Source organism: Streptomyces carminius, from assembly GCF_002794255.1.
Taxonomy (GTDB): Bacteria; Actinomycetota; Actinomycetes; order Streptomycetales; family Streptomycetaceae; genus Streptomyces; species Streptomyces carminius.
In genome coordinates, this window is the sequence record NZ_PGGW01000069.1 from 115,344 (window position 1) to 345,242 (window position 229,899).

The window sequence follows — 229,899 nt, forward strand, 5'->3', positions numbered from 1 at the left end:
CTGCGCGCGGTGCTCAGCCCGGCCTCGCCGGTCTACGTCCCGCCCAGCGCCAGCCCCCGGCTGCTGAGGTTCCTGGCCGGTTTCGCCCTGCACAGCACCGCCGCCCGGTGGCGGCGGGCGATGGCCGCGCTCGTCCCCGTCAACCGCATGGCCCTGGAGAGCTTCGACCTGCTGGCCGCGGGCGGGGTGGCGGCGCCGACGGTCGAGGCCAAGTCCTTCGTCGCGGCGTACCGCACCGCGCGCGAGCGCACCGGCCTGCTGGAGGAGCTCGCGCAGCTGCGCGCCGCGGGCCAGGACGTCGACCACGACGTCCTCGACGGCGAGGCGGCCCGCGAGGCGGAGCCGGCCCTGTCGCCGGAGATCGGCGCGGCGGTCCGGCTGCACGGGCAGCGCTACATCGACCCGGGCGCGTTCGCGCACGCACTGGCCGACTCCGTCCGGGCCCGCGGCGGCGAGATCCGCGCGGGCGCGGCGGTGACCGGGGTGCACCACCGGTCCGGCGGCGTGGCGGTCGAGCTGTCCGACGGGACCTCCGCGCGCTTCGACGCGGTCGTCCTGGCCGGCGGGGTGTGGCTGGGCGAGCTGGGCGCGCGGTTCGGCATCCGCCGCGTCGTGCAGGCCGGGCGCGGCTACAGCTTCAGCGTCCCGGTGGAGCGGGAACCGGCCGGGCCGGTCTACTTCCCCGCCCAGCGGGTGGCCTGCACACCGCTGGGCGACCGGCTGCGGGTCGCGGGGATGATGGAGTTCCGCCGTCCCGGCGCACCGCTGGACGGCCGCCGGATCAAGGCCGTCACGGACGCCGCGCGGCCCCTGCTGCGGGGTGCCGACCTGGACGCGCGCCGGGACGAGTGGGTCGGCTCCCGGCCGTGCACCGCCGACGGCCTGCCGCTGATCGGCGTCACCCGTTCGCCGCGGGTCTTCGCCGCGGGCGGGCACGGCATGTGGGGCGTCACCCTGGGGCCGGTGACGGGCCGGCTGCTCGCGGAGCGGGTGGCCACCGGCCGGGAGCCCGCCGAGCTGGCGCCCTTCGACCCGCTGCGCTGACGGCTCCCGCGGGAGCGCCCGGCCGCGTGTCGCGGACGCCGGGGACCGGCCTGCCCGGCCCCCGGGGCGGTAGACCGGGCGGCATGTCCGATCTGATGGAGATGTTCGTTCTCGACGCGCCGCTCGCGGAGACCGTCGTCCGGGGCGCGGTGGTCTACCTGGCGCTGCTGTTCATGCCGCGTGCCGCGGGACAGCGCGAGTCCGGCGGCCTGGGACTCACCGACGTGCTGATCGTCGTCCTGGTCGCGCAGGCCGTCTCGGGCGGTCTCGGCGGCGGCTCCCGGTCGGTGACCGACGGCCTCGTGCTGGTCGCCACGATCCTCGTGTGCAGTCTGGCCGTGGACGCCGCGGCGTACCGGTTCCCCCGGTTCGCCGCGGTGGTGAAGGCCAGGCCGCGCCCGCTGATCCGGGACGGCCGGCTGAACCGCCCGCTGATGCGGCGGGAGTTCATGTCCACCGAGGAGGTGCTCAGCCGGCTGCGGCTGCACGGTGTCCATGATCCGGCGCAGGTCCATCTGGCCTACCTGGAACCCAACGGGATGATCAGCGTGCTCCGCCGCGGCGGGGAGGAGACCGACACCCCGGTCCGCCCACCGGCCGAGTGACCGCCTGCCGCCGGGCGGGGCCCGGGAACGGGCGGAAGCGGCGCGGGGGACGGGCCGGGCCCGGCGGCCGGTGACGAGCGGTCCCCGGGGCCCGTCTCAGTGCCCCGCCTGCTCCGCGGCCGCCCGTACCCCGGCCCGTGACCCGCCGTGCGGCGGGGCCGCGCCGAGCAGCGCCGGGTCCACCGCGTCGGCCATCGCGCGGAAACCGGCGTCGTTGGGGTGGACGTGGTCGCCCGAGTCGTAGGCGGGGCGCAGCCGCTCCGGACGGCCGGGGTCGCGCAGGGCGGCGTCGAGGTCGACGACCGCGTCGAAGCCGGCGTCGCCGCGGCGGACGCGGTCGTTGACCTCCCGCCGTACGGCCTCCAGCCGCGCGGAGTGCTTCGGGTGACCGCCGAACGGCAGCAGAGTCGTCCCGACCACCCGCAGTCCGTGCCGCTGGGCGCGCCGGGCCAGCTCCGCCAGGCCGTCGGCGATCCGGGCCGGATCGGTCCGGTGCGGCGTCTTGAGGATGTCGTTGACGCCGAGCTGGACGATCAGGACCTCGGCGCCGCTGTGGGAGAGCACGTCCCGCTCCAGCCGGGTCAGGGCGGCGGGCCCGTTGGCGGGGGAGCCGCGCGGGGCGCCGCGCAGGATCCGGTTGCCGCTGATGCCCTGGTTGAGGACGGCGTAGCGGGGGGCGCCGGGCTCGGTGCGCAGCCGGTCGGCGAGGAAGTCGGTCCAGCGGTGGTCGGCGCCGAAGGTCGCGGTGATGCCGTCGGTGATGGAGTCGCCGAGCACCACCACGGCGCCCTCGGCCCGGTCCGTCCACACGTCCACGGCGGTGACGTAGCGCCAGTGGGCGGTCCGTTCGGTGTAGGCGGCGCCGGAGACGTCGGCGGCCCGGTCGCCGCGGGCCAGATAGCCGGTCTGCCGGGCGAAGCGGTGATGGGTGACGGGTCCGGAGGCGGCGGGTGTGTGGAGGGTGACGAGCAGGTCGGTGTCGGCGGGTACGTCCAGCCGTACCGCGTCGCTGGTGAGCTCCGCCCCGGCCGGGACGGTCACCTCCGGGTGGGTGCCGAAGGTCAGACGGCGCACGGTGCCGGGTACGGCGGCCGGTCCGCCGGGCGCCGCGGCCAGGGCGACGGTGGCGTGGGCGAGGACCAGCGGACGGGTGCCGAACAGGTTGGAGACGCGCACCCGGGCGGCGCTTCCGCCGGCCGAGAGGTGCACCACGTTCCGCAGGGAGGCGTCCGGGTGGCCCTCGGGGGCGCCCGGCTCGGCGGACACCGGGGCGGCGGACCAGGCGCCGACCCAGGTGCCGGAGGCCACCGGCGCCACCGTGGTGCCGGCGCGCGGGGTACCGGTGCCGGAGGCGGCCGGCCCGCCGCCGGCACCGACGAAGATCGCCGCGGAGACCAGGACCGCGACGGCCGCCAGTCCCGCCAGCAGCGGGTATCCCGTACGCCGGGCCATGGCGCGCCCGGCCCCCGGCGGTGTCCCCGGGCGCCCTCGGTCGTACACGGTGCGGTCCCCCCTCCGGGCCCCTGCCGGGCCCGTGAAGCCATGAGCCGGTGGACGGCGCCCGCCCGTACGCCGTGTGCCCGTCGCGCCGTGGAACCCCGCCCGCCTCGACAGACGCCCGGGGCGCCCCGAACGTTGCCTTTGCGTTCCGGGAGCGGTTCCCTGCGACAATTGCGCCGGGGACGGGGAACGGGTGGAGCATGGAACGGACGAGGACGGACGGCGGCCCCGCGCGCACCGCGCCGGAGGCACGGACGGCGGACGGCACGACGGCCGGGACGGCGGGCGGCGCACCGGGAAGGCCCCCGGGCGGCCGGCCGGTGTTCGACCCGGCGGCCTTCACGGCGGCCGACGAGGAGAAGCAGCGCGGGGTGCGCCGGATGAAGGCCATCGCCACCGGCGCGCTGCTGGTGGCGGCACTGGTGTTCGCGCTGGCCACCTGGGCGGAGAACCGCGGGGCGGGCGCCTGGGCGGGCTATGTGGCGGCCGCCGCCGAGGCGGGCATGGTGGGCGCGCTGGCGGACTGGTTCGCGGTGACCGCGCTGTTCAAGCGTCCCCTGGGGCTGCCGATCCCGCACACCGCGATCATCCCGACGAAGAAGGACCAGCTCGGCCGCAGCCTCGGGGACTTCGTCGGCGACAACTTCCTGGCCGAGGAGATCGTACGGCGGCGGCTGCGCGCGGTGGGCATCGGCAGCAGGCTGGGCACCTGGCTCGACCGGCCCGACCACGCCGACCGGATCACGGCCGAACTGGCGACCGCGCTGCGCGGGGCGCTGACCGTACTGCGGGACAACGACGTGCAGGCCGTGGTGGGCGAGGCGATCACCCGGCGCGCCCACGCCCGGGAGATCGCGCCCGGCCTGGGCCGGATGCTGGAGCGGATCGTCGCCGACGGCGGACACCGCCGGATCGTGGACCTGGTGTGCGCACGGGCCTACGACTGGCTGGTCCGGCACCAGGACTCGGTGATGGAGGCGGTCGCCGGCGGCGCCCCGGGCTGGACGCCGCGCTTCGTGGACCGCAAGGTCGGTGAGCGCGTCTACCGGGAGCTGCTGCGCTTCACCGGCGAGATGCGGGACATGCCCGACCACCCGGCGCGCGGCGCGCTGGACCGCTTCCTGCGGGACTTCGCCGGCGACCTGCAGAACGACCCCGAGACCCGGGCCCGGGTGGAGCGGCTCAAGTCGGAGCTGATCTCCCGGGACGAGGTGCAGGAACTGATCGGTTCCGCCTGGGCCTCGGTACGGGCCATGGTCGTCGCGGCGGCCGAGGACGAGCGCAGCGCGCTGCGGCTGCGGGTGCGCGCCTCGGTGCTGTCGCTGGGCAAGCGGCTGTCGGCGGACGGCGGGCTGCGGGGCAAGGTCGACGGCTGGATCGAGGGGGCGGCGGCGCACGTCGTCACCACCTACCGCCACGAGATCACCTCGCTGATCACCGAGACGGTGGAGAGCTGGGACGCCGAGCACACCTCCCGCAAGATCGAGGCGAACATCGGCCGGGACCTGCAGTTCATCCGGATCAACGGCACGGTGGTGGGCGCCCTGGCGGGCCTGGCGATCCACACCGCGACCCACGTGCTGGGCGGCTGACGCGTCCGCACCGCGGAAGGGGGCCGCCCTGCCGGTGCCCGGGAGGGCAGCCCCCGTGGTACGGGCGGGCAGCGCCGCGGCGCGCGGTGAACCCGCCGGCGGACGCCCTCGTCATCCCGGTTGCACGCCGCCGGCCGCCCACACGGCCCGCGGCGCGCACGCCGGCCGGAGCACGGTGGCCAGGGCATGGACAGTGCTGCGCTCCGGCCGGCCCCGCACCGGGGCCGGCCGCCGGGCACCCGCCCGGCGGAGGAACCGGCGGGAGGACGGGCACCCGTACAGCGGCTTCCCGCCGCTGCCGGGCGGCGCCCCGTACGTACCGGCGGTGCTCCCCGGCTGATCCGGCGGCCCGCCCCCGGAAAGAGAGCACTGGATGCGCGGACACCTGCCGATCGCCGTGACGGCCTGCCTTCTCCTCGCGGGCGCCGCCGGGTGCGGCGGCGCCGGCCAGGAGGAGGGCGGCGGCGCGCCCCGGACGGCGGAGGCGGCCGGGGCGGCCGGGGCGAACGGTGTGGCGGAGCTCGGCCCGCGCCGTATCGCCGAGCGGGCCGGAAAGGTGCTGGCGGACACCCCCTCGCTGCGGGCGGTCGTACGGACCCCGGACGTCGGGACGGCCGACCTCACCGCCGACGACCGGGGCAACTGCGCCGGGACGATGTTCGGCGGCGGGGACGGCGGGGACGGCGGGGACGGCGGGGACGGCGCGGCACGGCTGGTGCGGCGCGGCGGCACGGTCTGGGTGCGGCCGAACGACGCCTACTGGGAGTTCATCGGCGAGGCCGGGGACAGCGCCAGGGCCAAGCGGGAACTGCTCGGCGGCCGCTACATCAGGGGACCGGCGGACCCGGACGAGGCGGTGTACGGCCAGGTCGCGCTGCTGTGCGACCTGACCCTGCTGACCGGGGAGCTCATCGCCGCCGTCCTGGAGTCCGACACGCTCACCAAGGGATCGCCCACCGAGGTCGGCGGCGTGCGGGCCGTGCCGGTGACGGGCACCTCCGAGGGCGGCGCGACCACGCTGTTCGTCGCGCTCGACGGCGAGCCCCGCCCGGTGCGGCTGACGCGGAAGGGCGACGGCGGTACCGAGACGTACGAGCTGCGCGACTACGGCCGGCCGGTGCCGGAGGGGGTCCCCTCCCGGGGCGAGAGCCTCGACGAGGCCGAACTGCTCGGCGCGGACGGAACGGGCCTGACCTGACCGGATCCGAACGGACCTGACCTGACCTGCCGGAGCCCGGCCGGAGAAACCCCCGGCGGCCGGTGAACCCGCCGGCCGCCGCCCCCGTCCTCCAGGGTGTACGCCGGGGTCGCCCACACGGCCGGCGGCGTACGGCCGGGACGCGGCCGCGGTCATGGACCCACCGCCGCGCACCGGTCCGCTCCCGGGGACGTCCCACCCGGTGGCGACCGGAACCGGCCCCCGGCCGTTCTCGCGGCGGCCGGGGGCCGGTTCCCGCGCGACGGTTCCGGCCGGGGTTCCGGTCGGTACTCAGGACCGGCCGGGGGCCGGGTCCCGGTCCGGGGCCGCGAGCCGGACGGTCCGGCCCTCGGCGGCCGACACGCGGGCCGCCTCCAGCACGCGCAGGGCGCCGGCCGCCTCCCGGGCGGTGACCGGGGGCGCGGTGCCGCCCCGGAGAGCCGCGGCGACGGCCGCGTAGTACGCGGGGTAGTCGCCGTCGAGGGACGGCACCGGGCGCGTCTCCTCGCCCGCGCCCAGCACGCCCCACGCCGTCTCCGGCTCCACGCCCCACCGGGCCCCGGCCACCGGCCGGGCGCCCGCGCGCAGCGCGTCCTCCTGCGGGTCGAGGCCGTGCTTGACGTAGGCGGCCCGGCTGCCCAGCACCCGCATGCGGGGGCCGAGCCGGGCGGCGGTGGCGCTCATCCACAGATGGGAGCGGACCCCGCCGGTGTGGCGCAGGGCGAGGAAGGTGTCGTCGTCGGTCTCGGAGCCGGGGCGGCGGGCGTCGGACTCGGCGTACACGGACTCCACCGGGCCGAACAGGACGAGCGCCTGGTCCACCAGGTGGCTGCCCAGGTCGTACAGCAGACCGCCGGCCTCGGCCGGGTCTCCGGACTCGCGCCAGCCGCCCTTCAGGGCGGGACGCCACCGCTCGAAGCGGGACTCGAAGCGCCACACCTCGCCCAGTTCGCCCTGCTCCAGCAGCCGGCGCAGGGTGCGGAAGTCGGCGTCCCAGCGGCGGTTCTGGAAGACCGACAGCAGCAGTCCGCGCTCCTCGGCCAGCCCGGCCAGCGCCTCGGCCTCGGCGGCGGTGGCCGCCAGCGGCTTGTCGACGACGACCGCCAGGCCGGCCTCCAGCGCCCGGGTGGCCAGTTCGACGTGGGTGCGGTTGGGGGAGGCGACGACGACGAGGTCCAGTTCGCCGGCCCGGTCGAACAGCTCGCGGGAGTCCGCGGCGGTGCGCAGGTTCTCGCCGTGCTCGGCGCGGGCCCGGCGCTGCCGCTCGGGGTCGGAGGTGACGACGGTGTCCAGGACGAGCCCGTCGGTGGCGGCGATCAGCGGTGCGTGGAAGACGGCGCCGGCCAGGCCGTAGCCGATCAGACCGACGCGCAGTGGGCGGGAAGGCGGGCGGGAAGCAGTGTCCATGGGTTTCACCCTCGCATCCGGTGCGGACGGCGGCACACCGTCCCCCCGGCGGACCGTTGTCCGGCAAGGGTGGGCGGCCGGTCCGGGGCGGGTACGCGGTGGCTACGCTGGGGCGGTCGGCGCAGCACGAAGCGGTGTGCGGCAGCCGCGTCCACCGAGGCGTACGACAGGCAGGAGTGACTGATGGCGGAGCGCAAACCGATCGAGTCGTGGCTCACCGACATGGACGGCGTCCTCGTCCACGAGGGGGTGCCGATCCCCGGGGCCGATGCCTTCGTCAAGCGGCTGCGGGAGACCGGCCGGCCGTTCCTGGTGCTGACCAACAACTCGATCTACACGCCCCGTGACCTGCACGCCCGGCTCAAGCGCGGCGGTCTGGAGGTGCCGGTGGAGAACATCTGGACCTCCGCCCTGGCCACCGCCAAGTTCCTGGACGACCAGCGGCCGGGCGGCACGGCGTACGTCATCGGTGAGGCCGGGCTGACCACCGCCCTGCACGACATCGGGTACATCCTCACCGACACCGAGCCCGACTACGTCGTCCTCGGCGAGACCCGCACCTACAGTTTCGAGGCGCTCACCAAGGCGATCCGGCTGATCAACGACGGGGCGCGGTTCATCGCCACCAACCCCGACGAGACCGGGCCGTCCGCCGAGGGCGCGCTGCCGGCCACCGGATCGGTCGCCGCGCTGATCACCAAGGCGACCGGGCGCGAGCCGTACTTCGTCGGCAAGCCCAACCCGCTGATGATGCGGGCCGGGCTGAACGTGATAGGCGCGCACTCCGAGTCCAGCGCGATGATCGGCGACCGGATGGACACCGACGTGCTGGCCGGGCTGGAGGCCGGAATGGAGACCTTCCTCGTCCTCACCGGGCTGACCGGGACGGCCGACATCGACCGCTACCCCTTCCGGCCCTCCACGGTCGTGGACTCGATCGCGGACCTCGTCGAGAGGGTCTGACCGGGGCTGAGCGGTGCCGGGCGGGCCCGCCCGGCACCACCCGGCGAGCCGACTCCGGCCCTACCCGAACGGAGCAGCGTCCGCCGGTGCCGGGATGCGGCCGGGGGCCGCACGACGGATCTTCGGAGTACCGATCCGGAGGTTCGACATGGGCACCTGCACGGTCACCGTCCGTACCGCACGGTCCGGCACCGTACGCTCCGCGCCGCGCGCCCTGGCCGCGGCGCTCACCGTCTGCGCCGTGGCGCTGGGCGCCCCCGCCGCGGCGGCCGAGAGTCCGGGCACCGGGGACCCGCGGGTCTCCGCGGGCCCGGCCGACGGGGCGGGGGTACGGGTCGAGCCCCGGCGGGCCCGCCCCGGCAGCGAGGTGGAACTGCTGGCCGCCGCCTGCGAGGGAACGGTGGGAACCGCCCGCTCCGCGGCGTTCGTCACCGACGCGCTGCTGGCACCCGCGCCCGGCGGCGGACTGCGCGGGGAGGCGGCCGTCCGCTCGGACGTCGAGCCGGGGAAGCACCGGATCACCGTCGAGTGCGAGGGCGCGGGGAAGGGCGCCGGGGCCGGGCTGACCGGTCTGGTGACCGTGAGCCCCACCGGCGGCCGCGACGGCGACGGGGCCACGGGTGAGCCCTCCGCCCACCCGTCGGCGGCGCCCTCCACCGAACCTTCCGCCGATCCTCCCGCCGGCCCCTCCACGGGACTGCCGGAAGGTCCCGCCGAGAGCCCCGCCGAGAGCCCCGCCGAGAGCCCGGTCGCCCCCGTGCCGGCCGGTGGCGGCGGCACCGCCGGGGACACCGGGCCCGGCTCCCTCCACACCGCCCTGGGCGCCGCCCTGGCGGGCGCGGCCGGTCTGGTGGTGGCCTGGCGGGCGGTCCTGTCGCGGCGCCGGTCCCGTACCCGCGGCACCGACGGCTGACCGGGCCGGCCGTGTACGGCGGGTACGGCGGGTACGGCCGGACCACGGACGGGGAGCCGCGCGCCTCCGCCGCCGGCCGGCTGGCGGCCGCGGCGGTGTGGGCCGTGCTGCTGACCGCCGTGTGGCTGTGGGGGCGGGAACTGTCCGACCCCGCCGCGGTGGCGCCGCCGGATCCGCGCCCGGGCAGCGGCGCCCGGCACGATCCGGCCGGCGATCCGGTCGGCGGTGCGGACGGCGCCTTGGGCCGTACGCTGCCCGCCGCCCGCGCCCCGCTGCCGGTGGCCGAGCCGCGGCGCGTCGACATCGAGGCCGCCGGTGTCCACGCCCGGATCGTCGAACGGGGCCTGGACAGCGACGGCGCGGTCCGGCCGCCGCCGATGGACACCCCCGGGGTGGTCGGCTGGTACCGGGACGGCCCGGAGCCGGGGACCGAGGGCGCGGCGCTGCTCGTGGGCCATGTGGACACCGACCGCGGCCCGGCGGTCTTCCACCGGCTGGCGTCGGTGCGGCCGGGTGACCGGGTGTACGTGACCCGCGCGGACGGCACGGTCGCCGAGTTCACGGCCGAGGACGTCTCGGTCGCCGAACGCGACGGCTTCGACCCGGCGCGGGTCTACGGCGTCCGGTCGCCCGGCCGTGCCGAGCTGCGGCTGATCACCTGTACCGGGGAATTCGACCGGGACAGCCGCTCCTACTCCGCCAACCTGGTGGTCTCCGCCTACCTCACCGGTGTCCGGCCCGCGCGGGAGCCGGACACCGGTGCGCTGGAGTGGCGGGGCTGACAGGACTGACGGGACTGCCGGGGACGGCTCAGGTGCCCTTCCCCGCCGCGCCACCGGCCCCCGCCGCCCGTGCCGCCCGCAGGCCGAGCAGGCCGAAGGCGATGCCCAGGGCCGCCCACAGCACGGCGTGGGAGGCCAGCGAGAGCATCCGGAAGTCCCACAGCAGCCGGGCGTCCACCGGCACCGGGTCGGGGTTGCCCGGCAGCAGGAACAGCGCCGCACCCGTGGCCACCACCACGCCGGCCACGGCGAGCTGACGCACCGGCGCCTCCCGGTCGGCCAGTCGCCGGTGGAGCTGCCGGGCGAGCAGCATGCCCAGCACTCCGACCGCCAGCGCGGCCAGCCACAGCACCTGGCGCTCCTGGACGGTGCCGCCGTCGCCGACACCCGGCGGGTTGGCCGGGTAGCGCAGTCCGGGCAGCAGGGACAGGGCCGTGAAGCCCGCTCCCGCCAGCAGCAGGGACCTGTTCCAGGGCCGCTCGGTCAGGGCGCCGGAGCGGTGGAGCAGGGCGTAGGCGACGGCGAAGAACACGCCCAGCGCCAGCCCGACGACCACCGCGGTCACCACCAGCCCGAAGTGCTGGGTGCCGCGCGAGAACAGTTCCTCGTGATGGGCCGTCACGCCCGTGGCGTCGTGGGCGTGGGCGTGCCGTTCCGCCTCCTGCGCGATGGCCCGGTCCATCAGCGGTTCGGCCAGCAGCAGGGAGAACAGCCCGGCGGCCAGCCCGGCCGGACCGCCCGCGGCCAGCCCCCGCCTGAGCAGGGGCAGTACGGGACGGTCGGCGGTGCGGGCCGCGGGGTTCCGGACAGGATCCTGAGAGGTCACCGCGGTCATGATGCGGTTCCGCTCAGTGGCAGGGGGCACCGAACAGGTGCCGCCCGTCGTGTGCGAACTCGTGCAGGTACGAGCCGGTGGCGGAGACGAGCTGGCCGTTGTCCATGAAGACGGCGTAGAGCGCGATGAGCGCGACGACGGCCGCGGCTGCGGCGATCGCCCAGTCCCGGGCCCGGCCCGTGGCGTCGGCGACGGCGGCGCCGTCGGCCGGGATGCCTGCCGTGGTGCCGGCGGTGTGCGGGGACATCCGCGTTTCCTCCTCCTGGGGTTTCCACGCCCCATTGACGGGAGAAGCGACGGGTCAGTTCCTGACTCCCCGGGCCCGTGGGGCCGCGGGTCACAGTGGCGGGACCGTCCCGGACTCGCACCGGGTTCCTGCGCACCGTCGCCTCGATATGAAGATGTGCTCGATCGGAGGTTCCCAGCCCATCCGGGAGCTGTCAATGTGCCAGGATGGCCCGACCGGTTTGTGCCGATCCGAGGGGGAGTGGATGGACGGCTTGTCGGCCGGCCGACGGCCCGGTGCCGCGCGGTTCCGGCGAGCGGCCCGGGGGGCCGCGGTGGGGATCCTGGTGCTGGTCACGGGCTGTTCCGGCCTTTTAGGGGGGAGTCCGCCCGAACGGCCGGACGGGTCCGGGGAGAAGGCGGCCCCGGTGGGGCAGCGGCCCGCCGGGCAGGTCCCGTACTGGGTGGACCCCGGGGGGACGGCCGCCCGGCGGCTGGCCGAACTGCGCCGCGCCGGGCGGGAGGAGGAGGCCGGGCTGCTCGAGCGGATCGCCGCCCAGCCCGTCGCCGAGTGGATCGGCGCCGACGATCCCGAGGGGCGGACCAGAGAGCTCACCGAGGCCGCGGAGCGGGCGGACCGCACCGCCCTGCTGGTCCTCTACAACATCCCGCACCGCGACTGCGGCCAGTACTCGCAGGGGGGTGCGGCGGACGGCGACGCCTACCGGGCCTGGCTCGGCGCTGTGGCCGAGGGCATCGGGGACCGGTCCGCCACGGTGATCGTCGAGCCCGACGCGCTGCCGCACGTCCTGGACGGCTGCACTCCCGGGGAGTTCCACGAGGAGCGGTACGCGCTGCTGAACGAGACCGTGCGGCGGCTCAAGGACCTCCCGGGGACGACGGTCTACCTGGACGCGGGCAACCCGAGCTGGATCCGGGACCCCGGCGCGATGGCCGGGGCACTGCGGCGGGCGGGTGCCGACCGTGCGGACGGCTTCGCGCTCAACGTCTCCAACTACCGGACCACCGGGGAGAACGTCGCCTACGGCAGGCGGTTGTCGGCGCTGCTCGGCGGCAAGCACTTCGTGATCGACACCAGCCGCAACGGCAACGGACCGGCCGACGGGGCCGGGGACGGCGGGGACGCCGAAAGCTGGTGCAATCCGCCGGGCCGGGCACTGGGCGAGGCGCCGACGACGGACACCGGCGAGGAACTGGTGGACGCCTATCTGTGGATCAAGCGCCCCGGGGAGTCGGACGGCACCTGCAAGGGCGGCCCCGAGGCGGGCGCGTGGTGGGAGAAGTACGCGCTCGAACTGGCCCGCAACGCGGGGGAGTAGAACACCGTGCCGGCCGTGTGCCGGAGGCGCGCCCGGCGCGCGTCCGGCACACGGCCCGGTGGCTCAGTCGGCGGCGACGGTGACCGGCTCCGCGTCCGGCGAGACCGGGACCTTCACCCACACCGACTCGGACGGGACGCCCTCGCCGTCCAGCACGTTCAGCATGTAGTAGCCCGGGGGCACCAGGGACGGGTCGTCCGGGAGGGTGAACGTCAGCCCGTCCGCCGTCCGCTCGAACTCCAGGGCGACGGAGCGCTGCTCGACGTTGGTGACATGGGTGAAGGAGCCGGGCCGGACCAGCCGGGCGGTCCGCACCCTCGCCGCGTCCTCCGAGGCGAACGTCACCTTCCCGCCGAGCTCCACCGTCCGCGGCTCGCCGGTGCCGCGCAGCTCGGGCCGTTTCCCCCGGAAGAGGTACGGCGGCGAGTAGAGGTCGATCTGCTGCTGGAACTCGCCCGGCCGGGTGTCGGCCTTGTCGGCGAACAGCGAGTCCGAGCCGAAGGTCATCACCCGGCCGTCGGGCAGCAGCAGCGCGCCGGAGTGGTAGTTGCGGCCCACCAGCGGATCGGCGACCGTGCGGGCGGTGTCCGTCCTCGCGTCGTACAGCCCGGCCCGCAGCACGTCGGAGCCGCCGCGGCCGCGGTAGCCGCCGGAGCCGTTGGTGGTCAGCACGGTGTCGTCGGGCAGGATCACGCTGCTGGGGTAGCGGACCGGCGCGTACAGGTCCGGGCCGGGGGTGAACCGCGGCTCGGGCTCGGTGAGGTCCACGATGCCGGTCCGGGCCGTGGCCCTGCGGCTCTCGCCGACCCCGCCGCCGCCGAGCACCATGTAGCGCTGTTCCTGCGCGGGGGGCAGCAGCACCGACATGGAGGTCTCCAGGACGTCCGGGTCCCCGAGGCCGGGCACCTCCCGGAACTCGTTGCTCTCCAGGTCCCACAGGCCGGGGGTGCGGCCCTCGTCGGCGGGGCCGTACCCGGCGTTGGAGCCGGTGTAGAGGATCCTGCCGCCGGCGGCGAGGAAGAGGGCGGGATAGGTGGGGAAGAAGCGCTCCTCGGGCAGGTAGGACCACTTCTGCGTCTCCGGGTCGTAGATCTCGTTCCTGCCGGGGACGACCTGGCCGATCTCGTCCAGCCCGGAGACCGACAGGACGCTGCCGTCCGCCAGGGTGGTCAGGGTCGGGTACCAGCGGGCCTCGTTCATCGGGTCGACCCCGACGTACCGCTCGGCCACCGGGTCGAACTCGTAGGAGTCCCTGATGCCCTGGAAGTCCTTCTTGTCGAAGGAGAGCTTCTGGGCGATGCCGTAGACGTTCCGCCGGTCGTCGCCCTTCAGACCGTGGACGCGGTACTGGTCCTGGGTGCCGGTCTGGTGCCTCCTCCCCTTCTTCAGGGCCTCCACGTAGACCCGGGCGGTGCTGACGGTGACCGTCACCTTCCCCGTCCCGGGTGCGGTGGTCTTCCCGGCGCGCGGCACCACGACCGGGGCCTGGGAGGCGAAGGTCTTCCCGTTGGCGCGGCCGGTGAAGCGGGTGCCGGCCGGGAGGGTCACCGGCTTGTCCGGGTCCTCGTTGTGGACGGTCATCAGGCCGCCGGCCTTCTCCACGTCGCCCTCGAGGGTCTCGTAGCGCTGGGTACCGCCGGCCACCAGCAGCCTCCCGTCGGGCAGCTGGGTGTGCCCGGCGCAGAACAGGTCCTTGGGCGTGGGGATGTTCGCGAAGGTGTTCTTCTCCGGGTCCCACAGCACCGTGCGGAAGGTCTTGGCCCGGAACTGCTCGGCGTCGTTGCCGGACCCCGCGATCAGCAGCACCTTGCCGGTGTGCAGCAGCGCCGCGTGGATGGTGTTGACGCGGTACCTCTCCGGGACGTCCACGGTCCTCCAGTGGCCGTTGGCCGCCTTGTACCCGGGCTGGTTGATCCGGTGGTCGTGCCAGGCCTCGCCGCCGAAGCGGTAGAGGGCCGGACCGTTGGCTCCGGCGAGTGCGGCGACGACCGCCGAGGCGATGGCGATCCGGCGGAAGCGGCGGCTCGGGCGGTACGTCATCGGTGCTCTCCCCCGGGAACGGTCTGCAGGGCCTCGCGGGCCGGGGCGGGCGCGGCGGCCGTACCCGCCGGGGCGTCCGGGGCGTCCGGGGCGGGCAGTCTTCTCCGGCTTCTCCGGCTTCTCCGGCTGTCGCGTTCCCGCCACAGGGTCCAGCGCCAGACGGCGACCGGCGCCGCGGTGATCAGCAGGGCGAGCGCGGCCCAGGTGGTCATCGCGGGGTGGTCGTGGCCCAGATGGAAGGAGCCGGCCAGCGAACCGCCGAACACGGCGGCGAAGAACAGATGTATCCGGAAGGTGCCGAACAGGGTGTCCGGACTGGCGGAGTCGCCCTTGGGGGTCACCACGAAACCGCTCCTGCGGCGCAGCACCGCGTCCAGCAGCGAGCGTGCGTACACCGGCGCGGAGAGCGCCGACATCACCATGCCCGCGACACCGCCGGAGCCCTCCGGCTCGTGGGGGGAGACGTTGTGCCGCCGGTTCCAGACGTACAGGCCGATCTGGAGGGCGGAGGCGTTGCCGTAGAGCATCATCCAGATCACCGGGTCGATCCGGACCCCGGAGGCGCCCAGCCCCAGGAAGAGCGCGCAGCTCAGCGCGGCCAGGATCCAGTTGAGCGCGGACATCGGGTAGAAGACGACCAGCAGCGTGTAGTTGAGCAGCTTGCCGGGCGGCAGGGTGAAGGGCGCCTTCCAGAACTGCCCGAGGACGGTCTCGTAGGTGCCGCGGCTCCAGCGGAGCTGCTGGGTGAAGAAGTCCGTCCAGGAGGTCGGGCCCTCTCCGACGGCGAGTACGTCCGGGGTGTAGACCGAGCGCCAGGTGCGGCCGGTGCGCGGGTTGCGCGCCCGGTGCATCTCGAAGCCGGTGGCCATGTCCTCGGTGATGGAGTCGTACAGGCCGCCGATCTGCTGCAGCGCGCTGATCCGCACCGCGTTGCTGGTCCCCACGAACATCGGCGCGCCGTAGCGGTTGCCGGCCCGCTGGATCAGGGCGTGGAAGAGGAACTGCTGGCTCTCCGCGGCCTTGGTGACGAAGGTGTCGTAGTTGCCGTACACCTGCGGGCCGACGACGAAGCCGACGTCCGGGTCGCGGAAGTAGCCGAGCATCCGCTCCAGGTAGTTGGGCAGCGGCACGTGGTCGGTGTCCACCGAGGCGAAGAAGTCGTAGCCGTCGCCGTGTGCCGCCAGCCAGGCGTTGTAGTTGCCGTGCTTCGTCTTCGCGCGGTGCGGGCCCCTGGCCCGGTTCCACTCGGCGACGCCCCTGCGGGAGAAGTGGCGCACGCCCAGACGCGCGCAGACCTCCTTCACCTCCGGATCGTCGCCCTCGTCGAGCAGCCAGACGTGCACCGTCCCCCGGTGGCGGACCCGCACGGCCGCCTCCAGGGTCCTGGTGACCATCTCCAGCGGTTCCTTGCCGGGCACGAAGGAGGTCAGGAAGGCGACCCGGGTGCCGGACTCGGGCACCACCGGTACCGGGTCGCGGGCCACCAGGGTGGCGTGCGCGTTGGAGAGGACGTTGAGGGTGCGGAACAGTTCGATCAGCCCGATCGAGACCAGCATCACGACGTCGAGCCTGAGGACCAGGTCGGAGACCGCGCCGTCGTCGCGCCTGGTCCAGTGGCCGGGCTGCAGCAGCCAGACCAGCAGTCCGAGGGAGACCAGCGGCGCGGCGCCCAGCAGCAGGGCGGCGCCGATCCGGTGCGGTTCCCGGGCGAGCAGGCCGCGGTAGCGCACCCGGTACGGCCGGTTTGGATCCGGCCGGGTGAGCGGACCGGCGAGCCGGCTGTGGTGCTCGTAGTCGTAGCGCGGTGGCGCCTCGTGCCACCGCGCCCCTCCGCCGCGGTCGCCGGTCTCCCGGCCGTGGTGGAGCCGGCGGGGTACTCGCAGGGTGACCGTCCGGGACGGATCCGGGGCAGGCCGTTGCGGCTGCCCGGCGCCAGCAGGCGTCGGCGTCATGACTTCGAACCCCCCGCGCGCGGCGGACCGCGCGCCCTCGACTGATGCCCCGCGCTCCGGCTCCCCTGCCATGGCGCGGTGCACTTCGGTACGTGTTCCCGTGACTGCGGGGCTTCCGCGCCGCGGCCCGGGGCCTCCCGCCCCCGGTCTCCCCGCCGGAGGCGATGTCTTTCGGCCTTCGGCCTTCGGCCTTCGGCCTTCGGCCTTCGGCCTTCGGCCGGAAGGCGGTGACCGGCCGGCCACCCCCGCCCCGGACGGCGGGACCCATGATGGCAGCAGGTCACCTGCTCACAACAGAGCGTGATCGAAAGTGTCGGACCGGGAGCGGAACCTTCCGCCACCCGAGCGAGTCGGACCGGACCGGGGTTGAAGAGCCGGGTACGAGGTACCCGGAGCCGGAATCCCCGGACCACGGAGGCTGTCGTTCCGCCATGTATGACACAGTGCAACCGGAAGCCGACGGACTGCCCGCACCGGTGCGGGCGCTCGACGAGCCGGCCCTTCCGCCGCCGCCCCTGCGGCTGGCCGGGGACGGCGACGAGGACGAGGGCGAGCAGCACATCTGCCGGGGCATCGACTGATCCGGGCGGCCGCACCGCCTCCGTGCCGGAGCCGCCGGTCCCGCGGCACGGGCGGTCCCGCTGCACGGGAAACGCTCCGGCCCCACCGCGGAGGCGGTGGGGCCGGAGCGAACGGGTGCGCCGCCAGGGACTCGAACCCCGGACCCGCTGATTAAGAGTCAGCTGCTCTAACCAACTGAGCTAGCGGCGCCCGCAGGGAGCCGGACCCGCGCCGTGTGGCGCCGACCCGTGCCGACCTGCGGGAACCAGCATACCCGACCTCGCGGTGTGCCCGGCCCCGGCCCCGGCCCGGCCCCGGTCCGCCCGGCGGCGTGTGTGCATACTCCTCGTGGTGATGTCCCGAGTGATGCGTACCGAAGAGCTGGCGGCGATGGCCCGGGGGGTGGCGGCCCGCGGGAGCGGAGGGCGGGCCGTGCTCGGGCTCGCCGGACCGCCCGGCGCGGGCAAGTCCACGCTCGCCGTGGCGCTGGTGGCGCGGCTGCGGGAGCGGTACGGGCCGCGGGCGGCGGCGTACGTGCCCCTGGACGGCTTCCACCTGTCCAACGCCCAGCTGGACCGGCTGGGGCTGGCCGCCCGCAAGGGCTCGCCGCCGACCTTCGACGTGCACGGCTACGCGGCCCTGCTGCGGCGGCTGGCGGACGAACCGGAGCACGACGTCTACGTGCCCGACTTCGACCGGACGCTGGACGAGCCGGTCGCGGCCCGGCACGTGGTCCGCCCCGGGACCCGGCTGGTGGTGACCGAGGGCAACTACCTGGCCTGTGAGCTGCCCGGCTGGTCCGGGGCGCGCGAGTGCCTGGACGAGCTGTGGTACGTCGACGCCGACCCGGCGGAGCGCCGCCGGCGGCTGGTCGAGCGCCAGCTCGCGGGCGGCCGTACGGAACGGGCGGCCCGGGACTGGGTGCGGACCAACGACATGCCCAACGCGGGGATCGTCGAGGCGTCGCGGGACGCTCCGTGGGTGACCCTCTCCTTCGTTTGGTCTGGACATGACCAGTAGGAAGGATTACGGTCGGTTCTGCTTGGTCTAGACCTGACCTCCTTCCGGCCTGCCCCCAGTGAGCCGGAAGGCCCCCCACGTTCAGGAGCGCGACAATGCGTAAGAGGATCACCACGGCACTGATCGGTTTCGGTGTGGCCGCGACGACGGTGCTCGCCACCGGCGGCACCGCCCAGGCGCACGGCTACGTCGACTCGCCGCTGAGCCGGCAGGCGCACTGCGCCAGCGGCACGGCGGGTGACTGCGGCGGCATCCAGTGGGAGCCCCAGAGCGTCGAGGGTCCCAAGGGCTTCCCGGCCGCCGGTCCCGCCGACGGCCGGATCTGCGCGGGCGGCAACTCCCGCTTCGCCCAGCTCGACGACCCGCGCGGCGGCAACTGGCCCGCCACGAAGCTCACCCCCGGCCAGGGCTTCACCTTCACCTGGAAGATGACCGCGCGGCACAGCACGACCGACTTCAAGTACTACATCACCAAGGACGGCTGGGACCCGAACAAGCCGCTCACCCGGGCCGACCTGGAGCCGCAGCCGTTCATGACGGTGCACATGGGCGGCCGCCAGCCCGCCGCCACCGAGAGCCACCAGGGCAGCCTCCCGACCCAGAAGTCCGGCCGGCACCTCATCCTGGCCGTCTGGACCGTCCATGACACGGCCAACGCGTTCTACTCCTGCTCCGACGTCGAGTTCTGACCGCGCCGGGAGCCGGTCGCAGGAGGGGGCGGGCCCCGGGCCCGCCCCCTCCGCGGCGTTCCGGGACAGCCGTGCCCGCCGTGTCCGGGGGAAACATCCGGTCAACAGTGGTCGAATATCGGACTGTTGACTGACTGTGCACATGACAGTGCCGGAGTGCGGGTGATACCCCTTCCGAAGGCTCCCCGCCTCGCCAAACCCCGCCGAGGCGTCCCACCGCTCCCGCTCCCGGAGGTCGTCCCCGATGCGCCGCAGATCCGCCGTGTCCCTGACCGTGTCCCTGTCCACCGTCGCCACGGCGGCCCTGCTCGGTCTGGCCGGACCCGCCGCTGCGGCACCCGCGGACAAGCCCCGGGTGCTCAGCGGCTGGACCCAGACGAGTGCGAGCAGCTACAGCTCCTGGCTGTCCGCCCGGAACGACCGGGGAGCCTGGAGCGCCTACGGTTTCGACTGGTCCACCGACTACTGCAGCAGCTCCCCCGACAACCCCTTCGGCTTCCCCTTCCAGACCGCCTGCGCCCGCCATGACTTCGGCTACCGCAACTACAAGGCGGCCGGCTCCTTCGACGCGAACAAGGCCCGGCTGGACAACGCCTTCCACGCCGACCTCAAGCGGGTGTGCGCCCGCTACAGCGGAGCGACGAAGACCTCCTGCGACAGCACCGCCTGGATCTACTACCAGGCCGTCGACAAGTTCGGGAACACCCCCGCGGTGGACGGCTCGCGCGACACCCGGTCCTGACCGGGGCGCCGCCCCCGGAGCCGCGCGGGGAAACGCCGGGGGCCCCGCACACGGTGCGGGGCCCCCGGGCCTCCGGTGCGCCGCCAGGGACTCGAACCCCGGACCCGCTGATTAAGAGTCAGCTGCTCTAACCAACTGAGCTAGCGGCGCCCGCGGCGCGCACGAGCGCGCCGTCGGCACCGATGATACCCGCCCGCGGGGATGCCCGCTCACAGGGCGAGCGGCAGCAGCATCCGGGCGGCGTGCGCGCTGAGCTCCTCGGCGGCCCGCCGCAGCCGGTGTGCGTCCTCGACGGGCAGTGCCAGGCCCAGGGAGCCGACCATCGCCCCGGCCGTGACCGGCACGGCCGCGCAGACCGTGCCGAGCGAGCACTCCCGCAGGTCGAGGACCGGCACGGCCGGTGGCTGCCGGTCCAGGACGCCCAGCAGCGCCCGCTCGTCGGCGACGGTGTACGGGGTCAGCCGGACCGGCCGGTACCGGGCGAGGTGGTCCCGGCGGGCCTCGTGGTCCAGCTGGCCGAGCAGGCACTTGCCCACCGCGGTGGCGTGCCCGGTGGTCCGCACGTCCGGCCAGCCCTCGGGCGCCGGGGCGCCCGGGCTCTCGGCGGACAGGACGATCTCCAGCTCGCCGTCCCGGTAGCGGCCCAGGCAGACCGCCGCGCCGAGGGTGTCCCGCAGCCGGGCGAGCGTCCGCCACAGCCGTCCGTGCAGCGTCCGTTCCCGGTCCCCGCCGCCGCGGAGCAGGGCCGCGGCCTCGCCGACGGCGTACGTGCCGTCGGCGAGGTGCTCCAGATACCGCTCGCGGTGCAGGATCCGCAGCAGACCGGCGAGGTGCGCGGGCGCCAGCCCGGTCTCCCGGGCCAGCAGCTCCCCGGTCATGCCCTCCCCGTGCGCGGCGACCGCCTCCAGGACGCGCAGCGCGTGCCGTACCGATCCCAGGGGCACCGGCCCCGCGTCGTGCTCCGGCACCCGGTCCGGCGCGTGCTGCGGCGCGTGCTGCGGCGCGGGGCCCGGCATCCGGTCCGGGGAGTGCTCCGGGGGGAGGTCCCCGGGGGAGTCCAGCAGTGTCACGGTGTCCCTCTCAGGGGCGGGACCGCCCCGGCGGGGAGCCGGCGCCGGTCGGGTCCGCGGATCGTCCGCCGCCCGCGGGGCGGCGGCGGGCGGCCGCCACCGCCCCGTGCCCAGAAGCATTGGCCGGCGGCCCGCTTCCGAAACGCGGACCACCGTACTCCGGTCGGACGCCGGGATCAGAGGATCGCGCTGAGGAACTCCCGGGTGCGCTCGTGGTCCGGGTCGTTGAAGATCTTCTCCGGCGGCCCGGACTCGATGACCTTCCCCTCGTTGAACATCAGCACCTCGTCCGAGATGTCGCGGGCGAAGTTCATCTCGTGGGTGACGACGAGCATGGTGATGTCGGTGCTGTGCGCGATGTCGCGCAGCACGTCCAGCACACCGGCGACCAGCTCGGGGTCGAGCGCCGAGGTCACCTCGTCCAGCAGCAGCACCTGCGGCCGCATGGCCAGCGCGCGGGCGATGGCCACCCGCTGCTGCTGTCCGCCGGAGAGCTGCGAGGGGTACTTGTCGAGGTGCTCGGTCAGCCCGACCATCTCCAGCAGTTCGCGGGCCCGCTGCTCGGCCTCGTCCTTGCCCAGCCCCAGGACGTGGACGGGCGCCTCGGTGATGTTCCGCAGCACCTTCATGTTGGGGAAGAGGTTGAACTGCTGGAAGACCATGCCGATCTTCTTGCGCACCTCACGGATGTGCTTCTCGCCCGCAGGGACGAGCTTGCCGCCCTTCTCCTCGTGGACGAGGTGCTCGCCGTCGACGGTGATGGTGCCCTCGTCGGGCTTGAGCAGGGTCATCAGCAGCCGCAGGATCGTGGTCTTGCCCGATCCGGAGGGGCCGATGAGGGTGACGTGCTTCCCCGCGGAGACGCTGAACTCCAGTTGGTCCAGGACGACATGGTCGCCGAAGCGCTTGGTCACCTTGTCGAAGAGGATCAGCTCGCGGCCGTCCGCGGCGGGATTGGTGTGGGTGATCTCAGCGGGCAAGGCGACGCTCCAGAACTCGGATGAGAAGGGAAGCCGGGTAGGCGATGACGATGAAGGCGATGCCGACGAGGGTGATCGGCTCCAGGAAGCGGAAGGTCTCGGAGCCGTAGGCGCGGGCCTCACCGAGCATCTCCAGCGCGCCGATGATCGCGATGAGCGGCGAGTCCTTCAGCATGGCGATGACGTAGTTGCCCAGCGCGGGCACCACCCGGCGGATCGCCTGCGGCAGGATCACGGCCGTCCAGGTCCGCACCGGCGGCAGGCTGAGCGCCGTGGCCGCCTCCCACTGCCCGGCGGGCACCCCGTCGATGCCGGCCCGGTAGACCTCGGCGGTGTACGTCGAGTAGTGCAGGCCGAGCCCGATCACACCCGTCACCAGCGGCGACATGGCCGGACCCCACTCGGGCACCACGTAGAAGAGGAAGAAGAGCTGCACCAGCAGCGGGGTGTTGCGGATGAACTCGGTGACGGCGGTCACCGGCACCCGGATCCACGCCTGTCTCGAGCGCTGCGCGATCGCCCACACCAGACCGAGGGTGAAGGCCAGCAGCGAGCCGAGCACCAGGGCCTGGACGCTGACGAGCACCCCGTCCCAGAAGCGCGGCATGAAGTCGTCGACGACGTCCCAGTTCCAGTTCACTGCCTGCCCCCCGTGGTACCCGCGGCGGCCGTCCCGGTGACCGGGTCGGCGCTTCCCGACCGGCGGCGCATGCCGCCCAGCAGGCCCTCCCGCGGTGGCGGTGCCTGCCCGATCCCGGCCTTCGCCTTCCGTTCGACCAGCCGCATCAGCCGGGTGATGAGGAAGGCGAGCACGAAGTACATCAGCAGCAGGACCGTGTAGATCGGGGCGCTCTCATTGGTGGTGAACCGGATGAGGTTGGCCGCGAAGGTCATGTCGGCGACGCTGATCACCGAGACCAGGGCGGTGCCCTTCAGCAGTTCGATGGCCAGGTTGTTGAACGGCGGGACCATCTCCGGCCAGGCCTGCGGCAGTTCGATGCGCCGCAGCCGCTGCAGACGGGTGAAGCTCAGCGCGATGCCCGCCTCGCGCTGGGCGGGGGCGACCGCGGCCAGCGCGCCGCGCACGACCTCCGAGCCGTACGCCCCGTAGGTCAGGCCCAGCGCCAGCACACCCGCCCACATGGGAACGAGCTGCCAGCCGAAGGCGATCGGCAGGGCGAAGAACAGCCAGAACATGAAAACCAGCGCCGAGGCGCCGCGGAAGATCTCGAAGTAGGCGCCGGCCAGGAAGCGCACGATCCACAACTGGGAGGTGCGCGCCATGCCGATCGCGAAGGAGACCACCGCGGCCAGCGCCGCGCTGTACACCGTCACCTGGATGGTGATCCAGATGCCGGGCAGCATGTAGGACTCCCACAAGGCCCAGGTCATGGGGTGCACAGCTCCTTCGCGGTCAGGTCGGTCATCTCGTCCTCGGTGAAACCGAAGGGCTTCATGATCTCCAGCAGCTCACCGCTCTCCTTGAGCTTGTGCAGCTCCTTGTTGAACTCGTCGCGCAGCACGGTGGCGGTGGGCCGGAACGCGAAGCCGCCGGCGCCGATGGCGGGTTCGCCGTCCACCATGGGCTGGAAGGGCTCGGTGGCCTCGGCCCGGTCGCTGCCCTCGGCCACCTGCCGGACGGTCAGCGAGGTCCCGGCGAACACGTCCGCCCGGCCCTGCTCCACGGCCGCCAGTCCGGCGACCTGGTCGGGCAGGATGAGGATGTCGCCGCGGTCGACGCCGGCTGCCACCGCGTAGTCGATCTCGGCGTACGCGGTGCCGGTCGCCATCTTGGCGCCCTTCTCCACGATGTCCTCGTAGCTGTGCAGGCCCTTCGGGTTGCCCTTGCGGACGATGAAGGCGTCGAGCATGACGTACTCGGGATCCGAGAAGATGACCTGCTCGCACCGCTCGGGGTTGATGTACATGCCCGCGGAGACCACATCGAACTGCTGCGAGCGCAGTCCCGGAATGAGCGACCCGAACTCGGTCGGCACCGGAACGACGTTCTCCACTCCCAGCCGCTTGAAGACGACCTTCGCGATCTCCGGCGCCTCGCCGGTCAGCTCCCCCTGCTTGTTGATGTACCCGTAGGGCACCTCGCCCGCGATGCCCAGCCGTACGGTGCCCTGCGCGCGCAGGCGTTCCAGCAGGTTCCCCTCGCCGGCCTTCCCGGCCTCGGGCACCCGGCTGCAGCCGGCCGCCGTGCCCATCGCGCCCGCCGCTCCCAGCGCGGTCAGTCCCGCGAGCAGGGAGCGGCGGCTTATCCGCAGGCCGGTTCCCGTCCGGCCGTCACGTGCTCTGTCGTTGTCCGTTTTTCCTGTCTCGTTCCCCTGTGGTGGAGCCATGGGCGCGCCACTACCCCGATCGGGTGGAAGATATGCCTGCTGTTTCCAGCCCTTGATACGGGCGTTGCGGGCTTGACTGTCCGGGTGGGGCGCTGCGTCAGTATTGGGAGTGAAATCGACGGACAGGAAGTGAAATGGCAGACCGTTTCATTGAAGTTTCGCTCGAAAAGCGGGGCGTGACCTGCACCGCGAAACTGCTCGACGACCGTGCGCCCCTCACCTGCGAGGCGGTGTGGAACGCCCTTCCGCTGGGCGGGGACGTCTACCACGCCAAGTACGCGCGTAACGAGATCTACACGCTCCTGCCGGTGTTCGCCCCGGCCGAGCCGCCGCTGGAGAACCCCACCGTCACCCCCATTCCCGGGGACCTGTGCTACTTCACCTTCACCGACGTCCAGCTCGGCACCGCCTCGTACGGCTACGAGAGCGCCGCCGCGCACCGGGGGCGGCCGACGGTGGTGGACCTGGCGCTGTTCTACGAGCGAAACAACCTGCTCATCAACGGTGACGCCGGCTGGGTGCCGGGGATCGTCTGGGGGAGCGTGGTGGACGGCCTGGACCGGATGGCGGACGCCTGCCAGGACCTGTGGCGGTCCGGCGCGCTGGGCGAGACCCTCAGCTTCCGGCGGGCCTGACGGCACCGGGCCCGGCACCGGCACCGGCACCCGCCGCCGGTGCCGGCGGCGGCGGGATGTCGGCGACCCCCGCCTCGTACAGCGCGTGCGCCGCGCGCAGCACCAGGGCGTCCGCGTGCCGGGCACCCACCAGCTGCACCCCGACCGGCAGCCCGGCGCCGTCCGTGCCGCAGGGCACGGAGGCGGCGGGCTGCTGGGTCATGTTGAAGGGGTGGGTGTACGGCGTCCAGCCCGTCCAGCGGCGGTACGGGGCGCCCGGCGGGACCTCGTGCCCCAGTTCGAAGGCCGTGAGGGGCAGGGTCGGGGTGACCAGCAGGTCGTACCGGGTGTGGAAGACGCCCATCAGCCTGCCCATCGCCATCCGCACGTCCACCGCGGCCAGGTAGTCCAGCGCGCTGCGGGACGCGCCCTGCTCGCACGCCTCGCGCAGCCCCGGGTCCAGCAGCGCGCGCCCCTCGGCGTCCAGGTGCTGCGTCACCCGGGCGGCGCCGCTGAACCACAGGGTGTGGAAGGACTCCACCGCGTCGGGCAGGCCCGGATCGGCCTCCTCCACCTCGGCACCCAGCTCCGCCAGCACCTCCACCGCCCGCCGCACCGCCTTGGCGACCTCCGGCGCCGGCTCCGGCGCGTCCTCCGGCCGGCCGCCGAGGTCGGGGGAGTACGCCACGCGCAGCCCGGCCACCCCGCCGCGGAGCCCGTCCCGGAAGCTGCCCGGCACCGGCCCGAGCTGCGACCAGTCCCGGGGGTCGGGCCCGGTGATCACGTCCATCAGCAGCGCCGCGTCCCGTGCGTCCCGGGTCATCGGGCCGACGTGCGCCAACGTCCCGTAGGCGCTGGCCGGGTACAGCGGCACCCGCCCGTAGGTCGGCTTCAGGGCGAAGATCCCGCAGAAGGAGGCCGGGATGCGCACCGAGCCGCCGCCGTCGGTGCCCAGGCTCAGCGGCCCGGCGCCCAGTGCCACCGCCGCCGCGCTGCCGCCGCTGGAGCCGCCCGCGGTGCGCGCCGGGTCGTACGGGTTGCCCGTCGCGCCGTGCCGGGGGCTGTCGGTGACGCCCTTCCAGCCGAACTCGGGGGTCGTCGTCCTGGCGGTGAACACCGCGCCGTGCTCGCGCAGCCGGGCGACCGAGGGGGCGTCCTCGTCCCAGGGACCGTCGGCGGAGACCGTCCACGAGCCGCGCAGCGTCGGGCCGCCGCGCAGCAGCAGGATGTCCTTCACCGTCACCGGCACCCCGTCCAGCAGCCCGGCCGGCTCGCCGCGCCGCCACCGCTCGGCGGACTCCCCGGCCTGCCGCAGCGCGGCCTCGGCCTCGATCCGCACGAACGCGTTCACCGCCGGCTGGATCTCCTCCGACCGCTCCAGCACGGCGCGGACCACCTCCACCGGGGTGAACTCCCGCGCGGCATAGCCCTCGACCAGCCGGGCGGCGGTCAGCCGGGTGAGATCACCGGGGGCGCCGGGGGTGCCGGGTGCGTCGGCGGTGGGACTGCTCATGGGGCGCTCCTGTCCGGTACGTAGCCCAGCTGTTTGTCCACGACGTTGAAGAGCGGCTCACCGGCCGCCCAGCGGTCGAAGTTGTCGCAGAACTGCTCGGCCAGGGCGTCGCGCCAGCCGAGGGTGTCACCGCTCATGTGCGGGGAGACCAGCAGGCCCGGGGTGTCCCACAGCGGGCTGTCGGGCGGCAGCGGCTCCTCGGCGAAGACGTCCAGCGCCGCGCCCGCGAGCCGGCCCGAGGCCAGCGCCGCCACCAGATCGTCCTGCACCACATGGGCACCGCGCCCGACGTTGACGAAGCGGGCCCCCGGCTTCATGCGGGAGAAGGCGGCGGCGTCGAACATGCCGGTGGTCTCCGGGGTGAGCGGGGCCGCGCACACCACCCAGTCGGCGGACGGGAGCAGTCCGCCGAGCGCGGCGGAGGGGTGAATCCGTCCGAAATCCGGATCGCCGGCCCGGCCCCGGCGACCGACCAGCTCCACCTCGACACCCAGTGCCAGAAGAGTCCGGCCGATTTCCCGGCCGATGGGACCGGAACCTACGACGATCGCGTGAGTTCCCGCCAGCCGAATTGTCTCCCGGTGCCGCCAGCGCCGTTCATTCTGCAATTTCCAGCTTCCGGGGAAATCCTTGGCCATGGCCAGGACCAGACCGGCCGTGTATTCGGCGATGGGCCGGTCGAAGACGCCCCGCGCATTGGTGATCACGGCCTTGGAGGCGACCAGTTCCGGACAGCCCAGCAGCCGGTCCACCCCGGCGCTCGCGGTGTGCACCCAGCCCGGCCGCCGGCCCGGCCCGGGCCAGGAGCGGCGTACGGCGTCGGAGGTGAAGTCCCAGACCAGCAGCGCGTCCGCGGCGGGCAGCAGCTCCGCCAGCGACTTCTCGTCGGCGTGCAGCACCCGGGCGCGCCCGGCCAGCCGGTCGAGTTTCGGCGGCGGCTCGTCACCGGGGGAGCCGAGAACGAGAACGGTGATGACGGACATGAGAGGGAAACCGTTTCGCAACGAAGGCGGGTGAGGATACGAGTTGGTCCGTTGGAAGTGGGGGCGCGTCATGGGGAAACAGACGCGAGGATTGACCACGGTAGGGACAAGTAACTACCTTCGTCAACGAAGGCATCTGCCCCGGCGTCCCGGCTCCTTCCGGCCGGCTTTTCCCCGTCATCGGCCCCTGGCCACCCCACACCCTCTTAGGGGTTGCTCATGGATGTCTCTTTTCTCGGCGGTCCGCGCCCGCAGCGCGGCGTCGGCGTCGTCGCGCCCTTCGACTTCGCACTCGACCGGGAGCTGTGGCGCTGGGTCCCGGACGAGGTCTCGCTGCACCTGACCCGCACGCCCTTCGTCCCCGTCGAGGTCAGCCTCGACCTGGCCCGGCTCGTCAGCGAGCACGAGACGCTCCGGGAGGCCGTACGGGCGCTGAGCGCCGTGGCGCCGGAGGTGGTGGCGTACGCCTGCACCTCCGGCTCCTTCGTGGCGGGCACCACCGGGGAGCGCGCCATGTGCGCCGCCATGGCGCAGACGGGGGGAATCCCCGCGCTGACCACCTCGGGAGCCCTGCTGGAGGCGCTGACGGAGCTCGGCGCGCGGCGTGTCGCCGTCGTCACCCCGTACACCGGGTCGGTGACCGACTCCCTGGAGGCGTTCCTGGGCGAGGCCGGGATCGAGGTCACCGGCCGCAGCTACCTGGGGCTGACCCGGGAGATCTGGCGGGTGCCGTACCGCGACGTGGTGCGCATGGCGCACGAGGCCGCGGTGGGCGCCCCCGACGCCCTCTTCATCAGCTGCACCAACCTGCCGACGTACGACACCATCCCCCAGCTGGAGGCCGAACTGCGGATGCCGGTGCTGTCGGCCAACCAGGTCACCCTCTGGTCGGCGCTGCGCCGGATCGGCGAGCAGGCGGTCGGCCCCTATCAGGCGCTGCTGGACCCGGTGGCGCGGCGCGGCCCGGCCTCGATGTCGGGGATGTCGGGGATGCCGGGGGTGTCGGAGGTATCGGGGGTGCCGGGCCTGCCCGGGACGGCGGCCCTGCCCGGGCAGCCCGGGCTGCCGGTGGTGCCGGAATCCGCGGTCACCGGTCCCCCGGAGCCGGAGGCGGCCCTGGCCGGGCCGGTGGCCGGCCCGGCACCGGACGCGGCGGACGCGGCGGACGGCCCGGAGCCGCCCCCCTTTCCGGACGATCCGGGGCTCCTGCCGCCCGGCTGAGCCGGGCCCGGCGGACCGCGGCGGCGCTCCGGAGCACCGGCCGTCGTCCGGTCCGCACGTGAAGGACAAGACCGGCATGCACCACGGATACGGAGCAGGAGGACTGGATGGCAGACACGGTCGGTTTCCTCTACCCCGGCCACTCGGCCGAGGACGACTACCCGCGGCTGGAGGCGATCCTCGGCGAGGCCGGTGCGGAGGTGCGGCTGCCGCTGGTGCACACCGACATCGGTGAGGACGCGCACCGGGTGGACGCGCTGCTGGAGATGGGATCGGCGGCCCGGCTGGCGGCCGGGGTCTCGGCGCTGCGCGAGCGCGGAGCGCGGGCGGTGGTGTGGGCCTGTACCAGTGCCAGCTTCGTCTTCGGCTGGGAGGGGGCGCACCGGCAGGCGCGCGAGCTGTCCGAGGTCGCCGGTCTGCCTGCCTCCAGCACCTCCTTCGCCTTCGCCCACGCGGTACGGGCGCTGGGTGCCGACCGGGTCGCGATCGCCGCGACCTATCCGGAGGACGTGGCCGAGCACTTCCGGGTCTTCCTGAAGGCGGCGGGCGCCGAGGTCGTCGCGGTGCGCGGCGCCGGGATCGTCACCGCCGCCGAGGTCGGCACCTGGGGCCGGGCGGAGGTGCTCGCCCTGGCCCGGGCGGGCGACCACCCGGACGCGGCGGCCGTCCTGCTGCCCGACACCGCGCTGCACACCGCCGCCTGGCTGCCCGAGCTGGAGGCCGAGCTCGGCAAACCGGTGCTCACCGCCAACCAGGTCACCGTCTGGGAGGGGCTGCGGCTGCTGGGGCGCACGGTGCGCTGCCCGGCCCTGGGCGCGCTCTTCACCGGGCGGGCCCCCGGCGGCCGGCCGGACCACTCGGGCCGTTCGGACCGGCCGGACCTGCGGGAATAACCACCTGGCCGGGGGAGCTGTCTCCTTACCGCCCGCGGTACGCGACCGCGGCGCGCACCCACCACGAGGAGGCAGCCCGAGATGGACCCCGCGACCGACGGCGACACCGGCGGCGGCGAGACGAGGGACCGGACCGCGGACGGCGGCGCCCGGGGCGGCACGGGCGGTGACGCCGTCCGCGGCCCGGCCCGCGGTACCGCGCCCGTCCCGCTGTCCGTTCTCGACCTGGCCGCCGTCGGGGCCGGACAGACCACCTCCGACGCCCTGCGCACCTCCGTGGAGATCGCGAGGCTGGCCGAGCGCCGCGGCTACCACCGGCTGTGGGTGGCCGAGCACCACTCCATGCCCGGGGTGGCCAGCTCCTCGCCCGCCGTCATCCTGGCCCATCTGGCCGCCCACACCACCACCCTCCGCCTCGGTTCGGGCGGGGTGATGCTGCCCAACCACGCACCGCTGGTGATCGCCGAGCAGTTCGGCACCCTGGAGGCCCTCGCCCCCGGCCGGATCGACCTCGGCCTGGGCCGCGCCCCCGGCACCGACGGGGCGACGGCCGCCGCGCTGCGCCGCACCGACGACCCGCACCGGCTCGCCGACGAGTTCCCGCGGCTCCTCGCCGAGCTGGTCCGTTTCCTCGACGACGACTTCCCCGACGGCCACCCCTACGCCCGCATCCACGCCGTACCCGGCCCGGTCCAGGGGAGCGTGCCCGGCGGTGTGCGGCCGGTGAACCGGCCGCCGGTGTGGCTGCTGGGCTCCTCCGGTTTCAGCGCACGGCTCGCCGGGAGCCTCGGACTGCCGTTCGCCTTCGCCCACCACTTCTCGGCGGCGGGCACCCTGCCCGCACTGGAGCTGTACCGCACGTCGTTCCGGCCGTCGGCGGTGCTGGCCGAGCCGTACGCGCTGATCAGCGTCGGCGCGCTGGCGGCGGACACGGAGGAGGAGGCGCACCGCCAGGTGATGACCGGTGCGCTGGCGATGCTGCGGCTGCGCACGGGCCGCCCGGGGCTGGTGCCCGACCCCGAGGAGGCCGCGGAGTACGAGCGGAGCATGGGCGGGGCGGAGCGCGACTTCGTCGCCGGCTGGCTGTCCAACCTGGTGTACGGCACGGCGGAGCGGGTCCGTGCGGGTCTGGACGAGCTGGTCAGGCGCACCGGCGCGGACGAGCTGATGATCGCCTCGCATGTGCACGGCCCCGCCGCCCGGGTGCGCGGCCACGAGCTGATCGCCGACGCCTACGGCCTCTGACGGACTCCGGCCCGGCCCGGTCCCGTCCGCGGGCCGGGCTGGCCGGGCTACGGCCGTCCGCCGGCCACCAGCAGCCGGCTGATGCGGTCGGGCGGCACGGGCTTGGAGTAGTGCCAGCCCTGGCCGGTGTCGCAGCCGATCCGCCGCAGCCGGTCGGCCTGGGCGGAACCCTCGACGCACTCGGCGGTGACCGTCAGGCCGAGGTTGTGGGCGAGCTGGACCAGTGAGGTGACGATCGTCTCGTCGGCGGGATTGACGGTCTGGGCGGTGCGGAACCCGCGCACGAACGTTCCGTCCAGCTTCAGACCGCGCACCGGGAGCCTGCTGAGATAGGCGAGGTTGGAGTAGCCGGTGCCGAAGTCGTCGATCGCGATGCGGATCCCCATGTCCGAGAGGGCCTGGAGGGCCTTCAGCGGCCGGCCGGCCGAGCCCATCACGGCCGACTCGGTCAGCTCCAGCTGCAGCAGTCCCGCGGGCAGCCCCGTCTCCTCCAGGATCGCGGCGACATCGGCCACCAGGTCGGAGTCCCACACCTGCCGTACGGCCACGTTCACGCTGACGTACAGCGGCAGGTCGGGGCGCTCCAGTTGCCAGCGGCGGGCCTGGCGGCACGATTCGGCGAGGATCCAGCGGCCCAGCGGCACGATGGCGCCGTTCTCCTCGGCCAGCCCGATGAACTGGTTCGGGCCGAGCGTGCCGAGCCGCGGGTGGCGCCAGCGCACCAGTGCCTCCACCCCGGCGACCGTCTCGTCGTGCAGGCAGACGATCGGCTGGTACTCCAGCGCGAACTCGCCGCTCTCCAGCGCCGGGCGCAGAGTGCTGGACAGGGTCTGGCGGGCCATCCGGTGGGCGTTGCGCTCGGGGTCGAAGAGGGTCCAGCGGGCCTTGCCGTCCGCCTTGGCCCAGTAGAGCGTGGTGTCCGCGGCCTGCATCAGCTCCGTGGCGGTGGTGCCGGCGACGGGCCGCTCCACCACCCCGATGCTGGCGGAGACGGCCAGCCGGTGCCCGGCCAGGTCGAACGGCTGCTGGAGTGCGGCCAGCATCCGCTGGGCCAGCTCGGTCAGCGGCTGGGTGCCGGTCGACGCCTCGGCGAGCAGGGCGAACTCGTCGCCGCCGAGCCGGGCCACCAGCTGCCCGCCCGGTTCGGCGCACTGGCGCAGCCGCCGGGCGACCGCGGCCAGGAGCCGGTCGCCGATCCGGTGGCCGAGGGTGTCGTTGACGGCCTTGAAACCGTCCAGGTCCAGGTAGCACAGCCCGATCCGGCCGGTGGCGGACCCGGTGAGGGCGGCGGACAGCCGCTCGAGGAACAGGATCCGGTTGGGCAGCCGGGTGACGGGGTCGTGCGTCTGCAGCCGGCGCAGCCGCCGCCGCAGGTCGTGCCGCTCGCTGACGTCGGCGACGGACAGCAGCGCGGTGCCGCGGCGCGGTACGGACCGGTCCCCGGCCCCGGGCCGCGGGGCGGGCCGGTCGGCCGGCACCACGGTGACCTCGGTCCACAGGGAGCGGCCGTCCTCGTGCTTGAGGTGGTGGGTGAGGCTCATCCCGGCGCTGCGCCCCTCCAGGACGGCCTGGCAGTCCGCGCGGGCCCGGTCGTCGAGGCCGATGCCGGCCAGGGCGGTGACGGGGGCGCCGGTGAGTTCCGCCGCGGGGGCGCCCAGCAGGCGGCCGAGCGCCTGGTTGGCCACCACCACCCGGCCGGCGCCGTCGATCAGGGCCATGGCGAGCCGGGCGGCCTCGAAGGCGGTGCGGAAGGCCGCCGGATCGGGGGGTGCGCCGGGAGGCGTGTCGGAGGGTGCCCCGGGGGAAGCGGAGGGCCGTGACTCCCCGGAGTGGCTACTCGGAGTGATGTCCGACGCTGTCGTGCCGGGGCTGCTGACCGGTTTCCTACCCGGTCCGTCGAAGGATCCATTCACCGATCGCTCCCGGGGGACTCGTCTCATGGGGGTGGCTTCGGGCGGTGGGCCGGCGGCCGTATTGGGGGGAATCCGCCCTGGAAATGTGGCGATCATAGAGGCTTGTCGGGTGGGCGAGCCAGTGTCGCGCACGGTGTTCCACACCCGTGTGACGGACTCTGTGGACGCGCTTTCGACAGGCTGATCGTTCCTGCACGGCAACTTCGCGCCACCGACCGATGATGACCGATTGTTACTGACGGTGATCCTGTGGGGTCTCACTCGTACGGCCTAGCGGAACGGGGCACCCGGGGAACGGAGGGGCCACAGTGGGTGCCGTGCCCCGAGACACCGCGGGAGGACGATGTGCGCAGGACGCGCCGAGCCGATCGGACCGACGGGACGCGTGGCATACCCGCGCTCCCGCCGGACGGCGGCGGCTTCGGCGGGCCCGTTTTCGGCCCGCGGTCCCGGCGGACCGGTGCGGTGCTCACCGCGCTCTCCGCCCTGATCGGTACGAGTCTGGTGACCGGACCGGTCGCCGTCGCGACCGGTGCCGACTCCTGCGCCCTGGAACGCACCGCCGTCCACCACTCCGAGGGACTGGACACCTGGCACCCCGACTACCCCCGGCCCGAGGGGACGCTCGACGCGCTGATGGTCTTCCTGTCCTTCCCCGAGGCCCCGCCCACCGCCGGCCCCGGCCGGCTCGTCGCCGACTACTTCCCCGACACCTCCGCCTTCTTCGAGCGCGCCTCCTACGGGGCCTTCGCGCTGCGCCCGCACCCGGTGGACCGCTGGTTCGAGATGGCGGCGGACTCACGGGCGTACGGGATACAGCGCGACTGGGCGCCGGACCTGCGCACCGCCTACCTGGACGACGCCGTCGCCGCGGTGGACCCGCACGTGGACTTCGGCGAGTACGACATCGTCTACCTCGTCGCCGACCCCGAGGCGCCCGGGGTGAACTCCGACGCCACCAAGGTCGTCAACCTCGACCGGCCGATCACGGTGGACGGCACCGAGCTGCACCGGGTGGTGACGGTCTTCGAGGAGAGCCCGCCGGACCGCAACGTCCTGGCCCACGAGACCCTGCATCTGTTCGACCTGCCCGACCTCTACCACCAGCCCGAGGAGGACGACGGGGACTGGGACACCCACGTCGGCGACTGGGACCTGATGGGCAGTCAGTTCGGCCTGGCCCCCGACCCCTTCGGCTGGCACAAGTGGAAGCTGGGCTGGCTGGACGGCGGCGACGTCGCCTGCCGTGCCGAGCCCGGCACCACCCGGCACACCCTGCGCGCGGTCGGCGAGCCCCGCCGGGACGGGACGCCGCCGGGGACCCCCGGCACCCGGCTGGTCGTGGTCCGCACCGGGCACGGCGAGGTGCTGGCGATCGAGGTCCGGGAGCGCGCCGGCAACGACACCACCGTCTGCACCGAAGGAGTGCTGCTGTACCGGGTGCGCGGCGACATCGCCTCGGCCGAGGGCCCCGTCCGGGTGGTGGACGCGCATCCGGACAGCGCCGCCTGCCCGCGGATCTCGGTCTACCCGCCGCTGGCCGACGCGCCGCTGGGATCGGGGGAGAGCATCGAGGTGCCGACGGAGGCGGGCACGGTACGGGTGTCGGTCGTGGCGCGCACGGCGGCCGGCTGGCAGGTGGAGGTCGTGGTGCGGGGTACGGAGCGCGCGCCGGGCGCGCCGGGCACGCCGGTGAGCGCACTGTGAGGGGGCGGCGGACGGCGGACCGGGCGCCGAGGGCCGGGCCGGACAGCCGGAAGGCCCCCGCTCCCGCGAGGGCCCTCGACCGTCTGTACGCCGCCAGGGACTCGAACCCCGGACCCGCTGATTAAGAGTCAGCTGCTCTAACCAACTGAGCTAGCGGCGCCTGTTGACGTGGTAGACCTTAGCACCTCGTTCCGAGGGAGCGGAAATCGGTTGATCGTGCCCCGTACCGCCGCCCGTACGGCCGGTGCGCACCGCCCGTACGCAGGCCCACAGCAGGGCCTCAGCCCCCGGCAGCCAGGGGTGCCGGACATCCGGGGCGACCAGCCAGCGGGTGGTGGGCGGACAGTCCCCACCGGGCACCGGAGGGGGCACGGTCACGGCGTCGCCGAGGCCGTAGCACAGCAGCGGAGGGATCGTTTCCCCACCCCGGCCGGCGTCCGCGGCGGGAACGGGACCGGTGGTGTGCCCCCACTCCCGCCAGCTCAGCAGGGCGGGGAGTCGCTGGGCCGTGCCGGGAACGGCGAACAGGAGCATCCGGCCCCCGTGGAGGGCCACCGGGCCGGTGCCCGGACCGGCGGTCCACAGCCGGTCCAGCATCCGGCGCCCGAACATCGGGCCCGCGCTGACCACGTCGAAGGCCGTACCGCAGGGCAGGACGCCGGGCAGCCCGGGACGCAGCGCCCACAGCGCGTGGACACTGCGCGGGAAGACACTGGAGGACGCGAGCCAGTCGGCTCCGGCAGGGGTGACATACGCGGCTGCATCGCTCATACCGCCTACATCTACCCGCAGCCTGTGTACCGGCCCTGGAACTTCACCGAACCCGGGACAGCGCGCGGCGGCGTCCGGTATCTTTCGCCGCCCGCATATGCCGGGGGCCGTGGCGCCTCCACCCGGCAGGGTCCGGTACTGCCTGCTGCCGTCCGGTGCCGTCCGGTACAGCCGCCGGTACGGCCGTCACTCCGGGGTGCGGTCCGCCATCAGCTCACGGCCGAACTCGATCATCTTGCGGGCGTAGTCGGCCGTCCACTCCGCCCGCTCCGCGATCACCTCGTCCGGCAGGCGGTCGAAGCGGCTGGGGTCGGCGAGCTGGGCCGCCGCGACGGCCTGGAACTCCATGGCCCGGTCCGCCGCCGCCCGGAAGGCCAGCGCCAGCTCGGTGGCACGGCCCAGCAGCTCGCGCGGATCCTCTATGGACTCCAGGTCGAAGAAGTGCTCGGGGTCGGACACGGCCTCCGGCGGCTCGAAGAGCAGCGGAGCGGGCCGCCGACGGCGCGGCGCGCCGCCGCGCGGATCCGGAGCCGGTTTCGGCTCTGGCATGGAGGTACCTCCGTCGGTCGTGGGCAGCGTTCATTGTCCCTCGTACGTCCCCCGCACGTCCTCGTACGGTTCTCGTACGTTCCTCGTGCGCCGCCCCGCGGCTGCCTGCCTCCTCCGGGTACCCGCCCGGTGCCCGGCCGAGCAGGCCCCGGAGTGTCCGGGAGGCCGTCCCCATGGTCACCGGGGAACCGGGTGCCGCGCCAGGGGCACGGTGCCGTTCCGCGCCGGGGACGCGGCGCGGAACGGCACCGTGCGCCGCACGCGGTCACCAGGGGACCGTGTGCTCCGCCAGCCGTGCCAGCACCGCGTGGTTGGCCTCCCAGCCGTCCGGGAACTTCACCCCGACCCCGAGCTGGACCGGCTCCGCCGAGGGGTACTCGTCCAGCAGCTCGGCGACGCCCGCCCGGCAGACCACCACACAGGCGTGCCGGTGGCGCGAGGCCAGTACGCACAGCCGGCCCGTCTCCAGATGGAAGGCCGTGGCGTCCGGACGGCCCGACAGCGGGTGGAGCACCACCGTCACGTCGAACTCCCGGCCCTGGAGCCGGTTGGCGGTGTCCACCGTCACCCCGGTCACACCCCGGCCGGCCAGCGCCGTGCGGACGGCCGCCGCCTGGTCGCGGTGCGCGGTGCCCACCGCGACCCGGTCGGCGGTCACCGGGACCGGCTCGGGCGAGCGCTCGCTGACGGCCGTCCCGCCGCGTTCCAGGAGCCGCCGCACCACCTCCGCCACCGCCGCGACCGCCTCCGGGTCGGTGCGCGGGGTGTGGCGGGCGGGCAGTTCCAGCAGGCCCCAGCCGGCGGCGGCCGCCTCGTCCAGCACCCGGTCCACGGCCGAGCCGTCCGGGGCCGCCGTGAACTCCAGCCGCCGCTCGCCCGGCCCGGTGCCGCTGCGGAACGGGGTGTACGGGTAGAACGCCCGCGACACCAGCGGCGCGGCGGAGGCGGGCAGCCGCCAGGACACCGGCAGCCGGTGCACGGGCAGCCCGGGATTGTGCGCCAGCAGCGTCGTCACCGCGCTCGCCGACGGGTCGTACGTCAGCCCCGCCCACTGCTCGGCGGCCACCTGGCTGAACGGGTCGAGCTGGCCCGGGTCCCCGACGAACAGCGCCCGCTCGAACAGCCCGGCGACGGCCAGCAGCGCGTCGGACCGCATCTGGTACGCCTCGTCCACGATGGCCTGCTCCCACGGCCCGGCGCCCTTCACATGCGCCCACTTCGCGGCCGTGGAGACCACCACGTCCAGTCCGGCCAGCTCCGCGGCCTTCGCCGACTTCACCACCGAGGGATGCCGGTCCAGGACGGGGTCGTACGGCTGCGCCTCGCTGCTGTGCAGCCGCCCCACCGGAAGCTCGGGGTCGGCGCCGGCCAGCCGGTCCACCAGATCGTCCACCTGGGCGTTGGTCTGGGCGACGATCATCAGCGGCCGCCCCGTCGCGGCCAGCCGCCGGGCCGCGTTCACCACCAGCGTGGTCTTCCCGGCACCGGGCGGGGAGTCCACCACCACGCCCCGGTGGGCACCGGAGAGGGTGTCGCGCAGGATGGCCTCGGTGGCCGCCTTCGCCGCCGCGGCGGGGCCGGGCGCGGGTCCGGCGCCGGTGCGGTCCGGGTTGCCGGACGAGGCGTCGGACGAGGCGTCGGTCATGGTGTCGGTCACGGTGGTGCCGGTCACAGCAGGTCCTCCGCGGTCACGGGATCGGGGGCGTCCAGGGCGTCCGGATCGGGCGGGCCGCCGTGCGTCCACGGCGTCTCCTCCGGATCCGGCAGCTCCGGCCCGCCGCGCGGGGCGTGCTCGAACAGCGTCCAGCACACCGTCTCGCCCTCTCCGGGCACCGATCCGGCCTCCGGGACCTTCCCCCGGCCCATGCCGCCCGTCAGCCGCACGGTCAGCAGCCCCGGGGCGGGGGAGGCGACGTACTCGCCGGACTGCGACTTCCCGCTCGGCAGCGCCCGGTACACCCGGCCGCCCTCCTCCAGCTGCGGCAGATCGCCGGTGCGGACCGTGACCAGCGGACGCGGCATCGGACGTCTGCCCTCCGAGTACGCCGTCTCCACCCCGGTCACCTCGCCGGTGAACGCTTCCCCGGCCAGCCGCCGCTCCGCCATCACCAGCGGGTCGTCCAGCGCCTCCTGGGCGGCCAGTTCGGCCAGCGCCGTCTCCCGCGCGGCGAGCTTGCGCGCCGCCGTCACCGCGTCGTCCCGCCTGGGCTGGGGCGGCTCGCCGGCCCGCAACCGGTCGCGGTGCGCGGTGTAGGACCAGCGGTCCCGCTTCCAGCGGTCCGCGACCCGGGCGCCCGGCGGCAGGGCGCGCAGCAGGTCCAGGCCCCGCCACACCGCGTCCCAGGTCGGCCGCAGCTGGGCGGCGACCAGCTCGCGGATCTCCTCCTCGGCACCGTCCAGCCCGGCGTCGTGGCGGGCGATGGCCGGGGCCAGCCGCCGGTTGTCGAAGGCCGGGTCGGTGGCCGGACCCGCGGGCGGGGTGAGCAGCAGCCCGTCGCCGTCGCGCGCCAGCTCGGCGCGGAGCGCGGCCTCGGCGCCCGACTCGCCGTCCCCGGCGGTGATCCAGGCCAGCAGCGCGCCCAGGTGCTGGTCCTCCAGCCGGCTCTGACCGGTGGCCCAGTGGCGGCCCAGCAGCTCGGTCATGGCGAGCAGCAGCGCGGAGCCGGGCACCCGGGCCCGCTCCCCGTAGTGCGTCAGCCACCGCCCCAGCAGCGGCAGCCGGGCGGGGGCGGGATGGGCGGCCCGCGGATCCTCCTCGGCGGTACGGCGGAAGCGCATGGAGCGGCCCAGCAGCCGTACGTAGGCGACCCCCGCGGTGTTCGGCACGATCAGCTGCGGGGCGTCCGCGCACAGCTCGGCCTCGACCTTCACCCGCTTGCCCGTCTCCGGATCGGTCTCGGTGCGCTCGGTGAGCTCCACCTCGTCCTGCGCGGACTCCAGATGAGGCAGTACGGCGTCGGCCAGCTCGGTGAGGAAGGCGAACCGCAGGGTGCGGTCGCGCGGCTGCGGTACGACCAGCAGCCGCGGGGCGTCCCGGTCGGTGCCCACCAGCGCGCCCAGCGGGGCGCCGGCCTCACCGGCGGTGGTCAGCGGAACCAGCACCATCGGCCGTTCGGTCAGCCGCCGGTGGCACACCGTCGTCAGGGGGCGGGCGCGCCCGGTGGCGGCGGCCTCCACCCGGGCCAGTGTGGCGAGCAGCGACATCACGGCCTCCCCGCCGGCCGGACCGGCCGGTCGGCTGTTCCGTCCGGTGTCCGCTCCGGTGTCCGCTCCGGTGTCCCGTCCGCGGCCTGGACGGCCGCCAGCACCTCGGCCCGCAGCCGGGCCGCGCGGTGCAGGGCGGCGGCGGCCGGATCGGCGCCGGCGTCCGCTCCCGTGCCGTCGTCCGCACCGTCGTCCGCACCGCCGTCCGCACCGTCGTCCGTGCCGCCTCCGCCGCGGGCCGCGGCCAGGACCGCCGCCACCGTCGTCAGCCCGCCCAGCTCCCCGCGCACCTCGCGGCCCAGGACCTCCACGGCGCCCGCCGCCCGGGCCCGCTCCCGGCAGTGGAAGGCCAGCTCGCAGGTGGACAGGCACTGCGGCGCGTAGGCGGCCGGCAGGGTGTGGACCGCCTCGGCCAGTTCGGCGGGCGGCCGGGCGGGATCCAGGCAGGCCCCGTCCGGCAGCATGGCGGCGATCTCCTCCAGCCGGGTCAGCCGGGCGAGCTGCCGGCGGGTGGTGGCCAGCTGTCTGCGCAGGTCGACGGCCTCCGCGGTGGGGAGGTTGGAGAAGTCCTTCGGGCAGACCAGCAGCGCCTGTTCCGCCACCCGGTCGGTCCGGTCGGGGAGGAGCGCCGCCAGGGCCAGCACGTAGACCGCCGCCTGCCGGGCCGCCGCGCCGACCTTGGCCGGGTCGGCGGAGCCGTCCAGGATCGGGAAGGACTTGATCTCCACGACCGTCAGCCGCCCGTCCGGATGGACCGCCACCGCGTCGGGCTCCAGATAGACGGAGGATCCGGCCACCGGCAGCTCCACCATCGGGTGGTCCAGCAGCGTCCAGCCGCCGTCGGCCGCGGCCCGCTCCAGGGCGAGCCGGGTGCGCTCGGCGCGCCCGGCCGGGCCGGGCGCCGAGAGCTCGGGGACGGCCACCCCGCCCGGTTCGGGCGGGGGTGTGCCCGGCGCGCCGGTGTGCGCGTGGACCAGTCGCATCAGCTCGGCCCCGCCGTCGCCCTTCACCCGCGCCTCGAAGGCGTGGCCGCGGGTGAACGCGAACTGCGACTGGCCGAAGGGGGCGGGGGCGCCCAGCGCCTTCGCCAGCGCGCCCTTGTCCACTCCCGCGCCGTCCAGCAGCGCACGGCGGCGGCAGCCGGGGTTGGCGGCCAGCGCGGCGAGCGCCCGCGCGTCGAGCGGCCGGGGCGCCACATCGGCACCGCGCAGCTCAGCGAGCCGCCGGCGCAGGGCTGTCGTCGGTTGGCTGTCGGGGATGTCGCTCACCCGGGGAAGTGTGGCATCCGGTGGTGACAACCGGGGAGTTGAGGCCGCCGAAAGCGGGAGCCGCACCGGCGGTGCGGCGGGACGGCCCGCCGGACGGCCGGGGCATGGACCGGGGCACGGACCGGGACCCCGACCGCGACACGGCGGCGCCCACGGGCACCGGTGCGTTCGCCGGGCCCTCCGGCACGGCCACCGCGCCGCCCGCCGGACCCGTCGGCACGTACCGGCGCAGCCGCCCGGCCAACCGCTCCGCGAACCGCGTCGCCGGACGGGTCAGCAGCAGGCCGAGACCCATCACCGCCGCGCCCGCCACCGCGTCCAGCAGGTAGTGGTTGGCGGTGCCCATCACCACCACCGTGGTCAGCAGCGGATACCCGACGGCCACCGCGCGCACCCACCCGCGCCGTCCGGCCAGCTGCCACAGCACCACCCCGCACCACAGCGACCAGCCCACGTGCAGACTCGGCATCGCGGCGTACTGGTTGGTCAGCCCGCCCAGGCCGCGCGGGGCGCTGGCCTCGCCGCCCCACCAGCCGTAGTGCCCGTACTGCGCCATGGTGTCGACGAAGCCGTGGCCGGCGGCCAGCAGCCGGGGCGGGCAGGTGGGCAGGAGCGTGAAGCCGACCAGGCCGATGAGGGTGGAGACCAGCAGCCAGGTGCGCATCCTCCGGTAGTGCGCGGAGCGGCGGCGGTAGACCCACACCAGCAGGGCCGGGGTCACCAGGTAGTGCAGGGCGGCGTAGAAGAAGTCGGCGGGTATGCCGAGCCAGGCGTTGTCGGTGAACAGCCGGTTGAGGGGCCGCTCGACGTCCAGCCACAGCCACTCCTCGAAGCGCAGGATGGCCAACCCGTTCCCGACGGCCGTCGACACGTCGCCGCGCGCGAGCAGCCGGCCGGCGGAGTAGGCGGCGTACACGGCGGCGAGCAGTGGCAGTTCGGTCCACCACAGAAGCCGGTTCCGGGACATCCGAACGTTCTCCAAACTCTCGCGGTCGGCCACTCCACCGTCGGACAACCGTACGGTGCGGGTGCGAGCAGAGAGACGCGGGGGAACGGAGGCGGGTTGCGCGACGGGGCCGGGGGCGGTGGGCGACGATGACCGGGACACGGGGATCCGGTTCGTCGGGAGAGGTGTGAGGGATACACATGGCAGCGCGCGTACTGCTGGTCCGGCACGGGCAGACCGAGTGGTCGCGGGCGGGGCGGCACACCGGCCGCACCGACGTCCCGCTGCTCGAGGAGGGACGCCGGACGGCGCGGCTCCTCGGCGAGCGGCTGCGCCGCGCGCCCTGGCACGGGCTGCCGGACGCCGAGGTGTTCACCAGCCCGCTCGGCCGGGCCCGGCAGACCTGCGAACTGGCGGGCTTCGGCGACCGGGCCGGCACCTGGGACGCGCTGCTGGAGTGGGACTACGGCGCCTACGAGGGACTGACCGCCGCCGAGATCGCGGAACGGGCGGGGGCGGAGTGGACCGTCTGGCGGGACGGCCCGGCGGGCGGCGAGCCCCTGGCACAGCTCACCGCCCGCGCCGACGAGGTGGTCGCCCGGGCGCGGTCGGCGGACCGGGACGTGCTGCTGTTCGCGCACGGCCATCTGCTCAGGGCGGTGGGCGCGCGCTGGCTGGGGCTGGAGCCGTCCTTCGCGGCGCGGCTGCGGTTGTCGGCGGGCGCCCTGGCGGTGCTGGGGTGGGCGTACGGGGAGCCCGTGCTCGAGCGCTGGAACGACCAGGGCCACCTGGACTGACGCCGGCCCCGTCGCCGGGCGGGCGGTCAGACGGGGCGGGCCGGGGCGGCGTGACGGTCCAGGAAGTCCGCCACGGCCGGTGTGCGGCGGTGTGGCCACAGCCGCCGGGCGGCGCCGTCCAGCATCGTGCGGATACGGGTGGAGCTCACCTGTCCGAGCAGTTCCAGCGCCCGGCCCGCGGTCTCGGCGGCCTCCTCGGCCTCGCCCTGGGCGGCGAGGTCGTCCGCGAGTTCGGCCGTGAACAGCGCGATGTTCCGTACGAAGTGGGCGTCGAGCAGCTCCACCGCGCGCCGGGCGTGCCGTGCCGCCCGGTGCCGGTCGCCCAGCGCCGCCCGGCACTGCGCCTCCAGGCCCTCCAGTTCGGCTTCGCCGTAGAAGGTCATCCACTCGGGGTCGGCGTCGCAGGGGCCGCGCTCGAACAGCGTCCGCGCCCGGCCCAGGGACTCCTCGCAGGCCGCGCGGTCCGCGAGATGGGCCCAGCCGCCCGCCTCGCGCATCGCCAGCAGCGACAGCAGCCGCGCCGAGCCCAGGTGCCCGGCGGCCTGCCGGCCGGCCTGCGCGGCCCGTACCGCCTCCCGGGGCCGTCCGGCGTCCCGGGCCAGGAAGGAGGTGTTGCAGAAGGCGTGCGCCTCCAGCGCGGGACTCCCGGCGATCCGGGCGGTGGCCAGGGCCTCGGCGTAGTACGGGCGGGCTTCGGCGTAGCGGCCCGAGTCGTGGGCCAGCCAGCCCACCGAGATGGCCAGTTCCCCGGCTCCGGCGTGCAGCCGGTCGGCGACGGGCTGCCGGTGCGCGCCGGTGTCCAGCAGGTCGTAGGCGGACCGCAGCGCCTCCCCGGCCCACCGGTAGAGGCTGTCGGCGCCGTGCCGGTCGTCGAGCAGCCGGATGCGGCGCACGGCCGCCTCGACGGCTGCGGCCTCGGCGGCCCCGGCCCGCCGGGTGGCGGGCCGGTCCGCCGGGGCGGTGCCGGACTGGAGCAGGGAGGCCGGGATGAGGGACACCGCCGCCACGGCGACGGGCCCGCCGGTCATGAACGCGCGACGCAGCACGTCGCTCTCCTCGTCGATAGGGCTGTCGGCAGGGCTGTCGGCAGGGCTGTCGGTGGGGCTGTCGGTGGGGCTGCTGACGGGGCCGTCGGCGGACCCGTCACCCGGGGCACGCGGTTCCGCGCGGGGGAGGAGGGGGCGGGTACGCGCTCCGAGGGAGGTGCCCTCGCCGCCGTACGCCCCCTGTCCGCGCGCGGTACGCCCGCGGACCACCCGCCGGGGCTCGAAGCCCAGATCCGTCAGCGAGTACCCCGGGAACATGTGCAGGAACACCCGCTCGTAGGCGTAGTTGGGGCACCGGATCTCACCGGCCTCCACCCGCCCGATGTACCGGGCGTCACAGGAGACGTTCTCGCCGATCTCCCGGGCCGCCCGGCGGACGGCCGCCGCGAACTCACCCGGCGAGAGCCGGCCGCGCAGTCCCCGGAAGGCGAGGTTGGGCCGGCGCCCCGGACCTCCCGGCGCTGAGGGTGACGGTGACGACGCCATGGCCGGACGCTATCGGCTCGCCGCTGCCCGATACATCGCTTTTTCCTGACAAACGGGATATCCCACCCGCGATCTGCCATGAACTGCCACCCTTTGCGGCGGCATTGCACCGTAGCGGTTGACACGGCCATTCGTTGAGTCTTGTGCAACGACCGCGGAGGAGGGGTCCCCTTGTTGGACACCGGTTACGAGACCGGAAACCGTCCGTCGGCCGCGCGGCGCCGTCCCGTCCCGGACGGTGCCGCCGGTCCGGCGGCAGCGCACTGCGACCTGGTGACCGTGCCCGCGCGGCAGGGTCTGGAGACCGTCGACATCCTACGGCTGCGCCGCAGCGTCGGCCCGGTGCTGCACGACCGCGCCGACGACACCCTCGGCTTCCTGGTGCCGCCCGGCACCGCGGACGGCTGGGACCTGCCGGGCAGCGGCTGCGTCCGGACCCGTCACCGGGAGGACCGGCCCGCCGGCCCGCCGGTCGCGGGTGCCGACTGGCTGGTGCCGCCGGAGAGCGCGTACGCCGGGACCACCGAGCCGGCGCGGCTGCGTGCCGCGCTGTGCGAGGCGGCCCGTACGATCGCCGCCGCCGAGGGCGGTGACCGGCCGGGTTCCTGACTCCCGCTCCCGGACCCGCTCCCGTTACCCGCCGCCGGGGGCCCGCCCTGCGGCCCGCCCGCCCGGCCGCCGATACTGGTGACGTGGCGAGGAACGGACGGCGGCGCGGAAGCGGCGGCAGGCGGGCCGCGGAACCGGTGAGCGAGGCGGTCGGCGGCGGGCTGGCGCGGCTGCTGCCGGACCCGGACCGGCCGCGCGCCTGGACCCTGCTGCTCGACGGCGCCCCGCAGTCCCATGTGGACCTCGACGACCCCGCCCACCTGGACTTCGGATACCAGCGCAGGCTCGGCCACCTCATCGACCTGGCCGCCCCGCCCGGCCGGCCGCTGCGGGTGGTGCACCTGGGCGGCGGCGCGCTCACCCTCGCCCGCTACACGGCCGTCACCCGGCCGCGCTCCACCCAGCAGGTCGTCGAGGTCGACGCCGCGCTGACGGCCCTCGTGCGCCGGGAGCTGCCGCTGGAGAGCAACTGGCGGATACGGGTGCGCACCGCGGACGCCCGCGCCGGGCTGGCCCGGATCCCCGAGGGCTGGGCGGATCTGGTGATCGCGGACGTCTTCGGCGGCTCCCGCACCCCCGCCCACCTGACCAGCACCGAGTTCCTCGCCGAGGCCCGCCGGGCGCTGCGCCCCGGCGGGTGCTACGCCGCCAACATCGCCGACGGTCCGCCGCTCGCCCACCTCCGCGCCCAGGTGGCCACCGCCGCCGCCGTCTTCCCCGAACTGTGCCTGGTGGCCGACCCCGCCGTGCTGCGCGGGCGGCGGTTCGGCAACGCGGTCCTGGCCGCGGGCGACCGGGAGCTGCCGGTCGCCGAACTCACCCGGCGCGCCGCCGGCGACCCGCATCCCGGCCGGGTCGAGCACGGCCGGGCGCTCACCGACCTCACCGGCGGTGCCGCCCCCGTCACGGACGCCACCGCCCTTCCCTCGCCCGCCCCGCCCGCCTCGGTCTTCCGGCGGCGCTGAGCCCCGGCCGTGCGGCCGGTCCGGAGCCGCTCCGCACCGGCGTCTCTCCGCCGACTACCGGGCCGACCACGCCGACGGCACGGCGGAACCGGTTCCCGCGGCCGTTTCCGCTTCCGGGGTGGCACCGCGGGTTCCGTCACCCCGGCTCGGAGACCGTCCACGCTCGCGCCCGGGCTCCGGACCGGCTGCGCACTGCTGGACCGAAGGGACCTGACGGGCACCCGGTCCGCGCACGCGCGCCCCGCCCGGTGGCTTCTCCGCGGGAACCCGGTGGAGGAGCCGCGGCGGCCGGGCCGCCGTCTCAGCCCCCGTGCTCGTCGACCGTGACCCGGGGCGGGGTGCCGTTCCAGACGCAGAAGACGGATGACGCCTCGTCACCCCGGGTGAAGGTCACCCGTATCCACCGCTCCCCCTCCCATACCCCTATCTCCCAGCCCGCGTTGGGTGTTGCGGACACCAGCGTCGCCGAGTCCGGACCCAGGTCGAAGGCGACCCGGCCGCCGCGGACGCGGTGGCTCTCGACCTCGGCGGACGGCGCGGGGGGCCGCTCGGCGCGCTCCCCGTCCTTCCCGTCCCTCCCGGCTTCCTCGCCGGAGGAGGGGGAGGACGGAGCGGACGAGGGCTTGGCGGAGTCGGAGGCGGCATCGGCCCGCCGGGAGGGCTTCGAGGGCTTCGCGGATCCGGCGGACGCGGACGGCCTGGGCCGCCGGGTGGAGTCGGTGCTCGGTTCGGCCTCCGGCGCCCCGGCCACCCGCAGCGGGTGCGGCCGGTCGTACGAGGTGCCCGACACCACGGTGTGCACCCCGTACCAGGACAGCGTCACGGCCGCCCCGGTGGCGAGCGCCCACGCCCCCGCGTGAACCAGTCCTCGTCGCATCCCGCGCACCTTAGCCGCTTTCCTTCGCCCGCTCGCTTTTTCATTGCTCACGGCAGTGCTTTCCCGGCTGTCCCGCAGGCCGGCCGCATGCCGTAACGTGCCGCTCATGGCACGTGTGCTCGTTGTCGAGGACGACCAGTTCGTACGCTCCGCCCTGATCCGGCACCTCACGGACGCCTCCCATACCGTACGCAGTGTCGGGACCGCCCTGGAGGCGCTGCGGGAGGTGGCGCAGGTCGGGTTCGACGTGGTGATCCTCGATCTGGGTCTGCCCGATCTGGACGGGGCCGAGGCGCTGAAGATGCTGCGCGGGATAACCCAGGTGCCGGTGATAGTCGCCACGGCGCGGGACGACGAGACGGAGATCGTCCGGCTGCTCAACGACGGAGCCGACGACTACCTGGTGAAACCGTTCTCCGTGGAGCACCTGTCCGCCCGTATGGCCGCCGTGCTGCGCCGCGCCCGCGGTGGCGCGCGCGCCGGCGCGGCCGGGCCCGGGGACGGGGAGATCCGGGTCGGCGGGCTGGCCATCGACCCGCTGCGCCGTCAGGCCCGGCTCGACGGGCGGACCCTGGACCTGACCCGCCGTGAGTTCGACCTGCTGGCCTTCCTCGCCGGGCGTCCGGGCGTCGTCGTACCGCGCCGTGAACTGCTGTCCGAGGTCTGGCAGCAGAGCTACGGCGACGACCAGACCATCGACGTCCATCTGTCCTGGCTGCGGCGGAAGCTGGGGGAGACGGCGGCCCGCCCCCGCTATCTGCACACGCTGCGGGGCGTGGGCGTCAAACTGGAGCCCCCGCGGGACGCGGCGGCCGAGCCGTCGCGGCGGTGGACCCCGGGGCCGTGAGTGCCGCGCCGTGCGCGCCGCGCCGGGGGAGTGAGGCCGTGAGGGGGCTGGGCGGATGAGGTGGGCGCTGGTCAAGGTGTGCATCGCCGTGACCGCGATGGTGGTGGTGGCCTTCGCCGTGCCGCTCGCGCTGGTGGTCAAGGAGATGGCCCGGGACCGGGCCTTCTCCAACGCCGAGCGGCTGGCCGCCACCGTCATGCCGGCGCTGGCCATCACCGGCGACCGCGACCAGCTCGAGCGCGCGCTGGCCACCACCCCGACCGGGCTCGACGGGCGGATCGCGGTGTACGCGGCCCCCGGCCGGGACGGCGGCGCGGGGGACGCGGGGGAGCAGCCCGGCGGCGGGTCCGACGGCGGCTCCGGTGGCGGGTCCGGGGACCGGACGGACGACGCGGCCGGGAACGTGGCCGAGGTCGGCACCCGGCGGGTGTCCGAGGAGGAACTGCGGGCCGCCGCACCCCTGGAGGGGGCCACCGTCCTGGCGGCCGAGGGCGGCCACGTGCTGCTCCAGCCGGTCGTCACCACCGCCGGCACCGCCGTCGTCGAGGTGTTCGTGCCCGAGCAGGAGGTCACCAACGGCGTCGCCACCGCCTGGCTGGTCCTCGCCGGGACCGGGGCGGCGCTCATCGTCGCCTCCGTGGTCATCGCCGACCGGCTCGGCACCCGCATGGTGGGCGCCGCCGAGCGGCTGGCCCGGGCCGCCCGGGAACTGGGCGCGGGCCGCCTGGCGGTGCGGGTGCCGGTGGAGGGCCCCGCCGAACTGCGGCTGGCCGCGGCCGCGTTCAACTCCATGGCCGACCAGGTCGCCCAACTGCTGGCCAACGAGCGCGAACTGGCCGCCGACCTCTCCCACCGGCTGCGCACCCCGCTGACCGTGCTGCGGCTCAACACCGCCTCGCTCGGCGACGGCGACGCCGCCGAGCAGACCCGGGAGGCCGTCGACAAGCTGGAGCGCGAGGTGGACCACATCATCCGCACCGCCCGGGAGCACCGCACCCAGCCGCCGGGCGGGCCGGGCGGCGGCGGCGTCTGCGACGCCTCGGAGGTGATCCGGGAGCGGATGGGCTTCTGGTCCGCGCTGGCCGAGGACGAGGGCCGCGAGGTGCGGCTGGCCGGGATCGACCGGCCCGTCCACATCCCCGTCGCCCGCGCCGATCTCGTCGCGGCCCTCGACGCGCTGCTCGGCAACGTCTTCCGGCACACCCCCGAGGGCACCGCCTTCGCGGTGGACGTGCACCACGGAGAGGCCGCCGGCGACTCGGTGATCGTGCTGGTCTCCGACGCCGGGCCGGGCATCGACGATCCCGACGCGGCGCTGCGCCGCGGCCACGGCGACGGCGGGCCCGGCTCCACCGGTCTGGGCCTGGACATCGTGCGGCGGGTGGCGGAGGCCACCGGCGGCGACGTACGGATCGGCCGCTCGGTGCTCGGCGGTACGGAGGTCCGCCTCTGGCTGGCCCTGGACGGCGGGGCGTCCGGCGGGTCCGCCGGCCGTACGGCCGGCCGCCGCGGCCACCGGGTGCGACGGCGCGCACGCCGATAGTGGCGGTTCCTCAGCCGTTCCGTAGCCCAGCCTTAAGGGAGGCATAAGTTCCCGGTGGGCTGCCCGTTATGGGTCTTTCGCCGGGACCGGGCTCGCTAGCGTGCTCCCTGTCCACGTTCCCCACGGATCGAGGCAGGAGCAGATGAGGCACATCGCCGAACAGTGGTGCGGGCCGGGCGCACGGCGGCGGGCCGCCGCCGACGCGGTCGCGGCGGCACTCATCGCGGTCGGCGGTCTCGTCCTGGCCGGCGCGGCGACGGCGGATCCGGACCCCACACCGGACACCGCGGTCGGCGCGACCCCCCACCCGGGACACCTCCACGACGGTGCGCCGGACGGTCCCGGAGGACCGGCCGCCCGGGCCGTCGGCTAGCTCCCCGGCAGGCTTCCCGGGACCCTCCCCCCAGAGGTCCCGGGGAAGCCGGCCACCCCCCACGACGGCGGGGCGCAGCGGTCCCCACCCCCACACCCGCTGCGCCCCGCCCAGGGCTGGTCAGGCCCTTGCCGGTCCCGGGGTCCCTCCCCCCGGCCCGGTTCCCCCCGGTTCGCGCCGGTGACCTCAGTCGGCCACCGTCTCCCGTACCGCGTCGGGATCCTGGAGCACACCCGTCCTGGCGACCTGGGCGTACCACAGGGCGCTGGACTTGGGGGTGCGCGCCAGGGACTCGAAGTCCACGTACACCGCGCCGAAGCGCTTGCTGTAGCCGTAGGCCCACTCGAAGTTGTCCAGCAGCGACCACAGGAAGTAGCCGCGGACGTCGGCCCCGTCGGCGACGGCCCGCTGCACGGTGCCCAGGTGGCTGTGCAGGTAGGCGACGCGGTCGGGGTCGTGGACGGTGCCGTCGGGGGACGGCTTGTCGTCGCAGGCCATGCCGTTCTCGGTGATGTAGAGCGGCAGGCCGCCGGTCTCCCGGTGGTAGCGCATCAGCAGGTCGTGCAGACCGGTCGGGTCGATCGTCCAGCCCATGTCGGTCGTCTCGCCCGGGGTCTGGTGGAAGGCGATGTCGTCCGAGGCGGGCCAGGGGGACTGCTCGCCGCCGCCGTGGCCGTCCCGGCGCGGCAGCTTCTGGTCGGCGGAGGCCGAGACCAGGGCGGGCGTGTAGTAGTTGATGCCCAGCGCGTCCAGCGGCTGGTGGATGTCGGCCAGGTCGCCGTCCTTGACGAAGCTCCAGTCGGTCAGCCGCGCGGTGTCCCGGAGCAGGTCCTCGTCGTACTCGCCGCGCAGCATGGGGCTGTCGAAGATCCGGTTGGCGAGCGCGTCGATGCGGCGGGCCGCGTCGAGGTCCTCGGGGCTGTCGGTGAGGGAGCGCACGGCGGCCGGGTTGAGGCTGATGCCGATCTGGGCGCGGCCCGGCAGTGCGGCGCGCAGTGCCTGGGTGCCCAGGCCGTGGGCCAGGTTGAGGTGGTGCGCGGCGCGCAGTACGGCGGTGTGGTCGGTGCGGCCGGGGGCGTGGACACCCGATCCGTAGCCGAGGTAGGCGGCGCACCAGGGCTCGTTGAGGGTGGTCCAGCGCTCCACCCGGTCGCCGAGGGCTTCGGCGACGAGCGAGGCGTACTCCGCGAACCGCTCGGTGGTGGCGCGCTCCGGCCAGCCGCCCGCGTCCTCCAGTTCCTGGGGGAGGTCCCAGTGGTAGAGGGTGATCCAGGGGGTGATGCCCTTCTCCAGCAGCTCGTCGACGAGCGAGCGGTAGAAGTCCAGACCGCGCTGGACGGCGGGACCGCGGCCGGTCGGCTGTACCCGGGACCAGGAGATGGAGAAGCGGTAGGCGTTCAGGTTGAGGTCGGCCATGAGCCGGACGTCGTCACGCCAGCGGTGGTAGTGGTCCACGGCCACGTCGCCGGTGTCGCCGCCGAGCACCTTCCCCGGGGTCCGGCAGAAGGTGTCCCAGATCGACGGTGTGCGGCCGTCCTCGTCGGCGGCGCCCTCGATCTGGTACGCGGAGGTGGCCGAACCGAAGAGGAAATTGGCGGGGAATGAGGATTGACTCATATGGGAGCGCTCCCATCGAAGGTCGTACGGAAGGGACTGACAGGGGGTTGCGCGGAGCGGGAGGGGACGGGAAGGCGGGGGGCCGCCCGGCAGGGCCTCAGCCCTTGACGGCCCCCTGCATGATGCCGCCGACGATCTGCTTACCGAAGACGGTGAGGATCAGCAGCAGCGGAAGGGTGCCGAGCAGGGCACCCGCCATGATGACCGACTGGTCGGGGATGTAGCCACGGCCCAGACCGGTCAGGGCGACCTGGACGGTCGGATTCTGCTGGGTCAGGGCGATGATCGGCCAGAAGAAGTCGTTCCAGGCCATCACGAAGGTCAGCATGCCGAGCACGGCCATGGCGGGCCGGGCGGCGGGGAAGACCACGTGCCACAGGACGCGCATGCTGCTCGCGCCGTCCACCCGCGCGGCCTCGATCAGCTCCGTGGGCAGGGCCTGCAGCAGGTACTGCCGCATGAAGAACACACCGAAGGCGCTGACGAAGGTCGGCAGGATGACGGCCTGGAGCTGGTTGGTCCACTCCAGCTCGGCGATCGCCATGAACAGCGGCACCACGCTGAGCTGCGGCGGCACCATCATGGTGCCGACCGTCAGCAGCAGCAGGATGTTGCTGAACCTGAACCGCAGCTTGGCGAAGGCGAACCCGGCGATCGTCCCGAACAGCACGGTGCCCGCCGCGATGGAGCCCGCGACGAGGGTGGTGTTGAACAGGGCCAGCCCCATGTTGGCGTCTGTCCAGGCGATCTCGAGGTTCTTGAACAGGTTGCCGCCGAACCAGAAGGGCGGCGGCGACTCGGCCAGCCGGGTGTTGTTGCGGGAGGCGGCGACGGCCGTCCAGAACAGCGGGAAGAGCGCGATCACCGTGACGAGGATCAGCACCCCGTACGTCAGCTTCCCGCCGTGGAGCTGGCCGCCGGCGCTGGCCGCGCGGCCGCGCAGCAGTCCCGGCCTGCCGCCCTTGCCGCCCTTGCCGCCGCTCCGGCGGTCCGGACCGGAGGGGACGGACGTCGCCAGGTCGGACAGGCCCCGGTCGAGGGGCGCGCGGTCGGACTTCAACGCGCTCATGAGCGCCTCCTCGCGGACTTGCGGCCCAGCTCGTTCTTCTGCATCCAGCGCGAGACCGCCCAGTTGAGCAGGCCGACCACCACCAGGATCAGGAACATCATCCAGGCGATGGCCGAAGCGCGCCCGAGGTGCAGGTTGGTCCAGCCCTGTTCGTACAGGTACAGGCCCAGGGTCTGGTACTGGTGCTGCGCGCCGCCGTTCGCGCCGCCGCCGGGATTGAACAGCAGGGGCTCACCGAACAGCTGCATCGCGCCGATGGTCGAGACGACGATCGTGAACAGGATCGTCGGACGCAGCGAGGGGATGGTGACGTGCAGGAACTGCTGCCAGCGGGTGGCACCGTCCAGCGCGGCCGACTCGTACAGGTCCTTGGGCACCGCCTGCATGGCGGCCAGGTAGATGAGGGTGTTGTAGCCGGTCCAGCGCCAGATCACGATCGAGGAGATCGCGAGCTGCGAGTACCACTTGTCGTTCTGCCAGTCGACCGGGTCGATGCCGACGGTGCCCAGCGCCCAGTTGATCATGCCGTAGTCACGGCCGAAGATCATGACGAAGACCAGGGTCGCCGCGGCGACCGAGGTGGCGTACGGGGCGAGCATCGCGACGCGGTAGAACGTCGCGCCGCGCAGCTTGTAGTTCAGCAGATGGGCCAGACCGAGCGCCATCAGAAGCTGCGGGACGGTGGAGATGATGCCGATGGTGAAGGTGTTCTGGAGGGCGTTCCAGAAGAAGTCGTCGTCGAGCAGCCTGCTGAAGTTGCGCAGGCCGATCCACTCCATCTCGGTGGGGGCGGTAAGCGACACCTTGTGAAGGGAGGCCCAGCCCGTGTAGAGGAGCGGGAACAGACTGAACGCCCCGAAGAAGAGGAAGAACGGGGCGACGAAGGCGTAGGGGCTCCACTTCACGTCCCGCTGGTACCAGCGGCTGCGGCGTTCCCGCCGCCGTTCCTCGCGGGAGGATGGAGCGCTCTTGTGGCGCGGGCCCGCGCCCCCCTTGTCGGTGGGGGGCGCGGACACCGGCGAACCGGTGGTGGTCACTTGTCGATCACTCGTCCAGTGCGTTGTCGACTGTCTTGACGGCCGACTCCCATGCCTTGTCCGCCGAGACACCCTTCTGGTCGACCTGGAGCAGACCGGTGTTGACGATGTTCTCCTGGATCACCTGGTCCTTCGGGCCGATGATCTGGGTGGGCACACCCTGGGCGGCGGTGGAGAAGATCTGGCCGATCGGTGCGTTGGAGAAGAACTCGTGCTTGGCGTCGGCGACCTCGGGGGTCTCGTACGCCGCCGGGGTGCTCGGGAAGCTGCCGCGCTCGGCGAAGAGCTTGGCCTGCTGGGTGGGAGCGGTCAGCCAGGCGGCGAACTTGATCGCCTCTTCCTTGTTCTTGCTGGCTTCGGGGACGCCGAGGAAGGCGCCGCCCCAGTTGCCGGGCTTGGGGGCCTGGGCGACGTCCCACTTGTCCTTGGCCTTGTCACCGCCCTTGTCCTGGATGTAGCCGAGCATCCACGGGGGGCAGGAGATGGTGGCGAAGGTGCCGTTGTTCATCGCCTTGTCCCACGGCTGGGTGAACTGCTGCTTCTTGTCGGTCAGCCCTTCGGAGGCGGCCTCGGCGGCGAGGTCCCAGGCCTCCTTGACGGCGGGGTTGTCCTTGTAGATCAGCTCGCCCTGCTCGTCGTAGTACCGCTTGGCGCTGGAGGAGATGACCGCGTTGTAGACACCGCCGGCGGAGTCGACCCAGGCCACGCCCTCGGGCCCGTCGGCCTTGAACTTCTTGCCGGCCTCGATGTACTTGCCCCAGTCGCCCTCCCACAGCTTGGCGACCTCTTCGCGCTCGGTGGGCAGACCGGCGGCCTCGAAGTGGTCCTTGCGGTAGCACAGGGCCATCGGGCCGACGTCGGTGCCCAGACCGATGGTCTTGCCGTCCTGGGTGGTGGCCTGCTGCCACTTCCAGTCGAAGTAGTCGTCCTTGGAGACGCCCTCCGCCTTGCCCAGGTCCACGAACTTCTCGGACTGGGTCTGGACCACCTCGGCGATGTTCGCCACCTCGACGGCCTGGATGTCGGCCAGACCGCTGTTGCTGCCGAGCCGCGTCAGGAGCTGCGGGTAGTAGTTCTCGTTGCGCTCGATGACGGTCTGCTGAATCTTGACCTTCGGGTTGAGCTTCTCGTACTCCTTGTAGAGACCGGCCTCCTGGAAGCCGAAGGTGCCGAAGAGACCGACCGTGATGACGGTCTTGCCGTCGGTGTCACCGCTGCCCGACCCGTTGCCCGAGTCGTCATCGCTCGCGCACCCGGCGAGCAGGCTGGTGCCGAGCACCGCAGCGGCCACGGCGGCCACGGCTCGGCGGGTTGTGCGGGGGTTGCGCACTGCGTCCTCCTAGCGCCCTGACGTCTCACTCCCGGCCGGGAAAGTGGGGGGACCGCGGTGTTCGTCACTGCGGCTCGGGGGGTGCGAACGTGTGGCTTCTGTATGGGTCAAGTCCCTTGGGAGCGCTCCCAGATGTGATGAGTTGAAGGGTTGCGGCTCTCTGGCGGGGGTGTCAAGGGAATGGACAGACTGACCCGATGCAGTTATCCGGCTGTTAGCTTCAATGGCTGATCGATACTTATGCGCGGGACGGACGGGTCCTGTGCACTTGAGCTGGTACGACCCGGGGAGGCGGTCATGACAGTGAGCGGACGGCGGGGGCAGCGGCCCACTTTGGAGCAGGTCGCCGCCTACGCGGGGGTCGGCCGCGGCACCGTCTCCCGGGTCATCAACGGCGCCGCCAACGTCAGCGACCAGACTCGCACCGCCGTCCAGCGGGCGATCGCCGAACTGGGATATGTGCCCAATCGGGCAGCCCGGGCCCTCGCGGCGGGCAGCACCGACGCGATCGCGCTGGTGATTCCCGAGGCGGAGACCAGGCTTTTCGCCGAACCGTACTTCTCGGGTATCATCCGCGGGGTCAGCACGGAGCTCGCCGACACCGACATGCAGCTCCTGCTCACCCTCCTCCGCACACCCAAGGAGCGCGACCGCTTCGCCCACTACGTGGGCGCCCACCGGGTGGACGGCGTACTGCTGCTGTCCGTGCACGCCGACGATTCCCTGCCCGACCTGCTGCAGCAGATCGAGATGCCCGCGGTGCTCAGCGGCCGCCGCAGCGGCGAGGAGCCGGTGCCCTATGTGGACTGCGACAACACCGGTGGTGCGCAGGCCGCCGTGGAGCACCTGATCGGCCGCGGCCGCCGGGCGGTGGCCACCATCACCGGTCCGCCGGACATGTACGTGGCCCAGTGCCGTCTGCAGGGTTACCGGGACGCGCTGCGGGCCGCCGGTCTGGAGGAGGACGAGCGACTGGTCGGCGGCGGCGACTTCACCGAGGAGGGCGGCCGCCGCGCCGCCCGGGAACTGCTGGCCAGGCGTCCCGACCTGGACGCCGTCTTCTGTGCCTCCGACGTGATGGCCGCCGGTGCCCGGGCCGTGCTGCGCGAGTCGGGCCGCCGGGTGCCCGAGGACGTGGCGCTGGTCGGTTTCGACGACTCGGCGGTGGCCCGCCACATGGATCCGCCGCTGACGAGTGTGCGGCAGCCGATCGAGGAGATGGGCCGGGCGATGGTCCGGGTGCTGCTGGAGCAGCTCGCGGGGCGTAAGGAGGGACAGGGCGGGAGCCGGAGCCGGGTGCTGCCGACCGAGCTGGTCCGCCGGACCTCCTCGTAGCCGCAGGGCCGGGGCGGTCTCCGCCGGCTCCGCCGGTGCGGGCCTTCTCGGCGCGGAACCTCCCGGTACGGAACCTCCCGGTGCCGCCGTGCGGCCGGGACCTTCGCCGGAGCGGTCGGCCCACCCCGTCCGCGGGGCGTGCGGTATTCGATGCGTTCGCTTCACGGCAGACCCCCTCCGGGGGATGCGGGGACGAGACGCGCGATACGCCGAGCTTACGGCGAAGGGGCCGGTCGGCGTACCGACCGGCCCCCGATGTGCTCTACCGTTCTTCCTGTCTCACCTCAGCGGGTGATCAGTCGACCGGCGGGTAGGCGTTCTCCAGCAGCTCCTCGAACTGGGCCTGGAACCAGTGGCCCGAGACGGGGGCGTTCGGCAGAGCGCCGGACGGGTTGTTCTGGTTGCGCGGGTTGCCCTCGTAGTCCGGGTCGCACATTCCGTCAGGGCTCTTGCCCTCGTCGTTCGGGATGTCCTCACCGGTACCGTCCGACTCCCCCGGGGGCTTGATCCACGCGTAGGCGTCGATCCCCGTGGCGGGCGAGGCGGTCGGCCGCTCACCGAGGCCGGCACCGGCCTGGTTGCACCAGTTGCCCAGGTGGATGCGGCGGTCGATACGGCTGCCGTCGACGTACTCGTCGGCGGTTCCGTCCTTCGAGGCCGGGCCGGTGGGCCGGTCCGGGCCGCCCCAGCCGTTGCGGGAGGTGTCGATGATCACGCCGACGTCCGAGTTGAAGCCGACGCTGACGGCCTCCTCGCGGAAGGCCTGGGCGAAGGACTGCTCGTCCACGTAGCGGTTCCAGTCCACCCACGAGGATCCCTCGCGGATCGACTTGCCGCCCACGGTGTCGTCGATGGAGAAGTACGGCTCGACGGTGGCACCGTAGTTGGCGGTGTTGGCGGCGAAGCCGGCGACGTCGTCCACCGTGGCGCCCGCGGTGTTGGAGGCCTCGTACAGCAGCTCGGCGGTGGCGGAGAAGTTGTCGTCCCAGCCGATCCAGCCGTGGTGGCCGATGTCGATGTAGTTGTAGACGTTCTCGATGTCACCGAAGGTGGCGAGCGCGTAGCCGACGCCCTCGACGTAGTTGCCGTTGGCCAGCATCTCGTCGCAGTTCTCGGTGGCGGTCTCGCGGCTGCCCACGTTGGTGATCAGGTTGGGCAGCGAGTCGATCTCGACGACGTTGATGATCCGCAGGTCCGCGTACTTCGAGTCGGACAGGATCTCGGCGATCGGGTCGATGAACTCGTTCTTGTACTTGTCGATCTCGTCCGGACCGAGCTCACCCTGGGAGGCCAGCGCGGCGCAGTCGCGGCCGGGCAGGTTGTAGGTCACCATCTGGAGCGCGTCGGCACCCTGCTCGAGGGCGGCGTCCAGGTGGTCCCGCAGGCCCATGGTGTTCTCGCCGGCGGAACCGGACTCGATCGCGGCGATGCGGTCCAGCCACACCGCGGTCGGCTCGTCGGCGATCGCCTCGCCGCCGCTCTCGGCGGCCTGACGCGACCAGTCCTCGTTCACGTAGAGCTGGGCACCCTCGTAGGGGTTGTCCACGCGAGCCGCTGCGTTGTCGTCGTTGTCGCTGTTGTCGTCATCGTTGTCGTCGTCCGAGCCGGAGTCGACGTTGCAGGTGACGCCGTTCAGCGTGAACGAACTGGGGATGGAGTTCGTCCCGGAGGACGAGGCGTTGAAGCCGAACTCGGCGGACGCGCCCGTGGCCAGGGTGGAGTTCCAGGACGGGGCGGTGGCGGTGACCTTCTTGCCGCTCTGGGTCACCGAGGCGCTCCAGCCCTGGCTCACCTGCTGGGAGCCGGCGAACTCCCACTCCACCTTCCAGTTGCTGAGGGTGGCGGCGGCGCTGTTCGTCACCTTGACCGAGGCGCTGAAGCCGGAGCTCCACTCGTTGGCGATCTTGTAGTCGACCGTACATGCGGGTGCCGCCGAGGCGGTCCCCTGCATCAGGGCGCCTGCCCCGAGCGTGCCGCCGAGCAGCGCGCCCGCGGCCAGTAACGCCGTCCGACGCTTGCGCGCCGGCGTTCTGGTGCCTGTCATGCGATCTTCTCTTCCTTCCGGTCTTCCTCCGGATGACGGCGGAGCCCAGCTCCGTGTGTCGGGGGGTGCGGTCGTGTCACGGGTGCGTACCCGGGAAGGGCGGCCTCCGCTGTGGTGGGGAACGACCGCCGTCGTTGCACGGAGCGACACCGCGCTCCGGTCCCGCCTCCCGGCGAACCCGCCGGGAGCTTTCCCCGGTATGGACAACCGGGGCGTGCGGAACGTGCTGAGGTGTACTGAACCGGCCATGGGGGCCGTGAAGAGAGGCGGTGACGAGCGCCGCGTTTGCAGTGGTGTTCAACGCCCGAGGGCGCGGTGGGGGGTACATGAAGCGGCTCCTGTCGGTCGAACGCGCCATTCCTGGCGCACGACTGTGGAAGCGCTCCCACTGGGTCGAGAAGAGAACGTAGCGGCAACTTCCGCTTGTGGCCAGAGTGTCTTCAGGAATTGGCCGGACGAATTTCTTCGACAGGGTCATTTCGTTCAGACTCTTGACAGGTGTCATGTCCACCTTGACCCTTGGGAGCGCTCCCACTGGTTCAGTTCCCCGTACGTGTGTCACGTACCTCCCCCCACCCCCGAGCCGCGAGGAGGGAACCTCCGCATGCGAGCGTTACCGTTACCGGAAGCGCCACCCAGGCGCCATCGAGGAAGATCCAGAAGGCTGCTGATCGCGGCCACCGCGGCGATCTCCCTCCCGCTGGGAATGACCACGGCGCTCAGTGGCACCGCCCAGGCCGCCGCCCTCCAGTGCAGCGTCGACTACAAGAAGAACGACTGGGGCTCCGGCTTCAGCACCAACATCACCCTCACCAACCGGGGCTCCGGGGCCATCGACGACTGGACCCTGACCTACGAGTACAGCGGCAACCAGAAGCTCCAGCAGGGCTGGAACGGCCAGTGGTCGCAGTCGGGCAGGACGGTCACCGTCAAGAGCCCGCAGTACAGCACCAAGATCGCCGCCGGTGACGCGATCACCGCGGGTGCGAACTTCAGCTACAGCGGCACCAACGCCGACCCGACCGCGTTCTCGGTCAACGGCACCCGCTGCAACGGCGCGCTCGCCGCCCCCGCCGCCACCCTGGTCAGCCCCGGTGCCGGCCAGGTCTACACCGCGGGCAGCACCGTCGAGCTGACGGCCGAGGCGCGCCCCGTGCAGGACGGCGCCACCATCGAGAAGGTCGACTTCTACAGCGACACCGAGCTGCTGGGCTCCGACACCACGGCGCCCTACAGCTTCGACTGGGAGGACGTCCCGGCGGGCAACTACTCGATCTACGCCGTCGCGCACGACTCCAACGGCATGTCGAGTGAGTCCGTCCCCGCCGGCATCCAGGTCACCGCCGGTCCCGCGGTGGTCGTGACCCCGTCCCAGCTCGGAGTGCGCCAGGGCGAGACCGCCTCCTTCGCGGTGAAGCTCTCCAAGAAGCCCACCGAGACCGTGACGGCCTCGGTGCGCCGCACCGACGGCAACTCCGGGGTGTCCGTGCTCAACGGCGAGGCGCTGACCTTCACGCCGGAGAACTGGGCCGCCCCCCAGACCGTGACGGTCTCCGCGGCCGACACCGGCTCGGGCGCCGCCACCTTCACCATCAGCGCCCCCGGCCACGAGGCCGCCGAGGTCAAGGTGACCCAGCTCGGCGGGGACGCCGTCGCGGGCGAGTACGAGGACCGGTTCCTCGACCTCTACAACAAGATCTTCGACCCGGCCAACGGGTACTTCTCGCCGGAGGGCATTCCCTACCACTCCGTCGAGACGCTGATCGTCGAGGCGCCCGACCACGGTCACGAGACGACCTCCGAGGCCTACAGCTACCTGATCTGGCTGCAGGCGATGTACGGCAAGGTCACCGAGGACTGGGGTCCGCTGAACGAGTCGTGGCAGGTCATGGAGGACTACATGATCCCCACGGCCGAGGACCAGCCGACCAACAGCTTCTACGACCCGTCCAGCCCGGCCACCTACGCGGCCGAGCACCCGGAGCCGTCGGACTACCCCTCGGCGATCAACCCGGACATCCCGGTGGGTGAGGACCCGATCGCGGACGAGCTGCGGCAGGCCTACGGCACCGAAGAGATCTACGGCATGCACTGGCTGCAGGACGTGGACAACACCTACGGCTTCGGCAACTCCCCCGGCGCCACCTGCCAGGGCGGCCCGGACGAGGAGGGTCCCTCCTACATCAACACCTTCCAGCGCGGCTCGCAGGAGTCGGTCTGGGAGACCGTGCCGCAGCCCACCTGCGACGACTACACCTTCGGCGGTGAGAACGGGTACCTCGACCTGTTCATCGACGACGAGGGCTACGCCGAGCAGTGGAAGTTCACCAACGCCCCCGACGCCGACGCCCGCGCGATCCAGGCCCTGTACTGGGCCGAGATGTGGGCCGACGAGCAGGGCAAGAAGTCGGAGATCTCCGGGCTGCTGGAGAAGGGCGCGAAGATGGGCGACTACCTTCGCTACTCCTTCTTCGACAAGTACTTCAAGGAGATCGGCGACTGCGTCGGCGCCTCCTCCTGCCCGGCCGGCAGCGGCAAGAACAGCGCCCACTACCTGATGTCCTGGTACTACGCCTGGGGCGGTGCCACCGACACCGACGCGGGCTGGGCCTGGCGCATCGGCAGCAGCCACAACCACTTCGGTTACCAGAACCCGATGGCGGCCTACGCGCTGACCACCGTCCCGGAGCTGGAGCCCAAGAGCGCCACCGGCGCGGACGACTGGGAGAAGAGCCTGCAGCGGCAGCTGGAGCTCTACCGCTGGCTGCAGTCCGACGAGGGTGCGATCGCCGGTGGCGCCACCAACAGCTGGGGCGGCAACTACGGCACCCCGCCGTCCGGCACCGCCACCTTCTACGGGATGTTCTACGACGAGAAGCCGGTCTACCACGACCCGCCGTCGAACCAGTGGTTCGGCATGCAGGCCTGGTCGATGCAGCGGGTCGCCGAGCTCTACCACGAGTCGGGCAACGCGGACGCCAAGGAGGTCCTGGACAAGTGGGTCGACTGGGTCCTCGGTGAGATCACCGTCAACCCCGACGGCAACTACCAGATCCCGTCCACCCTGGAGTGGTCCGGTCAGCCCGACGACTGGAACGCCTCCAACCCCGGTGACAACTCGGGTCTGCACGTCAACGTCCGCGACTACACCACCGACGTCGGCGTGACCGCGGCGCTGGCCAGGACGCTGATGTACTACGCGGCCGAGTCCGGTGACACCGAGGCCAGGGAGACCGGCAAGGCGCTGATCGACGCCATGTGGCAGCACCAGGACGACCTGGGCATCGGCATCGAGGAGACCCGTACCGACTACGAGCGCTTCGAGGACGAGGTCTACATCCCCTCGGGCTGGAGCGGCACCATGCCCAACGGTGACGAGATCGAGCCCGGCTCCACCTTCCTGTCGATCCGGTCCTTCTACCAGGACGACCCGCAGTTCAACAAGGTGGAGAGCTACCTGAACGGCGGCGAGGCGCCGACGTTCACCTACCACCGCTTCTGGGCGCAGGCGGACGCCGCTCTCGCCTACGCGACCTACGCGGACCTCTTCGGCGACGAGTGACGGCTGAGGAGTAACCGAAGGGGAGCACGAGCCGGCCCCCCGGTCCGGTCTGGTCGACGGCGGCCGCACCGGGGGGCCTTCCAACCGAACCACCACTGATCCACCACTGATCCACCTCCGAGATCCACTACCGACCCGCGCAGTCCGGCCGGTCCGGCGGCACGAGCCGGATCACCCGCACCACCGCACCACACGTTCCGCCAGCCCCACCAGCCGGTGATGAGCCGGGCAGCGGTTTTCCTCCCCCGCCTCTCCGCTGCCCGGCCGCACCAGACGGCCGCGGTCGTCCCGCGCCGACGCCAGGATCACTCCCGGTGCCGGTGTGCCGGACGGCCGCGGTCGCGTGCGTCACGGCCCGGCCGGGCCGTACCCGCGGGCCCGGACGTACGGAGCCCGTTCACGCCCCCGCGGCGCGGCCGCGCCCGGCCAGTCGGCCTCCCGAGACCTTCCCCGCCTCTTCCCTGCCTCTTCCCCGCCGGGTCCCGGCGCGGAGCCGCGGTCTCCACCCCTTCCGCGCACCGCCCGCCGCCGCACCGCGCGGAAGACGCGCGGCCCCCGGCCCGCGCGACGATCGCCGTCCCGGGGAGGGACGGGCACATCCGGCCGTGGCGGCGTACGAGGCGCCCGGCGGCGGGCGCGGGTGGACGGACCTACGGCCTCACCGGAACGGCGGTGCCGGAGGCGGCCGCCGTCCCGCCGGGCGCCCCGCGGTCCGTGGGGCGGCTCAGCCGCTCCCCGGCGCCGGGGAGCGGCCCGGAAGAAGTCACAGTGGCCCTCCCCGCCCGGACGGGTCCGGGACCCCGGGGAGTGCCACGGCGCCGCCGGACGCCCCGGGCGGCGGCGTACCACCCACGGCGAGCCGGGCGGTGCGGTCCGGCACGGCGAAGGCGGCCCCGCGGGAGTGCGGCAGGGGACGGCCGCCGGGAGGTACCGCCGACCGGTACCGCCCGGCGGTGCTCCGGCAGCGGCCCGTACCCGTCGTCGGAAGCCTTCCCCGCCACATTCCTCCGCGCCGCGGTTCCGGAACCCGCCGCCGGGCCCGCGGCGGCAACCCTCCGGTGGGGCTCGCCCGTTCGGCACACCCCGGACCACGGGGCCTCCCATGGCCTCCCGGGCCGTGCGGACACCGCCGACGGCGGGACCGCCCGCCGGGGTGGTTCAGTCCATTCACCGGTAAGGGGATTGTCGTGTGCCGCCGGGCCGGGGGCCGCAACCACGCCCCGGGAAACGGCGCTTGACCTCCGCGGCCGGGCCGGGACGCTACGCCGTTCGGCGGTCCGGCGGGCGGCCGTGGAGATGCGGGAGCGCCCGCGCTGACGTGTCATCACACCGACACGTCGATGGCACCGCCGAACGGGAGGTCAGAAACGATGGCAGCACGGGACGGACGGCTGGACGGACACCGGAACGGACACCGGAACGCACCCGGGGACGGAGGCCGGGACGGGCTGCGGTGGACGCCGAGCCGGCGTGGGCTGGTGCTGCGCGCGGCGGCACTGGCGGCGCTGGGAGCGGCCGTACCGGTCGCCGCGGGAGAGCGCCGGGCGGCGGCCACCGGCCGCTGGGCCCGCCCGGTGGCGGGGGACCACCGGGTGACGGCGCCCTACGGCATTCCCGGGAGATGGCAGGCGGGCCGCCACACCGGCATCGACTTCGCCATGCCGGTCGGTACGCCGGTGTACTCGGTCGGCACCGGCACCGTGGTGCTCGCCGGCTGGGCCGGTTCCTACGGGAAAGCGGTGAAGATCCGGATGGACGACGGCCACTACGTGCTCTTCGCCCATCTGTCGGAGGTCTCCACCTCGGCCGGGGCGCGGGTGCGGGCCGGCAGCCGGCTGGGCTCCTCCGGTGACACCGGCCGGACCACCGGCCCGCATCTCCACTTCGAGGTGCGCGACCGCCGCGGCTACGGCTCGGACGTCGACCCCGTGGCCTACCTCGCCCGGCGCGGTGTACGGCTGCTGTGACCCGCGGCCGGGGGCCGGTGCGGGCGGGGACGGGAACGTGCCCCCGCCGTCCTCCCGGGACGGGACGGGCCGGCCGCCTGCACACCCGCAGTGCACGACGGCGAAGGCCCCGGCCCGTCTCCCCGGGCCGGGGCCTCTCCACAAGGGTGAGTAACGGGACTCGAACCCGCGACATCCTGGACCACAACCAGGTGCTCTACCAGCTGAGCTATACCCACCACGACCAGTGCTCTTCCGCACCGGCCAAGAAGAGTGTACAGGGTTGCCGCCGGTCCCCGCGCACCCTTATCCGTCGGCGGGCAGCACGTGCCGGGCGGCGATCTTCCGGGCCGTGTCGGAGTCCGGGCCGGGCAGCGGCACGAAGACCGCCTCGCGGTAGTAGCGCAGCTCCGCGATGGACTCCCGGATGTCCGCCAGCGCCCGGTGGTTGCCGCTCTTCTCCGGGCTGTTGTAGTACGCCTTGGGGTACCAGCGCCGGGCCAGCTCCTTGACCGAGGAGACGTCGACGATCCGGTAGTGGAGGTACCCCTCCAGGGTGGGCATGTCGCGCATCAGGAAGCCGCGGTCGGTCCCGACCGAGTTTCCGCACAGCGGTGCCCGGCCGGGTTCCGGCACGTACTTCCTGACGTACTCCAGGACCCGTTGCTCGGCTTCCTGGAGCGTGGTGCCTCCGGCCAGCTCGTCGAGCAGGCCGGAGGCGGTGTGCATGGCGCGCACGACCTCGGGCATGGTGTCCAGCGCCTCGGCGGGCGGACGGATCACGATGTCCACCCCGTCACCGAGCACGTTCAGCTCCGAGTCGGTGACCAGGGCCGCCACCTCGATGAGAGCGTCGTCGGACAGCGAGAGCCCGGTCATCTCGCAGTCGATCCACACCATGTGATCGTTCATGTGTCCCAGCCTACGGGGCCCTCCCGGGAGTACGGTCCCGCTGGGAGGGCAGACGCGAGCTGTAGGAGTCGGAATCCGGCTTGTGCTGCTCGCTCCGTTCTCCCCTTTCTCCCCGCTTCTCTCCCCGCTCGCCGCGGTCCACCCGGTCGCCGCGGCCCCGGCGCTCGCCCCGCTCGTGTCGCGCCGTGCGCCCGGGACCGTGCCCGGCACCGGCCGGTTCGGCCGTGGTGCCGGAGTCCGTACGGACCTCGGCGCCGCGCTCCTCACCGCCCGGACCGCCCCCGCTCTCCGGCCGGGTGCGCACCCGGTAGGCCGCCCGGTAGGCGGCCGGGGAGGCGCCCAGCTGCCGCCGGAAGTGGCCGCGCAGCGCGACCGGCGAGCGGAAGCCGCAGCGTCCGGCGACCTCGTCGACCGAGTAGTCGGAGGTCTCCAGCAGCCGCTGCGCCTGGAGCACCCGCTGGGTGATCAGCCACTGCAGCGGCGCGCTGCCGGTCAGCGAGCGGAACCGCCGGTCGAAGGTCCGGCGGCTCATGTACGCGCGCGCGGCGAGCGCCTCCACGTCGAACTGCTCGTGGAGGTGCTCCAGGGCCCAGGCGACGACCTCGGCGAGCGGGTCGGTGCCGATCTCCTCGGGTAAAGACCGGTCCAGGTAGCGCTCCTGTCCGCCGTTGCCGCGCCGGGGCGGTACGACAAGGCGGCGGGCCAGGGCTCCCGCCGCCTCGGCGCCGTGGTCGGTGCGCACCACGTGCAGGCACAGGTCGATGCCGGCCGCCGTACCGGCCGAGGTGAGGATGTCGCCGTCGTCCACGAACAGCTCCCGCGGATCCACGTGGACCGCCGGATAGCGTTTGGCGAGCGTGGGCGCGTACATCCAGTGCGTGGTCGCCGGCCGCCCGTCCAGCAGCCCGGCCGCGGCGAGCACGAAGGCTCCCGTGCACAGGCCGATGAGGCGGGCGCCCTCCTCGTGGGCCCGGTGCAGGGCCTCCAGCGCGGCCGAGGGCGGCGGCTGGGTGATGGAACGCCAGGCGGGTACGACGATCGTGCCCGCCCGGGAGAGCGCCTCCAGGCCGTACGGCGCGGTCAGCTCCAGACCGCCGGTGGTGCGCAGGGGTCCGTCCTCGCCCGCGCACACCAGGAGGCGGTAGCGGGGAACGCCGGCGTCCTGCCGGTCGATGCCGAAGACGGACAGCGGGATGGAGCTCTCGAAGATCGGGCCGCCGCCGAAGAGCAGTACGGCGACGATCTCGCGGCGGCGGCGCGCGGCCAGTTTGCGCGTCGTCCCAGGGCCGTGCGTTGGCTCCTGGCTCATGGAACTAAGCCCCCCTCAGTCGTCGCGTCCTTCCGGTCCTGCACGATTCCCCCGCCGTGGTCAGTCAAGATCGAATCTACTGTGTCTCGCGTGGCTGACGGGACAAGTTCACCACTCACCGCTATGTCGACATGACAACTTGGCGCGAAGCGTTCGATCACGAAGGGTTTCATTCGGTGGCCTCTCTGTGAAGAACGCCTTGCTTCGTCGCCATCTGTCCGTCGGGTGCACCCGTTCCCCCTGCTCGTTCCCGCCCAGGTGGGCGAGTTCACCGATTCGCTCTGGCAAGTTGTGTACCACGGCTGGAACTTGGCCGAAAAGTACAGGAGCCCAGAACGCGGGATCCGGCTTTCCGGAGGCGTGCGTTCCGCGTCGGGAGACTCCTACCGCTGCGGGTTTCCGGGCCGGAGCGCGCCGGGCGCCGGTGCGACTGCGACGCCCCGCCGCCCCTCGCCCGGCGGGGCGCCGGGGGGTGCTCGCCGGGGTTCGGCGGGCGGGTCCGCGTCCCCGGCCGTCCGGCGGCGGATGCGGGCGCGGGCGCGGGTTGCCGGAAGACCGGGAGGGGGGAGGCGGAGGGCGGATTCTCCGGGGCGGGGAGAATGTCGCAGGGGAAGACGTCCGGTGACCTCCCGGCGGCCCCCGAGGGGCCTCCCCAGGGCCCTCCCGGCGGGGCGCGGCGGGGCCCGGGCATTGCGCAATGCCTTCCGCTCCGGCATGCTGCACCGGCAGTGACCGCAGCCGTTGGGCAGAAGGGGAGTGCCGACGTACCCTAGGGGGTATGGGCTGAGGAAGATGACTTCTGGTCGCATCCCTAGGCACACGTGAAGTTACCGATGTCTGGACACAAGATGCCCGACCCCGCGGACCGCAGGCGGGTCGCCGATCCGACGGCGACGCCCCAGGCGGCTGATGAGGCTCGCCACTCCTGCGATCCGGCTTTCCAGCACGGGGTCGTGGTGGGATTCGACGGTTCCATGTCGAGTGAGCGGGCGCTGGCCTACGCCACCGGCATGGCGCGGCGTGCCGACTCCGGCCTGATCATCGTCCATGTGGCCAACCGGCTCCCGACGACCGTGTGGGCGGGCTGCGAGCCGCCGGTCTTCGTGGACGTGCCCGACCACCGCACCGAGGTCCTGGGGCTGGAGCTGGCCTGCGCGGACCACCTGTCCGAGGTGCCCTGGATACTCGTCGAGCGCGGCGGGGACATCTGCCACGAGCTGGAGGAGGTCGGCCGGGAGTACGAGGCCGACGCCATCGTCGTCGGCTCCACCCACGGACTCGTCGGCCGGATCTTCGGCTCGGTCGCCGGCCGGCTCGCCCGCCGGGCGCGGCGCCCGGTCGTCGTCATTCCGTGACGGCGCTGCTCCGGCCCCGGCCCCGGCCCCGTGCCGGGTCCGTGCTCCCGGCTTCCGCCTCGACCGGCCGCCCGCACCGCCCCGCACCGGCGCGAACCGGCGCGAACCGGCGAATCTACTCATCGGTAGGGGTGGATTGCGCGCTTGTGACGGGCATATAGGGAACAGCGCGCCGCCGCGTGGGAAGTGACGGTCCCACGCAGCGGCCCACCGCCGGTGTAATGGGCGACACCGGCGGCCTGGAGGCGGTCCCCTCGTCCGTCTGGTGGCACGGAGGAGGGGACCGCCCACCTCTGTGGCGTCCGCCGTCTCCCCGTGTTCACGAGCTTCGCCGGAGCAGGTGGCCTGTCGGCGTCCCGGCCCGGCTCGTCGCGCGGCACGACGACCGCGCGCTCGGCCCCCGCCCGCTCACCGTGTGCGACGGCCGGGACGCGTCCGCGCGGTCCTCGGCCCCTCTCCGCCGTTGGTCTCCGGGGTTCTCCGATGCGGCGGGGTCCCTCTCGACAGCCCGCTCCCCGGCGGGAACGCCCGGTCCCGGCCCGGCCGGGCCCGCCGGAGGGCTCAGAAGCGGCGCAGCACCGCCTGCTTGGCCGCGGTGAACTCCTCGTCGGTGAGGACCCCTTCCCGGTGCAGCTCGCCCAGCTCCCGCAGCCGCCGCAGCAGGGCGTCCAGGACCTCCGGGTCGTCCCGGCCGTCCGCCCCGGCGCCGGAGGAGCCGCCCTTGGTGAGCGCGGCCGGGGCGTCACCGCCCGCCGGCGCGGCGGTGGAGGAGTCGGCCGAGGGGTGCGGCAGCCGGGCGGTCACGGCGGCGGCGACCAGCACCGAGCTGACGTCCTTGGCCTGCCGTACGCCCCACAGCACCAGGCAGTTGGGGTCGTGCTCCGGTTTGAGCACGGCGTGCGCGCCCTTGGGCCGGAACCGCAGGCTGCCGTTCTCCCAGCCGATCGCCGGAGTCCACTGCACGCCCTCCAGTTCGTGCAGGGCGAACGCCCGGGGACCGGCCGAGGACTTGCCGCCCTCGGCCACCCAGTTCCAGTCGAGCCGGACGCGCTCCCCGTCGAAGGAGGCCGTGCCGTCGGTGCCCTGCACCGACAGCGGCACCGGCGGACCGGGCAGCAGATAGCGGTCGCAGGGCTCCTCCACGGGTACCTGCTCCAGCAGCAGCGCGTTGCGGAGTTCGGCCACGAAGTACTCGGCGACCCCGGAGCGGTCCGGCTCGACCTCCAGCCGGTACGGATCGGCCGCGTCGGGCAGCCGTCCGGCGGCGGCCTGCAACAGTGGATCGGCCCCGTGCCGCAGCCTCAGGCGCAGCCAGCCGCTCCGGCGCCCCGGTTCGTACGCGATCCCCGCCACCGCCGCCAGCGGCACCGCCACCTCGCCGAGCAGCTTCCGCAGTTTGTGCACGCTCTTGTGGTGTCCCGGCACGATGCGCACGGTGTCGCCGTCGAACGTCCAGGTCCCCGCCCGCTGGAGAATCTCGGCCATGACGCCATTGTGGCAGCCCCTGCCGGACGCGGGCCGTGCCGGACGGAACGGGAGCGGACTCCCTTCCCCCGGCCGGTCCCGGAGCGCCGGGCGGCGCCGGTCGGCGCCGGTCGGCGGTCAGTGCCGGTCGGCGCTCTCGTAGGCGCCCGAGTCCAGGAGCGCGCGGGCCCCGGTGGCGCCGTTCCAGCCCGCGCTGTGTCGCAGGCGTTCGCGGATGCGGGTGCGCATGCCGTTCATGGAGAAGCCGCGTGGGTCGATCTTGCCGGGCTGCCACTCCAGGTGTCCGATGACGCTGCGTTCGTTCCAGCCGTGTTGGCGGCAGATGGCGGCGGAGACGCGTTCGATGGCCTCGAGTTGGACGGCGGGCCAGGGGTCGCGGCCGTTGCCGAGGTTCTCGCACTCGATGCCGTAGAAGTGGCGGTTGCCGTCGGTGTTGGCCTCGTTGTCCGGAGGCAGGGGGCGTTCGGCGATGACCGCGCGCAGGACGTCGTCGTCGCCGAGTCCGGCGTGGTTGGCCCGGCCGTGGCCGACCATCGTGACGACCCCGTCCTTGGTGATGACGATGTGGCACAGCGGGCCCGGCAGACCGCTGTAGCCGTCGTGGCATATCTGGATCGTGCGTTTGGCGCCGGAGGTGACGGTGTGGTGCACCATCACGCCGTACACCGGTCCCCAGGCGCCCGCGCGATTGCGGTTGTGGTGGCGCCAGCCACTGACGCCGGTGACCCGGGTGCCCTCCTTCCGGAGGGCGGCGACGATTTTGTTCGCACTCAGAGGAGTAGCCATGCGTGTTCTCCCGACTACAGGAGGTGGGGGGTACTGGTTTACTTCCTACCCGCTCGCGCCGGGAAACGACTTCTTTCGTCGCATTCTTAGGAATTCCGCACTCGTGTGAACAGTGGCCCCGTACGGGGCGTTCCGCCGGAACCGGCGAGGCGCCGGCCGTCTCCCGCGCCCCGGGGCGGCCCGGTGGAACCGTCCCGTGCGGAAGCCCGGTTCTTCCAGTCCGGGCTCCCGGCCGACTGCCGCTCCTAGGGCCAGTACAGGCCGCGCAGCCAGGAGGTGGTGACGGTCACCGGCTCGGTGTCGCCCGGCACGGCCGGGTGGTAGACGGCCTCGAACCGCAGCCGCTCGTCCGCCCGGATGCTGCCGCAGTTGTGGAAGTCCGCGAAGGTGCTGCCCGCCGTGCCGACGCGCTCGCAGATCGGGCTCGTCCAGCGGGTGCCGTCGGTGCGCAGGTGGTAGAAGCGGCCCTGGAGGGTGGAGCCCACCGGGATCCGCGCGGCGAGATGGGCGATCGCCTGGTAGCGCGTGGCCCCCCGGAGGATGTCCACCCCCTTGATGTCGAGGGTCGTCCACTTCCCTGGGGTCAGCCGGATGTCGGTGGCCTCGTACTCGCCGATCACCTTGGGCATCTCGTCCTCCTCCTGTTCGTCCCGGCCCGCGCTGTGTCGCAGGCGTTCGCGGATGCGGGTGCGCATGCCGTTCATGGAGAAGCCGCGTGGGTCGATCTTGCCGGGCTGCCACTCCAGGTGTCCGATGACGCTGCGTTCGTTCCAGCCGTGTTGGCGGCAGATGGCGGCGGAGACGCGTTCGATGGCCTCGAGTTGGACGGCGGGCCAGGGGTCGCGGCCGTTGCCGAGGTTCTCGCACTCGATGCCGTAGAAGTGGCGGTTGCCGTCGGTGTTGGCCTCGTTGTCCGGAGGCAGGGGGCGTTCGGCGATGACCGCGCGCAGGACGTCGTCGTCGCCGAGTCCGGCGTGGTTGGCCCGGCCGTGGCCGACAAGATGGGCGCGGCCGTCCTTGGTGATGACGATGTGGCACAGCGGGCCCGGCAGACCGCTGTAGCCGTTGCGGCAGATCTCCACCGTGCGGGCGGAGCCGGAGGTGACGGTGTGGTGCACCATCACCCCGTGGACGGGCCCCCACGGTCCTCTGTGGTTGCGGTTGTGGCGGCGCCAGGCGCCGACCTCGACGACCGTGACGCCCTCTTTCCGCAGCGCGGCGACGAGGGCGCCCGCGCTGATGGGATTAGCCATATGCGTCCTCCTGGATACGCTCGGTATCCGATACCGGTTGCTTACCCGGCCTCGGAGCGGAGCCGACGGAGGCATTGCCGCTTTCCAGGTCTCATGCGTGGAGATGCGCGCCGGACCGCGCGGCGGACACGACGGGGCGCCCGCGCGGTCGAACACGCGGGCGCCCCGTCGTGCGGCGGCCCCGGGAGGCTTCAGGAGGCCACGCCCAGCTCCCTGGCGATCAGCATGCGCTGGACCTCGCTGGTGCCCTCGCCGATCTCCAGGATCTTGGCGTCCCGCCACATACGGGCCACCGGGTACTCGTTCATGAAGCCGTAGCCGCCGTGGATCTGGGTGGCCTCACGGGCGTTGTCCACCGCGATCTGCGAGGAGTGCAGCTTGGCGATGGCCGCCTCCTTCTTGAACGGCTCACCCGCCGCCAGCCGGGCCGCCGCGTCGCGCCAGGCGAGCCGGGCGGTGTGGGCGCGCATCTCCATGTCGGCGAGCTTGAACTGGATCGCCTGGTTGGCGCCGATCGGCCGGCCGAAGGCGCGGCGGGTGTTGGCGTAGGCCACGGACTCGTCCACACAGCCCTGCGCCAGCCCGGTGGCCAGCGCCGAGATGGCGATGCGGCCCTCGTCCAGGATGCGCAGGAACTGGGCGTAGCCGCGGCCCTCCTCGCCCAGCAGGTTGGCGAGCGGGACCCGGACGTCGGAGAAGGACAGCTCGCGGGTGTCCGAGGCGTTCCAGCCGACCTTGGAGTACGGCGGGGCGGCGGTGAAGCCCGGGGTGCCGGCGGGGACGATGATCGTGGAGATCTCCGGGCGGCCGTCGGGCTTCCGCCCCGTGACGGCGGTGACCGTGACCAGGCCGGTGAGCTCGGTGCCGGAGTTGGTGATGAAGGACTTGGTGCCGTTGATCACCCACTCGTCGCCGTCGCGGACGGCGGTGGTGCGGGTGCCGCCCGCGTCCGATCCGCACTCCGGCTCGGTCAGGCCGAACGCGCCGAGCGACTCGCCCGAGCACAGCCTCGGCAGCCACTCGCGCTTCTGCTCCTCGGTGCCGAAGCGGTGGATCGGCATGGCGCCCAGGGAGACGGCGGCCTCCAGGGTGATGGCCACGGAGGAGTCCACCCGGGCCAGTTCCTCCAGGGCCAGGCACAGGGCGAGGTAGTCACCGCCCATCCCTCCGTACTCCTCGGGGAAGGGCAGGCCGAACAGGCCCATCCGGCCCATCTCCCGGACGATCTCGTAGGGGAACTCGTGGTTCTCGTAGAACTCCCCGATCTTCGGTGCGACGACCTCGTGCGCGAACTCCTCCACGGTGCGGCGCAGTTCCTCGTGCTCGGGGGAGAGGCGGTGGTCAAGGGACATGGCTTCACTGCTCCTTGTGGGAGTCGCGGGAGTCGCGGGAGACGTCCTGGAAGGTGCTCCGGCCGGCCAGGGCGCGGACCGTGCGGGACGGGCTCGGCCGTCCCAGGTGGTCGGCCATCCACACGCTGGTGGCGGTGAGACGGCCGAGATCGATCCCGGTGTCGATGCCGAGGCCGTGCAGCATCCACACCAGGTCCTCGGTGGCGAGGTTGCCGGTGGCGCTCCTCGCGTACGGGCAGCCCCCGAGACCACCCGCGGAGGAGTCGACGGTGGTGACGCCGTGCCGGAGCGCGGCGAGGGTGTTGGCCAGGGCCTGGCCGTAGGTGTCGTGGAAGTGGACGGCGAGCCGGCCGGTGGGCACACCCGCCTCGTTCAGGGCGGTCAGCAGGGCGGTGACATGCCCGGGGGTGGCCACCCCGATGGTGTCGCCCAGACTCAGCTCGTCGCAGCCGAGGTCGAGCAGCCGGCGGCAGACGCCGACCACCCGGTCGAGGGGCACCGGGCCTTCCCACGGGTCCCCGAAGCACATCGACAGGTAGCCGCGCGCCCCGGCACCCGCCTCCCTGGCCCGGGCGACCACCGGTGCGAACATCTCCAGCGACTCGTCGACCGTGCGGTTGAGGTTGGCCCTGGCGAAGGACTCGGTGGCACTGGCGAAGACGGCGACGTCCCGGGCACCGAGGGCCAGCGCCCGGTCCAGGCCGCGCTTGTTCGGCACGAGCACCGGCAGCCGTACGGCGTCCGCCCCCGGGCGGTCGGCGAGGCCGGCCACGGCGGGGAGGAGCCGCTCGGCGTCGGCGAGCTGGGGCACCCATTTCGGGTGGACGAAGCTGGTCACCTCGACGGTGCGCAGCCCGGCGTCGGCGAGCCGGTGGACGAACTCCGCCTTCACCTCGACGGGCACGAGCGTCGCCTCGTTCTGCAGGCCGTCGCGCGGCCCGACCTCGTGGACGCGGACCCGGGCGGGCAGCCCCTCGGTGGGGAAGGCCATGGGCAGTCCGGTGGTCATCGGGAAGCCTCCCCGGCTGTGTTCGGGGCGGTCCCGGCGTCCCCGGTGCCGCGGGGCTCGACGACGGCGAGCACCTGGTCCATGGCGACCGTGCTGCCGGGCGTGACGTCCAGCTCGGTGACCGTCCCGTCGTACGGCGCGGCGATGACGTGCTCCATCTTCATCGCCTCCACCACCAGCAGGCTCTGGCCCGCGGTGACCTCCTCACCGGCGGACACCTTGACGACGGTGACCGTGCCGGGCATCGGCGCCGTCAGCGCGTCCGCGCCGTGCGCCCCGCCGCCCCGCAGAGCCGCCTCGACCGGGTCGTGGCCGGTCAGGTGCCAGCTCTGCCCGTCCCGGCCGAGCCACTGGTCGCCGTCGGCGCGGGCATGGGCGAAGGAGTGGACCGTCCCGTCCCACTCCAGCAACACCCGGCCGGGCTCTCCCGACTCGCCGGGGCCGCCGCCGGTGTCCGGGCCGGCGCCGGTGCGCAGCGCGGCCTGCACCGCGGGGGCGTCCCCGACCCGCACCTCGGCCCCGGCGGCCCGGCCGCGCACCCGTACCGCCACCGGATCGCGGCCCGGTGCCCGCAGCCGGTGGACCGTCCAGGCGGGCTCGCCGCCCAGCCGCCAGCCGCTCGGTACGGAGAACGGGTCCGTCCAGCCGGCGGGGGAGGGGGCCGGTTCCAGCGCGGCGTGGCGCAGCAGCGCCGCCGCCCCGTACACCTCGGCGGGGACGGCCGCGGGCAGCAGCGCGGCGGCCTCGCGGTCCACCAGGCCGGTGTCCAGCTCGCCGGAGACCACCGCGGGGTGGGCCAGCAGGGCGCGCAGGAACGCGGTGTTGGTCTCCACGCCCAGTACCGCCGTCCCGGCCAGGGCGGAGCGCAGCCGCCGCAGGGCGGTGGCCCGGTCGGGGCCGTGGGCGATCACCTTGGCGAGCATCGGGTCGTAGCCGGTGCCGACCTCGGTGCCCGGCGCGAGCCCGGAATCCACCCGGACGCCCTCGCCCGACGGCTCGGACAGCAGGTGGACGGTGCCGGCCGACGGCAGGAAGTCCACCCGCCCGCTTCCCGCGCCGCCGCCCCCCGCGCCCCCCGCAAGCCGTGCCGTCTCCGCGCAGATCCGGGCCTCGACGGCGTGACCGGTGAGGGAGACGTCCTCCTGCCCGAAGGGCAGCGGCTCGCCCGCCGCGACCCGGAGCTGCCACTCCACCAGATCCAGGCCGGTGACCAGTTCCGTCACCGGGTGCTCGACCTGGAGGCGGGTGTTCATCTCCATGAAGCAGTACGCCCTGGGATCGCCGCCGGGGACGATGAACTCCACCGTGCCCGCACCGGTGTAGCCGCAGGAGCGGGCGGCACGGACGGCGGCCTCGCCCATCGCGGCGCGCGTCGTGTCGTCCAGCAGCGGGCTGGGGGCCTCCTCGACGATCTTCTGGTGGCGGCGCTGGAGGGAGCACTCGCGCTCGCCCAGGTGCACGACGCCTCCGTGGCCGTCGGCCAGGACCTGGATCTCGATGTGCCGGGGCCGGTCGATCCACCGCTCCACCAGCAGGGTGTCGTCACCGAAGGCGCCGCGGGCCTCGCGCCGCGCGGCGGCGATCTCCTCGGCGAGCCGCGTCTCCTCGCGCACCAGCCGCATGCCCTTGCCGCCGCCGCCCGCCGAGGGCTTGAGCAGCACCGGCATGCCGACGTCCAGGGCGGCGGCGGCCAGCTCGGCGTCGGTGAGACCGCCGCCGCTGCTGCCCGGCACCACCGGCACCCCGGCCGCCCGCACCGTCTCCTTGGCGCGGATCTTGTCGCCCATCAGCTCGACGGCCCCGGCGGGCGGGCCGACGAAGACCAGTCCGGCCGCCGCCACCGCGCGGGCGAAGGCGGCGTTCTCGGCGAGGAAGCCGTAACCGGGGTGTACGGCCTGCGCGCCGGTCCGCCCGGCGGCCTCCAGCAGCCGCTCGATCGACAGATAGCTCTCGGCCGCCGGGGCCGGGCCGATCCGCACCGCGGTGTCGGCCTCCCGTACGTGCCGGGCCCCGGCGTCCGCGTCGCTGTACACGGCGACCGAGCGCACCCCCAGCCGCCGCAGCGTGCGGATGACGCGGACGGCGATCTCGCCGCGGTTGGCGACGAGCACCGTGTCGAACATCGTGCCGGGCACCGCGCCGGCCGTGGAACGTACCGGGCCGCTCGTGGAACGTGCCGTGTCGGTCATGGAACGCATCCCCTCACATCCGGAAGACGCCGTAGCCGGGCGCCGCCGGGTCCTTCGCGGGCAGCGGGGCGTTGGCGCACGCCGTCAGCGCCAGACCGAGCACCGTGCGGGTCTGGAGCGGGTCGATCACCCCGTCGTCCCACAGCCGGGCGGTGGCGTAGTAGGCGTTGCCCTGGGTCTCGTACTGCTCGCGGACCGGGGCCTTGAACGCCTCCTCGTCCTCGGTGCTCCACTCCTCGCCGCGCGCCGCGAGCTGGTCGCGCTTGACGGTGGCCAGCACCGAGGCGGCCTGCTCGCCGCCCATCACCGAGATCTTGGCGTTCGGCCACATCCACAGGAAGCGCGGCGAGTAGGCCCGGCCGCACATCGAGTAGTTGCCCGCGCCGTAGGAGCCGCCGACCACCACCGTCAACTTGGGCACCCGGGCGCAGGCCACGGCCGTCACCATCTTCGCGCCGTGCTTGGCGATGCCGCCCGCCTCGTAGTCGCGGCCCACCATGAAGCCCGAGATGTTCTGCAGGAACAGCAGCGGGATGCCGCGCTGGTCGCACAGTTCGACGAAGTGGGCGCCCTTGAGGGCGGACTCGGAGAACAGGATGCCGTTGTTGGCGACGATCCCCACCGGATGGCCGTGGACGTGCGCGAAGCCCGTCACCAGCGTCGTGCCGTACTCGGCCTTGAACTCCGCGAACCGTGAGCCGTCCACCACGCGGGCGATGACCTCCCGCACGTCGTAGGGGGTGCGCGAGTCCACCGGGACCGCCGCGTACAGCCCCGCCGGATCGACCGCGGGCTCCTCCACCGGCCGCACCGGCCAGGGCAGGGGACCGCGCTCCGGCAGGGTGGCCGTGATCTGCCGGACGATCCGCAGGGCGTGCGCGTCGTCCTCGGCGAGGTGGTCGGTCACCCCGGAGACCCGGGAGTGGACCTCGCCGCCGCCCAGTTCCTCGGCCGTGACGACCTCGCCGGTGGCCGCCTTCACCAGCGGCGGGCCGCCCAGGAAGATCGTGCCCTGGCCCCGCACGATCACCGCCTCGTCGCTCATCGCGGGCACGTAGGCCCCGCCCGCCGTGCACGAGCCGAGCACCGCCGCTATCTGCGGGATGCCGGCGCCGGACATCCGCGCCTGGTTGTAGAAGATCCGCCCGAAGTGCTCCCGGTCGGGGAAGACCTCGTCCTGCATGGGCAGGAAGGCGCCACCGGAGTCCACCAGGCACACGCACGGCAGCCGGTTCTCCAGGGCCACCTCCTGGGCACGCAGATGCTTCTTGACCGTCATCGGGTAGTAGGTGCCGCCCTTGACCGTGGCGTCGTTGGCCACGACGACCACCTCACGGCCCGAGACCCGGCCGATCCCGGCGATCACCCCCGCGGCGGGCGCCTGCCCGCCGTACATCCCGTCCGCCGCGAGCGGCGCCAGCTCCAGGAAGGGCGAGCCCGGATCCAGCAGGGCGTCCACCCGGTCGCGCGGCAGCAGCTTGCCGCGCGCGGTGTGCCGCTCCCGGGCCCGCTCGCCGCCGCCCAGCCGGGCCGCGGCGAGCTTCTCGCGCAGCCGGGCGGCCAGCTCGCGGTGGGCGGCCTCGTTGGCCCGGGCCGCCCCGGAGGCCGGGTCCACCGTGGTGGACAGCGGCGGTGCCTGCTGCGACGCCTGCTGCGGTGCCTGCATGTCCTGCGAGCCTCCTCGCTCGGTCGGTGAGCCGCCGGTGAGCCGTCGGTGCTGCTTCCGGACTGCTTCCGGAGAGCGGTTAGTGACCGTTAACCTCCTCGCCAGGTTAACGCTCGCTAACGCGGCTGTCTACAATTTCCCCCATGGACACCAGGACCGACGCCCTCACCCGCCGCGAGCAGATCCTCGGTGCGGCCGCCCGCCTGTTCGCCGAGCGCGGCTTCCACGGCGTCGGCGTGGACGAGATAGGCGCGGCGGTCGGCATCAGCGGTCCCGGGCTCTACCGCCACTTCGCGGGCAAGGACGCGATGCTCGCCGAGCTGCTGGTCGGTATCAGCGAGCGGCTGTACCGGGGCGGGCGCCGCTGTCTGGCGGAGTCCGCCGAGGCGGGGCTCGCCCCGGAGGCCACCCTGGACGCGCTCGTCGGCCGCCACATCGACTTCGCCCTCGACGACCGGGCGCTGATCACCCTCCACGACCGCGAGCTGGACCGGCTGCGCGACAGCGACCGCAAGCTGGTGCGGCAGCTCCAGCGCCAGTACGTGGAGCTGTGGGTGGGGGTCGTCCGCGAGGTCCATCCGGTCCTGCCGGAGAAGGAGGCCCGCGCCTCGGTCCACGCCGTCTTCGGTCTGCTCAACTCCACGCCCCACCTCAGCCGCCCCTCGGCCCTCCCGGACCGGGAGACGACGGCCGCCCTCCTCCACCGGCTGGCCCGCGGTGCCCTCACGGCGGCCGCGGAAGGGGCCGCGCGGGAGGCCGGGCGGCCCGCCGCGGCCATGTGACCTCGCCCACGGCCGCCCGCGGAACGCCGCCGCGGCACCGGAACCCTCTGGACAGTCCGAGTGACCCTTGGGTAGCTTGCGACTGAGCAAGCGCTTGGTTTCCAGCCCTCAGGAGGCGATGACATGCGGCGCACGGTGTTCAACGAGGACCACGAGGCGTTCCGCGAGACCATCCGCGACTTCATCGCCGCCGAGGTCGTCCCCCACTACGACGAGTGGGAGAAGCAGGGCTACGTCCCCCGCGAGTTCTATCTGTCCCTCGGCGAGCTGGGCGTGTTCGGGATCGAGGTGCCCGAGGAGTACGGCGGCGCCGGCGAGACCAGCTTCAAGTACCAGGCAGTCATCACCGAGGAGACCGCCCGCGCCGGCGTCAGCTTCGGCGGTTCCGGCGTCCACACCGCGCTGTGCCTGCCCTATCTGCTGAAGTACGCCACCGAGGAGCAGAAGCGCCGCTGGCTGCCGCCCTTCGTCACCGGCGAGATGATGACCGCCATCGCCATGACCGAGCCCGGCACCGGCTCCGACCTGGCCGGGATGAAGACCACCGCGAAGCTGTCGGAGGACGGCACGCACTACGTCCTCAACGGCGCCAAGACCTTCATCACCGGCGGCGTGCAGGCCGACCGCGTCCTGGTCTGCTGCCGCACCGCCCCGCCCTCCCCGCAGGACCGGCGCACCGGCATATCCATCCTGGTCGTGGACGCCGGGAGCGAGGGCTACGCCGTCGGCCGCAACCTCGACAAGCTGGGCCTGAAGTCCTCCGACACCGCCGAGCTGTCCTTCACCGACGTCCGGGTGCCCGTCGAGGACCTGCTCGGCGAGGAGGGCGAGGCGTTCTCCTACCTCACCCACAACCTCCCGCAGGAGCGGCTGGGCATCGCGCTGGGCGCCTACGCGCAGGCCGCGGCCGCCGTGCGCTTCGCGCAGGAGTACGTGACGGACCGCACCGTCTTCGGCAAGCCGGTGGCCGCCTTCCAGAACACCAAGTTCACGCTCGCCGACTGCAAGGCGGACGTGGACGCCATGCAGGCGGTCGTGGACCGGGCGCTGGACGCCATGGACGCCGGGGAGCTGACCCCCGCCGACGCCGCCTCCGCCAAGCTGTTCACCACCGAGCTGGCGGCGAAGGTCATCGACAGGTGCCTGCAACTGCACGGCGGCTACGGCTACATGCGGGAGTACCCGATCTCCCGGCTCTACGCCGACACCCGCGTCACCCGCATCTACGGCGGAACCAGCGAGGTCATGCGCTCCATCGTCGCCAAGTCCATGGGGCTGTGAACCGGCCGCCGGAAGCCGCGCCGGAAGCCGCACAGAGAGTCGCGCACGAGACGATGACCGACGACACCGGCCCGGCCGGGGCGCCCCCCGGCGGCCCCGGCGTGGGCGGGGCCGCCGACCCGGACGCCGCCCTGGCCGCCCTGCTCGCCCTGCTGGACCTGGAGCGGGTGGACCGCGACATCTTCCGCGGCCGGAGCCGCTCCGCCGTCGTCCCCCGGGTCTTCGGCGGGCAGGTCGCCGCGCAGGCGCTCGCCGCCGCCTCCCGCACGGTCCCCGGCGACCGGCTCGCGCACTCGCTGCACGCGTACTTCCTGCGGCCCGGCGACCCGGGCGCGCCCATCGTCTACACGGTGGACCGGGTCCGCGACGGCCGCTCCTTCACCACCCGCCGGACCGTCGCCGTCCAGCACGGGCAGCCGATCTTCCACCTGACCGCGTCCTTCCAGACCGCCGAGGAGGGGCTGGAGCACCAGGAACCGATGCCCGTCGGCGTCCCCGACCCGGCGACGCTGCCGCCCGCCGCCGAACAACTGTCCCGCCACGCCCACCTGTTCGGCGATCCGAAGGTGGCCGCGCGGCTGGCCGAGGCCCGCGCGGCGATCGACCTGCGGCATGTCACCGACCCGCCGTACCTGACCGCCGGACGGCCTCGTGAACCGCGCTCCCGGGTGTGGTTCCGTCTCGCCGGCAAGCTGGCCGGCGAGACCGACCGGCCCGCCCTCCACCTCTGCCTGGCCACCTACGTCTCCGACATGAGCCTGCTGGAGCCCGTCCTGCTCGCCCACGGCCGCGGCGGCTGGACGACCGGGGACGTGGTGGGCGCCAGTCTGGACCACGCGATGTGGTTCCACCGCCCCTTCCGGGTGGACGAGTGGCTGCTGTACGACCAGTCCAGCCCCACCTCCCAGGCCGGCCGCGGCCTGGGCCACGGCCGGATCTTCACCGCCGACGGACGGCTGGCGGCCACGGTGATGCAGGAGGGCGTGGTGCGGGTACCGCGCTGACCGGGAGCCGGAGGGCCCGGGGCCGGTGACCGGCGGCCGGAGAACGCGCTCCCGGTTTCCCCGGAGTGCTCCGGGGGGCTTTCCGGGACAGCCGCACGGGACGTGGCGGGAAGGCGGCCGGAGGGCACCGGGGCAGTCCCTGCGGGACCGGGCTGCCCTTCCGGGCCGCACGCGCCTGCCCGGGTCCGTGCCCGGCTGTTTCCCCGGCCGGTGACCGGAGAGCGCCGCGGCCGGTCGCCATGCGTGTCATGTCCCTGTTGTCTGTGGTGGCGCGCCTCCGGCGGAGGCTGCACGAAGGGGCACCCGCCCGTGCCCGGCTCTTCCGGACGTCCGGAAGAGCCGTCCGGTTCGGTCCGGTCACCGGCACTTTCCGGGCTCCCGGCCGGCCGGCCCGCCGTATGTACCGTTGGCCGCTGCATCTTTCGGAGAAGGCGAAGGGAAGCCCCACCGTGTCCGACGTGCCGCAGAGTGATTCGTCCGGAGCCCTCCGGGCGGGAGTGACCGAACCGGTCGACGTCCACTTCGAGGACATCGACGTCACCGGCGTACTGCACAACTCCCGTTATCCGCTGCTGCTCGACCACGCCTTCGCCGCGTACTGGCGCCGCCAGGGCTGGCACCACGACCCGGCGCGCTCCGCCGTACCCGACTTCCTCCAGGTCGTACGCGCACTGGAGATCACCTACCACCGGCCCGTCACCGAGCCGGGCAGGGTGGTCGTGCGCTTCTGGATCGAACGGCTGGGCCGCACCAGCTACACCTACGGCTTCCAGCTGCTCTCGGCCGACGAGTCCGTGCTCCACGCCGACGGCACCCGGGTGCAGGTCAACCTGGATCCGGCCACCTTCGCTCCCGCGCCGATCAGCGAGCGGACACTGGCCGCGGCCAAGCCCCTGATGCGCACCGCGCCCGCCGCCGGGGCGGGCGCGTGACGGCCCCGCGGCCGGTTCCGCCGCCGACGCCGGAGCGCACCGTCCTGGCCGGGCTGTGCGAGCTGCTCGACACGGTCCCCGGCCGGCGGGCGCTGGTGTGGGTGGACGACGAGGGACGGGACGAACGCTCCCTCACGGTCGCCGAGCTGGCCGCCGACACCGAACGCGTCAGGACGCTGCTGGCCGGGCTGGGTCTGCGGCCGGGCGACCGCGCGATCCTGCTGTACCTGCCGTCACTCGACTTCGTCGGCGCCTTCCTCGGCTGTCTGGCGGCGGGGGTGATCCCGGTTCCGCTGGCCCCGCCCAACCCGTTCCGGCCGGGGCACGACATCACCACGCTCTCCGCCGTCGCCGCCGGCTCCGGGGCCCGCGCACTGCTGACCCACCACGACTACCGGCAGCTGGTCACACCGGGCGGCGACTGGCCGGACCTGCCGTGGGAGACGACGCACGGCCCGGGCACACCGGTACCCGGCACCGTCGGCGCCGCCGGCGTCCCGTCCCCCCTCCGGTGGCACACCCCCGGCGACTTCGACGACCCGGCGTTCCTCCAGTACACCTCCGGCTCGACCGGCTCCCCCAAGGGCGTGGTCGTCAGCCACCGCAACATCCACCACGAACTGGCGTCCATCGCGAGCGACCTGCGGCTGGGGGACGACACGGTCGCCGTCACCTGGGTTCCGCACTTCCACGACCTCGGTCTGATCAGCTTCATCCTCAACACGGTCGTCGGCCACTCGGCCCGGACGTACATGCTGTCCCCCCTGGCCTTCCTGCAGAGGCCGACGGTCTGGTTCGACGTGGTGTCCCGGGTGCGCGCGACCCACACGGCGGCGCCCGACTTCGCGTTCGGCCTCGTCACCCGCAAGTCCACGCCGGAGCAGCGCGCCGCGTGGGACCTCTCCTCCCTGCGGGTCGTCGGGTCCTCGGCCGAGCCGATCCGGCCCGCCACGGTGGAGCGGTTCCTCGCGGCCTTCGAGCCCGCCGGCTTCGACCCGGCGGCGTTCTACCCGACCTACGGACTCGCGGAGCACACGCTCAGCCTGACCATGGGCGGCACCGGTCCGCTGCGCGTCGACCGGCGGGAGTTCGAGAAAGGGCGGGCGGTGCCCGCCCCCGGGGACGCGTCCGCGCCGACGGTCTCCTACTACGGGTGCGGCACCATCAACAAACCCGGGGCGAGCCTGCGCATCGTCGACCCGCACACCCGGCTGCCGTGCGGCCCGAGCGAGATCGGCGAGATCTGGGTGGACTCGGTGACGAAGGCCCGCGGCTACTGGGGGATGCCCGCCGAGACCGCCGAGACCTTCGAGGCGGCCGTCGCCGACGGTGACCCCCGCCGCTATCTCAGGACCGGAGACCTCGGCTTCCTGCACGACGGGGAGCTGTTCGTCACCGGGCGGCTCAAGGACATGATCATCATCCGCGGCCACAACCACTACCCCCAGGACATCGAGGACAGCGTCCGCGGCTGCCATCCCGCGGTCCGGCCCGGCGGTGTGGCCGCGTTCGCCGTCGACACCGACGCGGAGAGCAACGACGCGGGGAGCGCCGGCACCGGGGGCGCCGCCGACCCGGCGGAGCGTCTGGTGGTGTTCGTGGAGACCGCGGCCGAGCCCTCGGCGGAGACCACCCGGGACATCCTGCGGGCCGTCCGCGCCGCGGTCCGGCGGGACCACGGCGCGGCCTGCGACACCGTGGTGACCGGCCCGCGCGGCCTGGTGCTCAAGACCACCAGCGGCAAGGTCAGGCGTACCGCCTGCCGGGAGGCGTTCCTCGCCGGGACGGCCGTCGCCTGGCCCGGTGCCGGGGGGGTGGGACCGTGAGCGCGCTGCCCGAGGTTCCCGGCCTGGTCCTCGCGACCGGGCCGGACGACCCGCGCCTGCACGACACCGACGCCGACTTCCGGCGGCTGCTGGACGACTTCGCCGAGGTCGCCCGGGCGTCCCGGGCGACCCGGCGGCGCTTCTTCCACGCCCATGCCGCGGTCCTCGGCGGGGAACTGGAGTGCGTGGCGGCCGACGGCCCGCCGGTGCACCCCTTTCTCGCCGCCGGGCGGCGTCACCCGGTGATCGTCCGCTACAGCAACGGCGAGACCCCCGACGACGCGGCCCCCGCGACCCGCGGACTGTCGCTGCTGGTTCCCGGTTCGGGCGGGGAGGGCGGCCCCGCGCCGTTCAATCTGACGCTCAACACCGGGGAGTGCCTCTTCGCGCCCGACGCCTGGGTCTTCACCCGGTTCCTGCTGGGGACGGACGCCCAGCGGGCGGCCCTGGTCCGCGAGGCGCCCGAGCGGGGTGAGACGCTGTGGCGGCAGGTCCGCGACCCGCTCCCGTACGACCGCTACGTCTACCACTCCCAGGCACCCCGGCTGCACATCGGCGCCGACGGGCGGCCGGGCCTGGTGCGCTACCGCGCCGTGCCGGCCGGGCCCGCGGCGGACACCTCTCCGGACGCCCCTCCGGACGCCGTCGCGGAGAGCGGTCTGTTCACCCCGCCCGCGGGCAGCCTCCACCCCCCGCTGCCGCCGCGGTACCTGCCGCGGCCGGCGGGGGAGGACAGGCCGGCGACCTTCCTGCGCGACGACATCCGCGCCCGGGCGGCGGGACCGGGCATCCATGTGCTGCTCCAGATGCAGCTCCACCCGCTCGGCGCCGACCCCGCCGCCAACCGCGCGGCCCTGGACCCGTCCCGTCCCTGGTCGGTGGAGCGCCACCCCTACCGGACGGTGGCCAGGCTGCGGCTCGACACGGTGGAGGAGGAGGCGGCGGCCGAGGGGCTGCTGTTCGACCCGGCCGCGGCGCCCGAGGGGCTGGGCATCGCCCTGGCCCGGTCCCCGTTCGAGCCCGCCTCCGTCAACCACCTGCGCACGCTGGTCTACCGCTCGGTACGGGCGGCCAGGACCGGACGTCCCGCCCCTGCCCCCGCTTCCGTTCCCGCCCCTGTCCCCGGAACCGTCTCCGGCGGACCGCGCCGCAGCGTGTGCGTCATCGGCGCCGGGGCGAGCGGGCTGACGGCCGCTCACGAACTGGAGCGCCGCGGACACCGGGTCGTGGTGCTCGACAGCGCCCCCGAGGTCGCGGGGAAGGCGGCCTCGTTGGAGATCGACGGCCGCCCCTATGACCTCGGTGCGCACATCTGCACCCCCCGCTACACCGAACTGGCGGCGCTGGCCGAGGAGTTCGGGGTGGGCACCGAGGACGTCACCCCTGTCCTGGAGCAGGGTCCCGGCGGTCCGGTGCGCAGTCCGGCCGGCACCGCCTTCTTCGCCCCCGGGACGTACCGGCGCTACCTGCGCCTGCGCGCCGAGGCATTCCCGCACATCGGCGCCCCCGGCCTCGCCCACAGCGCCGCCGCCCTGGCCCGGCCGGCGGCCGAGTGGCTGCGCGAGAACGGCCTGACCGCCATGGCCGAGTCCTTCGCACCCGGATACACCGCCTCGGGCTACGGCTTCCTCCACGGCGACCTGCCCGCGCTGTACTTCGTCAAGTACGCCGAACTCACCGGGCTGCTGGACCTCGGCTCCGGCTCCGGAGCCGACGGCCGCACCGGGAGCTTCACCGTCGCGGGAGGATTCGGCCGGCTGTGGAGACGCGTCGCGGCGGGGCTCGCCGACGTGCGCACCGGAGTGCGGGTCGAGGCGATCGAGCGGAGCCGGGACGGTGTCACCGTGCGTACCGGCACGGGCGAGGTGCGCACGGACGCGCTGCTGCTCACCGTCCCCCTTGGCCGGCTCGCCGGCGTACTGGACCTCACCGGAGCGGAGCGGGACATCGCCGCGCGCGTCCGTACCGTCGACTACCGGACCGTGGTGTGCCGGGTGTCCGGGCTGCCCGGAAACGGCTTCCACCTGCTGCCCGGCCCGTACGACACCGCGCCGCCGGGCCGCGGCGGCCTGGTCGCCCACCACCACCGCCACCCGGGCTCGGACGTCCTCACCTGCTACTGCTACGGCACCTCCGGCATGGGCGAGACGGAGCTGTACGAGGCGCTGCGCGAGGACGTGGCACGGCTCGGCGGCCGGCTGACGGAGATCCTGCACACCGTCGCCTGGCCCTTCATGCCGCACTTCGGCAGCGCAGACCTCGCGGACGGGGTCCTGGAGCGGATAGAGGCCATGCAGGGCGAGAACCGCACGTACCACGCGGGGAGCCTGCCGGCCTTCGAGCTGATCGAGACCAACGTCGCCTACGCCCGCGACCTCGTCCGGCGCCGTATCGCCCCGCTCCACGGCCCACCGCACGACGTCCCCGCCCCGCCGGGAACCGCGGCCCTCCGGGAAGCGCCGGACGGCCGCCGGGCCGGGCTCGACCCGGCGGAGATACGGGCCTGGTTGGTCGCGAGCACCGCGGCGGTGCTCGGCGTCGCGGCGGACGAGGTCGACCCCGACCGCGACCTGGACGAGTACGGTCTGGACTCCCTGGCGGCGGCGGAGATACAGGCCGACCTCTCGGACCGGCTCGGCTACCGGGTGGCGCCGACCCTCTTCCACGAGTTCCCGACCCTGGGAGCGGTCGCCGACCAGCTGGCCCGCGGCCGGTGACTCCGGGCCGGTGCGGACCGCCGCGGTCCGCACCGGCCGGGGAGGCCGATGCCCGTGCAGTTCCCGGAGCAGCGCCGGCCACCGCCCCGGCGGCACCGGCCCGGGCCGACCCCGCCGTCCGGCACGCGGCCCGGACCGCCCCGGGCTGCCCTCCCCGCCGTCCGCGGGGGAAGGCGCCGCAGGATGATCGGGCGGGGGAGGAGGAGTCGCCGGGGCAGCTTTCCGGCCCTCCGGATTTCTTCCGGGCCCGTGTACGGGAAGAGGACGCCGGGCCCGGTGCCGGCGGGGAACCGTGCTCCCGACCGGCGTACCGGGTCCGGGCGGCGCGGACCCGGTGCCGGGGCCCGCCGGACGGCAGTTGGGCGTGCGGCTGCGCGGAACGGTGCGGCCGGCGGGACCGCCCGGACGTCCGCATGGTCCGTTCCGGGGGAGATGCGTATCGTTCCCCCGCCGAATCGTTGAAGGGAAAAGGAACCCCCCACCATGTCCGAGTCCCCAGCCGAGTCCCCAGCCGAGTCCCCAGCCGAGTCCTCCGCCGAGTCCCCTGCCGACGTCCCCGAGGCGCTCCGGTTCGAAGCCACCGAGCTGGTGGACATCCACTTCGAGGACCTCGACGCCAACGGTGTGCTGCACAACTCCCGCTACCTCACGCTGTTCGAGCACGCCCTCGGGGCGTACTGGTACCCCCGGGGCTGGCACCACGACCCCAAGCGCTCTGACATGCCCGACACCCTCCAGGTCGTGCGCGCCGTGGCGATCACCTACCACTGGCCCGTCATGGAGGTGGGCAAGGTGGCCGTGCGCTTCTGGCTCGACCGGATGGGCCGCACCAGTTACACCTACGGCTTCGAGGTGCGCTCCGCCGACGGCTCCGTGCTCCACGCCGACGGCACCCGCACACAGGTCAACCTGGACCCGGCCACCTTCGCCCCCAAACCGTTCAACGAGCGGTCGCTGGCCGCGTTCTCCCGCCTGGTGCGCGACGCCTGACGCGCCCTCCTGCCACGGGCCCGGTGCCCGCCCGGGGGCGGTGCCGCTACCCGTGCGGTTCCCGGAACAGCACGGGCCACCGCCCCGGCGGCACCGGCCCGACGGGCACGGCCCGCTCCGACCCCGCCGTCCGGCACGCGGCCCGTACCGCCCGCCCGCCGTACCGCAGCGTCAGGGTGGCCGCCGGCGAGCCACCGGTCCCGGTGAAGCCGTACACGACGAACTCCCGTCGGCCGGACAAGCGGATTACGCGGGCGTCAGCCCCGCCGCCTCCACCAGGTAGGCCGTCATGGGCTCGTAGTAGCGCGGGTTGACCACATGGTCGTCCAGCGGGACGGCCACCGTGAGGGTGCCCTCCGCCTCCCCGAGGAAGAGCGCCGGGTCGTTGCAGTCCGCGAAGCCGACGGTGGTGATGCCGCGCTGGGCCGCGCACCCCGCCCAGCCGTGGTCGGCGAAGACCAGGTCGGGCAGCGGCTCGCCCTCCCGCTCCAGCGCGTCCAGGATCGCCGTCATCGGCTCGGGGGAGTGGGTGTGCCACAGCGACGCCCCGCGCTCGTGCATCGCGATGTCCGCGAGCTGCACCACCACGCCCTGGTCGGCGATCAGCCCCAGCGGCACCCGCACGATCTCGCACCCGGCCAGCCGCAGCGCGTTCGCCACCCGGCTGTGCAGGTCGATCAGCGCGCCCGGGTGGCCGGTGGCGAACAGCACCCGGTGCCCGGCCTCCGCCGACTTGCGGAGCTGGGCCGCGGCCCGGTCCAGGGCGGCGAGCGTCAGCTCCGGGTCGATGGTGTCCTGGCCCTCGCGGTGCCGGGGGTCGTCGATGACGCCGCAGCGCTCGGCCATCACCGCCAGTACGTCCTGCTCGTCGCTCCACCGCTCGCCCAGCTCCAGGCCCAGCCAGAAGTGCCGGTCGCCGTTGGCGAGCCTGCGGTAGTGGTCCAGGTTGTTCTCGCGCGGGGTGGCGACGTCGCCCGCGATACGGGTACGGACGAGATGGTCGATCAGCTCGGCGCGGGTGGGGACGGGGGAGGTTATCGGCATGGGGGCATTCTCCCCCGGGCCGCCCGTGGGGGCGATCGGCTTCGGTCGCGGCGCCCCGCCGGCTTTCTGTACGAATCGTCCAAAGCGGCGCCGGGGACTGTGGCATCCGGACAGGTGCCCGCCGGTCGGCCGCTTCCTAGGCTCGGCCGCATGAGCAACCCCCCCAACACCGGCACGAACACCGATACCGGCACCGGTACCGGCGCCGATGAGCGGCAGCCCCGCGGCCCCGTCGACTCCTCCCGCGTACCGCGCTTCGCGGGCCCGGCCACCTTCGCCCGGCTGCCCCGGCTGGACGAGGTGGGCGGCCGCGCCGACGTCGCCGTCGTCGGCGTGCCCTTCGACTCCGGCGTCTCCTACCGGCCCGGCGCCCGCTTCGGCGGCAACGCGATCCGGGAGGCCTCCCGCCTGCTGCGCCCGTACAACCCGGCCCAGGACGCCTCGCCCTTCGCCCTCGCCCAGGTGGCCGACGCGGGCGACATCGCGGCGAACCCGTTCGACATCCACGAGGCCGTGGAGAGCGTCGAGGCGGCGGCCGGGGAACTGCTGGACGGCGGCGCGCGGCTGATGACGCTGGGCGGCGACCACACCATCGCCCTGCCCCTGCTGCGCGCGGTCGCCCGGAGGCACGGTCCGGTGGCGCTGGTCCACTTCGACGCGCACCTGGACACCTGGGACACCTACTTCGGCGCCGAGTACACCCACGGCACACCCTTCCGGCGCGCGGTGGAGGAGGGGATCCTCGACACCGAGGCGCTGTGCCACGTGGGCACGCGCGGTCCGCTGTACGGCAGGCGGGACCTGGCCGAGGACGCGCGGCTGGGCTTCGGCATCGTCACCGCCGCCGACGTGCTGCGGCGCGGTGTGGACGAGGTGGCCGACCAGTTGCGGCAGCGCGTCGGCGACCGCCCGGTGTACGTCTCGGTGGACATCGACGTCCTGGACCCGGCCCACGCCCCCGGCACCGGCACCCCGGAGGCGGGCGGCCTCACCTCGCGTGAGCTGCTGGAGATCCTGCGCGGGCTGGCCGGCTGCCGGCTGGTCTCCGCCGACCTGGTGGAGGTGGCCCCGGCGTACGACCACGCCGAGATCACCTCGGTGGCCGCCTCCCACACCGCCTACGAGCTGACGACGCTCCTGGCCCGGCGGATCGCGGCGGAACGGGAGAACGGACCGGAGCAGGGCTGACGGCCCGCGGCCGCGGCGGGCGGCGGGACGCCGCGCACCCCCGGCCCGACCTGCCCCGCCCCGCGCCCGGCGCCGGAAAACCGGAACGTGGCGGCCGGGCGCGCGCACTACACTGACGGCCAGACCGACACCCACGACTCAGGGAGACACGGGACCGTGACGGCCATCGTCGACGAGCTCAGGTGGCGCGGGCTGCTCGCCCAGTCCACCGACGAGGACGCCCTGCGCAAGGCTCTCGAGAACGGCCCCGTCACGTTCTACTGCGGCTTCGACCCGACCGCGGCCAGCCTGCACGTCGGCCACCTGGTGCAGGTGCTCACCGTCCGGCGGCTCCAGCAGGCCGGGCACCGGCCGCTGGCCCTCGTGGGCGGCGCGACCGGCCACATCGGCGACCCCCGGCCGACCGCCGAGCGCACCCTGAACGACTCGGAGACCATCGCCGGGTGGGTGGCCCGGCTGCGCGCGCAGATCGAGCCGTTCCTCTCCTTCGAGGGCGACAACGCGGCGGTCATGGTCAACAACATGGACTGGACCGAGGGCCTGTCCGTGATCGGCTTCCTGCGGGACGTCGGCAAGCACTTCCGGGTGAACAAGATGCTCACCAAGGAGTCGGTCGCCCAGCGGCTCGCCTCCGAACAGGGCATCAGCTACACGGAGTTCAGCTACCAGCTCCTCCAGGCCATGGACTTCCTGGAGCTGTACCGGCGGTACGGCTGCACCCTCCAGACGGGCGGCAGCGACCAGTGGGGCAACCTCACGGCCGGTCTGGACCTGATCCACCGCCTGGAGCCGCACGCCGAGGTGCACGCGCTCGCGACACCGCTGATGACGAAGGCGGACGGCACCAAGTTCGGCAAGACGGAGACGGGCACGCTCTGGCTCGACCCGGAGATGACCACGCCGTACGCGTTCTACCAGTTCTGGCTGAACACCGACGACCGGGACGTCTCGCGGTACCTGCGCATCCTCTCCTTCCGCTCCCGCGAGGAGCTGGAGGAGCTGGAGAGGGTGACCGAGGAGCGGCCGCAGGCCCGTGCCGCGCAGCGCGCGCTCGCCGAGGAGCTGACCACGCTGGTGCACGGCGCCGACCAGTGCGCCGCCGTGATCGCCGCCTCGAAGGCGCTGTTCGGGCAGGGCGACCTCGCCGCGCTCGACGAGGCCACGCTGGCCGCCGCGGTCGCCGAGCTCCCGAACGCGAAGGTGGGCGGGCTCGGCCCGGTCACCGACCTGTTCGCGGAGGTCGGCCTGGTGGCGAGCAAGTCGGCCGCCCGCCGCACCGTGAAGGAGGGCGGCGCCTACGTGAACAACGCGAAGGTGACCGCCGAGGACGCGGTGGCCACCCCCGACCAGCTCCTGCACGGCCGCTGGCTGGTGCTGCGCCGGGGCAAGAAGAACCTGGCGGCGGTCGAGGTCACCGGCGCCTGAGCCGGGCCGGCGGACGCGCGGGCCCGGCGGCCGTGCGCGGGAGGAACACCTCCGGCCCACGGCCGCCGGGCTGCGGGCGGTTCGGGCGGGGGCCGCGGAGACGCGTCCTGAGCTGTTCGAATCTGCCTGCGTCGGCTGCCGCGTCCCGGGCACGGACACCGACGGGGTACGGATAGCCTGACCGCGTGAGGTGGACGGCATGCTGCTGAGGTTCCGGGCCGCGAACGTGCGGTCCCTGCGCGACGAGCAGGAGCTGTCGCTCGTCGTACCGCCGGGCGGGGACCCGGCCGGTGCCCGTGAGGTGGAGCTGGCCGACGGCACCCTCTGGATCTACCCGATCGCCGGGATCTTCGGCGCCAACGCCTCGGGCAAGTCCAACGTCCTGACCGCCATGGCCGACATGCGCGACGCGGTCATGAACTCCTACGCCCGATGGGCCTCCTACCCGAGCATCCCCCGCGAGGCGTTCGCGCTCGACCCCGGGAGCGGTGGTAAGCCCTCGTTCTTCGAGGTGGACGTCGTCATCGACGGTGTGCGCTGGACATACGGCTTCGAACTGGGCCGGGAGCGGGTGGAGTCCGAGTGGGTGCACAGCTACCCGCGCGGCCGCCGCCAGGAGTGGATGGATCGGGACACCTCCCGCCCCGAGGTCTACCGCTGGCCCGGCAACCGGGTGAGGGACCGCGCCCACCTCGCCCAGCGGACCCGTTCCAACGCCCTGCTGCTCTCCACGGCAGGCACGGACAACCATCCGCAGCTCTCCCCGCTCTTCCACTGGTTCCGCGAGAACCTGTTGCTGATCGACCCGGAGGGCGAGAGGGGGGCACGGCAGGACTTCACCGCCCGCCGGCTCCTGGAAGGCCAGGGGAAGCGCATCCGTGAACTGTTGAGGGTGGCCGATCTGGGCATCACCGGAACCGAGGTCGAATGGGGGAGGACGAGCGAGGCCCCGACCGTGCGGTTGCTGCACAGATCGGCTTCGGGGAAGGACGTGGCGTTCGACTGGGAGCGTGAGTCTCTCGGCACCCGCTCCTGGTTCGCGCTGCTCGGCCCCATGCTGCTCGCTCTGGACCAGGGGGCCGTCCTCCTCGTCGATGAACTGGACGACAGCCTCCACTCCCGGTTCGCCGCCGAGGTCATCCGCATCTTCCACGACGAGGACGCCAACCCGCAGGGCGCCCAGCTCGTCTTCACCTCCCACGACGCCACGGTGCTCAACAGCCCCAGCGGTGAGCGGCTGCTGGAACCCGGCCAGGCATGGCTGACGGAGAAGGACGAGGCGGGCGCCACCGACCTCTATCCCCTCAGCGCTGTCTCCCCGGGCGAGGAGGAGAACCTGACCCAGTCCTACCTGGCCGGGGTGTTCGGCGGTGTCCCCGCCCTGCTGGAGGGGCAGATCGCCCGGCGCCTGATGACCACGGAGGACAGCGGCACGGGGGAGAGGGAGGGGGCCTGATGGCGAGGATCAGGGGGAGGACGGCTTTCGGACCCGTCACCAGACCGGGCAGGGGGCGCCGCCGCGCGGTGTACGTCTTCACCGAGGGCAAGGTCACCGAACCGAAGTACATCGAGATCGTCCGCAAGCACGGCACCCCGGCCGACCCCGCACTGACCGTCGCGGTGCACATCGCCAACGCCGGGGACGACGGCTCGCGCCGGATGCCGATGGATCTGGTGGAACGCGCCGTCGCACTGCGGGACGAGAAGCGGCGGGAGGACAGGAAGGCCAAACTGCCGCCGCCGCTGCGCACCCAGGTGTGGTGCCTCTTCGACCACGACAACCACCCGAACGTGGACGCCGCTCTGAGCAGGGCGAGGAGGAACGACCTCCCGGTCGCCTTCTCGCACCCGTGCTTCGAGGTCTGGCGCGTCCTGCACCACAAACCTGCGAGTGGCACCTTCGGGGGTGTCTGCGACGCGGTCACCGCGCGGCTGCCCGCCGAGTGCCGGAAAGCGCCCGGCGGCATCAAGGCGGTTCTGCCCGAGCAGGTCGTCGGCCGGTACGGGGAGGCCAGGAAGCGCGCCCTGGCGATGAACGCTCAGCACGGTGACCATCTCCCGCTGCACAAACGCGACCCTTACACGAATGTGTACGAGTTCGTCGAGAAGGGCCTGGGAATCAGCATGTACTGATCCCCGGCCCTGTTCGCCCGGAACTGCCGGAACCTCGCGACACGGGAAGCCGGGCGGCGCGGTGTCCGTCACGCCGGGGTGTCCCGCAGTTCGAACCACACGCTCTTGCCGGTCGGGCAGGGCCCGCCGTGCCGCACCGTGCCCCAGGCGGAGGCGAGCTCCCGGACGAGGAGAAGGCCGCGGCCGTGCTCGTCGTCGTCGGACGCGGCACCGGCCCGGGGCGACGGGGGCGCGAAGCCCGGCTCGCCGTCCCGGACGGACACCGTCAGGCGGCCGTCCCGGACCGCCGCCTCCAGGGTGAGCAGTGGAACCCCGGTGTGGAGGTGGACGTTCGAGACGAGTTCGGAGACCAGCAGCCGGGCCATCTCCGTCAGCGCCGGATGGCCGGTGGCGTCGAGCAGTCCGGCCACCATGTCCCGCGCGACCTTGGCGGTCTCGGGGAGGTTCGGGGCCCGCATCGCGTAGGTACGGGCCCGCTGGAACGGGTCGCCGGGGTCGTTGAGCACGGCGGGCGTCAGATCGGTCATGTCGTCCCCTGATCGAGTGAATGTGGTCGCCGCTTCCGCCCGCCACCGTGGCTCTGCCGTTCTCTGGAGGCGCCCGTAGGCACAGGTGGACGACCGCACTGCGGATTTACTGGCTGCGTGTAGCGGATTGCCCACCGAAAGTAAGATGCACATGTGTACCGGTACAAGGTTGCGCAAGGTATTTCCCCCTTGTGGGCGGCGTCATGGCGCAGGTGTGCGAAGGGTCCGAGAACGGTTGCGAGAAGGGATTGCTGACGTCTATGCCTCCGAGGGACGCACCCACCGCCAGACAGGCGAGGCTGGGGGCGGAGTTGAGGAAGCTCCGCGAGCGGGCGGGTCGGACCGCCAGGGAGGCCGCCGGCCTGCTCGGTGTCGACCACGCGAGAGTCAGCAACATCGAGTCGGGCCGTATGGGGGTCAGTGAGGAACGCATCCGGCGGCTTGCGGTGTTCTACTCCTGCGACGACACGGAGTTGATCGACGCGCTGTGCGCGATGGCGCGGGAGCGACGCGGCCAGTTCTGGTGGGACGAGTACCGGGGCGTCCTGCCTCCGGAGTTCCTGGACATCGCGGAGCTGGAGCATCACGCGACCGGCATGCGCACCATGCAGACGCTCTCCATTCCCGGTCTTCTCCAGACGGAGGAATACGCACGCGCCTTGTTCGGCAAGGCGGTCCCCCGGCTCCCGTCCGCCGAGGTCGAGGTGCGGGTCGAGCACCGGCTGAAGAGACAGTCCGTTCTCGGAGGAGAGGACCCTCCGGTATGTGAGGCGATCATTCATGAGGCGGCGCTGCGGATGCGATTCGGCGGCCGGGACGTGGCCCGGGCGCAGCTCGAACATCTGCTGGAGGCGTCGGCCAATCCAATCGTGACGGTGCGGGTGATCCCGTTCACCTGCGAGGACTTCATCGAGGTCACTCAGCCGCTTCTCTATGCGGCCGGTGTGGTCCCGCAACTGGACACCGTTCAGGTGGACGGCCCTCTTGGCGGCATGCACCTGGACGCGGAGGCTGAGTTGCAGAGGTACCGGACTCTGCTGGACATCGCGGAGGGAGTCTCGCTCGGCAGGGAAGAGTCGCGGCAGTTCATCCACGACATCGCACGGAAGCTGTGAGGAGTAGAAGCATGGACGCACCTGTTCAGTGGCAGAAGTCGTCTTTCTCGGGGGCCAACGGCCCGAACTGTGTGGAGGTCGCGCGGCACGGTGACGCGCTCCTGATACGGGAGGGCGACGAGCCGGGACTCGTCCTGTCGGTGAGCCGGGCGGAGCTTGCCGCGTTCCTCGCGGGTGCTGGGGCCGGGGAGTTCGACCACTTGGCGGACTGAGCGCGGCGCCGTGACCGGGCAGCCGCTCCGGGTTGTTGCTTCTGCAACCCCCAGTCCTCGGAGACGGCTGCCGAGCAGGCCTGAAACCCGTCATACGGCGGCTCCGGCGTATGGGTTTCGGCCGTCTTCGGTGCGGGACGTATCGGACCGGTTGCGAGGCGTTTCGGGTACTCCCGATGTGACGGGTCATAACGTCGCTGGTGGTCAGCGTGTGTGTCCTGATGTCCCGGAAGCCTGGGGCATCACGCGGCGCTTCTGGTTTAACACACAACGTTACTTAAAATGATCGCTCAAGATGCATTCGGCGCCGGTTCTCGACAGACTCACGTTCGCTATCCGTTACACCCGACGGAGAACGGAAGGACGTGTCATGCGGTACTCGGTGAGGTGTGCCCTCGTGGGCGGCGCGCTGACGGTAGGGGCGCTGGCCCCGCTGTACGGCGCGGTGCTCGCGGTACGGCCACTGCCCGGGCCGCCGGCACCGGAGTTCACCGCCGTGGCGGAGCGCCCGGCGGGCGCGGGACACGCGGAACGCGCGGCCGGACCGGGAGAGATCGTCTGTGCCGGTCCGGACACCGGGCGTGCCGTGGACACCGTGGGGACCGCCCGCCGGACGCTTCACGTCACGATGGCCAGTACTGCCGGGCGCGGCGCCGGACACCCGGCCGCCGCCCCCGGCCGAGCTCCCGACGGGTTCTGTGGGGAGAACCCGGAGGGCTTCGGGAGCGAGGAGGTCCTCGCCTTCTGAGATCTCCCGGGTCCCGGGGCCGGCCTCTCCCGGGACCTCTCCCGAACGGCCGGTACGCCGTGCACCCCGGACGGGTGGTGCGAGCGTCCCGGCGGTCCCGCGGCAACCCTCCTCGCCGCGGGACGGGGCCGAACGAGCGAGCGGGTCAGGAAAGCCGGTCCTGTGGGGGGTACTGGCCACCGTCACCCGTGACGCCGCGGCCCGATGCGGCGCGGTCCGGAGAGAATGCCTGGCTCTCCGGACCGCGCCTCTTTCCGTCCGCTCCGTGGGATCACTTTGAAGTGGAGGAATCAGATACTCTGATTCCATCAGTCTTCTAGCGAGGGAACCACTGGCTTCAGCCGGTGGGGGAATCGCTTCCCTGGTATGTGGTAGTTTTTCGTTCGTCCCGAAAGGGATCGGTTCGGGCTGGACCGCAACCTTCGGGTTGGGAGCCCCCCTCCTTCAGGTGGGGGAGCGGAGTCACGAAGACGATGACGGCAACTGAGGTGTCGAGGAACTTCGCCTCTGTTCTGGACCAGATCGAGCAGGGCGAGACCGTCATCATCACTCGCGGTGGGCGACGGCTGGTCATCATGAAACGGGGAACGGCGGGGCGCTCGGGGAATTCCTCGCCGACCACCGTCCCGACGAGGCGTTCGCGGACGACGTCGCCTCCACTCGTGACCTGCTGGTGGACGGGGTGAACGCGGCACGGCCCGACGCCTGATCCTGGACACCGGGGTACTCGTCCGCTCGGAGCGCGGTACAGGCGGCCTGTCCGCCTTTCTGGACGACGGGGATGACGTGGCCATCGCCGCCGTGACGGTGGCCGAGCTGCAGCTGGGTGTGGAACTGGCCGACTCGGCTCGTCACGAGAGACGGCAGGAGTTCGTCGAAGGAGTTCTCGCGCTGCTTCCGGTGGAGGAGTACACGGCCGACACCGCCCGCGTGCACGCCCGTCTGCCGGCCCATGTCCGCCGCGCAGGGAAGCCGCGTGGCGCCCATGATCTGCTCGTCGCTGCGACTGGCGCCGCGACTGCCCGCGCCGTCGTGACGACGGACGGCGCGGCGGCCTTCGGGGACCTTCCCGGCGTACGTGTCCTTCTGCTCTGAGCCCGCGGTGAGGAACGGTTCTGTGTCCCGGCCCGCCGGGCCTGGCCATGGCGACTCCCTGACGCAGTTCGGCCAGGGTGACGGCGGTGAGTTCCGGAATGATCGGGAGCCGTTCGGCCGGGGGCAGACCGAGATCGATGCAGGCGCAGGTGTCGAGCGCTCCGGACCGGTGGCGGTCAGCCACGGTGACGCTCCCAGGGGTCCCCGTCGCCGAGGCGGTCGTCACCGAAGAAGCCGTCGGCCTCCTGCCGCATGGCGGAGTGGTCGGCCGACGGCAGTTCCCTGTGCTCGGCGACCAGTTCCTCCGCCGTCGGCCGGCGCGTGCGGGGAAGAGGGCGAGAAGGTCGCAGCACGGCGAACGCCATCCCGTTCCGGGCGATGTGGTACGTCTCGCCTGCCTCCACCGCATCCAGGACCGCGGTGAAGTCGTCGCGGAACTCGTGCTGGTCGATGATCTTCATGGGGCGATTCTGACGTGCGGTGACGTGGGACATGCCGCGTTCCGGCCGTCGCGGGGCGGCTCCGCGAGCCGTCAGAACCGGGTGTCGCCCCTCCCGCTTGTGCCCGACCGCCCTGACCGGGATGAAATCCCCCTCCGGGCACGTTGGAGCATTCTGGATCACCGCGGCGCTGTGGCCGCGGGACCACAGGCGGGCACAGAAGGTGACGGCATGCGTGCGGGAGGGAGCCACGTGGCGGCGGGTACGGAGACGGGGGAGGGTCCGGGGACCGGTGAGGCCGGCGAGGCCGGGGAGGAACGGCAGGCGGGGTGGGTGCGGCGGCTGACCGCGTACTGCTGGCGCTACCGCCGCAACGTCCTGCTGTCCCTGGGCGCCTCGCTCGCCGGGATGGGTGTGATGGCGCTCGTCCCGCTGGTCGTCAAGCAGGTCATCGACGACGTCGTCGTCGGCGGGGGCGGCGGCCTCGGGCTGTGGATCGGTCTGCTGATCGCCGCCGCGGTGGTGGTCTACGTGCTGACGTTCGTGCGCCGCTACTACGGCGGCAGACTCGCGCTCGACGTCCAGCACGACCTGCGCACCGAGATGTACGGCTCCCTGGTCCGCCTCGACGGGCGCAGGCAGGACGAGCTGTCCACCGGGCAGGTCGTCGGGCGGGCCACCAGCGACCTCCAGCTCATCCAGGGCCTGCTGTTCATGACGCCGATGATGATCGGCAACATCCTGCTCTTCGCCGTCTCGCTGGTGGTGATGGTCACCCTCTCCCCGCTGCTGACGCTGGTGGCGCTGGCCATCGCGCCCGCCCTGTGGTTCATCGCGCAGCGCAGCCGGATCCGGCTGTTCCCCGCCACCTGGTACGCGCAGAGCCAGGCCGGAGTGGTGGCCGGGGTGGTGGACGGCGCCGTGACCGGCGTGCGGGTGGTCAAGGGCTTCGGACAGGAGGAGCAGGAGAGCGGCAAGCTGCGCGGCGCGAGCCGCGAGCTGTTCGCCGCGCGGCTGCGGACGGTGAAGCTCAACGCCCGCTACACCCCCGCCCTGCAGGCCGTCCCCGCGCTCGGTCAGGTCGCGATGCTCGCCGTCGGCGGCTGGATGGCCACCCGCGGCCAGATCACCCTGGGCACCTTCGTCGCCTTCTCCACCTACCTCGCCCAGCTCGTCGGGCCGGTGCGGATGCTGACCATGATCCTCACGGTCGGCCAGCAGGCGCGGGCGGGCGTCGAGCGCGTCCTGGAGCTGATCGACACCGAGCCGGCCATCCGGGAGCGGGCGGACGCGCACGAGCTGCCCGCCGACGCGCCCGCCACCGTCGAGTTCGACCGGGCGGGCTTCGCCTACGACACCCGGCCCGGCGCCCGGCCGGTGCTGCGGGACTTCTCGCTGCGGATCTCGCCGGGCGAGACCGTCGCCGTCGTCGGCACCTCCGGCAGCGGCAAGTCCACCGTCTCGCTGCTGCTGCCGCGCTTCTACGACGTCACCGAGGGCGCGGTACGGGTCGGCGGCCACGACGTGCGCGACCTGACCTTCGAGTCGCTGCGCGCGGCCATCGGCCTGGTCCCGGAGAACAGCCTCCTGTTCTCCGACACCGTCCGCGCCAACATCGCCTACGGCCGCCCCGACGCCACCGACGAGCAGGTGCGGGCCGCGGCGCGCGCCGCCCAGGCCGACGGCTTCATCGGTGACCTGCCCGACGGCTACGACACCGAGATCGGCGAACAGGGCCTGACCCTCTCCGGCGGCCAGCGGCAGCGCATCGCCCTGGCCCGGGCCATCCTCACCGACCCCCGGCTGCTGGTGCTGGACGACGCCACCTCCGCCGTGGACGCCCGGGTGGAGCACGAGATCCACGAGGCGCTGCGCGGGGTGATGGCGGGCCGCACCACCCTGCTGATCGCCCACCGCCGCTCCACCCTCTCGCTGGCCGACCGCATCGCCGTCCTGGACGGCGGGCGGCTGGTGGACGCCGGCACCCACGAGGAGCTCCAGGAGCGCTGCGAGCTGTACCGGCGGCTGCTGAGCGACCCGGACGAACTGGGCGGCGTCGAGCACGACCCGGCCGGGCTGGTCGCTCCGGCGGCGTCGGCCGCCCCGGACGGGGACGCCGCCTGGGACCGTACCGCCGTCCCGGACGGGGGGGTCACCCCCGAGCTGTGGCGGCGCGAGGACGCCGAGACCGCCGAGACCGCCGAGACCTCCGGGACCTCCGGGACCACCGGGGCGGCCTCCGCCGGAGCGCGCCCCGGCGCGTCCGCGCCCGCCTCCGGCGGCGGACCGCCCGGCATGGCGGGCGCGCTGGCCGGCAGCCCGGCCACCCCCGAGCTGCTGGAGAAGGTCGCGGCCCTGCCGCCCGCCACCGACACCCCCGACATCGACGAGGAGCGCGCCGCCCGCCCCGAGTCCGCCTACGGGCTGCGGCACCTGCTGCGCGGCTTCCGCGCCCCGCTGCTGGTGGCCCTGCTGCTGGTGGTGACCGACGCCACCGCCGGGCTGGCGCTGCCCGTCCTGGTCCGGCACGGCATCGACGAGGGCGTCCAGCAGGCGGCGCTGGGGGCGGTGTGGGTCGCCTCCGTGCTGGCGCTGCTGGTGGTGGTCGTGCAGTGGGCCGCACAGACCGGGGAGACCCGGGCCATCGGCCGTACCGGCGAGCGGATCCTCTACACCCTGCGGGTCAAGAGCTTCGCCCAGCTCCAGCGGCTCGGACTCGACTACTACGAGCGCGAGCTGACCGGGCGGATCATGACCCGGATGACCACCGACGTCGACGCGCTGACGACCTTCCTGCAGACCGGTCTGGTGCAGGCGGTCGTGGCGCTGCTGACCTTCTTCGGCATCATGGTCGTCCTCGTCGCCATCGATGCCGGGCTGGCGCTGGTGGTCCTGGCGACCCTGCCGCCGCTGGTGATCGGCACGATCGTGTTCCGGCGCCGGAGTCTGGCGGCGTACGAGCTGGCGCGCGACCGCGTCAGCGGCGTCAACGCCGCGCTCCAGGAGGGCGTCGCGGGGCTGCGGATCGTGCAGGCGTTCCGCCGTGAGGAGCGGGACGCCCGCGCCTTCGCCGAGGCCAGCGACGGCTACCGGCGGGCCCGGGTGCGCGGCCAGTGGCTGATCTCGGTCTACTTCCCCTTCATCCAGCTGCTGGCCTCGCTGGCGACCGCCGCCGTGCTGGTCGTGGGCGCGGCCCGGGTGGGCGACGGCACGCTGACGGCGGGCGCGCTGGTGGCGTACCTGCTCTACATCGAGCTGTTCTTCGCCCCCGTGCAGCAGCTCTCCCAGGTCTTCGACGGCTACCAGCAGGCGGTCGTCTCGCTGCGCCGCGTCCAGGAGCTGCTGCGCGAGCCGACGAGGACACCGCCGCCCGCGGAGCCGCGCGAGGTGGACGGGCTGCGCGGCGAGGTCGTCTTCGAGGGCGTCCACTTCCGCTACGACACCCAGGGCGCCGGGGACGGCGCGGCCGGCGGCGGTGCCGGGGACGGTGCCGGCGGGGGCGGGAACGCGCTGTCCGGGATCGACCTGGTGATCCCGGCCGGGCAGACGGTCGCCTTCGTCGGCGAGACCGGCGCGGGCAAGTCCACGCTGGTCAAGCTGGTCGCCCGGTTCTACGACCCGACCTCGGGCACCGTCCGGGTGGACGGGCGGGACCTGCGCGAGCTGGACCTGGCCGGCTACCGGCACCGGCTCGGGGTGGTGCCGCAGGAGCCGTACCTGTTCCCCGGCACGGTGCGCGACGCCATCGCCTACGGCCGCCCCGACGCCTCGGACGCCGAGGTGGAGGCGGCGGCCCGGGCGGTGGGCGCGCACGACATGATCGCCACCCTCTCCGGCGGCTATCTGCACCCGGTGGCCGAACGCGGCCGCAACCTCTCGGCCGGGCAGCGGCAGCTCATCGCCCTGGCCCGCGCCGAGCTGGTGCGGCCCGACATCCTGCTGCTGGACGAGGCCACCGCCGCGCTCGACCTGGCCACCGAGGCGGTGGTCAACGAGGCCACCGAGAAGCTGGCGGGCCGCCGTACCACCCTGGTCGTCGCCCACCGCCTGACCACGGCCGCCCGCGCCGACCGGGTGGTGGTGCTGGACCGCGGCCGGGTGGTGGAGGACGGCACGCACGAGGAGCTGCTGGCGCGCGACGGCCGGTACGCGCGGCTGTGGCGGACGTACACGGGGGTGCCCGAGGCTGTGAGCCCGGTGTGAGCCCGGGAAGGCCGGGGGCGGGCCCGTACCGGTGTGCGGGTCCGCTCAGCGGCGGTTGCGCGGGTGGCCGCGGGCGGTGCGCTCGTTGCCGCGCCGGTGGTTCCCGGGCCGGTGGGCCGTCACCTGCTGCGGATCGCCGGCGGCCACCTCCGCGAGGAAGCGCCGGGCGCGCTCGCCGCGCAGGGCGCCGGCCGGGCGCCGTGCCGTCCTGGCGCCGCCGGTACGCGAAGCCCTGGGGGCCTGGCATGCCGGTGACGGTACGGCTCACAGCCGGCAGAGCGCGGCCAGGTACTCGTCCACCGTCTGCACCCGGCCGCCCTCCAGCGGCTCGTCGCCGTCCCGCCAGTGGACGGCGGCGATCTCCTCGTTGGGGACGAACGGTTCCGCGCGGCTGACCTCGGCGGTGTACAGGGCGCCGTACAGCACCCGGCGCCGCGGGCCGTCCCCGGCGGGGAGCGCGGTCCTGGCGAAGCCGACGAACCGCAGCCCCTCCTCGGACACCGGCTGACCGCTCTCCTCCCACAGTTCCCGCACGGCCGCCTGCCGGGAGGTCTCCCCGGGCTCGATGCCGCCGCCGGGCAGCTCCCAGCAGTCCCGGCCGCGCACCCGCACCATCAGCAGCCGGCCCTCGTGCCACAGGGCCACCAGCACGTAGGCCACGGCCGCGTCGGTGAAGCGGGTGTTCTCCGGCTCCCGGTGGAAGCCCAGCAGCTCCATTCCCAGCGGCCCGTGGGCGAGCGGTACCGGCACGCCGGCGTCGGCGGTGTCGGCGGCGGCGGACGAGGGCCGGAGGGACGAGACGTCTTTCATGGCGGGAGAGAGTACGCCCGCACATGCGCCGGTGGTACGCGAAGACCGGCCACTGGTGGCCGAGGATGACCGGATCACGCTCTTTACATTCCCTTTCCGGCTGCCCCGCCGACCCCGGCGGAACATCCGAGGTGTCCGGCCGGGCACGCTCGGTGACGGACGGGGTCGTCCGTACGGGACGTGGCCGTGCCGTCACCAGGAGGCCCCGTCCGGCGGGGCCCGGGCGGGCACGCGCCGTTCCCGCGCACCGGCCTTGAACCGGCCACTGTGAAACGGACATCGCGGGCCGAACGGAGCCTGGTGGTTGACGGATTGGCCGGATAAGTTCGCGACGACCACGGTCACACCCCCCACACAGGAGAGAGTCCTCCATGAAGAAGGCACTCAGGGCGTTACTGGCGCTGCTGGTGCTCGCCGGCGCGGCCGTCGCCGGCGGTGCGCCGGCGGCGGCCGACGGCAGGCCCGGCGGCGAGCAGCTCCCCGACATCGCGGACCGCCTGCGCGCGATACCGGGCATGAGCCTGGTCGAGGAGCAGCCGGCCGACGGCCACCGCTTCCTCGTGCTGGAGTACCGCCAGCCGATCGACCACCGCAGGCCCTGGAAGGGCACCTTCCGGCAGCGGCTGACGGTGCTGCACAAGGGCGAGAACCGGCCCACCGTCTTCCACACCTCCGGCTACGGGCTGAACACCGGCCCGGCGCGCAGTGAGCCGGCCCGGCTGCTGGACGGCAACCAGGTCTCCATGGAGTACCGTTTCTTCGCCCCGTCCCGGCCCCGGCCCGCCGACTGGTCGAAGCTCGACATCTGGCAGGGCGCCACCGACCAGCACCGGATCTTCCGGGCCCTGCGCAGGGTCTACGCCGGGGCGTGGATCTCCACCGGCACCAGCAAGGGCGGCATGGCGGCCGTCTACTACCGGCGCTTCCACCCGCGCGACATGGACGGCACCGTCGCCTATGTCGCGCCCAACGACGTGATCGACGCCGAGGACTCCGCCTACGACGACTTCTTCGCGAACGTCGGCACCGAGGAATGCCGGGACCGGCTGAACGCCGTGCAGCGCGAGGTGTTCCTGCGCCGCGAGGAGCTGGTGGCGCGCTACGAGGAGCGGACGCGGGCGGCGGGCGGCACCTTCGAGGTGGTCGGCGGCGCCGACCGGGCGTTCGAGAGCGCCGGGCTGGACCTGGTGTGGGCCTGGTGGCAGTACAACGGGGAGTGGCAGTGCCCCTGGGTCCCCGAGCCCTCGGCGGACACCGGGGAGCTGTACGACTTCCTCGACGAGACGGCGGACCTGTCCTTCTACACCGACCAGGGCCTGGAGTACTACACGCCGTACCACTACCAGGCGGGCACCGAGCTCGGCTCGCCCAGCTTCGGCACCCCGCACCTGGCCGGACTGCTGCGCCACCCGGACGTCCACCGGCCGCGCTCCTACGTGCCGCGCGAGATCCCGATGCGGTTCCACAAGTGGGCGATGGACGACGTCGACTGGTGGGTGCGCACCCGCGCCGAGCGGATGCTGTTCGTCTACGGCGAGAACGACCCGTGGTCGGCGGAGCGCTTCCGTACGGACCGGGGCTGTGCGGACTGTCATGTCCTCGTCGCGCCCGACGCCCACCACGGCGCGAACATCACCATGCTGGCGGAGGAGGACCGGGCCACCGCCACCGCTGCCCTGCTGGAGTGGGCGGGCCTGGGGGCGGGGGACACGGGAGCGCCGGGGACGCCGGGGACACGGCGGGCGGAACCGTACGCGCCGCTCGCGCCGTACGACGCGCGGCTGGACCGCCCGGACCCGGCCGAGCGGCGGATGATGCGACCGTAGGCCGTAGGCCGTAGGGCCGGGCCGGGAGCCCCGGGGCAGGGACGGGGGCCGGGGTGCCGCCCGGCGCGCTCAGCGCGCCGGGCGGCGCGGGAGGACGGCGAACTCCGCGCCCCGGCCGTAGGCGCCCGGGGTGAAGACCCCGGCCCCGGGCAGCAGCAGGAACGGGATCGTGGTGTCCCCGGGCAGCTCCTCGGGCGTTCCGGTGTCCAGTGGCACGGCGACGGGCCCGGGCTCCTCCCCGCCGTCCCCGCCGCCGTCCTTGCCCCCGCCGTCCCCGCCGGTGAAGCCGTAGGCGGTGCCGTCGTCGCCGACGGACAGCAGCCGGGCGGCGGGCCGGCCGTCCCGCCCGTCCAGGCAGTGCGCCTTCCCGCGCTCGAAGTCGAAGGCGAGGGGACCCACGACGGCGTACCGGCCGTCCCCCGACAGGCTCCCGGGGGAGGAGAGGCCCTCCGTGCCCTCCAGCGCGTCGCAGGGCACGGACATCTCCAGCTTCCCGGACGCCAGGTCGTGCACGGCCCACACCTCCTCGTCGAGGGGCCGTCCGCTCTCGGCGTCGATCCACGCCCACCAGGAGACGACGTGGTCCCCGGTGACCGTCTGGACCACGCCGTCCCGCTGCCACCGGTCGTGGTCCGGGTGGAAACCCGGCGGGGCGTGGTCCTTGGAATGCCAGCCGCCGGGGATGCCGAAGCCGCCCCCGGACAGGGCGACCACCGGGCCGTGCGGGGAGAGTCCGGCCACCTCGCCGTCGCCGGGGCAGCCGGCCCGGTCGCAGGAGGCCGGCAGCCACTGCCGGTCGTCGTACGTCCGGACCTGTCCGGTGGCGATGTCCACCGTCGCGGTCCTGGGCCGCAGGTCCAGGCCCGTCCAGCGGAGCAGCAGTCCCGTCCCGCCGTTCCGGAGGGCCACCCGGCCGGCGTCGGACGGGACCGGGACGGTGACGGTGCGGCTGGGGACGATGTCCTTGCCGGCGGAGTCCGCCAGGTAGAGGTCGAGAAGCGCCTTCCGGTCGGGCCCGGTGCCCTCCACCTGGAGGGTGACGACGTACTCGTACCCGTCCCGGTCGGTGGTCACCAGGATGTCGGCCGGCGGCGTCGGGCCCATGTCCACGGGCGCCGGGGTGTGCCACCGCCGGCTGATCCAGCGCAGGTCCCCGGTGGCCGCGTCGCGGGCCTCGGCGATGTGGCTGCCGCCGTCCATCTGGAGGAGGAGGACCAGGCCCGCCTTGGGCGCGACGTCCATCGGGATGTCCGCGCTGTGCTCCGACAGCCAGGCGAGGGGCTGCCGCCAGCCCCGGGAGCCGTCGAAGCCGTCCGGTGCGCTGAAACGCTTCTCCAGGGGCCGTGCCGACTCCTCGCCGACCACCTGGCCGCCGCCTCCGCAGGCCGTCAGCAGCCAGGCGGTCGACAGGGCCAGTAAGACGGCCACCGTGCCGCGTGCGGTTCTCACCCGTGGACCTCCCGTGCGCCGTCCGGACGGGCCCTGCCGGGCCGTCGGGCCGCTCGTGGGGGGACCCTAACGCGTCGGGCCGCCGGAGGGTACCGGGGCCCGGCCGGTACGCGGAGGAGCGGTGGAGGCGCGGACCATCAGCTCGGTGCGCACGGTGGCCATTCCGCCGGGCGGGACCGCCTCGCGGCCCAGCGCCAGCCGCCCGGCGCGGGCGCCCGCCTCGTGGAGCGGGATGCGGACGGTGGTCAGGGCGGGGGCGGCGTCCGCGCTGAACGGGAGGTCGTCGAAGCCCGCGACGGACACGTCCCCGGGGATGCGCAGCCCCGTCTCGCGCAGGGCGGCGCAGACGCCGAGGGCGGCGGTGTCGTTGGCGGCCAGCACGGCCGTCAGGTCCGGTGTGCGGCGCAGCAGTTCCAGGGCGCCGTCGTAACCGGAGGAGCGGTCGTACGCGCCGTGCACGGTGAGGCGGTCGGCGTCGGCGAGCAGGGCGGGGTCGTGGGCGGCCAGCGCCGCCCGGTGGCCCTCCAGCCGGTGCCGGGTGGTGGTGCGCTCGACCGGGCCCGCGACACAGCCGATGCGGCGGTGACCGAGGGCGAGGAGGTGCTCGGTGAGCCGGCGGGCGCCGCCCCGGTTGTCGAAGGCCACGGTGACCGGTCCGGCGGCGGTGCCGTCCGCGTCCCCGGATCCGTCCGTGCTCCCGGGCCCGTCCGCGCCGTCCGGCCCGCCGGGTTCCGGCAGCGGCGGCCTGCCGCACAGGACGACCCGGGTGCCGGCTCCGGCCATCCGGCGCAGCCGGGCGGCCAGGGCCGCGGTGTGCTCCGGGTCCTCCACCGCGCTGCCGGTGAGGACGACGGCGGCGGCGCGCTGGCGCTGGAGGAGGGTGAGGTAGGTCAGCTCGCGCTCGGGGGAGCCGCCGGTGTTGCAGACGACCGCCAGTTTCCGTCCCGCCTTCCCCGGTTCCAGCTCGGACTGGACGGCGCTTGCCATGATCCCGAAGAACGGGTCGGCGATGTCGTTGACGAGGACGCCGACGAGGTCGGAGGTCGCGGCGGCCAGTGCGCTGGCGGGCCCGTTGACCACGTACTCCAGCTCCTCGACCGCGCGCAGCACCCGGCTGCGGGTCGCTCCCGCCACCGGGTAGTTCCCGCTGAGCACCCGCGAGACGGTCGCGGCCGAGACCCCGGCCCGGGCCGCCACGTCCGCCAGCGTCACTGCCATTCCGTCCTCCGTGCGGGTCTTGTCGGCGGGTCTCGTCGGGGGTGTTGCCGGGGTTGTTGTGAGCAGGCTAGCTTGCCGTGACGTAGAAAGCGCTTTCTAAGCCAAGAGGCGAGAGGGAACCGCTCATGAGACGCAGGGTCGTACGGATCGCCATGAACGGTGTCACCGGCCGGATGGGCTACCGCCAGCATCTGGTCCGCTCCATCCTGGCCATCCGTGAGCAGGGCGGTCTGGAGCTGGGCGGCGGCGAGGTGCTGTGGCCCGAGCCGGTCCTCGTCGGACGCCGCGAGCACGCGCTGCGGGCCCTCGCCGAGCGGCACGGCCTCGACCCGGCCGCCGTGAGCTGCGACCTCGACGCCGTCCTGGCCGACGCGGGCGTGGACGTCTACTTCGACGCCCAGCTCACCTCCGCCCGTGAGGCCGCCCTGCGCAAGGCCGTCGCGGCGGGCAAGCACGTCTACACCGAGAAGCCCACCGCCACCGGCCTGGAAGGCGCCCTGGAACTGGCCCGGCTCGCCCGAGTCGCGGGGGTCCGGCACGGCGTGGTGCAGGACAAGCTCTTCCTGCCCGGCCTGCGCAAACTGCGGCGGCTGGTCGAGGGCGGCTTCTTCGGGCGGATCCTGTCGGTGCGCGGCGAGTTCGGCTACTGGGTCTTCGAGGGCGACTGGCAGCCCGCACAGCGCCCCTCGTGGAACTACCGCGCCGAGGACGGCGGCGGCATCGTCATGGACATGTTCCCGCACTGGGAGTACCTGCTCCGCGAGCTGTTCGGCCCGGTGCGCACCGTCCAGGCGGTCACCGCCACCCACCTGCCGCGGCGCCGGGACGAGGAGGGCAAGCCCTACGAGGCGACCGCCGAGGACGCCGTCTACGGCATCTTCCGGCTGGCGGGCGGGATCGTCGCCCAGATCAACTCCTCCTGGGCCGTGCGGGTCAACCGCGACGAGCTGGTGGAGTTCCAGGTCGACGGCACCGAGGGCTCGGCCGTCGCCGGGCTGCGCTCCTGCCGCGTCCAGCACCGCTCGGCCACCCCCAGACCGGTGTGGAATCCGGACCTGCCGGTCACCGAGTCCTTCCGCGGCCAGTGGCAGGAGGTACCGGACAACCTCGGGGAGGGCGAGGTGTTCGACAACGGCTTCAAGGCCCAGTGGGAGCTGTTCCTGCGCCATGTCGCCCTGGACGAGCCGTACACCTGGGACCTGCTGGCCGGCGCCCGCGGCGTCCAGCTCGCCGAGCTGGGCCTGGCCTCGGCCGCCGAGGGCCGCCGCCTGGACGTGCCGGAGCTGGTGCTGTGATCCGCCTGCCCGGCGCCTGTGGCACCCTGCGCGCGTACACCCCCCGCACGGAGCCCCGGGTGCCCGCCGCCCCCGCGCCCGGGGGGCCGCCTCTCGTCTCCCGCACGGTGTTCGCCGCCGCCCACGTGGTCGCCGACCCCCTCGCGGACGTCTCCCCGGACGGCCCGGCCGCCGTGGACTGGGAGGCCACCCTCGCCTTCCGCCGCCATCTGTGGTCCCACGGGCTGGCCGTCGCCGAGGCCATGGACACCGCCCAGCGCGGCACGGGCCTGGACTGGCCGGCCGCCACCGAACTGATCCGCCGCTCGGCCGCCGAGGCCGCCGCCTGCGGCGGCCGTATCGCCTGCGGGGCGGGCACCGACCAGCTCACCGGGCCCGCCGGCCTGGACGAGGTCCGCGCCGCGTACGAGGAGCAGCTCGCGGTGGTGGAGGAGGCCGACGCGCAGGCGGTGGTGATGGCCTCCCGCGCCCTGGCCGCCGCCGCCCGCGGCCCCGAGGACTACGCCGAGCTCTACGGGCACCTGCTGCGCCAGGCGTCCGGGCCGGTGATCCTGCACTGGCTCGGCCCGGTGTTCGACCCGGCGCTGACCGGCTACTGGGGCAGCACCGACCCGGACGCCGCCACCGAGACCCTCCTCGCCGTCGTCGCCGGGCACCCCGGCAAGGTGGACGGCGTCAAGATCTCGCTGCTGGACGCGGACCGCGAGAGGGAGCTGCGCCGCCGCCTGCCGGACGGAGTCCGCTGCTACACCGGCGACGACTTCCACTACCCCGGGCTGATCGCGGGCGACGGCCCCGCGGCGGGGGGCCGCTTCAGCCACGCCCTGCTGGGGATCTTCGACCCGCTGGGCCCGCTGGCCGCCGAGGCCGTACGGGTGCTGGACACCGGCGACACCGACGGCTTCCACGCGCTGCTGGACCCCACCGTCGAACTCTCCCGCCACCTGTTCCGGGCGCCCACCCGCCACTACAGGACCGGGGTGGTGTTCCTGGCCTGGCTGGCCGGGCACCAGGACCACTTCGCCATGCTCGGCGGACTCCAGTCGGCGCGCTCCCTGCCCCATCTGGCCAGGGCGTACGAACTGGCCGACGCCCTCGGGCTGTTCCCCGACCCGGCGCTGGCCGAGGAGCGGATGCGGCAGCTCCTGGCGGTGTACGGGGTGACGGCGTGAGTGCGGGGGACGCAGGGAAAGTGGGGAACGCGGGGAACGCGGGGAGCCCGCCGGGCACGGGTGCGGGCGGGGCGGCCCGCTTCGCCGTCAACCAGGAGACCGTCCGGCAGCTCTCCCTGCCCGAACTGGCGGCGGCCTGCGGCGACCTGGGCGTGGCGGGCGTCGGCCTGTGGCGCGCCCCCGTCCAGCGGTACGGCGTCGCCCAGACGGCCCGGCTGGTGCGGGACGCGGGGCTGACGGTCACCAGCCTGTGCCGGGGCGGCTTCCTCACCGCCGCCGATCCCGCCGGGCGGCGCAGGGCACTGGACGACAACCGGGCGGCCGTCGACGAGGCGGCCGGGATCGGCACCGGCACCCTGGTGCTGGTCTGCGGCGGGCTGCCGCCCGGCGACCGCGACCTGTACGGCGCCCGGGAGCGGATCGCCGACGCGCTGGCCGAGCTGGTGCCCCACGCGGCCGGGTGCGGGGTACGGCTGGCCGTCGAGGCGCTGCACCCGATGTTCGCCTCGGACCGCTGTGTGGTCTCCACCCTCGGCCAGGCCCTCGACCTGGCCGAGCGCTTCCCGGCCGACCGGGTCGGCGTGGTCGTGGACACGTACCACCTGTGGTGGGACGACCGGGCGCCCGCGCAGGTCGAACGGGCGGGCCGGGCGGGCCGTATCGCCGCCTTCCAGCTCGCCGACTGGTGCACCCCGCTCCCGGCGGGCGTACTGCTGGGCCGCGGGCAGCTCGGGGACGGCTCGGTCGACTTCCGGTTCTGGCGGGAGCTGGTGACCGCGGCCGGGTACACCGGCTGGACCGAGGTGGAGATCTTCAACGAGGCGCTCCGGGCCCGGGACGGCCGCGAGGTGCTGGCGGAGACGCTGGAGCGCTTCCGCGCCCATGTGCTCTGAGCCCGTGGTGCTCCCCGAACCCGTGTGCCGCGGGCGGCCCCGCGCCCGCGCCCGTATCCGCGCCCGCGCCCCCGCCCGCCGCCGTCGCCTCCCGCGCGCCCGCCGGACGCGCGAGAGGCGACGGCGCGCTCACCGCTCGCCGCGGTCCTGTTCGGCACCCTCCGCGTCGCCGCGGCCGCCCTCGGCCTGGGAGGGCCGGCCGGACTGCGCGGACGCCGGAGCCGAACCGCCGCCCTGCGCGCTCCGCTCGGCGGAGTGCCGCTCGCTCAGCCCCCGGGACTGGTCGACACCCTCCTGGTCGTCCCGCTCGCCCTCGGCCTGTGATGGCGTCCAGCCGCTCATGCCCCGTCTCCTCTCGCTCGGGTCCGTCGCGGCGGTCCGGTGGGACGCGCCGTGGACATCCGCCGGGTACCCCGGTGCTCCGGATCCACGCGGGGCGGCGGACCGGTCCGGGCGGGAGGACGGCGGTGCGGGCGGGCGGTGCGGGCACGGCGCGGAAGACGGCGAAAAAAATCACATCCCGCTGTGCAACCCTTCCGGAGGGTTGTGGGTCATAGCTGGTGCCGGTCGCACCAGGGGGGAGCGACGGGGGAGACCGGCGGGGGGACACGAGGGGCTCGGCCGTACCGGCGGAGCCCCTCGTAACGTTCCCGGCGGCCCCGGCCGGGGCGCGCGTCGCGAGACCTCCGGCAGCCCGGGCGGCCCGCCCGCGGCGGGGACCCCGGCCGCCGGACCGGGTGACGGCCGCGGATCCCACCCGCACCGCGGACCGCACGGCCGTCTCCGGACCGCCGCCGCGGACGAGCCGCCGGGCGGGGCACCGGTGAAGGCGTCGCCCGCGCCCGTGGTGGCCACCACCCACCACCCACCACCGCCCACCACCCACCACCCACCATCCGCCGGACCCGGCATCCGCACCGGGCTGTCCCCCTGTCAGTGTCCGGGGTTACCGTCTGTGACATGTCGTTCCAACCCGCCGTGCTCGAGGGCGTTCTCGAGCGCATCACCTACGCCAACGAGGAAAACGGCTACACGGTGGCCCGTGTCGACACCGGGCGCGGCGCCGGTGAGCTGCTCACCGTCGTCGGCTCGCTGCTCGGCGCGCAGGTAGGGGAGTCGCTGCGGATGGAGGGGCGCTGGGGCTCGCACCCGCAGTACGGCCGCCAGTTCCACGTCGACAACTACACGACGGTGCTGCCCGCCACCGTCCAGGGCATCCGGCGCTACCTCGGCTCCGGTCTGATCAAGGGCATCGGGCCGAAGATCGCCGAGCGGATCGTGGACCACTTCGGCCTGGAGACGCTGGAGGTCATCGAGGACGAGCCGGAACGGCTGATCGAGGTCCCCGGCCTCGGCCCGAAGCGCACGAAGCTGATCGGGGCGGCCTGGGAGGAGCAGAAGGCGATCAAGGAGGTGATGGTCTTCCTCCAGGGCGTGGAGGTGTCCACCTCGATCGCGGTGCGGATCTACAAGAAGTACGGCGACGCCTCGATCTCGGTGGTGAGGAACCAGCCCTACCGGCTGGCCTCCGACGTGTGGGGCATCGGCTTCCTCACCGCCGACCGCATCGCGAAGGCCGTCGGCATTCCGCACGACAGCCCCGACCGGGTCAAGGCCGGGCTGCAGTACGCGCTGTCGCAGTCCGCCGACCAGGGGCACTGCTATCTGCCGGAGGAGCGGCTGATCGCCGACACCGTCAAGCTGCTCCAGGTGGACACCGGCCTGGTCATCGACTGCCTGGGGGAACTGGCGGCGGAGGAGGAGGGGGTGGTGCGCGAGCAGGTCCCCGATCCGCAGCATCCCGAGGAGAAGGTCTCGGCGGTGTACCTGGTGCCCTTCCACCGGGCCGAGCTGTCCCTGTCGGGGCAGTTGCTGCGGCTGCTGCGCACCGATCAGGACCGTCTGCCGGCCTTCGGGTCCGTCGACTGGGAGACGGCCCTGTCCTGGCTGGCGAAGCGCACCGGTGCCGAGCTGGCCCCCGAGCAGAAGGACGCGGTGCGACTGGCGCTCACCGAGAAGGTCGCGGTGCTCACCGGTGGTCCCGGCTGCGGCAAGTCCTTCACCGTGCGGTCGGTGGTGGAGCTGGCGCGGGCGAAGCGGGCGAAGGTGCTGCTGGCCGCGCCCACCGGCCGGGCGGCCAAGCGGCTGTCGGAGCTGACGGGGGCGGACGCCTCCACCGTCCACCGGCTGCTGGAGCTCAAGCCCGGCGGGGACGCCGCGTACGACCGGGAGCGTCCGCTGGACGCCGATCTGGTGGTGGTCGACGAGGCGTCGATGCTCGACCTGCTGCTGGCCAACAAGCTGATCAAGGCCGTGGCGCCGGGCGCCCATCTGCTGCTGGTGGGGGACGTGGACCAGCTTCCGTCGGTGGGCGCGGGCGAGGTGCTGCGCGATCTGCTGGCCGAGGGCGGCCCGATCCCGGCGGTACGGCTGACGCGGATCTTCCGGCAGGCCCAGCAGTCCGGTGTGGTGACCAACGCGCACCGGATCAACTCCGGAGCGCCGCCGCTCACCCAGGGCCTGTCGGACTTCTTCCTCTTCGTCGAGGAGGACACCGAGGAGGCCGGGAAACTCACCGTGGACGTGGCGGCCCGGCGCGTTCCCGCGAAGTTCGGCCTCGATCCCCGCCGGGACGTGCAGGTGCTGGCCCCGATGCACCGCGGCCCGGCGGGCGCGGGCACGTTGAACGGCCTGCTCCAGCAGGTCATCACCCCAGCCCGTCCCGACCTTCCGGAAAAGCGTTTCGGCGGAAGGGTTTTCCGGGTGGGTGACAAGGTGACTCAGATTCGGAACAACTACGAGAAGGGCGCCAACGGCGTCTTCAACGGCACGGTGGGTGTGGTCACCGCCCTCAGCCCGGAGGAGCAGCGGCTGACCGTACGCACCGACGAGGACGAGGAGGTCGGCTACGACTTCGACGAACTGGACGAACTGGCGCACGCGTACGCGGTGACCATCCACCGCTCGCAGGGCAGCGAGTATCCGGCGGTGGTCATCCCGGTCACCACCGGGGCCTGGATGATGCTGCAGCGCAATCTGCTCTACACCGCTGTGACGAGGGCGAAGCGCCTCGTGGTGCTGGTGGGTTCGCGCCGGGCCCTGGGGCAGGCCGTGCGGACGGTCTCCGCCGGGCGGCGCTGCACCGCTCTGGACTACCGATTGCGCGGAGCGTCGCACTCCACGTAGCTTTCCGGAGGCACTCCGTGCCATGAGAGGGCCTGCTGGCCGACCCCTAGTGCACCGCACGGCACCGGGTGGGAGAGAGTGGACACAAGTCAGGGCACCTCGAAGAAGAGGCACTACGTCGGTGAGGGATGACGTGAGCGACAACTCTGTAGTACTGCGGTATGGGGACGGCGAGTACGACTTTCCGCTGGTGAACAGCACTGTCGGAGACAGTGGGTTCGACATCTCCAAACTGCGCGCCCAGACCGGTCTGGTGACCCTGGACTCCGGCTACGGCAACACCGCCGCGTACAAATCGGCGGTCACCTACCTCGACGGCGAGAAGGGCATCCTCCGTTACCGCGGCTATCCGATCGAGCAGCTCGCCGAGCGCGGCACGTTCCTCGAGACGGCCTATCTGCTGATCCACGGGGAGCTGCCCACCGTCGACGAGCTGGCGGCGTTCAGGAACGAGATCACCCAGCACACCCTGCTGCACGAGGACGTCAAGCGGTTCTACGACGGCTTCCCCCGGGACGCGCACCCGATGGCGATGCTGTCCTCCGTGGTCAGCGCGCTGTCCGCGTTCTACCAGGACAGCCACAACCCCTTCGACGAGGAGCAGCGGCACCTCTCCACCATCCGGCTGCTGGCCAAGCTGCCCACCATCGCGGCCTACGCGTACAAGAAGTCGATCGGCCACCCCCCGGTCTACCCGCGCAACGACCTGGGCTACGTCGAGAACTTCCTGCGCATGACCTTCTCGGTCCCCGCCGAGGAGTACGAGATCAACCCGGTGGTCGCCGACGCGCTGGACAAGCTCCTCATCCTGCACGCGGACCACGAGCAGAACTGCTCCACCTCCACGGTGCGCCTGGTGGGCTCCTCGCAGGCCAACATGTTCGTCTCCATCTCCGCGGGCATCAGCGCACTGTGGGGCCCGCTGCACGGCGGTGCCAACCAGGCGGTGCTGGAGATGCTGGAGCGCATCCAGGCCGAGGGCGGTGACGTCGACTCCTTCATCCGCCGGGTGAAGAACAAGGAGCAGGGCGTCCGGCTGATGGGCTTCGGGCACCGCGTCTACAAGAGCTTCGACCCCCGGGCGAAGATCATCAAGGCGGCGGCGCACGACGTCCTCTCGGCGCTCGGCAAGAGCGACGAACTGCTGGACATCGCGCTGCGGCTGGAGGAGCACGCGCTGGCCGACGACTACTTCGTCGAGCGCAACCTCTACCCGAACGTCGACTTCTACACCGGTCTGATCTACCGGGCCATGGGCTTCCCGACCAGCATGTTCACCGTGCTGTTCGCGCTGGGCCGGCTGCCCGGCTGGATCGCCCAGTGGCACGAGATGATCAAGGAGCCGGGCTCCCGCATCGGCCGCCCGCGGCAGATCTACACGGGTGTCGTCGAGCGCGACTACGTCCCGGTCGAGCAGCGCTGAGGAGACGCCCGCGCGCACGGTGCGCATCCCCTGCGCCCTCGGGTCCCGTTCCGCACTCCGGTGATCGGAACGGGACCTTCCGCATGCGCCCGGCGGGAGGGGAGGGGGTGGAGGGGGCCTGGATCAGAAGTGACGCAGGTCACATGGGATTCGGGGTAACCATCCGAGCATCCTGTGTGTCTATACGTGTGGCGGTCGGTACTCCGGCGGAGCCCACTGCCACCAGTCGTGTCCGTCTGTGGGGGACGGAGGCGGCGGTCCGCAGGCGACACACCTCGGGGGAGCTTGAGCGGCCCTCCCGCCCGTGTGCCGCCCGAGACACCCGGCCAGGATCCCGTGGGGGGAGTCCATGACCGGGAGAAGGGAAGCACCCCGTAGACGGGCCCGTGGGGGGACTCGTCGCGGGGTGCTTCTTGCTGTGGGCGGGCCTCCGCGGCTTCCGCGTGCTGCCGCCCGGTGGTGTCGGCCCGGTGTGTGACCGCGGACCCCGGCCCCGTGTGCCCGGGACGGGGGCACACGGGTCACGGGCTCTCACACGGCGCCGGAGGAGCCCTGTGCGGCCCGGGCGGGCGCCGCCGGGCCGGGCCGCCCCGCCCCGTCCACTCCGCCCGCCCCGTCCGCCACGAGCTGGGTGGCGGCGAGCCCGGCGTACAGCGCGTCCGAACCCAGCAGCTCCTCGTGGCGGCCCGTCGCACGCACCCGGCCGTTCTCCATGACCACGATGCGGTCGGCCCGCACCACCGTGGAGAGCCGGTGCGCGATGGCCAGGACGGTGGTCTCGGCCGAGAGTTCCACGACGACCTCCCGCAGGGCCGCCTCGTTGACCGCGTCCAGCTGCGAGGTGACCTCGTCGAGCAGCAGCAGCCCGGGCCTGCGCAGCAGCGCCCTGGCGATGGCGATCCGCTGGCGCTCACCGCCCGACAGTGTCACCCCCCGGTGCCCGACCTGGGTGTCCAGACCTTCGGGCAGCCGCTCGACGAGGCCGTCGAGCCGGGTGCGCGACACCGCGCGCCGCACCTCCTCCTCCGTGGCCCGCGGGGCGGCGAGGAGCAGGTTCTCCCGCAGGGTGCCTGCCAGCACGGGCGCGTCCTGCTCGACATAGGCGATCGCCGACCGCAGTTCGGCCAGCGGCCAGTCCCGGATGTCCCGGCCGCCGACGGAGACGGTGCCCGAGTCGTGGTCGTAGAAGCGTTCCAGCAGGGCGAACACCGTGGACTTCCCGGCGCCGGAGGGGCCCACGAGCGCCGTCAGCCCGCCGGCGGGCACCTCGAAGGTCACCTTCCGGTGTGCCGGGGCGCGCTCGCCGCCGTACCCGAAGACCACGTCCTCGAACGCGACGCCGACCGGAGCCGGCCGCCCGCCGGGCGGGGCACCGCCGGTGCCGTCGGTGTCATCGCCGGTGCCGCTGTCGCCGCTGTCGCCCCTGTCGGTGCCGTCGGTGCCGTCGGGGAACTCCCGCGGCAGCGACTCGACCTCCTGGATGCGCCGTACCGCGGCCAGTCCGCTGTTCAGCCCCGTCCAGCCGTCGGTGAGCTGGCCGAGCGGGCCCATCAGCGCGAAGAGGTAGAGGAGGAAGGCGATCAGCGAGGAGATCTCCATCGCCCCGGAAACGGCCCGGGCACCGCCGATCCCCAGCACGGCGAGGAAGGCGAACTGCACCGCCACGGACGTGGTGACCTCGGAGACCGAGGTCCACCCGGCCACCGCCACCCCGCGGTCGTGGGCCCGCCGCGCCGCCTCGGTGACGGCCGCGGTCTCGCGTTCCTCGGCCCCGCTCGCCTTGACCGTGCGGAACGCCTGCAACGAGCGGTCCAGCAGCGACCCCATCGCGCCGACCGCCTCCTGCGCCTGGAGCTGCGCCCGCTGGATCCTCGGCATGAGCAGCGCGAGCAGCCCCAGGGCGAGGAGCACGGCCAGCAGGGTGACGCCCAGGAGCACCAGGTCCACGACGGCCATCAGCACGATCGTGCCCAGCAGCATCAGCAGCCCGGTGACCGCTTCCACGATGCTGCGGGAGAGCACGGTGCGCAGCAGCGAGGTGTCACCGGTGGCGCGGGAGAGCAGGTCGCCGGGGGTGAGCCGGTCGACGGCCGCGACCCGCAGCCGCAGCATCCGGCCGACGAGCCGCCGCCGGGCGTGCAGGACGACGGCCTCGCCGGTGCGCGCCAGCAGGTATCTGCCGCCCGCCGCGAGGAACGCCCCGACGAGCACGACGAGGGTGAGGGCTATCAGCGGGCCCACCGGTGAGCGCCCCTGGGCGAAGGCGTCCACGGCGTACTTCGCCATCATCGGCATGGCGAGGTCCGCCCCGGAGCCGACCAGGGTCAGCAGCGCGCCGCCGAGCAGCGCTCCCCGGTGCGGCCGCACCCGGTCCCGGAGCAGCCGCAGCGGGGTGGTGCTGCCGGTGGTGCCGCCGGCGGGGCTACCGGCCTGTTCGGACGCCGCCGTCCCCGCCGTCCCCGCCGGGTCCGTCTCCGGTCCCGGTGCCGTGCTCGCCGCCATGCCCGTGCCCGCCCTCGCGCCCGCGCCCGTCCCCGGAGCCGCCGTCGTCGTCATCGCCGCCCCCTTCGCGCACCGTGACCGTCATGAGCGGCCGGAGGTCCTCCGCCGACTGCTCGCCGACCGCCCTGCCCCCGGCCCGCACCCAGGCGTGCGGTGAGAAGGGCGGCGCGCCGCGCACCCCCACGCACCAGTCGGGCCACACGCCCGACATCCGGCAGGCCAGCGCGATCGCGATGGAGCGGGGCAGGCAGCCGTACCAGCCGGCGCACCGGCGGCTGGTGGCCACCACCGCCTCGTACACCCGGAGGGTCTCCTCGTACCCGGCGGGGCGGGCGCCGCGGCTGACCCGGGCCAGCACCCGGCGCAGCCTTCCCGGCCGCAGCCGGCTCAGGACGAGGGCCGCGGCGACGGCGGTGCGCAGCCGCGGCCCGCCGGAGCCCGAACCCCGGCGGGGCATGGTCATCTCGGTGGTCATCGGCTGATGATCTCCGCCTCGGCCAGCTGACGGGTCAGCTCCTCGACGTCGGCCTCCGCCTCGGCGCGTTCGACGTCGAACTCCTCCAGCAGCCGCTCGACGGCGGCCTCCCGGCCCAGCCCCTCGGCCAGCGCGTTCACCACGACGGCGCCGCACTCGTTGAGCTGCCAGTAGGTGCCGCTGCGCTCGTCGAGCAGCACGGCACCGTACTCGGTGGTGGTGAGGGCCACGCCCTGCCTGAGTTTCAAGAGACCGCCTCGCTCTTCGCCGACTTCTCGGGGTTGTTCTCGGGATCGTTCCCGGACGCGCTCCCGGGGCCGCGGCGGGGCTCCCCGGCCGGCCAGGCATCCCGGGCCGTACGCAGCCAGGCCTCGCAGGACACCGGCGCGTCGATCGGGTACTGCTGGAGGAGGGGCGAGAACGGGTCGTCGGCCAGCCGGCCCAGCTGCCGGGCGTCGACCAGCCCGTGCCCGGCCAGGAGGGAACCGTCCCACAGCGCGCGCAGCTCGCCGGAGTGCTCGCGCAGCCCCCGCACGTCGTCGGCCGCCATGTGGTCCTTGGTGGTCCTGGCCAGCAGCCGGGCGGGCACCACCTCGCGCATGGCGGCCACCAGCAGCGGCTTGTACCGCCAGGGGACCACCCGGTCCTCGGTGCGGACGGCGAGGACGGCCTCGACGACCCGGTCGTCGTAGAAGGGCGCGGCCACCGGCAGGCCGACGGTGACGCCCACGTCCTCCAGCGCCTGGAAGACCCGGGCCCCCAGCCGCACGGCGTCGAGGTCCGCGTGCCGCCCGGGGCGGGGGCTCAGCGGCTCGGCGTGCCCGGCGGCCGTACGGAGTTCGTCCAGGATCAGCGTCCGGGCGCCGTCGGTGAACCAGGGCGGCATCGACTGCCGCATCCCCCAGGAGAGCAGCGGGGTGCGGCCGGCGGCCGGCGGTTCGGGCGTCACGGCGCCGGCCAGCCAGTCGGCGTACGAGGGGCGCGCGACCATGCCGCGCAGGGTGGGCAGCAGCGGCCAGCCGAGCTGGTGCCGCAGCGCGCCGATCCGGCGCCACGCCTTCAGCGGGCTGCCCGGGAGCAGGTCTAGACAGGCCGCCGGCAGGCCGTTGAAGAGCTCGTCCCCGCCGTATCCGGTGAGGTGGTACTGGGAGCCGCTCGCGGCGGCGTGGCCGGTCAGCAGCTGTGCCCGGGCCCGCGCGGGGGCGACGGGGAAGGGCTCGTCGAGCAGTTCCGCGGCGTTCCCCCGCAGGTCCGCGTAGAACAGCGGCACCTCGTCGGCCGGAACGACGTGGTGCTCGACGGGGAGGGCGGTGATCCGGCGGGCGTCCTCCGCGCCGCGGCGGGCCCATGTCTCGTCCTCGGCGTGGCCGTCCCGCGCGGCGGCGGTCAGCAGGGTCGTCTCCCGGTCGCCCGCGCGCAGGGCGAGGAAGGTGACGGAGGTGGAGTCCAGTCCGCCGGAGAGCTCGCAGCTGATCCGGGTGCGCCCCGCGAGATGGGCGCGGACGGACTCGGTGAGCGCGGCGGCGAGCAGCGGGGCGCCCCGGGCGGTGTCGAGCTCCGGCTCCGGGGGATGCCACCAGCGCCACACGGTGTGCCCGGCGCCGGAGCCGCCGGGGCCGTCGCGCAGGCTGAGCGCGTGGGCCGGGTCGAGCTCCTCCAGCCCCCGCCACACCGGGCGGTGCCGCAGTGGGTGCGGTACGACGTCCAGCAGGCGCAGGGCGAGCGCGCCCTCGTCGAGCTCCGCCCCGGTCAGGTGCGCCAGGACCGCCGGGCGGTCGGAAACGAGGCGGCCGCGGCCGTGCCGGGCGTGGTAGACGCGCCGGTGTCCGGACGCGGTGCCCCGGACGCAGACCTCCCCGCCCACCCGGGAGACCACGTGGTGGATGCCGGGCAGCCGGGTCAGCCGCCGGTGGAGGTCGGCGGTGTCGCGGGCCGGTTCCAGGATCCCGGCGAGCACGTCCTCGGGGACGGGGGCCGGGCCGATCAGTACGAGGGAGTCGTCGCCGCGGGTGACCCGGCTGACCTGCCGGAAGGGGAGGCGGAAGACGATCCAGGGGCGTCCGGAGGGATGGGGCACGAAGTGCGGTCCCTCCGCCGCCGGGCGAAGATGCCCGGCCACGGCCTGCCCTTCGGCCGTGTCCGGGAGGACCGCGAAGAAGTCACGCAGGTGACCGGGCATCTTCATCTCCTACGGGTTCGTCTCCTGCGGGTCAGACGATCCGGCGGGAGAGGAACTCCTTGTAGGAGCCGTAGAAGTAACCCGCGGTCTTCTTGCCGAAGCTCCCCTGGTTGAAGAGGGCGGGCTTCACATAGGTCTTCTTCTGCGTCTTCTTCACGTCTTGTGCTCTCCTCTGGTGACAGAACAGCCGTGTACGGCTGCGAACATCCGCGCCGCACCCGGGCTGTTGCTGGAGTGGCGAACGGGATCACATTCACAACTAGCCAGAGGCACATGCAACGCACTTTTGCGCCAACCTCGATCAGCGGGCGAGATGTACTGTTTGCCAAAGGAACGGGCTCGCGCTCATATGATCACCCGGCCGTCCCGGTCCCGGCCGCCGGGACCGGGACAGCCGGGCACCGGTCAGTGGAAGGTGCGCAGCCGCAGGCTGTTGGTGACCACGAAGACCGAGGAGAAGGCCATGGCGGCACCGGCGATCATGGGGTTGAGCAGACCGGCGGCGGCCAGCGGCAGGGCGGCGACGTTGTAGCCGAACGCCCAGAAGAGGTTGCCCTTGATGGTGCCCAGGGTGCGGCGGGAGAGCCGGATGGCGTCGGCGGCGACGCGCAGGTCGCCGCGGACCAGGGTGAGGTCGCCGGCCTCGATGGCGGCGTCGGTGCCGGTGCCCATGGCCAGGCCGAGGTCGGCCTGGGCGAGGGCGGCGGCGTCGTTGACGCCGTCGCCGACCATCGCGACGGTGCGGCCCTCGGCCTGGAGGCGCTTGACGGCCTCGACCTTGTCCTCGGGCATGACCTCGGCGATCACGGTCTCGGGGGAGGGGTCGATGCCCACCTCACGGGCGACGGCCTCGGCCACGGCGCGGTTGTCGCCGGTGAGCAGGACGGGGGTCAGACCCAGGGCGCGCAGCCGGCCGACGGCCTCGGCGCTGGTGGGCTTGACCGCGTCGGCCACCGTCAGCACCCCGCGTACCGCTCCGTCCCAGACGACCAGGACCGCGGTACGGCCCGCCGCCTGGGCGGCGTCCCGGGCCCCGGCCAGCTCCCGGGGGAGCCCGGGAGAGACGCCGCCGGTGCCGCCGGTGCCGCCGGTGAGCAGCTGCTCCCGGCCGACGAGCACCTCACGGCCCTCGACGGTGCCCCGCACGCCCAGTCCGGGGAGGTTGGCGAATCCCTCGGGGACGGGCAGGGTGCCGAACCTCTCGGCCGCCCCGGCGGCGATGGCCTGGGCGATGGGGTGCTCGGAGGCGTGCTCCAGCGCCCCGGCCAGCCGCAGCACCTCGTCCTCGGCGGTGCCCTCCGCGGCGACGACGTCCCGCAGCTCCATCCGGCCGGTGGTGACGGTGCCGGTCTTGTCCAGCACGACCGTGTCCGCGCGCCGGGTGTTCTCCAGGACCTCGGGTCCCTTGATGAGGATGCCGAGCTGGGCGCCGCGCCCGGTGCCGACCAGCAGCGCGGTGGGGGTGGCCAGACCCAGGGCGCAGGGGCAGGCGATGATCAGGACGGCGACGGCGGCGGTGAACGCGGCGGTCGCCCCGCCGCCGGTGGCGAGCCAGAAGCCCAGGGTGCCCAGGGCCAGCAGGATGACGACGGGCACGAAGACCGCCGAGACGCGGTCGGCCAGCCGCTGCACCTCCGCCTTGCCGCTCTGCGCGTCCTCCACCAGCTTCGCCATCCGCGCCAGCCGGGTGTCGGCGCCGACCCGGGTGGCCGCCACGACCAGCCGTCCGGAGGTGTTGACGGTCGCCCCGGTCACCGTGTCGCCCGCGGTGACGTCCACCGGGACCGACTCGCCGGTCAGCATGGCGGTGTCCACGGCCGAGGAACCCTCGACGACGGTGCCGTCGGTGGCGATCTTCTCCCCGGGGCGGACGACGAAGTGGTCGCCGACCGCCAGCGAGTCGGCCGGAACGCGTTCCTCCCGGCCTCCGCGCAGGACGGTGACCTCCTTGGCGCCCAGTTCCAGCAGGGCGCGCAGGGCGGCGCCCGCGCTCCGCTTGGAGCGCGCCTCCAGATGGCGGCCGAGCAGGATGAACGTGGTCACCCCGGCCGCGACCTCCAGATAGAGGGCGGAGGAGGCGTCCGTCCGGGAGACGGTGAACTCGAAGCCGTGCCGCATCCCCGGCATCCCGGCGTGGCCGAGGAACAGCGCCCACAGCGACCAGCCGAAGGCGGCGAGCGTGCCCAGCGAGACCAGGGTGTCCATGGTGGCCGCGCCGTGCCGGGCGTTGGTCCAGGCCGCGCGGTGGAAGGGCAGGGCGCCCCAGACCACCACGGGCGCGGCCAGCGTCAGGGACAGCCACTGCCAGTTGTCGAACTGCAGCGCGGGGATCATCGACAGCAGCACGACCGGCGCCGACAGCACCAGTGAGATCCAGAAGCGCTGCCGCAGCGCGTCCGTCTCCCCGCCGGTGTCCGTACCGCCGTCCGCGCCGTCCGCGCCGCCCGTGCTGTCCGCGCTGCCGCCCGTGCCGCCGTCCGGCCGCCGGGCGGCGGGCGGCTCGGGGAGGGCGGCGGTGTAGCCGGTCCTCTCGACCGTGGCGATGAGGTCGTCCACGGTGACCCCGTCGGGGTAGGAGACGCGGGCCTTCTCCGTGGCGAAGTTGACGGTGGCGCTCACCCCGTCCATCCGGTTGAGCTTCTTCTCGACGCGGGCGGCGCACGAGGCGCAGGTCATCCCGCCGACGGCGAGTTCGACCTCGGAGGCCGCCGCCGGTTGTCCGGCGGCCGTGGTCGTACTGGTGATGGTGTCGGTCGTACCGCTCATGGTGACCTCCGTAAGTTGTCAGGCGGCCCGGGAGGACCGGGCCGTACCACTCGCGCGGCTGCGCGGCGGCGGTACGGCCCGGGCGGTGGGGTGGGGTGGGGTGGTGGCCGGACGGTGGTCAGGCCCGGCCGGCGAGTTCGTAGCCCGCCTCGTCCACGGCGGCGCGTACCGCCTCGTCGTCCAGTTCGCGGGTGGACGTGACGGTCACCAGCCCGGTCGAGGCGGCGGCCTCGACCCCGGTGACGCCGTCGATCCCGGAGACCTCCTCGGTGACCGCGCCCTCGCAGTGGCCGCAGGTCATGCCGGTGACCTTGTAGGTGGTGGTGACGGTGCTCATGGCTGTTGCTCCTTCGAACGGTCCCTCGGTGACGCCCGTCAGTGCGGACGTGTGTTCCGACGATGACCACACTATACCCCTAGGGGGTATTAAGCAAAGGCGCTCCGCCGGTGCGCGCCCGCCGTGCGCCCCCGGTGGCGGAAGCGGTCGCCGGACCCGCCGCCGGGGCCTGTCCGCGCGGCCGGGTAAGGTGCCCGCCGGTGCGGTACCGGGGTGGAAGAACGATCGGCAGCAGCGACAGCGGGAGCGTCTCAGGTGGTACTCGTCATCGTTTTCGGAGTGGCACTGCTGGTGGCGGTGCTGCTGTCCGGGCTGGCCGCCCGGTCGGTGCTCTCCACCTCACTGCTGTTCCTGGTGGGCGGCGCGATCGTCAGCGACGGCTTCCTCGGGCTGATCCACATCACCCCGGACAGTGAGATCGTGGCGGTCACCGCCGACCTGGCGCTCTTCGCGGTGCTGTTCACCGACGGCATGCACGTCTCGTTCCCGGCGCTGCGCCGGGCCTGGCGCAATCCGGCCCGCGCCCTCGGGCTGGGCATGCCGCTGTCCTTCCTCGGCGTCGCGCTGCTCACCCACTTCCTGGTGGGCCTGGACTGGACGACGTCCTTTCTGATCGGCGCGGTGCTGGCGCCCACCGACCCGGTGTTCGCCTCGGCCATCGTGGGACGCCAGGAGGTGCCGGCCCGGCTCCGGCAGCTGCTCAACATCGAGAGCGGCGTCAACGACGGCCTGGCGCTGCCCTTCGTCCTGATCCTCATCGCGGCCGCCGCGCCCTCCGGACACGCCGAGGACGCCGACTTCGGCACGATCGGCACCGAACTGGCCCTGGGCCTGCTCTTCGGCGTGGCCCTGCCGCTGCTGGTGAGCCTGCTCGTCCGGTTCCGGCTGCTGGGCGCCGAGCCGAAGCTGCAGCCGCTGCTGCCGCTGGCCACCGGGGTGATCCTGTACGCGGCCTGCCACCTCACCCACGCCAACCCCTATCTGGCCGCCTTCTCCGCGGGCGCGGTGACCGTCGCCGTGTCGCCGGAGGCGCAGAAGGCCTTCGAGCCGCTGGGGGAGTCCCTGGCGGAGCTGGCGAAGTTCGCCGCGCTGCTGGTCTTCGGCGCGCTGCTCACCCCGCAGCTCTTCGGGGACCTGTCCGCCGGCGGCTACGTGGTCGCGGTGCTGGCCATCGTGCTCATCCGCCCGGCCTCGATGCTGCTGTCGCTGGCGGGCACGGACTTCGACCGGAAGGAGAAGCTGACGGCGGCCTGGTTCGGCCCCAAGGGCTTCGCCTCGGTGGTCTACGGACTGCTGGTGCTGCAGTCCGGCATCCCCCAGGCCGAGGACGCCTTCACCCTGATCGCCGTCACCATCGCCTTCTCGATCGTCGCGCACAGCAGCACGGACGTGCCGATCGCGCGGGTCTTCGACGTCGAGGAGCTGGCCGGCATCCCGGACGACGGCAGGGGACCGCGGCTGTCGTCGTCCGGGCGCGGCGGCGGGACGGGCGGCGGAGGGAGCGCCGGGGAGACCGGAGGGGACGCCGGCGCGGGCGGGAGCGGGGCCGGCTCCGTCAGCCCTCGCGGTTGACGGACTCGGGCCGTCCCCCGGTGCCCTCCTCGGGGGCGGCGGAGACGGCGGCGGCGTCACCGGCGTCACCGCCGGCCGGGACCTCGCCCGCCCGCTGGTAGACGTCCGGGATGCCGTCGTGGTCCTCGTCCCGGTTCTCCTCCTCCCACAGCTGCTTGTACTTGGCGTTGCGGACCCGCAGGAGGACGCAGGCGACGAGGGCCGAGGCCAGCGAGCCGATCAGGACAGCCGCCTTGACGCGCTCGGTGAGCGCGTCGTCACCGGCGAAGGCCAGCTCGCCCACCAGTAGTGAGACGGTGAAGCCGATGCCGGCCAGCATCGAGACCCCCGCCACGTCCGCCCAGGCCAGGTCCTTGCTGAGCTGGGCCCGGGTGAATCGGGCGACCAGGTAGGTGCCGCCGAAGATGCCCAGGATCTTGCCCGCGAACAGACCGAGCATCACGCCCAGGGCCTCGGGCTGGCGGAAGGTCTCGCCCAGCGCGTCGCCGGAGACGCTGACCCCGGCCGCGAAGAGGGCGAACACCGGCACCGCGAAGCCCGCCGACAGCGGCCGTACCTGGTGCTCGATCCGCTCGGCCGGGGACTCCTTCTCGGTCGCCCAGCCGCCGCTGCCCTTGAGGGGGACCACCCGCAGCAGCATGCCCATCGCAACTCCGGCGATGGTGGCGTGCACCCCGCTGGCGTGCATCAGTCCCCAGATCACCAGGCCCAGCGGCACGTACACGTACCAGCCGCGCACCCGCAGCCGGTGGTGGAGGAACCAGAACACCGCCAGCCCGGCCACCGCCCCGGCCAGGGCGCCGAGGTTGAGGGTGGAGGTGTAGAAGATGGCGATGACGGCGATGGCGCCGAGGTCGTCGACGATGGCGAGGGTGAGCAGGAAGGCCCGGATGCCCGAGGGCAGGCTGGTGCCGATCACGGCGAGCACCCCGAGCGCGAAGGCGATGTCGGTGGCCATCGGCACGGCCCAGCCGTCCATCTGCCCGCCGCCCGAGGCGTTGACGGCGACGTAGAACAGCGCGGGCACCACCATGCCGCAGAGCGCGGCGACGATCGGGAGCGCCGCGGCGGCCGGCCGCCGCAGCTCGCCCAGGACCAGCTCGCGTTTCAGCTCGATGCCGGCGACGAAGAAGAAGATCGTCAGGAGGCCGTCGGAGGCCCAGTGGCCGATCGACAGGTCCAGATGGAGCTCCGGGATGCCGAAGTGGAAGTCCCGGACGGACTCGTAGACGTTCCCCCACGGCGAGTTCGCCCACACCAGCGCCACCAGCGCCGCGGCGAGCAGCACCATCCCGCCGACCGTCTCGGTGCGCAGCGCGTCCAGCAGGAAGCGGCGCTCCTGGAAGGACGGCAGACCGAAGAGGGAGGCGCGCTCCTGCGGCTCCTTGGAGGGGCTGGACGACATGGGTGGGCCTCCCGGGGGTCGGTTGAGAGAAAGCGAGGAAAAGCGAAGAAAGGGGTGATACGTCGCCGACCAGACTTCCCGGCACACCTATGAAGTTCTGTGAAGTTCCGTAGGGGATTTTCTACGTGAAGGGACCGCCGCGCCGCGATGCCTCCCCGGTCACGTCCTGATCACATCTCCCGTCTTGATCATGGAGCGACTTCTCCCACCGTACCCGTTCCCCTGTCCGCTCATACATTCGGAACGACGGGCCGGGTGGAAACGCCCCGGGCCCGTGCCCCGCTGCCCGTGTGCTCCCCTACGCTGTGCCCGTGATCCGGACCGTCCGGTCCCCGCCCGGGGCCGGTCCGCGACCGGGACGAGGGCTGGAGGTGGCGACCGGTGAGGCGCGGCGGGATACCCGACTCCTTCCTCGACGGCTACTCGGAGCTGCTCACCGAGGTGTCCGAGACCGGACGGCTGCCGCGCCGCGCCGAGCTGGACGCCTTCCGGGTGACGGGGGAGCGCGCCGCCGAGAGCGGTTACGGGCTGCGCGAGCTGGTCGGCCTCTACCTCACCGCGACCCGGCGGCTGTGGGGCACCCTGCCCGGGATCGCCCGGTCCGCCACCGGCGCGGAGCGGGCCCGCACCGGGGACGCCCTGCTGGCCGCCCTGGAGGCCGCCGTCGCCGCGCTCGGCGAGGGGCACGAGCGGGCCCAGCGGCTGGCGGTGCGGCAGGAGGAGGCCGAACGCCGCGAGTTCGTGGACGACCTGCTCTACGGCCGCAGCGACCTGGGCCGGCTCGCCGAGCGCGCCCAGCGCTTCGGCCTGCGGCTGGCCCGCTCGCACGCGGTGGCGGTGGCCGAGGGCACCGAGAAGTACGACGACGTGCACCCCGCCGTCCGCCGCATCGACCGCGAGCTGGTGGACCGCTTCCGCGAGCGCGACGTACTGCTGGCCACCAAGGACGGGCGGCTGGTGTGCATCGCCGCCACCGCCGAGCGGCCGGTGCTGGACGCCTTCGCCCGGCTCGCCGAGAGCCCCGGCCCCGGCTACCCGCCCGCCCGGCGGGTGGCGGTCGGCCGCGACCACAGCGGCCCCGGCGGCGTGGTGCGCTCCTACGAGGAGGCGCTCGGCGCGCTGGACCTGGCCGACCGGCTCGACCTGGACGGCGTCCGCTTCAACGCCTCCGAGCTGCTGGTCTTCCCCGTCCTGCTGCGCGACCGCGCGGCGATGGCCGATCTGGTCCGCACCGTCCTGGGCCCGCTCACCCAGGCCCGGGGCGGTGCCGCGCCGCTGCTGGAGACCCTGTCGGTGTGCGCGGCGGCCGGCTACGTGAACGCGGAGGCCGCCCGGCGGCTGGGCGTGAGCGTGCGGACCCTGTCGTACCGCCTGGCCCGTATCCGCTCCCTGACCGGCTACGACCCCGGCGACGGCCTCCAGCGCTACACCCTGGAGACCGCCGCGATGGGCGCCCGGCTGCTGGGCTGGCCGGAGAGGCAGCTCTGACCCGGACGGGTCGGGCGGGTGGCCGCCGGAGACCGGCGGCCGGGCGCCGCCGCACCGCGGCCCGCCCGGCGGCCGTCCCGCTGCCGGACGTAAACAACGCATAAAGACTGCCGGATCCTGGCAATGTGCGGTCGGCGACGGACTGTCAACATGAGGGACGCACCGCAACCGGGACGGGGGAGAACCATGGGCGAGTTCACACGGGTGGCCATGGCCTTCCCCGCCGTCCTGTTCGGGCTCGGACTGCTGGTGGTGCTCCTCTACTGGCTGTTGGTGCTGGTGGGAGGGGTCGGCGTCGATGCCCTCGACGGGGGTGGGGGCATCGACGCCGACGCCCCGGGGATCGGTCCCGCCGGGGTGCTGGCCGCCGCCGGACTCGGCGGCGCACCCGCCTCGGTGACCCTGACGGTCTTCATCGCCGTTGCCTGGTTCGCATCACTGAGCGGTACGGTGCTGGTCGGCGGCCCCGCCGCCGACCACCTGCCGCGGCTGCTGGTCCTGCCCGCCGCGCTCTGCGCCGCCTGGCTCGGCACCCGGCTGCTCGTCCGTCCGCTGGGCCGGCTGCTGCCCCGTGAGACGGGGACCGGACGGCGGGATCTGGTCGGCCGGGTGTGCACCATCCGCACCGGGCACGTCAGCCACCGCTTCGGGCAGGCCGAGATCACCACGGCCGACGGATCGGCGGTACTGGTCCAGGTCCGCGCCCAGGGGGCGGACGCCGCCGGACTGGCCGCCGGACGCACGGCCCTGGTCTTCGACTACGACCCCGAGGGCGAGTTCTTCCGCGTCACCCCCTGGGACCCCGCCCTGGACCCGGAACGCCCGGCGCGCTGAGCGCGCCCGCCCCCGTACCGGCCCGCCCCCGCACACCCGACTCCGCACACCCGCTCCCGGTCGCCCCGCCGCTCCGGCACGCCCCCGCACGCCCGCCCGGGCCCGCGGGCCCACAAGCTCTCACCACCTCACAAGGGAACCCACCGCCATGGACGCCATTTCCACCGGCCTCGGCGTACTGATCGCCGTGCTCCTGCTCATGGGGATCGCCCTCCTCCTCGCCGTCAGCCGGCTGTTCCGCAAGGTCGAACAGGGCAAGGCACTGATCGTCTCCAAGATGCGCAAGGTCGACGTGACCTTCACCGGCACCGTCGTGCTGCCCGTGCTGCACCGGGCCGAGGTCATGGACATCTCGGTGAAGACGATCGAGATCGCCCGCACCGGCGGCGAGGGGCTGATCTGCCGGGACAACATCCGCGCCGACATCCGCATCTCGTTCTTCGTCCGCGTCAACAAGACCGTCGAGGACGTCATCAAGGTCGCCCAGGCCATCGGCACCGAGCGGGCCAGCGACCGGACCACCCTCCAGGAACTGTTCAACGCCAAGTTCTCCGAGGCGCTCAAGACCGTCGGCAAGCAGCTCGACTTCGCCGACCTCTACACCAAGCGCGACGAGTTCCGGGACCGGATCATCGCCGTCATCGGCACCGACCTCAACGGGTACAGCCTGGAGGACGCGGCGATCGACTACCTGGAGCAGACCCCGCTGTCCCAGCTCGACAGCGACAACATCCTCGACGCCCAGGGCATCCGGAAGATCACCGAGCTGACGGCCGCCGAGCACGTCCGCACCAACGAACTCCAGCGCAACGAGGAGAAGGAGATCACCCGGCAGGACGTCGACGCCAAGGAGGCCGTCCTGGAACTGGAGCGCCGCCGGGCCGACGCCGAGATCCGCCAGCAGCGCGAGATCGAGACCGCCCGCGCCCGCGAGGAGGCCGAGACCGCCCGCGTCCAGGCCGAGGAGCGGCTGCGCTCCCAGACCGCGCACCTGAAGACCGAGGAGGCACTCGGCATCCAGAACGAGAACCGCGAGCGCGAGATCGCCGTCGCCCGGCTCAACCGCGACCGGGTGGTGGCCGTCGAGAATGAGCGCATCGAGAAGGACCGCCTGCTGGAGGTCATCGCCCGCGAGCGCGAGACCCAGCTGCGCCGCATCGCCGCCGACAAGGAGATCGAGGCCGAGAAGCGGGAGATCGCCGACGTGGTCCGGGAGCGGATCGCGGTGGAGAAGACCGTCGCGCAGCAGGAGGAGGAGATCAAGAAGCTGCGCACCGTCGAGGAGGCCGAGCGCGAGCGCCAGGCCCTGATCATCGCCGCCGAGGCGCAGGCGCAGGAGCGGCTGGTCAAGGACATCAAGGCGGCCGAGGCCGCCGAGCAGGCCGCCGGGCACCGGGCCGCCGAGGAGCTGACGATGGCCGAGGCGCGCCGCAAGACCGCCGAACTGGACTCCCAGGCCGCCGTCCGCCTCGCCGAGGGGAGGAAGGCCGAGGCCGCCGCGGCCGGACTCGCCGAGGCCGAGGTCCAGGAGCGGATGGCCGACGCCGTCGCCAGGACCCGGCAGGTCGAGGCCACCGCCGAGCGCGAGATCGCCCTGGCCAGGGCCGACGGGCTGCGCGAGAAGCTGAAGGCGGAGGCCGAGGGGCTCACCGAGAAGGCAGCCGCCATGGCCCGCCTGGACGAGGCGAGCCGGGAGCACGAGGAGTACCGGCTGCGGCTGGAGGCGGAGAAGGAGATCCGCATCGCCGGGATCGACGTCCAGCGGCAGATCGCCGAGGCCCAGGCGACCATGATCGCCACCGGTCTGGAGAACGCCGACATCGACATCGTCGGCGGGGACTCGGTCTTCTTCGACAAGCTGGTCGGCTCGATCACGGCGGGGAAGAGCGTCGACGGCTTCGTGAACCACAGCGGGACCGTCCAGGCCATGGCGGGCCCCTGGCTCGACGGGGAGAAGTCCACCTTCACCGCCGACCTCACCTCGCTGGCCGCCGGACTGGGCGCCGGCGGACTGCGCGACGCGACCCTGGCCGGCCTGCTGGCGAAGCTGGCCGCCGCGGGCGGCCCCGAGGCGCCGAAGCTGTCCGCCCTGCTGGCGGCGGTACGCGACTCGGGCGCGGCCGACCTGCCGCTGTCGGCCCTGACGGGCCCGTACCCGGCCGGTGCGGCGGACCGTACGGCCGCCGCCAACGGGACACCGGCGTCCCGGTGAGCCCGCGGTGGCCGGCGGGCCCGCGCCCGCCGGCCACCGCCCGGCACCCCTTCCCGGAGAACCGGCAGTGGACCGGCTGGACCGGCAGTGAACCGAGGAGTTGAACGACGTGGAGAACCGGACCGCCGACCGGACCGCCGCGGACGGGCGGGAGCCGCGGCCGGACGAGGGCACCCACGGGGTGCTGCGCGCCCGGACGGCCGCCGCGGCCGCCGAGCTGGCGGCCCGCGCCAGGGCACTGGAGGCCCGCCGCACCGAGACCTTCGGCGGCGCCGGGATGGCGCTGGCGGGCGCGGACCGGCTGCGCACCGAACACCCCCTGGAGCCGTGCGACGTCGTACAGGTCGGCGGCGCGCTGCTGCTGGGCGGCAGCCCCCGGGGGCACGGGACCGGGCCGGGGGAGACGGCCGGAGCCGCCGACGTGTTCGCCCTGTACCGCCCGGTCGCCGGCGACGGCGGCGGACCGCCGTTCTTCACGGCCGCCGGCCACGGTGCCGTCCCCGGCCTGCTCGACGACCCCCGCTTCCGGCGCGACGTCGGGGAACTGCACCGCTACTACCGCCAGGCCCGGCTGCTGCGGCTGCGCCGCACCGGCCCGCTGCTGCTGGCCGTCTTCCGCACCGGCGAGCGGCTGACCGACATCCGGGTCCTGCGCTGGCGCGTCGCGCCCGACGGGACGGTGGCGTACCTCGACGACAAGGGCGAGCGCGACCACACGCTTCCGCCCGCCTCGGACCTCGACTGGACCGCGGCCGCCCGCGAGGACCACCTCACCGGGCGGCACCCGCACGTGGCGGTCGCCGGCGGGGCGCTGTACGTCTCCACCGTCGGCGGCGCCCTCACCGTCAAGACCGAGAACGACACCGAGACCGCCGCCGGCGTCCACTCCGAGCCGGTCGAGGACCCCCTGCAGTCCCTGGCCGACGCCGAGATCGCCCACGCCCGGGTCGGCCCGCTCGTCCTGCTGCGCGTCCTGCCGTACAACGAGACCGCCCACCGCCACCTGGTGTTCAACACCCGCACCCGGGAGGTCGTACGGCTGGACGGCATCGGGCAGTCCTGCCGCCGGCTCCCCGGCGACCAGGGGCTGGTCTTCCCCGGCGGCTGCTACCTGGCCGACGCCCCGGCCGGGTCCGCCGCCCGGATCTTCGACACCGGTGCCACCGGCGCCACCGGGAGCACCGCGGGCTTCGCGTACGAGACCGAGGTGCGTTCCCCGGGCGGCGAGGAGGTGCTGTACGTCTTCCGCGACCCGGCCCTGGGCCGCACCCTGCTGATGCCGTACAACCTGATCCGCAAGGAGGCCGCCGCCCCCGTCGCCGCCCTGGGCCACGCCCTGTTCGAGGACGGCACCCTGGCGGTCCTGCGGGAGCCGGGCGGGGCGGGCGCCCCCCACCCGGACGGGACGGGAGCCGCGCGCACCCACCCCGTCCAGGTGTGGCGCACCCCGTACGTCTCCGAGGCTCACGCCGCCGCGCGGCCGGCCGGGGACGGCCCGCTCGCCCGGGTCGGCAACGCCGAGCTGGTGAGCGGGCTCGCCGACTGCCTGTCCGTCGTACGGCTGACCGAGCCCCTCACCGCGGACGGCGGACAGGTGCCCACCGCCGCGGCCCTGGAGGCGGTCGCCACCGCCTGCGCGCGCGTCGCCGACCGCCACCACTGGCTGTCCGCGCCCGGACTCTCCGGGGAGCTGGAGGGGCTGGGCGAGCCGCTGCGCGCGCTGCGCGAGAGTGCCGAACAGGCGCTGGCCGAGCACGAGCGGACGGCCGAGCTGCGCGAGCGGGACGCCGCCGCCGTGGCGGAGGCCGGTGGGCGCACGACCGCGCTGGTGCGCCGGGCCCGCGGCGAGGCCCCGGCCGACGCGGCGGGCTGGGTCGCCCTGCTCACCGGACTGCGCCGGGCCCGCGGCGAGGTGGAGGCGCTGCGCGAGCTGCGCCACGCCGACCCGGGACGCGTCGACGCGCTCGCCGCGGAACTGGACGCCGTCCTGGAGGCCACCGGGCGCCGGGCACTGACCCGGCTGGCCCGTCCCGGCGCCTTCGACGGCATCACCGCGGCCGTCGGCGGACTGGCCGACCGCGCCCGCGCCGCCGGCACGGCCGCCGCCACCGAACCGCTCGACGGGGAACTCACCGGGCACGCCGACGGACTGGCCGCCGTGACCGACGTGATCGGCTCGCTGGAGGCGGCCGACACCACCGTGCGCACCGCCGTACTGGAGCGGATCGGCGAGGCCACCGCCGCCGTCAACCGCGCCCGCGCCGTGCTGGCGGGACGCCGCCGGGAGCTGCTGGAGACGGAGGGACGGGCGGAGTTCGCCGCCGAGACGGCCCTGCTGGGCCAGACGGTGGCCGCCGCGCTGGCCGCCGCGGCCACCCCCGAGGAGTGCGACGGGCAACTCGCCCGGCTGCTGGCCCGGCTGGAGGACCTGGAGTCCCGCTTCGGCGCCTTCGAGGACTTCCTCGACCGGCTGGCCGAGCGGCGCGAGGAGATCGACCGGGCGTTCATCGCCCGCCGCCAGGCGCTGCTGGACGAGCGCACCCGCCGCGCCGAGCGCCTGGCGCGCTCCGCGGCCCGGGTGCTGGACACCGTCGCCCGCCGCTGTGCGGTCCTGGCCTCCGCCGAGGAGGTGGCTGCCCACTTCGCCACCGACCCGCTCGTCGCCCGGGTCCGCACCGCCGCCGGCGAGCTGCGCGGCCTCGGCGCGGTCGCCCGCGCCGAGGAGCTGGCCGGGCGGCTCAAGGCCGCCCGCCAGGAGGCGCTGCGCGCCCTGCGCGACCGCGCCGACCTGTACGGCGCCGACGGTGCCGTGCGGCTGGGCCGGCACCGCTTCGCCGTCACCACCCGCCCGCTGGAGGCGGCCCTGGTCCCGGCGGACGGCGGGCTGCTGCTGACGGTGTCCGGCACCGGCTACCGGGCCGCCGTCCACGACGCGGAGCTGACCGCCGCCCGCGAGTTCTGGGACCAGCCGCTGGCCTCGGAGTCTCCGGCGGTCTACCGCGCCGAGCACCTGGCCGCGTGCGTGCTCGCCGACCGCGGCCCGGCCGCGCTGCTCGCCGCCGCCACCGCCGACTCCGCCGCCGCCGACTCCGCCGCCGCCGGAGACGGGATTCTCCCCGGCCCCGGGGACCTGCTCCCGGCCGTCCGCGCCGCCGCCGAGGCGGTGTACGACGAGGGGTACGACCGGGGCGTCCACGACCACGACGCCGCCGCGATCCTCGCCGCGCTGCTGCGGTTGCGCGCCGGGGCCGGACTGCTGCGCTTCACCCCCGGGGCGCGGGCCGCCGCCCGGCTGTTCTGGGCATACGGCACCGGCGCCACCGCCCGTACCGTCTGGACGGCCCGCGCCCAGTCCCTGGTCCGGGCCCGCGACACCTTCGCCACCGCCGCCGCCCGGGGCGCGGTGGAGGAGCTGGCCGCCGAACTCGGGGCCGCCGCCGACGCCTTCCTGGCCGGGGCCGGGCTGCCCCGTCCGCCGCGACCGGCGGAGGTGGGCGCCTATCTGGCCGAGGAACTGGCCGAGGGCCGGGGCCGGTTCGTCACCGGGCCCGGCGCCCGCGCCCTGCTGGACGGCTTCCACGCCGCGCTCGGCGGTCCGGAGGGCGCCGCCGCCAAGGAGTTCGCCGAGGACCTGCGGGCGCTCGGCGGCGGCTTCCCCGACGGCACCCCCGGCGGACCGGAACACCTCGCCGCCCGCCACCAGCTCGCGGCGGCCTGGCTCGGCTCCTGGGCGGCGGCCGGCGACCCGGCACCCGGCGGCTCCGTACCCGGCGGCACGGAGAACCCGGACCTGCTCGAGGCCGTCGCCCTGCTGCTGTGCGACGGCGCCGTGCCCGGCCGGGACATCGACGCCCCGCTGACCGCCGCCGTCACCGGCCTGCTGGGCACCCACCCGAGGATCACCGGCGGCGCCCTGCCGCTGCGGCTGGACGAGTTCCTGGCGCGCACCGGCGAGTTCCGCGCCCACCGCGTCCCGGCGCACCGCGCGTACACCCGGCGCCGCGCCGAGGTGCTGGCCGGGGAGCGCGAGCGGCTGCGGCTGGACGCGTACACGCCCCGGGTACTGCCCACCTTCGTCCGCAACCGCCTGGTCGACGAGGTGTACCTGCCGCTGGTCGGCGACAACCTCGCCAAGCAGCTCGGCACCGCGGGCGAGGACCGCCGCACCGACAGCCAGGGCCTGCTGATGCTGCTGTCCCCGCCCGGCTACGGCAAGACGACGCTGATGGAGTACGTCGCCGCCCGGCTCGGCCTGGCCTTCGTCCGCGTCGACGGGCCGGCGCTGGGCCGGCGCACCACCTCCCTGGACCCGGCGGCGGCCCCCGACGCAGGCGCGCGGCGCGAGGTCGAGAAGATCAACCTCGCGCTGGAGCTGGGCGACGACGTGCTGCTCCACCTCGACGACATCCAGCACACCTCGCCGGAACTGCTCCAGCGGTTCATCCCGCTGTGCGACGCCCAGCGCCGCGTCGACGGCGTGCGGTTCTCCGACGGGCGGCAGGCCACCCACGACCTGCGCGGCAGGCGGTTCGCGGTGTGCATGACGGGCAACCCCTTCACCGAGTCCGGTGCCCGCTTCCGGGTCCCGGACATGCTGGCCAACCGGGCGGACGTGTGGAACCTGGGCGACGTCCTGGCCGGCCGCCAGGAGCTGTTCGCGCTCAGCCACGTCGAGAACTCCCTCACCGCCAACCCGGTGCTCGCCCCGCTGGCCGCCCGCGAGCGCGGCGACGTCGAACTGCTGGTGCGGCTGGCCGCCGGCGACCCCGCCGCCCGCGCCGACCGCCTCGCCCACCCCTGCTCCCCGGCCGAACTGGAGCCGGTGCTGGGCGTACTGCGCGGACTGCTGCGGGTACGGCGCACGGTCCTGGCCGTCAACGCCGCCTACATCGCCTCCGCCGCCCAGGACGAGGACAGCCGCACCGAGCCGCCGTTCCGGCTCCAGGGCTCCTACCGCGACACGGCCGCGCTCGCCGGGCGGCTCGTCCCGGTGATGACGGACGAGGAGGTGGAGGCGCTGCTCGACGACCACTACACCGCGCAGGCCCGGACCCTGGGCCGGGACGCGGAGGCGAACCTGCTCCGGCTCGCCGAGCTGCGCGGCCGGCTGACGGGGGAGCGGGCGCGGCGATGGGCCGAGGTGACGGCGGCGTTCCGGGAGCGGAACCGGGCACGGTGACCGCCGACGCCCCGCCGTGCGGGGGCGAGGGCCCGGGAGGCCCTGATCTCCCGGGCCCCCCTCACCGGCGGGCCGGTGAGCTCATGGGCCGGGGGGCGGCGCTCCGCTCCCCGGCGACAGCGGTGAACCCGTGGTTGAGACTTCCGGGATTCCCTCAACCAGCAGTTGACATGCCGCGGGGGGTGATTCTGGGCTCCGGCGGCCTGACTGTCAACTTCCGTACGGCTGACGGCAGTTATGATGATGCGGCGGTTACCGGCGATCCGGCTGCGGTGGAGGTGGAGGCGTGTCCGAGCCCCAGGTGCGCCGGGCGCTGGCCGAGAACCTCGACCGGCTCTTCGACGCCATCCGCCCCGAGGGCCCCAGGGGCCGCCGGTACACCAACGAAGAGGTCGCCACCGCCGTCAAGCAGGCGCACCCCGGGCTCCGGGTGGGCGGCGCCTATCTGTCGGCCCTGCGCAAGGGCACCAAGCGGAACCCCTCCACCGAACTGCTGACGGCCCTGGCCCGTTTCTTCGGCGTTCCCGCCTCCTACTTCCTGGACGAGCACACGGCCGCGCAGACCGACGCGGAGATCGAACTCGCCAGGGTCGCCCACAACCTGGGCGTCAGAAGGCTCGCCCTGCGCGCCCTGGAGCTCTCCCCCGAGGGGCTCGCGGCCGTGACGCGGATCGTCGAGCACGTGCTGGAGAGCGACCCGGGTGCCCGTACGCGGTCCACCCGCCCGGCCCCCGGCTCCTTACCGCCGGGCGCGCCGGGCGCACCGGAAACGCCGACCGCCCCGGACGACCGGCCCGCGGAGCGCTGACGCGATGGACAGGAAGGCCATGCGCGCCATGCGCCGCGGCTGCGCGGCACTGGTCCGTGACCTGGACCTGCCGGTCCCCGCCGAGCCGGACCAGGTCATCGCCGCGCTGTGCGGCAGGATGCGGCAGCGCCTCGGCCGGGAGGTCCACCACCGGCTCGTCCCCTTCCCGCCCGACACCGTCAGCGGCCTGTGGGTGGCCACCGACTCCGCCCACTACGTCCTGTGCGAGGAACGCACCAGCCCCTGGCACCAACTGCTCATCACCTGCCACGAGTTCTGGCACATGGAGGCCGATCACGCGGGCCTTGCCGACCACGCGGGCCGTGCCGGTCCCGGGGCCGCCCCGGCCGACGGCGGTGTGCCCGTCCTCCCCCTGCCCTCCCTGGACGGCGCCACCGTCGCCCGCATCGTCGCGGGACGCACCCACTGCGACGCCGCCGCCGAGCAGGAGGCCGACTTCTTCGCCGCCCTGCTGATGGCCAGGATCAGCCGCTGGCTCCCCGAACGGACCTGGGACGTGCCCGCCTCCGACGCCGCCCTCGTCCACCGTCTGGAGAGCACGTTCGGCGGCGGCCCCGGCCCCCGGGGCCCGGAGGCGTCCGGCCCGGGGAGCCGGTGATACCCCGGTGGACGACCAGAGCGCGGTACAGCTGCTCTCCTCCGCGGCCGGCTGGGCGGTCCTCGCGGTCAAGCTGCGCGATCTGCGGCGCTCCCCCCGCAACCCCATGCTGCGGGCGGTGTGCGCCACCCTCTTCCTGGCCTCCGCCGGTGTCCTGTGCGCCGTGCCCGCCGTCGTCGGGTACCTCAACCGCCTCACGGGCGTGCCCAACTTCGCCGCCCCGCTGGTGTACTGCGTGATCGTCGCCCTGGGCGCCTCCTGCCACGTGCTCCTGGCGTACTGGCGGTGGCCCGCCGAGCGCGCCCGGCCCGTCGCGCGCCGCTGGACGCTGGCGTACGCGGCGGTGATCGGCTGCCTGGTGGCGCTGTTCGCGGCGGGGGAGGCGCCGGTGGAGCGGCGCACGGACTTCGACACGTACTACGCGACCGACCCCCGCCTCGCCGGGTTCGTGGTGCTGTACCTGGTGGCGCTGGGTGTCGCGATGGTGCTGCTGGTCCGCATGTGCCTGCGCTGGGCGCGGGTCGCCGGACGCCCCTGGCTGCGGCGCGGGCTGCGGACGGTCGCGCTCGGGGCGCTGGGGGCACTCGGTTTCACCGCCGTGAAGCTGACCGCCGTGGCCGCCCGCTGGGCCGGGGCGGACTGGGGCTGGCTCGACTACCGGGCCGCCCCCGTGCTGGCCACCGCCGGTCTGGTGGTGAGCGCCGTCGGCTACGCGCTGCCCGTCACGGGCCACCGGCTGTCCGGGCTGCGCGCCCTGGCCGGGCGCTACCGCGCCTACCGCGCCCTGTATCCGCTGTGGGACGCGCTGCGGCGGGCCACCCCCGCCGTCGTGTCTCCCGCCCGGGTCCCCTGGTGGGACTTCGAACTCCGGCTGACCCGGCGGCTGGCCGAGATCAACGACGGCCGCCTCGCCCTGCGCGCCCACACCGACCCCGAGGTAGCCGGGACCGCCCTGCGGCTGGGCCGGGCGGCCGGCCTGACCGGGGCGGAACTGCACGCGGCGGTGGACGCCGCCTTGCTGCGGTCGGCCGTGGCCGCCAAGGCGGCCGGCCTCCGCTTCCCCGCGGAGCCGCCCGCCGCCACCGGCCCCGCCCCCGTCCGCGGCGGCACCGACGGGCTGGGCGAACTCGCCCGGCTGGTCGCCGTCTCCCGCGCCTTCACCGCCTCCCCGGTGGTGGCCGCCGCGGCGGCCCGGCACCGGCACACGGCCGTCCCGGCCCACTGACCGCTGAAAGTACTGCCAGACAGAGTAAGACCGGATCTACGTCAGATCCGGTCTTACTCTGTCGCGGCCGATGTGCCGGTGCGCACCGCCTACCGGACGCACCGGCAGAGCCCTCCGGTGACGACTCGCCGTCGTCAGAAGGCCTCCCACTCGGAGGCCGTGCGACACGGCCCCTTCCAGCCGTGGGGAACCGCCAGCGCGCCACCGTTGCTCTACGCTGTCGGTCGGCCCGCCGGGGCCGGAGGCGGGGTAGGGGCACGGCAGTGGTGGAAACGGTACGGACGGCTTCGCTGGTGGCGGCGACGGTCACCACAGGACTGGTCGGCGGCCTGTTCTACGCGTACGCCTGCTCGGTCATGCGCGCGCTGCGCGGTGTGGACGACCGGACCTTCATCGAGGTGATGCAACGCGTCAACGTGGCGATCCTCAACGGCTGGTTCCTCCTCGGCTACCTCGGCGCGCTGCTCTTCACCGGCCTGGCGGCCGCCCTGCACCTGCCGGGCGGGGAGCGGGACGTCCTGCCCCCCGTCCTGGCCGCGCTGGTGCTCTACCTGGCGGCGATGGGCGTCACCGCCCGGGTCAGCATCCCGCTCAACAACGCCCTCGAAGCGGCCGGGGACCCGGCCCGGATCGCCGATCCGGGCGAGGTGCGCGGGAACTTCGAGGCGGCCTGGAACCGCTGGAACACCGTGCGCGCGGTGCTGTGCTGCCTCGCGCTGGGCTGTCTGTGCTGGGCCCTGCTGCTGCGCGGCGCCGCGGGCTGACCCGGTGCGGCCGGTCAGGGCAGGAGCTCGACGTACCCGTCGGTTCCGTGCACCCGGATCCGCTGCCCGTCCCGGATCAGCCGGGTGGCCCCCTCCACGCCCACGACGGCCGGCAGGCCGTACTCCCGGGCGATCACCGCGCCGTGGGTCATCATCCCGCCCACCTCCGTCACCAGGCCCGCGGCGCTCACGAACAGCGGCGACCAGCCGGGGTCCGTGCAGGCCGTGACCAGGATGTCGCCCGCCGCCAGATCGGCCTGCGCCATGTCGAGGACGACACGGGCCCTCCCCTCCACGGTCCCGGCGGAGACCGGCAGGCCGGCCAGGGCACCGGCCGGCACGTCGTCGCGCCGGTACGCCCCGGCGACGGCCTCGCCGTCCGAGGTGAGCACCCGGGGCGGGGTGAGCGCGTGGTACGACCGGAACGCGTCCCTGCGCCGCCGGATGAGCCGGCCGTCCGCCCGGTTCGAGCGGACGACCTCGTGGAACTCCTGGAACGTGAGGTGGAAGACGTCCTCCCGCTCGGGGAGCACACCGGCCCGCACGAGGCGTTCGGCTTCCTTCAGCAGAGCCTGCTTGTAGACGAGGAAGCGGCTGACGATGTCGTACTTCGGGTACTCCCGGTAGCCGATGAAGGTGCGGACCCGGTCGATCATCCGCTTGGTCTCGTCGGCCTTCCGCTCCCCGTCCGGCAGGGCCCGCAGCCGCGACAGCACCTCCCGTTCCTTCTCCCGCGCCTTCCGCAGCCCCTGCTCGAAGCGCCGCGCGGCGGCGCCCGGCCCGAAGCTCGCGACGTTGTCGAGGATCAGGGGCACGAGCGTGGCGGGGCGCTCGCGCCAGCGCGGCCTGGTGATGTCGATCTCGCCGACGCAGCGCATGCCGTACCGGTCGAGGTACTCCTCGACGGCGTCGCGCGCCTCGGTCCCGCCCGGGAGCTTCACCAGCTCGTCCAGGAAGGCTGTGCTTTCGGGGTTCCCGGCGTTCCCGGCGTTCCCGGCGCTTTCGGCGGTCCCGGCCTTCCCGGCGTCCGCGACGTCCCGCAGGAACGCCACCACCTCCGGGTGCGGGCGGACCGCGTCGGCGACGTCTAGCAGCGCCAGTCCCATCTCCGAGGTGACGTTGCCGGGGGCGGACAGGGTGAGCGTGTCGGCCGCGTTCTTCTCGCCCAGCCACTCCCGCAGCCTGTCGTTGAGCCACCAGGTGGCCTCCATCCCCGCCGTGATCACCTGAATGTTCAGCGGATCACCGAGAACCCGCTTGTACTCCTCCAGGTCCTTCAGCAGGAAGTCGAACAGCGCCGGTCCGGTCTTCGTCCGGATCTCGCGCTCCAGGGCGGCGAGGGACGCCCGGCCGCGCTCGATCAGCCCGGTGACGACGGCCGGATCGGTCTCGACCGGGGCGGGTACGGGTCCCGGCGGCCGGCCGGGACCCGCGTCCGGGACCGGGGGGGACGACGGGACGAGGTTGCCGCGCTCCAGGACCGTCTCCAGCGCGTCCCTGATCAGCGGGTCGGACCTCCCCATGGCCTCCAGGAGGGCGGCGCGGCTCGCGGGCGAGGCCAGGCGCCGGGTGACGTCGACGAACAGCCGCCCGCCGGCCTCGTGCATCGGCACCATGGCCGTCAGTTGCCACATGGAGATCCCCAGCGGCCGCATCGGGTCGGTCATCATCTGCTGATGGCCGACCGAGACGTAGACGTGGTTCTCCGTGTCGCCGGTCTCGGGGACGGGGAACAGCGTGGTGATCGGCCGGCTCTGGACGATCTCGAAGTCATCGGCGCCGTCGTCGGCCAGACACCACTCGATGTCCTGCGGGCGGCCGAGGTGCGCCTCGATCCGCCGCCCGAGCGCCACGAGCCGCACGGCCTGCGCGTCCGTCAGCGCCGGTCGCTCGCGGTGCTCCGGGTCGACGGCCGTCTCCCGCGTGCCACCGCCGGGCAGGGCCCGGACGGCACGCCGCTTGACGGCGACCGTCCGGGCGGTGACGGCGCCGTCGCGCACCGTGTAGACGTCCGGGTTCACCAGGCCGGAGACCAGGGCCTCGCCGAGGCCGAAACCGGCCTCCACGGTGGCGGTCCTGCGGTCGCCCGTGACGGGGTCGGCCGTGAACAGGATCCCGGCCGCGTACGGGGGGACCATCCGCTGCACGACCACGGCCATGCGGGCCGCGCGGTGGTCGAAGCCGTTGTGCAGCCGGTAGGTCACGGCCCGCTCGGTGAACAGCGACGCCCAGCACCGGCCGATGTGCCGCAGGACCGCCTCCGCCCCCACGACGTTGAGGTACGTGTCGTGCTGGCCCGCGAAGGAGGCCGTCGGCGAGTCCTCCGCCGTCGCGCTGGACCGGACGGCGCAGGCGGCCTGCCCGCCGAGCCGGCCGAGCGCCCGGGCGATCTCCGCCGCGAGCTCGCCGGGGACGTCGATCCCCTCGATGCTCCGGCGGATCTCCGCACTGAGTGCGGAGATCCCCGCCCGGTCGCCCGGGTCCAGGCGCGACAGCTCGTCGAGCCGGCCGTCGACCGACGGCACCTGCGCCATGATCCGGCGGAAGGCGTCCACCGTCACGCAGAACCCGTCCGGCACGCGGACGCCCTCGATCCGCTTCAGCTCCCCCAGGTGCGCGCCCTTGCCGCCGACGGCCGCGGCCTGCGTCCCGTCCACCTCTCGAAGGTCCACCACATACTGCTCGGTCCGTTCGGTCTGCTCGGTCATCGCGACACCCTCCATGGCGGCCGTGCTCCGTCGCACCGCACCGATCGGTCGAATTCCCGGCGCCGCGAGCTCCGCCGGATCTCTCGCCGGGCATGTCCCCGTCTCCGGCCGCCTTGCCGCCGACGAGGGGTACCCGGCCGCCCCGCCCCTACGTTTCCGCAGGTCGTGGCCTCGGTGGAGGATTCTGCGCCATGCCCCGGGTCTTGCCGCAAGCCCCCCGGTGCGCTATACGTTGAGAGTGGCGAGGAGAGATCTCCTCGCCTTTTCCGTGCCCCCGTCCAGCCCCGCCTGCCGGATGTACCGGATGTGCCGGAGCCGAGGCGACGGTCCTCCTCGGGCTGCTCCCCGGCCTCGTGCCGGTCAGCGGTGCGAGCCCGCAGCGTGGGTGGTGTGGGTGGCGACGGCCGTCCATGCGGAGGGGGACAGGGGCCGTCGCCGGGTGTCCTTGGCGCCGTGGACAACGCGGCCCGTACCGGTCGCCTCCCTGCCGCGCGCGGCCCGCCCGTACCACATGGACGACCGCGGCCGGGCGTGCGCGGCAGGCGGGCCGCCGGCCGGCCGGGCGGGGCGTGCCGGTCGCGTGCGAGGCGTGTATAGGGTCCCGGCATGCGTGTTCTCGTGCTGGGCGGTACCTCGTTCCTCGGCCGTGCGATCGTCGAGCGTGCCCTCGCGGGCGGCGCCGAGGTGACCATCTTCTCCCGTGGGCTGACCAATCCGGGACTCTTCCCCCAAGTGGCCCGCCGGGTGGGCGACCGTGACGCCGGGCAGTACGCGTCGCTGTCCGACGGCGGCCGCTGGGACGCGGTCGTCGACGTCAGCGGTTACGTGCCCCGGCACGTCCGGCAGGCGGCCGACGCGGTCGGCGAGCGGACGGGGCGCTATCTGTTCATCTCCACGGGCGCGGTCTACGACACCGCGGGGCGGCACGACGACGTCGTGGTGTGGGACGAGGACGCACCCCGCAGACAGCCCGAGCGGGACACCGAGGTCATGGCCTCGATGGAGGCCTACGGGCGGCTCAAGGTCGCGTGCGAGGACGATGTGCTCGCCCGGTTCGGCGAGCGGGCCACACTGGTGCGGTCGGGCATCCTGGCGGGTCCCCACGACCCCTCGGACCGGTTCACCTGGTGGGTACGCCGCGCCGCGCGCGGTGGCCGCGTCGCGCTGCCCGGACGGCCGGACCAGCCCGTTCAGATCGTTGACGTGCACGATCTCGCCGCCTTCGTGTGGCGGCTGCTGGCCGACGACCGGCCGGGCACGTTCAACGCGGTCGGACCGGCGGAGCCGACAACGCTGGCGGGCCTGATCGGGGCATGCGCCCAGGCGGCGGGCACCGAGGTCGACATCGTGCCGGTGGCGGCCGACGCCGGTCTGCCGAGGCCTCCCCTCGTCGAGGACTCCCTGGAGTGGCAGCGGCTGTTCCGGCTCAGCGGCGCGCGGGCCAGGGCGTGCGGCTTCCCGGACACACCGCTGGCGGCCACGGCCGCCAAGGTGCTGGCCTGGGACCGCGAGCGGGGCGAACCACCCCTGACGCAGGGACCGACGCCGCAGCAGGAGGCAGGCCTCCCGGGGGAGTGAACGGGGCGGGCAACGGAGCGGGCGACGGCCCGAGGCCCGCCCGGCCCTGGCCCCTGCCCGTCCGGCTCCTCGTTCCGGCCCGCCCGGCCGTATCCGGCCTCGGGGAACATCGATACAGCGGTTGTCGGCGAGAAAGCACGGTCCTGATCTCCGGCGCCACCGGCGGTGTCGGTGCGCCGGCCGTACAGCTCGCCGCCGCCCGCGGTGCGAAGGTCGCCGCTGCGTCCCCCGGCCTCCCGCCTTGACGGGCGCCCCCGCCGACTCCCCCTGGGACCCGGCCCTGGCCGCGTCCCTGGCCGAACTCGGCGTCCGCGTAGAGGAGGAGACGGTCCTCGACGACCTGCTCGCCGACCTCGCGCCGGTCAGTGGTTGAGGTCGAGGAGCGGCACCGCGAGGCCCACGTACGCCTTCGGCTCGACCGTGGCGACGAGCGCGTCCGTGTCCCACACCGGAAGGTGCCGCGCCGCGTGGACCGCGGCCGCGATCCCCGGCGGCACACCGTCACGGTGCAGTCCGGTCACCGTGAGCAGGGCCGGGTAGTCCAGATCCACGGTGTGGACGACTTCCAGCTGCCCGATGTGCTCGGCGATCCCCGGATACTCCCGGTCGGCTTCGAGGGCCGAGAGGACCGGCACCCACAGACGGGTCTCCGGTTCGAAGTGGGCCCGGTGGATCAGCGCGGACACCTGCCGGTTCCCCGAGAGCGCCACCAGGGTCGGGGCGTCGAGGACCAGGTGGTGCAGGATCACGCGGTGGCGCCCTGCTGCCGGGCGTACGTCTCCCGCAGTCTGCGGCCCATCGCCGCGCTCTCCTCGTCCGTCACCTCGACACCGAAGTGCTCGGCCAGGTAGGCGCGGGTGCGCTCCGCCCGTTCGCGCCGCTCCTCCTCGGTCAGCGTCGACTCCGCGAACTCCTGGACCAGGGAGCGGATCGACGTGCCGCGGGACTCGGCGATCGCCGCCAGCCGGTCGCGCACCTCGGCGGGCACCCGGATCATCGCATCGGACATACCCGGAGTATACGCCTGTGTATACGTCGCGAGGTCCGGTCCGGGCCGAACGCGGCAGGGTCTGCCGGGGCTTTTGCCTTCCTTGCCGGCCTCCGGAACGTGATCCGCTTGGCCGCTGCCCCGCACGGCCTGTGGCTGCTGTGCCCGGCGGAGGACCGTACCCGGTCGCCGCACGCGGGGTGTGCGGTGACCGAGGGCCCTCCCCCCGAAGGGGTCACTCCCCGCAGTAGCGTAAGCACCCGACAGTGAACCGGGGACCGACGGGGAGACAGGGAGACGCGGCGGGTGTCGTTCGACGACGAGTGGGCGCAGTTGGTGGCGAAGACGAACCAGGACCGTTGGGGTCGGCCGCGGTTGAACCCGCACAACGGTGGTGGCGGCGGAAGCCAGGGTGATCTCACGGTCGAACAGGACGACCTGGGTCTGGTCGGCCGCGAGGCGCACAAGCTCTACACGGGCCTCAAGGCGCACGGCAGGCATCCGGTGTCGGCCAGCAAGACCGCCGCCACCCAGCTGACCGGGGACAACCTCAGCTCGGGTGCCGCGCTGGCCAAGGTCGCGGAGACCTGGGAGACGCAGGTCGACACCCTGCTGGAGTCGTGTGCGCACATCTCCAACCACCTGGACTTCTCCTCCAGGAGCTACGGCCAGGAGGAGGAGAAGATCAAGACCGGGATGCGCAACACCCAGGGGCAGCTGATGAGTCCGTCCCGCATCAGCGAGTACTACCGCTGACGGGCCGGCAGGGGAGGACGGCGAAATGGCTCTGAAGTTCGAGGACGTCCTGCACGCCCGGCTGGGCAGGCTCAATGACGCGGTCGGCGACTGGACGGCGACCATCACCAAGCTGGAGAACCTGTCCGGCGAGGCCAGGAACGGCATGAAGGCGAAGTCCGACGCCGCGCGGTGGGAGGGTGAGAACGCCACCGTCACACGGGCGTTCGTCGACAAGACCGTCAAGGAGTTCCAGGACGCGCTCACCCAGGCGACCAGCGTCCGCGACATCCTGCGGGACGGGCACACCACCGTCAAGGCGGCCCAGGGCGAGTTGAAGCGGGTCGTCGACAACCCCCGGAGGGCGTGACCATCTGGCCCAACGGCGTCGTCGCCCGCTCCGTGCACCCCGACCGGCGGGGCGAGGGCAACACCGACCCCGGCCCGACGCAGGAGACGCTGGAGACCGTGCGCGACAGGATCAAACGGGCGGTCGACAAGGCGAGCGAGGCCGACGAGACGATAGCCGCCGCCCTGCGGTCCGTCATCGCCGGGCACCCGTACGACTTCGGCAGCAGCCGGTACTCCTCCCTGGAGGACTACCGGGACCAGCAGGGTGTCAAGGACGCCGACGCCGCCGTCGAGCTGGCCGCCAAGGGGCCGGACATGACGGACGAGGAACTCAAGCGGTTCAACGACCTCATGGCCGCGAACAAGGGCAACCGGGCCTTCGCCGAGCGCTTCGCGACCGGTATGGGCGGCGAGGGCACCCTGGAGTTCTACGCGAACCTCAACGACCAGCGGCAGAGCGGCCGCTTCAGCGACGAGCGGATCAAGGAGCTGGACGAGACGCAGAAGAACATGAGTCTCGTCCTGGCCGAGGCGTCGCACAGCGACAGCCCCGCCATGCAGGCGTGGAAGAAGGAGATCATCGACCTCGGACCCAAGCCGCTGGACATCCCCACCCAGGGCAACCCGTACGGCTTCCAGGTCATGAGCAACTTGATGCGCCACGGCACATACGAGAAGGACTTCCTCAACGACTACGGCGACGCCCTGGTCGCGACGGAGAAGGAGATGGGCCTTCCCGGCAACCACTGGCGCGGACCCTCCTCCATGCACACCGTCCTCAACCCGGGCGGCGCGGAGAACGACCGGGGCCTGGACCCGATGACCGGCTTCATGGCGGCGCTCAGCCGCAACCCCGAGGCGGCCGGCGAGTTCTTCACCACCACCCACCCGCAGGACAACGCCGAGTACGTCCTCAAGGAGCGGAACCACTTCCCCGACGGCATCAGCGACGACCCGCCCTTCGCCGGCCGGGAACAGACCGGCAACGCGCTCTTCGCGGTGGCCACCGGCCTCGACCCCCACGACGAGGACGCGCCCTTCGTGCCGCACATGGCCGAGCACCGCCAGGTCCTGGACCGATCGCTGGAGTACCTGTCGCAGACGGGGGACGACTTCCCGCCGGAGATGCGCGACGACATGGCCAAGGTCCTCGCCAACCACGGCGCCACCGTGCACGAGGCGTCCAGCAGCCTCTCCGACAGCAGCAGCCCGCTGGACCGAGAACAACTGCTGGAGGTCTCCAAGCAGGTCTCCCGCGACCAGGAGGCGTGCGGAGTCCTCAACGAAGGGCTCAACGCGGCGATTGTCCAGAACATCCACGCCAACGACGTCAGCGATCCGGAGGAGACCTTGGTGCGGGCCGGGCAGACGGTCGGTTTCCTGGAGGAGGCCCGGTACCAGGCTCTGGGAACCGACAAGGACGACCCGTCCTGGGACGCCAAGTGGGGCTACCACCTCGTCGGCGGTGCGGCGAACTTCATCCCCGTCGTCGGCGACGCGGCGCAGCGCGGTGTGGATGCCTTGGCGTATGCCTGGCAGTTGGAGGAGCAGGCCCGCATCGACGAGAAGATCAGCGGAGAGAACATCGAGAACTTCAGTGTCCGTGAGAAGCAACTGGAGGCCATCGCCGAGGAATGGACCAGAGTGAATCCGGACCACGAACTGGCGGGCAACACCTATCTCCCGCACGAAAGGGCCGGTGGTGCCGCGTACGACGGCAACAACCGTGCCAAGGGATTGGCGGGAGACCAGTGAGGACCGGGAGAAACCGCAGATCGTGGGTAGGAGCGTTGCTTGTCGCCGTCCTGGCGGTGTCGCTGTCCGCGTGCGGTGAGCCGGAGAGCTACACGGTGCCGGGAGAGATCTGTGGCAGGAAGATCGACCCGGAGATTGTCCGGCCGCTGCTACCGGAAGGCGAGAAGTTCGAGGCGGAGATGGAGCCGATCGGCGACAGCCTGACAAGATGCCTGCTGTCTGTCGACGGGCGGAACGAACTCGGCATTCGTGAGTACCCGGACGGCGGGGACATCGATGCCATGAAGTTCGCGAGAGAGAACCCCAGCCGCTTCAGAAACCCGGAGAAGGCGGCTTTCGGTGCGGACACGGCCGTCTCGGACGGCATAGTGCTCTCGGTCAACCCGTGTACATACCAGGGGAAGAAGGGGCATTACATCCTGGAGGTCACGGTCAACCGCTTCGACACGGCCGAGCCCGACGGCTGGCGGGCAGAACTTGAGCGCTTCGCGAAGGCGTACCTGCCGGTGGGCATGCGCGAGACGGGCTGCGAGTAGTCCGGCGCGTTGGTGAGCCGGCGTTCCACGCCGACTCACCAACGGTTCATGGCGTCAGCGGTGCGAGTCCGCCGCGTGGGTGGTGAAGGCGGTCCAGGCGGAGGGGGACACGGACAGCGGCTGCCGCCGGGTGTCCTTGGAGTCGCGGACGAGGACGGCTTCGGGCTGTACGGCCACCTCGACGCAGTTGCCGCCCCCAGTACCGCTGTGGCTGCTCTTGAACCAGTCCAGTTCCGTGGTGGTCATAGCTCCCCTCGCATCTGCTCCAGCAGGTCCCTGGTGGCCCGGTGGCTCAGGGCTTGTGCGCGCATCCTGCCATAGCGCTGAAGCATGTTGCTGACCGATTTCGGGTCGGATACCAGCACGGTGTTGTCGTGAACCTCGATGTAGCCGACCCACCGGTTGTCCGGCAGTTCGGCCAGGTAGATCGGCCCGTCGGCTCCCGAATGGTCATCCTGTCGCAGCGGCATGATCTGGATCTCCACGTTGCGGAGCTTCCCGACCTCAAGGAGGTGGTCGATGAGGTCCCGTGTCGTCTCGGTGCCGCCCAGGTGGCGTTCCAAGAGGGCCTGGTCGATGACGAAGGAGAACATGGTGTTCGGGCGTTCGGTGAGGAGTTGCTGCCGGGCCAGACGACCTGCCACCTGGCGCTCAAGGGCCTCCTCGGTCAAAGGCGGCAGGCGAAGCGCGAAGAGTTCACGGATGTAACGCTCCGGCTGGAGCAGCCCAGGAATGACGCTCGGGTCGTACGTGAACAGCGACAGCGCCTCCTCCTCGATGCCCGCCCACTGGTGGAACCAGGACGCCAGTCCCGCCCGGCGGATCAGGGTGCGGGCGGCTGCGGCCAGGACGCGGGCGGCGGCCGGCCCCAGGGCCTCCTCCGAGCGGTCGAGCAGGCCCCGGGGCGGGAACCGCTTGCCCTGCTCGATCTTGGCGATGTAGTGCGCCGAGTACCGGACCTGCGGGGCGAGCTGCTCCTGCGTCAGCCGCGCCTCCTCCCGCAGCGCCTTCAGGACCGCGCCGAAGGTCCGCAGGCTGTCCGACAGTTCAGGCTCACTGCTCGTACCGCTGCCCGCACCGCCGTTCACGCCGCCGTGCCCGGCCTTCCGGTTCTGCTGACTCCTCTGGTCCTGCTGGTCTTCTCGGTCCCTCTGGCCCTGCTGGTCCTTGTCGTCCGTCACGGCAGTCCGCCTCCCCGTACCCGATGTGTCCGTCTCATCTCCCAACGTGACAATCGGTTCATGGTCACACCGGGTGACCGACCCAGTCCACAGTGCCCACCGGCACAGTTGGTCCTGTACCAGGGGCGCCCCTGACGACCTGCACTTTCTCCCCGGAACGCTGGCCGTCATGACGAAATCGCACCCCCCGAGTTCCGTCACCGTACGTATGTTCGCGCAGCGTTTCTCGCCCACCCCGCGCGGCGCGCGGCTGGCGCGGCTGCTGGCGGAGCACCAGTTCGCCGTGTGGGGCGTCCCGCGCGGCACGGCCGTGCACGACGCCGCCGTGCTCGTCGTCGCCGAGCTGGCCGCCAACGCCGTGCTGCACGGGCGCGTGCCCGGCCGGGACTTCGAGGTGGCGCTCGGGCACGAACCGGCGGGCGGTGTCCTGCGCGTGGAGGTGTCCGACGCCCACCCGTCCCGCCCGCTGCCGCTCGTCCGGCCCGCCGACCCGGAGCCGAACCCGGAGCCGGACTCGGAGGGGGAGCGGGGCCGGGGGCTGCTGCTGGTGGCGGCGGTCGCGGACCGCTGGGGGGTGCGGGAGCGGTGCGGGCCGGGCAAGACGGTGTGGGCGGAACTCGGGACGGGCGCTCCCGTACCCGCCCGGACCCTCGGCGAACTGACCGCGGAGCAGGGCATCGCCCCGATCACCTCGGTGAGCGAACTGGTCGAGGGTGACGCCGACGGGACGAGGGACCTCCTGGACGCGCTCTCCGCGGTCCGCGGCGACGGCCTCCGCGGCGACGACCACCGTCTCCCGTGAGACGCCCGGAACCTGCGCGACCTGCGCGTTCGGTTCGGCCGCACGCCGACGCGGTCCTCGACCGCGGCATCAGCGCCTTCGGCCGCCTGGGAGGACGGAGCACGGCGTCCGGGGCTGCTTCATCGGAGCGAGAAGGCGACTCCGGCTGCCCCATACCCGATCAGGAGGGCGACGAGTACCGCAGGTAGCAGCTTCCTGTCGGTGGCGGCGGTGAGCCCGCCGGCTACGGCGGCTGCTACCAGTCCCACGCCCAGCGACGGCCATTCGGTGATCGGGCCGAGGACGCCGTGCGAGTCTCTGATCGCTCGGACGACCATCGATCCCCAGAGGAGGGAAGCGAGCAGGAGCGGGAAGCGACGGACGCGCCAATAGTCGTCCCTGGAGGGAGTCACGTCGCTCATCAGCTGCCTTTCAGTCGCAGTGCTCGCAGAGTGGCGCTGGGCCCGCGGAGCCGGAGCCTTGGTCTTGATGCACATGCCGTCGTCGGCATCGATCCCTGCCTGGTGGAGACTGCGCGCTGTTCCCGCGACTCGTGATGGCACTGCTTGCCTTGTTGCCGGAAGAGTTGCTCCATCGCTTCTGTGTGTACCCCTTCAGCCAAGTTGAGGCATAAGAGAAGGGCAACGTGACGGCGGGCAAGATGGCGCAAAATGCGGGGACCGGGGCTCATAGGTGCCGATGTGCCGGTGTGGACCCAGGGCGCGCCGCTCTCGTGGTGCCCCGGGGGGCGGACCACGGCGGGGTCGGCTCGCCGGTCACTCCGGTGGCCGTTCCTCCTCCTCGTCCATGTCCTCTTCGTCATCTTCGAACAGGCCCATCTCGAGCGACTCGACGGCCCCGAGCAGACGACAGGCTCCTGTCTCCCCGTCCACGCACACGTAGCCCGTGCCTATGGCCATGTCGGACAGGTCCCCGCTTCTGAGATACGCCGCCGACTGGCAGTCGAAGAAGATGTCCTTCCCGACCCTGGCGTGCTGTTCCTCGATGAGTTCGAAGGGGAAGTCGGGTGTTCCGACCTCCTCGTCCAGGAATCTCCGGGCCAGTTCGGCCGCGCGTTCAATACTCAGCATCAATCCGTCCTCAGCGGGGAGAACTTTCTCCAGTCCATGGGTCTCGCACGTCCGGACTGGCCGTCGATGAATGCGGCGGCCCTCTGGACATTCACAATGTTGAAGACATGGGCGCGTTTTCTGCTCTGCCTCGGCACGATTCCCCTGGCTCCGTCTCCCGCTCGGAGGAAGCCGTGACAATGTATGCCCGCAGGTCTACCGTCTGTCCCATGCCGCAGAGTGAAACGAGCGGGGTTGGCGCCCGCGCACAACTCGATCCGGCCGAGGCCGACCCGCTGTCCCGGTGGCAGCGGGTCGGCGCGGCTGCTGCCGGGCTCCTGCTGGCGGGAGCCGGATCCGTTGCGATGTTCACCAGTGGCAACGGGGCCGGAACCGCCGTGGCCCTTGTCGCGGGAAGTGTCTTTCTCCTGATGGCGATTACGGGGATGCCACTTCTCGGCGGACGTCTCATGGACGCTGAACTGATGATGGGTCGACGCCGGGCTCGCTTGATCCGGCGGGCCCGGCTGGGGCCGCCGCCGGAAGCCAGGCGCCTGCTGGATGACATGCTCTTGACCGACCCCGGGGTCGTCGAGGACCCCCATGCTGTCGCTCTGGACTTCGCACTTCTGCTGAGCGAGGTTGCGTATGCCGCTGATGCCGCCCTTGAACCGGACCGCGGTCTGCATCCTCTGGCCGATCCGGAAGTCGGAGACCCCCTCCTAGTGCTCGAGGCATCTGCGGGGCAACGCGTCGGAATCTACGCGATGGCGGCCAAGATGGAGTCGGGGCGCCTGTCGGCCTCCTTTGTCGACCGGTTCACAGCGCGTGCGAAGGATGCGGAATGCGATGTGTACCTGCTGGTCACGGCAGCTTCGTTCAAGGATGATCTCAGGTCGCTGGCTGTGCGTCTGGAGAGGGAAACGGGAAGACCTGTCGGTGTCGTCGACTGGAGTATCAGGAACACCGGACTGCGACGAGGCATCGATGACTTGGTGCACCGGGGCACACGTCTGCCGGGTCAGGGGGCGCCGCAGTAACGGAGGGTCCGGGCCAAGCTTTCGACGCCGTGGAGGGGCGGCGGTCGTTTTACCCGGCAGGCGCGCCACGTGACATGCCGTACGTGGCGAGTCCTGATGCGTTCGGGATCTTCGAGGCGGGTGTCCGCTTCGGTCCTCCCTGGCAAGGGTAGGGCGCGCATGCCCGTGCGCCGCCGCACGCCGAGCAGGGAACCGATCGCCTGATGCCCGTGTCGGCCCGCCTCGCGGACCCGGACTCGGCGGCCGCCGTCCTGGCCGAGCCGGTGCGGTTCGCCCTCGACGGCGGCCGGGGCGCCTGACCCGCCCGGCGGCGCCCCGGCCTCCCGCCGCACGGGCGAGGGGAAGCCGGGGGCCGTGCCGGTGCGGCCCGGGTGCCCGGCCCCGCGGCGCGGGGTGCCGCGGGGCCGGGTGTCTCATCGAGGGTGCGGTCCGGATTCCCGGAAGCGGGTCACCAGGGGTACATGACCACCCAGTAGCCCTCCTGCACACAGTTGAAGCCCGTCAGCATCCCCTGCTGCGCGGCCTTGTTGCCCAGGGTCTGGCACTCCAGGAACGACTCCGTGTAGTGCGGGAGGAGGCGGGTTTCGGCGGAGGCGGTGGAGGCGGTGGCGAGAGGCAGGGCGACGGCGGCGGTCGAGACGGCGGCCGCGGCGAGCACCTTGCCGAGCTTGCTCCTGGTCACGGAGGCTCCTGTTCAGTTCCTCTGATGTCGTGCACGCGGTGCACGAAGGGCGGTCACGGTGACCGTCCCACCCGCTGACATGGCGGGGAGGGCGCCGGGGTTCGCTCGCCGGAGGCGGGTGTGACGCACGCCACGGTGGGGCGGTGGGCGTGGCGCGGGGAGGGCCGGGAAGCGTCCCGGCCCTCCCTGGCGGGCCGGCCGTGGACGGCGGCCCGTTCGCTGCCGCGGAGCGGTGCTCGGCACGGTTTGACGGCGCGGTGGAGTGTGACGCACGGCACAGTCGGCGGGAGGCGTCCCGAAGGGCGGCCGGATGGGTGATTGCCCAGGAGATTCCACTCTTATACGGTTCCCGGAGAAAAATCCCGTATGAGGCGTTCCGGTCGTGGGTGCGCGGACCCGCCGGCCACAACAGGGCTCTGACGACGGGTCACCACAACGGCGCTCTCCAAACCCGGGCCCGGACGGCGGCCCGCAGGGGGCGACGGCGGAAACGGGAAGGTGTGAGAGATGACGCTGCTGATGGGCGCGGTGGCCTACGACCCCAAGGTCGTCACCATCTGGGAGGGGTTCCGGGACTGGCTGCGCGGCCAGGGCCTGCCCTTCGACTACGTCCTGTACTCCCACTACGAGCGGCAGGTCGAGGACCTGGTCGCGGGCCGGCTGGACGCCGCGTGGAACTCGCCGCTGGCCTGGCTCCGGGCCGAGCGGCTGGCGCGGGCGGCGGGCCGGGACGTCCGCACGCTGGTGATGCGGGACACCGACCAGGACCTGACCTCCCTCGTCCTCGTCCGCGCCGACTCGCCGCTCGTCTCGCCCGCCGATCTGAAGGGCCGCACCGTCGCCGTCGGCGCGGTGGACTCGCCGCAGGCCACCCTGCTGCCGCTGGCGCTGCTGCGCCGGGCCGGGCTGCGCCCCGGCGAGGACTTCGCGGTGCGCCGCTTCGACATCGGCACCGGGCTGCACGGCGACCACGTCGGCGGGGAGCGGGAGGCGGCCCGCGCCCTGGCCGCGGGCGAGGTGGACGCCGCGTGCGTCATCGACGCCAACCACCTGCTGTTCGGCCGGGAGGGCGTCCTGCCGCCGGGCGGCACCCGGGTGCTGGCGCAGACCGAGCCGTACGACCACTGCACCATGACCGTCTCCGACAGCGCGCCGCTGGAACTCGCCGAGGAGTTCGGCAGGCTGCTGCTGTCGATGTCCTACGCCGACCCCGGGGTGCGCCCGCTGCTGGACCTGGAGGGGCTCACCGAGTGGCTGCCGGGGCGCACCGGCGGCTACGCGCTGCTGGCCGAGGCGGTCGACGAGAGCGGCTTCTACGCCGCGGACGGCCGGATCACCGCCGCGGAGTACACGCCGTGACGGAGCCCGGCTCCACGGAGCCCGGCTCCACGGAGCCCGGCTCCGGTGCCGCCGCCGGGGACGCGCCCGGCGGCGGCACTGGGGAGCCCCCGGGTCCGACCCCGCCGGTGGTGCGGCTCGGGGCGCTGGGCTTCGAGCGGGGCGCCCATCTGCTGGTGCAGCGCGCGCTGCGCGACCTGCGCCCGGGCCAGGAGCTGGCGGTGGCCGGGGACGACCCGCTGCTGCCCGTCCATCTGCGGGCCTGGTGCCGCGAACAGGGGCACCGGGTGCGGATACCCGGGCCCGGCGAGCACTGGGGGGACGGGATACGCGCCCGCGTCGTCCGCGGCCGTGCGGACCTGGACCGCTGGGCGGGCGCCGTCCGGGCGGGCGGCCCCGGCCCGGACGGGCTCGTCGCCCGCCCTCCGGCCGCCTGGGGCCTGGCGGCACGCGGCGCGCTGGTGGAGGACGGCGGACCGGCCGGGCCCTTCGACCTGGCCGACCGCGACCACGTCTGGGCGGACGTCGCGCCCGCCCTGTACGCCCGCGCGGCGGCCGAGCAGTGGGACCCGGCCCGCGCGGTGGACTGGGACGCCGGCTTCACCCTGCCCGGCGAGGTCGAGCGGGCCGTCGTCCAGGTGATGACGTACCTGGTGGAGAACGAGCAGGCCGCCCTCGTCGTCCCCGCCCGGCTGCTGGCCCGCATCCACCCGCACTTCCGGGAGGTGCAGCAACTGCTCGCCGTCCAGGCCGCCGACGAGGCCAGGCACATGGAGGTCTTCACCCGCCGCGCCCTGCTGCGCGGCGGCGAACTGGGCACCTCCTCGGCCGGCGGGCGCGAGTCGCTGCACACCCTGCTGACCGAGCCGGACTTCTCGCTGGCCTCGTTCCTGCTGTCGGTGCTCGGCGAGGGCAGCTTCCTGAGCCTGCTGGGCTTCCTGGAGCGGCACGCCCCGGACCCGGTCACCCGCCGGATCACCGCCCTGGCCCGCCGCGACGAGGCGAGGCACGTCGCCTTCGGCGTCGCCCACCTCCACCACCGCGGCACCCTCGACCCGGCGCTGCGCGGCAGGCTCCGGGCCGCCGTCGAGCGCCGCCACGACGCGCTGGTGGACACCGCCGGGCTCAACCAGGACGTCTTCGACTCCCTGGTGGTGCTGGCCGCGGGGGAGTGGACGCCGCGGGCGGTCGGCCGGGGCCACGAGGCGGTCTTGCGGCTCCAGGCCGAGATGGACGAGGGTCGGCAGCGGCGCCTGCTGCACCTGGGCTTCCCCGCCGACGAGGCGGCCGAGCTCTCCGCGCTGCACACCCGCAACTTCATGTGACGCGCCGGGGGTGCCTCCCCCGGGGGTGCCCGGGGGAGGCACCTCCGGGCGACGTTCCCGGTGCGAGGCAACCCGTCGGCTCCGGAGGCCGGTCATAGAAGTGGACGGACTCCCGGGGAGCGACGAGGCACCCGGACCGGCCCGGTGCCGGTCCAGAAAGCGAGGAACGTCGATGCGTGTCCCGCGTATGACAGCCGCCCTGGCGGCCCTGGCCGCCCTGTGCACGGTGGCGGCGGGGGTGCCGGGGGTGGCACAGGCCCAGCCCGCCGAGCCCGTGCCGCCACCACCGTCGTCGTCGGCGCCGCCCGGCGGTGAACTCCCGGAAGGCTGGGGATTATCGGGTGAGGGCCCGGCCAGGCAGCTGGTCTGGCGCTCGGCCGGCCCGGTGCCCCTGACCGGCGCCGCCGTCGGGTTCTACGCCGGGGACCGGCTCCTCGGCCACCCGGTGGCGGACGCCGACGGGCGCACCTTCCGCCTCGCTCTGCGCCAGGTCCGCCCGGAGCGGCTGGAGCGGCTGGAGGTGCGGGCCGGCGGCCTGCGTCTGGACGAGCCCGGCCCGGTCGCGGAACAGCGGCCCGGGCACCCCCCGCCCTCGGTGAGACCGAGAGCCGTGCTCCCGGCGAACTCCGTCGATCCGGGCACGCCCGGCGAGTACGGGACGGTCACCGGCGAGTACGAGCTGCCGCCGGTGCCGCTGCCCGGGTTCGACACCCCGGTGGAGATGCGCGCGGTGGTCGTCGCGCCGACCGGCGCCGAGGGCCGCCGTCCGCTGGCGCTCTTCCTGCACGGCCGCCACGGCACCTGCTACACCGACGGCGAGGAGTGGCCGACCGGGGAGTGGCCCTGCCCCTCCGGTGCCAAGCCGGTGCCGAGCCACCGCGGCTATCTGAAGGACCAGGAACTCCTGGCCTCCCAGGGGTATGTGACGGTCTCCGTCTCCGCCAACGGCATCAACAGCCAGGACTACCTGGCGAAGGACGGCGGGGCGCAGGCCCGTTCCTCCCTGGTGCGGCTGCACCTGGCCCGCTGGGCGGACTGGTCGGCCGACCCGGCCACGGCGCCGGCGGCCGTGCGGTCGGCGCCGCCCGCCGACTTGTCGAAGGTGCTGCTGGTCGGTCACTCGCGGGGCGGTGAGGGCGTGAACCGGGCCGCCATGGACAGCCTCTACCCCCCGCCGGCCGAGGAGGACGGCTACGGCGGCGAGACGCGCTGGACCATACGCGGCACCGCCCACATAGCCCCCACCGCCTTCGGTCAGAACCCGGTCCCCGACGTGCCGTCGATGACGATCCTCCCGGGCTGCGACGGGGACGTCTCCGATCTGCAGGGGCAGGTGTACGCGGACGCCACCCGGGGCGTCAGCCGGGGCGCCGCCCTGCACAGCGTGGTGTACCTGGTCGGCGCCAACCACAACTTCTTCAACAGCGAGTGGACGCCGGGCGAGGCCGAGGCACCCGCCGCCGACGACTTCCAGGACTGGGGGGAGGACAACCCGGACCCGGTCTGCTCGCCGACCGCCGCCGGGACGCGGCTGACCGCCGCCCAGCAGCACACCGCGGGGGCGACGTACCTCGCCGCCGCGGCCCGACTGTTCGTCGAGGGTGACGACCGGGTGCGCCCGCTGCTGGACGGCTCCGGCGTGCGGGCCCCCTCGGCCGGTCCCGCGCAGGTCCTCACGCACGCCGTCGGCGCCCATCGCACCCCCGCGTTCCTGCCCGACGACGAACCCGCCGTGACCGGCGGGCGGCTGTGCCGGCAGGTCCACCCCGATCCCGCCACCGCCTGCCTGGACCCGGCGGAGGACGGGAGATCGCCGCACTTCGTCTGGATGCTGACGAACGACGAGCCGGGGCGGCACGCCGTGGCGCTGGAGTGGTCGGCACCGGGATCCGCGGCCGCGGTGCGGGTGACCCCGGCCGAACCGGTCTCCGTGGCCGGGGCGGAGGCACTCGCCCTGCGGCTGATGGTGCCGCCCAACACCACCGGCACCCGGTTCGACGTGGCCCTGACCGACGCCTCCGGACGGCGTGCCGAACTCGGCCGGGTGAGCGTCGACGGGCTGCCCGGCAGCGAGCGGACCGTCTCGCACTGGGCCCGTGAGGTCCGGGTGCCGCTGGCGGCCGTCGCCGAGGCCGGCCTCGACCCGGAGCGGATCGAGAGCCTGGAACTGACCCCGCGCAGTGCCTCGGGGCGGGCGTGGCTGGTGGACTCCTGGGGCTGGCGCCCCGGCACCCCCGAGGCCGAGCCGGCCGCGCTGACCCGCATCGACCTCGGTCATCTGACGGTCGACGAGGGCGACTCCGGCGTCCGCACCCACCGGGTGCCGGTGCGGATATCCGGCCAGGGCAGCGGCCAGGCGCGGCTGTTCGTCCCGGAACCGGGCTCGGAGGACATCGCGGTCCGGACGGTGACGGTGCGGCCCGGCGACGTCCCCGACCTGCCCGTGGAGGTGGAGGGCAACACCCGCTTCGGGAGCGACCTCTCCCAGTACACGGCCGCGAAGGCGGTCAGCGGCACGGTGATCGGCTCCGCCAGCGGCACGGTCACCGCGCGGAACGACGACCCCCTGCCCGAGATCACCGTGACCCCGGTCGCCGACCGGGTCGCCGAGGGGCAGAAACTGACCTGGCGGGTGTCCCTGGACGAGGAGATCGACGCCTACGTCCTCGGCTGGTTCCGGCCGGTGCCGGTGGACGGCGGAACGGAGCTGTCCACCACGGACCTCGACCGGACCTGGCTGGAGGACTACCAGAACGTCCCGGCGCTCCCGGAGCGGCCGCTGTCGGAGGTGGGGGACGACCTCCGCGTGTATCTGGCGCTTCCGCCGGACGATCCGAGCACCGAGGTGAGCGTGCCCGTCGCCGTGGACGAGCTGGCCGAGCCGGAGGAGTCACTGCGGCTCCGGCTGCTCGTCGAGGACGGCTCCGGAAACCCGGTGGAAGGCCCGTTGGTCACCGGCGGGGTGCGGGACGCCCCGTAGCGCCCGACGGCTGCCCGCCTGCCCGCCTTGTCTGCCTGTCCGGTCGGCGGCGGCAGGGGCTCCCGTTCCCCGGGAGTCCCGCCGCCGCGCGCCGGGCAGGCGGCCCGGGATCAGGCGTCGTGCAGCCCGGCCTTCTCGTGCAGCTTCCGCAGCGGGCGCGGTGCCCACCAGTTGACGCTCCCGAGCAGCTTCATTCCGGCCGGCACGAGGATGCCGCGCACCAGGGTGGCGTCCACGAGCACCGCCAGGGCCAGTCCCGCGCCCAGCAGTTTGAGCAGGCTCAGCTGCGAGGTGGCGAGCGCGGCCATGACCGTGGCGACCACCAGGGCGGCGGCGGTGATCAGCCGGCCGGTGTGGTCGATCCCGAACACCACCGCCCGGGTGTTGTCCCCGGTCGCCAGGTACTCCTCGCGGATGCGGGAGAGCAGGAAGACGCTGTAGTCCATGGACAGACCGAACGCCACACAGAACATCAGCAGCGGAACGGTCACCTCCAGTTGCCCGGTGTGGGTGAAGTCGCCGACCAGCCACTTGAGGTGGCCGTCCTGGAAGACGTGGACCATCGCGCCGAAGGAGGCGGTGAGGCTCAGCACGTTGAGCAGCAGGGCCTTCAGCGGGACGACCAGGCTGCCGGAGAACAGGAAGAGCAGGACGAACATGCTCAGCGTGATCACCGCGGCGGCCCAGGGTATGCGCTCGCCCAGCGCGTCCTTGGTGTCCACCAGTGCCGCGGCCGGTCCGCCGACCAGGACGGAGGAGGGCGCGTCCACCGCGCGCAGCGCCCGCACGTGCTCCTCGCCCGCCGCCGAGTTGGGGCCGGGGGCGGGGACGACCGACAGCCAGGTGCCGCCGCCCTCCGAGCCGTCCGCGTAGGCGGCCGAGCCCGGCCCGGGCGGCGCGACCCGGCGGCCCCCGGCCCAGCTCCCGGCCGCCCCGTCCACCCGCGCCGTGCCCTCGACGCGGGAGAGATCGCGGGCGTACCGCGCCAGGTCCGCCCGCCGCTCCCCGGGGTCCAGGCCCGGCAGGACCACCGTCGCCGGGGAGGTGGCGGCGCCGGGGAACTCCTCGCGGACGGTGTCGGCGGCGGCCCGGGCGCTGCTGCCCGCCGGGAGGATCCGGTCGTCGGTGAGACCGAAGCGGGCGTGGCCGAAGGGCAGCGCGAGGACGATCAGCAGCGCGGCCACGGCTCCGCCGAGCAGCACCGGGCGGCGCATCACCCCGCTCACCAGCCAGTGCCAGAAGCCCTGTCCGTCCGGCCGGGAGCCCGGCAGGCGGCGGCGCAGGCCCGCGAGGACGTCGAACCGGTCGATCCGCCGGCCGATCAGCGCGAGCACCGCGGGCAGGATCAGCAGGGAGGCCGCCGCGGCGAGGACCACCACCGCGATCCCGGCGTAGGCCAGGGACTGCAGGAAGTACACGGGGAAGACCAGCATCGCGGCGAGTGAGAGCGCCACGGTGAGCGCCGAGAACAGCACCGTCCGGCCGGCGGTGCGCAGGCTCTCGGCGACCGCCTCGCCCACCTCCCGGCCCCGGGCCAGCTCCTCGCGGTAGCGGGTGACGATGAACAGGCTGTAGTCGACGGCGAGTCCGAAGCCGAGGGCCGTGGTGATGTTCATCGCGAACAGGGACACCTCGGTGAACTCCGCCATCAGGCGCAGCACCGCGAGGGTGCCCAGCACCGACACGACGCCCACCAGCACCGGCAGGAGGGCGGCGACCAGGGAGCCGAAGGCGGCCAGCAGGATGAGCAGGGTCAGCGGTGCGGCGATCAGCTCCGCCCGGGTCAGGTCCTCCTGGCTCTGCTTCTCCAACTGGTCGTTGAGCGGGGCGTCGCCGGTGGCCGTCACGGTGAACGGGCCCTGTTCGCCGGTGAGTCCCGGTACGAGGTCCTGGGCCGCGCGGGTGGCCCGGTCCTCGTCGCCGGCGAGTCCCACCAGGACCAGGGCGGAGCGCCCGTCCTCGGAACGCAGTGACGGGTCGCCGGTGGTCCAGAACGACTCCGCGAACACCACGGAGGACTCCGCGCGGAGCCGCTCGGTGAACTCCCGGCCGGCCCGGGCGGGTTCCGGCCGGTCCACCGGGGTGTCGGCCTCCAGCAGCAGGACCATGTCGGGGGACCCGGCCCCGAAGCGCTCGGTGAGCAGCCGCTCGGCGCGGGCGGACTCGGAGTCCTCGGGGGTGTAGCCGCCGCCGGACAGGTGCCCGGCGACTCCGCTCCCGAACAGGGCGGCCGCCACGGAGAAGGCGGCCACCAGCAGGAAGACCGGCGTCCGGTGCCGGATCAGGGCGCGGGCGAGAGCCGTGAGCCGGCCGTGCGGCGGGGGCGGCTGCGGGGTGTCCCCGCCGGTGTGCGGCCGTGTCGTCAGAGCCACGGGTTCTCCCAGGGGTTCTCGGTGCGATGCGGTGCGGAGCGGTGCGATGCGGTGCGGGGCGGTGTGGGGCGGTGCGGGCACGGACACGTCACCGCCCAGCCGCGGTCGGAACGCGCCGGGTGCCGGGCCACCGGGCGCCACGGATGCCGTACGGGGGCCGGTCCCGGGCCCTCCCGGGCCTCAGCTCCCGCCGACGAGGTGGTGGCACAGGGCGGAGTGGACCCAGTCGGCCCACTGCTGCGAGGTCCAGCCCCGTTCGGTGACCAGCAGGTGGTACATCTCGGGCCCCAGCAGGCCGTAGCCGATGTCCGCGGCGCGGTCGGGGGTGAGGGAACCGGGCAGCGGGTGCTTGTCCGCCAGTGCCTTCACCAGGTACTGCTGCACCTCCAGGCGCTGCCGCTTGTTGCGCTCCCACAGCGGGGCCACGTCCTCGTTCGAGACGGCCGCGTTGCGCAGCACCTCCAGCAGTTCGCCGACCCGCTCGTAGATCTGCCGGGCACCCGTCACCTGGTGGCGCAGCTGGGCCTGTGGGGACTCGGCGGCGACGGCCTCCCGCACCCACCGGCGCTCCAGCGTCGGGACCGGCTCGTCGTCCCCGGCGACGCGTACGTCGACCAGTTCCTTGAGGATCGTCGGCTTGTTCCCGAAGTTGAAGTAGACGGTCTGGACCGCGACCTCGGCCTCCCGGGCGATCGAGTCGATCGTCGTCCCGTCGTAACCATGGGCGGTGAAGAGCCGGAGCGCCGCGTCGAGGATGCGCCTCCTGGTCTCCTGCGCCTTCTGCTGTCTGACACCGGACTTGGCCTTCATCCTCGTACCACCCGCCATTCACTGTAGTTCTACTCTAGAGTGAGACTACAACACAATCGGCGCGAGGAGGGGGACCGAGGATGGCCGCACGGCCCGCACCACGGACGGACGACCGGGTACCGGAGGCGCCCGCCGGACTGCTGCCGCTGCTCACGGCGGGCATGGGGCTGGCGATGTTCGTGCTCTTCGCGCTCGGCGCGCTGGGACCGTGGCTCCTCGGTGAACTGGAGATCTCGCGCTCCCAGCTCGGCACGCTGACGGCGTCGGCCTTCGGCACCGCCTCCGTGCTGTCGCTCTGCACCGGCCATCTCACCGACCTCCTGGGAGGCCGCCGCACCCTGACGGCGCTCCTGGTGGCGGTGGCGGCGGCCTTCACCGTCCTCTCGCTGGGCGGCGGGTACGGCCGGCTGCTGCTCGCGGTGGTGCTCGCCGGAACCGCCCAGGCGTTCGCCAATCCCGCGACCAACCGGCTGATCGCCGTCCATCTGCCGCCCCCGCGGCGGGCCGCGGCCGTGGGCGTCAAGCAGTCCGGGGTGCAGATCGGCGCGTTCGCCGCCGGTCTGCTGCTCCCCCCGCTGGCGGCGGCGCTCTCCTGGCGTACGGCACTGGCCCTGGTCGTTCCGGTGGCGCTGGCCGCGGCGGTCCTGGCCCTGCGCCTGCCGCCCGACCATCCGCCGGCCGAGCGGCGGACGGGCGGTCTGCTGCCCGCGGCGCCCAACGCCCCCGCCCGCCGGCTCATCGGCTACTCGTTCGGTGTCGGCACCGGTCTGGCCGCCCTCAACACCTATCTCCCGCTCTACGCCCACGAGGAGCTCGGCATGGGTGAGCGGGCCTCCGGCGGGCTCATCGCGGCGCTCGGCGTGGCGGGCATCGCGGCCCGTGTGCTGTGGACCCGCCACAGCGGGCGCGTCGCCGACGTCTCCGGCCCGCTGCTCGTCCTGGCGGGGGCGTCGGTGTGCCTGGTGCCCCTGCTGCCGGCCGCCACCGCGCTGACCCCGCTGGTGTGGCTCGGCGCCGTCGGCCTGGGCGGGACGGCGGTGGCGGCCAACGCGGTCTCGATGGTCGCGGTGGTGCGCAGCCCGGTGTTCGGCGCCACCGGGCACGCCTCGGCCCTGGTCTCGACGGGCTTCTTCGGCGGCTTCGTCGCCGGGCCGCTCGCCTTCGGACTCCTGGCGGACGGCCCGGGCGGCTACCCGGCCGGCTGGGGACTGGTGGGCGCCGCCTTCCTCGCCTCCGTGCTGTGCGGAGCGCGGCTGCGTGCGGTGACGAGCCCATGAGGACGTCCCCGGCACGCGGGCGGTGCCGGGGACACCGGACGGACGGCGACGCGCCTCACTTCTCGTCGCCCGCCGGGCTCACCGGCCGCGGCCCCGGGCGTGCCGTTGTCCCCGGGGGGCGTCCCCGAGACTGGCCGGCGCCGCAGGAAGGGCGGCGAGCGGCGTGGAGAGCGCCGAGGGGTCGCCGCCTCCGCCGGGACCACCGCGCCCGGGTGCTCCGAGCGTCCTCCCCCGATCGGCGGGTCGCCGTGCGGGTGGGCGGAACACGGTCCCTGGGATACTCGCTCCCATGCCCCCTCCGCAGGAAGATTCCTCCCTGGCCGCGTACGAGCTGCTGCGCCGGGACCGCCCCGAGCTGTTTCACAACGACGGGGAGGGCGGTATCGACGTCATCGACCCTGCGGAAGCCGCGGAGGACGCGGGGAGGATCGGGATCGTCTACAGCGACGAGTACATCCGTCTCCTCCGTGATCCGGTGCGGTTCCCCGACGGCCGGGTGGGTACGTATCTGCGGATCATCAGTGCCTCCGAGGGACCTGCCGGAGCGGTTCTGCCCCTCGTCGACGGACGCGTCGTCCTGCTGGAGAATTACCGGCACGCCACCCGCTCGTGGCATCTGGAGATCCCCCGGGGGTTCGGCACGGAGGGCCTGACGGCCGAGGAGAACGCACTCAAGGAGCTCAGGGAGGAAGTCGGCGTACGGGCGGTGTCGTCCATCACCCCCCTCGGAACAGTTCATCCGGACACCGGGCTTCACGGCCAGTCCGTACACCTCTTCCTGGCAGTGCTGGACGCGCTCGGCGCCGTGGAGACGGGCGCAGGAATCCGCGGCACCGTGCTGCTCACCCCACAGGAGGTCGACGACAGGGTTCTGAGCGGCACCATCACCGACGGCTTCACCCTGGCAGCCTTCACCCAGGCCCGCCTGCGGCGGTTGCTCTGACTGCGTGACGGGCCCGAGCGCGGCCGGTGCCGTACGGGCGTCGGGATTCCTTGGGCGGGCTCGTCCCCGGTCCGGCGGCGTCCTTGCGCGTTCCGCGGCAGCCGCCCGTGGTGGGGACGGGGCCGGACGTCCGCCGCCCTTCCCTGGTCACCGGCGCGCGGACCCGCCGTGCCACCCCCCTGCCGCGCCACCCCCTGGGAGACGGACCGGGGAACCACGCCGTGAGGCGGTCCTATCTCCCGTTCTCGTCCTCCGGTGCGTTGAGGGTGGCCTGCTGCGCGGCCTGGCCGTCCGCCTCGCGGAGGGCGAATCCCGCCTCCTGCATCCGCCTGGCCAGATCGTCCCACTCGTCCCTGGTGTTCTGGAACTCGACCTGCATCAGGTCGAAGCTCGTCTCCAGTTGCCGTCCGGCACGGCGCTGGTCCCGGCCGACCACGGAGAAGCGGACGACGGCCTTGGACGCCTGTGTCGCGATGGACTCGGCCACGTTGCCCGCCACCTCGATGTGGGGCTCGTTGTCGAACACCATGGACATGACCGAGCCAAGAGTGTGAACACTCAGCCTGATGATGGGCTGCCACCGGTCCGCCGCACCCTCACGGCGTCTTCCGACGATGCCGGTGAGCCGCTCGGCCAGTGCCACGTACCGGTCGTAGACCTCCTGGCCGCGGGCCGTGAACTCCTCGGGTGCCGTCGGCATGCGCTCGGGTTCGCTGAGGAGACGCAGCAGGCTGTCCTTGTAGCGAAGCCATTCCTCGGTTCCTCTGGCCTGACGCACGTGGTTCAGCTCCAGCCCGGTGAGCCCGACGTCGAGCGGTCTCTGCGCGAGGGCGAACGCCTGCTGCCTGAGCATGTGGACGAGTTCATCCGCGGGCACGGCTCTGCCGCTGCTCATGGCGCGGTCCACCTCTTGCAGGGCCGTGCGGTCCAGCGAGCCGGTGGGCGTCATCGGGAAGCGGCCCACTGCGTCCGGCAGGGCGATGTTGTACTTCAGATCGGCGAGCTGTTTCAGTTCGGCCGCGAACGGCTTGGTCCGGTCGTATCTGCCGTCCGCGGGATCGGTGCCGTCGGCGACGACGAATTTTCGGTAGAACTGCTCCCTGGTGACGGACTCCTCGCCCGCCGCCCAGTTGTTGACCTCGATCAGCCGGGCCTTCAGCAGTCTTGCTTCCTCCGGGGCGAGCCCGAAATCGCGCTCCAGGCTCGCCACCTCGAAGTCCGGCAGTACGAGCAGTTGGCGGCGGAACGGGCGCTGGAGCTTGGTGCGGGTGGCGTCCTCGTTCTGCGCTTTGTCCCAGGAGAGCCGCAGACAGCTCCCCGCGGTATCGCCGACCACCTCCCGCCAGGCACTGGCCCCCTCCGGTTGCACGGTGAAGTCGTACTCGTCCACCAGGCTGTCCTCCTGGTAGAGGTAGGGGACGATCACCGAGTCGCCGAGCAGTGCCTTGAAGGCCGTACGTGAGGGACCGTCCTCCTGGAAGTCCCGGTAGACGACCGGGTTGTTGAGGAAGAACGCGCGGTTGACGATGACCTGCTGTGCGTTCAGGAGCGCCCGCAGGTACTCGTGGCGCACCGCGCGCAGTCGCTCCCCGATCACCCGGGAGTCCCGGAGCGACGTGCCATGCGCGAGCATGGTGGTGAGCAACTCCCGGGGGATCCACTGGTTGTCGAGACACTGGGCCACGACCGCGACCGATTCGAGATCACCGCTGATGATTTTGTTGAAACTCGTGCCCGACACGTGCGGCATCTCGTTCTCCCGGTTGCCAGAAGCCGTCAGAGGGGTGGTCCTGACGATCTCTCACCGAGGCATGGAAAGGAATGACGTGTCGGTGATTTGGCTTCTCCAGTCGGATAATCGCCGTGGCCTGCTCAATAATGATTGAAAGTGACAGATATTTGGTGAGTCGGGTCTTCTCGGTGAAATGATCTACGCGAAGCCGGATGAGGTTCTGGTACCCGAGTGGGTCGGGCGGTCCTGCCCCGGGGGCGGGCAGACGTAAAGCCCCTGGTAGGAACGGGTCTGCCAAGATCGCGTCCGCAGCCGGCGGCTTCACGTTGGTCACCTATCGAGCCCTGCTCGACGTCCCGCGCCACGTCGTGGAGTATCTCGCCCGCCTCCTGACCGCCCACCGCCGCCGGATCGGCACTCCGCGCGGCCCGCGGGCGCTGGGCCCGTTCCGCCAGGCCGTGCTGGTGCTGCGCTGGTTCCGCCACCGCACCTGCGTCCACTGCCTGGCCCACGACGCGGACATCTCCCAGGCCACCGGCTACTGGGGGCACCGCCCGGCCGAAGGCTGGGTGATCACCCGGGTGCCGTCTTCCCCGGCTCCGCCCTGCGCGGGGGTACGGCTGTGCCGAGTGGTGCGTCCATGAGTACGCCCCCGGGGCCGTCCGGCACCGGGGGCGTGAAGCAGTCACCGCGTACCGCTAGTCCTCACCGCCCACCGGCTCCGGCGGCGCCGGACGCGCGGACGACGCTGCCGACGGCGCCGCCGGGAGGGCGGCGAGCCGCGGCAGCAACTGGGCGGTCAGCAGCGTGGACAGCGCCGAGGTGTCGCCGCCCTCCGCCCCGTCGGTGCGGACCACCACCGGCCGCGGAGCGCTGCCCGCCAGGGCCGCGCCGACCTCCAGCCGGCGGCGGGCCAGCTCGTACTGGAGGACCGCCCGGTTGTCGCGGTACGCCTGCGCCAGCCGGCGCTGGGCGCGGGCCTCGTTCTCCGCGGCGATCAGCCCGCTGCGCCCGCGGGTCTCGATCTCGAACCGCACCCGCTGCGCGTTGGTCTCCTGCTCCTCCAGGAGTTGGGCGACCTCCTCGCGGGCCTTGTTCAGCGCGGCCTTCACCTCGACGATGCGCGCGTCGCGCACCTTCTTCGCCCGCTCGATGTCCATCTGGAGGCTGTCGATGCGGCGCTTGCGGGTCAGGCCCCATTCCTGGTCGTACGCGGCGCGCTCCTTGGCGACCCGCTCCCGGGTGGCCAGGTGCTGCTGGTACTGGGTGGGCAGCTGCACCTCCGGGATGTTGGAGCCGGTGATGCGCACCCCGTAGCGGGAGAGCTGGCGGTTGAGCAGCTCCTGCATGTCGGCCACGTCCGAGCCGCGCAGGTCGTAGGCCCGCTCGGTGCGCACCCTGCGGGCCCGCTGCCGGATGGCGTCCTGCACCGCGCTGGACAGCACCAGGTCGAAGTTGCCCGCGCCGATGGTGCGCACGAACAGCACCGCGTCGATGATGCGGAACTTCAGGAAGAACTCGATCGACCGCAGCGGCACGTTCTCCTGCGTCGGGCAGGCCATCACCGGGGCCGAGTAGGGGATCTCGGTGGCGGTGTCCACCACGAAGTCCACCCGCGACCACGGGTGCCACAGGTAGTGGCGGCCCGGGTCCAGGGTGCGGACGACGGCGCCGTAGCGGGTCAGGACCCCGTTGGTGCCCTGCTCGATCTCCACGATCGAGGAACGCCACCACCACAGCCCGCCGGCCAGCAGGGACACCACGCCGAGGGCGTACGAGAGCCCGGCCAGGGCGTCGCTCACGTCACCGGAGAGCCCGTCGGAGTCCCCTGCGCCCCCCGCGGTCAGCATCACCCCGGTCAGCAGCGCGAACACCCCGAACCACAGCGGCAGCAGCCACCACAGCCGGCGCCGGTGACGGGGGATGATGACCGGGACCAGGGTGCCCGCCTCGCCGCCGCGCAGCAGCCGGGCGACCTCGCTCCAGGGGGCCACCGCCTCGGAGATGACCGACCTGCGGCTCATGGGTACGGTGCTCACTCCGCGGCCTCCTCGGACGTTCCGGTGGTTCCGGTGGTCTCAGTGGTTCCGGTGGTCTCACTGCTTCCGGCCGCGTCGGCCGCCTCGGACGCCACGGGCACCCCGGACGTCTCCGGTGCCCGGGGCGCTCCGGTCGTCGCCTCCGACGGCACGGTCGGCCGCTCCTCCGCCTCCGCCAGCAGGACCTGGATCTCCTCCTGGCGTCCGGCGATACGGTCGGAGACCTCTCCCAGCCGGCCGCGCACGGCCGCCATGTCTGCCTCCGTGAACAGCTCCGCGCCCCGCTCGCCGACCATCTCCCGGGCCAGCCGGAGGAAGTCGACCCCCGCCGCGCCGCCGGGCTCCCCGCCGCCGACCCGCACCAGCTGCGGCAGATGGTCGGCCACCTGCTCCAGGGTGTCCAGGACCTGCTGCTGGTAGCGGTACTCCAGGATCTCCGGGGCCTCGGCGGCGGTCACCGCGCGGATGTCCAGGGACTGCGCCTCCAGCAGCGCCGCGTTGGCCTTCGCCTCCGACTCGGCCTGCACGTAGCGCTGCCGGGCCAGCGCACGGGCCCGGTTGGTCTCCCGCTCCACGGCGGTGTCCATCTGCGCCTGGTACTGGGCGATCTCCGCCTGGATCCCGGAGAGCGTCTCCCGCAGGGAGGCCAGCTCCCTGGTGAGGTCGCCCTCGTCCTGCTCCTTGCGGAGCTGGAGGGCGTACTCGTGGGTGTACGCCTCCTTGGCGACCCGCACCATCTCCGGTGCCGCCAGGTCCATGCGGTAGTTGCGGTCGGCGGGCTCGGCGTGCGTGATGTTGGCGTTGGTCAGCTCCACCGCCGGCTGGAACTGCTGGTTGAGCTGCTCCAGGAGCCGTCCGGTGTCCTCACCGACCATGTCGTAGATCCCGGCGGCCTCCTGCTCGTAGATCAGGCTGCGGATGGTCTCGCTGACCGCGTTGCTCAGCTTTTCCTCGAAGCCGCGGACCGCGCCGAGGGTGTAGACGAACTCCACCGGATCGCTGATCCGGAACTGGATGAACAGGTCGATGGAGGCCTTCACCCCGCTGCGGGTGGGCGCCTCGCGCACCGGCGCGTTGAACGGGTACTCGCGGGTGGTGTTCAGGATGTACGACACCCGCTTCCACGGGTTCAGCAGGATGACCCGGCCGGGGCCGACCACCTGCTCCAGCTTCCCGAACCGGGTGATCAGCGCCTGGCAGCCCTCCGGCACCATCACCATGCCCTGCCGCCACCAGACGAAGCCCACCGCCAGCAGCGCCAGCAGCCAGTAGTGGACGCCGAAGAAGGGGTTGGTCAGGACACCGCCCCCGGCGGCGACGGCGATCGAGGTGCCCACCGCGCCCACCACGAGCAGCAGCAGCACCGGAAGCATGCTCAGCAGGGAGCGCCCGCGCGGCAGCACCATCGGACAGATGGCGTGCACCGGCTCCCCTCCCTCGCGCCGCTGCTCGCTGCGGTTGAGCGTCTCGCCGGCCTCCGCCAGCGGGACGCTCTCCTGCGTCATGACGGTGGCGATGGAGCCGCCCTGCTCCCGGGCCGCCGGGAAGTCGGCCGGATCCATGCCGTCCTGCTGCGGCTCCGCCCGCTCCCCCCGCTCCCCCCGCGGGCGGCCCCCGCCTCCGGCGGACTCCTGCCCGCCTCCGCCGCGCACCCGGCGGCGCACTTCCTCCTCGGCGACGTCGCGCGGGGAGGCGCCCCCGGCGACCGTCTGCGCGATTCTCCTGATGTTCTCTGTTCGTGCCACGTCTGCCCTTCGCCGTCGTCGGTCGCGGTCGTGCCGTGTCGGACGTGTCAGGCCCATCACAACACGAGGGGCGGGCGAAGGCACGGCGGGGGCGGCGAGTTGACGCAGAAGGGCCGGGGGAACGGGGGAAGCGGGGAGCCCGCGGCCGGGACCGGTCCGCCGCGCGGCTTCCTCCCCTCCCGCCCTCTCCTCCCGCTTCCCCCCTCCGCCGTGGCCGGCGGACGCCCGAACCGGTCAGCCGGGCCGGCCGTCCGCCGGCCGCGGCGGGGGGAGGAAGCCGTCGCGCACGAACGAGCGCACCCAGCGGGCGAACAGCGCGTCGTCGACCACGGCACAGGTCACCCCGCTCGGCCGCAGTGCGCGACGGGTGGCCGAGGAGTCGAAGACGGGGGAGTCGGCGCGGATCTCACCGGACGGTGCGGAGCCCGTCGGCGGCAGGAGACCGAGCAGCGGGAAGGCCGCGTTGCCCGGGTCCTGTTCCACCCGCCGGTGCCACACCTCCAGCGGGACGTCGTCCAGGCGGTAGCCGAGCGCGCGGAGCCTGGCCGCGATGTCGGTGAAGGGCAGGAGGCGTTCGCTGGAGAGGTGGTAAGTGCGGCCCGCGGTCGAGGGATCGGCGGACAGGACGCCGATGGCGGCGCTCACGTAGTCGACGGGGACCAGGTCGAAGTCGGCGGAGTAGTCGCAGGGGGACAGCCCGGCCTGGACACAGCCCTTCACCAGCAGCCAGAGGAAGTCCGAGGTCTGGCAGACACCACTGGCGGTCTCCCCGCTGATCCGGGTGGGGCGGAACACGGTCACGGGTATGCCGCGCTCCCTGGCCTGGGCCACCAGCGCCTCGGCCGCACACTTGGTCCGGGCGTACCCGTTGCGCAGCAGTGCCCCGCTGCCGGGTGGGCGCGTGGGCGGGACGCGGTCGCCCGGCGGCCCGTCGGGGGGGAAGACACCGACGGTGGAGACGTGGTGCACCGGCACGGTGCGGTGGGCGGCGGCCAGCCGCAGTATCTCGGCGGTGCCGTCGACGTTGACGGCCTTGAGCTGCTCATAGGTGTGGGTGAGGTTCACGGCGGCACCGCTGTGGTACACCGCGTCGACGGAGCGCGCCAGCCGGTCGAAGGTCCGCCGGTCGAGGCCGAGGCGGGGCAGGCCCAGATCGCCGGCCAGCGGCCGGATGCGGGACTCGTAGTGCCCGCGCCACAGCCGGTAGCGCTCCAGGGTGCGGCGCAGCCGCTTGCGGGCGGCCGCGGTGTCGTCCGCGCGGACCAGGCAGTGCACCGTGGCACCGGTGCGTTCGAGCAGGTCGCGCAGGAGGAACGCGCCGAGGAACCCGGTGGCTCCGGTCAGGAGGAGGTGGCGGGGGCGGGCCGTCGCCGGGACCACCTCGGACGCGGCGGTGATCCCGGGGTCGAGGACGGCGCGCGCGGCGAGCCCCGTCTCCCGCGGGGCGGCACCGGCCCTGCGGACCAGGGCGGCGAGGGCGGAGACGGTGGGGGCCGCGAAGACGTCGGCGGGGCGGAGGTCCAGACCCAGTTCGCCGCGGAGCCGCACGGCGAGGCGTACGGCGAGGAGCGAGTTGCCGCCGCTGGAGAAGAAGTCGTCGTCCGGGCCGAGGCGGTCGGTGCGCAGGACGTCGGTCCAGACGGCGGCCAGGTCGTGTTCGAGGCCGTCGGAGAGGACGCGTTCCCCGGACGTCGCGGGGCGCGGGGCCCGGACGGCGGACGAGTGCAGCCGGAGGACGGCCGCCCGGTCGGTCTTGCCGCTGGCGGTGCGGGGCAGGGCGGGGACCCGGACCGGGCGGGAAGGGACGAGGTAGTGCGGCAGCCGGTCCCGCAGCGTCCGGTGCACCCGGTCCGGGTCCGCCGTCCCGGTGAAGCAGGCCGCCAGCCGCCTCTCCTCGGGGCCGGTGCCGTCCACCACGACGACCGCCTCCGTCACACCGGGAACCGCCTTGAGCGCGGCCTCCGCCTCTCCCGGCTCGACGCGGTAACCGCGGATCTTGACCTGGTCGTCGCTGCGGCCCAGGAACTGGACCGTGCCGTCGGCCAGGAACCTTCCCAGGTCACCGGTGCGGTAGAGAAGCCCCGAGGGGGAGGGGCCGGGGGAGGGGGCGGAGAGGTCGGGGGGGTCGGGGACGAAGCGCCGGGTGTGCGCGGCCTCGTCCGAGAGGTAGCCAAGGGCCACCCCGTCGCCCGCGACGCAGATCTCGCCCACGGCTCCGACCGGGCGCGGCCGGAGCCGCCCGTCGAGGATGTGGACTCTGCTGCCGGGGACCGGCCGCCCGATCGGCGGCCGGTCCGGCCAGGCCGCGGGGGCACCGGTGAGCCGGTGGGCGGTGACGACGTGGGTCTCGGACGGCCCGTACTGGTTCTCCAGCCGCGCCCGGGGGCAGCCGGCGAAGAACTCCCTGATCGCCGGGGTCACGTACAGCTCCTCCCCCGAGGTGATCACCTCACGGAGGCTGTCGGCGCGGCGGCCGACCGCGACGGCGTAGGAGGCGAGCTGCTGGAGCGCGACGTAGGGCAGGAAGAGACGCTCGGCCGAGTGCCGCTCGACGAGATCGAGGACGCGGTGCGGGTCGCCCCGGACGGCGTCCGGCACGAGGACGAGGGTGCCCCCGGAGGCCCAGGTGCTGAAGATCTCCTGGAACGCCACGTCGAAGCCGAGCGGCGCGAACTGCAGGGTGCGCGTGCCGTCCACCGCGCCGGAGGACCGGCACTGCCAGGCCACGAGCGCGGCGAGCGAGCGGTGGGGCATCGCCACCCCCTTCGGCCGCCCGGTGGAACCGGAGGTGTACACGACGTAGGCGAGGTCGTCGGGCGTGACGGACGGCAGTGCCGCGGACGGGGCGGTGGGAGCGTCGGCGGGGGAGGGGGCGTCCGCCAGGAGAAGCGTGGGCACGCCGGGCGGGACCGGGACCGGGCCGGTGGCCGCCTCGCCTCCGGTGAGCAGGGCGGCCGCCCCGCTGTCGCGGATCATGAGGGCGGCGCGCTCCGCCGGCAGGGCGGGGTCGATCGGCACGCAGGCACCGCCGGCGCGCAGCACCGCCAGTACGGCGACCAGGGCGTCGGCCGAGCGTTCCAGGCGGATGCCGACGCGCTTCCCGGCGAGGCCGCGGGCCACCAGCCACCGCGCGAGGGAGTCCGCGGCCGCCTGAAGCGCCGCGTACGTCAGCCGCCGCCCGCCGTCGACGACGGCCAGGCCGTCCGGCAGCAGCCGGGCGGTCCGTGCGACGGCCTCGTGGGCGAGCGGCCGGTCGCCGGCCGGCTCGGGGCCGTGGGCGAACCGGTCGGTGACCAGCCGCCGTTCCGCCCCGGACATGACCGCCAGGTCGTCCACCGCCCGGTCGGGGTGGCGCACGGCGTCGGCGAGCAGGGCGAGGAAGCGTTCCGCGAGCCGGTCCGCGGTGCCGCGGTCGAGGATTCCGGCCGCGTACTCCAGCCTGCCCAGGTAGCCCCCGTCCCGGGGGACGAGGTGGAGGAAGACGTCGAACTTGGCCGTGCCGTTGTGGCCGTACAGCCGCTCGGTGGTGACGCCGGGCAGGCGCAGCCCGGGGGCGCGGGCGTCGTCCACGGTGAACACGATCTGGAACAGCGGGTTCCTGGACCGGGTCCGCTCACCGGCCAGCTCCCGCACCAGCCGGCCGTACGGCGCGCCGCGGTGCGCCACGGCACCGCGTACGACGGCGCTCGTGGCGGCGACGAGCTCCCGGAACGGCCGGCCGGGCCGGACGCGCTGGCGCAGCGGCATGATGTCGGTGAGGCAGGCGATCAGCGGTTCGAGCTCCCAGCGGTCCCGTCGGCTGACCGGGGTGCCCAGCACGATGTCCTCCTGGCCCCCGAGCCTGCCGACCAGGGCGGACAGGGCCGCGGTGAGCAGCACGAAGGGCGTGGTGCGAAGGTCGCGGCAGGCCCGGCGGACGGCGTCCCCCAGCTCCGGTCCGACGGTGAACTCGACCAGGCCGCCCTCCTCGCCCGGCACCGGTGGGCGCGGGCGGTCCAGGGGGAAGGCGGACTCGGCGGGCGCGCCGTCCAGCGTCCGCCGCCAGTACTCCATGGCCGCGTCGGCCGCGGCCGTCTCCCGGCGGCGGGCCGCCGCGTACTCGCCGAACGACAGGGGCAGCTCCGGGAGATCCGGGGCACGGTCCTCGACGGCGGCCCGGTACAGCTCGCTGAACTCCTCGTCCAGCAGCCGCAGGCTCCATCCGTCGATGACGGCGTGGTGCAGGGCGACGGCCAGGACGGCGTCGCGCTCACCGATACGCAGCAGGGTCGCCCTGAGCAAGGGGGGCCGGTCCGCCGGCAGCGGGACGGAGACCGCCGCGCGGACGGCTTCCGGCACGTCCTCGGCAGTGACCGGACGGATGTCGAGCGGCACCCGGGCGGGAGGGGACACCACCTGCACGCTGTCGCCATCCTCCAGGACCAGAGCGGTGCGCAGCGGCTCGTGGCGCGCGACGACCGCGGTCAGCGCGGTCTCGACGGCCGCGGTGTCGACGGCGCCGCGCAGCCGGTGGATCCAGGACTCCACATAGCGGCGGGCCCCGGCCTGGAACTGGTCGTTGAGCCAGATGGACTCCTGCTCCCAGGACATGGGGTACCTGGGCGTGGGGTGGGGAGCTGCGGGGTGGGGGGTCACGCGTCACCTTCCGTCGTGTCGTGTGATCGCAGTGAGCCGGCCAGCGCGGCCCGGTCCAGCTTTCCGCCGGCGGTGAGCGGCAGACCGTCCCTGCGGTGCACGAGATCCGGTACGAGATGGCGCGGGAGCCCGGCGGCCAGCGCCCGGCGCACGGTCCGCGGCTGCGGGAGGTCCGGCGCCCCGGCGGTACCGTCGCAGGTGTAGAAGAGCGCCGTCCGCTCGTACGCGCCGCTCTGCCCGCGGACCGGGACGACCGCGCAGTCACCCACTCCCGGCAGGGCCCGGGTGAAGGCCTCGACCTCCTCCGGCGCCACCCGGTGCCCCCTGATCTTGACCTGCCGGTCGGAGCGCCCGGTGAAGTGCAGCAGACCGTCGGGGTCCTGGAATCCGAGGTCTCCCGTGCGGTGGACGCGGGTGCGGCGGCCGTCGAGGACCAGGGTCGGGAAACGGCGTGCCGTGAGCGCGGGATCACCGAGGTAGCCGAGGGCGACGCCGTCCCCGGAGACGCAGATCTCCCCGACCCGGCCGGGTTCGGCGGGCCGTCCGTCCGCCAGTACGTGGACCTGCCGACCCGGTACCGGATGGCCCAGCGGGATGCCGGACGGCAGATCGCAGTCCGGCCGCTCTATCCGCCGGGCGGTGGCGAACACACAGGTCTCGACGGGACCGTAGCCGTTCGTCAGCGCGGTCCCGGGGTGCCGGTCGAGGAACGCGCGGACCCTGGGCACCGAGAGCCGCTCGCCGCCGGTGAGGACGTGGCGCAGCCCCCGGAAGCAGCCGGGGTCCTCGTCCGTGAAGAGGTTGAACAGCGAGGCGGTGAGCCACACCGTGTCGACGCCGTCCCGGTCGGCGAGTGCGCGCAGGGTCCCGGGCAGCAGGTAGTCCCCGTCCAGGAGGACGCAGGTGCCGCCGTTGGTCAGGGGCCCCCAGGTCTCCATGGTGAAGGCGTCCCAGCTCACGGGTGCGGCCTGGGGCATCACCGGGGCGGACGGGAACGGCTCGAAGCCGCCGCCGAAGAGGCTGGTGGTCGCCCCGTGGCCGGAGACCACGGCCTTCGGGTCGCCCGTGGTGCCGGAGGTGAAGAAGACCGTCGCGGGGGCGGCCGGACCGGTGGGGCCGCCGGGTTCGGCCGGCGGGTCCGGGCGCGTGGCGGACAGCTCCGCCGCGCGGCGGACGTCGTGCGACGGAGGAGTCCACACCGGGCCGCTCCAGCCGGCGGGCGCGCCGGGGGCGACGGTCACCCGGGGGCGCAGCATCCCGAGCAGCCGGTGGATCCGGCCGGCGGGCCACCCCGGGTCCAGGGCCGCGTACGCCGCCCCGGTCTTGAGCACGGCGAGCAGCACCGTCACCAGCTTCGCCGACCGGGGCAGCAGCACCGGCACGAAGCCGCCCGGTCCGGCGCCCCGCTCCCGGAGCGCGGCGGCCCAGGCCTCGGACGCCGCGTCCAGTTCCGCGTAGCTGATCCGGGCCGGGCCCCGGACCAGGGCGACGGCGTCCGGGGTGGTCCGGGAGTGGTGCCCGACCGCCGTGTGGATGGGAGGGGGAACGGCCGGGGGGCGCGGCAGGCGGGTGTCGGCACGGACGTTCAACGGGCCTCCCGGGCCGCGGACACCACCGCGGCGAACCCGGCGAGGTCTTCGCTGTCGAGCAGCGCCTCGGGGCCGATGTCAAGGGCGAACTCCCGGCTGACGCGCAGGCATATCCGTATCGCGTCGAGGGAGGTGCCGCCGATGTCGTAGAAACTGTCGGTCGGCCGGTGGGGGCCGGAACCGGTCACTTCGCCCACGATGGAGAGGACGACCTCTGCCGTGGGTCTGGTGCTCTCGTCCGTCGTCAACGGGTCCGGCATTCGGTGCGCCCCTTCTGTGTCCTTCGGCGTGGGGGAACGGGAGATGGTCATTGCGTCGGCCCGGCGGCAACGGGGGAGCCCTCCGGGTTCATGCCAGGCCAACCTGCCTGCCTCCGCTCGGTGCTGACCGGGCCGAATGTCGCGACAACGTTTCCCTCGCACCTTAGCCGCCGCTCGTCGCCGGCCTCGCGGGGCGAGGCTGTCCCCACCGGGCCGGTGCCGGTCCACGCCCCGCGAAAGGCGCCGGGAAGATCCCACCGCACCGGCGCACAGGTCGCGGGCGGCCCGCCGGTCGCGCTTCTCCGGTGCACGGAGGGGCAGTGGAAGGTGCCCGGGATCAGGCGCGGCGTGCGGCCCACACGGTGCGTCCGGCACGCACCGTCAGGTCGTCGCGCCGCAGGACGCCGTGCGGGAGGGCGCCGCCGACGCCGCCCTGGCGGCGGGCGGCACCGGCCCGCACGCGCAGGGTCTGGTCCACGTCGCCAAGCAAGCAGGCAGGCCGGTCGCGGTCGTGCCGGACGTGTCAGGCCATCACGGCACGAGGGACGGGCGGGGGCACGGCGGGGGCGGTGAGCCGGGGAATCGGGGAACCGGGATACGGCCGGTTCCCTCCCTTGTGGGGCCGGAGGGAACTGCCGAACACTTGGGCGCGATTCCCTCCGGCCGAGGCCGGTCCGCCCACCACAGGAGTGCGATGGGAGAGCAGAGCCCCGCTGGAACGAACCCCGCCGGGTGGGACACCGGCCAGTTCCTCATCGCCGAGTACAACAACCTGCGGGCGGAGATCATCAAACTCGTCGAGCTGCAGTTCCAGCTCGTGGCGCTCACCGTGGTTGCGCTGGGCACGGTGCTGTCTGTGGGATTCGAGACGAGGAACGCGGCCATCATCCTCATCCGTCCTGCTGGGTGCCGCCGTCGCGGCCACGGTGACCACCGCCGTCGTGTTCTGGGTCTGGCGCGAACCCGCTCCGGAGATCTCCGGTCCCCGGCCGGTCCGCCGGTGGCCCCGTCGGCGCCGGTGATCGGGCGGCGTACGCCTGACCCGGTCGACGCGCGGGGGCCGGGCGGCACGCGCGGCGGAACCGCGGGCGGGCCCCTTCCCACCGGAAGCGGCGGACGGACCCTGGACGAGCGCCCCCGGCAGGACTCGAACCTGCGGCCAAGCGCTTAGAAGGCGCCTGCTCTATCCACTGAGCTACGGGGGCCTGGTGGTCGCGGGCGGGCAGTGCCCCCGGTCCGACCTTGCCGCGACAAGGATAGAGGGCCGGGCGCTTCCTCCCCGTTGCTTCACGTCCACGACACCCTGTGGAGGTTCCGTGAAGCGGTCCGATACTCGCAGGCGCGTACGAATCATGCATCGGTTTGCGCGCATCCCGGGAGCGGGTGTTGTGCACTCGTTATGCCTCTCGGCGCGCACGTCTCGCGGGCCACAGGGGTCAAAACACCCCGTTCCTGCCCGAAAACACTTCAAAAACCGCTAGAAATTGGGCATTCTGCGCATGTGGCGATCATGGAAGCCGGGACCGAACTGCTCGACGCGCTCACCACGCTGCGTGACCGCGTCGACGCGGCGCGCTTCCCCCTGTCGCTGCCCGGTGCCGAGCGTGCCCGCCGCTCCCGCACCGAACTGCTCGCCCAGCTCGACGACTACCTGGTGCCGCGGCTGCGCAGCCCCGAGGCGCCGCTGCTGGCCGTGGTGGGCGGCTCCACCGGGGCCGGGAAGTCCACCCTGGTCAACTCGCTCGTCGGCCGCCGGGTCAGCGACGCGGGCGTCCTGCGGCCCACCACGCGCACCCCCGTGCTCGTCTGCCACCCGGGTGACCAGCACTGGTTCGCCGGGCCGCGGGTACTGCCCCGGCTGCGGCGGGTGTGGGCACCGCGGCCGGAGCTCCCGGCCGACGGGGGCGAGCCGGCCCGGGGCCCCGAGGACGATCCGGAGGAGGCCGCCGGCGCGCCGCCCGCGCTCGTCATGGAGACCACCGAGGCCGTACCCGCCGGGATCGCCCTCCTCGACTCGCCCGACATCGACTCCCTGGTGGTCCGCAACCGCGAGCTGGCCGCCGCGCTGGTCTGCGCCGCCGACGTCTGGATCCTGGTGACCACCGCGGCCCGGTACACCGACGCCGTCCCCTGGCACCTGCTGCGCGCCGCCCGGGAGTACGACGTCACCCTGGCCACCGTGCTGGACCGGGTGCCCCACCAGGTCACCGCCGAGGTCTCCCGCCAGTACGCGGCCCTGCTGGAGCGCGCCGGACTCGGCGACGTGCCCCGCTTCACCGTCCCGGAGCTGCCCGAGTCGGCCCGCGGCGGTTCCGGTCTGCTGCCCGGGACGGCCGTGGCCGGACTGCGCGAGTGGTTGCTCCACCAGGCCCGGGACCCCGCCGCCCGGGCGGTCGCCGCCGGCCGTACGGCGGCCGGGGCCGTCGGTTCGCTGCGCTCCCGGGTCCCCGAGCTGGCCGGTGCCGCGGCGGCCCAGCACGCCACCGCGCAGCGGCTGGCACGGCACATCGACACCGCCTACGAGGCGGCCGGCGCCCGGGTGCGGCGGCAGCTCGCCGACGGTGAACCGCTGGCGGGCGAGGCGCTGGCCCGCTGGCGCGGCTTCCCCGGGGACAGCGACGGCGACGAACTGCTCGACGCCCTCGCCGAGGGCCTGTCGGCCCTGCTGCGCGGCGCCGTCGGCGACGCCGACGAGCAGGCCGCCGGCGCCTGGCGGACCGAGCCCGGGGCTCCGGAGTACGGCCGCGGGGACGGACCGGTGGCGGAGCGGATCGAGGTCCTCGTACGGCGCTGGCGGCGCTGCGCGGAGGAACTGGCCGAGGAAGGGCTGTGCGCCGTCGACGGCTGCCCGCTGACCGGTGAGGAGATCGCGGCCCTGCTCGCGGTCGTCCTGCTGGGCGGCCGCCGTGCCCGGAGCGCGGGGGGCGCTCTCACCGGGGCGCTGGGCGCCACCGTCGCGGGCCGGCTGCGCGAGCGCGGCGGGAGGCTGCTGGAGAACTGTCTGGACCGGGTGCTGCGGGGCGAGCGGGACCACCGGCTGGCGCCCCTGCGGGACCTCGACGCCACCCCCGGGCAGCAGGTGTCCCTGATCGCCGCGCTGTCCGTACTGCAGAGGGAGAGGTGACCGAGGTGACCGCGGAAGTCCGCACGGATGACCGGGGCTGGGACGACGGGCTGATCGCCCGCCGCGCCCGGCCGGAGGGCGGCGCGGGCGGCGCACCGGCCGCGGGCCCGTGGCGGGGGCCGGGGGAGGACTGGTGGGAGGAGCCGTGGGAGGGCGCCGGCGGCGGGCCGCCGGCCGCCGGGCCGGTTCCGGACGGCGGCCGGGCGGACGGACCGGCGCCGTACCGCGCACCGGTCCGTACCCCCCACCACCACCGGTACGAGGAGCCGCTGCGGGTGCGGCTGCACGCGCTGCGGGAGCTGGTCGGACTCTCCCGCACCCGGCTGGACGGCGAGGTGCTCGGCGAGGCGGGCCGCATCCTGGACGAGGTCGCGGCCCGGCGCCGGCTGTCCGGGACGTACACCGTGGTGGCCGTCGCCGGGGCCACCGGAAGCGGCAAGTCGACGCTGTTCAACACCCTCGCGGGCGTCCAGCTCTCCGAGACCGGGATCCGCCGCCCCACCACCGGGGTGCCCGTCGCCTGCGTCTGGGAGGGCGGCCGGGACGGGTGGGACGGCTGGGACGGCGGGGCCGACGGCCTGCTGGAGCGGCTCGGTGTGCCGCCCCGGGCGCGGCGCCGGGTGCCGCCGCGCGACCCCGCGCTGCACGGACTCGTCCTGGTCGACCTGCCCGATCACGACTCCGCCGTCCCCGGCCACCGCGAACAGGTCGACCGGCTGCTGCGGCTGGTGGACGCGGTGGTCTGGGTGGCCGACCCGGAGAAGTACGCGGACGCCGTGCTGCACGAGCGGTATCTGCGCCCGCTGGCGGGGCACGCCGAGGTGACGTTCGTGGTGCTCAACCAGATCGACCGGCTGCCCGCCGAGGACGTCGACACCGTCATGGACGATCTGCGCCGGCTGCTGGACGAGGACGGCATGGCGCTCGGCGAGCACGGCGAGCCCGGCGCGACCGTGCTGGCGCTGTCCGCCCTGACGGGCGAGGGGGTCGGCGAACTGCGGCACTCCCTGGGCGAGCTGGTCTCGGGCCGGCGGGCGGCCGGGCTGCGGCTGGCCGCCGACGTGGACGGCGCGGTCGCCCGGCTCCGCCCGGTCTACGTGGTCGACTCCCCGCACGGCCCGGCCGGGCTGACCGAGCGGGCGCGCGAGGAGTTCGAGGACCGGCTGGCGGCGTCGGTGGGCGCCGCGGCGGCCGGGCAGACCGCCGAACGCCTGTGGTTGCGGCACGCCGAGCAGGCCTGCGGCACCCCCTGGGCCCGGTTGCTGCGGTGGTCCGACGAGCGGCGCGGGTACGGAGGGCGGGGCGGGCGGGGGGAGGTGCTCGCGGCGCGTACGGAGGAGCCGGCGGGACCGGCGGTGGCGGTGGCCCGGCCCGTCCTGGCGCAGGCGGTGCGCACTCTCGCCGAGGAGGCGTCGGCCGGGCTGCCCCGGCCGTGGGCCAGGTCGGTGCGGGAGGCGGCCTGGCGCGGGGCCAGAGGGCTCCCGGAGGCGCTGGAGGAGGCGATCGCCGGGGCCGGGGAGCCGGTGGGGGGCCCGGGGTGTGCGGCGTACGGGGCAGCGGGCGGAGTGTCGGGCGGCGTTGCCCGGCACCGGGGCGCGCGGCACCGGGGCGTGCGGGGCGGCGTGCGGGAGGCGCACGGGGAGCGCCCGTTCCCGCGGCCGCGCTGGTGGACGGTGGCGGCGGCCTGCCAGGCGCTGCTGCTGGCCGCGCAGTTGCTGGGCGGCTGGCTGCTGGTGGACCTGCTGGTCGGCGGGCCGGGCCGGGCCGGGGTGTGGCCACCGGTGTCGCTGCTGGTCGGCGGTGCGCTGGGCGGTCCGCTGCTCGCCTGGTGCTGCCGGCTGGCGGCCCGGGGACCGGCACGGGCGTACGGGCTGGAACGTGAGCGCGGACTGCGGCGGCTGGCCACCGGCTGGGGCCAGGCGTGGGTGCTGGAGCCGGTCGCCGCCGAACTGCTGAGATACCGCGAGGTGCGCGAGCAGTACGCCGTCGCGGCGGGCGGCACGGTCCGGACCTGACGGGTTCCGTCACCCTCGGGGGTGACGGAGTTGTCCACAGCCCGCCGGTACTCCACAGGGCCCGGCGGGCACCGGCTCCGACGGGCAGCATGGCGGTCACCGGCCCCGGCAGGCGGGGCGGTGGACACGGCCCCGGCAGGCGGGGCGGCGGAAACGGTGGACACGGGGGCGGTCCGGATGAACGAGACCATGGTGACGGTGATCGGCAACGCCGCGTCGGAGGTGGAGGCGAGGACGACGGCGGCGGGCCATCCGGTGGCCCGGCTGCGGCTGGCCACGACGGTGCGGCGCTACGACGAGCGGCGGGGCGGCTGGACGGACGCCCACACCAGCTTCTACACGGTGTGGGCGTTCCGGACGCTCGCGGAGAACGTGGCGGCGTCCGTCACCGTCGGCGAACCCCTGGTCGTCACCGGACGGCTGAGGGTCCAGCAGGGCGAACGGGACGGCAGACGCTGGACGTCGGCGGACATCGACGCGACGGCCGTCGGCCACGATCTGGCGCGTGGCACCTCGGTGTTCCACCGTGTCTCCCGCGTCCAGGTGACGTCTGATCAGGTGGTTGACACATGACGCTCCTTACCCACGAACCCTCTTCAACTCCACATATGACGGGTGAAGTCCGACAACACGGCATTCCCTGATAACGATTGGGACTCGGTATGTGTGACGTTTGGTATTCGTGGGGAACCGGGTGCGGTTGCTCCCTACGATCCCCTGCAGAGCACGGGGGTTGACGAGGGGACGACCAACACGATGATTTCCGTACGCAGACGCGGTATTGCCCGCCTCACCGCCACCGCAGTCGCCACGGGCATGCTGGCGGCCGGGGCGATAGCCGGCGCGGGCACCGCCGTCGCCGACGAGAACGAGCAGCCGGGCGGTGCGATCGCCACCCTGAACGGTCTGAAGACCTTCGACTTCGCCAGGATCGGCGGACAGCAGTTCGGCGCGGGTCTCTTCGAGATGGCCGTCGACGGCGGCGGCACCCTGAAGACCTACTGCATCGACATCGGCACCAAGACCGTTTCGGAGGCCAAGTACCAGGAGGCCTCCTGGGACCAGACCAAGCTCCACGACAACGAGCACGCGGGCAAGATCCTCTGGATCCTGAAGAACTCCTACCCGCAGGTGAACGACCTGGCCGCGCTCGCGAAGAAGGCCGACGTCGGTCAGCTCACGGAGAAGACCGCCGCCGCGGGCACCCAGGTCGCGATCTGGCGCTTCTCCGACAACGCGAAGGTCGAGGCGGTCAACCCGGACGCCGAGAAGCTCGCCGACTACCTGGAGAAGAGCGCCCAGAAGCTCGAGGAGCCCACGCCGTCCCTCACCCTCGACTCGCCCGCCGTGTCGGGCAAGCCCGGTGAGAAGCTCGGCCCGGTCACCGTCCGCACCAACGCGCAGAGCGTGACCGTCGCGCCCGACGCGGAGGCCGAGGCCAAGGGCGTGAAGGTCGTCACCAAGGACGGCCAGACGGCGGTCTCCGCGAAGGACGGCGACGAGCTCTTCTTCGACGTCCCGAAGGACGCCGAGGACGGCACCGCCTCGCTGACCGCGCACGCCAGCACCGAGGTCTCGGTGGGCCGCGCGTTCACCAGCATCGAGGTGCGCAGCCAGACCCAGATCCTGGCCGGTTCCAGCCAGTCCACCGTGACCGCGAACGCGACCGCGAACTGGGCGGCCGGCAAGGGCCCGATCCCGGCGGTGTCCGCCGAGAAGAACTGCGTCAAGGGCGGCGTGGACGTCACCGCCACCAACGAGGGCGACGAGCCGTTCACCTTCACCCTCGCGGGCAAGGAGCACGAGATCCCGGCCGGCGGGTCCGAGACCATCACCGTCCCGGTGAAGGAGGACCAGCCCTACGAGATCACGATCACCGGTCCGGACGGCTTCAAGGAGACCTTCACCGGCACCCTCGACTGCGAGGCGGGCAGCACTGGCGGCAACGGCGGCAAGGTGGAGACCCCCGAGGAGACCCCGGAGAAGCCCGAGACCGAGCCCAGCCCGGCCACGGTCGGCGGTGACACCGGCGACAAGGGTGACGACGAGGGCAACCTCGCCGCCACCGGCGGCAGCAGCACCACCCCGATCATCGCGGGTGTCGCCATCGCGCTGGTGATCGCCGGCGGTGCCGCAGTGTTCTTCCTGCGGAAGCGGAAGCCCGCCACCGGCGCCGAGAGCTGAACCACGGGATCCGGGCGTGATCCCCTGACGCCCTGACCCACCCGGCCGTGTGCCGCCGCACCCCGTGCGGCGGCACACGGCCCTTTTCGGCGTACTGGCTGGCGTACCGGCGTACCGGTACTCCGTCGTCCTGCCGTCCCGCGCTCTCATCGCCGCTGCCGCCGCCGTCCTCCGGGACTTTCCCGCCCTGGTTCCCCCGCGGTCTCCAGGGGCCTCTCCCGCGGCGGAGGACCGCCGGCGCGGGGAACGGCGGCCCTGGCGCGACCGCAGGTCAGCGGCGTGACACAGGTCGCCCGAGCGCTCGTTTTCGCCCCCGGCACCGGGTGCGGCAAGATGGGTGTATCCGCCTACTCCCTGACTGCCGGACGGTTTCTCTTGGCTGAGTACATCTACACCATGCGCAAGGCGCGTAAGGCGCACGGCGACAAGGTGATTCTCGACGACGTCACACTGAGCTTCCTGCCGGGCGCGAAGATCGGCGTCGTGGGTCCCAACGGCGCGGGCAAGTCCACGGTGCTGAAGATCATGGCGGGCCTGGAGCAGCCGTCCAACGGCGACGCCTTCCTCTCCCCCGGCTACAGCGTCGGCATCCTCCTCCAGGAGCCCCCGCTGGACGAGTCGAAGACCGTGCTGGAGAACGTCCAGGACGGCGTGGCGGAGATCAAGGGCAAGCTCGACCGGTTCAACGAGATCGCCGAGCAGATGGCGACCGACTACTCCGACGCGCTGCTGGAGGAGATGGGCAAGCTCCAGGAGCAGCTCGACCACGCGAACGCCTGGGACCTCGACGCCCAGCTCGAGCAGGCCATGGACGCCCTGGGCTGCCCGCCCGGCGACTGGCCCGTCACCAACCTCTCCGGCGGTGAGAAGCGCCGCGTCGCGCTGTGCAAGCTCCTGCTGGAGCAGCCCGACCTGCTGCTGCTGGACGAGCCCACCAACCACCTGGACGCCGAGTCCGTGCAGTGGCTGGAGCAGCACCTCGCCAAGTACGAGGGCACCGTCGTGGCCATCACCCACGACCGGTACTTCCTGGACAACGTCGCCGAGTGGATCCTGGAGCTCGACCGCGGCCGCGCCCACCCCTACGAGGGCAACTACTCCACCTACCTGGAGAAGAAGGCCTCCCGGCTGAAGGTCGAGGGGCAGAAGGACGCCAAGCGCCAGAAGCGCCTCAAGGAGGAGCTGGAGTGGGTCCGCTCCAACGCCAAGGGCCGCCAGGCGAAGTCCAAGGCGCGGCTGGCCCGCTACGAGGAGATGGCGGCCGAGGCCGACAAGATGCGGAAGCTGGACTTCGAGGAGATCCAGATCCCGCCGGGGCCGCGGCTGGGCAACGTCGTGGTCGAGGTGGAGGGCCTGCACAAGGCGTTCGGTGACAAGGTCCTCATCGACGACCTGTCCTTCACCCTCCCGCGCAACGGCATCGTCGGCGTCATCGGCCCCAACGGCGCGGGCAAGACCACGCTGTTCAAGATGATCCAGGGCCTGGAGGAGCCGGACTCCGGCAACATCCGGGTCGGCGACACGGTCAAGATCTCCTACGTCGATCAGAGCCGCGAGAACATCGACCCCAAGAAGACCCTGTGGGCCGTGGTCTCCGACGAGCTCGACTACATCAACGTCGGCCAGGTCGAGATGCCCTCGCGCGCCTACGTCTCCGCGTTCGGCTTCAAGGGCCCGGACCAGCAGAAGCCCGCCGGCGTCCTGTCCGGCGGCGAGCGCAACCGCCTCAACCTGGCGCTCACCCTCAAGCAGGGCGGCAACCTGCTGCTGCTGGACGAGCCGACCAACGACCTCGACGTCGAGACGCTGTCCTCGCTGGAGAACGCGCTGCTGGAGTTCCCCGGCTGCGCCGTGGTCGTCTCCCACGACCGCTGGTTCCTGGACCGGGTCGCCACGCACATCCTCGCCTACGAGGGCGAGAGCAAGTGGTTCTGGTTCGAGGGCAACTTCGAGTCGTACGAGAAGAACAAGATCGAGCGGCTCGGCCCGGACGCGGCCCGTCCGCACCGCGCCACCTACAAGAAGCTGACCCGGGGCTGAGGGGCCAAGTGCGACACGTGTACCCCTGTCCGCTGCGCTGGTCGGACATGGACGCCTTCGGGCACGTCAACAACGTCGTCTTCCTCCGCTATCTGGAGGAGGCGCGGATCGACTTCATGTTCCGGCTGGCGCGGCAGGCGGCGTCGGGGGCCTTCACCGGTGGTTCGGTGGTGGCCCGGCACGAGATCTCCTATCTCAGGCCGCTGACGCACCGGCACGAGCCGGTCGTGGTCGAGCTGTGGGTGACGAAGGTCGGCGCTGCCTCGGTGACGGTCGCCTACGAGGTCAAGGACGGCCCCGGGGACTCCCGTGATCCGGGGGGCTCCGGGGCGGCGGACGGCGAGGGGGCGGGGACCGTCTACGCGCGGGCCGCCACGGTCGTGGTCCCCTACGACCTCGAGCGGGAGCGGCCCCGCCGGCTCAGCGACGAGGAGAAGGCGTTCCTCAAGGAGTACCTGGACGACAGCGCGACGGGGGCCGTCGCCGCATGAGCGGAGAACAGCCCGGCCGCCTGGTGTTCGCCGATCCCGGGGAGGCGGCGGAACTCGCCGCCCTCCTGGAGCGGCTGCTGCGCTGGGAGCGGAACGCGGTGGTGCGGCTGCGGGTGCGCCGGCCGCACCGGGAGGACGGCGTCCTGGGCCTCTTCGCCCGGCCGGCCCGGTTCGAGGTGCTGGCCGTGCGCACGGCGCGGCTGGCGGCACCGGAGGGGACCGGGGGACCGGCGGGACCGGCGGAACTGGACACCACCGTCTCGGCCGGGGAACTGCTGGAGGGCGTGGCCGAGAAGGACGCGTCGGTGTCCGTCCCCGCCGCGGTGACCGGCCCGCCCTGGGCCGGACTGCTGCCGCCGCACGGCGGCTGGCGCCCGGTGGGCGTGCTGCCCTACGAGTCGGTCCGCGCGGCCGCCGACGCCGTGGTGGCCGAGTTCCGGCGGCGCAGCGAGGCGCTGCCGCCCGGGGAGCGCACCCGTCAGGCGCTGGACGCGCTGGCCGAGGAGATCTGGTCCCGGCCGCTGGGCGGCGGCACCGGGCTGCCGCTGCGCGCCGTGCACGCCGCCCGGTCGCTCGGCATGCTGCGGCCGTCCGGACCGGCCCCGGCGGCCGGGCCGCAGGGGCCGCCGCGTCCCGGGCGGCCGGGCGTCGTGGGGCCGCCGGAGGCCGCCGTGCTCGCCGCCGGTACCTGGCTGCGGCTGCGCACCCCGTACGGCTCGGTCGCGGTGCGCCGCGGCGGCGGTACGGGACTGGGCGTCATCCCCGTCCGGAGCGGCTGACCCCGGGGGCGGCCGGCCCCGGGCCGATCGCCCCCGGGACGGCCGGGGCACCCGGGCCGGGGACGGGGGCGGCTCAGTCCGGGGAGTTGATCAGCGAGCCGGCCGCGTAGACCAGGTAGTCCCACAGCTGCCGCTCGTGCCCGGGCGCCAGACCGAGGCTGTCCACCGCGTCCCGCATGTGCCGCAGCCAGGCGTCGTGCGCGGCGCGGTCCACCGTGAAGGGCACGTGGCGCATCCGCAGCCGGGGGTGCCCCCGCCGCTCGCTGTACGTCTTCGGCCCGCCCCAGTACTGCATGAGGAACAGCGTCAGGCGCTCCTCGGCCGGACCGAGGTCCTCCTCCGGGTACATCGGCCGCAGCAGCGGGTCCTCGGCGACGCCCTCGTAGAACCGGCGCACCAGCCGCCGGAACGTCTCCTCGCCCCCGACCTGCTCGAAGAAGGTCTGCGTCTGCAGGCTGCCGTGCGGAATCTCCATCAGTCTCCTAGCGAAGGGACCGCCGGCCGCGGCCGGCGGGGAATCGCGTCCTGCTCGGTGGCGCTCCCTCCGGTCCCGCGGGGAACCGGTCCGGGCCGGACCGCGGTCTCCCGGCCGGAGGCCCCCGCCTCCCGGCGGGGAGCGGAGCCGCCACCCACCCATGGTCGCAGACGCGCCGGCCGGTGCCGCCGGGACGGGTGGCCCGGCGGCACCGGCCGGCGCCGGATCACGCGTCGTCCCAGCGGAAGAGCCTGGCGGCGACGGCCGTCAGGACAACCGCGAACAGCAGCAGTCCGCCCATCACGGGAAGGGCGGCGTCCCAGCCCTGGCCGCGGGAGAGGACGTCCTGCATCGCCTCGGTGAGGTGCTTGAGGGGGAAGATATCCGAGACCGCGCGCACCCAGGCCGGGGTGCCCTCCAGGGGGAAGAAGGCCCCGGAGAGGAAGGCCATCGGCAGGACGACGAGCTGGGAGACGCCGTTGGCGGCCTCCTCGGTCTTCGCCCAGGCGCCGACGACCAGCCCCATGGACATGAAGGCCAGCGTGCCGCAGACCACCAGCGGCAGGGACAGCCACCAGTGGCCGGACAGCTCCAGCCCGTAGTACGGGAGCGTGGCCACCCCGAGGAAGACCAGCGTCTGGAGCAGGGCCAGGCCGACGGTCACCCCGACCCGGGCGGCGATGACCGAGCCCGCGCTCACCGGGGCGAGCCACAGCCTGCGCAGGATGCGCTTCTTGCGCCAGCTGACCAGGACCAGGGCCGAGCCCATGACCGCGCTCATCGACACCGCCCAGCCGAGCAGGCCGGGGGTGAGGAACTGGATCGCCTTCATCGACTCGTCCTCCGCCTGCGCGGCGGTCAGCTCGTACGCGGGCGGCTGGCCGGTGGCGGCGATGTTGGCCTGCTGGACGAGCGAGTTGACGACCGCGCGCACATTGCCGGCCCGGGTGGGGTCGGCCGCCGAGTAGCGCAGCCGCACCTCGTCGCCGTGCTGCCAGAGCACGGCGTCCACATCGCCCGCGCGGACCTCGTCCAGCGCCTTCTCGCGGTCGCCGGACTTCCGCAGCTCCAGGAAGTCGTCCAGCCCCTCCCGGGTCTCGGCCGGCAACGCGTCCAGCACCTCGACCCGGCCGATCTGGACGATCTCCACCCGCGGCGTCGAGTCGCCCTTGAGCAGGGCGCCGAGGAAGACCAGGAACATCAGCGGGAAGAGCAGCATGAAGAAGACGGCGGCGCGGTCCCGCAGCAGGCCCAGGGCCATCGCCTTCGACAGACCGGCGAACACCCGCAGGTCCGGGCCCCGGCCCGTCCTCCCCGGCCGACTGCTCTCCGCGCTTCCCCCGTTTTCCCCGCTGCTCCCGCTGTTCCCGTTTTCCCCGATTCTCCCGTCTCCTTCGTCTCCTCCGGCCCTGCCCGCTTCCGCCGGGCCGCCCGGCTGCTTCCCGCCGTCCGCCGCGGGGCGCGCCCCGGTGCCGCTCACTGGCGGTACTCCCGTCCGGTCAGCTGGAGGAAGACGTCCTCCAGCGATCTCACACCCAGTTCCGCGATCAGATCGGCGGGGGCGCCCACCCGCAGCACGCGGCCGTGGTCCATCACCGCCACCCGGTCGCACAACGTCTCGGCCTCGTCCATGTAGTGGGTGGTCAGCACCACGGTGCGGCCCTCCTCGTTGATGGCCCGCAGCAGGTCCCACAGGTTGCGGCGGGCCTGCGGGTCCAGACCGGTGGTCGGCTCGTCGAGGAAGACCAGCTCCGGATCGTGGACCAGGGCGCAGGCGATGGACAGCCGCTGGGCCTGGCCGCCGGAGAGCTTGTTCTCGCGGGTGCCCGCCTTCTCGGTCAGGCCGACCCGCTCCAGCATCGCGTCGGCCCGTTCGGCCGGTACGCCGTAGAAGGAGGCGAAGGTCTGGATCTGCTCGCGGGCGGTCAGCCGCTCGAAGAACGCCGACGCCTGGAGCTGTACTCCCATGCGGCGCAGCAGTGCCGGGTCGCGGGGGAAGGGGGAGCGGCCCAGCAGCCGCACCTCGCCCTCGTCGGGCCTGCGCAGGCCCTCGGTGATCTCCAGAGTGGTCGTCTTGCCCGCGCCGTTGGGTCCGAGGATGCCGTAGAACTCGCCGCGTCCGACCGTGAAGGACACCCCGTCGACAGCCCGCACATCCCCGTACCGCTTGCGCAGCCCCTCGACTGTGATCGCGGCTTCGCTCATGAAGCGGATGGTAGTGGCGGAACATCACCTTCCGAACGGTCCCGGGCGGACATGTTCGATCACTCCCCGGGGCTGGGTGGAAGTATGGGGACATGACCGGTGAAACGGATGGAAGGGGCAAGCGGGGCGGCCGGGGTGGGGAGTTCCGGGACCGGGCCCGGAGTCTGGCCCGGGCGCTGGTGCGCGGCATCGAGGCGGAGGGCCTGCTGGCCGATCCGGCGTGGCGGGCGGCGTTCGAGGCCGTGCCGCGGCACCTGTTCGTGCCCTGCTACTACCTGCCCCTGGTGGGCGGTTACGAGCGGCTCGGCCGCGACGACCCCGACCCGTCGGTACGGGAGCGCTGGCTGACGGGCGTCTACGAGGACGTGCCGCTGGCGACCCGGGTGCGGGACGGCGAGCCGCGCTCCTCCTCCAGCCAGCCGTCCCTGATGGCGATGATGCTCCGGGACCTGCGGGTGGCGGACGGGATGGACGTGCTGGAGATCGGCACCGGCACCGGCTGGAACGCCGCCCTGCTGGCCCACCGGCTGGGCGACGCCCACGTGACCACCGTCGACGTGGATCCGGAGATCACCGGGGAGGCCCGGACGCGGTTGGCGGCGGCCGGCCGCCACCTTGAGGTGGTCACCGGGGACGGGGCCCTCGGCTGCCCGGAGCGGGGGCCGTACGACCGGATCATCGGGACCTGCGCGGTGGACGCCGTACCGCCGGCCTGGCCGGAGCAGTGCAGGCCCGGGGCGGTCATCCTGACCCCGATGGCCACCGGGCTGCTCGCCCTGCGGGTGACGGAGCCCGGCCGCGCCGAGGGCCGCTTCCTGCCGGACCCCGCCTACTTCGTCCCGCTGCGCGGCGACCGCCCGCCGCGCCCGCGGATCGATCCGGCGGACCTGCCGCGCGAGGCGCTGCGGACCGAGTCGTTCGGTTTCCTGCTGTCGCTGACCGGGGGCGGTCCGGACCCGGGCGCCGCCTACGAACGGTGGCGGCGCGCCGGACGGCCGGACCGCACCCGGTACGGCGTGACGGTGCGCGGCGCGGACCAGTGGGTCTGGCTGGACGACCCGGACGGACCGGACCGCTGGCCGCTGCGGGCGGGGCCCGGGACGGGACCCGCCCCCGGGGTCAGCCCCGGTACAGGGTGATCGTGGTCCAGGCGCCGACGTGCACCCGGTCGCCCGCCTGGAGCGGCACCGGCACGAACGGCTGGATCGGGTCCTCGGCGCCGTTGACGGTGGTGCCGTTGGTGGAGTCCTGGTCGACCACGGCCCAGTTCCCGTCGGGCTGCCGCACCAGCACCGCGTGCTGGTGCGAGACCCCCGGGTCCTCCGGCGGACGGGCCAGGTCGATGTCGGGCGACTCGCCGGTGGAGTGGCGGCGGCGGCCGATGGTCACCTGGGGGCCGGTGAGCTGGATCCGCTGCTCCGGGGAGTAGGCGGGCAGGTTCAGACCGGCGGCCTCCGGGCCGCTGCGCCGCATCATCGCCGCGAAGTACTCGCGGTCCGGACCGATCGTCACCATCCAGTTCGCCGGCTGCTGGTGCTGCTGGTGCTGCTGGTGCGGAGGCTGCTGATGCTGCTGCTGTTGTTGGTGCTGGTGGGACGGCTGCTGTTGCTGCGGGTAGCCGTAGCCGGGCTGCGCCGGGGGAGCTCCCATGCCGGGCTGCTGTCCGTAGTCCGGCTGGGCGGGCGGGCCGGCCGGCGGCAGCGTCCAGTCGTCACCCCCGCCACCGGGCTGCTGGTGCTGCGGCTGGGACGGTTGCGGCGGCTGGGGGTAGCCGTAGCCGGAACCGGGCTGCTGTGCCGGCGGGGCCCCCACGGCGGACTGCTGCCCGTAGCCGGCCGACCGGCCGTAACCGGGCTGCTGCGCGTAGTCGGGCGGGCCCTGCTGCTGGTGCTGCTGCTGCGGATGGTGCTGGGAGGGCTGGTGCTGCGGGGGCTGCTGGTGCTGTTGCTGGTGCTGTTGCTGGTGGGGCGGCGGTCCCTGCGGCTCCGGGGCGAGCGGCTCGGCCGGACGGTTCACCTGGGACGGCCGGGAGCGCTCGTAGTCCAGGGGCTGTCCGGGCTGCGGAGGCGGCGGCCCGGGCGGGCCCGACTGGAAACCGGGCGGCAGGTTCAGCCCCGTACTGCCGCCGGGCGCCTGCGAGGGCGGGGACGGCGGAGGGGGCGAGGTGAAGGTGGTGGGAGTGCCGGTCAGGAAGTTGTACCGGCACTCCTCGCAGAACGGCGCGAGCCCTTCACGGGGGGTGCGGCACTGCGGGCAGAGCTCGCTCTGCACCGTGTTGTCGTTCCCCGGCACGGGATAGCCGTAGCCTCCCCCCGGCCGGGCCGGGGGGACTCCCATTCCGGGCATCTGCGGGGGCGGGACGGCGCCGGCGGGCGCACCCGGAGCGGAGGTCATGCGCTGGCCGCACACCTCGCACCAGTCGTCGGCCGCCGACTGGTGACCGTTCGGGCAAGTCGGCATGTCGGTCCTTCCCCTCCGTGCAGCTCCGCGTCGATCGGTTGCTCACTTCTTCACGTTCACACGGACCGTTCCGGTTGCCCCGTGTGCGCGGCGCCGTCTCGCCGGCCTCGGAGACGCTCGCCCTCAGCGGAACAGTACCGGTCCCGGCACCGACCTCGCCCACCACCGTGGCGAGCGGTCCGGCGGTCTCCGTGCCACCGGAGAGGCGGACCGGCCGCGGGGCACGGACCGGTCCCGCGGCCGCTCCGCCCGGCCGGTGCGGGGCACCGTCCACGGCCCGGCGGCGGCCGGTACGCCGGTCCACGCCGTGCGGGGCAGCCCGGCGGGAGTGGGGAGCGTCACACCGGCCCGAACGGCCCGCGTCCGTTGTCCGGACCCGGGCGGCCGGGCCGGGTACGCACCGGCGGTGGGCGCGGGTCCGCCTGCCGCGGTGGCCTCGGCCGGGGCAGCAGGCCGGCGGCCCGGCCGCCCCGGCCCGGCGCAGGGCCGCCCCCGGCGCGGTGTCAGCCGGACATCGTACGGCCGGACGGGACCGGGAACGGCACCACTGCCACCGTCACGTTGTCGTGCCCACCGCCGTCGAGCGCGTGCCCCACGAGCTGCCGGGCACAGCGCAGCGGTTCGGTGCGGGCGTCGGGCGCGACCACCGAGGTCATCTCCTCGGCCGACTCGGCGTAGTTCCACAGCCCGTCGGTGCACACCACCACCACGCCCGGCCGGTCCGGGGTGAAGGACGCGGTGTGCGGGTCGATTTCGTGGGCGTCCGCGCCCAGCCAGCCGGTGATGGCGTGGGCCCGCGGGTCGGCGTACGCCTCGGCCTCCTCCATCAGGCCGGCCGCGACCATCTGGGCCGCCCAGGAGTCGTCCTCGGTGAGCCGGGCGGGCTGGGTGGAACGGTCCTCGGGCACCCAGTAGGCGCGGCTGTCGCCGACCCAGCCGACGGTGAGGATCTCGCCCGTGACCACCGCGCCGACGATGGTGCAGGCCGGGGCGTTGCGCGCCGGGTCCGCCGGGGTCCTCGCGGCCAGGTCGCCGACCGCCCCGGCGGCGGCCGCCAGGGCGGCGCGCATCGCCTCCCGGGGGTCGGTGCCGTGCGGCAGCGCGGCGAGCAGTGAGGCGCAGGCGGCCTCGGCGGCGGCGGCCGACGCCTCGTCGGGGCGGGTCGCCGAGGACACCCCGTCGCAGACGACGGCGACCGGGGCCGCCGAGCCGTCCGGCAGCCCGGCGGAGGCGACGGCGAAGGAGTCCTCGTTGCGGTGGTGGCGCAGCCCGCGGTCGCTGACCGCCGCCACTCCCGGCACCGTGCGCTCCAGGTGGTCGCGTTCGCGCGGGCGGCGGTGGCCGCAGTGCTCGCAGTGGCCGTCCCCGCCGACGGCGCCCGTGCCGCAGGCGACGCACGGCGCTTCCGCTCCCTCGTCCGGGCCGCCGTCCGCGTCCCCGCCCGGGCCACCGTGCGGTTCTGCGTGCGAGTGGCCGCGGGACTCCCCGTGCCGCTCCTCACGCGGGAACTCGTGCTGTTCGCCGTGCCCCTCCCGCCGCCCCCGGCCCGGCTCCTCGCGCGGGTCGGGGCCGTCCGGCGCCGGTGCGGGCGGCGGGAGCGGGAAGTCCTCCCGCTCCGGCGCGGGGCCGGCCGGGTACCGCCCGTCCGGCGCGGAGGCGGGCGGCGGCAGTACGAAGTCAGCCCCGCCCGACCCGCCCGACCCGCCCGCCTCGCCCGGCCCGCCCGACCCGGCGGGCACGTGCGGCGGGACGGGGGGCGCGACCGGGGACGGCGGGTACGGAGGAGGCGGCGGCGCGGAGGGCGGTACCGCGGGCGGTGTGGGCGGTACGGGCGGCGCGGCGGACGCGGGCGGCGGCACCGAAGGGCGCGCGCCACCCGCCCCGGCGGGCGCGGCGGTGCCGCCGGCCTCCGGCGTCCGGCGCACGGCGGCCAGGTCGGCACCGCACGCGCCGCAGAAGAGGTCCCCCTCCTCCAGCGGCTCCGCACAGCGGGGGCATACGGAGAGTTGGTCGAGCTGCGGCATGGTCACACCCACGTTCTGGGGCGGAGACGGTTGGCCCGTTCCACCAGTTCGATCCTTTCGGTGCCGGACTGCGCGAGCCGGGCGAGCCGCCGGAACGAGCGTTCCAGCCCCAGGCGGAGCCCGGTCTCGTCCAGTTCGCAGCCCAGCAGGTCCGGGGGGCGCCCCGGAGCGGCGGGCGCGGGCTCGCCCGGTCGGCCCGCGAGCACCCAGTCCAACGCACTTCCCAGTACCTCGGCGGTCAACCGCTCACGGCGCAACGCGTCCAGCCCCGCCTCCCGCAGCCGCTCCACCTGGCGGGCGGCGGCCCGCAGGTCCGCCGACAGCGGCTCCCCGGGGGAACGCCGCCGCAGCCTGGCCCGCACGGCGGCGACCCGCGCGGCCGTGTGGTGGACGGAGGACTCCGGTACGGATTCCAGCGCCCGCACCGCACCTTGGCGATCATCGATGGCCAACCGTACCCGGGCCAGACCGAACGCGGCGCCCACCTGGCCGTGATCGGTCGACCACACCAGGCGGTAGTACGCCGCGGCGTCCTCCCACCGCTCCAGAGCCTCGGCACAGACGCCCAGTGCCAGCTTGGGGGCGAGCTCGCCCGGAAAGGCGTCGCGGACCGCCCCGAAGGCCGCCGCCGCCGTCTCCGGATCGCCCACCACCAGAGCGTGCAGCCCCCGGTACCAGACGACGCGCCAGTCACCGCCGTGCCGTTCCTCCAGAGCGGCCAGCACCCCGGCGGCGGCCCCGCGGTCCCGCTCCTCGCCCGACTCCAGCCGGGCGCGCAGCTCCCGCAGCCGCACCTCGGCGGAGTCGGCGGGCGCGGACCGCAGCGCGGCGAGCAGCTCGGCGGGGGCGGCGGCCAGCAGTCCGGCGAGGAACCCGGCACCCGGGTCGGCCGGATCCACCAGCGGGACGGGCAGGGCCAGCGCGGCGGCCCGCGTGTCCAGCGGCACCAGCGGTGGTGCGCCGCCCGGCGGGGGCGGTGCGGGGGCGTCCGCCGGGACCGGCGCACGCCCCGGGCGCGTCCGCCGCGGCACCCGGAGCGGGCGGAGGCCCAGCAGCGAGACGTCGCCGCCGACGGGCGGCATCAGCCGGGTGTCCACCACCTTCGTCTCCGGGCCGAACAGCGTGGACACCGCCGGCCGCGGACGGCCGGTCCGGAGTGCCACGATCTCCCGCAGCACCCCGGTGAGCTGCTCGGACATCTCCTGGGCCGAGGCGAACCGGCGCTGCGGATCGGGGTCGGTGGCCCGCACCAGCAGCCGGTGGAAGGACTCGTACCGCCGGAAGACCCCGATGTGCTCCGGGCCCGGCATGTCGTGCGCGAACACGGTGGTGTAGCCCTGGAAGTCGAAGGTCAGCACGGCCAGGGTGCGCGCGACCGTGTACAGGTCGGAGGCGACCGAGGGTCCGGTGCGGGCCACCTCGGGCGCCTGGTAGCCGATCGTGCCGTAGACCGCGCTGATGTGGTCGTCCATGCGCCGGACCGCGCCCATGTCGATCAGCTTGAGCCGGTCGCCCTGCTGGATGGCGTTGTCCACCTTGAAGTCGCAGTACAGCAGGCCGCGTCCGTGCAGATGGCCCAGCGCCTCCAGCGCCTCGATGCCGTAGGCGCACGCCTGCGCCACCGGCAGCGGGTCGCGGCGGCCGTCGGGCGTGCGGCGGGAGTTGGCGATCTCCTTGAGCGACCTGCCCCCGACGTACTCCATCACGATGTAGCCGTCGAGGCTGCCGGTGCGCCGGTCGGGATGCTCGACGAAGTTGTGGATCCGCACGATCGAGGGATGCTCGATCTCCGCGAGGAACCGCCGCTCGGAGATCGCCGCGGCCATGGCGTCCTCGTCACCGGTGTCCAGCAGGCCCTTGAGCACCACCCAGCGGTCGGAGACGGCGCGGTCCACCGCCAGGTAGATCCACCCCAGCCCGCCGTGCGCCAGACAGCCGGCCACCTCGTACTGGCCGTGCACCATGTCGCCCGGCCGCAGTTTCGGGACGAAGGAGTACGGGCGACCGCACCGGGTGCAGAAGCCCTCGGGACGGGCCGTCCGGCCACCGCGCGAGCGCCCCACCGGCGCGGCGCACTCGCCGTTGCCGCAGAACCGCTTCCCCTCGGGCACCTCCGGATCGGCCAGTACCGCCGACCGGGGGTCCGGGCGCGGTACCGGGGGGACCGTCACCAGCCCGGCACCCAGCGCGGCGCGGCCGGACGCCGCGGACGACGGGCCCGAGCCGCGCACGGCGACCGACCGCCCGGCGGAGCGCCCGGACGAGGGGAGGGACGGGGGGAGGGAGGCGTCCGGCGCGGGGGTGGACGGGAGGGCGAGGGGCCTCGTCGAGGGTGAGGTCACCGTGCCGTCGGTGGCCGGGTGCGGCCCGGGCCCGTCGTCCTCGGCGGCGTCCTCGTACGTGCCGCCGCGGTGCGGCCGCCGGCGCCGGCCGGCCTGCACCCCGGCGGTCCCCGTGCCTCCCGTGCTCCTTCCGTTCTCCGGTGTCTCCGGTGTTTCCGGGGTCTCTGCGCTCCCGGGGTTCTCGGGGTCCCCGGCCTCCGCCGCGTTCCGCGGGTCCTCCGTACTCACCCGGCGCCCCCCTCCCCGTCCGGTGCCAGGACCTCCAGCGCCGCCCGCTGGTAGCGCAGCACCGCCCGCTCGGCGGCGCGCAGATCACAAGGCACGCTCCACAGCAGCCGCCGGGCGGCGTCGTACCGCTCCGCCAGCAGCGGGTCGTCCGCCATCCGCCGCCGTGCCAGCCGTGCCCGGTACGCGTCCAGCCGGCCGCGCAGCTCCGCGCGGACGGCCAGCGGCGCGGTCACCGCGGACAGTGAGTCCCGGGCCCGTTCCAGCTCCTCCTCCGCCCGCTCCTCCAGGCTCTCCAGCAGCGGGGACAGCCGGTGCCACCGGGCGTGCCGCCGGTGCTCCGCGGCGAGGGAGAGCTGCTCGTACAGGGCGGTCGGCGGTCCGCTCACCGCGGGCACCTCACAGGCGGCGATCTTCGCCAGCACCTCGCCGCGCGCCGTGCGCGCCTCCGCCAGGGTGCGGTCCGCGCGGGAGAGCACGTCGCGCAGCCGCATCAGCCGCTGCTCGGCGTCCTGCCGCACCTGGAGCACGGCCTCGATCTCGCGCCGCACGTCCTCCAGGGCACGGGCCGCCCGGTCGTACCGCACGGTGTCGGGACGGCCGCCGCCCGGCGCCGAACTCCCGCCCGCCGGGACCCAGAAGGCCAGCGGATCGGCGACGACCTCGGCGCGCAGCGAGGTCAGCTCGGCGGTGATGTCCTCCAGTTCGTCACCGGCCGGATGCTCTCCGGGGCGTACGCCGACGGAATGCGCCAGGGAGCGGACCCGCTGCAGTTCGGCGGAGAGCATGTCTATCCGGGCGGGCAGCGCGGACCAGACGGACTCGGCGGCGGTGACCACATCGAGGGCGTGGGCGTACCAGCGGTTCATCCGGCGGACCAGCTCCGCCAGACCGACCCGCCCCCCGCCGCCGTCACCAACGCCGTCACCAATGCCGTCACCACCGCCCTCCGTGCCGCCGGGGAGGGCCACCACCGGGCCCCGCAGCCGCGCGGTCAGCTCGGCCAGTTCCCCCGGACCCGGCCGGCGGCACCCGGCGCGCAGCTCGTGCACCGAGCGCAGGGCCGCGGTGAAGGTGTCGAAGCACGTCCACAGCAGTGCGATCGACTCCTCGGCCCGGGCCCACCGCTCCTTGGTGACACCGGTCAGTTCCGCGTTCTCCAGCAGTCCGCGTCCCGCGTGGTCCTGGAGGGCGTACAGGGAGGTCTCGACCGCCTCGTGCTCCGCGCCCAGCCGGGCCAGCGCCCGGTCCACCTCCTCGGGTCCCAGCACCGGTCCGTCCGCCGGTCCGCCGGGGCCCGCTGTCCCGCCCGCAGTGCCGCCGTCCCCCATCCGTCACCTCGCCGCTCCCGACGCCGTCGCCGACGTCTCGTCCGATGTGCCTTCAGTCCCTGTAGACCGGCGCCGGGGGCGCCGGCTCCGCCGTCTCCATCCTGTCTGCCAGCCACCGTTCGTACGCGGCCGTCCACGCGCTGTCCGCACCGCCCCGACGGTAGTCCTCCAGCACCTTGTTCACCCGGCGGACGAGGTCCTCGTCACCGAGATTCATCGCCACGCCGTACGGTTCGACGGTCAGCGGGTCGCCGACGAGGCGGACCGAGGGGTCCTGGGCGGCCTGCCCGGCGGCCAGGGCGCTGTCGGTCATCACCGCGTCCACCTCGCCCAGTTGCAGCCGGACCAGGCAGTCGAGCTGGTTGTCGGCGTACACCGGCCGGGCGCCCCGGGCGTCCCTCTCCAGCAGCGTCTGCGCGGTCGAACCGGCCGCGGTGCACAGCCGCCTGCCGCGCAGCGACGCGTCGAACCCGGTGATCCGCGAGTTCTCCGGGGCGAGGATCTGCTGCCCGGCCTCGAAGTACGCGGTGGAGAACGCCACCTGGCGGATCCGGTCGCAGGTGATCGACATCGTCCGCACCACCATGTCCACCTCGCGCCGCCGGAGCGCGGGGATGCGCTGGTCGGTCGGGATGGTCTTGTAGACGATCTCGGGGCCGGGACCGAGCAGATCGGTGGCTATCGCCTTCACCAGCTCGATGTCGAAGCCGGTGAACTCCCTGGAGAAGGGGTCGAAGTAGCCCCACAGATAGCTGTTCTGGTCGACGCCGACCACCAGCCGCCCCGCCCTCCGGACGCGTTCGACGGCGGGACCCGCGGCCCCGGAAGGCCGCAGGCTCGCCGCCGGGTCGCTCCCGTCGGCGCACCGCTCCCGCCCGGCGGCGGGCCGTACGGTGCCCGGCCCGGTGTTGGGCTCGCTGCCCGGCCTGCTGCCCGGCTCACTGCCCGGTCCGCTGCCCGGCCTGCTGTCCGGCCCGCCGTCCGGTCCGGCGGACGGTCCGGATCCCGCGGGCGGCCGCGCGGCCGTTCCGCCGGACAGCGCCGCCTGCACGGCCGCGCCGAGCATGACCCCGGCGGCCAGCACGGCCACCAGGGCGACCACCGCGACGGGCCGGCCCGCCACCGTCCGGGCACCGCCGGTCCGGGCGCTGGTCCGCGCGCCGTCCTCGCCGCCGTCGCCTCCCGGCTCGTCCGTCCGCGTCATCCGCGCCCCTTCGTCCCCCGCCCGCGCCGTCCTCACCGGTACTCCGACAGTCTGCGGCCGATGCCCGCCGCCACGCCCGCCACGGCGAGGACGGACAGCGCTCCGGCCCCGGCGGGCAGCCCGGCCAGGGCGTCCCGGCCCCGTTCGGCCGCCCGCCCGAACTCCCGCTGCTCGTGCCGTACGGCCTCGGCCAGCGCGGTGTCCACCTCGTCGAAGGCGCTGCGCGCGGTGTCCTCGCCGGGCCGGATCACCAGGCCCACGGCGGCCTCGTACCGGCCGCCGTTCTCCAGCTCGCGGGCCGCCGCGTGGCGTTCGCGCCAGGCGGCCGCGGCCCGTACGGCGCGCTCGACCGGCGCGCGGCCCGCCTCGTCGTCGGCCAGCTCCAGCGCCCTCGCCAGCTGTCCGCCGTTCTGCCGGTCCGGGCCCGCGCCCCCGCTGGAGCGGCTGCCCGCCAGCGTGCGCATGCCCGCGCGGTAGCTCTTCTCGTACGCGGTGCCGCCGCCGCGCGCCACCAGCGTCAGGTTCTCGTCGCCGCGCGCCTGCAGCGCGGTCGTCCATGCCGCGTTGAGCACCTGGAGCGACCGGGCGCCGTGCCGGTCGGACTCGTCCAGTGCGGACCGGGCCAGCCAGTGCCCGGCCGCCAGCCACACCAGCAGCGTGGCCGTCGCCGCGGTGGCGGCCAGCAGCCCGGGGCTGAACACCCGGTTCGTGCGCAGGTGGTGGCGCCGCTGGGCCCAGCCGAGCGCGGCCAGCGCGGCCACCCCGGTGAGCAGTGCCGGAACGGGCCAGGCCCGGGCCCGGTGGCGGTCCCCGCCGAGCCGGGCGGTCTCGGACCGGTGGAGGGCGTCGGCGGCGGGCAGCATGTGCTCGCGCATCCGCTCGCTGGCGTGGCGCAGGTAGGCGCCGCCCAGCGGAAGTCCCTGCCGGTCGTTGGCGCGGGCGGTCTCCACCAGGCCGGTGTAGACGGTGAGCTGCTCGTTCAGCTCGGTGATCTCCGCGCGGCCGTGTCCCGGGGCACCGGTGTTCGCCGCCGCCTCGGTCAGCAGCCGGGAGGCGGTCCGGATGTCCCTCTCGTACCGCTCGCGCAGTGCGGGCGAACCGCCGTCCCCGGTCAGGAAGGCGCCGGCGGCGGTGGTGTCGGCGTCGGCGAGCGAACGGTAGATGCTCGCCGCGTCGGTGCTCAGCGGTCGGCCGCGGTCCACCACGGCGTCGGCCGCAGCGGCCCGGCCGGCGGTCTGGCAGACGGTCACGGTCCCGAACGCCAGCACCAGGAGGGTCAGCACGGCCCCGATGATCCGCAGCCGGCCGGGCTCGGTCACCGCCGCCGCGCGCAGCCGTGCCAGGGTCTCGGCGCGGACCGTACGGCGCACCGGTCCCGGGACGGCGGGGGACGGGGGCGGGCTCGCCGGATGTGCCACTGTCGGGACCTCCCTCCCCCTCGGACGCCGGTTACCGGGCTCCCCGGTCCGTGCCGCGTACCGCGTGCGGCCCGGCGGAGGAGGCCCGGTCAGCAGTATGGCGGCCCGGCCCCCGGCGGTGACACCCGTACCGCCGGGATCCCGCTCCGGCCGCGGGCCGCTCGGTGCGCGCCGTTCCGCGCGCCCCTGGTGTCTCCCCGGCGCCTCCCGGACCTCCGGCTTCTCCGTTGTGTGCGCCTGTGCCTGTGCCTGTGTCCCGGCACGCGGCGGGGCACGCGACCGGTTCCCGGGGCGGGGGACGGTCAGCGGGGCGTGTCCGGCCGGCCGTAGTGCGCGCGCAGCCGGGCGTGGGCGGCGGGCGGGGCCCCGAGGTGGTCCAGGGCGCGCAGCCCGGCGCCGAGCACCGGAGGGGCGGTGACCACCTCGGCGGTGGCCCGGGGGGCGCGCGCGGCCAGCAGTTCCAGGAGGTGGTCGTGCAGGAGCCGGTGGCGGGCCGCGACGACACCGCCGCCCAGCAGCACCGGGGTGGGAACGGCGAGCAGGTCCAGCCGGTCCAGCGCGACCACCGCCATGGTGACGATCTCCGCCGCCTGCCGCCGCACCAGCGCGCGGGCCACCCGGTCGCCGCCGTCGGCCACCGCGAAGAGGACGGGGACCAGCCCGTACCGCCGCTCATCCGGCAGCTCGCCCAGATGGAACGCCTCGATCAGCGCGTACATGCTGGCCAGGCCGTGGTGGGCGGGCAGCGCCCGGGCCAGCTCGGTGTCCGGGCCGCGGCCGTCCTCGGCGCGGGCCGCGTGCCACAGCGCCGCCTCGGCCAGTCCACCGCCGCCGCCCCAGTCGCCGGAGAGCCGGCCGACGGCGGGGAAGCGGTGGGTGCGGCCGTCCCCGGCGACCCCGACGCAGTTGACGCCCGCGCCGCAGACGACGGCGACCCCGTGCCGTACCGAGCCGTCGTCCGGCAGTCCGGCGCGCAGGACGGCGAAGGTGTCGTTGGCGACCGCGCTGGTGCGGCCCCAGCCCCGCGCGCCGATCCGGTCCGCCAGCTCCCGCTCCTCGCGCGGCAGGTCGGCGTTGGCCAGACAGGCCGAGACGTGTTCGGCCAGCGGGACGGGGGTGCCCGGGCCGGGGTCCGGGCTCCCGGACTCCGAATCCGGCCGGGTGTCCAGCCCCGCGGCCGCCGCCGCCCGGGCCACGGTCCTGCCCAGCGCGGTGAGCGCGGCCCCGGCCCCGGTCACCGGCGGCCGGAAGCCGCCGCCCCGCGCGGTGCCCAGCACGCTCCCGTCCCCGGCGAGCAGCGCCACGTCGGTCTTGCTGTTGCCCGCGTCGATCGCCAGGGCGGCGGCGGGCGGCGGAGCCGCGGCGGGAGGTGCGGAGGCCGCGGCGGCCGCGGCGGCTACGGAGGAGGATGCGGGTGTCAGGCCCATGCGAGGTGTTCCCGGTTGTGCGCGATCAGCCGGTCGGTCAGCCGCTCGGCGAGCGTGTACTGCCCGACCAGGGGGTGGGCCAGCAGCGCGGCGAACACCCGGTCCCGGCCGCCGTGCAGGGCGGCCTCCAGGGCCAGCTCCTCGTACGCCGCCACGGCCGCGATCAGACCGGCGTACAGCGGGCCCGGCGGTGTCACCGGCAGCGGTCTCGCACCCGCCGGGGACACCTCGGCGGGCACCTCGACCACCGCGTCGCCGGGCAGGAAGGGCAGGGTGCCGTCGTTGCGGGTGTTCACCACCTGCACGCCGCTGCCCGCGCTGTCGGCGCCGCCCAGCAGCGCGGCGGTCAGGGCGACGGCGGCCTCCGAGTAGTGGGCGCCGCCGCGCCGCGCCAGCAGCTCCGGCTTGGTGTCCAGCGCCGGGTCGGCGTACATCGCCAGCAGCTCCCGCTCCAGTCCGGCGACCTCGGCCGCCCGCGAGGGCTTTCCGCGCAGCTCGGCCACCACCTCGTCGTGCGCGTAGAAGTAGCGCAGGTAGTAGGAGGGGACGCTGCCCAGCCGGTCCAGCAGTGCCCTGGGCAGCCGCAGGTCGGCGGCGACGGCCCCGCCGTGCTCGGCCAGCAGCCCGGGCAGCACGTCCGGACCGTCCGGGCCGCCCAGCCGCACTCCCAGCTCCCAGGTGAGGTGGTTGAGCCCGACGTGCTCCAGGTGCAGCTCCGCCGGCCGTACGTCCAGCAGCGCGGCGAACTTCCGCTGGAGGCCGACGGCCACGTTGCACAGCCCCACCGCCCGGTGGCCGGCGTCCAGCAGCGCGCGGGTGACGATGCCGACCGGGTTGGTGAAGTCGACGATCCAGGCGTCCGGGGCGGCCCGGCGCACCCGCTCGGCGAGGTCCAGGACGACGGGGACGGTGCGCAGCGCCTTGGCCAGCCCGCCCGCGCCCGTGGTCTCCTGCCCGACGCAGCCGCACTCCAGCGGCCAGGACTCGTCCCGCTCGCGTGCCGCCTGCCCGCCGACCCGGAGCTGGAGCAGTACGGCGTCGGCGTCCGCCACGGCCGCCTCCAGATCGGAGGTGCAGGTCACGGTGGCCGGATGGCCGGCCCGGGCGAGGATGCGCCGGGCGAGGCCGCCCACCGTCGCCAGCCGGTCCGCGGCCGGGTCCAGCAGGGCCAGTTCGGTGACGGGCAGGACGTCCCGCAACCGGGCGAGGCCGTCGACGAGTTCGGGGGTGTAGGTCGATCCGCCGCCTACCACTGCGAGCTTCACGGGGTGCCGCGCCTCCTCGGTACGGGGGTCCACGGGGTGTGGTGTGTGTGGAAGAACAGGAAGAAGGACGAGCGAGGGGGTCAGCGGGAGGTGTCGAACACCTCGGCACGGGTGGCCGCCAGGGCACTCTCCAGCGCTCCGCTCAGCACCGGGTGCCCGGTGACGGCGCCGAGCACCAGCCGCGGCCGGGCGGCGGCCAGTTCGGCCAGTTCCCGCTGGATCAGCGCGCGCAGCGGTTCGCCCCCGGCGGTGAGCACTCCGCCGGAGAGGACGACGAGTTCGGGGTCGAGGACGGCGACCAGCGCGGCGAGTCCGGTCGCCAGCGCGGTGGCCGTGTGCCGCAGCAGCTCACCGTACGGGCCCCCGGCCCCGGTGCCGGCCCCGTCGCCGTCCCCGCCCGCGGCGTCTCCGGCGTGCTCCGCGGCCCGGGAGAGCAGGTCCGCCGCCGCCGCCTCGTCCGGGCCGGACGGCGGTTCGAGGCCCAGTTCGCGGCCCAGCCGCACCAGGGTGTGGGCGCCCGCCAGCTCCTGGAACCCGCCGCCGCCCGCACGGGCGACCCCGCGCACCAGCGGGGCGCCGGGCACCGGGAGGAAGCCCACCTCGCCCGCGCCGCCGGTCCAGCCGCGGTGCAGCCGCCCGCCCAGCACCAGGGCGGCACCGAGGCCCTGCTCGTTCCAGAGCAGCACGAAGTCCTCGTGGCCGCGGGCGGCGCCCAGCCGCTGCTCGGCGACGGCGGCCAGGTTGACGTCGTTGTCGTACTCCAGCGGCATCGGCAGCGCGGCGGCCAGCTCCTCCAGCAGGGTGGGGGAGTGCCAGCCGGGCAGGTGGGAGGCGTAGCGCAGCCGTCCGGTGCGGGGGTCGAAGGCGCCGGGGGTGCCGATGACGACGCGGTCCAGGGCGTCGCGGGTGAGGCCGGCGGCCTTGGCGGCGCCGTCCACGGCGGCCACCACCCGCTGGACGGCGTCCCCGGGATCCCCGGCCCCTCCGGGGCCCCCGGTCCCCCCCGTCCCCCCGGGGCGCCGACGGGCCGCCCGCCCGGTGGGGGCGGGCAGCTCGAAGGTGCCGACGGTGCGGCCGGTGACATCGGCGACCGCCGCGCGGATCCGGGCGGTGGTGACGTCCAGCCCGGCGACGTGCGCGGCGGTCGGGTCGAGGGCGTAGAGCTGGGCGTTCGGGCCGGGGCGCCCCTGACTGGTGCCGGTGACGACGACCAGGCCGGCGGCCTGCAGCCGGGCCAGGAGCTGGGAGGCGGTCGGCTTGGACAGCCCGGTCAGCCTGCCGATGCGGCTGCGGGACAGCGGGCCGTGCGTGAGGAGCAGTTCGAGCGCCGCGCGGTCGTTCATGGCGCGCAGCACCCGGGGGGTCCCCGGTGTCGTCCCGGTCATCGGCTCTCCCGAGCTGTCCGTCCCACTGACAGGAAGGTTTCCTGTTGTGTGTGGTCAGGACACTAGGACCGCCTCCGGTCTGCGTCAACGGGGTGTCCGGCCGGCTCACTCGTACGGGCCAGGAGCGGGAGCGGCCCGGAACCGAGGTGCGCCGAGGTGCGCCGGAGCGCGACGGGACGCACCGCGGAGTGCTTCCCGTGGCGTGCGCTCCTACCCCGGTTCCTCGGCGCCCTCCTGCGCGCGCCTGACGGGCTTACCGGCCGGGCCCCCGGCCGTGGCACCCCTCGGTGCGCCCCCGGCGACGTTTCCCGGCGGCTTCCGCACGGTGTCCGCCGGGGTGCTCCGGAGGACCTCCGCGGAGGGCTCCGCGGGTGCCTTCCGTACCGGGTCCTTCGCCAGGCCCCTGCCGAGGTCCCGCTCCAGGTCCTCGTCCAGCTTGCGCAGGGTGGCCAGCGAGTCCTCGTCCACCATCCGGATGCCCCGGGTGTCCAGCGCCCGCTTGATCCGCCAGCGCAGCTCGCGCTCCACCGGGAGCGCCTTGCCCGGCATGGTCTTCGCCGCCACCCGGATCACCATGGTGTCCAGCGTCACCGAGTTCAGGCCCAGCACCTCCACCGGCGCCCACAGCTGCTCGTCCCACGGCGCGGAGGTCGACAACCCCTCCCCGGCCGCGGCGATGGCGGACCGCACCTCCTCCAGGTCCTCGTCGGAACGGACCTCGACGTCGAGGGAGGCCGTCGCCCAGCCCTGGCTGAGGTTGCCGACCCGCTTGATCTCGCCGTTGCGCACGTACCAGATCTCGCCGTCGTCGCCGCGCAGCTTGGTGACCCGGAGCCCGATCTCCAGCACCGTGCCGGTGGCCTCGCCCGCGTCGATCCGGTCGCCGACCCCGTACTGGTCCTCCAGCAGCATGAACATCCCGGTCAGCGTGTCCGTGACCAGGTTGCGGGCGCCGAAACCGATCGCCACACCGACCACACCGGCGCTGGCCAGCAGCGGCGCGAGATCGATGCCCAGACTGGAGAGCACGATCAGGAACGCGGTGCCCATGATCAGGAAGGTGGAGACGCTGCGCAGCACCGAGCCGATGGCCTCGGTGCGCTGGCGCCGCCGCTCGGCGTTGACCAGCAGACCGCGCAGCGCGTTGCCGCTCGCCTCGGCCTCGGCATTGCGGGTCATCCGGGCGATCAGCCGGGTGATGGCCCGTCTCACCACCGTGCGCAGCACGGTGGCGATCACCACGATCAGCAGGATGCGCAGGCCCGTGGAGAGCCAGTCCCCCCAGTTCTCCTCGATCCAGCCCGCCGCGTCGGTGGCCGTCCTGTGTGCGTCGCTCATCGGTTCCACCCCTGACACACTAACGGTGGATACCCGGCCGGACCGGGCGTCGCGGTGCCGGGAGCGTGACGCGTGCTTCCGTACCAGGTGAGGGGGGAAAGGATGTGGTCGAAAACACGCCCGGTGCGTTACGCGATCGTGGTGGCGCCGTCACCAGGCCACAGGACACACTGGGGGAGATCGTCCCGGCGCGAGCCACGCGCCGCCGACGTACAAGGAGGCACCGTGCCGCACGTCCTGGTCCTCAACGCGTCGTACGAGCCGCTCGGCGTCGTACCGCTCCGCCGCGCGCTCATCCTCGTCCTCAACGGAAAGGCGATAAGCCTGGAGGATTCCGGCGCCCTGATGCACAGCGCGACCCAGGCCATACCCGCCCCCAGCGTCGTACGCCTGAAACGCTTCGTCCGCGTGCCCTTCCGCGGCACCGTGCCGCTCACCCGCCGCGCCCTGTTCGCCCGGGACGGCGGCCGGTGTGCGTACTGCGGTGGCGTCGCCACCAGCGTCGACCACGTCGTTCCACGCAGCCGCGGCGGGCAGCACGCCTGGGAGAACGTCGTGGCGGCCTGCCGCCGCTGCAACCACCTCAAGGCCGACCGCCATGTCTCCGAGCTGGGCTGGCGGATGCGGCACCAACCCGCGCCGCCGTCGGGCCTGGCCTGGCGGATCATCGGCACGGGGCATCGTGATCCGCGCTGGCTGCCGTATTTGCGGCCATACGGCGCGGACGACGCTCTCGCCCGGATCGAAGGCAGAACACCTGTCTGAGATCCGGGTTTCGTCGTTCTGAGGGCGTTCCGAGGGCGCTCCGGGGATGTCCCGGGGGCCTGTGGGAAGCCCCGGCGGCGGACGAGGGGGCGACGGGACCGGGGCACCGCCGGTCCCGTCCTCGGCGTGCCGTCACTCCTCGTCGGTGACCTCCTCAGTTCCCCTCGTCCCTCCCGTCGTCCCTCCTGCCCCGGTCGTCCCCGCCGTCCCCGCCGTCCCGTACGGCGCGGACCTCCACCGACCACAGGGAGACGCCGTGGCGGGTCGCCCGCTCGTCGCACACCACCCGCACGAAACGGGTGCCGGCCGGGGCACCGAGCCGTACCGACGCACGACCGCCCCGCCCGTCGGCCACGGTGGCGGCCGTGCGCCACGTACGGCCGTCGGGGGAGACCTGGATCCGGTAGCGGGAGGCGTACGCCTCCTGCCAGTGCAGCCGCACCTCGCCGACCCGGGCCGGGGCCGCGAGCTCCACCCGCACCCACTGGCCGTCCCCGGCCGGTGAGGACCAGCGGGTCCCCGGGTCGCCGTCGGTGACGGCCGGGGCGGGGAAGTCCGGCGTCTCGTCGGCGGAGGAGACCGCCCGCGCGCCCCGGGCCAGGTCCGGCCCGCCGGTGGGGGCCCCGACGCGGACGGTCAGCGTCTCCTCCCGCCGCGTCCCGTCCCCGGTGGTGAGGACGACGGGAATCCGGTACGCGCCGGGCCGCACGTCCTTGCCCGCCCGCACCTCGACGGCCGCCGACGCCGGGACGCCGCGCCGCAGCACCACCCGGTGCGGGGCCCGCACCCCGAAGCCCCCGGGCACCCGCACCCGGAGCCGGCCGGTCAGGTCGGCGGGGCGGTTGCCGGTCAGCCGCGCCCTGACCACGGCCGGGCCGCCGCCGGCGACGGCGTCCGTCTCGGTGCGTTCCAGCGCCAGTTCGGCGCCGGGCCCGTCGGAGTACCAGGGCGTCAGCTCGTGGACCACCGGAGCCGGTGAACCGGGCCGCCAGACCAGCCGCACGGCCTCCACCCGCGGCCCTTCCCGTTCCTCCCGTTCCCCCCCGTTCCGGACGCGGGAACCGCAGCTCCGTCCAGCCCGCCCCGGAGAGCGCACCCAGCCGCCGCCAGCCCTCGCCCGGCACCCGTACCTCCACGGCGGTGCGGACGTCCGGGTCCGGCGCCGACTGGACGGTGACCGCCTCCAGCGGGCGCGGCCGGGGCAGTCGCAGGACCAGCTCACGGGAGCCGGGGCCGTCCGGCGGCCCGGCGGCGCGGAAGGCGGTGGCCGGGTCGCCGTCGGCGGCGTCCCCGGGCGAGGAACCGGGCGACGGCTCGGGCGCGTCGAGCACCTTCCCGCCCGGCCGGCCGGTGTCCGGCCCGCCGCTTCCGGCCCCCGACCAGCCGTCGGCGGCCTTCAGTGCCCGGTCGGCGAAGTCCGGCAGGACGCCGTCGCCGACCGTCACCCGGCTCCGCCGGGTCTCGGCACGCAGTCGCTGGAGCTCCAGCCGCGCCGCCCAGGCCGCCGCTCCGTCGCCGCGCCGCTGCGCGGCCAGCACGTCCAGTGCGTGACCGCCCGCCCGGCCGTACCGGGCGAGCTGCTCCGACCAGGGGCGCAGCTCCTCGTCCAGTGCGCCCTCCGCACTGCCCGCCAGGTCTTCGGGGACGTCGGCCAGGGCCGCGAGGGCGCCGCGCAGCCGATCGTCCGCCCTGCCGTACGCCGTGTCGTCGCGGCCGGCGTGGGCCCGCCAGAAGGCGTCGATCAGCGGGACGAGCCGCGCGGACTCCTTCCTGCCGAGCACCGAGGAGAAGCTGTTGGCGGCCAGCGCCTCCAGCGCCCCGCGCACCTCGGGATCCGGCTCCCCGGCCGGGGTGTCCGGGGTGGCCGCCAGCGCGTCGATCGCCGCCCGCCAGGACTCCCGCGGCCGGTAGCCGCGCGGGTTCCAGGCGTAGTCGGCGACCGTGAACAGCGGGATCCGGGAGGCGGTGGGCTGTGTCATGGCGTTGGCCAGCAGCGCGGCGGAGCCGTTGGCGACGGCCGGTTCCCGGCCGTCGTAGGGGCCGAGGAAGACCCGGTCGGCGGCGTAGTCGTTGACCGGATAGTTGTCCAGGGTGGCCGGCGGGCGGCGGAAGACGGAGCCGGCCTCCGCCAGCTCCGCTCCGGTGATCTCGGCCGGGACCGCCCCCACCCCCGTCCAGGCCACCTCGGTGCCGGGGTCCAGCTCCCGCGCGAGCGTCCGGCGGTAGTCGGTGGCGCCCTCCTGGTGGTACTCGGTCGGCAGCACCGACAGCGGCACCGCGCCCTCCCCGGTGCCGTACCGCTCGTGCAGGTGGGCGGCCACCGCGTCGGCCAGCTCCGCGTGGGCGCGGGCCGCGGCGGCCGAGTCCCGGCCGTGGCGCCCGGCGTCAGCCTCGCAGCGCCACTCGCCGTAGCCGGCGTCGTCGAAGCGGAGTTGCACGGCCCGCACTCCCAGTGCGGCCATGGCGTCGATCTTGCGCAGCAGCGCCCGGCGGTCGTCGCCGGAGGACAGGCACATCGACTGCGCGGGGGAGACGGCCCAGGCGAGCACCACATGGTTGCGCCGGGCGCGTTCGGCCAGCGCGCGGAACTCGGCGCGTCGCTGCGCCGGGTACGGGTCGCGCCAGCGCTCCTGGCGGTGGGAATCGTCGCCGGGGGCGTACAGATAGCGGTTCTGCTTGGTGCGGCCCATGAAGTCCAGATGCGCCAGCCGCCGCTCGTGCGACCAGGGCTGCCCGTGGAAGGCCTCGGCCGTGCCGCGCACCGCCGAGGCGGGCCAGTCCCGCACCACCGCACCGGCGACGGCGGCGGTGCCGTCGGGACGGGTGGTGAGAAGCTGCCGCAGCGTCTGCGCGGCGTGGAACAGCCCGTCCCGGCCCACGCCCGCGAGGGCGACCGTACCGCCGGGGTCCAGCCCCTCGGCCCGTCCGGCCGCCAGCCGGTAACCGCCCGCGGGCAGGTCGCCGCGGCCGTCCGCGCCCAGGGCGCGCAGCGCCTCCTCGGCGGCGGTGCCGCCGATCCGGACCACCGGACCCCGGGCGGGCTCCGCCGCCCCGGTCCCACCGGTCCCACCGGTCCCGTCCGGCCGCAGGGTGCGCACGTGGCGCGCGCCGGCGGTGCGCAGGGCGTCACGGACGGCGTCGAGGGCGTACGGATCGGCGTCCGCGCCGACGATCAGGGTGGCCTCGTCCCCCACCGGCACGGCCGCGCCGCGCGCTCGCAGGGACTGCGGACGCGGCCACACCGCGGGGAGGTCCTGCCGTGCGGCGGAATCCGTCCGGCCGACCGTCCACCGCATCCCGGACCCGGTGCCGTCCGCGCCGGGGACCTGGGCCCGCACTCCCGGGGCGCCCGAGAGCAGGCCGCCGACGACGGCCGCGGCCAGCGCCGCCCTCCCGGTCCGGCGTGCGCCGCGGCCATGCCCCGCACGGTTCACGTACTCCACGGCTCCCCGCTCCGGGCTCGTACCGGCCCGGCCGACCCCCGGCCGGTACCGCCGCCCGGACCCCGGCCGGCGCGTCGAGCCCATCACCGGCGCGGCGGAGGTGTCAACGGATGTGACCGGGATGTCCGGGTACGCCACCCGGGGCGGAAGCGCCGACAAGGGTGTGCACCGCATGACCAACTCATTACGCTGCGAGAAATCCTTGGGGAGGATGCCCGTTTTGCCATAATGTTCTATGCTCGGGAAGGCGCCGCACCGTTAAATCATTTGTCCAGAAGCTGAAGTGACCTGGGTCACGTTCTTCTCGCCATGAGGTCTGGGCTCTGTTTCAGTGGGTAAGGCGACCTTGTCCGACGAGAACGAACGGAGGCCCCCGTGGCCGCGTCCGCCGAACTGCTCACCCCCCTCCCGCTCCTCCCCAAACAGGGGCGGGGGCCGATCGATCTGTCCGGTGTCTCCGACCCCGACTCCGGACTGGACGGCTCCTGCACCTCCGACACCATCGAAGCCCCACTGACCAGTGAACCCCCGCTCGCGGACACCTCTCCGCTGACCAGCGAGCCGCCCCTGACCGCCGAGCTCCCGCTGACCAGCGAGCCGGCCGGAGTGGGATACGGCACGGAGGACGCGGGCATCTAGTTCCCCGGGGGGCCGACGGAGAGCCGAGGGAGATCCAGATGAGCCGACTGGCACGGCTCGCCGCGGCACACGGCGTCTGCACCTCCTACGACCCCGCCCCGGGCCGCACCGTCCAGGTACCCGACGGGACGATCGTCGAAGTCCTCGCCGCCCTCGGCGTGGACGCCTCCACACCCCAGGCGCTCGACAGGGCCCTGGAACGGCACGCGGAGGAGGAGGCCACCCGGCTTCTCCCGCCCACCGTCGTCGTACGCGCCCGGCAGGCCCCCTCGCCCGCCGTCCCGGCCACCGCCTCGCCCGCCGCCGTCCGCGGCGGCCTGCCTCCGCTGCCCGAGGGCACGGCGGTGTACGCCGAGACCGAGGACGGCCGCACCCTGGAGTGCGGTCCCGCCGGGAGCGCCGGCGCCCCGGAGGGCCACGGGGGCGCGGAAGGGCTGCCCCCGGGCTGCCACACCCTGCGCGCCGAGGCCGTCGACGGCCGCCGGGCCCGTGCCACCCTGATCGTGACGCCGGACCGCTTCCCGCCCCTGGCGGACCGCTCCTTCGGCCTCCTCGTCCAGCTCTACTCCCTGCTGTCCTCCCGCTCCTGGGGCATGGGCGACCTGGCCGACCTCGCCGATCTGGCGGCCTGGGCCGGGCGCGCCACCGGTGCCGGGTTCATCCAGCTCAACCCGCTGCACTCGGCGGTGCCCGCCGCCGAGGGGGAAGGCGTCGACCCCTCCCCGTACCGCCCCTCCTCGCGGCGCTTCGCCGATCCGGTGCATCTGCGCGTCGAGGAGATCCCCGAGTACGCCTATCTGAGCGGGACGGCCCGCGAGCGGGCCGCGGAGCTGGCGGCCCGCGCCGCCGAACTGCGCGAGGCCACCCTCGCCAAGGACGGGCGGATCGACCGCGACGCGGTGTGGTCGCTCAAGGGGCAGGCACTGGAACTGATCCGCACCGTCCCACTGAGCCCCGGCCGCCGCGTCGCCTACTGCGACTTCCTCGCCCGCCAGGGCCGGACCCTGGAGGACCACGCCACCTGGTGCGCCCTCGCGGAGCTTTACGGCCCCGACTGGCGCTCCTGGCCCGGCGGCCTGTCCGACCCGCGCTCGGCCGCCACCGCCCGGGCCCGCAACGAACTGCTGGACCGGGTGGACTTCCACTGCTGGCTGGCCTGGCTCACCGACGCCCAGCTCGCCCGCGCCCAGCGCACCGCCTGCGACGCGGGCATGTCCATCGGCTTGGTGCACGACCTGGCGGTGGGCGTCCACCCCTCCGGCGCGGAGGCCTGGGCCCAGCAGGAGTTCCTCGCCGCGGGCATGTCCGTCGGCGCCCCGCCGGACGCCTTCAGTCCGCACGGCCAGGACTGGGGCCTGCCCCCGTGGCGCCCGGACGCGCTGGCGGCCTCCGGCTACGCCCCGTACCGCGCGCTGCTGTCCGGGCTGCTGCGGCACACCGGCGGGCTGCGCATCGACCACGTCATGGGCCAGTTCCGGCTGTGGTGGATCCCCGAGGGGCGCCCGCCGACCGAGGGTGCCTACGTCCGCTACGACGCCGGGGCGATGCTCGGTGTGCTCGCCCTGGAGGCGCACCGCGCGAACGCCGTCGTCATCGGCGAGGACCTGGGCACCGTCGAGCCGGGCGTACGCGAGGAGCTGGCCGGGCGCGGGGTGCTGGGCACCTCCGTGCTGTGGTTCGAGCGCGACTACGAGCACCGGCACACCCCGGCCGGCGCCGGGAGCCCCGGCGGCTCCGGCAACGAGACACCCCAGCCCCTGGCTCCGGAGCACTGGCGTGCCGACTGTCTGGCCACCGCCACCACCCACGACCTGCCCAGCACCGCCGCCCGGCTCAGCGGCGAGCACGTCGAACTGCGTCACCGCCTCGGCCTGCTGACCGGTTCGCTGGCCGCCGAGCAGACCCAGGACACGATGGAGACCGCCGAATGGGTCGCCCATCTGGTCCGGCTGGGTCTGCTGGACGGCGCGGGGGACGAGGAGCCGGAGATCAGGGCGGTCTACCGCTTCCTGGCCCGCACCCCCGCGAAGATGGTCGGTGTCTGGCTGCCGGACGGGGTGGGCGACCGGCGTCCGCAGAACGTCCCCGGCACCTGGGACCAGTACCCCAACTGGCGGCTGCCCATCGCCGACGGTGACGGCAGGCCGGTCACCCTCGAGGAGCTGGTCACCTCGCCCCGGCTGCACGGCCTGCTGGAGACGGTCCGCGAGGAACTGCACGGCCCGGACCCGAAGGGTCCCAGGACGGGGGAGCCGGAGGCGCCGGGCCCGGGGGTGCCGGGTCCGGAAGCGCCGCACGTGCCCGGCAGGCCGCGGGAACACCCGTAGGCGTCCGCGAACCCCACCCTGGACGCGTGGCCGCGAAGCGGGTTCGCTAGCGTTGAAGTGTGGACATCAAGGTCAACAAGAACATCAGGAGCGCCGGCCACGCCGCGCGCGCCGGAGCCGTCGCCGCCCTCACGGCGCTGACACTCCTGGTCGCCTCTCCCACCGCTTCCGCCCTCTACCGCGACGACGGCGACGACCCGGGCACCGGCCTGAGCGTGGCCGAGACCCTCGGTCTGTACGTGGTGACGCCCCTCGTGCTGTTCCTGGTCATCGCCGGACTGGTGGTCGTGGCCGACCGCTCCTCCCGCAAGAGCGGCCAGGTCGCCGGCCGCCAGGAGCCCAACCGCGGCTGACGCCGCCGCCGGGCTGCACGGACCCGCACGGACCGGACCGCCCACCGCCTCGCGGTCGGGCCGGTCCGGCGCGCCTGCGTGCGGGGGTACGTCCGTAGGTGCGGGTGCGGGTGCGGTGCGTGCGGGGGTCGGGGCCGGTCCGGGGCGGCCATTCCGGACGGCATTATTTACGGCCGTGGTCGTGTCACGTTTTGTCACCCTTTCATTGGCCGCAAATAACGCTTGAGTGTCCGGAACGGCCGCCCCTCCCCGTCCCCTCCCGCTCGCTGCCGTCTGCGGGTCCGGTATGCGTGGTGTAGGTCGGTGTGCTGCGGGTGGATGGGCTCGTTGCCGTCTGCGGGGCCGCGTGCGCGGCGTAGTTCGGTGTGTTGGTGGGAGGACGGGACGTCGTTCTCAGGCGGCACCGCCGTTGACGTAGACCGTCTGGCCGTTGATCCAGCGGGCCGGGCCCGCCAGGGACGAGACCACCTCGGCGATGTCCTCGGGGGTGCCCAGCCGTCCCATCGGGCTCAGGCCGGCTATCTGCCTCACCTGCTCCTCGCTCTTTCCGTCCAGGAACAGCTCGGTGGCGGTCGGGCCGGGCGCGACGGCGTTGACCGTGATGTCCCGGCCGCGCAGTTCCTTGGCCAGGATCGGGCCGATCGCCTCGACGGCCGCCTTGCTGGCGGCGTAGGCGGCGTAGGCGGGAAGGCTCAGCCTGGTCACCGTGGTGGAGAAGTTGACGATCGCCCCGCCGGAGCGGACGCGGCGGGCCGCCTCCCGGTTGACGACGAACGTCCCCCGGACGTTGGTGCGGTGGATCCGGTCCAGGACGTCCAGCTCCAGCTCCGCCAGTGGGGAGAGCCGCATGATCCCCGCCGCGTTGACGACGACGTCCACCCCGCCGTACTGGTGTTCCGCGGCGTCGAACAGGGCCCGGACCGCCTCCTCGTCGGCGACGTCTGCCCGGACGGCGACGGCCTCGCCGCCCGCCTTCTCGATCGCCAGGACCGTCTCCCGGGCGGCGGTGTCATCGCTTCCGTAGGCGACGGCGACGGCCTGACCGTCGGCGGCCAGTCGTTCGGCGACGGCGCGGCCGATGCCGCGGGATCCGCCGGTGACGACGGCGACGCGCTTGTTCCCGTTCATCTGTCTCTCCCTGCCTTGTGTTTCCGATGTCAACGGAACCATGTTGGCGTCGGCACGTCAAGGTGGTAACGAGTTTCCGTTATCGACGGCAATGGCGGTGATCCGGTTCTGCTGTTAACGTTGTCACCGTGAGCCAGGAGTCCACGCGTGAACGGATCGTCAGGGCCGCCTACGGCCTGCTGACCGACGGCGGGCGCGAGGCGGTGTCCACCCGCGCGGTCTGCGCCGCCTCGGGAGTGCAGTCACCGACCCTCTACCGCCTTTTCGGCGACAAGCGCGGACTGCTCGACGCCGTCGCCGAGCACGGCTTCGAGAGCTATCTGTCCGACAAGACGGCCCTGGTCGAGACCGGCGACCCGGTCGAGGACCTGCGCCGCGGCTGGGAGCTCCACATCGGCTTCGGGGTGGCGCACCCGGCCATCTACTCGCTGATCTACGGCGAACCCCGGCCCGGCGCCGAGTCGCCGGCCGCCCGGCGCGCCTCCGCCATCCTCGCCCGTCAGGTCGGACGGATAGCCGAGGCGGGCCGGCTGCGGGTTCCGGAGGAACGGGCCGTCCATCTGATCCACTCCGCCGGCTGCGGCATGACGTTCACCCTCATCTCGCTGCCGGAGGAGAGGCGGGACCCGGCGCTGCCGGTCATGGCCCGCGAGTCCGTCATCGCCGCCGTCACCGCCGACGCCCCCGGTGTCGCCGACACCGGGCCGGCCGGTCTGGCGGTGGCCCTGGCGGCCCGGGCGCCCCGCCTCGCCGCGCTCACCGAGGTCGAGCGTGCCCTGCTGGTGGAGTGGCTGAGGCGTATCGCCGAGTCCTGACGGGGGTGGCTCCTGCCCCTCAGTCCTGCCCGCGTACCGCCGCGACGGCCTCGTCGTACAGAGCGAGGGCGTCGGCCGTGCCGCCGCTCGCGACCCAGGCGTCGACCGCGGCGTCCATGCAGGCGAACACGGTCCCGATCACGGCGAGGGCCCCCGCCCGCGGGACGGGTCCGCCGTCAAGTCCCATCCGCCGCTCCACCTCGGGGGCGAGCAGTTCCTGCCAGCGCAGCCGCTTCTCCGTCTGCCGGGCGCGCAGTGAGGGTGTGCTGTGGATGAGCCGCGAGATCTCCAGGGCGCGCTCGGGCGGGTGGTCGGGGACGGTGGCGGCGATGAGCCCCGTGCGCAGCGCCTCCCATACGGACACGTCGTCCGGCTGGGCCGCCACGGTCTCCTTCAGCAGGACGCCGCGGGCGTCCTGCTCTCCGCAGACGAGGTCCTCCTTGGAGCCGAAGTAGCGGAACAGGGATCGCTGGGAGATACCCGCCTCCCGGGCGATCCGGGCGGTGGTCGTCGCCTCGTAGCCCTCCTCGGCGAACAGGCGCAGCGCCGTTTCCAGGATGCTCTCGATCGCCGCCTGCCGAGAGCGGTCCCACAGTGTCGGTGCCTCGCTCCTGCCCATGGGCCCAGCTTAGAGGCCTGCCCTGCGTGTCTCGTCGCCCGGAGACTGGAGGGCGCTTGATGACAGCTTGTCTTCGAATGACAGCCTGTCATTGACTGTCAGGTTCGGCTATGGTGAGAGAGCGGCCGGTCCGGGCCGCCATCCGAGGGGAGCTCTGCATGAACGCGGTCGACTACCGGGGCCAGACCACACTGATCACCGGGGCCAGTGCCGGCCTGGGCGTGGAGTTCGCCCGCCGGTTCGCCGAACGGGGCTCGGACCTGGTGCTGGTGGCCCGCCGCGCCGACCGTCTGGAGAAACTGGCCGCCGAACTCACCGCCGCGCACGGCATACGGGCCACCGTGCTCCCCATGGACCTGGCCGCGGAGGGGGCGGGCCGGCGCCTGGCGGACGAGGCCGCCGCCCGGGGGCTCGACGTCACGAGCCTGGTCAACAACGCGGGCTTCGGCACCTACGGCCGCTTCCATCAGATCGACCCCGACCGGCTGGGCAGGGAGGTGGCCCTGGACGTCGGGGCCGTGGTCGACATCAGCCGCGCCTTCATCGAGCGGTTGCGCGCCCACGGGCGGGGCGTCCTGGTCAACGTGGCGAGCACGGCCGCCTACCAGGCCACCCCGAACCTGGCCGTCTACGGCGCCGCGAAGGCGTTCGTGCTGAGCTTCACCGAGGCTCTGTGGCAGGAGTCCCGGGACACCGGCCTGCGCGTCCTCGCGCTGTCGCCCGGCGCGACCCGCACGGAGTTCTTCGACGTGGCGGGCTCGGAGGCCGCCGCGGGCGGCAGCTCGTTCCAGGGTCCGGGGGAGGTCGTCCGCACGGCACTGCGGACCCTGGACCGCCGGAACCCGCCCCCCAGCGTGATCGCGGGCGGCAGGAACCGTGTCGCGGCGTTCGCGGGCCGGTTCGTCAGCCGCCGCCTGGTGATCAGGGTCATCGACCGCATGACCACCGACCCGGCCCCGGCCGACGCGGCGGCACGGTAGCGCCCGGACCGGGCCCCGCCGTCCCGGGTGAAGGGAGGGACGGCGGAGCAGCCGTCCGGCGGCGGGCTGGTTCGGGGAGGTGCTCATGCGGTCGAGGGGACCGGTGAGCGGGTCGGGGTCGGCCCCGGGGCGGTGGCCGATGGCCCGCAGCACCGGCAGCAGGGGGCGGGTGACGGTGAAGTGCAGGACGGCCAGGGCACAGTCGGGGCCGCGTACGGTGGCGGTGCGCAGCAGCTCCAGGCCCTCCAGCCGCAGCCCGTCGTGCTCGACGGACGCCGGCCGGTGCCGGCGGCGGGGATGGCCCGGGGTGCCGTACAGCACCCGGGCGGAGGCCGGAGCGAAGTAGACGGCGCGGGTCGCGGCGTCGGTGCGCCGCTCGCCCAGCGTGAAGGGGAACGGGCCCCTCTCCCAGCCGTCCGCCTCCCGGCCGGGGCCGTGTCCACCGGGTTCGCGCAGCAGCCGTACCGGCAGGACCACGGCGAGTACCTGCCGCACGCCGGTGACGTCCGCCAGGGGCGGTTCGGCGGCGGCTGCCGACGGCGTCCGGCTCGCCGGTACCGTCCCGGTGCGGGCGCGTGCCCCGTCGGGCGTGTCCGCCTCCGCCGTACGCGGTGGCGGGTCGTCCGCGGTGCCGCCGTCCCTCATGCCGGTTCACCTTCCCCTGGTCCGCCGTGCGGATGTCCGTCCATCATCGCCCCGGCCGCCGGAGGCGGCGAGGGTGAAGCCGGTCGGCGCGGTCACGGCCGCACCCCCGTCGTCCAGAAGGCGTTGCAGGCCGCGAGCAGGACGGATGCGGCGACGATCGCGCTGTTGACCGCGGCCAGGCCTCTGGGGGAGGTGCGGCGGGAGAGCCTGCTTCCCGTGAGGATGCCGACCAGTTGCATCGGCAGGCAGACCAGCGCCAGCAGCAGCGCGCTCGCGATGCCGTCGCCCACGGCGAGAAAGGTGGCCACCCGGACCACCGCGGACACGAGCAGGACGCGGGTCACCACGATCCTGAGGTCGTGCGGGGCCAGGACGCGCTGGAGGTAGATGACGAGCGGAGGGCCGCTGATCCCGGTGGCACCGCCGACGAAACCGGCCAGCAGACCGACCGCCCCGCCCCGGGGGCCGATCTTCCGGGACTGCTCCACCGGGCCCTTCACCTGGGCCGTGACCACCGATGCCAGGCCGACGAGGACCGCGAGGACGAGCATGGCCGCGGCGGCCGGTCCCGGAACGCGGCTCAGGACCACGACACCGACCGCGGTCCCGACCGCCATGGCGGCGCCGGTCAGGAACCCCTCCCGGCCCCGGCGGATCCGCGCGTCGGCGGCGGTGAGCGCCGCTCCGGAGGTGGCGTCCAGGACACCGGAGGCGGCCACCGCGAGCGGCTGGTTGAACAGCACCGACACCACCGGGACGAACAGCATCGCGGGGCCGAAGCCGGTCAGTCCCTTGAGGCCGTAGGCGAAGAAGGCCAGAACGGAAACGATCACCAGATGCTCCGCGCCGAGGGTCATGGTGTCCTCTCCGGTCTCCGGCTCCCGAACGGGACGCGGCCTTCCGGCGGGGAAGCGTAGCGGCCCCGCACGGCGGGCAGCCACGAACACGCTGCGCGGGGCCGGCCGTTGCCGGCCGGATCAGCCGGTCACGCGGGACGGGTCGCGCAGCCGGATCTCCTGGTGGCCGTCGCGGGTGACGGCCAGGCCGAACTCGTCCTGTTCCGGGCAGCCTTCGGCCTCGTAGGTGTACCAGGCGGCCTCCGCCCGCTCCCACCGGGCGGCCGGGCCGTACCGCCGGACCTCGAACGGGCCGCCGCCCCCGTCGTCCGCCGCGGTGGCGGCCGGGCCGCCGACCCCGCCCGCGCACGCGCCGCGGCCACCGCCGAACGGCTGCGCGCCGCGGTGGCCGCCGCCGACGCGGTCAGCCGGGGCGAGCGGCTGTGAGCCGCCCGTGAGGCCGTACGCGCCGGACCCGCCACCGCGGGTGGTGCGGCGGTGGCGGGTCCGGCGGGAATCGGGAGCTGGGGTCACCCGCCGCGGGGGCCGCGGCGGGTGGGCGGGCTCAGTGGCGCCGCCAGTCCTTCTTCCAGTCCTTCTTCCAGTCCTCCCAGGCCTTCTCCCACGCCTCCTTCCAGGCGTTCTTCTTGGCCTCCTTCAGGGTGGAGTGGAGGGCGTAGTAGGCGGGCTTGCGCTCGAAGTCCTCGGTCATGATCGTGGCCGAGCCCTCACCCTCGAAGAACACCGGGACCCAGGAGTACTTGTCGGTGAAGCCCCAGATGGTGAAGGAGTTGCAGTCCTCGACGGCCAGGCAGGCGGCCAGCGTCCGCTGGTACCAGTCGGCCTGCTGCTCGAGCTGCGCCTCGGTGGGCACACCGCTCTCCGGCAGGTCCATGCGCACGTCCAGCTCGGTGACGGCGGTCTCCAGGCCGAGCTCGTCGAACCGCTCCAGGTTCTGCTGGAGGTCGCCCGGGAAGCCGTAGCGCATGCTCAGGTGCGCCTGCACGGAGAAGCCGTGCACGGGCACGCCCTGCTCCATCAGCTCCTGGGAGAGCGCGTAGTAGGCGTCGCTCTTGGCGTTGTCGCTCTCCACGCCGTAGTCGTTGAAGAACAGCTTGGCCTTCGGGTCGGCCTCGTGGGCCCAGCGGAAGGCGTCGGCGATGATCTCCGGGCCGAGCTCACGGATCCAGATGTTGTCCTGGGTGCGGAGGTTGCCCTGCTCGTCGAAGATCTCGTTGGCCACGTCCCACTGCTGGATCTTGCCCTTGTAGCGGCCCACCACAGTGGTGATGTGGTCGTGCAGGATCTCGCGCAGCTCCTCCTTGGAGAAGTCGCCCTGCTCCAGCCACTCGGGATTCTGGCTGTGCCACAGGAGCGTGTGGCCGCGCACGACCTGCTTGTTGCGCTTGGCGAAGTCGACGATGGCGTCGGCCGCCTCGAAGTCGTAGCGGTCCCGCTCGGGGTGGATGAACTCCCACTTCATCTGGTTCTCGGGGGAGACCGAGCTGAACTGCTGTGCCAGGAGCTTCCGGTACGGCTTGTCGTGGGTGAACGGGTCCGGGTAGTCCTGCTCGAGGTGGTGGCCGCCGCCGGCCACCGCGGTACCCACGTAGAACCCCTGGGGGGCGGCCCAGCGCAGGCGCTCGAACTTGGCGTTCGAGTGGCGCGGGGTCTTGTTGTCGGCGGACGGGGCGGCCGTGGCCGAGGTCACCGTCAGGGGCAGTGCCAGGGCGGCCGTGGCGACGACCGCGGTGGCGAGACGGATGGTTCTCATTTGGAGGGCTCCCTTTTCGGTCGGCCTTCTCAAAGTTTCCGGAAAGTTTCCGGACGTATGGCTCACGGACGTTAAGCGGTCGTTAACAGGGGCGTCAATACCCGGGAACGGTGGAATCGTTCCCCGTGCTCAACCCGTTTCCCCGGGTCCGGCGGAACGGAGGCGGGGCGGCGGGCGAACTCCGGCCGGGAGCCCGGCGTTTGCCGCCGGAGCCGCCGAAGCGGAACATCCGCGCCGAAGGCACCGGACGGCCCCGGCGGGACCCGGGGTGCGGGGGGCGGGGGGCGGGCCGCTGACCGGAGGGCTTCCGGAACGGTGCCGGGAGCCCGGCGGGAGCGGACCGACCGGCTGCCCCCGGCCGCGCTCTCGCCGGACGGGAGGCGTACGCCCGGCCCCGCCGCGGCCCGGTGCGGCCCGCGGCGCGTCAGGCGAGCGACTCGCCCCAGTGGACGGCCTCCTCGGCGAGCAGCAGGACCGAGCCGTCCGCCGCGTGCCACTCGGAGACGTTGCCGACGTGCCGCTTGTCGTTCCGGACGCGCGGCGGGCCGGACCTCACCAGCGCGGCCACCTCCTCCGCGTCCGGCCGGCGGAACCCGCAGCCGCCGCCGCAGCCGCACGGATCCCGGACGACCAGTGCCCCGGACGCGGCGGCCGCGAGGGCGCGGGAGGCGGAGACCGTCTCGCGGACCTGCTCGTGGACGCGCCCTCGCGGGTCCACCATCGTTCCGTCGCGCCTGCGGCCGGGACCGGGGCCGGCGGGCACCGCCTCGTCCCGGCGGGCGGGCACGCCCTCGCCCTCGGCCTCCCGCTCCACGGCCTTCACCAGGTCCGCGAAGGTCTGCCGCCGCTGCCGCCGCCGTCCGCCCATGGGGAAAGTCCTCCGGGTGCCGGGGCGCGCCCGCATCCGGACAACGTCCGGGCGAACGGGGAGGGCGGGTGCCGGGGTCAGTCCGGGGTGCCGGTCCGGGAGCGCGCGAAGTCCGGCAGCCGGAGCCAGATGTAGTCGACCGGCTGGCCCGCGTTCCAGGTCTGCGCGGCCGCCGCGTCGACGGGGGCGAAACCGGCGTTCCGATAGCACCGCAGGGCGGCGGGATTGTCCGGGTGGACGCGGAGGAAGACCTCGGCGCGTCCGGCGGCCAGGGCCTCGGACGCCAGCCCCCGGACCAGGGCGCGTCCGAGCCCCCGGCCGCGGACGGCGGGGGCGACGATGATCCGGGCGAGCTCGGCCTCGTCCTCGCCGTTCTCGCCGTCCGTCCCGTTCCCGTCGTCGGTCCACAGCTCGCCGTACCCGACCGCCGCCCCGCCCGCGACGAGGAGCCGGGAGTGGACCCAGTCCTGCTCCTGCCACTCGGCGATCCGCCGCGCGGGTACGGGGAACTCCCGCTCGCCGCACCACAGCACGGCCTCCTCGGCGGAGCACGCCCAGTTCGCCACGAGGGGCGCGTACTCGGGGGCGAACGGCAGGAGGTCCATGGGCGTCGCTCCAGTCTCCGGTCGGCGGTGAGGGGTGGGGGTGTGGTCGTGCGGGGTTGTCAGGGCCCGGTGGTCCTCTCGTTCCCGTCCGCGCCCTTCTCGGTGTTCTCCTCGGTGCCGCGGCCGGTTCCGGCGGTGGGGCCCGGGCCGGCCCCCGCCGGGTCGCCGAGGACGTACTCGTCCAGGATCTCGACGGCCCTGTCGCCCTCGGTGAGCACCCTGACCCTGATGTCGCCGTCCACGAGGGACGCCCGGAACTGCTCCATCGTGCACCTGGCCGGTCTCTCGGCCCCGGACTCGCCGCAGAGGCGGCCCATGCCCCAGATCGCGGTCTCCTCGGTGAGGGTGACGACCCGTTCGCCGACCCGGATCTGGCCGGGCGCGACGTAGTACAGGTCGCCCACGACGGCTTCCGGCTCCCCGGCCGGGAGCGTGGCGGGCTCCGCCTCCCGCTCGGTCCGCAGGCCGGTGTCGTCGGAGCTGCCGCAGGCCGTCAGGGTCAGTATGCCGGAGACGAGAAGGCAGGCGGTGGCGGGGCCGCGGATGGAAGAGATCGGCATGAGGTGGCTCTCCCGGGGTTCTCGGAACAGGACTGTGCTGCGGTCGTCGCGACCGGCTCTTGTCCGGGGGAACGGGAGCTTCCGGGAACGGGTTCGGTGGCCGGGGGGCTTGTTGCGCGCCGATGACATTCGGCAGGACGCCGTGCCGGTCCGGCACGGACCGGCACGGCACCGGCCGGGGCGTCAGGAGGCCGACGGCGTACGGGTGTGCTCGCGGGCCCTGCGCAGCGCCGTCAGGAACGTCTCGGCGGGCTGGGCGCCGGAGACGCCGAAGGCGCGGTTGAAGGCGAAGAACGGCACCCCGGTGACGCCCAGCGCCCGGGCCTCGCGGATGTCGGCCCCGACCTCCCGGGCATACGCGTCGCCGGTCACCACCCGGCGCGTCTCCGCCTCGTCCAGTCCGATCTCGGTGCCCAGCCGGATGAGGGTGTCCGGGTCGTCGAGGGTCCGCGCCTCGACGAGCTGGGCGCGCAGCAGCCGCTCGTGGGCCCGGCCGCCCAGGCCGTGCTCCTTCGCCAGGTGGGTCAGCCGGTGGGCGTCGACGGTGTTGACCATGACCGTGCGTTCCAGGGCGTAGGTCAGCCCTTCCCGCGCGGCCAGCTCGGTGACCTGCGCGTTCATGGCGCGCACCTGCTCGGGGGAGGCGCCGGTCTTCTTCGCCAGCATCTCGGGCACCGGTTGCCGTACGCCCCTGGGGAAGGACGGGTCGAGCTGGAAGCTGCGCCAGACGACCGTCACCTCGTCGGCGTGCTCGAAGTCCGCCAGGGCGCGCTCCAGACGCCGCTTGCCGATGTAGCACCAGGGGCAGACGACGTCCGACCAGACCTCGATCCGCACCGTGCCGGTTTCCCGCTCCGCCCCGCTCACAGGGCACACACCCCGTCCGCGCAGCCGGGAGCTCCGCCCTCGCCGCCGAGGACGACCATGCCGGATGCCGCCCCCGGTCGCGTCACCGCCTCCGCGTCCGTGTCCGGATCGAGGCCGGGATCAGGGACGGGTCCCGGCTCCGGTGGAACCGCTTCCCCGGTGGTCGGCAGGGACACGCTCATCGGCAACCTCGCTCAATCGTCGGCCGGTCTCATGGCGCGTGGCGCGCCAGCCACCGTTCGCAACCGTTCGCCTCCCGGCGGCATTCCCGCCGCCGACCACCGGGGACGGCCCGCAGGGCGGCGGCGTAGCGGGCGGCGCGGTGGTCGAGCTCGCTGATGCCGGCGCCCCGCTCCGGGGCGTCCCTGAGAACCTGGACGAAGGCCGAGCCGACGGCCACGCCGTCCACCCCGGGCGCCGCCGCGGCGGCCAGTTCGGGACTGGTGATGCCGATGCCGGTGCACACGGGGGCGCTGGTCAGCCGTCTGGCCCGCCCGGTGCGGTGGCGGAGGTCGGTCAGATCGAGCACTCCGGCGGCACCCGCCGGATCGGTGTTGGCCGGGAGGTGGACCCACCCGGTGGAGGCGGCGGCCGCGTCCGGGAACCGGTCGTGGTCGGCGAGGAAGGTCGTGGCGAGCCGGTGCCGTACGGCGGCGGCGAGCCAGTGGCCGGCCTCGGGGCCGGCCGGGTGCAGATCGGGCAGCACCACGCCCGCCGCGCCCGCCGAGGCCGCGGCGGCGGCCAGCGCCCCGGTACCGGACCGGAGCAGCAGCTCCCGCCCGGTCATCAGCACCACCGGGACGCCGGCGGTCGCCGACACCTCCCGGAGGATCTCCAGCACGGCGCCCGGTGTGACCGGCGGCGCGGCCGGGTCCCCGAGCGGGGGGCCGATCACGAGGACGTCGACGTGCCAGCTCAGGGTGCGCAGCGCGGTGACACTGTCCTCGGCGGTGGGGCAGCCGGCGGGGAGACAGCCGACCAGTGCGGCCCGTCCGGCCGCTCCGGCGCGGCCGAACGCCGCGGTCAGCCGGTCCCTCGGGGCCGTGGTGGGAGTGGGCATGGGCGGTTCCTCGGAGTCCTCGGAGGTGGGACACGGACGCCGGGGCCGGACGGGCGGCGTCCGGCTCGCGCGGAGGGGCGCCGTCCCCGGAGGCGGTCCGCCCGGGACATGACGGCGGCGTGGCGCCGTGGGGGTGGGGGAGGAGGGTGTGCGGACCGGGCGGTGCCCCGTCGGCGCGGTACGGCCGTCACCGGACCGCGGCCGGGTGGCCGCGGTGAACCGCGGGCGGCCGTACGGCGGGTGCCGGGTCCGGATGCCGGTGGTTCCGGGTGTCGTGGTGCTCGCCCTCCCGATCCTTGCCGGTTGCCGGTTGCCGGTTGCCGGTCGTCCGGACGGGCCGTGACGACGGCACACGACGGCGCACGGCAGGGGATGTCCCGTCCGGCACCGGCGCATGCGTGACCGCGCGGAAGGAAGACGACGGGAGGGACTGGAAGGGGAGAGGTGGAACAGTGGAACAGGTGAAGATGGTGCGGTCGGCCGACCGACTTTCCCCCGTGGATCCCCCGTGGATCCCCCGTGGATCCCCCGTGCGGGCCCTGCGGCACGATCCTGACGCATGAAAGCCGGACGGTCAAGAATTCTTGACCACCCCGCTCTCGTCCGCCAGGATCGGCGGCGGCACACTACTGGTGAGGAACATTCATGCCGTGCCGGCCGCGGCTCCCCTCCCGCGACGGGCCGAACCGGCCGGAGCGGCGGGGCGCGGGGGGCCGGACACGATCGGGAAGGGACTTGCCGCATGGCGGACGCGCCCGGCGCTTCGGAGCTGTCGCAGCGTGTGGCGGCGCGGCTCGGCCTCCTGTTCGCCGCCGTCCAGCCGGCCCACCTCCAGCGCCCCTGGACCAGTGCCGAGGTCGCCGACCGCTGCGGGGTGGACACCGAGTACGTCCGGGCGCTGCGCGAGGGCGTCCTGCGGGACGACGAGGTGGATCCCGAGATCGACAAGGACCGGCTCTTCGGCCGGCGCCTGGAATGCCTCCTGCGCACCCGGCTCTCCCCCGTGACGGGCAAGCCCTACACCCAGGCCGAGGTGGCCAGGGGGATCGGCACCAACCGGCAGCACATCGCCAACCTCCGCAAGGGGGCGAACAACCCGTCCATCGTGCTCGCCCAGCAGCTCGCCGAGTTCTTCGGAGTGGACGTCGGCTACTTCAGCGCCTCGCCGCTGAGCGCCGTGGCGGCCTGCTTCGGTCTCACGAAGGAGTTCCTTGTCCAGGACGATGACGATCCCTATGTCGTCAAGGCGACGGAGAACCTGCGCCTGCTCAGGGCCATGGCCGACAAGCGGGTCAGCCGCGTGGTCGGCCGGCTCGTCGACAGATACGAGGCCGCTTCCGGGGACGGCGCGTGACGGGGGCGGACACCCGCTTCCGCCGGCCTGTCCTGTGCGAGTGGCATATACCGGAAGGCGGTGACATGGGAGCCTTCTCGTTATGGTGGATGCGCCGGCGCTGGGCCCGCCGGGTCCGCGGAGAGCTCGGCCTGCCCCCCGACCCCTCACTCCAGGACGCGATCCAGGCCGTCTCGGCCCGTCGCGGCCGCCCCATCAGACTGATCGTCGAACCCCTGCAACTGCGGGTCTCCGGCTACTGCGCCCAGTCCGAGGACACCGACTACATCTACGTCGACGCGCACGCCAGCCCGCTCCTCCAGCACCAGGTCGTCTGCCACGAGCTCATGCACCTGCACCTGGGCCACGAGCCGGCCGACCACCGCAAGATCGACGACGAGGTGTCCAGAGCCCTGTTCGGCGTCATGGACCCGGACATCGTGCGCCTGGTCCTGGGCCGCGACGAGTACGACGAGGACGCCGAGCTGGAGGCCGAGATCATGGGCACCGTCCTCCTCCAGTGCCTGGACATGTCCCCGCAGCGCAACAAGGCCCTGACCGCCTCCTTCGAGATCGGGGACACGGGTGTCTGAGCCGGTGTCCGAGGGCGTGTACAACGCCGCCTACCTCACGGTCAGCGGCTTCGCCTGCCTGATCTTCCTCCTGCGGATCGTGCGGTCGCGGGGCGGGGCCGCGGCGCCCGTCGCCACCGTCTCCACCGTGAGCCTGCTGGCCGGCGCCGCCGCCTTCCTCTTCGGCTCCCCCCTCGTCTACCGCGCGGTGGGGGAGGTCACCGGACTCCCCAACCTCGCCACCCTCCTCGTCTACGGTTTCGTCACCCTCTACGGCGGCCTGGCCCAGGGCATGGCCCTGACGTGGTCCCCCGTGGAACGCCCGGACGGCGGCGGCCCCCGGTCCGCGGCCCGCCGCCACATCGCGGCGTACCTCGCCCTGATCGCGGTCCTGGCCGGGCTGTTCGCCTGGGGCGACCCGGCGGGACCGGCGGTGCCCCTCACCTTCGACGTCGAGTACGCCGACCAGCCGGTGATCTTCGCCTTCCTCATGCTGTACCAGGCCGGCTGGTTCTACGCGTGCCTGCACATCGCCGCGATCTGCCGGCGGCACCTGCGCCGCGTCCGGCCGGACGAGCGCACCCTGCGCCGCGGCCTGCGGCTGGTCCTGGCCGGAGTGCTCACCTGCAGCACCTACGGCGTGTGCAAGACGATCGCGATCACCGGGATCGTGCTGGAGGCCTACCGGGTGGACGTGCTCAGCAACGTCGTCGGCCCGGCGACGTCGGCCCTCGGCGCCGCCCTGATCTCCCTGGGCTTCCTCTACCCGCTCGCCCGCAGGTGGCACTCGGCCCGCCGGGACTACCTGCACCTGGCCCCGCTGTGGAACGCGGCGATGCAGGAGCGGACCCCGAGCCGCTCCCTGGTGCCGGCGGACCTGCTCTTCGGGCGCCTGGCGCTGAGCGGCGTCGACTACCTGCTGGCCCGGCGCATCATCGAGATAACCGACGCGCAGCGGGCGCTCCAGCCCTACGTCGTCCCCGGGCCCGCCCGGGAGGTCGCCGGCAGCGCGGAACGGCACCGGCTGACCGGCGACGACCTCAGGGCCGCGCAGGACGCCGCCACCTTCCTCGGCGCGCTCCGGCGGGTCAGGACGGGGCAGGCCCCCGGCCCCCGGCCCGTTCCCGAGGGGCCGGGGCGGCTGGCGACGGATCTCGACGCCCGGGCGGAGCGCGCGCACCTGGTGCGCATCGCCCGGCACCTGCGGCACCCGGCGGTCCTGGCGGCCGTCCGGCGGGCGCGCTGAGCGCCGGACCACTCCGGCCGGCCCGGACCACTCCGGCCGACCCCGGCAGATCCCGACCGACCCCGACCGAAGCGCAGGCCACCGTGTCCGAACCGATCGCCGCCGACTGCCGGCCGCAGCCGGGCGGCGAACCTTCCTGGGCCGCCTACCGGACCCTGGCCCGCACCTGCCCGAAGACCCTGAAAACCGGCCTCAACCTGGCGTTCTACCGCTGCTTCGCCATCCCCGGGATCGCCCGGACGCTGGTGGACAGCGGCGGGATCACCCGGCGGCCGACCGCCCGGGCCAAGGCCACCGGCGCGCACCTCTTCCGCCTGCTGGAGGAGGGCTTCGACACCGCGGCGGCGCGGGAGACCGTACGGCACCTGCGCGCCGTCCACCGCGGCCTGCCCGCGGACGACGGGGCGTTCGCGTACGTCCTGGGCCTGTTCTGCGTCCACCCCCTGCGCTTCGCGGCCCGGTACGGCCCCCGGCCCGCCACCGCCGCCGAACGGGACGCGGCGTACGCCTTCTACGCCGAACTCGGCCGCCGCATGGAACTGACCGGCCCGCCCCCGGACTTCGAAGCGCTCGCGGCCTTCACCGACGCCTACGAGGCTCGCCACGCCCGTCCCACGCCCGAGGCGCAAGCCCTGTGGCGCGCGGCACGGCAGGTGTTCGCGGAGCGGCTGCCCGCGCCGGTCGCCCCGCTGGGGCCGGTGCTCGCCGAGTGCCTGCTGGACGAGGCGGTACGGACCGCCCTGGGCGTCGGCCGCCGCCCCCGGCCGCTGCGGGCCGCCGCGGCCGCCGCGCTCCGCCGGTACCTCGCCCGTGCGGAGCGCCCGTGACGGTCCGCGTCCCGGCGCGCCTCCGGCCGCCGCCGTGCCGTACCTCACCCTCATGACCTGCCCGTTCGCGGGTATCAGGGCGTCGCGGCGCCGGACGGCGGCGCGGGGAGGGGAAGGCGGAACCGCACGGTGACGATCGGCGACGGCGTGTACGCGTGGCTGGGGGCCGGGGCGCTGCTCGCGGCGGTGCTGCCCCGGCTGGTGGCCGGGCGGCGGCCGCTGTCGCTGCCCCTGGTGTTCCTGCTGTGCGGCATCGGCGTGTACCTCCTGCCCCTGCCGCTGCCCGCCGTCGATCCGGTGGGCGACCGGCTGCTCGTCGAGCATGCCACCGAGATCTGCGTGATCATCTCGCTGATGGGAGCCGGACTGGCCCTCAACCGGCCCGTCGGCCTGCGCCGCTGGGCCACCACCTGGCGGCTGCTGGGCATCACGATGCCGCTGACCGTGGTGGCCACCGCCGGGGCGGCGTGGTGGCTGCTGGACTGGCCGCCGGCCGCCGCGCTGCTGCTGGCCGCGGTGCTGGCCCCCACCGATCCGGTGCTCGCCTCGGAGGTGCAGGTGGGCGAGCCGACCGAGGAGGAACACGACGAGGACGAGGTGCGGTTCGCCCTGACCAGCGAGGCGGGTCTGAACGACGGGCTCGCCTTCCCCCTGACCTACGCCGCCGTCGCGCTGGCCGTCGCCGCGGGCAGTGGCTGGTCGGCCGACTGGGTCGGCTCGTGGGTGCTGGAGGACGTGCTCTACAAGTGCGTCGTCGGAGTGCTCGGCGGACTGCTGGTCGGCCGGCTGCTGGGCTGGCTGTTCTTCCGGGCCCCCTCGCGACTGCTGCGGCTCTCCCGGCACCGGGACGGCTTCGTCGCGCTGGGCGCCACCTTCCTGTCGTACGGCCTGACCGAGCTGGCGGGCGGCTACGGCTTCCTCGCCGTGTTCACCACCGCCTGCGCCGTCCGGGCGGCCGAGCGCGCCCACGGCTACCACAAGGTCCTGCACGACTTCGTGGAGCAGGTCGAGCGCCTGCTCACCGCGGGGCTGCTGTTCCTGCTGGGCGCCTTCGTGGCGCTGGGCGGCCTGTCCCACCTGACGTGGTGGGGCGCCGCCGTGGCGCTGCTGGTGCTGCTGGTGATCCGTCCGGCGGCGGGGTGGGCCGGACTGCTGGGCGGCTCCCCGGTGCGCCGGGAGCGCCGGGTGGTCGCCGCCTACGGCATCCGGGGCATCGGTTCGCTGTACTACCTGGCCTACGGGCTGGGGCAGACGGACTTCCCGGTGCCGGAGCGGGAGCTGTGGGCGGTGGTGACGTTCACCGTGCTGGCCTCGGTCGTCCTGCACGGCGTCACGGCCGGGCCGGTGATCGCCCGGCTCGACCGGGCGCGCGGCCGGGGGAGCGGAGCGGGCGAGCCGGACAGGACGGACGAGGCGGCGGAGAAGTCCGGCTCCGGCCGGTGACCCCGGTCACCGGCCGGAGCGCCGGTGTCAGCGCCGCCGCAGCAGCAGCTCGGTGTTGCGGTCGTCCGGCTCCCCGGCCAGGATGTCGAGCCGGCCCGGGGCGTTGAAGGCCAGCTCCCGGTAGCGGGAGGCCAGCGCGGCGGGGGAGAGGTCGCCGGGCTCGGCGGCGTACGGGGCGGCCGACTCCACGCAGGTGGTGAACAGCGACAGCGTCCCGTCCCCGTTGTCCGTCAGCTCGACGACGCGGGCGAGCTGCGGATGGTCCACGTGCGAGGCGGTGGTGATCTCCCAGAAGTGCCCGCGCGGCGTGATCCGGTTGCGGTGGCTGTGCCCGTTGAGCCAGGCCACCACGTTCGGGTGCCGCGCCAGTACGGCCAGCAGCGCGTCACCGCCCACCGGCGTGGAGGCGGCGGGGTGGTGGCTGAAGACCAGCACGTGGTCGTCGCGGTGGCGGGCCAGCTCGCGGTCCAGCCAGCGCAGTTGCGGGGCGGCGAGGTGGCCCCGGTGGTCGCCGTCGGGGTTGGTGGTGTCCAGACTGATCCCCACGACGTTCCCCGCCGTGCTCCCCACCGTGTTTCCCGAGGCGTTCCCCGGGGCGCGGAACGAGTAGTACAGCCGCCCCTCGGCCACGGACTCGGCGGTGTAGCCGTGCCCGGCGGGCCCCGGGCCGGTGTACGCCGGGTCCAGGTGCGCCTCGGCGTACTGGCGGTTGGTCAGGGGGACGCGGGCCGGGTCGGGGGTGACGGTGCGCGTCCGGCGGGCGTGCCCGCGCAGCAGCCGCCGCAGGGCCGAGCCCCGGGTGTCGGTCCCGGCGCTGATCGACGCGCGCATCGCGGCGGCCTCGGCCGCCGGCAGCTCGTACAGCTTGCGGTCGCCCACGGCCAGTTCGGCGAAGTACGGGTCCACCGCGTAGTGGCCGCCGACGAGGTTGTCGTGGTTGCCGACGGTGGAGTACCAGGGGATGCCCAGCCCGGGGCTGGTCAGCCGCCCGGTGGCGGCGCCGAGGAGGCCGGGCAGGTGCGGCAGGCCGTGCCGCCGGTCGATGCCGTCCAGCGGCTTCTCCGGGTGCCAGTACAGCGGCAGCCCGGAGTCCTGCACGCCCTCGTAGCCGCCCGGGTCACCGGTGTTGGGGGTGATGCGGCCGCCGCTCATCGCGGTGAGGAACCACTCCACCTCGGCGCGGCAGTTGTTGTCCGTGTTGTCGCCGGTGGTCATCGCGAAGTCCAGGGGCGCGCCGGTGGCCGGGCCGCCGCGCAGCGCGTTGATCCGCTCGACCATCGACACCAGGCCGTGGACGGTGAGCGCCTCCTGCGGGCGCCAGGCGCGGGGCTCGGCGGCACGCAGGTACTCGAAGCGCACCGGATGCTGCACGTCGGTGAGGTGGGCGTCGGTGAGGTGGACGAAGGAGAGCAGGACCGTGCGCTTCTCCTCGCGCCGCCGCCCGGCGGGGGCCAGCTCCTCGCGCACCACGCGGGGCCAGCCCGGCCCCGCGGCCAGCCGCCGGTAGCCGGTGGTGCCGCGCGGCGCGGCGACGCTCTCCAGCGTGGTCCCGGCGGGGGAGGGGCCGGCCGGTGCGGGTGCGGGTGCGGGTGCGGTGGGTGCGGTGGCGGAGGGTGCGCTCGGGGCGGCCGGGGTGGCGGCACCGGCCGACTCGCCGCCCGCGTGGAGGACGGCGCCCAGCCCGGTGGTGGCACCGGCCGCCCCGGCGACCCCGGCGGCGGTGAGCAGCGTACGGCGGGTGAGCGGGCGGCGGCCGGTGACGGATTCGGGTCTGCTGCGGGACATGGACGTCTCCCCGGGTGCGGACGCGGAGCGGGGCGTTCCCCCTCCCACGGGGATCGTCGGCACCGCCGGTGACCCGCGCTCCAACGGCACGGGAACGCCCGGCACCGATCACGCCGCATGGATCACCGCACCCCGTGACCGTCACCCGCCGCTCACCGCACGTTCGCCCGGCAGCCCCGGAACACGGACGCGCGGTCCCGCCGCTCGCCGGGAGCGGCGGGACCGCACAGTGCGCCTGCCCGTCCGTCCGGCTGCCGGAGCCCGCGCGGCCGTCGTGCGGTTTCCGGGCGCGGGGGCGCGCTCGCCCCGCACGCTCACCCCCGTCCGAGGTCGGCGCGGATGACGGCCAGCGCCTCGGTGACGTACGTCTCGGCGGCCTCCTTGGTGAGGCCCAGGCCGCTGAGCGGTCCCTGCCCGTGCTCCTGCTCCAGCAGGGCGAGCAGCAGGTGCTCGGTGCCGATGTAGTTGTGGCCCAGGCGCAGCGCCTCGCGGAAGGTGAGCTCCAGGGCCTTCTTGCTCCCGGCGTCGAACGGGATGAGGTCGGTCTTCCCCGCCTCGCCCGAGGCGGGCGGCAGGGTGTCGGTGAGAGCCTGCCGGACGGCCTCCGGCGTCACGCCCTGTGCGGTGATCGCCTTCGCGGCGAGCCCTTCCGGCTCGCTCAGCAGGCCCAGGGCCAGGTGCGGCGGGGTGATCTCGGGGTGGCCCGCCGCGGTGGCCTCGTTCTGGGCCGCCACCACCGTGTTCCTGGCGCGCGGGGTGAAGCGGCCGAAGCCCTGGGCGGGGTCGAGGTCCGAGGTGCCGGGGGCCTTGGGGACGAAGCGCTTCTGGGCGGCCTGCTTGGTGATGCCCATGCTCCGCCCGATGTCGGTCCAGGAGGCGCCCGAGCGCCGGGCCTGGTCCACGAAGTGGCCGATCAGGTGGTCGGCCACCTCGCCGAGGTGCTCGGCGGTGAGGACGGCGGTGGAGAGCTGGTCCAGGACGTCCTCGTGGGTCTTCTTGATGCCGTGGATCAGGTCGTCGAGGCGGATGGACGCGGTCAGGGGTGCGGGGTTTCCGGGATCTGTCATACGTCAACCGTAGGTTGACGACAGGCTATCGTCAACCCCAGGTTGACGATGGTCCGGTCCGGCGGGGAACAGCCTCCGCGCTCATCCGGGCAAGGCCCCGGCAGGAGTGCGAGGATGGCCGGACACACGGTCCGAGAGAAGGAGATGACGCAGGTGCCTGGTACGAACCTCACGCGTGAAGAGGCGCGGGAGCGAGCCCGTCTGCTCGAGGTGGACGCCTACGAGATCGAGCTGGACCTCTCCGGCGCCCAGGACGGAGGTACCTTCCGCTCGGTCACCACGGTGCGGTTCGACGCCCGGGAGGCGGGGGAGAGCTTCATCGACCTGGTGGCCCCCACCGTGCACGAGGTCCTCCTCAACGGTGTGGCCCTCGACCCCGCCGAAGTGTTCGCCGACTCCCGCATCGCCCTGCCCGGCCTGGTCGAGGGC

187 protein-coding genes, 5 tRNA genes, 4 pseudogenes and 1 riboswitch (2 of these 197 running past the window's edge) are annotated in these 229,899 nt (G+C 74.0%); of the genes and pseudogenes, 93 read left to right on the forward strand and 103 right to left on the reverse strand.

Going from position 1 to position 229,899, the window contains the following annotated elements; all coding sequences use genetic code 11:
- Both CUT44_RS27565 and CUT44_RS27570 read left to right on the forward strand, forming a co-directional pair.
- On the forward strand, positions 1-1,044 hold the 3' portion of the coding sequence (locus tag CUT44_RS27565; protein WP_100204689.1) for an NAD(P)/FAD-dependent oxidoreductase. 219 nt of this gene lie to the left of the window's left edge; only the last 1,044 of its 1,263 coding nucleotides appear in the window; its start codon lies beyond the left edge, outside the window; the stop codon is at positions 1,042-1,044.
- 83 nt (positions 1,045-1,127) lie between these two features.
- Positions 1,128-1,649 carry a DUF421 domain-containing protein gene (locus CUT44_RS27570; protein WP_199185860.1) on the forward strand — a complete coding sequence of 174 codons (522 nt, stop codon included), beginning with the start codon at positions 1,128-1,130 and terminating at the stop codon, positions 1,647-1,649.
- A gap of 96 nt (positions 1,650-1,745) precedes the next feature.
- On the opposite strand, the gene CUT44_RS27575 is transcribed toward CUT44_RS27570, so the two are convergent.
- The gene (locus tag CUT44_RS27575) at positions 1,746-3,101 is read right to left on the reverse strand and encodes an SGNH/GDSL hydrolase family protein (protein WP_100204690.1); all 1,356 of its coding nucleotides are present in this window, start codon (positions 3,099-3,101) and stop codon (positions 1,746-1,748) included.
- Between the two features lie 248 nt (positions 3,102-3,349).
- Here CUT44_RS27575 and CUT44_RS27580 point away from each other — a divergent pair, with 248 nt between their 5' ends.
- Together CUT44_RS27580 and CUT44_RS27585 are read left to right on the forward strand one after the other, a co-directional pair.
- Positions 3,350-4,741 (forward strand): DUF445 domain-containing protein, encoded by a 1,392-nt coding sequence (locus tag CUT44_RS27580; protein WP_199185861.1) that lies wholly within the window; start codon positions 3,350-3,352, stop codon positions 4,739-4,741.
- A 373-nt stretch (positions 4,742-5,114) separates the two neighbouring features.
- Entirely contained in the window at positions 5,115-5,939 is an 825-nt protein-coding gene (locus CUT44_RS27585) for a hypothetical protein (protein WP_100204691.1), read from the forward strand.
- Between the two features lie 291 nt (positions 5,940-6,230).
- Here the strand turns inward: CUT44_RS27585 and CUT44_RS27590 are convergent, their stop codons facing one another.
- Positions 6,231-7,346: a Gfo/Idh/MocA family oxidoreductase gene (locus CUT44_RS27590; protein ID WP_100204692.1), complete on the reverse strand. Its 1,116-nt coding sequence runs from the start codon at positions 7,344-7,346 to the stop codon at positions 6,231-6,233.
- Positions 7,347-7,529: 183 nt separating this feature from the next.
- Here CUT44_RS27590 and CUT44_RS27595 point away from each other — a divergent pair, with 183 nt between their 5' ends.
- From CUT44_RS27595 to CUT44_RS27605, 3 genes are all read left to right on the forward strand, one after another.
- Positions 7,530-8,309, forward strand: coding sequence for an HAD-IIA family hydrolase (locus CUT44_RS27595; protein ID WP_100204693.1), 780 nt, complete (start codon positions 7,530-7,532; stop codon positions 8,307-8,309).
- Between the two features lie 148 nt (positions 8,310-8,457).
- Positions 8,458-9,222 (forward strand): hypothetical protein, encoded by a 765-nt coding sequence (locus CUT44_RS27600; protein ID WP_233221708.1) that lies wholly within the window; start codon positions 8,458-8,460, stop codon positions 9,220-9,222.
- Positions 9,223-9,233: 11 nt separating this feature from the next.
- Positions 9,234-10,004, forward strand: a complete 771-nt coding sequence (locus CUT44_RS27605; protein WP_233221709.1) for a class F sortase — start codon at positions 9,234-9,236, stop codon at positions 10,002-10,004.
- 28 nt (positions 10,005-10,032) lie between these two features.
- On the opposite strand, the gene CUT44_RS27610 is transcribed toward CUT44_RS27605, so the two are convergent.
- Positions 10,033-10,839 carry a CbtA family protein gene (locus tag CUT44_RS27610; protein ID WP_100204694.1) on the reverse strand — a complete coding sequence of 269 codons (807 nt, stop codon included), beginning with the start codon at positions 10,837-10,839 and terminating at the stop codon, positions 10,033-10,035.
- 13 nt (positions 10,840-10,852) lie between these two features.
- Positions 10,853-11,086, reverse strand: a complete 234-nt coding sequence (locus CUT44_RS27615; protein WP_100204695.1) for a CbtB domain-containing protein — start codon at positions 11,084-11,086, stop codon at positions 10,853-10,855.
- A gap of 34 nt (positions 11,087-11,120) precedes the next feature.
- Positions 11,121-11,241, reverse strand: a riboswitch (cobalamin riboswitch).
- A gap of 89 nt (positions 11,242-11,330) precedes the next feature.
- On the opposite strand from CUT44_RS27615, the gene CUT44_RS27620 reads away from it, so the two are divergent.
- The gene (locus tag CUT44_RS27620) at positions 11,331-12,404 is read left to right on the forward strand and encodes a glycoside hydrolase family 6 protein (RefSeq protein ID WP_100204696.1); all 1,074 of its coding nucleotides are present in this window, start codon (positions 11,331-11,333) and stop codon (positions 12,402-12,404) included.
- 63 nt (positions 12,405-12,467) lie between these two features.
- On the opposite strand, the gene glxA is transcribed toward CUT44_RS27620, so the two are convergent.
- Positions 12,468-14,444, reverse strand: a complete 1,977-nt coding sequence (gene glxA, locus CUT44_RS27625; RefSeq protein ID WP_100204697.1) for a radical copper oxidase GlxA — start codon at positions 14,442-14,444, stop codon at positions 12,468-12,470.
- Positions 14,441-16,396, reverse strand: a complete 1,956-nt coding sequence (locus CUT44_RS27630) for a glycosyltransferase family 2 protein (RefSeq protein ID WP_100204698.1) — start codon at positions 16,394-16,396, stop codon at positions 14,441-14,443. The genes glxA and CUT44_RS27630 overlap by 4 nt, the downstream gene beginning before the upstream one ends.
- A gap of 431 nt (positions 16,397-16,827) precedes the next feature.
- Here CUT44_RS27630 and CUT44_RS33250 point away from each other — a divergent pair, with 431 nt between their 5' ends.
- A complete protein-coding gene (locus CUT44_RS33250) occupies positions 16,828-16,977 on the forward strand; it encodes a hypothetical protein (protein ID WP_158239675.1) in 150 nt (49 codons plus the stop codon).
- A 116-nt stretch (positions 16,978-17,093) separates the two neighbouring features.
- On the opposite strand, the gene CUT44_RS27635 is transcribed toward CUT44_RS33250, so the two are convergent.
- Positions 17,094-17,167, reverse strand: a tRNA-Lys gene (locus CUT44_RS27635).
- A gap of 156 nt (positions 17,168-17,323) precedes the next feature.
- Between CUT44_RS27635 and CUT44_RS27640 the strand changes: the two genes are divergently transcribed.
- The 3 genes from CUT44_RS27640 to CUT44_RS27650 all read left to right on the forward strand — a co-directional run bounded on the left by CUT44_RS27640 (position 17,324) and on the right by CUT44_RS27650 (position 19,408).
- Positions 17,324-17,977 (forward strand): nucleoside/nucleotide kinase family protein, encoded by a 654-nt coding sequence (locus CUT44_RS27640; RefSeq protein ID WP_100205228.1) that lies wholly within the window; start codon positions 17,324-17,326, stop codon positions 17,975-17,977.
- Between the two features lie 95 nt (positions 17,978-18,072).
- Positions 18,073-18,666 (forward strand): lytic polysaccharide monooxygenase auxiliary activity family 9 protein, encoded by a 594-nt coding sequence (locus CUT44_RS27645; RefSeq protein ID WP_100204699.1) that lies wholly within the window; start codon positions 18,073-18,075, stop codon positions 18,664-18,666.
- A 244-nt stretch (positions 18,667-18,910) separates the two neighbouring features.
- Entirely contained in the window at positions 18,911-19,408 is a 498-nt protein-coding gene (locus tag CUT44_RS27650; RefSeq protein ID WP_100204700.1) for a phospholipase, read from the forward strand.
- Between the two features lie 76 nt (positions 19,409-19,484).
- On the opposite strand, the gene CUT44_RS27655 is transcribed toward CUT44_RS27650, so the two are convergent.
- From CUT44_RS27655 to ehuB, 6 genes are all read right to left on the reverse strand, one after another.
- Positions 19,485-19,558: transfer RNA gene (locus CUT44_RS27655), tRNA-Lys, on the reverse strand.
- Between the two features lie 59 nt (positions 19,559-19,617).
- Positions 19,618-20,478 carry an IclR family transcriptional regulator gene (locus CUT44_RS27660; RefSeq protein WP_233221711.1) on the reverse strand — a complete coding sequence of 287 codons (861 nt, stop codon included), beginning with the start codon at positions 20,476-20,478 and terminating at the stop codon, positions 19,618-19,620.
- Positions 20,479-20,654: 176 nt separating this feature from the next.
- On the reverse strand, positions 20,655-21,458 hold the full coding sequence (gene ehuA / locus CUT44_RS27665; RefSeq protein ID WP_100204701.1) for an ectoine/hydroxyectoine ABC transporter ATP-binding protein EhuA: 804 nt from the start codon (positions 21,456-21,458) through the stop codon (positions 20,655-20,657).
- Positions 21,448-22,098, reverse strand: coding sequence for an ectoine/hydroxyectoine ABC transporter permease subunit EhuD (ehuD, locus tag CUT44_RS27670; RefSeq protein ID WP_100204702.1), 651 nt, complete (start codon positions 22,096-22,098; stop codon positions 21,448-21,450). Before ehuD ends, ehuA begins: the two co-directional genes overlap by 11 nt.
- Positions 22,095-22,850 (reverse strand): ectoine/hydroxyectoine ABC transporter permease subunit EhuC, encoded by a 756-nt coding sequence (ehuC, locus tag CUT44_RS27675; RefSeq protein ID WP_100204703.1) that lies wholly within the window; start codon positions 22,848-22,850, stop codon positions 22,095-22,097. Before ehuC ends, ehuD begins: the two co-directional genes overlap by 4 nt.
- Positions 22,847-23,806, reverse strand: a complete 960-nt coding sequence (gene ehuB / locus CUT44_RS27680) for an ectoine/hydroxyectoine ABC transporter substrate-binding protein EhuB (protein ID WP_100204704.1) — start codon at positions 23,804-23,806, stop codon at positions 22,847-22,849. The genes ehuC and ehuB overlap by 4 nt, the downstream gene beginning before the upstream one ends.
- A gap of 134 nt (positions 23,807-23,940) precedes the next feature.
- Between ehuB and CUT44_RS27685 the strand changes: the two genes are divergently transcribed.
- Positions 23,941-24,441 (forward strand): DUF3830 family protein, encoded by a 501-nt coding sequence (locus CUT44_RS27685; protein ID WP_100204705.1) that lies wholly within the window; start codon positions 23,941-23,943, stop codon positions 24,439-24,441.
- Here the strand turns inward: CUT44_RS27685 and CUT44_RS27690 are convergent.
- Together CUT44_RS27690 and CUT44_RS27695 are read right to left on the reverse strand one after the other, a co-directional pair.
- On the reverse strand, positions 24,422-25,933 hold the full coding sequence (locus tag CUT44_RS27690; protein ID WP_100204706.1) for an amidase: 1,512 nt from the start codon (positions 25,931-25,933) through the stop codon (positions 24,422-24,424). The two genes, CUT44_RS27685 and CUT44_RS27690, sit on opposite strands and share 20 nt — an antisense overlap.
- Positions 25,930-26,916 (reverse strand): D-2-hydroxyacid dehydrogenase, encoded by a 987-nt coding sequence (locus tag CUT44_RS27695; protein WP_100204707.1) that lies wholly within the window; start codon positions 26,914-26,916, stop codon positions 25,930-25,932. Before CUT44_RS27695 ends, CUT44_RS27690 begins: the two co-directional genes overlap by 4 nt.
- A 219-nt stretch (positions 26,917-27,135) precedes the next feature.
- Here CUT44_RS27695 and CUT44_RS27700 point away from each other — a divergent pair, with 219 nt between their 5' ends.
- From CUT44_RS27700 to CUT44_RS27710, 3 genes are all read left to right on the forward strand, one after another.
- Complete coding sequence (locus CUT44_RS27700; RefSeq protein ID WP_100204708.1) at positions 27,136-28,137, forward strand: maleate cis-trans isomerase family protein; 1,002 nt, start codon at positions 27,136-27,138, stop codon at positions 28,135-28,137.
- Positions 28,138-28,244: 107 nt separating this feature from the next.
- Positions 28,245-29,030 carry a maleate cis-trans isomerase family protein gene (locus CUT44_RS27705; protein WP_100204709.1) on the forward strand — a complete coding sequence of 262 codons (786 nt, stop codon included), beginning with the start codon at positions 28,245-28,247 and terminating at the stop codon, positions 29,028-29,030.
- An 81-nt stretch (positions 29,031-29,111) separates the two neighbouring features.
- The gene (locus tag CUT44_RS27710) at positions 29,112-30,275 is read left to right on the forward strand and encodes an LLM class flavin-dependent oxidoreductase (RefSeq protein WP_100204710.1); all 1,164 of its coding nucleotides are present in this window, start codon (positions 29,112-29,114) and stop codon (positions 30,273-30,275) included.
- A 47-nt stretch (positions 30,276-30,322) separates the two neighbouring features.
- On the opposite strand, the gene CUT44_RS27715 is transcribed toward CUT44_RS27710, so the two are convergent.
- The gene (locus tag CUT44_RS27715) at positions 30,323-32,215 is read right to left on the reverse strand and encodes a putative bifunctional diguanylate cyclase/phosphodiesterase (protein WP_100204711.1); all 1,893 of its coding nucleotides are present in this window, start codon (positions 32,213-32,215) and stop codon (positions 30,323-30,325) included.
- Between the two features lie 438 nt (positions 32,216-32,653).
- On the opposite strand from CUT44_RS27715, the gene CUT44_RS27720 reads away from it, so the two are divergent.
- Positions 32,654-33,895 (forward strand): M6 family metalloprotease domain-containing protein, encoded by a 1,242-nt coding sequence (locus tag CUT44_RS27720; RefSeq protein WP_233221713.1) that lies wholly within the window; start codon positions 32,654-32,656, stop codon positions 33,893-33,895.
- A gap of 86 nt (positions 33,896-33,981) precedes the next feature.
- Here CUT44_RS27720 and CUT44_RS27725 read toward each other — a convergent pair.
- From CUT44_RS27725 to CUT44_RS27755, 7 genes are all read right to left on the reverse strand, one after another.
- Positions 33,982-34,055 (reverse strand) — tRNA-Lys (locus tag CUT44_RS27725).
- Entirely contained in the window at positions 34,046-34,666 is a 621-nt protein-coding gene (locus CUT44_RS27730; protein ID WP_100204713.1) for a hypothetical protein, read from the reverse strand. Before CUT44_RS27730 ends, CUT44_RS27725 begins: the two co-directional genes overlap by 10 nt.
- 186 nt (positions 34,667-34,852) lie before the next feature.
- The gene (locus tag CUT44_RS27735) at positions 34,853-35,215 is read right to left on the reverse strand and encodes a hypothetical protein (RefSeq protein WP_100204714.1); all 363 of its coding nucleotides are present in this window, start codon (positions 35,213-35,215) and stop codon (positions 34,853-34,855) included.
- Positions 35,216-35,480: 265 nt separating this feature from the next.
- Positions 35,481-36,860: an AAA domain-containing protein gene (locus tag CUT44_RS27740; RefSeq protein ID WP_100205230.1), complete on the reverse strand. Its 1,380-nt coding sequence runs from the start codon at positions 36,858-36,860 to the stop codon at positions 35,481-35,483.
- A gap of 23 nt (positions 36,861-36,883) precedes the next feature.
- Positions 36,884-38,419: a hypothetical protein gene (locus tag CUT44_RS27745; protein WP_100204715.1), complete on the reverse strand. Its 1,536-nt coding sequence runs from the start codon at positions 38,417-38,419 to the stop codon at positions 36,884-36,886.
- Positions 38,419-39,687, reverse strand: coding sequence for a hypothetical protein (locus CUT44_RS27750; RefSeq protein WP_233221714.1), 1,269 nt, complete (start codon positions 39,685-39,687; stop codon positions 38,419-38,421). Before CUT44_RS27750 ends, CUT44_RS27745 begins: the two co-directional genes overlap by 1 nt.
- Positions 39,632-40,654 (reverse strand): phosphatase PAP2 family protein, encoded by a 1,023-nt coding sequence (locus tag CUT44_RS27755; protein WP_100204716.1) that lies wholly within the window; start codon positions 40,652-40,654, stop codon positions 39,632-39,634. Before CUT44_RS27755 ends, CUT44_RS27750 begins: the two co-directional genes overlap by 56 nt.
- Before the next feature lie 179 nt (positions 40,655-40,833).
- Between CUT44_RS27755 and CUT44_RS27760 the strand changes: the two genes are divergently transcribed.
- Entirely contained in the window at positions 40,834-41,430 is a 597-nt protein-coding gene (locus tag CUT44_RS27760; RefSeq protein WP_100204717.1) for a histidine phosphatase family protein, read from the forward strand.
- A gap of 26 nt (positions 41,431-41,456) precedes the next feature.
- Here the strand turns inward: CUT44_RS27760 and CUT44_RS27765 are convergent, their stop codons facing one another.
- Entirely contained in the window at positions 41,457-42,962 is a 1,506-nt protein-coding gene (locus tag CUT44_RS27765; RefSeq protein ID WP_100204718.1) for a hypothetical protein, read from the reverse strand.
- 171 nt (positions 42,963-43,133) lie between these two features.
- On the opposite strand from CUT44_RS27765, the gene CUT44_RS27770 reads away from it, so the two are divergent.
- A complete protein-coding gene (locus tag CUT44_RS27770; RefSeq protein WP_100204719.1) occupies positions 43,134-43,571 on the forward strand; it encodes a hypothetical protein in 438 nt (145 codons plus the stop codon).
- An 83-nt stretch (positions 43,572-43,654) separates the two neighbouring features.
- A complete protein-coding gene (locus CUT44_RS27775; RefSeq protein ID WP_100204720.1) occupies positions 43,655-44,536 on the forward strand; it encodes a spermidine synthase in 882 nt (293 codons plus the stop codon).
- Between the two features lie 301 nt (positions 44,537-44,837).
- On the opposite strand, the gene CUT44_RS27780 is transcribed toward CUT44_RS27775, so the two are convergent.
- Positions 44,838-45,413 carry a hypothetical protein gene (locus CUT44_RS27780; protein ID WP_100204721.1) on the reverse strand — a complete coding sequence of 192 codons (576 nt, stop codon included), beginning with the start codon at positions 45,411-45,413 and terminating at the stop codon, positions 44,838-44,840.
- 106 nt (positions 45,414-45,519) lie between these two features.
- On the opposite strand from CUT44_RS27780, the gene CUT44_RS27785 reads away from it, so the two are divergent.
- The 3 genes from CUT44_RS27785 (at position 45,520) to CUT44_RS27795 (ending at position 48,176) form a co-directional block, all read left to right on the forward strand.
- Positions 45,520-46,260, forward strand: a complete 741-nt coding sequence (locus CUT44_RS27785) for a response regulator transcription factor (protein ID WP_199185862.1) — start codon at positions 45,520-45,522, stop codon at positions 46,258-46,260.
- Between the two features lie 55 nt (positions 46,261-46,315).
- Entirely contained in the window at positions 46,316-47,803 is a 1,488-nt protein-coding gene (locus CUT44_RS27790) for a sensor histidine kinase (protein WP_100204723.1), read from the forward strand.
- A gap of 142 nt (positions 47,804-47,945) precedes the next feature.
- On the forward strand, positions 47,946-48,176 hold the full coding sequence (locus CUT44_RS27795) for a hypothetical protein (protein ID WP_100204724.1): 231 nt from the start codon (positions 47,946-47,948) through the stop codon (positions 48,174-48,176).
- Between the two features lie 186 nt (positions 48,177-48,362).
- Here the strand turns inward: CUT44_RS27795 and CUT44_RS27800 are convergent, their stop codons facing one another.
- The 4 genes from CUT44_RS27800 to CUT44_RS27815 all read right to left on the reverse strand — a co-directional run bounded on the left by CUT44_RS27800 (position 48,363) and on the right by CUT44_RS27815 (position 53,229).
- A complete protein-coding gene (locus CUT44_RS27800; RefSeq protein ID WP_100204725.1) occupies positions 48,363-49,793 on the reverse strand; it encodes a GH1 family beta-glucosidase in 1,431 nt (476 codons plus the stop codon).
- Positions 49,794-49,890: 97 nt separating this feature from the next.
- Positions 49,891-50,862 (reverse strand): carbohydrate ABC transporter permease, encoded by a 972-nt coding sequence (locus tag CUT44_RS27805; protein WP_100204726.1) that lies wholly within the window; start codon positions 50,860-50,862, stop codon positions 49,891-49,893.
- Entirely contained in the window at positions 50,859-51,899 is a 1,041-nt protein-coding gene (locus tag CUT44_RS27810; RefSeq protein ID WP_100204727.1) for a carbohydrate ABC transporter permease, read from the reverse strand. Before CUT44_RS27810 ends, CUT44_RS27805 begins: the two co-directional genes overlap by 4 nt.
- Positions 51,900-51,906: 7 nt before the next feature.
- On the reverse strand, positions 51,907-53,229 hold the full coding sequence (locus CUT44_RS27815) for an ABC transporter substrate-binding protein (RefSeq protein WP_233221715.1): 1,323 nt from the start codon (positions 53,227-53,229) through the stop codon (positions 51,907-51,909).
- Positions 53,230-53,526: 297 nt separating this feature from the next.
- On the opposite strand from CUT44_RS27815, the gene CUT44_RS27820 reads away from it, so the two are divergent.
- Positions 53,527-54,564: a LacI family DNA-binding transcriptional regulator gene (locus CUT44_RS27820; RefSeq protein ID WP_100204729.1), complete on the forward strand. Its 1,038-nt coding sequence runs from the start codon at positions 53,527-53,529 to the stop codon at positions 54,562-54,564.
- 295 nt (positions 54,565-54,859) lie between these two features.
- Here the strand turns inward: CUT44_RS27820 and CUT44_RS27825 are convergent, their stop codons facing one another.
- Positions 54,860-56,608 (reverse strand): glycoside hydrolase family 6 protein, encoded by a 1,749-nt coding sequence (locus tag CUT44_RS27825; RefSeq protein ID WP_100204730.1) that lies wholly within the window; start codon positions 56,606-56,608, stop codon positions 54,860-54,862.
- A 604-nt stretch (positions 56,609-57,212) separates the two neighbouring features.
- Between CUT44_RS27825 and CUT44_RS27830 the strand changes: the two genes are divergently transcribed.
- Together CUT44_RS27830 and CUT44_RS34625 are read left to right on the forward strand one after the other, a co-directional pair.
- The gene (locus CUT44_RS27830) at positions 57,213-60,170 is read left to right on the forward strand and encodes a glycoside hydrolase family 48 protein (RefSeq protein ID WP_100204731.1); all 2,958 of its coding nucleotides are present in this window, start codon (positions 57,213-57,215) and stop codon (positions 60,168-60,170) included.
- A gap of 1,370 nt (positions 60,171-61,540) precedes the next feature.
- On the forward strand, positions 61,541-62,137 hold the full coding sequence (locus CUT44_RS34625; RefSeq protein ID WP_269846229.1) for a murein hydrolase activator EnvC family protein: 597 nt from the start codon (positions 61,541-61,543) through the stop codon (positions 62,135-62,137).
- Positions 62,138-62,282: 145 nt separating this feature from the next.
- On the opposite strand, the gene CUT44_RS27840 is transcribed toward CUT44_RS34625, so the two are convergent.
- From CUT44_RS27840 to CUT44_RS27850, 3 genes are all read right to left on the reverse strand, one after another.
- Positions 62,283-62,355 (reverse strand) — tRNA-His (locus tag CUT44_RS27840).
- A 67-nt stretch (positions 62,356-62,422) separates the two neighbouring features.
- Complete coding sequence (orn, locus tag CUT44_RS27845; RefSeq protein ID WP_100204733.1) at positions 62,423-63,028, reverse strand: oligoribonuclease; 606 nt, start codon at positions 63,026-63,028, stop codon at positions 62,423-62,425.
- A 10-nt stretch (positions 63,029-63,038) separates the two neighbouring features.
- Positions 63,039-64,337 (reverse strand): helix-turn-helix domain-containing protein, encoded by a 1,299-nt coding sequence (locus CUT44_RS27850; RefSeq protein ID WP_100204734.1) that lies wholly within the window; start codon positions 64,335-64,337, stop codon positions 63,039-63,041.
- Between the two features lie 833 nt (positions 64,338-65,170).
- Between CUT44_RS27850 and CUT44_RS27855 the strand changes: the two genes are divergently transcribed.
- Positions 65,171-65,692 carry a universal stress protein gene (locus tag CUT44_RS27855; protein WP_100204735.1) on the forward strand — a complete coding sequence of 174 codons (522 nt, stop codon included), beginning with the start codon at positions 65,171-65,173 and terminating at the stop codon, positions 65,690-65,692.
- A gap of 561 nt (positions 65,693-66,253) precedes the next feature.
- Here CUT44_RS27855 and CUT44_RS27860 read toward each other — a convergent pair.
- The 7 genes and pseudogenes from CUT44_RS27860 to CUT44_RS27890 all read right to left on the reverse strand — a co-directional run bounded on the left by CUT44_RS27860 (position 66,254) and on the right by CUT44_RS27890 (position 75,432).
- Positions 66,254-67,177 carry a DUF4429 domain-containing protein gene (locus tag CUT44_RS27860; RefSeq protein WP_100204736.1) on the reverse strand — a complete coding sequence of 308 codons (924 nt, stop codon included), beginning with the start codon at positions 67,175-67,177 and terminating at the stop codon, positions 66,254-66,256.
- Between the two features lie 117 nt (positions 67,178-67,294).
- A complete protein-coding gene (locus tag CUT44_RS27865; protein WP_100204737.1) occupies positions 67,295-67,963 on the reverse strand; it encodes an N-acetylmuramoyl-L-alanine amidase in 669 nt (222 codons plus the stop codon).
- Positions 67,964-68,628: 665 nt separating this feature from the next.
- Positions 68,629-69,216, reverse strand: a pseudogene (locus CUT44_RS34750) (N-acetylmuramoyl-L-alanine amidase); the annotation flags it as partial.
- Positions 69,217-69,407: 191 nt separating this feature from the next.
- Entirely contained in the window at positions 69,408-70,568 is a 1,161-nt protein-coding gene (locus tag CUT44_RS27875) for an acyl-CoA dehydrogenase family protein (RefSeq protein WP_100204739.1), read from the reverse strand.
- A gap of 4 nt (positions 70,569-70,572) precedes the next feature.
- The gene (locus CUT44_RS27880) at positions 70,573-71,577 is read right to left on the reverse strand and encodes a hydroxymethylglutaryl-CoA lyase (RefSeq protein ID WP_100204740.1); all 1,005 of its coding nucleotides are present in this window, start codon (positions 71,575-71,577) and stop codon (positions 70,573-70,575) included.
- On the reverse strand, positions 71,574-73,700 hold the full coding sequence (locus tag CUT44_RS27885; RefSeq protein ID WP_100205231.1) for an acetyl/propionyl/methylcrotonyl-CoA carboxylase subunit alpha: 2,127 nt from the start codon (positions 73,698-73,700) through the stop codon (positions 71,574-71,576). The genes CUT44_RS27880 and CUT44_RS27885 overlap by 4 nt, the downstream gene beginning before the upstream one ends.
- A gap of 79 nt (positions 73,701-73,779) precedes the next feature.
- Positions 73,780-75,432 (reverse strand): carboxyl transferase domain-containing protein, encoded by a 1,653-nt coding sequence (locus CUT44_RS27890; RefSeq protein ID WP_100204741.1) that lies wholly within the window; start codon positions 75,430-75,432, stop codon positions 73,780-73,782.
- Positions 75,433-75,575: 143 nt separating this feature from the next.
- Here CUT44_RS27890 and CUT44_RS27895 point away from each other — a divergent pair, with 143 nt between their 5' ends.
- From CUT44_RS27895 to CUT44_RS27925, 7 genes are all read left to right on the forward strand, one after another.
- Positions 75,576-76,214, forward strand: a complete 639-nt coding sequence (locus tag CUT44_RS27895; RefSeq protein ID WP_100204742.1) for an SACE_7040 family transcriptional regulator — start codon at positions 75,576-75,578, stop codon at positions 76,212-76,214.
- 123 nt (positions 76,215-76,337) lie between these two features.
- Positions 76,338-77,495: an acyl-CoA dehydrogenase family protein gene (locus CUT44_RS27900; RefSeq protein WP_100204743.1), complete on the forward strand. Its 1,158-nt coding sequence runs from the start codon at positions 76,338-76,340 to the stop codon at positions 77,493-77,495.
- A 53-nt stretch (positions 77,496-77,548) separates the two neighbouring features.
- Complete coding sequence (locus tag CUT44_RS27905) at positions 77,549-78,499, forward strand: acyl-CoA thioesterase (RefSeq protein WP_100204744.1); 951 nt, start codon at positions 77,549-77,551, stop codon at positions 78,497-78,499.
- A 458-nt stretch (positions 78,500-78,957) separates the two neighbouring features.
- The gene (locus CUT44_RS27910) at positions 78,958-79,431 is read left to right on the forward strand and encodes an acyl-CoA thioesterase (RefSeq protein WP_233221716.1); all 474 of its coding nucleotides are present in this window, start codon (positions 78,958-78,960) and stop codon (positions 79,429-79,431) included.
- Positions 79,428-81,257, forward strand: coding sequence for a fatty acyl-AMP ligase (locus CUT44_RS27915; protein ID WP_100204745.1), 1,830 nt, complete (start codon positions 79,428-79,430; stop codon positions 81,255-81,257). Before CUT44_RS27910 ends, CUT44_RS27915 begins: the two co-directional genes overlap by 4 nt.
- Positions 81,254-83,974 carry an FAD-dependent oxidoreductase gene (locus tag CUT44_RS27920; protein WP_100204746.1) on the forward strand — a complete coding sequence of 907 codons (2,721 nt, stop codon included), beginning with the start codon at positions 81,254-81,256 and terminating at the stop codon, positions 83,972-83,974. Before CUT44_RS27915 ends, CUT44_RS27920 begins: the two co-directional genes overlap by 4 nt.
- Positions 83,975-84,457: 483 nt before the next feature.
- Positions 84,458-84,964, forward strand: coding sequence for an acyl-CoA thioesterase (locus CUT44_RS27925; RefSeq protein WP_100204747.1), 507 nt, complete (start codon positions 84,458-84,460; stop codon positions 84,962-84,964).
- Between the two features lie 246 nt (positions 84,965-85,210).
- On the opposite strand, the gene CUT44_RS27930 is transcribed toward CUT44_RS27925, so the two are convergent.
- Positions 85,211-86,008, reverse strand: a complete 798-nt coding sequence (locus CUT44_RS27930; protein ID WP_100204748.1) for a phosphatase — start codon at positions 86,006-86,008, stop codon at positions 85,211-85,213.
- 150 nt (positions 86,009-86,158) lie between these two features.
- Here CUT44_RS27930 and speB point away from each other — a divergent pair, with 150 nt between their 5' ends.
- From speB to CUT44_RS27950, 4 genes are all read left to right on the forward strand, one after another.
- Positions 86,159-87,196, forward strand: coding sequence for an agmatinase (gene speB, locus CUT44_RS27935; protein WP_100204749.1), 1,038 nt, complete (start codon positions 86,159-86,161; stop codon positions 87,194-87,196).
- A gap of 156 nt (positions 87,197-87,352) precedes the next feature.
- A complete protein-coding gene (gene tyrS, locus CUT44_RS27940; protein ID WP_100205233.1) occupies positions 87,353-88,621 on the forward strand; it encodes a tyrosine--tRNA ligase in 1,269 nt (422 codons plus the stop codon).
- Between the two features lie 199 nt (positions 88,622-88,820).
- A complete protein-coding gene (locus CUT44_RS27945; protein WP_100205234.1) occupies positions 88,821-90,077 on the forward strand; it encodes an AAA family ATPase in 1,257 nt (418 codons plus the stop codon).
- Positions 90,077-90,754 (forward strand): RloB family protein, encoded by a 678-nt coding sequence (locus tag CUT44_RS27950; RefSeq protein ID WP_100204750.1) that lies wholly within the window; start codon positions 90,077-90,079, stop codon positions 90,752-90,754. The genes CUT44_RS27945 and CUT44_RS27950 overlap by 1 nt, the downstream gene beginning before the upstream one ends.
- A gap of 68 nt (positions 90,755-90,822) precedes the next feature.
- On the opposite strand, the gene CUT44_RS27955 is transcribed toward CUT44_RS27950, so the two are convergent.
- The gene (locus CUT44_RS27955) at positions 90,823-91,281 is read right to left on the reverse strand and encodes an ATP-binding protein (RefSeq protein WP_158239676.1); all 459 of its coding nucleotides are present in this window, start codon (positions 91,279-91,281) and stop codon (positions 90,823-90,825) included.
- A 260-nt stretch (positions 91,282-91,541) separates the two neighbouring features.
- On the opposite strand from CUT44_RS27955, the gene CUT44_RS27960 reads away from it, so the two are divergent.
- From CUT44_RS27960 to CUT44_RS27980, 4 genes are all read left to right on the forward strand, one after another.
- A complete protein-coding gene (locus CUT44_RS27960) occupies positions 91,542-92,396 on the forward strand; it encodes a helix-turn-helix domain-containing protein (protein ID WP_100205235.1) in 855 nt (284 codons plus the stop codon).
- An 11-nt stretch (positions 92,397-92,407) separates the two neighbouring features.
- Positions 92,408-92,608 carry a DUF397 domain-containing protein gene (locus CUT44_RS27965; RefSeq protein WP_100204752.1) on the forward strand — a complete coding sequence of 67 codons (201 nt, stop codon included), beginning with the start codon at positions 92,408-92,410 and terminating at the stop codon, positions 92,606-92,608.
- 370 nt (positions 92,609-92,978) lie between these two features.
- Positions 92,979-93,356 (forward strand): hypothetical protein, encoded by a 378-nt coding sequence (locus tag CUT44_RS27970; protein ID WP_100204753.1) that lies wholly within the window; start codon positions 92,979-92,981, stop codon positions 93,354-93,356.
- A gap of 711 nt (positions 93,357-94,067) precedes the next feature.
- Positions 94,068-94,451, forward strand: a complete 384-nt coding sequence (locus CUT44_RS27980) for a PIN domain-containing protein (RefSeq protein WP_332888300.1) — start codon at positions 94,068-94,070, stop codon at positions 94,449-94,451.
- Positions 94,452-94,627: 176 nt separating this feature from the next.
- Here the strand turns inward: CUT44_RS27980 and CUT44_RS27990 are convergent, their stop codons facing one another.
- A complete protein-coding gene (locus CUT44_RS27990) occupies positions 94,628-94,912 on the reverse strand; it encodes a type II toxin-antitoxin system Phd/YefM family antitoxin (RefSeq protein ID WP_100205236.1) in 285 nt (94 codons plus the stop codon).
- Between the two features lie 312 nt (positions 94,913-95,224).
- Between CUT44_RS27990 and CUT44_RS27995 the strand changes: the two genes are divergently transcribed.
- A complete protein-coding gene (locus tag CUT44_RS27995) occupies positions 95,225-99,094 on the forward strand; it encodes an ABC transporter ATP-binding protein (protein WP_408646817.1) in 3,870 nt (1,289 codons plus the stop codon).
- Between the two features lie 45 nt (positions 99,095-99,139).
- Here the strand turns inward: CUT44_RS27995 and CUT44_RS34315 are convergent.
- Both CUT44_RS34315 and CUT44_RS28005 read right to left on the reverse strand, forming a co-directional pair.
- Positions 99,140-99,341: pseudogene (locus CUT44_RS34315) on the reverse strand (hypothetical protein).
- A 17-nt stretch (positions 99,342-99,358) separates the two neighbouring features.
- Positions 99,359-99,904, reverse strand: coding sequence for an NUDIX domain-containing protein (locus CUT44_RS28005; RefSeq protein WP_199185863.1), 546 nt, complete (start codon positions 99,902-99,904; stop codon positions 99,359-99,361).
- Between the two features lie 371 nt (positions 99,905-100,275).
- Between CUT44_RS28005 and CUT44_RS28010 the strand changes: the two genes are divergently transcribed.
- Positions 100,276-101,730, forward strand: coding sequence for an alpha/beta hydrolase family protein (locus CUT44_RS28010; RefSeq protein ID WP_100204757.1), 1,455 nt, complete (start codon positions 100,276-100,278; stop codon positions 101,728-101,730).
- 69 nt (positions 101,731-101,799) lie between these two features.
- On the opposite strand, the gene CUT44_RS28015 is transcribed toward CUT44_RS28010, so the two are convergent.
- Complete coding sequence (locus CUT44_RS28015; RefSeq protein ID WP_100204758.1) at positions 101,800-103,179, reverse strand: hypothetical protein; 1,380 nt, start codon at positions 103,177-103,179, stop codon at positions 101,800-101,802.
- A 66-nt stretch (positions 103,180-103,245) separates the two neighbouring features.
- Positions 103,246-104,397 carry a LacI family DNA-binding transcriptional regulator gene (locus CUT44_RS28020; protein WP_100204759.1) on the reverse strand — a complete coding sequence of 384 codons (1,152 nt, stop codon included), beginning with the start codon at positions 104,395-104,397 and terminating at the stop codon, positions 103,246-103,248.
- Between the two features lie 125 nt (positions 104,398-104,522).
- Between CUT44_RS28020 and CUT44_RS28025 the strand changes: the two genes are divergently transcribed.
- The 3 genes from CUT44_RS28025 to CUT44_RS28035 all read left to right on the forward strand — a co-directional run bounded on the left by CUT44_RS28025 (position 104,523) and on the right by CUT44_RS28035 (position 107,757).
- Positions 104,523-105,692 carry a Gfo/Idh/MocA family protein gene (locus tag CUT44_RS28025; RefSeq protein ID WP_100204760.1) on the forward strand — a complete coding sequence of 390 codons (1,170 nt, stop codon included), beginning with the start codon at positions 104,523-104,525 and terminating at the stop codon, positions 105,690-105,692.
- The gene (locus tag CUT44_RS28030; protein ID WP_100204761.1) at positions 105,689-106,864 is read left to right on the forward strand and encodes a dihydrodipicolinate synthase family protein; all 1,176 of its coding nucleotides are present in this window, start codon (positions 105,689-105,691) and stop codon (positions 106,862-106,864) included. The genes CUT44_RS28025 and CUT44_RS28030 overlap by 4 nt, the downstream gene beginning before the upstream one ends.
- 116 nt (positions 106,865-106,980) lie before the next feature.
- The gene (locus tag CUT44_RS28035; RefSeq protein ID WP_408646818.1) at positions 106,981-107,757 is read left to right on the forward strand and encodes a sugar phosphate isomerase/epimerase family protein; all 777 of its coding nucleotides are present in this window, start codon (positions 106,981-106,983) and stop codon (positions 107,755-107,757) included.
- Between the two features lie 129 nt (positions 107,758-107,886).
- On the opposite strand, the gene CUT44_RS28040 is transcribed toward CUT44_RS28035, so the two are convergent.
- Complete coding sequence (locus CUT44_RS28040; RefSeq protein WP_100204763.1) at positions 107,887-108,099, reverse strand: hypothetical protein; 213 nt, start codon at positions 108,097-108,099, stop codon at positions 107,887-107,889.
- 618 nt (positions 108,100-108,717) lie between these two features.
- Between CUT44_RS28040 and recD2 the strand changes: the two genes are divergently transcribed.
- On the forward strand, positions 108,718-110,943 hold the full coding sequence (gene recD2, locus CUT44_RS28045) for an SF1B family DNA helicase RecD2 (RefSeq protein ID WP_100204764.1): 2,226 nt from the start codon (positions 108,718-108,720) through the stop codon (positions 110,941-110,943).
- Between the two features lie 133 nt (positions 110,944-111,076).
- Positions 111,077-112,366 (forward strand): citrate synthase, encoded by a 1,290-nt coding sequence (locus CUT44_RS28050; RefSeq protein WP_100204765.1) that lies wholly within the window; start codon positions 111,077-111,079, stop codon positions 112,364-112,366.
- Between the two features lie 531 nt (positions 112,367-112,897).
- On the opposite strand, the gene CUT44_RS28055 is transcribed toward CUT44_RS28050, so the two are convergent.
- The 7 genes from CUT44_RS28055 to CUT44_RS28080 form a co-directional block, all read right to left on the reverse strand.
- Complete coding sequence (locus CUT44_RS28055; protein ID WP_107488072.1) at positions 112,898-114,868, reverse strand: ABC transporter ATP-binding protein; 1,971 nt, start codon at positions 114,866-114,868, stop codon at positions 112,898-112,900.
- On the reverse strand, positions 114,789-115,343 hold the full coding sequence (locus CUT44_RS28060) for a lasso peptide biosynthesis B2 protein (RefSeq protein WP_107488073.1): 555 nt from the start codon (positions 115,341-115,343) through the stop codon (positions 114,789-114,791). Before CUT44_RS28060 ends, CUT44_RS28055 begins: the two co-directional genes overlap by 80 nt.
- On the reverse strand, positions 115,340-115,591 hold the full coding sequence (locus CUT44_RS28065) for a lasso peptide biosynthesis PqqD family chaperone (protein ID WP_100204767.1): 252 nt from the start codon (positions 115,589-115,591) through the stop codon (positions 115,340-115,342). Before CUT44_RS28065 ends, CUT44_RS28060 begins: the two co-directional genes overlap by 4 nt.
- On the reverse strand, positions 115,588-117,522 hold the full coding sequence (locus CUT44_RS28070) for an asparagine synthase-related protein (RefSeq protein WP_332888294.1): 1,935 nt from the start codon (positions 117,520-117,522) through the stop codon (positions 115,588-115,590). Before CUT44_RS28070 ends, CUT44_RS28065 begins: the two co-directional genes overlap by 4 nt.
- A 31-nt stretch (positions 117,523-117,553) precedes the next feature.
- Positions 117,554-117,679 (reverse strand): keywimysin-related RiPP, encoded by a 126-nt coding sequence (locus CUT44_RS32610; protein WP_107488074.1) that lies wholly within the window; start codon positions 117,677-117,679, stop codon positions 117,554-117,556.
- A 248-nt stretch (positions 117,680-117,927) separates the two neighbouring features.
- Entirely contained in the window at positions 117,928-120,288 is a 2,361-nt protein-coding gene (locus tag CUT44_RS28075) for a heavy metal translocating P-type ATPase (protein WP_100204769.1), read from the reverse strand.
- 118 nt (positions 120,289-120,406) lie between these two features.
- Positions 120,407-120,667, reverse strand: coding sequence for a heavy-metal-associated domain-containing protein (locus CUT44_RS28080; RefSeq protein WP_233221776.1), 261 nt, complete (start codon positions 120,665-120,667; stop codon positions 120,407-120,409).
- A 213-nt stretch (positions 120,668-120,880) separates the two neighbouring features.
- Here CUT44_RS28080 and CUT44_RS28085 point away from each other — a divergent pair, with 213 nt between their 5' ends.
- Positions 120,881-122,197 (forward strand): cation:proton antiporter, encoded by a 1,317-nt coding sequence (locus CUT44_RS28085; protein WP_100204771.1) that lies wholly within the window; start codon positions 120,881-120,883, stop codon positions 122,195-122,197.
- Here the strand turns inward: CUT44_RS28085 and nhaA are convergent.
- Positions 122,181-123,602, reverse strand: a complete 1,422-nt coding sequence (gene nhaA, locus CUT44_RS28090) for a Na+/H+ antiporter NhaA (protein WP_100204772.1) — start codon at positions 123,600-123,602, stop codon at positions 122,181-122,183. The two genes, CUT44_RS28085 and nhaA, sit on opposite strands and share 17 nt — an antisense overlap.
- A 381-nt stretch (positions 123,603-123,983) precedes the next feature.
- Here nhaA and CUT44_RS28095 point away from each other — a divergent pair, with 381 nt between their 5' ends.
- The 8 genes from CUT44_RS28095 to CUT44_RS28130 all read left to right on the forward strand — a co-directional run bounded on the left by CUT44_RS28095 (position 123,984) and on the right by CUT44_RS28130 (position 136,731).
- Positions 123,984-125,090: a PucR family transcriptional regulator gene (locus CUT44_RS28095; protein ID WP_100204773.1), complete on the forward strand. Its 1,107-nt coding sequence runs from the start codon at positions 123,984-123,986 to the stop codon at positions 125,088-125,090.
- A 186-nt stretch (positions 125,091-125,276) separates the two neighbouring features.
- Positions 125,277-125,924 (forward strand): OB-fold-containig protein, encoded by a 648-nt coding sequence (locus tag CUT44_RS28100; protein WP_100204774.1) that lies wholly within the window; start codon positions 125,277-125,279, stop codon positions 125,922-125,924.
- Positions 125,925-126,072: 148 nt separating this feature from the next.
- The gene (locus CUT44_RS28105; protein WP_100204775.1) at positions 126,073-128,136 is read left to right on the forward strand and encodes a flotillin family protein; all 2,064 of its coding nucleotides are present in this window, start codon (positions 126,073-126,075) and stop codon (positions 128,134-128,136) included.
- Positions 128,137-128,245: 109 nt separating this feature from the next.
- The gene (locus CUT44_RS28110) at positions 128,246-133,315 is read left to right on the forward strand and encodes a DNA repair ATPase (protein WP_100204776.1); all 5,070 of its coding nucleotides are present in this window, start codon (positions 128,246-128,248) and stop codon (positions 133,313-133,315) included.
- 286 nt (positions 133,316-133,601) lie between these two features.
- Entirely contained in the window at positions 133,602-134,123 is a 522-nt protein-coding gene (locus CUT44_RS28115) for a helix-turn-helix domain-containing protein (protein WP_100204777.1), read from the forward strand.
- Positions 134,124-134,127: 4 nt separating this feature from the next.
- Entirely contained in the window at positions 134,128-134,742 is a 615-nt protein-coding gene (locus CUT44_RS28120; RefSeq protein WP_233221718.1) for a hypothetical protein, read from the forward strand.
- A 7-nt stretch (positions 134,743-134,749) separates the two neighbouring features.
- On the forward strand, positions 134,750-135,967 hold the full coding sequence (locus CUT44_RS28125; protein ID WP_100204778.1) for an MAB_1171c family putative transporter: 1,218 nt from the start codon (positions 134,750-134,752) through the stop codon (positions 135,965-135,967).
- A gap of 263 nt (positions 135,968-136,230) precedes the next feature.
- Entirely contained in the window at positions 136,231-136,731 is a 501-nt protein-coding gene (locus CUT44_RS28130; protein WP_233221719.1) for an anthrone oxygenase family protein, read from the forward strand.
- 14 nt (positions 136,732-136,745) lie between these two features.
- On the opposite strand, the gene rph is transcribed toward CUT44_RS28130, so the two are convergent.
- A complete protein-coding gene (gene rph, locus CUT44_RS28135; RefSeq protein ID WP_100205240.1) occupies positions 136,746-139,439 on the reverse strand; it encodes a rifamycin-inactivating phosphotransferase in 2,694 nt (897 codons plus the stop codon).
- Between the two features lie 606 nt (positions 139,440-140,045).
- On the opposite strand from rph, the gene CUT44_RS28140 reads away from it, so the two are divergent.
- Positions 140,046-141,017, forward strand: a complete 972-nt coding sequence (locus tag CUT44_RS28140; RefSeq protein ID WP_100204779.1) for an NAD-dependent epimerase/dehydratase family protein — start codon at positions 140,046-140,048, stop codon at positions 141,015-141,017.
- 241 nt (positions 141,018-141,258) lie between these two features.
- Entirely contained in the window at positions 141,259-141,390 is a 132-nt protein-coding gene (locus tag CUT44_RS34320) for a DUF2399 domain-containing protein (protein ID WP_233221720.1), read from the forward strand.
- Here the strand turns inward: CUT44_RS34320 and CUT44_RS28150 are convergent.
- Together CUT44_RS28150 and CUT44_RS28155 are read right to left on the reverse strand one after the other, a co-directional pair.
- Entirely contained in the window at positions 141,380-141,766 is a 387-nt protein-coding gene (locus CUT44_RS28150) for a PIN domain-containing protein (protein ID WP_100204781.1), read from the reverse strand. The genes CUT44_RS34320 and CUT44_RS28150 overlap by 11 nt on opposite strands.
- Entirely contained in the window at positions 141,763-142,026 is a 264-nt protein-coding gene (locus CUT44_RS28155) for a hypothetical protein (protein WP_100204782.1), read from the reverse strand. The genes CUT44_RS28150 and CUT44_RS28155 overlap by 4 nt, the downstream gene beginning before the upstream one ends.
- Before the next feature lie 285 nt (positions 142,027-142,311).
- Between CUT44_RS28155 and CUT44_RS28160 the strand changes: the two genes are divergently transcribed.
- The 4 genes from CUT44_RS28160 to CUT44_RS28175 are packed head-to-tail and all read left to right on the forward strand — an operon-like array spanning position 142,312 to position 145,382.
- The gene (locus CUT44_RS28160) at positions 142,312-142,761 is read left to right on the forward strand and encodes a hypothetical protein (protein ID WP_100204783.1); all 450 of its coding nucleotides are present in this window, start codon (positions 142,312-142,314) and stop codon (positions 142,759-142,761) included.
- A gap of 25 nt (positions 142,762-142,786) precedes the next feature.
- Positions 142,787-143,110 carry a hypothetical protein gene (locus CUT44_RS28165; protein WP_100204784.1) on the forward strand — a complete coding sequence of 108 codons (324 nt, stop codon included), beginning with the start codon at positions 142,787-142,789 and terminating at the stop codon, positions 143,108-143,110.
- On the forward strand, positions 143,107-144,846 hold the full coding sequence (locus CUT44_RS28170; RefSeq protein ID WP_100204785.1) for a DUF6571 family protein: 1,740 nt from the start codon (positions 143,107-143,109) through the stop codon (positions 144,844-144,846). Before CUT44_RS28165 ends, CUT44_RS28170 begins: the two co-directional genes overlap by 4 nt.
- A 35-nt stretch (positions 144,847-144,881) precedes the next feature.
- A complete protein-coding gene (locus CUT44_RS28175; RefSeq protein ID WP_100204786.1) occupies positions 144,882-145,382 on the forward strand; it encodes a hypothetical protein in 501 nt (166 codons plus the stop codon).
- Positions 145,383-145,436: 54 nt separating this feature from the next.
- On the opposite strand, the gene CUT44_RS28180 is transcribed toward CUT44_RS28175, so the two are convergent.
- Together CUT44_RS28180 and CUT44_RS28185 are read right to left on the reverse strand one after the other, a co-directional pair.
- Positions 145,437-145,628: a DUF397 domain-containing protein gene (locus CUT44_RS28180; RefSeq protein ID WP_100204787.1), complete on the reverse strand. Its 192-nt coding sequence runs from the start codon at positions 145,626-145,628 to the stop codon at positions 145,437-145,439.
- Positions 145,625-146,428, reverse strand: coding sequence for a helix-turn-helix domain-containing protein (locus CUT44_RS28185; protein WP_233221777.1), 804 nt, complete (start codon positions 146,426-146,428; stop codon positions 145,625-145,627). The genes CUT44_RS28180 and CUT44_RS28185 overlap by 4 nt, the downstream gene beginning before the upstream one ends.
- A gap of 343 nt (positions 146,429-146,771) precedes the next feature.
- On the opposite strand from CUT44_RS28185, the gene CUT44_RS28190 reads away from it, so the two are divergent.
- Positions 146,772-147,365: an ATP-binding protein gene (locus CUT44_RS28190; protein WP_100204789.1), complete on the forward strand. Its 594-nt coding sequence runs from the start codon at positions 146,772-146,774 to the stop codon at positions 147,363-147,365.
- 119 nt (positions 147,366-147,484) lie between these two features.
- Here CUT44_RS28190 and CUT44_RS28195 read toward each other — a convergent pair whose 3' ends face one another.
- Together CUT44_RS28195 and CUT44_RS28200 are read right to left on the reverse strand one after the other, a co-directional pair.
- Positions 147,485-147,766 carry a hypothetical protein gene (locus CUT44_RS28195; RefSeq protein WP_146252312.1) on the reverse strand — a complete coding sequence of 94 codons (282 nt, stop codon included), beginning with the start codon at positions 147,764-147,766 and terminating at the stop codon, positions 147,485-147,487.
- A gap of 354 nt (positions 147,767-148,120) precedes the next feature.
- Positions 148,121-148,435: a hypothetical protein gene (locus tag CUT44_RS28200; protein WP_100204791.1), complete on the reverse strand. Its 315-nt coding sequence runs from the start codon at positions 148,433-148,435 to the stop codon at positions 148,121-148,123.
- Positions 148,436-148,644: 209 nt separating this feature from the next.
- Between CUT44_RS28200 and CUT44_RS28205 the strand changes: the two genes are divergently transcribed.
- Complete coding sequence (locus CUT44_RS28205; protein ID WP_146252313.1) at positions 148,645-149,454, forward strand: hypothetical protein; 810 nt, start codon at positions 148,645-148,647, stop codon at positions 149,452-149,454.
- A gap of 448 nt (positions 149,455-149,902) precedes the next feature.
- Here CUT44_RS28205 and CUT44_RS28210 read toward each other — a convergent pair whose 3' ends face one another.
- On the reverse strand, positions 149,903-150,136 hold the full coding sequence (locus CUT44_RS28210) for a hypothetical protein (protein ID WP_100204793.1): 234 nt from the start codon (positions 150,134-150,136) through the stop codon (positions 149,903-149,905).
- Positions 150,137-150,643: 507 nt separating this feature from the next.
- On the opposite strand from CUT44_RS28210, the gene CUT44_RS28215 reads away from it, so the two are divergent.
- The 3 genes from CUT44_RS28215 (at position 150,644) to CUT44_RS28225 (ending at position 155,779) form a co-directional block, all read left to right on the forward strand.
- Positions 150,644-151,495 (forward strand): phosphate/phosphite/phosphonate ABC transporter substrate-binding protein, encoded by an 852-nt coding sequence (locus CUT44_RS28215; protein ID WP_100204794.1) that lies wholly within the window; start codon positions 150,644-150,646, stop codon positions 151,493-151,495.
- Positions 151,492-152,799, forward strand: a complete 1,308-nt coding sequence (locus CUT44_RS28220) for a ferritin-like domain-containing protein (RefSeq protein ID WP_233221721.1) — start codon at positions 151,492-151,494, stop codon at positions 152,797-152,799. The genes CUT44_RS28215 and CUT44_RS28220 overlap by 4 nt, the downstream gene beginning before the upstream one ends.
- Positions 152,800-152,971: 172 nt before the next feature.
- Positions 152,972-155,779 carry an alpha/beta hydrolase gene (locus CUT44_RS28225; RefSeq protein WP_100204795.1) on the forward strand — a complete coding sequence of 936 codons (2,808 nt, stop codon included), beginning with the start codon at positions 152,972-152,974 and terminating at the stop codon, positions 155,777-155,779.
- Between the two features lie 110 nt (positions 155,780-155,889).
- Here CUT44_RS28225 and CUT44_RS28230 read toward each other — a convergent pair whose 3' ends face one another.
- Together CUT44_RS28230 and CUT44_RS28235 are read right to left on the reverse strand one after the other, a co-directional pair.
- Entirely contained in the window at positions 155,890-158,151 is a 2,262-nt protein-coding gene (locus CUT44_RS28230) for an MMPL family transporter (protein ID WP_199185864.1), read from the reverse strand.
- A gap of 180 nt (positions 158,152-158,331) precedes the next feature.
- Entirely contained in the window at positions 158,332-158,961 is a 630-nt protein-coding gene (locus tag CUT44_RS28235; protein ID WP_100204796.1) for a TetR/AcrR family transcriptional regulator, read from the reverse strand.
- Positions 158,962-159,041: 80 nt separating this feature from the next.
- Between CUT44_RS28235 and CUT44_RS28240 the strand changes: the two genes are divergently transcribed.
- Both CUT44_RS28240 and CUT44_RS28245 read left to right on the forward strand, forming a co-directional pair.
- Positions 159,042-160,238 carry an MFS transporter gene (locus CUT44_RS28240; RefSeq protein ID WP_100204797.1) on the forward strand — a complete coding sequence of 399 codons (1,197 nt, stop codon included), beginning with the start codon at positions 159,042-159,044 and terminating at the stop codon, positions 160,236-160,238.
- 289 nt (positions 160,239-160,527) lie between these two features.
- Complete coding sequence (locus tag CUT44_RS28245) at positions 160,528-161,181, forward strand: NUDIX hydrolase (protein WP_100204798.1); 654 nt, start codon at positions 160,528-160,530, stop codon at positions 161,179-161,181.
- 232 nt (positions 161,182-161,413) lie between these two features.
- Here the strand turns inward: CUT44_RS28245 and CUT44_RS28250 are convergent, their stop codons facing one another.
- A complete protein-coding gene (locus CUT44_RS28250; RefSeq protein WP_146252314.1) occupies positions 161,414-162,922 on the reverse strand; it encodes a hypothetical protein in 1,509 nt (502 codons plus the stop codon).
- A complete protein-coding gene (locus CUT44_RS32885) occupies positions 162,885-163,247 on the reverse strand; it encodes a hypothetical protein (protein WP_146252315.1) in 363 nt (120 codons plus the stop codon). Before CUT44_RS32885 ends, CUT44_RS28250 begins: the two co-directional genes overlap by 38 nt.
- On the opposite strand from CUT44_RS32885, the gene CUT44_RS33655 reads away from it, so the two are divergent.
- Positions 163,240-163,557: a hypothetical protein gene (locus CUT44_RS33655; RefSeq protein WP_199185865.1), complete on the forward strand. Its 318-nt coding sequence runs from the start codon at positions 163,240-163,242 to the stop codon at positions 163,555-163,557. The two genes, CUT44_RS32885 and CUT44_RS33655, sit on opposite strands and share 8 nt — an antisense overlap.
- Before the next feature lie 54 nt (positions 163,558-163,611).
- Here CUT44_RS33655 and CUT44_RS28260 read toward each other — a convergent pair whose 3' ends face one another.
- The 7 genes from CUT44_RS28260 to CUT44_RS28285 form a co-directional block, all read right to left on the reverse strand.
- Positions 163,612-164,937: an SPFH domain-containing protein gene (locus CUT44_RS28260; protein ID WP_408646819.1), complete on the reverse strand. Its 1,326-nt coding sequence runs from the start codon at positions 164,935-164,937 to the stop codon at positions 163,612-163,614.
- A gap of 11 nt (positions 164,938-164,948) precedes the next feature.
- A complete protein-coding gene (locus tag CUT44_RS28265) occupies positions 164,949-166,514 on the reverse strand; it encodes an SPFH domain-containing protein (protein ID WP_408646820.1) in 1,566 nt (521 codons plus the stop codon).
- Between the two features lie 417 nt (positions 166,515-166,931).
- Positions 166,932-171,287 (reverse strand): non-ribosomal peptide synthetase, encoded by a 4,356-nt coding sequence (locus tag CUT44_RS28270; RefSeq protein ID WP_100204802.1) that lies wholly within the window; start codon positions 171,285-171,287, stop codon positions 166,932-166,934.
- A gap of 41 nt (positions 171,288-171,328) precedes the next feature.
- On the reverse strand, positions 171,329-172,921 hold the full coding sequence (locus tag CUT44_RS28275) for an amino acid adenylation domain-containing protein (protein WP_100204803.1): 1,593 nt from the start codon (positions 172,919-172,921) through the stop codon (positions 171,329-171,331).
- A complete protein-coding gene (locus tag CUT44_RS28280; RefSeq protein WP_158239677.1) occupies positions 172,918-173,181 on the reverse strand; it encodes an acyl carrier protein in 264 nt (87 codons plus the stop codon). The genes CUT44_RS28275 and CUT44_RS28280 overlap by 4 nt, the downstream gene beginning before the upstream one ends.
- A gap of 337 nt (positions 173,182-173,518) precedes the next feature.
- Entirely contained in the window at positions 173,519-173,659 is a 141-nt protein-coding gene (locus CUT44_RS33255; protein WP_158239678.1) for a hypothetical protein, read from the reverse strand.
- A gap of 654 nt (positions 173,660-174,313) precedes the next feature.
- A tRNA-Arg gene (locus CUT44_RS28285) sits at positions 174,314-174,386 on the reverse strand.
- A 305-nt stretch (positions 174,387-174,691) separates the two neighbouring features.
- Between CUT44_RS28285 and CUT44_RS28290 the strand changes: the two genes are divergently transcribed.
- The 7 genes from CUT44_RS28290 (at position 174,692) to CUT44_RS28320 (ending at position 183,814) form a co-directional block, all read left to right on the forward strand.
- Entirely contained in the window at positions 174,692-176,305 is a 1,614-nt protein-coding gene (locus CUT44_RS28290) for a dynamin family protein (RefSeq protein WP_100204805.1), read from the forward strand.
- Positions 176,302-178,320 (forward strand): GTPase, encoded by a 2,019-nt coding sequence (locus CUT44_RS28295; protein WP_199185866.1) that lies wholly within the window; start codon positions 176,302-176,304, stop codon positions 178,318-178,320. The genes CUT44_RS28290 and CUT44_RS28295 overlap by 4 nt, the downstream gene beginning before the upstream one ends.
- Before the next feature lie 177 nt (positions 178,321-178,497).
- On the forward strand, positions 178,498-178,893 hold the full coding sequence (locus tag CUT44_RS28300; protein ID WP_100205244.1) for a single-stranded DNA-binding protein: 396 nt from the start codon (positions 178,498-178,500) through the stop codon (positions 178,891-178,893).
- Positions 178,894-179,076: 183 nt separating this feature from the next.
- Positions 179,077-180,504 (forward strand): Cys-Gln thioester bond-forming surface protein, encoded by a 1,428-nt coding sequence (locus CUT44_RS28305; protein WP_100204806.1) that lies wholly within the window; start codon positions 179,077-179,079, stop codon positions 180,502-180,504.
- Between the two features lie 375 nt (positions 180,505-180,879).
- Positions 180,880-182,544 carry an energy-dependent translational throttle protein EttA gene (ettA, locus tag CUT44_RS28310; protein ID WP_100204807.1) on the forward strand — a complete coding sequence of 555 codons (1,665 nt, stop codon included), beginning with the start codon at positions 180,880-180,882 and terminating at the stop codon, positions 182,542-182,544.
- Positions 182,545-182,552: 8 nt separating this feature from the next.
- Entirely contained in the window at positions 182,553-183,035 is a 483-nt protein-coding gene (locus CUT44_RS28315) for an acyl-CoA thioesterase (RefSeq protein ID WP_332888295.1), read from the forward strand.
- Positions 183,032-183,814, forward strand: a complete 783-nt coding sequence (locus tag CUT44_RS28320; RefSeq protein WP_100204808.1) for a hypothetical protein — start codon at positions 183,032-183,034, stop codon at positions 183,812-183,814. The genes CUT44_RS28315 and CUT44_RS28320 overlap by 4 nt, the downstream gene beginning before the upstream one ends.
- A 73-nt stretch (positions 183,815-183,887) precedes the next feature.
- Here the strand turns inward: CUT44_RS28320 and CUT44_RS28325 are convergent, their stop codons facing one another.
- From CUT44_RS28325 to CUT44_RS28335, 3 genes are all read right to left on the reverse strand, one after another.
- Positions 183,888-184,292: a globin gene (locus CUT44_RS28325; RefSeq protein ID WP_100205246.1), complete on the reverse strand. Its 405-nt coding sequence runs from the start codon at positions 184,290-184,292 to the stop codon at positions 183,888-183,890.
- Between the two features lie 223 nt (positions 184,293-184,515).
- Positions 184,516-185,574: an ABC transporter permease gene (locus tag CUT44_RS28330; RefSeq protein ID WP_233221724.1), complete on the reverse strand. Its 1,059-nt coding sequence runs from the start codon at positions 185,572-185,574 to the stop codon at positions 184,516-184,518.
- 191 nt (positions 185,575-185,765) lie between these two features.
- Complete coding sequence (locus tag CUT44_RS28335; RefSeq protein WP_100204809.1) at positions 185,766-186,494, reverse strand: ABC transporter ATP-binding protein; 729 nt, start codon at positions 186,492-186,494, stop codon at positions 185,766-185,768.
- Between the two features lie 92 nt (positions 186,495-186,586).
- Here CUT44_RS28335 and CUT44_RS28340 point away from each other — a divergent pair, with 92 nt between their 5' ends.
- Positions 186,587-187,633 (forward strand): methyltransferase domain-containing protein, encoded by a 1,047-nt coding sequence (locus tag CUT44_RS28340; protein ID WP_100204810.1) that lies wholly within the window; start codon positions 186,587-186,589, stop codon positions 187,631-187,633.
- On the opposite strand, the gene CUT44_RS28345 is transcribed toward CUT44_RS28340, so the two are convergent.
- From CUT44_RS28345 to CUT44_RS28390, 10 genes are all read right to left on the reverse strand, one after another.
- Positions 187,614-188,954, reverse strand: coding sequence for an FHA domain-containing protein (locus CUT44_RS28345; protein WP_100204811.1), 1,341 nt, complete (start codon positions 188,952-188,954; stop codon positions 187,614-187,616). The two genes, CUT44_RS28340 and CUT44_RS28345, sit on opposite strands and share 20 nt — an antisense overlap.
- A gap of 503 nt (positions 188,955-189,457) precedes the next feature.
- Positions 189,458-190,978 carry a PP2C family serine/threonine-protein phosphatase gene (locus CUT44_RS28350; RefSeq protein WP_100205248.1) on the reverse strand — a complete coding sequence of 507 codons (1,521 nt, stop codon included), beginning with the start codon at positions 190,976-190,978 and terminating at the stop codon, positions 189,458-189,460.
- Between the two features lie 2 nt (positions 190,979-190,980).
- Positions 190,981-193,419, reverse strand: coding sequence for a serine/threonine-protein kinase (locus tag CUT44_RS28355; protein ID WP_332888296.1), 2,439 nt, complete (start codon positions 193,417-193,419; stop codon positions 190,981-190,983).
- A 125-nt stretch (positions 193,420-193,544) separates the two neighbouring features.
- Positions 193,545-194,876 (reverse strand): hypothetical protein, encoded by a 1,332-nt coding sequence (locus CUT44_RS28360; RefSeq protein WP_100204813.1) that lies wholly within the window; start codon positions 194,874-194,876, stop codon positions 193,545-193,547.
- Positions 194,877-194,928: 52 nt separating this feature from the next.
- A complete protein-coding gene (locus CUT44_RS28365; RefSeq protein ID WP_233221725.1) occupies positions 194,929-196,080 on the reverse strand; it encodes a glutamate ABC transporter substrate-binding protein in 1,152 nt (383 codons plus the stop codon).
- A 32-nt stretch (positions 196,081-196,112) separates the two neighbouring features.
- Positions 196,113-197,498, reverse strand: coding sequence for a hypothetical protein (locus CUT44_RS28370; RefSeq protein WP_233221726.1), 1,386 nt, complete (start codon positions 197,496-197,498; stop codon positions 196,113-196,115).
- 302 nt (positions 197,499-197,800) lie between these two features.
- Positions 197,801-198,925, reverse strand: coding sequence for an N-acetylglucosamine kinase (locus tag CUT44_RS28375; protein WP_107488075.1), 1,125 nt, complete (start codon positions 198,923-198,925; stop codon positions 197,801-197,803).
- Positions 198,916-200,190 (reverse strand): family 4 glycosyl hydrolase, encoded by a 1,275-nt coding sequence (locus CUT44_RS28380; protein ID WP_100204814.1) that lies wholly within the window; start codon positions 200,188-200,190, stop codon positions 198,916-198,918. The genes CUT44_RS28375 and CUT44_RS28380 overlap by 10 nt, the downstream gene beginning before the upstream one ends.
- Before the next feature lie 80 nt (positions 200,191-200,270).
- Positions 200,271-201,575 carry an ROK family transcriptional regulator gene (locus CUT44_RS28385; RefSeq protein ID WP_100204815.1) on the reverse strand — a complete coding sequence of 435 codons (1,305 nt, stop codon included), beginning with the start codon at positions 201,573-201,575 and terminating at the stop codon, positions 200,271-200,273.
- Between the two features lie 210 nt (positions 201,576-201,785).
- Positions 201,786-202,913, reverse strand: coding sequence for a mechanosensitive ion channel family protein (locus CUT44_RS28390; protein ID WP_100204816.1), 1,128 nt, complete (start codon positions 202,911-202,913; stop codon positions 201,786-201,788).
- A 225-nt stretch (positions 202,914-203,138) separates the two neighbouring features.
- On the opposite strand from CUT44_RS28390, the gene CUT44_RS28395 reads away from it, so the two are divergent.
- Entirely contained in the window at positions 203,139-203,678 is a 540-nt protein-coding gene (locus CUT44_RS28395) for an HNH endonuclease (RefSeq protein WP_100204817.1), read from the forward strand.
- Between the two features lie 154 nt (positions 203,679-203,832).
- Here CUT44_RS28395 and CUT44_RS34950 read toward each other — a convergent pair whose 3' ends face one another.
- Both CUT44_RS34950 and CUT44_RS34955 read right to left on the reverse strand, forming a co-directional pair.
- Positions 203,833-204,690 carry a discoidin domain-containing protein gene (locus CUT44_RS34950; RefSeq protein ID WP_233221727.1) on the reverse strand — a complete coding sequence of 286 codons (858 nt, stop codon included), beginning with the start codon at positions 204,688-204,690 and terminating at the stop codon, positions 203,833-203,835.
- A gap of 460 nt (positions 204,691-205,150) precedes the next feature.
- Positions 205,151-205,459: pseudogene (locus CUT44_RS34955) on the reverse strand (beta-N-acetylglucosaminidase domain-containing protein); the annotation flags it as partial.
- Here CUT44_RS34955 and CUT44_RS34960 point away from each other — a divergent pair.
- Positions 205,380-205,589: a hypothetical protein gene (locus CUT44_RS34960; protein ID WP_408646806.1), complete on the forward strand. Its 210-nt coding sequence runs from the start codon at positions 205,380-205,382 to the stop codon at positions 205,587-205,589. The pseudogene CUT44_RS34955 and the gene CUT44_RS34960 overlap by 80 nt on opposite strands.
- 11 nt (positions 205,590-205,600) lie before the next feature.
- Here CUT44_RS34960 and CUT44_RS34965 read toward each other — a convergent pair.
- A pseudogene (locus CUT44_RS34965) lies at positions 205,601-207,295 on the reverse strand (beta-N-acetylglucosaminidase domain-containing protein); the annotation flags it as partial.
- A 201-nt stretch (positions 207,296-207,496) separates the two neighbouring features.
- Between CUT44_RS34965 and CUT44_RS28405 the strand changes: the two are divergent.
- Genes CUT44_RS28405 through CUT44_RS28415 form a run of 3 tightly spaced genes read left to right on the forward strand, consistent with a single transcriptional unit; the run spans position 207,497 to position 210,440 of the window.
- The gene (locus CUT44_RS28405; protein WP_100204818.1) at positions 207,497-207,760 is read left to right on the forward strand and encodes a hypothetical protein; all 264 of its coding nucleotides are present in this window, start codon (positions 207,497-207,499) and stop codon (positions 207,758-207,760) included.
- A gap of 38 nt (positions 207,761-207,798) precedes the next feature.
- Positions 207,799-210,087 carry a 4-alpha-glucanotransferase gene (malQ, locus tag CUT44_RS28410; RefSeq protein ID WP_100204819.1) on the forward strand — a complete coding sequence of 763 codons (2,289 nt, stop codon included), beginning with the start codon at positions 207,799-207,801 and terminating at the stop codon, positions 210,085-210,087.
- A gap of 59 nt (positions 210,088-210,146) precedes the next feature.
- Entirely contained in the window at positions 210,147-210,440 is a 294-nt protein-coding gene (locus tag CUT44_RS28415) for a hypothetical protein (RefSeq protein WP_233221728.1), read from the forward strand.
- Between the two features lie 393 nt (positions 210,441-210,833).
- On the opposite strand, the gene CUT44_RS28420 is transcribed toward CUT44_RS28415, so the two are convergent.
- Positions 210,834-211,568 (reverse strand): SDR family oxidoreductase, encoded by a 735-nt coding sequence (locus tag CUT44_RS28420; RefSeq protein ID WP_100204820.1) that lies wholly within the window; start codon positions 211,566-211,568, stop codon positions 210,834-210,836.
- Between the two features lie 128 nt (positions 211,569-211,696).
- Here CUT44_RS28420 and CUT44_RS28425 point away from each other — a divergent pair, with 128 nt between their 5' ends.
- The gene (locus CUT44_RS28425) at positions 211,697-212,383 is read left to right on the forward strand and encodes a TetR/AcrR family transcriptional regulator (protein WP_100204821.1); all 687 of its coding nucleotides are present in this window, start codon (positions 211,697-211,699) and stop codon (positions 212,381-212,383) included.
- 19 nt (positions 212,384-212,402) lie between these two features.
- On the opposite strand, the gene CUT44_RS28430 is transcribed toward CUT44_RS28425, so the two are convergent.
- Positions 212,403-213,002: a TetR/AcrR family transcriptional regulator gene (locus CUT44_RS28430; protein WP_100204822.1), complete on the reverse strand. Its 600-nt coding sequence runs from the start codon at positions 213,000-213,002 to the stop codon at positions 212,403-212,405.
- Between the two features lie 158 nt (positions 213,003-213,160).
- On the opposite strand from CUT44_RS28430, the gene CUT44_RS28435 reads away from it, so the two are divergent.
- Positions 213,161-213,982, forward strand: coding sequence for an SDR family NAD(P)-dependent oxidoreductase (locus tag CUT44_RS28435; RefSeq protein WP_100204823.1), 822 nt, complete (start codon positions 213,161-213,163; stop codon positions 213,980-213,982).
- Between the two features lie 737 nt (positions 213,983-214,719).
- Here the strand turns inward: CUT44_RS28435 and CUT44_RS28445 are convergent.
- From CUT44_RS28445 to CUT44_RS33260, 8 genes are all read right to left on the reverse strand, one after another.
- Entirely contained in the window at positions 214,720-215,484 is a 765-nt protein-coding gene (locus CUT44_RS28445) for a TSUP family transporter (RefSeq protein WP_100204824.1), read from the reverse strand.
- Positions 215,485-215,604: 120 nt separating this feature from the next.
- The gene (locus CUT44_RS28450; RefSeq protein WP_100204825.1) at positions 215,605-215,997 is read right to left on the reverse strand and encodes a hypothetical protein; all 393 of its coding nucleotides are present in this window, start codon (positions 215,995-215,997) and stop codon (positions 215,605-215,607) included.
- Between the two features lie 31 nt (positions 215,998-216,028).
- A complete protein-coding gene (locus CUT44_RS28455) occupies positions 216,029-217,237 on the reverse strand; it encodes an endo-1,4-beta-xylanase (protein WP_100204826.1) in 1,209 nt (402 codons plus the stop codon).
- 424 nt (positions 217,238-217,661) lie between these two features.
- On the reverse strand, positions 217,662-218,105 hold the full coding sequence (locus CUT44_RS28460; RefSeq protein ID WP_100204827.1) for a hypothetical protein: 444 nt from the start codon (positions 218,103-218,105) through the stop codon (positions 217,662-217,664).
- 77 nt (positions 218,106-218,182) lie between these two features.
- Positions 218,183-218,710, reverse strand: coding sequence for a GNAT family N-acetyltransferase (locus CUT44_RS28465; protein WP_100204828.1), 528 nt, complete (start codon positions 218,708-218,710; stop codon positions 218,183-218,185).
- Between the two features lie 59 nt (positions 218,711-218,769).
- Entirely contained in the window at positions 218,770-219,270 is a 501-nt protein-coding gene (locus tag CUT44_RS28470) for a hypothetical protein (protein ID WP_100204829.1), read from the reverse strand.
- Positions 219,271-219,453: 183 nt separating this feature from the next.
- Positions 219,454-220,137: a DsbA family oxidoreductase gene (locus CUT44_RS28475; protein WP_199185868.1), complete on the reverse strand. Its 684-nt coding sequence runs from the start codon at positions 220,135-220,137 to the stop codon at positions 219,454-219,456.
- A gap of 211 nt (positions 220,138-220,348) precedes the next feature.
- Positions 220,349-221,197, reverse strand: coding sequence for a tryptophan synthase subunit alpha (locus CUT44_RS33260; protein ID WP_158239679.1), 849 nt, complete (start codon positions 221,195-221,197; stop codon positions 220,349-220,351).
- Positions 221,198-221,939: 742 nt separating this feature from the next.
- Here CUT44_RS33260 and CUT44_RS28485 point away from each other — a divergent pair.
- The 5 genes from CUT44_RS28485 (at position 221,940) to CUT44_RS28505 (ending at position 226,618) form a co-directional block, all read left to right on the forward strand.
- Positions 221,940-222,551: a helix-turn-helix transcriptional regulator gene (locus CUT44_RS28485; protein WP_100204831.1), complete on the forward strand. Its 612-nt coding sequence runs from the start codon at positions 221,940-221,942 to the stop codon at positions 222,549-222,551.
- 65 nt (positions 222,552-222,616) lie between these two features.
- Entirely contained in the window at positions 222,617-223,123 is a 507-nt protein-coding gene (locus CUT44_RS28490; RefSeq protein WP_100204832.1) for an ImmA/IrrE family metallo-endopeptidase, read from the forward strand.
- 4 nt (positions 223,124-223,127) lie between these two features.
- Complete coding sequence (locus tag CUT44_RS28495; RefSeq protein WP_100204833.1) at positions 223,128-224,348, forward strand: MAB_1171c family putative transporter; 1,221 nt, start codon at positions 223,128-223,130, stop codon at positions 224,346-224,348.
- A gap of 83 nt (positions 224,349-224,431) precedes the next feature.
- Positions 224,432-225,175, forward strand: a complete 744-nt coding sequence (locus CUT44_RS28500; RefSeq protein WP_199185869.1) for an oxygenase MpaB family protein — start codon at positions 224,432-224,434, stop codon at positions 225,173-225,175.
- Between the two features lie 129 nt (positions 225,176-225,304).
- Entirely contained in the window at positions 225,305-226,618 is a 1,314-nt protein-coding gene (locus CUT44_RS28505; protein WP_100204834.1) for a cation:proton antiporter, read from the forward strand.
- A gap of 27 nt (positions 226,619-226,645) precedes the next feature.
- On the opposite strand, the gene CUT44_RS28510 is transcribed toward CUT44_RS28505, so the two are convergent.
- On the reverse strand, positions 226,646-228,403 hold the full coding sequence (locus CUT44_RS28510) for a TIGR03767 family metallophosphoesterase (protein ID WP_100204835.1): 1,758 nt from the start codon (positions 228,401-228,403) through the stop codon (positions 226,646-226,648).
- 314 nt (positions 228,404-228,717) lie between these two features.
- Entirely contained in the window at positions 228,718-229,470 is a 753-nt protein-coding gene (locus CUT44_RS28515) for a Clp protease N-terminal domain-containing protein (protein WP_100204836.1), read from the reverse strand.
- 153 nt (positions 229,471-229,623) lie between these two features.
- Between CUT44_RS28515 and pepN the strand changes: the two genes are divergently transcribed.
- Positions 229,624-229,899: the beginning of an aminopeptidase N gene (gene pepN / locus CUT44_RS28520; RefSeq protein ID WP_100205254.1), read on the forward strand. It continues 2,295 nt past the right edge of the window; 276 of the gene's 2,571 nt are visible here — the first part of the coding sequence; it begins with the start codon at positions 229,624-229,626; its stop codon lies beyond the right edge, outside the window.

What these genes read in the sequence shown, in the direction of transcription:
- CUT44_RS27570 (WP_199185860.1), top strand. Translation starts at nt 1,128, where the DNA reads ATGTCCGATCTGATGGAGATGTTCGTTCTCGACGCGCCGCTCGCGGAG.
- CUT44_RS27575 (WP_100204690.1), bottom strand. Translation starts at nt 3,101, where the DNA reads ATGGCCCGGCGTACGGGATACCCGCTGCTGGCGGGACTGGCGGCCGTC.
- CUT44_RS27580 (WP_199185861.1), top strand. Translation starts at nt 3,350, where the DNA reads ATGGAACGGACGAGGACGGACGGCGGCCCCGCGCGCACCGCGCCGGAG.
- CUT44_RS27585 (WP_100204691.1), top strand. Translation starts at nt 5,115, where the DNA reads ATGCGCGGACACCTGCCGATCGCCGTGACGGCCTGCCTTCTCCTCGCG.
- CUT44_RS27590 (WP_100204692.1), bottom strand. Translation starts at nt 7,346, where the DNA reads ATGGACACTGCTTCCCGCCCGCCTTCCCGCCCACTGCGCGTCGGTCTG.
- CUT44_RS27595 (WP_100204693.1), top strand. Translation starts at nt 7,530, where the DNA reads ATGGCGGAGCGCAAACCGATCGAGTCGTGGCTCACCGACATGGACGGC.
- CUT44_RS27600 (WP_233221708.1), top strand. Translation starts at nt 8,458, where the DNA reads ATGGGCACCTGCACGGTCACCGTCCGTACCGCACGGTCCGGCACCGTA.
- CUT44_RS27610 (WP_100204694.1), bottom strand. Translation starts at nt 10,839, where the DNA reads ATGACCGCGGTGACCTCTCAGGATCCTGTCCGGAACCCCGCGGCCCGC.
- CUT44_RS27615 (WP_100204695.1), bottom strand. Translation starts at nt 11,086, where the DNA reads ATGTCCCCGCACACCGCCGGCACCACGGCAGGCATCCCGGCCGACGGC.
- CUT44_RS27620 (WP_100204696.1), top strand. Translation starts at nt 11,331, where the DNA reads ATGGACGGCTTGTCGGCCGGCCGACGGCCCGGTGCCGCGCGGTTCCGG.
- glxA (WP_100204697.1), bottom strand. Translation starts at nt 14,444, where the DNA reads ATGACGTACCGCCCGAGCCGCCGCTTCCGCCGGATCGCCATCGCCTCG.
- CUT44_RS27630 (WP_100204698.1), bottom strand. Translation starts at nt 16,396, where the DNA reads ATGACGCCGACGCCTGCTGGCGCCGGGCAGCCGCAACGGCCTGCCCCG.
- CUT44_RS33250 (WP_158239675.1), top strand. Translation starts at nt 16,828, where the DNA reads ATGTATGACACAGTGCAACCGGAAGCCGACGGACTGCCCGCACCGGTG.
- CUT44_RS27640 (WP_100205228.1), top strand. Translation starts at nt 17,324, where the DNA reads ATGCGTACCGAAGAGCTGGCGGCGATGGCCCGGGGGGTGGCGGCCCGC.
- CUT44_RS27645 (WP_100204699.1), top strand. Translation starts at nt 18,073, where the DNA reads ATGCGTAAGAGGATCACCACGGCACTGATCGGTTTCGGTGTGGCCGCG.
- CUT44_RS27650 (WP_100204700.1), top strand. Translation starts at nt 18,911, where the DNA reads ATGCGCCGCAGATCCGCCGTGTCCCTGACCGTGTCCCTGTCCACCGTC.
- ehuC (WP_100204703.1), bottom strand. Translation starts at nt 22,850, where the DNA reads ATGACCTGGGCCTTGTGGGAGTCCTACATGCTGCCCGGCATCTGGATC.
- ehuB (WP_100204704.1), bottom strand. Translation starts at nt 23,806, where the DNA reads ATGGCTCCACCACAGGGGAACGAGACAGGAAAAACGGACAACGACAGA.
- CUT44_RS27685 (WP_100204705.1), top strand. Translation starts at nt 23,941, where the DNA reads ATGGCAGACCGTTTCATTGAAGTTTCGCTCGAAAAGCGGGGCGTGACC.
- CUT44_RS27690 (WP_100204706.1), bottom strand. Translation starts at nt 25,933, where the DNA reads ATGAGCAGTCCCACCGCCGACGCACCCGGCACCCCCGGCGCCCCCGGT.
- CUT44_RS27695 (WP_100204707.1), bottom strand. Translation starts at nt 26,916, where the DNA reads ATGTCCGTCATCACCGTTCTCGTTCTCGGCTCCCCCGGTGACGAGCCG.
- CUT44_RS27700 (WP_100204708.1), top strand. Translation starts at nt 27,136, where the DNA reads ATGGATGTCTCTTTTCTCGGCGGTCCGCGCCCGCAGCGCGGCGTCGGC.
- CUT44_RS27705 (WP_100204709.1), top strand. Translation starts at nt 28,245, where the DNA reads ATGGCAGACACGGTCGGTTTCCTCTACCCCGGCCACTCGGCCGAGGAC.
- CUT44_RS27710 (WP_100204710.1), top strand. Translation starts at nt 29,112, where the DNA reads ATGGACCCCGCGACCGACGGCGACACCGGCGGCGGCGAGACGAGGGAC.
- CUT44_RS27715 (WP_100204711.1), bottom strand. Translation starts at nt 32,215, where the DNA reads ATGAGACGAGTCCCCCGGGAGCGATCGGTGAATGGATCCTTCGACGGA.
- CUT44_RS27730 (WP_100204713.1), bottom strand. Translation starts at nt 34,666, where the DNA reads ATGAGCGATGCAGCCGCGTATGTCACCCCTGCCGGAGCCGACTGGCTC.
- CUT44_RS27735 (WP_100204714.1), bottom strand. Translation starts at nt 35,215, where the DNA reads ATGCCAGAGCCGAAACCGGCTCCGGATCCGCGCGGCGGCGCGCCGCGC.
- CUT44_RS27740 (WP_100205230.1), bottom strand. Translation starts at nt 36,860, where the DNA reads ATGACCGACGCCTCGTCCGACGCCTCGTCCGGCAACCCGGACCGCACC.
- CUT44_RS27745 (WP_100204715.1), bottom strand. Translation starts at nt 38,419, where the DNA reads ATGTCGCTGCTCGCCACACTGGCCCGGGTGGAGGCCGCCGCCACCGGG.
- CUT44_RS27755 (WP_100204716.1), bottom strand. Translation starts at nt 40,654, where the DNA reads ATGTCCCGGAACCGGCTTCTGTGGTGGACCGAACTGCCACTGCTCGCC.
- CUT44_RS27760 (WP_100204717.1), top strand. Translation starts at nt 40,834, where the DNA reads ATGGCAGCGCGCGTACTGCTGGTCCGGCACGGGCAGACCGAGTGGTCG.
- CUT44_RS27765 (WP_100204718.1), bottom strand. Translation starts at nt 42,962, where the DNA reads ATGGCGTCGTCACCGTCACCCTCAGCGCCGGGAGGTCCGGGGCGCCGG.
- CUT44_RS27780 (WP_100204721.1), bottom strand. Translation starts at nt 45,413, where the DNA reads ATGCGACGAGGACTGGTTCACGCGGGGGCGTGGGCGCTCGCCACCGGG.
- CUT44_RS27785 (WP_199185862.1), top strand. Translation starts at nt 45,520, where the DNA reads ATGGCACGTGTGCTCGTTGTCGAGGACGACCAGTTCGTACGCTCCGCC.
- CUT44_RS27790 (WP_100204723.1), top strand. Translation starts at nt 46,316, where the DNA reads ATGAGGTGGGCGCTGGTCAAGGTGTGCATCGCCGTGACCGCGATGGTG.
- CUT44_RS27795 (WP_100204724.1), top strand. Translation starts at nt 47,946, where the DNA reads ATGAGGCACATCGCCGAACAGTGGTGCGGGCCGGGCGCACGGCGGCGG.
- CUT44_RS27800 (WP_100204725.1), bottom strand. Translation starts at nt 49,793, where the DNA reads ATGAGTCAATCCTCATTCCCCGCCAATTTCCTCTTCGGTTCGGCCACC.
- CUT44_RS27805 (WP_100204726.1), bottom strand. Translation starts at nt 50,862, where the DNA reads ATGAGCGCGTTGAAGTCCGACCGCGCGCCCCTCGACCGGGGCCTGTCC.
- CUT44_RS27820 (WP_100204729.1), top strand. Translation starts at nt 53,527, where the DNA reads ATGACAGTGAGCGGACGGCGGGGGCAGCGGCCCACTTTGGAGCAGGTC.
- CUT44_RS27825 (WP_100204730.1), bottom strand. Translation starts at nt 56,608, where the DNA reads ATGACAGGCACCAGAACGCCGGCGCGCAAGCGTCGGACGGCGTTACTG.
- CUT44_RS27830 (WP_100204731.1), top strand. Translation starts at nt 57,213, where the DNA reads ATGCGAGCGTTACCGTTACCGGAAGCGCCACCCAGGCGCCATCGAGGA.
- CUT44_RS34625 (WP_269846229.1), top strand. Translation starts at nt 61,541, where the DNA reads ATGGCAGCACGGGACGGACGGCTGGACGGACACCGGAACGGACACCGG.
- orn (WP_100204733.1), bottom strand. Translation starts at nt 63,028, where the DNA reads ATGAACGATCACATGGTGTGGATCGACTGCGAGATGACCGGGCTCTCG.
- CUT44_RS27850 (WP_100204734.1), bottom strand. Translation starts at nt 64,337, where the DNA reads ATGAGCCAGGAGCCAACGCACGGCCCTGGGACGACGCGCAAACTGGCC.
- CUT44_RS27855 (WP_100204735.1), top strand. Translation starts at nt 65,171, where the DNA reads ATGTCTGGACACAAGATGCCCGACCCCGCGGACCGCAGGCGGGTCGCC.
- CUT44_RS27860 (WP_100204736.1), bottom strand. Translation starts at nt 67,177, where the DNA reads ATGGCCGAGATTCTCCAGCGGGCGGGGACCTGGACGTTCGACGGCGAC.
- CUT44_RS27865 (WP_100204737.1), bottom strand. Translation starts at nt 67,963, where the DNA reads ATGGCTACTCCTCTGAGTGCGAACAAAATCGTCGCCGCCCTCCGGAAG.
- CUT44_RS27875 (WP_100204739.1), bottom strand. Translation starts at nt 70,568, where the DNA reads ATGTCCCTTGACCACCGCCTCTCCCCCGAGCACGAGGAACTGCGCCGC.
- CUT44_RS27880 (WP_100204740.1), bottom strand. Translation starts at nt 71,577, where the DNA reads ATGACCACCGGACTGCCCATGGCCTTCCCCACCGAGGGGCTGCCCGCC.
- CUT44_RS27885 (WP_100205231.1), bottom strand. Translation starts at nt 73,700, where the DNA reads ATGTTCGACACGGTGCTCGTCGCCAACCGCGGCGAGATCGCCGTCCGC.
- CUT44_RS27890 (WP_100204741.1), bottom strand. Translation starts at nt 75,432, where the DNA reads ATGCAGGCACCGCAGCAGGCGTCGCAGCAGGCACCGCCGCTGTCCACC.
- CUT44_RS27895 (WP_100204742.1), top strand. Translation starts at nt 75,576, where the DNA reads ATGGACACCAGGACCGACGCCCTCACCCGCCGCGAGCAGATCCTCGGT.
- CUT44_RS27900 (WP_100204743.1), top strand. Translation starts at nt 76,338, where the DNA reads ATGCGGCGCACGGTGTTCAACGAGGACCACGAGGCGTTCCGCGAGACC.
- CUT44_RS27905 (WP_100204744.1), top strand. Translation starts at nt 77,549, where the DNA reads ATGACCGACGACACCGGCCCGGCCGGGGCGCCCCCCGGCGGCCCCGGC.
- CUT44_RS27925 (WP_100204747.1), top strand. Translation starts at nt 84,458, where the DNA reads ATGTCCGAGTCCCCAGCCGAGTCCCCAGCCGAGTCCCCAGCCGAGTCC.
- CUT44_RS27930 (WP_100204748.1), bottom strand. Translation starts at nt 86,008, where the DNA reads ATGCCGATAACCTCCCCCGTCCCCACCCGCGCCGAGCTGATCGACCAT.
- speB (WP_100204749.1), top strand. Translation starts at nt 86,159, where the DNA reads ATGAGCAACCCCCCCAACACCGGCACGAACACCGATACCGGCACCGGT.
- CUT44_RS27945 (WP_100205234.1), top strand. Translation starts at nt 88,821, where the DNA reads ATGCTGCTGAGGTTCCGGGCCGCGAACGTGCGGTCCCTGCGCGACGAG.
- CUT44_RS27950 (WP_100204750.1), top strand. Translation starts at nt 90,077, where the DNA reads ATGGCGAGGATCAGGGGGAGGACGGCTTTCGGACCCGTCACCAGACCG.
- CUT44_RS27955 (WP_158239676.1), bottom strand. Translation starts at nt 91,281, where the DNA reads ATGACCGATCTGACGCCCGCCGTGCTCAACGACCCCGGCGACCCGTTC.
- CUT44_RS27960 (WP_100205235.1), top strand. Translation starts at nt 91,542, where the DNA reads ATGCCTCCGAGGGACGCACCCACCGCCAGACAGGCGAGGCTGGGGGCG.
- CUT44_RS27965 (WP_100204752.1), top strand. Translation starts at nt 92,408, where the DNA reads ATGGACGCACCTGTTCAGTGGCAGAAGTCGTCTTTCTCGGGGGCCAAC.
- CUT44_RS27970 (WP_100204753.1), top strand. Translation starts at nt 92,979, where the DNA reads ATGCGGTACTCGGTGAGGTGTGCCCTCGTGGGCGGCGCGCTGACGGTA.
- CUT44_RS27990 (WP_100205236.1), bottom strand. Translation starts at nt 94,912, where the DNA reads ATGAAGATCATCGACCAGCACGAGTTCCGCGACGACTTCACCGCGGTC.
- CUT44_RS28005 (WP_199185863.1), bottom strand. Translation starts at nt 99,904, where the DNA reads ATGAAAGACGTCTCGTCCCTCCGGCCCTCGTCCGCCGCCGCCGACACC.
- CUT44_RS28010 (WP_100204757.1), top strand. Translation starts at nt 100,276, where the DNA reads ATGAAGAAGGCACTCAGGGCGTTACTGGCGCTGCTGGTGCTCGCCGGC.
- CUT44_RS28020 (WP_100204759.1), bottom strand. Translation starts at nt 104,397, where the DNA reads ATGGCAGTGACGCTGGCGGACGTGGCGGCCCGGGCCGGGGTCTCGGCC.
- CUT44_RS28025 (WP_100204760.1), top strand. Translation starts at nt 104,523, where the DNA reads ATGAGACGCAGGGTCGTACGGATCGCCATGAACGGTGTCACCGGCCGG.
- CUT44_RS28040 (WP_100204763.1), bottom strand. Translation starts at nt 108,099, where the DNA reads ATGAGCGGCTGGACGCCATCACAGGCCGAGGGCGAGCGGGACGACCAG.
- recD2 (WP_100204764.1), top strand. Translation starts at nt 108,718, where the DNA reads ATGTCGTTCCAACCCGCCGTGCTCGAGGGCGTTCTCGAGCGCATCACC.
- CUT44_RS28055 (WP_107488072.1), bottom strand. Translation starts at nt 114,868, where the DNA reads ATGGCGGCGAGCACGGCACCGGGACCGGAGACGGACCCGGCGGGGACG.
- CUT44_RS28060 (WP_107488073.1), bottom strand. Translation starts at nt 115,343, where the DNA reads ATGACCACCGAGATGACCATGCCCCGCCGGGGTTCGGGCTCCGGCGGG.
- CUT44_RS28070 (WP_332888294.1), bottom strand. Translation starts at nt 117,522, where the DNA reads ATGCCCGGTCACCTGCGTGACTTCTTCGCGGTCCTCCCGGACACGGCC.
- CUT44_RS28075 (WP_100204769.1), bottom strand. Translation starts at nt 120,288, where the DNA reads ATGAGCGGTACGACCGACACCATCACCAGTACGACCACGGCCGCCGGA.
- nhaA (WP_100204772.1), bottom strand. Translation starts at nt 123,602, where the DNA reads ATGTCGTCCAGCCCCTCCAAGGAGCCGCAGGAGCGCGCCTCCCTCTTC.
- CUT44_RS28100 (WP_100204774.1), top strand. Translation starts at nt 125,277, where the DNA reads ATGGGCGAGTTCACACGGGTGGCCATGGCCTTCCCCGCCGTCCTGTTC.
- CUT44_RS28105 (WP_100204775.1), top strand. Translation starts at nt 126,073, where the DNA reads ATGGACGCCATTTCCACCGGCCTCGGCGTACTGATCGCCGTGCTCCTG.
- CUT44_RS28120 (WP_233221718.1), top strand. Translation starts at nt 134,128, where the DNA reads ATGGACAGGAAGGCCATGCGCGCCATGCGCCGCGGCTGCGCGGCACTG.
- rph (WP_100205240.1), bottom strand. Translation starts at nt 139,439, where the DNA reads ATGACCGAGCAGACCGAACGGACCGAGCAGTATGTGGTGGACCTTCGA.
- CUT44_RS28140 (WP_100204779.1), top strand. Translation starts at nt 140,046, where the DNA reads ATGCGTGTTCTCGTGCTGGGCGGTACCTCGTTCCTCGGCCGTGCGATC.
- CUT44_RS28155 (WP_100204782.1), bottom strand. Translation starts at nt 142,026, where the DNA reads ATGTCCGATGCGATGATCCGGGTGCCCGCCGAGGTGCGCGACCGGCTG.
- CUT44_RS28165 (WP_100204784.1), top strand. Translation starts at nt 142,787, where the DNA reads ATGGCTCTGAAGTTCGAGGACGTCCTGCACGCCCGGCTGGGCAGGCTC.
- CUT44_RS28180 (WP_100204787.1), bottom strand. Translation starts at nt 145,628, where the DNA reads ATGACCACCACGGAACTGGACTGGTTCAAGAGCAGCCACAGCGGTACT.
- CUT44_RS28190 (WP_100204789.1), top strand. Translation starts at nt 146,772, where the DNA reads ATGTTCGCGCAGCGTTTCTCGCCCACCCCGCGCGGCGCGCGGCTGGCG.
- CUT44_RS28195 (WP_146252312.1), bottom strand. Translation starts at nt 147,766, where the DNA reads ATGAGCGACGTGACTCCCTCCAGGGACGACTATTGGCGCGTCCGTCGC.
- CUT44_RS28200 (WP_100204791.1), bottom strand. Translation starts at nt 148,435, where the DNA reads ATGCTGAGTATTGAACGCGCGGCCGAACTGGCCCGGAGATTCCTGGAC.
- CUT44_RS28205 (WP_146252313.1), top strand. Translation starts at nt 148,645, where the DNA reads ATGCCGCAGAGTGAAACGAGCGGGGTTGGCGCCCGCGCACAACTCGAT.
- CUT44_RS28215 (WP_100204794.1), top strand. Translation starts at nt 150,644, where the DNA reads ATGACGCTGCTGATGGGCGCGGTGGCCTACGACCCCAAGGTCGTCACC.
- CUT44_RS28225 (WP_100204795.1), top strand. Translation starts at nt 152,972, where the DNA reads ATGCGTGTCCCGCGTATGACAGCCGCCCTGGCGGCCCTGGCCGCCCTG.
- CUT44_RS28235 (WP_100204796.1), bottom strand. Translation starts at nt 158,961, where the DNA reads ATGAAGGCCAAGTCCGGTGTCAGACAGCAGAAGGCGCAGGAGACCAGG.
- CUT44_RS28240 (WP_100204797.1), top strand. Translation starts at nt 159,042, where the DNA reads ATGGCCGCACGGCCCGCACCACGGACGGACGACCGGGTACCGGAGGCG.
- CUT44_RS28245 (WP_100204798.1), top strand. Translation starts at nt 160,528, where the DNA reads ATGCCCCCTCCGCAGGAAGATTCCTCCCTGGCCGCGTACGAGCTGCTG.
- CUT44_RS28260 (WP_408646819.1), bottom strand. Translation starts at nt 164,937, where the DNA reads ATGAGCCGCAGGTCGGTCATCTCCGAGGCGGTGGCCCCCTGGAGCGAG.
- CUT44_RS28265 (WP_408646820.1), bottom strand. Translation starts at nt 166,514, where the DNA reads ATGGATCCGGCCGACTTCCCGGCGGCCCGGGAGCAGGGCGGCTCCATC.
- CUT44_RS28270 (WP_100204802.1), bottom strand. Translation starts at nt 171,287, where the DNA reads ATGTCCTGGGAGCAGGAGTCCATCTGGCTCAACGACCAGTTCCAGGCC.
- CUT44_RS28280 (WP_158239677.1), bottom strand. Translation starts at nt 173,181, where the DNA reads ATGCCGGACCCGTTGACGACGGACGAGAGCACCAGACCCACGGCAGAG.
- CUT44_RS28290 (WP_100204805.1), top strand. Translation starts at nt 174,692, where the DNA reads ATGGAAGCCGGGACCGAACTGCTCGACGCGCTCACCACGCTGCGTGAC.
- CUT44_RS28300 (WP_100205244.1), top strand. Translation starts at nt 178,498, where the DNA reads ATGAACGAGACCATGGTGACGGTGATCGGCAACGCCGCGTCGGAGGTG.
- CUT44_RS28305 (WP_100204806.1), top strand. Translation starts at nt 179,077, where the DNA reads ATGATTTCCGTACGCAGACGCGGTATTGCCCGCCTCACCGCCACCGCA.
- CUT44_RS28320 (WP_100204808.1), top strand. Translation starts at nt 183,032, where the DNA reads ATGAGCGGAGAACAGCCCGGCCGCCTGGTGTTCGCCGATCCCGGGGAG.
- CUT44_RS28335 (WP_100204809.1), bottom strand. Translation starts at nt 186,494, where the DNA reads ATGAGCGAAGCCGCGATCACAGTCGAGGGGCTGCGCAAGCGGTACGGG.
- CUT44_RS28340 (WP_100204810.1), top strand. Translation starts at nt 186,587, where the DNA reads ATGACCGGTGAAACGGATGGAAGGGGCAAGCGGGGCGGCCGGGGTGGG.
- CUT44_RS28345 (WP_100204811.1), bottom strand. Translation starts at nt 188,954, where the DNA reads ATGCCGACTTGCCCGAACGGTCACCAGTCGGCGGCCGACGACTGGTGC.
- CUT44_RS28350 (WP_100205248.1), bottom strand. Translation starts at nt 190,978, where the DNA reads ATGCCGCAGCTCGACCAACTCTCCGTATGCCCCCGCTGTGCGGAGCCG.
- CUT44_RS28360 (WP_100204813.1), bottom strand. Translation starts at nt 194,876, where the DNA reads ATGGGGGACGGCGGCACTGCGGGCGGGACAGCGGGCCCCGGCGGACCG.
- CUT44_RS28365 (WP_233221725.1), bottom strand. Translation starts at nt 196,080, where the DNA reads ATGACGCGGACGGACGAGCCGGGAGGCGACGGCGGCGAGGACGGCGCG.
- CUT44_RS28375 (WP_107488075.1), bottom strand. Translation starts at nt 198,925, where the DNA reads ATGGGCCTGACACCCGCATCCTCCTCCGTAGCCGCCGCGGCCGCCGCG.
- CUT44_RS28385 (WP_100204815.1), bottom strand. Translation starts at nt 201,575, where the DNA reads ATGACCGGGACGACACCGGGGACCCCCCGGGTGCTGCGCGCCATGAAC.
- CUT44_RS28390 (WP_100204816.1), bottom strand. Translation starts at nt 202,913, where the DNA reads ATGAGCGACGCACACAGGACGGCCACCGACGCGGCGGGCTGGATCGAG.
- malQ (WP_100204819.1), top strand. Translation starts at nt 207,799, where the DNA reads ATGAGCCGACTGGCACGGCTCGCCGCGGCACACGGCGTCTGCACCTCC.
- CUT44_RS28420 (WP_100204820.1), bottom strand. Translation starts at nt 211,568, where the DNA reads ATGAACGGGAACAAGCGCGTCGCCGTCGTCACCGGCGGATCCCGCGGC.
- CUT44_RS28430 (WP_100204822.1), bottom strand. Translation starts at nt 213,002, where the DNA reads ATGGGCAGGAGCGAGGCACCGACACTGTGGGACCGCTCTCGGCAGGCG.
- CUT44_RS28435 (WP_100204823.1), top strand. Translation starts at nt 213,161, where the DNA reads ATGAACGCGGTCGACTACCGGGGCCAGACCACACTGATCACCGGGGCC.
- CUT44_RS28445 (WP_100204824.1), bottom strand. Translation starts at nt 215,484, where the DNA reads ATGACCCTCGGCGCGGAGCATCTGGTGATCGTTTCCGTTCTGGCCTTC.
- CUT44_RS28455 (WP_100204826.1), bottom strand. Translation starts at nt 217,237, where the DNA reads ATGAGAACCATCCGTCTCGCCACCGCGGTCGTCGCCACGGCCGCCCTG.
- CUT44_RS28460 (WP_100204827.1), bottom strand. Translation starts at nt 218,105, where the DNA reads ATGGGCGGACGGCGGCGGCAGCGGCGGCAGACCTTCGCGGACCTGGTG.
- CUT44_RS28465 (WP_100204828.1), bottom strand. Translation starts at nt 218,710, where the DNA reads ATGGACCTCCTGCCGTTCGCCCCCGAGTACGCGCCCCTCGTGGCGAAC.
- CUT44_RS28470 (WP_100204829.1), bottom strand. Translation starts at nt 219,270, where the DNA reads ATGCCGATCTCTTCCATCCGCGGCCCCGCCACCGCCTGCCTTCTCGTC.
- CUT44_RS33260 (WP_158239679.1), bottom strand. Translation starts at nt 221,197, where the DNA reads ATGCCCACTCCCACCACGGCCCCGAGGGACCGGCTGACCGCGGCGTTC.
- CUT44_RS28485 (WP_100204831.1), top strand. Translation starts at nt 221,940, where the DNA reads ATGGCGGACGCGCCCGGCGCTTCGGAGCTGTCGCAGCGTGTGGCGGCG.
- CUT44_RS28490 (WP_100204832.1), top strand. Translation starts at nt 222,617, where the DNA reads ATGGGAGCCTTCTCGTTATGGTGGATGCGCCGGCGCTGGGCCCGCCGG.
- CUT44_RS28510 (WP_100204835.1), bottom strand. Translation starts at nt 228,403, where the DNA reads ATGTCCCGCAGCAGACCCGAATCCGTCACCGGCCGCCGCCCGCTCACC.
- CUT44_RS28515 (WP_100204836.1), bottom strand. Translation starts at nt 229,470, where the DNA reads ATGACAGATCCCGGAAACCCCGCACCCCTGACCGCGTCCATCCGCCTC.